This is a genomic window from Streptomyces fragilis, assembly GCF_003112515.1.
Taxonomy (GTDB): Bacteria; Actinomycetota; Actinomycetes; order Streptomycetales; family Streptomycetaceae; genus Streptomyces; species Streptomyces fragilis.
The window spans coordinates 115,343-321,815 of sequence record NZ_BEVZ01000009.1 but is presented as its reverse complement, the minus strand read 5'-3'; the positions used below and the strand labels follow the sequence as shown (position 1 = coordinate 321,815).

Here is a 206,473-nt window from a genome sequence, read left to right as displayed (position 1 = left end):
TATTTCCGGGCAGTATTGCTCCGTTCCTCGCCGTCGGGGCACCCCTCCGCGCCCGGAGGGCGGACCTGGCGGTAAGGTTCGATCGCATCGTCGACACGTATATGAGCACAGGAGGCCCCCGGGTGGAGGTCCAGGAGACCCGCGTCCAGACGGATCGGGTGCTCACCATCCCCAACATCCTCAGCATGGCGCGGCTTCTCGGCGTGCCGCTGTTCCTGTGGCTCATCCTGCGGCCCGAGTTCGGCGGCCCGAAGAGCGACGGCTGGGCGCTGCTCGTGCTGGCGCTGAGCGGTGTCACCGACTACCTGGACGGCAAGCTCGCGCGGCGCTGGAACCAGATCAGCAGCCTCGGCCGGCTGCTCGACCCCGCGGCCGACCGGCTGTACATCCTCTCCACCCTTCTCGGCCTCACCTGGCGGGAGATCCTGCCACTGTGGCTGACGGTCGTGCTGCTGGCGCGTGAGGCCGTCCTTCTGGTGATGGTCGCGATCCTGCGCCGGCACGGATACCCGCCGCCGCAGGTGAACTTCCTCGGGAAGGCCGCAACGTTCAATCTGATGTACGCCTTCCCGCTTCTTCTGCTGAGCGACGGAAGTGGGTGGCTGGCCTCCCTGGCGGCTGTTTTCGGTTGGGCTTTCACGGGGTGGGGTACAACCCTCTATTGGTGGGCAGGAGTCCTCTACGTGGTGCAGGTCCGACGCCTTGTTCGCGCGGACACCATGGCCACTACCGACTGACTCGCCGATGAGTGACCCCCAGGGGTCCGACGGCCCGTGTCCAGAACTGGCGCGACCCTTCGGACGGAGGATGTCGGTCAACCCGTCGTCTGTCAGAGGAGGACGCTTCCGACATGAAGGCCGTCGTGATGGCCGGAGGCGAAGGCACGCGCCTTCGCCCCATGACCTCGAGCATGCCCAAACCGCTCCTGCCGGTGGTCAACCGGCCGATCATGGAGCACGTTCTGCGGCTGCTGAAAAGGCATGGGCTCAGCGAAACCGTGGTCACCGTCCAGTTCCTGGCCTCCCTGGTCAAGAACTACTTCGGTGACGGCGAAGAGCTCGGTATGGAGCTCACCTATGCCAACGAGGAAAAGCCGCTCGGCACCGCGGGAAGCGTCAAGAACGCCGAAGAGGCACTCAAGGACGATGCCTTCCTCGTGATCTCCGGTGACGCCCTGACAGATTTCGATCTGACCGAGCTGATCAACTTCCACAAGGAGAAGGGCGCCCTCGTCACCGTCTGCCTGACGCGTGTGCCGAACCCGCTGGAGTTCGGCATCACCATCGTGGACGACGAGGGGAAGGTCGAGCGCTTCCTCGAGAAGCCGACCTGGGGCCAGGTCTTCTCCGACACGGTCAACACGGGCATCTACGTGATGGAGCCCGAGGTGTTCGACTACGTGCAGCCCGACGTGCCGGTGGACTGGTCGGGTGACGTCTTCCCGCAGCTCATGAAGGAGGGCAAGCCGATCTACGGCTATGTCGCCGAGGGCTACTGGGAGGACGTCGGCACGCACGAGAGCTACGTCAAGGCCCAGGCCGACGTGCTCGAGGGCAAGGTCGACGTCGACATCGACGGCTTCGAGATCTCCCCGGGCGTGTGGGTGGCCGAGGGCGCCGAGGTGCACCCGGACGCCGTCCTGCGCGGGCCGGTCTACATCGGCGACTACGCCAAGGTCGAGGCCGGCGCGGAGCTGCGCGAGCACACCGTCGTCGGTTCCAACGTGGTCGTGAAGAGCGGCGCCTTCCTGCACAAGGCCGTCGTCCACGACAACGTGTACGTGGGGCCGCACAGCAACCTGCGCGGATGTGTGGTCGGCAAGAACACCGACATCATGCGGGCCGCCCGGATCGAGGACGGGGCGGTGATCGGCGACGAGTGCCTGATCGGTGAAGAATCGATCGTCCAGGGCAACGTGCGGGTCTACCCGTTCAAGACCATCGAGGCCGGCGCCTTCGTCAACACCTCGGTGATCTGGGAGTCCAGAGGCCAGGCGCACCTCTTCGGCGCGCGCGGCGTCTCCGGCATCCTGAACGTGGAGATCACCCCCGAGCTCGCGGTGCGGCTGGCCGGCGCGTACGCCACGACCCTGAAGAAGGGCGCCACCGTCACCACCGCGCGCGACCACTCGCGAGGAGCCCGCGCGCTGAAGCGGGCCGTGATCTCGGCGCTCCAGGCCAGTGCCATCGACGTCCGAGACCTCGAGAACGTGCCGCTGCCCGTCGCCCGGCAGCAGACCGCCCGAGGCAGCGCCGGCGGCATCATGATCCGCACCACGCCCGGTGTTCCGGACTCCGTGGACATCATGTTCTTCGACAGCCAGGGCGCGGACCTGTCGCAGGCCGGGCAGCGCAAGCTGGACCGCGTCTTCGCGCGGCAGGAGTACCGGCGGGCCTTCCCCGGTGAGATCGGCGACCTGCACTTCCCGTCCAGCACCTTCGACTCCTACACCGGGTCGCTGCTGCGCAACGTCGACACCAGCGGCATCGCGGACGCGGGGCTGAAGGTCGTGGTGGACGCCTCCAACGGCAGCGCCGGACTGGTGCTGCCGAGCCTGCTCGGCAAGCTCGGGGTCGACTCCCTGACGATCAACCCGGGTCTGGACGAGGCACGGCCCACCGAGACGCTGGAGATGCGGCGTGCCGGGCTCAAGCGGCTCGGCGAGATCGTCGCCTCCTCCGGGGCGGCCTTCGGCGTGCGCTTCGACCCGGTCGGCGAGCGGCTGTCGCTCGTCGACGAGCAGGGCCGCATCGTCGAGGACGACCGCGCGCTGTTGGTGATGCTGGACCTGGTCGCGGCCGAGCGCCGCAGCGGCCGGGTGGCGCTGCCGGTGACCACCACCCGCATCGCGGAGCAGGTGGCCGCCTACCACGGCACGCAGGTCGAGTGGACTACCACCTCGCCCGACGACCTGACCCGGGTGGGTCGCGAGGAGACGACCATCTTCGGCGGCGACGGCCGGGGCGGTTTCATCGTCCCCGAGTTCAGCGGCGTCTTCGACGGCACCGCGGCCTTCGTGCGGCTCATCGGGCTGGTGGCGCGCACGCAGCTCACCCTCAGCCAGATCGACGCGCGGATTCCGCGGGCACACGTGCTCAAGCGGGACCTGGCGACGCCGTGGGCGGTCAAGGGCCTGGTGATGCGCCGGGTGGTCGAGGCGGCCGGCGACCGGTTCGTCGACACCACCGACGGCGTGCGGGTCGTCGAGGCCGACGGGCGCTGGGTGCTGGTCCTGCCCGACCCGGCCGAGGCGGTCACCCACCTGTGGGCGGAGGGCCCCGACGACGCGTCCGCGCAGGCGCTCCTGGACGAGTGGAGCACCGTCGTGGAGGGCGCCGGCAACTAGGTCCGCACCTCCTCGCGCGTGCCGGGCGGCCCCCGTGGTGGGGGCCGTCCGGCACGCCGGTGGGGCCGGTCGCGGTCCACGGGTGGCCGGTGGGGCCGTTCGTGGTACACGGGCGCGGCATGCGACGATGTGCGGCATGCCGCAGCAGCCCCCCGTTCGGAGCACTCCCGTTCGCCGTTCGCGCCCGGACGCCTCCATGTCGCTGCTCACCAACGTCATGGACCACAGCCTCGACGACGGCTATGCCGAGGCGGCCGCGCGCAAGCGCGGTGAGGGCGGCGGGCTGCCGAAGACGCTCAAGGCGAAGCTGGGGCTGGCGGCCGGGCTCGTGCTGGCCGGCCTGGTGGTCACGCTGGGCGCGGCCCAGGCCCGGGAGGACGCGCCGGTGGTCGCCCGGGAGCGCGAGGAGCTGATCGACCGGATCGGGCGGCAGACCGAGCGGGCCGACGCACTGCAGAGCAGCGTCGACCGGCTGCGGGCCGAGGTGGGCGAGCGGCAGCGCGAGGCGCTGCGGGAGCACGGCGGCGGCGGTGGCCGGCTGGAGACCGTCCAGATCCTGTCCGGGGCCGTCCCCGTGCACGGGCCGGGCGTCAAGCTGGTCGTCGACGACGCGGAGGACACCGGGACCGAGGCCGACGGCGAGCCGCGTGGCTCCAGCGGCTTCTCGGACACCGGCCGGGTCCGTGACCGGGACCTGCAGCGGGTCGTGAACGGGCTGTGGGAGTCGGGCGCCGAGGCGGTCTCCGTCAACGGGCAGCGCCTCACCGCCCTGTCCGCCATCCGGGCCGCGGGCGACGCGATACTGGTCGACAACAAGCCGCTGGCGCCGCCGTACACGGTGCTGGCGGTGGGGGACGGGAAGCCGTTGAGCACCCGGTTCCAGGACAGCGCGGACGGCCTCTACCTCTACGCGCTGCAGGAGAACTACGGGATCCGCACGGCCATCTCGGTCGAGGAGGACCTGCGGCTGCCGGCCGCCCCCAGCGTGATCCTGCGCGAGGCGGAGCCGGCGCAGACATCGGAACCAGCAGAGTCGGAACCAGCAGAGGCTGAACAGCCGCACAGCGGGAAGGGCACATCGTGATCGCCGTACTGGGCCTCGTCGTGGGAGTCGTGGTGGGCCTGTTGGTCCGGCCCGAGGTCCCGGTCGCCGTGGAGCCGTACCTCCCCATCGCCGTGGTGGCGGCGCTGGACGCCGTCTTCGGCGGGCTGCGGGCCATGCTGGACGGCATCTTCGACGACAAGGTCTTCGTCGTCTCGTTCCTGTCCAACGTGGTCGTCGCGGCGCTGATCGTCTTCCTCGGCGACGAGCTGGGCGTGGGGGCCCAGCTGTCCACCGGCGTGGTGGTCGTCCTGGGCATCCGCATCTTCTCCAACGCCGCGGCCATCCGCCGGCACGTGTTCAGGGCGTGAGGCGATGAGCGAGGAGCGCCACCACGGGTATGCGGGGCCCCGCGGGAGCGGGGACGGGCCGGATCACCGGCTGCGCAAGGAGCTGCCCGAGGAGAGGCCCGCCACGGCCCCTGAACCGCAGGCGCCGGAACAGGACGCTCCGCCCACCGTGACAGGCCGTCAGAGGCTCGTACAGAGCCTCTGGCCCCCCAGGGCGAGCAGGGCCCAGCTGATCGTGGCGCTGCTGCTCTTCGGCCTGGGCTTCGGACTGGCCGTGCAGGTGGCCTCGCACAGCGCGGGGGACACCGCGCTGCGCGGCGCCCGGCAGGAGGACCTGGTCCGCATCCTCGACGAGCTCGACGACCGCACGGCGCGGCTGGAGGAGGAGCAGCAGGCCTTGGAGGACCAGCGGTCGGAGCTGGAGAACAGCTCCGACCAGGCCGAGGAGGCCCGGCGCCAGACGCTCGCCAAGGAGCGGCAGCTGGGCGTGCTGGCCGGCACGGTCCCCGCGGAGGGTCCCGGCATCGAGGTCACGGTGGAGGACCCGCGCAAGGCCGTGGGTCCCGACAAGCTGCTGGACGCCGTCCAGGAGCTGCGGGCCGCCGGGGCGGAGGCCATCGAGCTCAACGGCGTCCGCGTCGTCGCGAGCACCTACCTGACGGCCCGCCCGGACACGGGTGCCGGAGTGTCGGTGGACGGAAAGAAGATCTCCGCTCCGTATCGTTTCAAGGTCATCGGGAAACCGCAGGATCTGGAGCCCGCGCTGAACATCCCCGGAGGGGTGGTGCAGACTCTGGAGAAGGAGCAGGCCACCGTCGTCGTGGAGCGCCGGACGAAGATCGTCGTGGACGCCTTGCGAGCGGCGAAGCGGCCTGACTACGCTCGGTCGTCGGCCCGGTGAGGCGGGGCTTCGGGCACGCCGTCCCGACGGGACGTCGGGTCGCGGGGGGTCGGCGCGCCGAAGAAGTGGTGAGTGGTGGAAACTGTATGGCGGAGACGGACGTTGTGAAGATGTCCGGGTCGGCCGGTCGGTGCAGTCAGGGTTCGTCCTGCCCCACGGGCGGGTCTGTTTCGGTCAAGGGGAATCGCCCGTGAATTTGTTTGCGAAGTTGTTCGGCAAGAGTGCGCGAGAGGGCGGGAGCGAGACGGCCCGCCATCGCGATGGTTCCGACGCGGGGAACCGGCCGCTCTACCGGGACCAGGTCGCTGGTCCGGAGGGTGGCAATTCTGGTGGTCACGGCGCGTCGGCCGTTGACCCTGCCCAGGCGGCCCGCATAGGTTTCGGGGACCCGTCGGGTTCAGCGGCGGGGCAGCCGCAGCAGAAGGATCCGTCGATGTCGGCGCTGGTGTGCACGCGGTGCGGCAACCGCAATGCGGAGAACAGCCGCTTCTGCTCGCACTGCGGGGCGCCGCTCCGGGCAGGCGTCCCGGAGCGTCCCTCCGAGACGACCTCGACGATCTCCATCTCCGGCATCGAGTCGTACGACCCGGAGGCCACCGGTCAGACGCAGGTCCCGGCCCTGTCGCCCGAGGCTCAGGCCGCGGTCGAGGCACTGCCTGCCGGTTCGGCGCTCCTGGTGGTGCGGCGCGGCCCCAACTCCGGCAGCCGTTTCCTGCTGGACGCCGACCTGACGACGGCGGGTCGTCACCCGCAGAGCGACATCTTCCTGGACGACGTGACGGTCTCCCGCAGCCACGTGGAGTTCCGCCGCGGCCCCGACGGTCACTTCACGGTGGCCGACGTGGGCAGCCTCAACGGCACGTACGTGAACCGGGAGCGCATCGACGAGGTCGCTCTGGCCAACGGTGACGAGGTCCAGATCGGCAAGTACCGCCTGGTCTTCTACGCGAGCCAGCGGAGCGTCTGACCCTCCGGACCAGTCCGGGGGCAACTCCAGGGAAGGTCCATGCTTGAACCACCGAGTGGCGGCGCCGGTCCCGGCGCCGCCACCGCGGACAGCCGGCTGATGAGCATCGGCACGGTGCTCGGTCTGCTGCGCGACGAGTTCCCCGAAGTCACCGTCTCCAAGATCCGGTTCCTGGAGTCGGAAGGGCTGGTCGACCCCCGGCGCACCCCGTCGGGGTACCGGAAGTTCAGCGCGGGTGACGTCGAGCGGCTGGCCCGGGTGCTGCGGATGCAGCGGGACGGCTATCTGCCCCTGAAGGTCATCCGCGAGCGTCTCGACGTGATCGAGGGCGTGGCGGTCCCGGACGACGGTGCGGACGCCGACGCGGCCGTCCCCGCCCTCGGCGGGGCGGGCGAGCCGGAGGAGCACCCCGGCGAGGGGCCGGAGGACGGGCGGGAGCCGGAGGGCGCCACGGCGGTGCGGATCGGCCGTGACGAACTCCTCGCGGCCGCCGGCACCGGCGAGGAGCAGCTGGAGGCCTGGGAGGCCTACGGGCTGATCGAGCCGCTGCCGGAAGGCGGCTACGACGCGGCGGCGGTCACCGTCGCCACGCTGCTCGCCGAGATGGCCCGGTTCGGGATCGAGCCGCGCCACCTGAGGGCCATGAAGACCGCCGCGGACCGCGACGCGGGCCTGGTGGACCAGGTCGTCGCGCCGCTGCGGCACCACCCCAACCCGGACACCAGGCACGACGCGCGGGTCACGGCGCGGGAGCTGGCCGGGCTGGCCACCCGTCTGCACTCCGCGCTGCTGCAGACCGCCCTCGGCGTGCGCCTGTCGTGAGGGCCGGAAATCCACCCATGCCCTGCTCGACTACCCAAACGGTGCGGGCACGGCCTAGGGTTGCTGTGTGAACGAGCTCGATGTCGTAGGTGTCCGGGTCGAAATGCCCTCCAACCAGCCGATCGTGCTCCTGCGCGAAGTGGGAGGCGACCGCTACCTTCCCATCTGGATCGGCCCCGGGGAGGCGACGGCGATCGCCTTCGCCCAGCAGGGCATGGTGCCCGCGCGGCCGCTCACGCACGACCTTTTCAAGGACGTGCTGGAGGCGGTGGGCCAGGAGCTCAGCGAGGTGCGGATCACCGACCTCCGTGAGGGTGTCTTCTTCGCCGAGCTGGTCTTCGCCAGCGGGGTGGAGGTCAGCGCCCGCCCGTCCGACGCCATAGCGCTCGCCCTGCGCACCGGCACGCCGATCTACGGCAGTGACGGTGTGCTCGACGACGCGGGGATCGCCATCCCGGACGAGCAGGAGGACGAGGTGGAGAAGTTCCGCGAGTTCCTCGACCAGATCTCTCCCGAGGACTTCGGCAGCAGCAACCAGTGACAGAACCACACGATCCGAGGCAGTCCCAGGACGCGCCGGCCGTTCGCGGCCGGCGCGTCGGCAATTGCCCGTGACGCGTGCCGCCGTCCTGCCGCCCGCGCGAAGCGCATTCGGCTAGCCTTTCCCCGTGACGGGGCACGGAAAACCACCCGCAGGGTGATTATCACTCGGCGTGGCGAGTGTGGCGATCGTTGACGCACCCCTGACGACTGCCTACCGTCTGGATGGCAGGTCTAGGACGGAGGTCGGCGTGAGAATCAGCGGCGACGGTACGGCCGACGACGCCACGGGACGTGTCCCGGGCGGCAGCGGTCCGTATCGGCCCCACGGCAACGCGGCCGGTTACGCGCCGCAGCGCTCGGCGGCCGGCACGGACGGCCTGGACGGGGCACGGACGACGTCCGAGCATGTCGGATACCGCGGGCCCACGGCCTGCGCCGCCGCGGGGATCACCTACCGCCAACTGGACTACTGGGCGCGCACGGGGCTCGTCGAGCCCAGCGTGCGTCCGGCCCACGGGTCGGGGACGCAGCGGCTCTACAGCTTCCGGGACGTCGTCGTCCTGAAGATCGTCAAGCGGTTCCTCGACACCGGGGTGTCGCTGCAGAACATCCGCACCACGGTCCAGCACCTGCGCGAGCAGGGGTTCCGGGACCTGGAGGGGATGACCCTGATGTGCGACGGGGCCACGGTCTACGAGTGCACCTCCCCCGACGAGGTGCACGCGCTGCTCCAGGGCGGCCAGGGGATCTTCGGCATCGCGGTCGGAGTGGTGTGGCGGGACGTCGAGAAGGCGCTCTCGCAACTGCACGGCGAGCGCGTCGACACCGGGGAGACGCTGATCGGGCACAACCCGGCCGACGAGCTGGCGCGCAGGCGCGGCAACCGGGCGGTCTGACCCGGCCCACCGACAGTGCGGCCCACCGCGCCGCACGGCCGGTGGGCCGCACTGTCGGTGGTGTGCGGCACCATCGGAGGTGTGAGGTCCGCGCCGACGATTCTCCATCTCGACATGGACGCCTTCTTCGCCGCGGCGGAGCAGGCGTCCAAGCCGAGCCTGCGCGGCAAGGCGGTGGTGGTCGGCGGACTGGGACCGCGCGGCGTGGTGGCCACGGCCTCCTACGAGGCGCGTGTCTTCGGGGTACGGTCCGCGATGCCCACCGGCCAGGCCCGGCGGCTGGCGCCCAACGCCGCCTACCTGTCGCCGCGGTTCTCCCTGTACCGCTCGATCAGCGACCAGGTGATGGCGCTGCTGCGCTCCCTGTCGCCCCTGGTCGAGCCGCTCAGTCTCGACGAGGCGTTCGTCGACCTCGAGGCCGGCGGCGTCGCCTGGGACGCGGCGTCCGCCCGGCGGGTGGGGGAGCGGCTGCGCGAGGACATCCGCGCGGTCACCGGGCTCACCGGGTCGGTGGGGCTGGCCGCGTCGAAGATGCTGGCGAAGATCGCCTCGGAGGAGGCCAAGCCGGACGGCCTGGTGCTCATCGAGCCGGGGACGGAGCGGGAGCTGCTGGCGCCGATGCCGGTGCGGACCCTGCCCGGCGTCGGGCCCGCCACCGGCGATCACCTGCGCCGTGCCGGGATCACCACCGTGGGCGAGCTCGCCGAGGCGGGCGAGGACGAGCTGGTGCGGCTGGTGGGCAAGGCCCACGGACAGGGCCTGTACGCCATGGCGCTGGCCCTCGACGAGCGGCCGGTGGTGGCGGAACGGGAGACCAAGTCGGTGTCCGTCGAGGACACCTACGACGTGGACATCCACGACCGGGTGCGGATCCAGGGGGAGGTGCGGCGTCTGGCCGACCGCTGCGTGCGCAGGCTGCGCGAGGGCGGGCACGCGGGGCGCACCATCCAGCTGAAGGTGCGGCGCTACGACTTCTCCACACTGACCCGCTCGGAGACCCTGCGCGGCCCGACGGACGACCCCGCGGTGGTCCGGGAGGCCGCGGCGCGGCTGCTGGAGGGGGTCGACACCACCGGCGGGGTGCGGCTGCTGGGGGTCGGCGTCTCGGGCCTCGCCGACTTCACGCAGGAGGACCTCTTCGCCCAGGCCGCGCAGGCCGCCGAGGCGGCGCGGGCGGCGGACGCGGCTCGAGCCCTCGAGGCCGCTCATGCGGACCCGGTGGCTCAGGAGGCGCGGGCGGGGGAGGGCGCCGGCGGGGAGCGGGGGGCCGGCGGTCCGGCGGCGGTGGACGACACGGAACACCGGTCGCCGCCCGGGCGGGAGCCGTCGGTCGCGCGGCCGGTGCCGCGGTGGACCGCCGGGCACGACGTACGGCACGCGGTGCACGGACACGGCTGGGTGCAGGGCAGCGGCCTCGGGCGGGTCACGGTGCGGTTCGAGACGCCCGACTCGCCGGCGCCCGGGAGGGTGCGGACCTTCGCCGTCGACGATCCCGAGCTGGAGCCCGCGGACCCGTTGCCGCTGGTCGCGACGGAGCCGGCGGCACCCCGCGGGGCGGAGGGCACCGCGACACGCGCGTCCGCCGAGGCACCCAGGGCGACCGAGGCCCCTGCGGCAGGTGAAGCCCCCGCGTCCGCCGAGGCACCCGCCGCGACCGAGGCCCCTGCGGCAGCCGAAGCCCCCGCGTCCGCCGAGGCACCCGCGGCGACCGAGGCCCCTGCGTCCGCCGAGGCCCTCGCGTCGCCGTCCGGGGGACGGGCCCTCGCAGCGTCCCGGGGCGCCGGGGAGCCCCCGGCGAAGCCGGTGACCGCGGCCGCCGGTGGTGCCGAGCGGGACGGGGCGTCCGGCTGACACCGGGCGTTCGGCCGACACCGCGGCCCGTGACCCCCGCCGCACCGGGAGGCGGAGCGGTCAGGCGTCCTCCGGGTCGGGCAGGTGGCCGAAATCGCGGTCGGGCAGCGGGGCGGGAGCTTCGACGTCGAAGCCGTAGTGGCGGTAGAGGGAGAGTTCCTGCTCGGGGGAGAGGTGGCGGCCCACCCCGTAGCCGGGGGCGTCCTTGATGTGGGCGCGGCCGTAGGGGACGCGGAGCGCGCCCTCGACCAGTTCGCTGGTCTCCAGCGGGACGAAGACGTCGCGGCCGAACAGTCCGGTCCGGACGGCCGCCCATTCGGGGGAACCGGTGGCGTCGTCGAGGTACACCTCGTCGACCGTGCCGATGCGGTTGCCGTCGCAGTCGAACGCCTTGCGGCCTATCAGGCTCCGGGGATCGATGTCTGTCTGCACGTTCCCTCCTTCGGGTCGCAGCTCACTGACGCAGCACAGCCGTCGGGACCACCAAAGTGCACTTTCCGGGCGGCGGCCACTCGAAAGCCCACTCCACAGCCTCGCTGGTAGGCTGGGCCTTGGCTGCTGACCCCGCGCGGGAGAGTCCTCCGAGAGCCTTCGGAGGCGCCGAAGGAGCAAATCCTCCCCGGAATCTCTCAGGCACACGTACCGCGCGGACGAGGTCACTCTGGAAAGCAGAGCGGCGCCGGACCTCCGGATGTCCGCCGCTCTCACCGACGGTGAAAGCCGGGCGCCTCGGGCGGCCGGTGAAGCTCTCAGGTCGCGATGACAGAGGGGGAGGCCGTCGGGCACCCCACAGCCGTGGTGCCCCCCGAAGGTCGCGCCAGACCAGGAGGCCTCACCCCATGACTGCCCCTCGCACCCCGCTCTCCCAGCTCGAGCAGGGCATCCCCTTCGAGCAGCGTCACATCGGCCCCGACGAGGGCTCCCGCGCGAAGATGCTCGCGCAGGTCGGCTACGGCTCGCTCGACGAGCTGACCGCCGCCGCGGTCCCCGACGTGATCAAGAACGCCGACGCCCTCGACCTGCCGGGCGCGCGCACCGAGGCCGAGGTGCTGGCCGAACTGCGGGAGCTCGCCGACCGCAACCAGGTCCTCGCCCCGATGATCGGCTTGGGCTACCACGGCACCTTCACTCCGCCGGTGATCCTGCGCAACGTGATGGAAAACCCGGCCTGGTACACGGCGTACACGCCCTACCAGCCGGAGATCTCCCAGGGGCGGCTCGAGGCGCTGCTCAACTTCCAGACCATGGTCGCCGACCTGACCGGTCTGCCCACCTCCGGCGCCTCGCTGCTCGACGAGGGCACCGCCGCCGCCGAGGCCATGGCCCTCTCGCGCAGGGTCGGCAAGAAGAAGAACGGCCTGTTCCTGGTCGACGCCGACGCGCTGCCGCAGACCGTCGCCGTGATCGAGACCCGTGCCGAGCCGACCGGGGTCGAGGTCGTCGTGGCCGACCTTTCGCAGGGCATCCCCGCCGAGATCGCCGGCCGCGAGATCAACGGCGTGCTGATCCAGTACCCCGGCGCCTCCGGCGCGGTCCGTGACATCAAGCTGCTGATCGACCAGGCCCACGAGCTCGGCGCCGTCGTCACCGTCGCCGCCGACCTGCTGGCGCTGACCCTGCTGACCTCGCCGGGCGAGCTCGGCGCGGACATCGCCGTCGGCACCACCCAGCGCTTCGGCGTGCCGATGGGCTTCGGCGGTCCGCACGCCGGCTACATGGCCGTCCGCGAGCAGTTCGCCCGCAACCTGCCCGGCCGCCTCGTCGGCGTCTCGCAGGACGCCGACGGCAACAAGGCCTACCGCCTGGCGCTGCAGACCCGTGAGCAGCACATCCGCCGCGAGAAGGCCACCAGCAACATCTGCACCGCGCAGGTCCTCCTCGCCGTGATGGCCGGCATGTACGCCGTCTACCACGGCCCGGACGGCCTCAAGGGCATCGCCGAGCGCACCCACCGCTACGCCGACATCCTCGCCGCGGGCCTGCGGGCCGGCGGTGTGGAGATCGTCAACGACGCCTGGTTCGACACCGTCACCGCGCGGGTCGAGGGCCGGGCCGCCCAGGTCGTCGAGGCCGCCCGCGACCGGGGCGTCAACCTCCGCCTGGTCGACGCCGACCACGTCTCGGCCGCCTGCGACGAGACCACCGGCCGCGCCCAGCTGGAGGCCGTCTGGGCCGCCTTCGGCGTCGAGGGCGACGTCGAGGCGCTGGACGGGACGGCTGCCGACGGCCTGCCCGGGGGTCTGCTGCGCACGGACGTCTACCTCACCCACCCGGTGTTCCACCAGCACCGGTCCGAGACGGCGATGCTGCGCTACCTGCGCCGGCTCTCCGACCGCGACTACGCGCTCGACCGCGGCATGATCCCGCTGGGCTCCTGCACGATGAAGCTCAACGCGACCACCGAGATGGAGCCGGTCACCTGGCCCGAGTTCGGCGCGCTGCACCCGTTCGCCCCGGCCGAGCAGGCCGAGGGCTACCTGTCGCTCATCCGCGAGCTGGAGGAGCGCCTCGCCGAGGTCACCGGCTACGACAAGGTCTCCCTGCAGCCCAACGCCGGTTCCCAGGGCGAGCTGGCCGGTCTGCTCGCGGTCCGCGGCTACCACCGGGCCAACGGCGACCTGGACCGCACCGTCTGCCTGATCCCGTCCTCCGCGCACGGCACCAACGCCGCCAGCGCCGTGATGGCGGGCATGAAGGTCGTCGTGGTGAAGACCGCCGACGACGGCGAGATCGACGTCGACGACCTGCGGGCGAAGATCGAGAAGCACCGCGACGAGTTGTCGGTGCTGATGATCACCTACCCGTCGACGCACGGCGTCTTCGAGGAGCACGTGGCCGACATCTGCGCCCAGGTCCACGAGGCCGGCGGCCAGGTGTACGTCGACGGCGCCAACCTGAACGCGCTGGTCGGACTCGCCAAGCCCGGTCACTTCGGCGGCGACGTCTCGCACCTCAACCTGCACAAGACCTTCTGCATCCCGCACGGCGGCGGCGGTCCGGGCGTCGGCCCGGTGGCCGTCCGCTCGCACCTCGCGCCGTACCTGCCGAACCACCCGCTGCAGCCGGCCGCCGGCCCCGAGACGGGTGTCGGCCCGGTCTCGGCGGCGCCGTTCGGCTCCGCGGGCATCCTGCCCATCTCCTGGGCGTACGTCCGGCTGATGGGCGGCGAGGGCCTCAAGCGCGCCACCCAGGTCGCCGTCCTCGCGGCCAACTACGTCGCCAAGCGGCTCGAGCCGCACTACCCGGTGCTGTACACCGGCCCCGGCGGCCTGGTGGCGCACGAGTGCATCATCGACCTGCGTCCGCTGACCAAGGCCACCGGCGTGACGGTCGACGACGTGGCGAAGCGGCTCATCGACTACGGCTTCCACGCCCCGACGATGTCCTTCCCGGTCGCCGGCACGCTGATGATCGAGCCGACCGAGTCGGAGGACCTCGCCGAGCTGGACCGGTTCGTCGAGGCGATGATCGCCATCCGCGCGGAGATCGAGAAGGTCGGCTCCGGTGAGTGGCCGGCCGAGGACAACCCGCTGCGCAACGCGCCGCACACCGCGGGCACGCTGGCCGGCGAGTGGACGCACGCCTATGAGCGGGAGACGGCCGTCTTCCCGGGCGGCGTCTCCATGCCGGACAAGTACTGGCCGCCGGTGCGGCGCATCGACCAGGCGTTCGGCGACCGGAACCTGGTCTGCTCCTGCCCGCCGCTGGACGCGTACGACAACTGAGGGATCGGCGGTCCCTTCCCGCGCGGCGCCGGCCGCGCGGGGTCAGGGCCGGTCGCGGTGCTGCGGCGCCGCGGCCGGCCCTCGCGGTTTCCCGGCCGGACTCAGACCGCGGTGGCGAACCGGTGCGGCGCGATGACGCGGCCGTCCGGCAGGAGCTCCCCGGTGTCCTCGAAGAGCACGACCCTGTTGCACAGCAGGCTCCAGCCCTGCTCGGGGTGGTGCGCCACGAGGCGGGCGGATTCCCTGTCGGGGGAGTCGGCTGTCGGGCACGGCGGCTGGTGCTGGCACATGGTCGGGTTCTCTCGTTCTGTGGTGGACGCTTCGGCTTTCCTGTCACGGCTGTACATGGCCGCCCCCCGTAGGACGTCGTGCGGACAAGTTTGCGCTCACGGCAGGCGTTCCGCAGGGTTTTCGCGGCACGCCCCCTCAACGGTTCAGGACGCACCACCCGTGCGGGCGGTTCGTGCCAAGTGCCCGGATCTACCAGGTGGTTCGGACGGGTGGTGCGGGCCTGGTCACTTCGGGCCAAACGCGTGCCGCGCCCCCACGGCACGGATGCCGTGGGGGCGCGGTGCGAGGCGGCGGGCTACGGTCAGGCGGCCGGGCGCAGGACGGGCGGCGGGCCCGCCGGGCCCACCCGGCGGGTGAGCAGCGGCAGCAGCTCCTCGACCCGGTGCGGCAGGTGACTGGCGATCCCCGGCGGCGCCGGGGCCAGCGGTATCAGCAGGTCCAGGGCGTCGGGCAGCCCGGTCGCGGCGTCCGCCTCGGGGTCCGCGTGCAGCCAGAGCGTCAGCATGTACAGGCCCGGCACGGACAGCAGGCGGGGCTGGTAGGGCTGTCCCGCCTCCTCGGCCTGGCGCAGCGCGCGTTCGGTCGACGTGACGTAGGGGCCCTCGAAGAAGTGCGAGAAGGCCCAGCCCTCGGCCGTCTCCAGGGTCTCCGCGGCGGCCACGGCATGATCGCCGGAGCGGATCAGGAAGCGCCAGCCGGCGAGCCGGACGACGGGTGTCCCGTCCGCCGTGATCCTCTCCAGCACGTGGACGGGCAACGGCAGTTCGGGGTTCAGGGGACCCTGGGCGCCGCGCAGCGACGGCGTACGGGGGTCACGGACGGCGGCGGGTGTGCCGAGGGCCGCCAGTACGGTGCGCAGGGCGGCGGGCGGTGCCGGAGGGACATGCAGCGGCATGGTGGGTCGCCTCTCTTTCGACAGGCACGGTGGCGCGCGGGCGAGGGGTGGGGCGGGCGCTGTCTGCTGTCAGCTCGAGGGGTCGGAGAGCCGCGCCGGACCGGTCGGATCGCTCGGACCGGGCCGGCCCGATGCCACCTTCGGTGACGGGGCGCACGATCGTGGGCGCACGTGCTTCTCCGCCTCGTTTGCGCAGTTTATACGACCCGTGTTCACGCAGTGTTTCGGCTAGCTGTTTTCCATGTGAACGGCAAGGATTGTTCGCGCCGGAAATTCGTCGCGTTATCTCCTGATTTCCGGGGCGCTTCGACGCAGTGACCTCGGGCGACGCGCGAGGCGGGGTCGGCCGGTTTTCGACACCGTTTTCCCGGGCTCCCAGAACGCCGGAAACGACGCCTTGGCGCATGCCGTGCGAATGTGCCGTACGGCGCTGGAGGTCAGCCTAACGGTCGGCGGGTCCTCATGGGGACGTTATCGATCGTCCAGGGCGGGCATCATCACTTGCGGACCGGACGAAGACCCGGGCGACAGACAGACGGACACCGGCCGCACAGGCGGCCACCCATCCGAGGAGGACGCTGCGATGGGGGAGAAGGTCGAGGCAGGGTCGTTCGACCTGTCCGATCGCCAGCGCTACCGGGACAAGCTCCAGCGGTGCCTGGCGGGTCTCGAGCGGTTGCTGAAGGAGAGGCAGTTCGACCGGCCGAAGAATCTCATGGGCCTGGAGATCGAACTCAATCTCGCGGGATCCGACGGCATGCCGCGAATGATGAATGCGGAGGTGCTGGAGAGGATCGCGAGCCGTGATTTCCAGACCGAACTCGCGATGTTCAACCTCGAGGTCAACATCGAACCGCACCGGCTCGGCGGGCAGGTATTCGACCAGCTCGCGGAGGAGTTGCGGACGTCATTGGCATATGCCCACCGAAAGGCGGGGGAGGTCGACGCGGGGATCGTGATGATCGGCATCCTGCCGACGCTCGAGCGCGACGATCTCATCTCCGCCAACATTTCCGACGTCGACCGTTACACGCTCCTCAACGACCAGATCGTCTCCGCGCGCGGGGAGGACTTCGCGCTCGAGATCGACGGCGTCGAGAAGCTCACCACCACGGCCCGCTCCATCACCCCGGAGGCCGCCTGCACCTCGGTGCAGCTGCACCTCCAGGTGACGCCGGAGCGGTTCCCCGACGTGTGGAACGCGGCCCAGGCGATCTCCGCGGCACAGATCGCGGTGGGCGCCAACGCGCCCTTCCTGTTCGGCAAGGAGCTGTGGCGGGAGTCGCGGCCGCCGCTGTTCCAGCAGTCGACGGACACCCGGCCGCCGGAGCTCCAGGCACAGGGCGTACGGCCGCGGACCTGGTTCGGCGAGCGGTGGGTCTCCTCGGCGGTCGACCTGTTCGAGGAGAACCTGACGTACTTCCCGGCGCTGCTGCCGATCCTGGACGACGAGGACCCGATGGAGGTGCTCGACGCCGGGGGCACGCCCAAGCTCGCCGAGATGGTGCTGCACAACGGCACGGTCTACCGGTGGAACCGGCCGGTGTACGACGTCGCCGACGGAACGGCGCACCTGCGGGTGGAGAACCGGGTGCTGCCGGCCGGACCGACGGTGATCGACGTGGTGGCCAACGCGGCCTTCTACTACGGGCTGGTGCGTGCCCTCGCCGAGGAGTCGCGCCCGGTGTGGACGCGGCTGCCGTTCGAGTCGGCGGCGGCCAACTTCGAGGCGGCCTGCCGGTACGGGATCGACGCGCGGCTGGAGTGGCCGCGGCGGGGACGCCTCGGCGGCACGCAGCAGGTCGAGGCGGTCACCCTGGTGCTCGAGGAACTGCTGCCGCTGGCGCACGCGGGCCTCGAGGCCTGGGGGATCGAGCCGGCCGACCGGGAGCTCTACCTCGGCGTGATCGAGGAACGATGCCGCCGGAGGGTGAACGGCGCGTCCTGGCAGGCGGCGGTGTTCCACGCGGGTCTCGAGCGGGGCCTGTCGCGGCAGGAGGCGCTGGCCGCCATGACCCGTCGCTACGCGGAGCTCCAGTGGGAGGGACAGCCGGTCCACACCTGGCCGCTGGGCCTGCCGGAGTACGGGGGGAGGTAGGACCCCGGCACCGCGCCGCGCCGCCCCGACCGGGTCCGGACGCGCCGCGCCGCCCCCGCCGCCACCCCGCGCCGTCCCCCGCTGCCGCCCCCCGGGCCGCACCGGGGGGCGGCGCGTCAGCGTGTCGCGGTGGCTCTGGCAAGCTGTGGGGCCTGTGGTGGCGTGCGGACGGAGGCGCGGGTGACGGGGACGACGGGGACGGGATCCGAGGTCGGGGTCGAGCGGGTCTCGCGGCGGACGCTGCGGGACGAGACGTTGCTGGTGCTCGGCGTCTCCCTCGGGGCGAGCGCCGTGGCGGCGGTGATCAGCTTCGTCGGGTCGCTGACCCGGCCGGGCGGCCTCAAGGACCAGGCGGCCACGCTCAACGCGTCCGCCGCGCCCGGCCGCCCCTGGCTGGACCTCGCCTGGCAGCTGTTCGGCATCGCCTCCGCGCTCGTCCCCGTGCTGCTGGTCGCGCACTTCCTCACCCGTGAGGGCGGGAGCCTGCGGACCCTGGGCCTCGACCGCACCCGGCCGTGGCAGGACCTCGGGCGCGGCGCCGCCGTCGCCGCGGTGATCGGCAGCACCGGCATCGCCTTCTACCTGGCGGCCCGCGGCCTCGGGTTCAACCTCACCGTGGTGCCCGAGGCGCTGCCGGACGTCTGGTGGAAGTTCCCCGTGCTGATCCTCTCCGCCGCGCAGAACGCGGTGGTGGAGGAGGTCATCGTGCTCGGCTACCTGCTGCACCGGCTCGGCGGCCTCGGCTGGAGCCCGGGCGCCGCGCTGGCCGCGAGTGCGGTGCTGCGCGGGAGCTACCACCTGTACCAGGGCATCGGCGGCTTCGTCGGCAACATGGTCATGGGCGTGGTGTTCGTGCTGCTGTACCGGCGGTGGGGCCGGGTGGGGCCGCTGGTCGCGGCCCACACGCTGCTCGACGTCGGCGCGTTCGTCGGGTACGCGCTGCTCGCCGGACGGGTGGACTGGCTGCCCACCGCCTGACCGGCCGGGTCACGGGGCGGGCGCCAGCAGCTCGCCGTCGACGACGGTGACCGCGCGCCCGGTCAGCAGGGTCCGGTCGCCGCGCACCTGGGTGCGCACCAGACCCGAGCGGGCGGACGCCTGCAGACCGGTGAGGGCGGAGCGGCCGAGGCGCGCCGCCCAGAACGGCGCCAGGGCGGTGTGGGCGCTGCCGGTCACCGGGTCCTCGTCGATGCCGATCCGGGGGAAGAAGCAGCGGGAGACGAAGTCGTGGCCCACCGACGGGTCGTCGGGGCGGGCCGTCGCGATGACGCCGCGCTCGGAGCAGTCGGAGAGAGCCGTGAAGTCGGGGGACAGCCCCCGCAGGGTGCGCTCGTCGGCGACCTCGACCAGCAGGTCGCCCACGTCCGGGCCGGTGTCCAGGACGGTCAGCGGCTCGGTACCGAGGGCTCCGGCCAGTTCGGCCGGGGGCCGCACCGGGGACAGCGGGGCGGTCGGGAAGTCGAGGGTGATCCAGCCGTCCTCCGCGGGCGTCGCGGTCAGGACGCCGCTGAGCGTGGCGAACCGGACCGGCCCCGGGTGGGCGCCCGTGGTGTGCAGGACGTGCGCGGTGGCGAGGGTGGCGTGCCCGCACATCCTGACCTCGGTGGCCGGGGTGAACCAGCGCAGGGCCCAGTCCGCCTCGCCGCCGGCGGGCAGCGGGTGGGCGAAGGCGGTCTCCGCCTGGTTCATCTCCAGGGCCACGTTCTGCAGCCAGGCGTCGTCGGGGAAGGTGTCGAGCAGGAGGACTCCCGCGGGGTTCCCGGCGAACGGTCGGTCGGTGAAGGCGTCGACGAGTCGGATACGCATGCCAGGACGTTAGCCGGGCCGCGGCGGGGCGCGACAAGGCCAATCGCCGGCGGGTGGATCCCGTGACGGTGGGGCGGCAGGGCGGAGGCGGGGGACGGCGCCCCGCCCGAGGCATGAGACAGCAGCCATTGGGGATGACGGTGCTGTCACCTGCTGTCATCATGTGTCGGTGCGTGACTCAGAAATCGGTGTGGTGCGGTCCGGGAAGGGCGCGGGACTCACTCTCGCCGTCCTGTCCGCGGTGACGTTCGGTGGATCCGGTGTGGCGGCGAAACCGCTGATCGAGGCGGGGCTCGCCCCGCTCGAGGTGGTCTGGCTGCGGATCACCGGGGCGGCGCTGGTGCTGCTCCCGGTGGCCTGGCGGCACCGGGAGCTGCTGCGGCGACGGCCGCTGATGCTGCTCGGCTTCGGCATGTTCGCGGTGGCGGGCGTCCAGGCCGCCTACTTCGCGGCGATCTCACGGATCCCGGTGGGCGTGGCCATGCTGGTCGAGTACCTGGCGCCCGCGCTGGTCCTCGGCTGGGTGCGGTTCGTGCAGCGGCGTCAGGTCGCGCGCGCGGCCGCGCTGGGCGTGGTGCTGGCGGTGGCGGGGCTCGCCTGCGTGGTGGAGATCTGGTCGGGGCTCGGCTTCGACCCCCTCGGGCTGCTGCTGGCGTTCGGCGCGGCCTGCTGCCAGGTCGCCTACTTCGTCCTCGCCGACCACGGATCCGACGGGGAGCGCGAGGCGCCCGACCCGCTCGGCATGATCGCCTTCGGGCTGCTCGTGGGCTGCCTGGCGATCACCCTGCCGGCGCGGCCGTGGGCCATCGACTGGCAGGTGCTGACCGGGACCGTCGACATGAACGGCAGCACGGTGCGGGCCTGGGTGCTGGTGGCGTGGATCGTGCTCCTCTCGACGGTGCTGGCCTACCTCACCGGTGTGCTCTCGGTGCGGCGGCTCTCGCCGGCGGTCGCGGGGGTGGTCGCCTGCCTCGAGGCCGTCGTGGCCTCGGCGGCGGCCTGGCTGCTGCTCGGCGAGCACCTGGGGGCGGTGCAGATCACGGGCGGCGTCCTGGTGCTGGTGGGGGCGCTGATCGCCCAGTCCTCCGCGCCGGCCACCCCGGCGGCGGAACCGGTGGCCGGCGGGGGCGGGACGGTCGCCGCGGCCACCGGGTCCGAGGCGCGGGCCGGCGACTCCGGGCGGCCCTGAGGCCCGCCCGCGGGAGCCCGGGTGAGCCTGCGGGTCGGTCGCGGGGGCCCGGGTGAGCCTGCGTGTCGCTCGCGGGGCCTCGGGTGAGCCTGCGGGCCGGTCGCGGGCCGTGGGCGGGCCGCGTCGGCTGCCCCGGCCGTCAGGAGGCCGGGGGCCGTGGAGGAGCGGGACGTCCACGGCCCCGGGAAGACGTCAGGTCAGGACCGCCGTGATGTGGGGCGGCAGTTCGGTGCCGTCGGCCAGGCCCTCGTCGGGGAGCGGTGCCTCGTAGCCCTTGCGCAGGGGGAGGACGCCCGCCCAGTGCGGGAGGTCCAGGTCCTCGGGCTCGTCGTTGACGCCGCCGGTGCGGATCTTGGCGGACACCTCGGTCAGGTCCACCCGCACCACCGCCGTGGCGGCCAGTTCCTTCTTGTTCGCGGGACGGCTCTGCGCCGAGCGGCCCGGGACCACGTGGTCGACCAGGGCGTCGAGCGCCATGCGCCGTTCCTGGGGGTCGGTGACCTGGTGGGCCGTGCCGTGCACCACCACGGAGCGGTAGTTGACCGAGTGGTGGAAGGCGGAGCGGGCCAGGACCACTCCGTCGACGTGGGTGACCGTCACGCAGACCGGCATCCCCGGTTCCTCGCCGCCCACCGCCCCCGCGGCCCGCATCGGGCGCGAACCGGTGGAGCCGTGCAGGTACAGCCGCTCGCCGACCCGCGCGTAGATGGTCGGCAGCACCACCGGGGCGTTCCCGCGGACGAAGCCCAGATGACAGACCCATCCCTCGTCGAGGATCGCGTGCACGACGTCCTTGTCGTACGAGGCGCGCTGCGGCGCCCGGGTCGGGACGGTGCGCCCGGTCGGCGCGTACTGCTCCCCCTGCATGGCGTTCTCCATTGCACTAGTGCATAATGTTGTTTGTGCTAGGAGAATATAGGATCGCAGGTCGTCGCGCCACGGAGATCGCCGCCGACGTCGAGCGGGCGGTGAGCGCCGGGACGCTGGAGCCCGGTCGACAGCTGCCGCCCATGCGGGAGTTGGCCGCGGAACTGGGGGTCAATCCGAACACCGTGGCCGCCGCCTACCGCATCCTGCGCGAGCGCGGGGTGATCGAGACGGCGGGCCGCAAGGGCAGCCGGGTGCGGCCCAGGCCCGCCACCACCGGCCGCGACGCGATCGACGTGCACGTGCCGGAGGGCGTGCGTGACGTCTCCCGGGGCAACCCCGACCCGGCGCTGCTGCCGCCGCTGGCGCCCGCCTTCGCGGCGGCCGCGGCGCGCGCCGACCGGGCGCCCGTGCTCTACGGGGACGACCCGCTCGACGCCGACCTGGTGCGCCTCGCCCGCGCGGAACTCGACGCCGACGGCGTGCCGGACGGTCCGGTCACCGTGACCTCCGGCGCGCTCGACGCGATGGAGCGGGCACTGGTCGCCCACCTGCGGCCCGGGGACGCGGTCGCCGTCGAGGACCCGGGCTGGGGCAGCGTGTTCGACCTGGTCCCGGCCCTCGGCCTGCGGGTGGTCTCCGTCGGCGTGGACGACGAGGGCCCGCTGCCGCAGGACGTGCGGCGCGCGCTGGAGGACGGCGCCCGGGCGCTGGTCGTGACCGACCGTGCGCAGAACCCCACCGGCGCGGCGCTGAGCGCGGCGCGTGCGGAGGCGCTCAGGGAGGTGCTCGGACGGCACCCGCGGACGCTGCTGATCGAGGACGACCACGGGCACGGCATGGTCGACCTGCCGCTGCACCCGCTGGCCGGGGTCACCGGGTCATGGGCCTTCGTCCGCTCGGTGGCCAAGACGTACGGACCCGACCTGCGGCTCGCGGTGCTCACCGGCGACGCGGTCACCGTCGACCGGGTCCGCGGACGGCAGCGGCTGGGCCCGGGGTGGGTGAGCCGGCTGACGCAGCGGGCGCTGGTGGAGTTGTGGACCGGCGGCGCGGTGGACCGGACGGCCGTCGCGGAGTCCTACGGGCGGCGGCGCCGGGCGCTGGTCGCGGAGCTCGCCCGGTGCGGGGTGGAGGCGCACGGGCGCAGCGGGATGAACGTGTGGATCCCGGTGTCCGACGAGACGGGCGCGGTCGCGGGGCTGCTGCAGGCCGGGTGGGCGGTGGCGCCGGGGGCCCGCTTCCGGACGGTCGCCGGGCCGGCGGTCCGGGTGACGGTCTCCACGCTCCAGGAGGCCGACATGCCGGGACTGGCCCGTGCGGTGGCCGGGGTGCTGCACGGCGACGCGGCACGGGGGTACGTCTGACGGTTGTCCCCGCCCCGCCCCGTCCCGGAACCGACCGCGAGACGCCGGGTCCGCGGGAGGGCGGCGGACACCGCGCCGCCGCACCCGGCGGGTGCCGCCCTCCGCCGGCCGCCCCTCGACACGGCGGGTACCGCCCCGGCCGTCCTGCGCACCGCGGCGGTACCGCTCCCGGACACCGCCGCCGGTGCCGCCCCGCCCCGGAAGGCCTCCGCCCTGGAAGCGCTCAGCCCCGGAGGCCCTCCGCCCCGGTGACGCGAGCCCCGGTGATGCCCGCGTCCGCGGCGTCCGCCGCGTCCGCCGGGATCGCCACACCCGCCGGGAGCCCGGGGCCGCTGCACCGCCGTACCCGCCGGGAGCGCCGTACCTGCCGGGAGCGCCGGGGCCGCTGCACCGCCGTACCTGCTGGGACTGCCGCACCCGCCGCGTCCGCCGCACCCGCCGGGGCCGCCTGACGGGCCCCGGGGCCTCGTAGCATCGCCGCCATGATGAACCTCGAACGCCTGCGGGTGCTGGACGCGCTCGCCCGGCACGGGTCCGTGGGCGGGGCGGCCGAGGCGCTGCACGTGACGACCTCGGCGGTCTCCCAGCAGCTGGCCAAGCTGGAGCGGGAGGCGGGGGAGAGGCTGCTGGCCCGGCACGGACGCGGGGTGCGGCTCACCGACGCCGGGCTGTTGCTGGCCGGGCACGCCGCGCGGATCCTCGCACAGGCCGAACGGGCGCGCGCCGAGCTCGAGGCGCGGCGCGGGGCGGTGGCGGGCGAGCTGCGGGTGGCGGCGTTCCCGACCGCCGCCCGCGGCCTGCTGCCGGGCGCCCTCGCGGCGCTGCGGACCCGGCACCCCGGGCTGCGGGTGAGGTCCTGGGAGGTCGATCCAGGGGCGGCGGTGGTGGGGGTGGCCCGCGGCGACCACGACCTCGCGGTGGTGCTCGACTGGCACGACCGGCCGCTGGCCGTCCCGGAGGGGCTGCGGACGGCCTCGCTGCTCGAGGACCCCGCCGAGGCGGCGCTCCCCGCCGGGCACCGGCTGGCGGGCGCGGTGGAGATCGACCTCGCGGAACTCGCCGAGGAGGAGTGGATCACCTGGGGCGCGGGCGAGTTCTGCCACGAGTGGCTGCTGGCCACGCTGCGGGCCCGCGGGGTGGAACCGGACATCGCCCACCGGGCGCCCGAGACGCACACCCAGCTCGCGCTGGTGGCAGCCGGTCTGGGCGTCTGCGTGGCCCCGGCGCTGGGGCGCGAGCCGGTGCCGGCCGGCGTGGTCACCGTGCCGCTGCGGCCGCGGGTCTCCCGTCACGTCTACGCGGTCTGGCGGGGGGACGCGGACCGGCGGCCGGCCATCGGCGCGGTCGTCGGCGCGCTGCGCGCGCAGGGCGCGCAGGGCGGGGGACCCGGCTGAGAACACCCCCGCCCCGCGCGGGAGTTCAGCCCCGGGGGAGCTTGCGGAAGTCCCAGGAGGCGACGGCCTCCGGGGTGAGGCGGACCCAGGCGTGGCGGTGGTCGTGCGGGAGCGCCTCCAGGCCGAAGTACTTCCGGGCGAACAGGGACTCCACACCCTCGAGTTCGGGGACCGGTTCGCCGACGCGCGGGACCTCGCCGACGAACTCGGCCGTCCCGGAGAGCTCCGCGCCGCGCAGCTCGCCGTACTCCTCGCCGGAGTCGACCACCACCGCGATCCGGGGATCCTTGCGCAGGTCGGCCCAACGGCGGCTGCGCGTCAGGGAGTACAGCCAGAGGGAGGAGCCGTCCCAGACGAACCAGAGCGCGCTGACGTGCGGGGCGCCCTCCGGTGAGACCGTGGCGACGCGGCAGGTGCGTTCCGTGGCGAGGAAGGCGTCCAGTTCCTCGGCGGTCATCATGATCCTCCGGCCACGGCGCTGTGTCGCTGCCATCTGCTCCCTTTCCCCGGGGTTGTTGCCGACCCGCACACTCTCACCTCGTCCCCGGCCGGCGGGCAAGGGGCGCCGGTCCGTGGCGCCGACCGTCCCGGCAGGACGGGACCTTCGGCCCCCGGGAGGGGCCCCACCGGCACGCAGGCGCGGCGGGCCGCAGCCGGGAGATTGGACCTGTCAGCAACCGGCGGGAACCCCGTCGGACACCGCCAGGACCCGTCGGACGCCGACCGGACCTCACGCGAAGGGCTCCTCCCATGGCCGTGCACGAGCAGCTCCGATCCGACGGCTCCACCTCCCGCCCCGCCGCCCCGGCAGCGCCCCCGGCCCCCGCCACCCCGGCCCCGGCCCTCGCCGCCCCGGCCCCCGCCGCCACCCCGGCCCCGGCCTTCGCCCTGGCCGCACTGCGGCTGGCGACCGGGTCCGTCTTCCTCTGGGCGTTCCTCGACAAGACCTTCGGGCTCGGGTACGCCACCGGCTCCGGCAAGGGCTGGATCGACGGCGGCTCGCCCACCGCGGGCTTCCTGGGACACGTGTCCGTCGGCCCGCTGCAGGAGACCTTCCGCGGCTGGGCCGGGGCGACCTGGGCCGACTGGCTCTTCATGCTCGGCCTGCTGGGCATCGGGCTCGCCGTCACCGTCGGCGTCGCGCTGCGGCCCGCGGCCGTCGCCGGCACCGTGATGATGGCGCTGATGTGGGCCGCGGAATGGCCGCCCGCCCGGCAGCTCGCGGACGGCGCGCCCAGCATGTCGACCAATCCCCTTGTCGACTACCACCTCGTCTACGCGCTCGTCCTCGTGGTCCTGGCCGCCGCCTCGGCGGGCCGGGTCATGGGCGTCGGAGCGCCGTGGGCCCGGCTGCCCCTGGTGCGCGACCACCGCTGGCTGCGCTGACCGGGCGCCCGCCCGGCGCCGGCCGGTCCCCGCCGACGGGACCGGCCGGCCCCCCGGCCGGGCCGTGCCCGAGGGCCCGGCTCCCCATGACACCCACGACGGACCACCTCACAGGAGGCCACCACCATGACCCGTACCATCGTCGCCGCGATCGACGGCTCCCCGGCGAGCCGCTCCGCCGCCGGGTGGGCCGCCCGTGAGGCGGAACTGCGCGGGCTGCCGCTGACGCTCGTGAAGGCGTGGGAGCCGCTGCCCGACCGCCTGGCCGCGGCCACCGGATCCGACCCCGCGACCCTGGAGCACTGGAGCGGCCGCGTCCTGCGCGCGGTCGCCGAGGAGATCACCGGACGCCGTCCCGGCCTGGAGGTGACCGAGCGGCTGATCGCCGGCCGTCCGGCCGAAGTGCTGCCCGAGGCGGCCGCGGAGGCCGAACTGCTGGTGCTCGGGTCGCGTGGCCTGGGCCGGATCGGCGGGTTCCTGGTGGGCTCGGTCGGGCAGTCCGTGGTCGCCTCCAGCCGCACGCCCGTGGTCCTGGTCCGCGCCGGGGAGACCGGCGCGGACGAGTTCCTGCCCGCGGCCCCGGCCGGCGGGCGTCCCGCCTTCCGGCCCGTCGTGCTGGGCATCGACACCGACAGGCCCGGCGAGGCCGTCACCGCCTTCGCCTTCGAGGAGGCGGCACGGCGGGGCGCCCCGCTGCACGTCGTGCAGAGCTGGGCGCTGCCGCCCTACACCGTCCACGCCGTGGCCGCCGCGGTCGACCTGTACGAGCAGTACACGCGGGAGATGGCGGCCCTGCTGACCGAGACGCTGGCGCCGTGGCGGGAGAAGTTCCCCGCGGTGGAGGTGGTCGAGGTCTCGCGCACCGGTGGCGCCGCCGACCACCTGCTGGACGCCTCGGCGGAAGCCTCGCTGGTCGTCGTCGGCCGGCGGATCCGGCGCGGCGCGCTCGGCGTCCACATCGGACCCGTCGCCCACGCGGTGCTGCACCACGCGATCGCGCCCGTCGCGGTCGTGGCCCACGAGTGAACCCCGTGAACCCCGTGAGCCTGCGCAGGACGCGGCGGGGCCCCGCGGAGCCCCGCCGGGCCCGCCCCGCACATCGCGGCAGTCCCCCGCCGGGCGCGCTGCACGGTGGCGGGCAGGGCCGAACGGCCCTGCCCGGCCCGGCCGGGCGGCCGGGTCCCCGTGCCCGGAGGTCCCTCGCGCGAGGCCCGCGGCGTCACGAGAATCGACGTACACCCCCTGTCGGCACCGGGCGAAAGACGGAGACGGCCATGTACCGCAACGACGGATTCCGCGAACTGGACCGGCTCGAGAGCCTGCGACTGCTGGGGACCGCCGCCATCGGGCGGATCGTCCACACCCGCCAGGCGCTGCCCGCCGTGCTCCCGGTGAACTTCTGCCTCGACGACGACGGCGCGGTGGTGCTGCGCACCTCGGCCGCCTCCGAGCTGGCCCGGGCCGTGGACGGCACCGTGGTGGCCTTCGAGGCCGACGAGGTCGACCGGACCGCCCGCTCGGGCTGGAGCGTCGTCCTCACCGGCGCCGCCGAGGTGGTGACCGACCCGGCGGAGCACCGGCGGCTGGCGCGGCGGGGCCCGCGCTCCTGGGTGGCTGTGCCGCCGCGGCAGGAGGTCTTCATCCGGATCCTGCCCGAGCTGGTCACCGGCCGCGAGGTCGCCGGCGACCGCGCCCTGCACGACGCGGAGCTCGGCGCCTGACGGCCTGACCGCCTGTCCGCCGGGCCGCCCGGCCACGCCGGAAGCGGGGCCGGCCGGCCGGGACGGCAGGGCCGTTGGGCCCTTTCCCGCCCGGCCGGATCCCGGAGATGCTCGGCGCGGGGCCTGCCGACGTCGGGCCGCGCCACGGCACGGCGGACCCACGAGAAGGAGAGCGATGACGGACACCGGGCGGACCGGCGAGGAAGACCCGGTGCGGGTCTTCCTGCTCGACGACCACGAGGTGGTGCGGCGCGGAGTGCGCGACCTGCTCGACGACGAGCCGGACATCACGGTGGTCGGCGAGGCGGGCACCGCCGCCCAGGCCCTGGCGCGGGTGCCGGCGCTGCGCCCGCAGGTGGCCGCGCTCGACGTGCGGCTGCCGGACGGCGACGGGGTCTCCGTCTGCCGGGACCTGAGGTCGGCCGTGCCCGGCCTGGCGTGCCTGATGCTCACCTCCTTCGACGACGAGGAGGCCCTGCTGGACGCGATCACGGCAGGGGCCGCGGGATACGTGCTGAAACAGATCCAGGGCTCCGACCTGATCACCGCCGTGCGCACGGTCGCCCGGGGCAGGCCGCTGCTGGACGCCGGCGCCACGGCGAAGCTGATGGCCCGGCTGCGTCCAGGGGCGGCGTCCGGACCGGATCCCTTGCGGAACCTGACCGGCCGGGGACGTGCGATCCTCGAACTGGTGGGGGAGGGCCTCACCGACCGGCAGATCGGTCAGCGGCTCCACCTCGCGGAGAAGACCGTCAAGAACCACATCTCGCGGCTGCCGGCCGAACTCGGCGTGGAACGCCGGGTCCGGGCGGCGGTCATCGCCGGCCGGATCCCTGGGCGGCCGGCCCGTGAGCAGTACTGAGAGGCCGACGTGGGCAGCACCGAAGAACTCCCCGAGCCGCCGCGGGTGCGGCTGCCCCAGCTGCAGCTCGACGAGCTGCTGCTGGAGGTGCAGGCCCGGCTCGACCTCGCCCGGGGCACCCGGGACCGGGTGCACAGCCTCCTGGAGGCCGTCCTGTCGGTGGGCCGGGAGCTCGACCTGCAGCAGGCCCTCCGCGGCATCGTCGAGGCCGCGGCCGTGCTGGTCGACGCGCGGTACGCCGCGCTCGGCGTGATCGGCCCGGACGGGCGGCGCCTGTCGGCCTTCCACACGGTGGGGGTCGACGAGGACGGGATCGCCGCCATCGGCTCCTTGCCGGAGGGGCACGGCATCCTCGGCGAGCTCATCCGCCACCCCGAGCCGCTGCGCCTGGGCACGCTGTCCCAGCACGCCTCCTCCTACGGCCTGCCCCCGAACCATCCGCCGATGAACAGCTTCCTGGGCGTGCCGATCCGGGTGCGCGAGCAGGTCTTCGGCAACCTGTACCTGACCGAAAAGCGGGGCGGGGCACAGTTCGACGAGGACGACGAGTCGGTGCTGTCCACGCTGGCGGTGGCCGCAGGCGTGGCGATCGACAACGCCCGCCTGTACGAGGAGTCGCGGCTGCGCGAGCGCTGGCTGCGGGCCAACGCGGAGGTCACCCACAGCCTGATGTCCGGCGTCGGCCGCACCGAGGTGCTCCGGCTGGTCGCCGACCGGGCCCGGGAGATCACCGGCGCCGCCCGCGCCGTGGTCGCCGTCCCGGTCGACGGGGACCGCACCCTGCGGGTCGAGCTGGCCACCGGCGCCGGGACCGAGGCGTTCCACGGCGCGGAGATGGCGCCCGGCAGCGGCCTGATAGGCACCGCGTTCTCCTCGGCCGTCCCGGTCACCAGCGACGACATCGCGCACGATGACCGGCTGGCCACCTCCGCGTCCCGCGTCTCCGGGCTGGGCCCGGCCGTGGCCCTGCCCATCGGCACCGGTGACACGGGCGTCAGGGGCGTGGTGATGCTGGTGCGCGAGACCGGCGAGCCCGTGTACACCGAGAAGGAGACCGAGCCGCTGCAGACCTTCGCCGCGCAGGCCGCCATCGCGATGGAACTGGCCGACCGGCGGCACGACGCGGAGCGGATGGCCGTCCTCCAGGACCGTGACCGCATCGCCCGCGATCTGCACGACCTGGCGATCCAGCGGCTCTTCGCCACCGGGATGACGCTGCAGAGCGCCGGCCGGTTCATCGACCATCCACGGGCCTCGGACCGGGTGGTACGCGCGGTCGACGACCTGGACGAGACCATCAAGATCATCCGGTCGACCATCTTCGGCCTGCGCTCCCACGGCGACGGGAAGAGCTCCGGGCTCCGGGCGCGGGTGGTCCGCCTCGCCGGCGAGTCCGCCTCCGTCCTCGGCTTCGCGCCCGGCGTGCGGATGCAGGGCCTGGTCGACACCCACGTGCCCCCGCGGATCGCCGACCAGGTCGAGGCCGTCCTCTCCGAGGCCCTCACCAACGTCGCCCGGCACGCCCGGGCGAGCCGGGTGGACGTCGGCCTGGAGACCGACAGCCGCGTCGTGCGGCTCACCGTCACCGACGACGGCGTCGGCATGCCCTCCGGCGGCCGCCGCAGCGGCGTGCGCAACATGACCGAGCGTGCCGAGCAACTGGGCGGAACCATGGAGTTCAGCACCCCCGAGAAGGGCGGGACCCGCCTGGAGTGGTGCGTGCCGCTGACCGGCACGGACTAACCCCGCCCGGGGCCAGGCACGGACTGACCCCGCCCGGGGCCGGCGTCCCCGCCCGGCCGCCGGCCCCAGCGGCGCCGGGCCCGCCGCCGCGGCGCCTTCCGGAAGGCGGTCCGGCGCGCCACGCGGCCGCGCGCGCCGCCCGCGCGGGGCGGAGCCCGCCCGGCCCGGCCGCAGGGCCCGGCCCCGACGGCCGGGCCGGGCCGTGCACCCGTGCCCCGTCGCGGGGCTTGCACCGCCCGGGACCCTGGTGCCGTGCGGGTCCCGGGCGGCGGTCGCCAGGCCCCCGGTCCGCGGCGATCACGGCCGGCGGCACCGTATAGCCTGGGCGGATGCTCAGCGAAGTCGCAGCCTCCCGCTTCGTGACACCGCTCCGGGAGGGCGGGTCCATGCCGGCGCTGGTCGAGGCCGACGACCTCGGCCTGTACGTCCTGAAGTTCCGCGGCGCCGGCCAGGGCCACAAGACGCTGACCGCCGAGGTGGTGTGCGGCGAGCTGGCCCGGCGGCTCGGCCTGCGCATGCCGCGCCTGGTCGTCGTCGACCTCGATCCCGCGCTGGGCCTGGGCGAGCCGGACCGGGAGGTGCAGGACCTGCTGCGCGCGAGCGGCGGCCTCAACCTCGGGATGGAGTTCCTCAGCGGCGCCGTCGGCTTCGACCCGCTGGCCTTCGAGGTCACGCCCGAGGAGGCCGGGCGCATCGTCTGGTTCGACGCGCTGGTCAACAACGTCGACCGCTCCTGGCGCAACCCCAACCTGCTGACGCACCGCGGCGAGCTCTGGCTGATCGACAACGGCGCCACCATGATCTGGCACCACAACTGGCCCGCCGCCGACGCCTCGGCGGCCCGCCCCTACGACGCCGCCGACCACGCCCTGGCCCGTTTCTCACCGGACGTCGCCGCGGCCGCCGCCGCGCTGGCGCCCCTGGTGACCGAGGAACTCCTCGCCGAGGTGACGGCGCGGATCCCGGAGAGCTGGCTGGCCGGCGAGCCCGGCTTCGACTCGCCCGACGCGCTCCGCCACGCCTACGCCCGCCCGCTGCTGGCGCGCGCCGCCGCCATCCACGACCGCATCGAGGGACTGACGTGAGCCGGTACGCCGAAGGGCTCGAACGCCACGACGCCGACCGGCAGGTGTTCACCCGCAACGTCGTCGACCGCCGGACCCGCGACCGGCAGGTCTACGAGTACGCGCTCCTGCGGGCCGTGCCGCGGGTCGAGCGGGGCGAGTGCGTCAACGTGGGCGTGCTCCTCTACTGCCGCGGCGAGCGGTTCGTCGCCGCCCGGACCCACCTGGACGAGGCCCGGCTGCTCGCCCTGGACCCGGGGGCCGACGTCGGCGCGGTGCGGGCCGCCCTGCGCGCGGTCGAGGCCGTCTGCGCGGGCGGCGAGGCCGCCGGTCCGGCCGCGGACGACGACGCCGGCAAGCGGTTCCGGTGGCTGGTGGCGCCCCGCTCCACCGTCCTGCAGCCGGGCCCCGTGCACACCGGTCTGACCGCCGATCCGGCGGCCGAGGCGGACCGGCTGCTGGACCTGCTCGTCCGGTAGGGGGCCGGACGGTCCTCCCGCACCGGTCAGGTGGATCACATCACGCGGTGGCCCGTTGACAGCGGGTGTCCGGGCTTCTAGCGTCACGTCCTGCCGAGGGTACTAAGCGGTCGCTCACCTGCCGGGCGTAGAGTCCGGGGCGAAGACCGCACCGCAGGATCACCGAAGGCGTTCAGGCTTTCCGAGGGCGAGGAGACGCACCCATGTCCACCACTGAGCAGCGAGTCGCGGTCGTCACCGGCGGGGCGCGCGGCATCGGCGCCGCCACCGCCGTCCGGCTGGCCGCCGAGGGCCGCGCCGTCGCGGTCATCGACCTCGACGAGGCCAACTGCAAGGACGTCGTCGACCAGATCACCGCGGCCGGCGGCAAGGCGATCGGCGTGGGCTGCGACGTCTCCGACGAGGCGCAGGTCGAGGCCGCCGTGGCCCGCATCGCCGAGGAGCTCGGCGCGCCGACCATCCTCGTCAACAACGCGGGCGTGCTCCGCGACAACCTGCTGTTCAAGATGAGCGCCCTGGACTGGGACACCGTCATGGGCGTGCACCTCAAGGGCGCCTTCCTGATGGCCCGCGCCTGCCAGAAGCACATGGTGGACGCCAAGTTCGGCCGCATCGTGAACCTGTCCTCCTCCTCGGCGCTGGGCAACCGCGGCCAGGCCAACTACTCCGCCGCCAAGGCCGGTCTGCAGGGCTTCACCAAGACCCTCGCCAAGGAGCTCGGCAAGTTCGGCGTCACCGCCAACGCCGTCGCCCCCGGCTTCATCGCCACCGAGATGACCAAGGCCACCTCCGAGCGGGTGGGCGTGGACTTCGAGGACTTCAAGAAGGGCGCCGCCGCGATGATCCCGGTCCAGCGGGTCGGCGTCCCGGAGGACATCGCCAACGCCGTCGCCTTCTTCACGGGCGAGGAGGCCGGCTTCGTCTCCGGCCAGGTCCTGTACGTCGCCGGCGGCCCGCTCAACTGACGCCGGACCGCAAGGTACCGGGACACGGAGGTAAACCCCCCATGACCGCACAGCCCGAACTGCCCGAGCTCTCCGGCAAGGTCGCCGTCATCACCGGCGCCAGCCGGGGCATCGGCTTCGGCATCGCCGAGGCGTTCGTCGCCCGCGGCGACCGCGTCTGCATCACCGGACGCAACGAGGAGGCGCTCAAGGAGGCCGTCGAGCGCCTCGGCTCCGACCGCGCCATCGGCGTCGCCGGCAAGGCCCACGACCTGGAGCACCAGGAGGCGGTCGTCGCCGCCACCATGGAGGCGTTCGGCCGGGTCGACCACCTGGTCAACAACGCCGGCACCAACCCGGTCTTCGGGCCGATCGCCGACCTCGACCTGGCGGTCGCCCGCAAGGTCTTCGAGACCAACGTGATCTCCGCGCTCGGCTTCGCCCAGAAGACCTGGGCCGCCTGGCAGCGGGACAACGGCGGCACCATCGTCAACATCGCCTCGGTGGCCGGCGTGCAGGCCTCGCCGTTCATCGGCGCGTACGGCATCAGCAAGGCCGCGATGATCAACCTGACGCTGCAGCTGGCGCACGAGTTCTCGCCGCAGGTCCGGGTCAACTCGATCGCGCCCGGCGTGATCAAGACCAAGTTCGCCGAGGCGCTGTACGAGAACCGCGAGGCCGAGGTCGCCGCGGGCTACCCGCTCGGCCGGCTCGGCGTGCCCGAGGACATCGGCGGCGTCGCCGCGTTCCTGACCTCGGACGCCTCCGGCTGGATGACCGGCCAGAACCTGGTGGTCGAGGGCGGTCTGTTCCTCAACGCCGGCGTCGCCTGACGCGAGGCACCCGAAGGCGGGCGGGGCCCGGTGACCGGCCGGCACGGCAGGTCACCGGGCCCCGCCGTGTGCCGACCCGGCCCGCCCCGCCGTCCGCGCCCCGCACGCGCTCCGGGGCGCCGGTACGGTTGTCGGTGGGCGGCTGTAGGTTCCAGACCTGGAAGTGACCGCACACCGGAGGACGTTGACGTGACCGACATCGCCATGCTGCCCGAGTCCTGGCGCGGGGTACTGGGCGGCGAACTGGAACAGCCCTACTTCAAGGAGCTGACCGAGTTCGTCGAGAAGGAGCGGGCGAACGGCCCCGTCTACCCGCCCCGCGAGGAGGTCTTCGCGGCCCTCGAGGCGACGCCGTACGACAAGGTCAAGGTCCTCGTCCTCGGCCAGGACCCGTACCACGGCCCCGGCCAGGGCCACGGCCTGTGCTTCTCCGTGCGCCCGGGCGTGCGGACGCCTCCGTCGCTGCGGAACATCTACAAGGAGATGCAGGCCGAACTCGGCCACCCGATCCCCGACAACGGCTACCTGATGCCCTGGGCCGAGCAGGGCGTGCTGCTGCTCAACGCGGTGCTCACGGTCCGCGAGAGCGAGCCCAACTCGCACAAGGGCAAGGGCTGGGAGAAGTTCACCGACGCGGTGATCCGCGCGGTCGTCGAGCGGCCCGACCCGGCCGTCTTCGTGCTGTGGGGCGCCTACGCCCAGAAGAAGCTGCCGCTGATCGACGAGAGCCGGCACGCGGTGGTGAAGGGGGCGCACCCCTCCCCGCTGTCCGCCAAGAAGTTCTTCGGATCGCGCCCCTTCACCCAGATCGACGCGGCGATCGCGGCCCAGGGCCACGAGCCCATCGACTGGCGCATCCCCGACCTGGGCTGACGCCGACAGCACACGGCCGGCGCCCGCCCCGGCGTAGGGGCGCCGTGCCGCCGACCGAACGGCGTCGTGCCGCCCACCTCGACCCGGCGCGGGTGCGTCGTGCCGCCTGCCCCGCTTCGGCGCGGACGCCGTGCCGCCGACCGGACGGCGTCGCCGGGCGGGGCGGTCCGGCCGGCCCTAGCGTCGACCGCGGGACCGCCGTGCGGCGGTCCCGCCGGTCAGGCCGGGAACGGCGGGCGACGGAGGGCGCGATGGGGCTTCAGGAACGGGACGCGGGCGCGGTCGGCGTGACGACGCGGATCGGCCAGGCCGTGCTGCTGCACCACGGCGGCGACCGGGAGGAGGCGCGCGGCCGCTTCCTCGGCCTCTGGCAGGAGATCGGCGCGGACGGGGACGCCTTCCACCGCTGCGCCCTCGCCCACTACCTCGCCGACACCCAGGACGACCCCGCCGACGAACTCGCCTGGGACCTGCGGGCGCTCTCCGCCGCCGAGGAGCTGATGGAGGCGGTCCGGTCGCTGTACCCCTCGCTGCACCTGAACGTCGCGGCCGACTACGCCAAGCTGGGCTGCCCGGAGGCCGCCCGCAGCCACCTCCGCCGGGCCCGGCGCGCGGCCCAGGACCTGCCGGGGGACGGTTACGGCACGCGGGTGCGCGAGGAGATCCGGCGGCTGGAAGTCGGCCTGGAACCCTGACGCGCCCGCCCAGGCCCCGGGCGGCACGGCCTACTTGGTGGCGCGGTTCTGCATCTTCCGGCAGATCGCCTCCTCGGCGCTGCCCTGCTGCCAGCCGCCGTACTCGGTGCCGATCCCGCAGGCGTCGACCGAACCGCTCCGCGGGCGGCGCGGCCGGTCCGGGCGGCCCGCCGCGTCCCGGTCGCGCTCGCCGGAACGGGGCGGCGCCGGACGGTCGCCCCGCTCCCGGTCGGAGTCGCGGCCGTCGGATCCGCCCCCGCGTGGGCCCTTGCCCTCCGCGGCGCTCTTCGAGGACGTGCCGCCCTTGCCGTCCTCGGCGTCCTCGCGGCGCTCGCGGCTGCCGGCGTCCTTCCCCTTGCCGTCCTTGCCGCCCTTCCCCTTGCCTTGCTCGGCGTCTTCGGCGTCGGCGCGGTCCTTCGCGTCCTTGCCGGCCCCGGCGCCCTTCGCACCCTTCCCGTCCTTCGTGGCCGCGGAGCCCACGGGCAGCGGGGCGCCCTCGCCGTCCGGGCCGGGCACCGACCGGGCGGACGGTGCGCCGGACACCCCGGGGGACGGGCCGGTGGCGGGAACCGTCACACAGCCGGAGAGCGTGGCGCAGGCGACGGTGAGGAGAAGCAGGGCGGTGGTGGTCGTCGTTCGCTTCACCCTCGTCACTCTGGCGGTTGCGGGACGGGCGGGGACAGCCGACAGGCGGGCGGTCCCTTCGTAAGGGTGACGTGGCGTCGCCGGGGTTGCCGCGCCGGCGCGGGCCGCGTGGGCGCCCGGGCGGCGGCCCGCCGCCGTCAGCCGTGGCGCGCGCGGAGCCGGGCCCTGGCCGCCGTCCCCGCCAGGACGAGGAGGACGCCCGCGGCGCACGGCAGGGGCCACGAGCCCCACGAGGTGTACAGGGTGGCGCCGGGCCCCGCCAGGCGGACGGTGTGCACCGAAACGCCGCGCTCGGACGTGCCGAGCCGCGGTCCCACCGGGTGACCGGAGCCGTCGTACACCACGGAGACCCCGGTCAGGGTGGCGTGCGCCACCGGGACGCCGGTCTCCGCCGCCCGCAGCGCCGCCAGCGAAGCGTGCTGCTCGGGGGCCCAGCTCCGCTGGAAGGTGGAGGTGGAGGACTGGACGACCAGCAGCCCCGCGCCCTCGGCCGTCAGACGCCGGCTCATGTCGGGGAACGCGGACTCGAAGCAGATCAGCGGCCCCAGACGCAGCCCGGGCGCGGCGTCCATCACCACCGGGGCCGACCCGCGGCGTCGGTCCTCGTCGGCCGCGCGGCCCACCGAGGTGGCCCAGCCGAGCAGTGACCGCAGCGGGACGTACTCGCCGAACGGGACCAGCCGCGTCTTGTCGTAACGGTCCCCGGAGGGGCCCTGCGGGCCGACCAGCACCGAGCTCTTGAAGATCCCGGGGCGGTCCGCGCGGCGGGCGTCCACGTTCACCAGCAGCGGCGCGCCGGTGTCACGGGAGAGCGCGGCGAGTCTGCGGGCGAGGTCAGGACGCGTCACCAGGTCCGCGCCCACACTGCTCTCGCCCCAGACCACCAGGTCCAGCTCCTGCTCGCGCGAGGCCAGTCCTCGGGTGAACCGTTCCTGCAGGGCGAACCGCCGCTCGGGGCCGTCCGCGCCGGTCACGACGCCCGGCTGGACCAGCGCGATCCGCGCCGTGCCGCCCGGCGCGGGCCGAGGGGCCCACGCCCAGGAGCCCGCGGCGGCCACCGTCACCACGGCCAGCGCCGCCACCGCGACCCGCCGGCCAGGGCCGACGGCGAGCAACAGCGTGACGGCGGTGTTGACGCAGACCAGCAGGAAGCTCAGCAGCCACACCCCGCCCACGGAGGCCAGGGCCCGCGCGGGAGCCGTCTGCCACTGGCTCGCCCCGAACATCGCCCAGGGGCCTCCGAGCCCCTGCCAGGACCGCACCAGTTCGATCATCAGCCAGCCGGAGGGCAGTGCGAGCAGCGCCCACGCGGCCCGCCGGGCGGACGGAGCGCCGGTCAGCAGCCGCAGGGCCAGGGCGCCCCAGGGGACCCACAGCGCCCCCAGCAGCGCGGCGAGCACCGGCGTGAAGACGTGCAGGCTCGGCACCAGCCAGTGGTGGGCGGCGAACATCAGGCCGAAACCGCCGCACCAGCCGTCCAGGGCGGCCCGCCGGCCGGTCGGCGCTGTCCGGATCAGCAGCAGCCAGGGGACCAGCGCCACGGGGGCCGACCACCACCAGTTCGGCTCCGGGAACGACAGCACGGGCAGTGCGCCCGCCGCGGTGGCCACCACGGGCCGCCGCCACGCGGAGATCGCCCACCGCCCGGCCGTCACGCCCTCAGGGTGCCCGCGCAGCGCCGGATGAGACGGGCGGGGCGGAAGGAAGTGGCACCCGCGGAAATGCGTGGCGGGGCGCGGGGCGCGCGGGTCAGGCTGTCCGCATGAACGACGAGAGCGGCGGGAGCACCGAACCGCGCTACCAGGTCACGGCGGACTGGTCCGAGGACGCCGTCACCGTGTACCAGGCGTACCGGCCGGAGATCGGGAGGCCGGCGGCGCGCGACGGCCGGTTCCCGGCGGCCTGGAAGCGCGACCGGATGACCTGGGTCAAGCCCTCCTTCCTGTGGATGATGTACCGCTGCGGCTGGGCCACGAAGGAAGGTCAGGAGACCGTGCCGGCCGTGCGGATCCGCCGGGAGGGCTTCGAGTGGGCACTGCGCAACGCCTGCCTCTCGCACTACGCGCGCGGCCCGCACGAGGACCGGGCGTCCTGGAGCCGTCAGCTGCGGCGGGCGCCGGCACGGGTGCAGTGGGATCCGGAACGTGACCTGCGGATGCGGCCGCTGCCGCACCGGTCGCTGCAGCTGGGCCTCGCGGGGGAGGCGGCGGCCCGGTACGCCGACGAGTGGATCCTGGGCATCGAGGACGTGACACCGCGGGCGCACCGGATCAAGGCACTGCTGACGGCGGGGGACGTCGACGCGGCCAGGGCACTGCTGCCTCCGGAGCGGGAGTACCCGCTCGACCGGGAGGCCTGCGCCCACCTGCTGATCCGAGGCGGGCCCGGGGGTGCGCCGAGGTGAGCCCGGGGTGCGCCGAGGCAGGCCCGCAGGGGCGGCGAGGCGGGGCCCGAGGGTGCGGCGCGGCGGGCCTGCGGCCCTCGCCGGGGCCGCCGTTCAGGGAAGCAGGCGCCGCTCCTTGGCCGCCGCGACGGCACCGGCCCGGTTGTCGACGCCGAGCTTGTCGTAGATGCGGCTCAGGTGGGTCTTCACGGTCGCCTCGCTGATGAACAGCGCGCGGGCGATCTCGCGGTTGGCCAGGCCCTGGGCGAGCTGCGCCAGGATGTCGAGCTCCCGGGCGGTGAGGCCCGGGCGGGGAGCGCGCATCGCCGCCACCATGCGGCCGGCGATCGGCGCGGAGAGCGCGGTACGGCCCTGCGCCGCGGCGCGGATCGCGGTGAACAGTTCCTCCGGCCGCTCGGCCTTCAGCAGGTACCCGGTGGCGCCGGCCTCCAGCGCACGGGTGACGTCGGCGTCCGTGTCGTAGGTGGTGAGGACCAGGACGCGGGGGGCGACGGGCCGGGCGGTGATGCGGCGGGTGGCCTCGATGCCGTCCGTGCCGGGGCCGAGCTGAAGATCCATCAGCACGACGTCCGGCGCCAGCCGGCCGGCCAGCGCGACGGCCTCGTCACCACCCGCGGCCTCACCGACGACCTCGATGCCGTCCGCGCTGGAGAGCAGCGCCCGCAGCCCGGCCCGCACCACGGCGTGGTCGTCGCAGACCAGCACACGTGCGAGGGAATCGGGGGCGGAGGGGGCGGGTGAGGTCATCGGGGCTCCGGAGGGGTGAGGGGGATCGAGGCGGTGAGCACGGTGCCCTCGCCGGGGGCGGACTCGACGGTCAGCGTGCCGCCCAGTTGTGCGACGCGGGCGCGCATCGCGGGCAGCCCGTGCCCGCCCTCACGTCCGGGGGCGGGGAGCGCGCCCGGATCGAAGCCACGGCCGTCGTCCGCCACGTCCAGGACCACCTGGTCGTCGAGATAGCTGAGGGTGACGGCGGCCCGCGTCGCTCCCGCGTGCTGCCGCACGTTGGCCAGCGCCCCCTGGGCGACGCGCAGCAGGGCGGCCTCACCCCGCTCGGGCAGGGGCAGGGGCACGCCCTCGATGTGGTGGCGCACGGTGAGGCCGTCCTTCGTCCCGCGCTCGGCGAGACGGCGCAGCGCGGCGAGGAGCGAGCCGCCGTCCGCCAGATCGGCCGGCGCCAGGTCGTGCACGAAGCGCCGGGCCTCGGCCAGATCGCGGCCCGCGCCCCGAGCGGCCTCCCGCACGTGCTCGCGCGCCGCCGCCGGGTCGCTCTCCCACACCCGGTCGGCGGCCTGCAGCAGCATCTTCTGACTCGACAGCCCTTGGGCGAGGGTGTCGTGGATCTCCATCGACAGCCGCGCACGCTCGGCCAGCGCGCCTTCGCGGCGCTCGGTGGCCGCCAGGTCCCGCCGGGTGCGCAGCAGGTCCTCGATGAGGGCGCGCCGCCGCTCCGCCTGCCGCTCCATGTGCAGGAAGACGCCGGTCATCAGAGCGGCGACGGCGGGCGGGGTGACGAGGACCGCCGGGTCGAAGCCGTCGCTCAGCCGTTGCAGCGACACCACGACGAGCACCGTGAGCAGGCACGCCAGCGGTATCGCCGCGCCGGCCGGCAGGGAACGCAGCGCCAGGATCAGCAACGGGGCCGCGCACCAGGCGAAGCTGGGCGCCAGCACGGTCAGGACCGACCAGGCCGCCACCACCGCCACCAGCCACACGAGCGGACGGGAGGCCGGCCGGTCCCGCCCGCGGGCCGGACCGGCCACCGGACCGAGGGCGTACAGCAGGGCGAGCAGCGCCGCCGACACGACCACCCAGGTCACGCCGGGGCCCGGCGGGTGGCGCAGCAGGTACCGGACGAGCGAGCCGCCCAGCAGCGCGTAGAAGGCGAGGTGCACCACCGGCCCGAGCCAGCGCGCGTCGGGATCCGCCGTCGGCTCCGAGGACTCGGGGGACCGGTGCCGTGTGTGCCGCATGGGTGTTTCCTCGCGTCCGCCTCGGACCCCGGGCCTCGGGGCCTCGTGGCCGTCGGCCTGTCTCCGGGCCCACGCCCGTCTCCGCCGCTGCTCCCGGCCCGGTTCCCGCCGAAGCCGGACCGGCGGGGCGCCGCTCCGGCCGCGGGGGCCGGACCGGCGGCCGCCGCTCCCTCCAGGCAAACCCGTGCGCGCGGTGGGCGCATCAGCCGTTCGGATGACATCGCCGTCAGCCGTCGGGACCCGCGTGACCAGCCGGAACGCCGACGCCCGGGGGGCCGGGGCGCTCGGAGGATGGAGACCGACGGACCGGGGAGCGAGGTTCCCCGGACGACCTGCGAGGAGCTGCTCACCATGACGAAGAAGACGACCCCGCGCACCCGTGTCCTGCTCGGCACGGTCGCCGCCGCGGTGCTGGGCGCCGGTACGTTCGGCGCCGTGACCGCGAACGCCGCCGGGCCGGCGCCCGCGGCTGCGCCCGCCGCGGCCGACGTGACGAAGGGCCGGAACACCACGCAGACCACCCACCTCACGGCCGACGCCGCCGTCCGGGCCGCGCAGGCCGCGCTGGACGCGGCCCAGGACGCGGACCAGAAGGTCACGGTCGCCGTCGTGGACCGCAACGGCAACACCGTCGTGACCCTGCGCGGCGACGGCGCCGGTCCCCAGTCCTACGACTCGGCGGTGCGCAAGGCGTACACGGCCGTCTCCTGGAACGCGCCCACCTCGGTGCTCGCCGGACGGCTGGACCAGGCCCCGCACCTGAAGGACATCCCGAACACCCTCTTCCTGGCCGGCGGCGCGCCGGTCACCGCCAAGGGCGCCCCGATCGCGGGCATCGGTGTCGCCGGGGCCCCGTCCGGCGACCTGGACGAGAAGTTCGCGCAGGCGGGTGTGGCCGTCCTCGGCAGGTGAACCGGTGCGGCGGCGCCCGGCCGGTGCGCCGCCGCCCGCACGACGCCTACGTCTGCCGAGGGCGCAGCGCCTGCCGAGGGCGCAGCGCCTGCCGGCGGCGCGGGACCCTAGGCCGGCTGCAGCGCCTCGGCCCGCACGGCGTGGGCCCACTCGACGACCAGTTGTTCGTACCGGGCGCGGTCCTGAGCGGTCGGCGCGCCGCTCGAGCGGAGCCACAGCGCGCGGATCATCTCGTTCAGCTCGGCGGCTGAGCGCGCGGATTCACGGACCTCGGCGTTGTGGAGCATGGCGACCACCCTAGGGGGAAGGTATGACACTCCGCTACCGGCCCGCTACAGATCGGCCGCGTGCGGACTCAGCACACCGGTCGTGATCAGGCCGAGGATGAGCAGGCCGAGGGCGATCCGGTACCAGACGAACGGCATGAACGACTTGGTGCTGATGAACTTCATGAACCACGCGATCACCGCGTAGCCGCAGACGAACGCGATCACCGTGGCGAGGAACGTCGGGCCCCAGGAGACGTGGGAGCCCTCCGCCGCGTCCTTGAGCTCGAACAGGCCCGAGGCCAGGACGGCCGGAATGGCCAGCAGGAAGGAGTAGCGGGCCGCGGCCTCCCGGCGGTACCCCATGAAGAGCCCGCCGCTGATGGTGGCCCCCGAGCGGGAGACGCCGGGAACCAGGGCCATGGCCTGGCAGAGACCGAAGATCAGGCCGTCGCGGACGCCGAGGTGGGTCAGGTCCTTCGGCCGGCGGAGGCGGTGCCGCCCGCCGCGCGCCACGGGCCGCTCGGCGTCCTCCGCGGCCCGCTCGGCCAGTCGGTCCGCGACGCCGATGACGACGCCGACGACGATCAGCATGGTTGCGGTGACCCGCAGATCGCGGAACGGGCCCTCGATGTGGTCCTTGAGGGCCACACCGAGGACGCCGATCGGGATCGAGCCCACGATCACCAGCCAGCCCATCTTGGCGTCGTGGTCGCGCCGCGCCTCCCGGTCCCGCAGGGAGCGGAACCAGGCGCTCACGATCCGCCCGATGTCCTGGCGGAAATAGATCAGCACCGCGGCCTCGGTGCCGATCTGGGTGATCGCGGTGAACGCCGCCCCCGGGTCCTGCCAGCCGGAGAACGCGGCGGTCAGCCGTAGGTGGGCGCTCGAGGAGATGGGCAGGAACTCGGTCAGCCCCTGGACGAGTCCGAGGACGAGCGATTCGAACCAAGACATGGGTGCGGGTAGTCCAAGCGCTGATCGGGGAGGCGGACCGGGTCACGACGACACCGGGGTGCGGGCACTGTAACGGTGCCGTGGCGTCCGTCCGGTGATCCACGGGTGAACGGAAGGCGTCGCGTCGCCGGCCGGTCAGCGTGCGCGCAGGTGGTGGCGCTTGCGCCAGGCGAAGACGGCGCCCCCCATGGCCGGGAGGGCGATGACGGCCACGGCGAGCAGGAAGGCCGGCGAGGTGGGACTGGCGGCGCGGGCCCCGGCGACCGCGTAGGCGGCGGTGTTGGGGATCGAGCCGAGCGCGGTGGCGAGGAGGAACGAGGAGGCACGCATCCGGGAGACGGAGGCGCAGTAGTTGGCGGCCCAGAACGGGATGCCGGGGAAGAGTCTCAGCACCATCATCGAGCGGAAGCCGTGCCGGCTGAGCTGGCCGTCGGCCGCCTGGAGCCAGCGGGCGCGCAGCAGCGGCCGCAGGGCGTCCTGGCCGAGCAGCCGGCCGAGGCCGAAGGCAAGACCCGCGCCGAGCACGGTGCCGCCGAGCGCGGTCGCCAGGCCCAGCGTCGAGCCGAAGAGCGCGCCCGCCGCCAGGTTGAGCACCGGGCGCGGGACGAAGGCCACGGTGCACACCCCGTAGGCCACGCCGAACGCCAGCGCGGCGAGACCGCCGCCGAACTGGGGCGGCCAGCCGTCCGCGACCAGGCGCTGCGGCTCGAACATCAGGACCGCCCCGGCGGCGGTGGCCAGGAGGACCACGAGCAGGCCGAGACGGGCCCACGGCGACAGCAGCAGCCGGGCGCAGCGGGCCAGCGGACCGCGTGGCGCGGGAGCCGGGGGCGGCTCCGGCGGATGCGACGGTCGCGCGGTCTTGGTCAGGGTGACAGGAGGGGTGATCACTAATCCGGCGGTCGCGGCGGGGGACGGTGCCGCGCCGGTGCCCCCAGAGCGGGTGGTGGCATCGAGCATTTGGCGACAGTAACCGAGGATGTGGGGTGTTCGCTCCTTACCGTGGCGTACGACATACCGTCACACCGGCACAATGGCTGGGTGAACGAGCCCGTACCCGTGACCCGCGCCGTCGGCCACGGCACCGCGAAACTGATGCCCGACGTGGACCGGGAGCGGGCCTGGCTGCTGACCGTCGACGGGGCACCGCAGTCCTACGTCGACCTGGACGAACCGGCCCACCTGGAGTTCGAGTACACCCGGCGGATCGGGCACCTGGTCGACACGCTGGCCGAGCCCGGGGCGGCGCTGGACGTGGTGCACCTGGGAGGCGGGGCGCTCACCCTGCCCCGGTATGTGGCCTCCACCCGGCCGGGATCCCGTCAGGATGTGGTCGAGTACGACCGCGGCCTCCTGGAGATGGTGCTGGAACACCTGCCGTTGCCGGAGGAAGCCGGTGGCGCCGGTATCCGTCCCCATGTGGGCGACGCACGTGAGTGGCTGGAGGGGGCGCCCGGGGACAGTGCGGACCTGCTGGTGGCCGACGTGTTCGGCGGCTCCCGGGTGCCGGCGCACCTCGCCTCGCTCGGCTTCGTGCGGGAGGCGCGGCGGGTGCTGCGGGACGCGGGCGTGTACGTCGCCAACCTGGCGGACGGGGCGCCGTTCGCGTTCCTGCGCTCCCAGATCGCCACGGTGGCGGCCGTGTTCGCGGAGGCGGCCGTGATCGCCGAGCCGGGCGTCCTGCGCGGGCGGCGGTTCGGCAACGCGCTGCTCGTCGCCTCGGGACGGCCGCTGGACGTGGCGCAGGTGGCCCGCCGGGTGGCCGCCGACGCGTTCCCGGCGCGGGTCGTGCACGCGGAGGCGCTGCGGGAGTTCAGCCGGGGCGCGGCGGCCGTGGACGACGCGGACGCGGTGCCCTCCCCGGAGCCGCCCGACGGCGCCTTCGGCATCGGCTGAGCCGCCGCCCGCTGCCCGCTGCCCGCACGCCCGCACGCCCGCACGCCTTGAGTCTGCCGCCCGGAGCCTGCCGGCCTTGAGCCTGCCGCTCACCGCCTTGAGCCCGCCCCGCGGCAGCCCATCCTGTGCCTGCCGCCCGGCCCCCGGCGCCGGCCCGGAACGGCTACCGCGGTGCTTCGGCCGGGGCGGGGACGGAGGAACCGGGCGCGACCGGGGTGACGGGCGCGACCGGGGTGACGGGCGTGGCGGCGGTGACGGGCGTGACCACGGCGTCGAGGGTGCCGCCCGCCTTGGGACGGGGGTCGTTCCGCAGGGTGAGGCGGCGGACGTCAGGGACCAGGAGGACCGCGGCGGTGACGAGGACGACCAGCGCCGCGCAGCCCCACAGCGCCGAGGTCCGCCCGAACGCCGTCTCCGCCGGCCCGGCCAGCGCCGTGGCCAGCGGAACCATCGCGATCGAGCCGAACCAGTCGTAGGCGGAGACCCGGGACAGCTTGTCCTCGGGTATCTCCTGGTGCAGCGCCGTCATCCAGGAGACGCCGAAGACCTCGATGGTCACTCCCGTCAGGAACATGACTCCCCACAGCGCCTGCGCCGGCAGCGGCACCGCGAGAGCCGCGCTGGGCAGCGCCAGCGGGAAGACGCACAGCGTGCCCGCCAGGAGCAGCCGCCGCGGCTTCCAGCGGGTCATCAGCAGACCGCCCGCCATCGTGCCGGCCCCGAACGCGGCCAGGGCCAGGCCCCAGGGGCCCGCGCCGCCCAGGCTGTCCCGGGCGACCAGCGGCCCGTACACCGCCTCCGCGGCGCCCACCACCGCGTTGGCCACCGAGAACTGGACGACGATGCCCCACAGCCACGGCCGTGACGCGAACTCCCGCCAGCCCTCGCGGAGGTCGGCGAGCATGCCGCCGCCGGGTTCACGCGGCGCGATGCCGCGGACGTCGAGCAGCGCCCGCAGCGACGCGGCCACCGCGAAGGCGGCCGCGTCCACGGCCAGCACCCAGCCCGGCCCCATGGCGGCGACCATCGCCCCGCCGAGCGCCGCGCCGCCCAGCGAGGCGCCGTGCATGGCCATGCGGTAGACGGCGAAGGCGCGGCCGGCCTCACCGGCGGGGACGGAGGAGAGCAGCATGCCCTCCGAGGCGGGCCCGAAGAACGCCTGCGCCGCTCCGCCGAGGCCGGCCAGCAGCATCATCTGCCACAGCCGCGCCTCGCCGGCGAGGACCAGCGCGGCGAAGGCGGCCTGGGAGAGACAGTTGACGGTGTTCGCCGCCACCATCACCCGGTGCCGGGGAAGCCGGTCGGCGACCGCCCCGCCGATGAGCAGGAACAGCACCAGCGGCAGGGTGCGCGAGGCCACCACCAGGCCGACGTCCCCGCCCGACCCTCCGGAGTCGAGCACGGCGAAGGCCGAGGCGATCATCGCGCCGGCGCCACCGAGGTTGGTGACGCAGGCGGCGGCGGTGAGCAGGAGGTAGTTGCGGCGGCCGCCGGTGGACGGCGACGGTGCGGGCGGGGTGGTCACCCCCTGACTATCGCCGCTGACCAGGGCGGCTGCCAAACCCGTTTCCGGCCCTTGCCGCGCCCGGACCTCGCGGTGACCGGGCCTCGCGGTGACCGGCCCTCGTGGTGCCCGGCCCTCCGCGGGGCCGGTCACCGCGAGGGGACCTGGGCGTCAGCCCTTGGGGGTGCCGTACAGGCGGACGGTGTCGAGCACCTTCATGATCGTCTCCTCCGACACCTCGTCCTCGACGCCGGTGGCGCCGAAGAGGCTCCAGGCCACGAAGTCGCCGTTGGAGTTCTTGAAGCCGAAGGTGAGGGCCTTGCCGTCGGTGGCGCACTTGCCCTTGGCCGGAGTGTCCTTCGAGCGGGCCCAGGCGATGCTGCCCTCGACGCCGGCGGCGGTCGTGTAGGGCTTGGCCTTCTTGTCCCAGGTGACGCTCTTCTTGTCGGGCTGCGTGTAACCGGCGAACACCCAGGTGTTGGAGTGGTTGATCGCCACCTCGTCGGTGCTCTTCGCGCCGTTGGCGCCCTTGGTGCCGACGGTGGCCAGGGCGGTCTCGTCCTCCCGGCCGTCCTTGTCGTCGTCCGAGACGCACCACTTGGACTTGTAGTACGCCGGCGCCGACATGACGATCAGCGGCTCGAGGTCGTCCGAACCGTCCTCCTCGAAGCCGATGAAGGTGCCCGAGCTCTCCACCTCCCAGTCCGCCGGGACGTCGAAGGCGGTGCCCCACTTGGGGTTCACCACGACCTTCCAGCCGGGAACCGTCGGCTTCGGCCCGTCGCCGCGCGGGTTCTCCCCCGCCGGCCCGCTCGCCTCGGGGGAGGCGGGCTTCGAGGCGGACGCCGAGGCGGACGGCTTGCCGTCACCGCCGGCCACGACCTTCTCGTCGTCGTCGCCCAGCACGAGGAAACCGGTCACCGCAGCCGTCAGCACCACCGCCGAGGCGGCGACGATCGCGACCAGCTTCGTCCGACGCGACGGGTCAGAGGGACCGCCGCCGGCGGGCGGCTGCGCGGGACCCACGGGCGTGGCGGGCCCCCACTGGCCCTGCGCGGCGTAGGGGCCGGGCTGCGGCTGCTGCTGGTAGCCGGGCGTCTGGTACGGGTTGGGCTGCTGCTGGTACCCCGGCTGCTGGTAGGGGTTCACCGGCTGCTGCGGGTTGTTCGGGTTCTGCTCGCCACCAGGCGGCTGCTGTCCAGGCCACATGGCCCGTAACCCTAGTCGCGCTCAGACACGCTTTGGTCACCGTTCCTCGTCCGTGATGTAGCGAAACGGGTTCCGGGGGAGTGACGGTAGGCTTCCCGGCATACGGGTGCGGGTGCGGGCACGGGTGCCGACGCCCCCCGTGCCACGACGGCGACAACGCGCACCGGTCCGTGGAGACCGGACACGACAACCGGCGAGACGCGGGAACGCAGGAAGAAGGCACAGGTGCACGTCCAGGAATGGCTCGAGACGGTGCCGGCGGGCGCGGTCTACGCGTTGGTGGGCATCGTCATCGGTCTGGAGAGTCTCGGCATCCCGCTGCCCGGCGAGATCGTCCTGGTCTCCTCGGCGCTGCTCTCCTCCCAGCATGCGGGCATCGACCCGCTGATCCTCGGCATCTGCGCCAGCGCCGGAGCGATCATCGGCGACTCGATCGGTTACGCCATCGGCCGCAAGGGCGGACGTCCGCTGCTGGCCTGGCTGGGCGCGAAGTTCCCGAAGCACTTCAGCGAAGGGCACGTGGCCGCCGCGGAGAAGTCCTTCGACAAGTGGGGCATGTGGGCCGTCTTCTTCGGCCGGTTCGTCGCCCTGCTGCGGATCTTCGCCGGCCCGCTGGCGGGCGTGCTGCACATGCCGTACTGGAAGTTCCTGATCGCCAACGTCAGCGGCGGCATCGTCTGGGCCGGCGGCACCACCGCGGTCATCTACTACGTGGGCATCGTCGCCGAGGCGTGGCTGAAGCGGTTCTCCTGGGTCGGGCTGGTGCTCGCGGTGGTCATCGGGCTCACCTCCATGCTCCTGATGAAGCGCCGGGCGGCCAGGATGACGGCCTCCTCCTCGGACACCACCGCGGACGAGGCGGCGCCGACCGACGAGGCCGCGAAGACCGACGAGGCCGCGAAGACCGCGGAGGCGGCCACGACGGACGCGGCGGCGACCGCCGTCCCGGACGGGACGGAGGCCGCGCCCGCGGACCGGGCGGGGAACGCCGCGCCGGCGGCCGGGCGGGAGCCCGAACCGGCCGCCGACCGCTGAGGGCGGCTCAGCCGGCCGCGTGCACGGCCCGGTGCGTCCTGGCCAGCTCCGTGTAGTGGGCCGCGTTCAGCTTGAGGGCCTCGCGCTCCTCCTCGGTGAGCTCCCGCCGCACCTTGGCGGGGACTCCCGCGACCAGCGAACCGGGCGGCACGACCATCCCCTGCGGCACCAGGGCCTGCGCCGCCACCAGCGACCCGGCGCCGATCACCGCGCCGTTGAGCACGGTGGCGCCCATGCCGATCAGGCAGTCGTCCTCGACGGTCGCGCCGTGCACCACCGCGTTGTGACCGATGGAGACGCCCCGCCCGATCGTCACCGGGAAGCCCAGGTCGACGTGGAGCGTGCAGTTGTCCTGGACGTTGCTGTCCTCGCCGACCACGATCGGGGCCGCCTCCGAGCGCAGCACCGCGCCGTACCAGACGCTCGCGCCCCGGCGCAGCGTCACCTCGCCCAGCAGGACGGAGGTGGGCGCCGCGTAGGCGTCCTCCTCCAGGACCGGTTCCTTGCCGCCGATGCCCGCGACCAGTGCCTCGTGCGCCATTGCCCCTCCAGGTGGTAGCCGTTCCCCGGCACGGTATGCCACGGCCGCTGGGGTGAAGATCACAGGTCCCCGGCAGGGTCGCGGTGCCGCCTGCTGGTTACCGTGAGCGGGTGCCCAGAAGCCAGAACTCCCTCACCGCGTGGCGGCGTCGCCTCCTCCAGCGTGGCGTCCACGCCGCCTGGGGCTGGGTGCAGCGCGCCGGAGCGGTGTCCGCCGAGCAGCCGGGACGGCTGCGGTTCCGGGCGATGGGCCCGCACACCAAGCTCGCCTTCCCCCTCGGCACCGTCTTCGGCGAGCCCTGGATCGAGCTGGGCTCCTACTGCATCATCGGCGAGCAGGTCACCCTCACCGCCGGCCTGATGCCCGACCTGGACCTCGGTGCGGAGACGATCCTGCGCATAGGGAACGGCGTGGTCCTCGGGCGCGGCAGCCACGTCATCGCCGACACGACCGTGTCGATCGGCGACGACTGCTACTTCGGGCCCTACGTCTACGTCACCTCCACCAACCACTCCTACGACGACCCGCACCAGCCGATCGGCAAGCAGTGGCCGCGCACCGATCCGGTGGAGATCGGGCCCGGCTGCTGGATCGGCACCGGCGCGGTGATCCTTCCCGGCGCCCGGATCGGGCGGAACGTGGTGGTCGGCGCCGGCTCGGTGGTGCGCGGGGTCGTTCCGGACCACTCCGTGGTGGTCGGCGCGCCCGCCAAGGTCGTCCGGCGCTGGACGCCCGACCAGGGCTGGCAGCCGCCGCTGCGCACGCCCGCGCCGTCCCCCGTCCCCGCCGACGCCACCGCCGAGCAGCTGCTGGCCCTGGCCGAGCTCGACGACGAGACGGTGGCGCGCCTGGCGGCCCTGGACGACGAGGAGACCGCCCGCCCGACCGCCCTCGACGAGGAGCGGGACGCCTCCGCGGCCGTCCATGACTCCCGCGAGGAGCGGGACACCCGCGTCCGACGGGCCGTCCGGAGCCGTCGGCGGTAGCGTCGGCCGCGGAACGCGCACCCCGGACCGGAGGTGTGCGCACGGGACCGGAGGAGACCGATGAGCTTCACGCCGACCCCGAACGGAACCCGCGGCGCGGCACAGCCCGGTGCCCTGGTGCGCCGGGTGAACGCACTCGCCATGCGCCGCATCGTGCGCCGCGGCGGCGGTCGCGTCATGGGCATGGAGGCCCTCGTGCTGACCACCGTGGGACGCCGCTCCGGGCAGCCGCGGAAGACACCGGTGGCCCGCTTCGGCGAGAAGGGCGGGACCTGGCTGGTCGTCGCCAGCGCCAACGGCGCCGCACGCAACCCGGACTGGTACTACAACCTGGCCGCTCACCCCGACCAGGTCGCCGTGACGCTGGACGGCCGGACCATGGAGGTCACCGCCGAGCAACTGCGCGGCGAGGAGCGGGACAACGTCTGGCGGGTGATCACCGCCACCCAGCCGCGCTTCGCCGACTACGCGAAGAAGACGGACCGGGAGCTGCCGGTGATCCGGCTGACCCCCCGGTCGGTGCGGCTGGGGGAGGGACCCGGCGCCTGAGACGGGGGTGCCACCGCGAGGCCGGCCGCCCCGCCTCCCCGTTCTCCCGGATTCATGCTGTGGGAAACGCCACTGCGGGTGCGGGCGTCCGCTCCCGCGTCCCGGCCGCCGGTTTCCTAGGCTGGAGGGACGCCCTGTTCCCTGACGGCCCCCGCGGCCCGGAGACCTCATGCACCCTTCGTCCTTGGCCGCCGCGCAGTCGCCTCAGCCGGGCGGCATCGCCGGCTGGGCGGTCGACCTGGTGGAGAGCCTGGGCGGTCCGGGTGCCGGGCTGGCGATCGCGCTGGAGAACCTGTTCCCGCCGCTGCCCAGCGAGGTGATCCTGCCCCTGACCGGCTTCGCCGCGGGGCAGGGCGTGCTGAGCCTGCCCTCCGCGCTGTTCTGGACCACGCTGGGCTCGGTGGTGGGCGCGGTGGCCCTGTACTGGATCGGCATGCTCCTGGGCCGCCGCAGGCTCTACGCGGTCTGGGCGAAAATGCCGCTGGTGAAGACCTCCGACCTGGAGAAGACCGAGGACTGGTTCGCCCGCCACGGCACCAAGGCGGTGTTCTTCGGCCGGATGGTGCCGGTCTTCCGCAGCCTGATCTCGGTGCCCGCCGGGCTGGAGCGGATGCCGCTGCCGGTCTTCCTGGGGCTGACCGGCCTGGGGAGCCTCATCTGGAACTCCGTCCTGGTCCTGGCCGGCTACTGGCTGGGCGACCGCTGGGAGCTCGTGGAGCGGTACGTGGGCGTGCTCTCCAAGGTGGTGCTCGGCGCGGCGGTCGTCGGACTCGCGGCCTGGATCGCGGTGCGGCTGCGCGAGCGCCGCACGCAGGCCGACGACCGGACCTGAGCGCGACGCGGGCCCGACAGCTCAGGAGCAGGCGGTCAGGCGGGCGACCAGGTGGTGCCAGGCGTCCTCGACCCGGCCCAGTCCCATGCCGCATCGCACCGTCAGGTGATGGGTGAGCGAGGTGCTGAGGAAGGCGAGCAGGGTGTGGGCGAGCAGCTCGACGTCGCCGTGAGTGCCGTGCTCGCGCAGCAGATGCGTGAGGTGGGTGTGACGCAGCTGGTGGGGCGGGCTGCTGAGGGCGCGCAGCGGGTCGGTCTGCAGGGCCAGCCACAGCTCCGTGTGGCTGGCCTCGTGGTGCAGCACCGCCGGGCCGAACGCGTGCAGTCGCTCCAGGGCGGGCGCGCCCGGGCCGACCGGCGGCGGGCCCGAGAGGAACGAGGTCTGGAACTGCCGCTCGCGGTGGTCGAGGAGGGCGAACAGCAGGCCCGTGCGGTCGCCGAAGCGCCGGAAGACGGTGCCCTTGCCGACGCCGGCCGCCTGCGCCACCGCCTCCATCGTCAGGTGCGCCAGGCCGTGCTCGCCGAGCAGGCGGGTGGCGGCGTCCAGCAGCCGGGCGCGGTTGCGGGCGGCGTCGGCCCGCAGTCCGCAGGAGGCTGCCGCGACATCCGCCGGAACCCCGGTCGTGGGGCCGACGACCGTGAGAGGTTCGCCGGAGGGCGGCGGTACAGCGGTGTCCATGAGCTTCACAGTACCGCAACAGAGCGAAAGTGGACCGTGGTCCGGATAGGTGGTACAAATTTGAACGAGGGCCGGTGAGGCGGAGCGTTCCGCCTGCCGTCCAGGTGGTGAGCGCTGCTTGCCGCCGCCACCCATGTCGTCCTGTTTCCCCAAGGAGTGCTCATGTCCGTCCGCATCCTCGCCCTTGTCGGCAGCCTCCGCGCCGGCTCGCACAACCGCCAGCTCGCCGAGGCCGCCGCCAAGCACGCCCCGGAGGGTGTGGAGGTGGAGGTGTTCGAGGGTCTGGCCGAGGTGCCCTTCTACAACGAGGACATCGACGTCGAGGGCTCGCTGCCCGAGGCCGCCGCCCGCCTGCGTGAGGCCGCCGGCTCCGCCGACGCGATCCTGTGGTTCACCCCCGAGTACAACGGCACCATGCCGGCCGTGCTGAAGAACGCCATCGACTGGCTGTCCCGGCCGTTCGGCGCCGGTGCGCTGTCCGGTCTTCCGGTCGCCGTGATCGGCACCGCCTACGGCCAGTACGGCGGCGTGTGGGCCCAGGACGAGGCGCGCAAGGCCCTCGGCATCGCCGGCGCCGTGGTCGTCGAGGAGCCCAAGCTGGCCATCGCCGGCTCGGTCGTCCGCTTCGCCGAGCTGCACCCGGCCGACGACACCGAGGCCGTCGACGGTCTGGTCGAGGTGCTGTCCCAGGTCGCCGAGCGCACCCGCGCCGCCGCCGCCTGAGGCGCCCCGCTCCGCAACCGCCGCGACGGCGGCACGGGTCTGATCCCGTGCCGCCGTCGCGGCGTTCCCCGGATGCCGTCCGGACCACCCGTCGCGACGTCCGCAGCCGATCCGCAGCAGACCGAGGAGACGCCATGACCGTGACACAGCCCGCCGCGACCGCCTCGCGGGTGAGGGCCCCGCTGCCCGGAGGACCGGTGTGGCGGATCTTCGGCGACGTGCGCTCCCTGCTGCTGGCCCCCGAGCTCCTGCTCCTCCAGGTGGCCCACCCGGTCGTCGGGGCCGGGGTCGCCGACCACAGCAACTTCCGCGCCGAGCCCTGGCCCCGGCTGGGCCGTACCCTGCTCTCGCTGAGCACCGTGATCTACGGCGGTCAGGAGGCCGCCACCGCCGAGGCGCGGCGGCTGATCGGCGTGCACGCCGGCATGAAGGGCCTCGACGCGTCCGGGCGCCGGTACCACGCCCTGCACCCCGAGGCTTACCACTGGGTGCACGCCACCCTGGTCAAGGCGCCGGTGGACGCGATGCGGCTCTTCGGGCCGGGACTGGGCGAGGACGAACTCGCGGCGTACTACCGGGAGATGCGGGACGTCGGCCGGGTGTGGGGGCTCAAGGATTACCACCTGCCGCCCGACTGGCCCTCGTTCCTCGCCTACTACGACGCCATGGTCGCCGACCGGCTGGAGCCCAACCGGTCGGTGCGGGACGTGCTCGACGCGCTGGCCTCGCCCGCGAGACCGGCGCCCTGGGTCCCGGACGCGCTCTGGCGGCCCGTGGCCCGGGCGGCGGGGCGGGCCGCCCTGTTCGTCACCGTCGGGGTGCTCCCGCCCGTGCTGCGGGAACGTTTCGGCCTGTCCTGGTCCCCGCGGCAGGAGCGGCGGCTGCGGCGGTTCGCCCGCGTGGTGCGGCTCCTGGTGGCGCCGCTGCCGGTGAGGCTGCGCGTGGCGCTGGGCGGCGTCCTGGCCCGCCGGGCCGGGCGCCGCGGACGGGCCCGGGCCGCGAGCGCCTGACCTGCCCGGACGCGGGAACGCCCCCGCCCGGCCTGGCGGCCGGGCGGGGGCGTTCCGTCGGGGTCGGACGACCGGAGTCTCCCGACCGGATCGGATCGGTCAGCGATCAGACCAGGTCGAAGCGGTCGGCGTTCATGACCTTGTTCCACGCCTGCACGAAGTCCTTGACGAACTTCTCCTTGGCGTCGTCGCTCGCGTAGACCTCGGCGACGGCGCGCAGCTCGGAGTTGGAGCCGAAGACGAGGTCGGCACGCGTGCCGGTCCACTTCTTCTCGCCGGTGGCCTCGTCGAAGGCCTCGTACAGGTTGCTCTCGCCGTCCACCGGCTTCCACGTCGTGCCCAGGTCGAGCAGGTTGACGAAGAAGTCGTTGGTGAGCTTGCCCGGGGCCTCGGTCAGGACACCGTGCTCGGCGTCCTGGTAGTTGGCGCCCAGCACGCGCAGGCCGCCGACCAGGACGGTCATCTCGGGCGCGCTCAGGTTGAGCAGGTTGGCGCGGTCGACCAGCAGGTGCTCGGCGGGCAGGCGGTTGGCCTTGCCGAGGTAGTTGCGGAAGCCGTCCGCCTTCGGCTCGAGGGCGGCGAAGGACTCGACGTCCGTCTGCTCCTGGGTGGCGTCGACGCGGCCCGCGGTGAACGGAACCTCGATGTCGAAGCCCGCCTCCTTGGCGGCCTTCTCGACGCCGACGGCGCCGGCGAGGACGATCACGTCGGCCAGGGAGACCTGCTTGCCGCCGGTGAGGGAGGCGTTGAAGGTCTCCTGGACGCCCTCGAGGGCGCTCAGGACGGTCTTGAGCTTCTGCGGCTCGTTGACCTCCCAGTCGGCCTGCGGCTGCAGGCGGATGCGGGCGCCGTTGGCGCCGCCGCGCTTGTCGCTGCCGCGGAAGGAGGACGCGGAGGCCCAGGCGGTGGAGACCAGCTGCTGGACGGACAGGCCGGACTCGGCGATCTTCGCCTTCAGCGCGGCGACGTCCGCCTCGTCGATGACCTCGAACTCGCGGTCCGGCAGCGGGTCCTGCCAGATCAGCGTCTCGGAGGGGACCTCGGGGCCCAGGTAACGGACGGCCGGGCCCATGTCACGGTGGGTCAGCTTGAACCAGGCGCGGGCGAACGCGTCGGCGAAGGCCTGCTCGTCCTCGAGGAAGCGGCGCGAGATGCCCTCGTACACCGGGTCCATGCGCAGCGCGAGGTCGGTGGTGAACATGATCGGCTGGTGGCGGACACCCTCGAGGTGGGCGTCGGGCACGACCTTGCCGGCACCGTGCTTCGGACGCCACTGCAGCGCGCCGGCCGGGCTGCGGAACTGCTCCCACTCGTAGCCGAACAGGATCTTGAAGTACTCGTTGTCCCACTTGGTGGGCTCGTAGGTCCAGGCGCCCTCGAGACCGGAGGTCACGGTGTCCGCGCCCTTGCCGGTGCCGTGGCTGTTGCGCCAGCCCAGGCCCTGCTCCTCGAGACCGGCCGCCTCCGGGTCGTCGCCGACCGCGTCCGCCGGGCCGTTGCCGTGCGCCTTGCCGAAGGTGTGACCACCGGCGATCAGCGCGACCGTCTCCTCGTCGTTCATCGCCATGCGGCGGAACGTCTCGCGGATGTCGCGGGCGGCGGCCAGCGGGTCGCCGTTGCCGTTGGGGCCCTCGGGGTTGACGTAGATCAGACCCATCTGGACCGCGGCGAGGGGCTCCTCGAGGTCACGGTCGCCGGAGTAGCGCTCGTCGGCGAGCCAGGTGGTCTCCGGGCCCCAGTACACGTCCTCGTCGGGCTCCCAGACGTCCGCGCGGCCGCCGGCGTAGCCGAAGGTCTCGAAGCCCATCGACTCCAGGGCGACGTTGCCCGCGAGGATCATCAGGTCGGCCCAGGAGATGGCCTGGCCGTACTTCTTCTTCACCGGCCACAGCAGACGGCGGGCCTTGTCCAGGTTGACGTTGTCCGGCCAGCTGTTGAGCGGCGCGAAGCGCTGCTGACCGGCGCCCGCGCCACCGCGGCCGTCGGTGATGCGGTAGGTGCCGGCGCTGTGCCACGCCATGCGGATCATGAAGGGGCCGTAGTGACCGTAGTCCGCCGGCCACCAGTCCTGCGACTCGGTGAGGAGCGCGGCGATGTCCTGCTTAACGGCGGCGAGGTCGAGGCCCTTGAAGGCCTCGGCGTAGTCGAAGCCCTCGCCCAGCGGGTTGGCGACCGCGGGGTTCTTGGCGAGGATCTTGAGGTTGAGCCGCTCCGGCCACCACTGGCGGTTGCCGCCGCCGGCGGTCGGGTGCGGGGCGCGAGCGCCGTGCGCGACGGGGCAGCCGCCCGTCTCCGCCTTCGGCTCGGTGACGATGGCGTCGTGGTTCTCAGTCAATGTCTGTCCTTCTGGATCAGGCGGTCACGGCTCAGGTGCTGCGAGCTGTGGGACTACTGGCGAGCGGTGGAACAGGCGGGGCACAGGCCCCAGTACGTCACCTCGGCCTCTTCGATGACGAAGCCGTGGTTCTGGGAGGCGGTCAGGCAGGGCGCCTCACCGACCGCACAGTCCACGTCGGCGACGGTGCCGCAGGAGCGGCAGACGACGTGGTGATGGTTGTCCCCGACACGCACCTCGTACCGGGCCGGGCTGCCGGCCGGTTCGATGCGGCGGACCAGCCCCGCGGCCGTCAGCGCGTGCAGCGCCTCGTAGACGGCCTGGGTCGAGACGTGGCCCACGCGCTCGCGCACTCCGGAGGCGATCGCCTCGGCGCCGAGGTGGTCCCCGGCCCTGACGGTTTCGAGCAGCGCGACGCGGGCTGCCGTCACCCGCAGGCCGGCGCCGCGCAGTTCCTCGGCGGGCGAGGCGGGGTTTGCGGTCATGGTCACGAACCCTACACGGCTTGAGGCGAGAGGTACAGAAAGACGAGTCATTCCAGTTAAGGAGCTACATTTCTGTGGCTTTTCGACCGTTTCGCGACGATATTGTGTCCGGGTTCTGTCCGCTCGGGGCGGTGTCACTCGCCTCTGACCCCTCGTCGAAAAACACCTGACAGGCCTGAGCGCGGCGCGGTACCGTTCCCGGCGATGACGACCAACTCCGTTCACAGATTGGGGGACCCGTCCGCGCAAGGTGAGTGCTGATGCTCACCGACCACGCGAACGGACGACTCTCCCTGTGGCGGCGCGTACGCGCCCACGCCGTGCCGCCCTCCATGATCGAGACGGCGACGGCCCGCCGCGAAGCGGGCGACTGGGCGGGGGCCTGCGCCGCCGCCCGCGTCGACGTCGATCTCGACCTGCGGGCCCTCGCGCGCCGGCACGGCCGGGACTTCGCCGCCCGCCTCCGCTCCGACCTGCGGCGCCTCGCACCCGACCTGTTGCGCTGGCACCTGCCGAGGATCGCCCCGGACGGACTGCTGCGCCCCGGCCTGACCGTGCCCCTCGTCCGTTACGACGGTGCGGCCGGCGAGGGCGTCGGCGCCGCCGCTCGCGGCCCGGTGAGCCTGGTGGTGCGCACCCACCCCGCGTGGGCGGACGCCGGACAGCGGCTCTCCCTCGCCCTGTGGGACCCGTCCGCCCGGGACGCCGCGTCCCGACGGCACCCGCACCCTTCGCCCAGCCGGCGCCACCGCCTCGACCTGCACCGTCACCTGTGGGACGCGACCAGGTCGGGGGAACTGCCCGCCCGGTCCACGAACGGCGCGCCGCCCGCGGACCGGGACGCCTGGCCGGAGCCGCTGCGCGCGCTGCCGCCCGGCCGCCGGTACGCCGTCGGCCGCTGGGCGGACGAGGCGGGCCTCGTGCTCGACGCCGAGGACCTCGGCCCGGCGGGAAGCGTGCTGGTGCGGCTCGGCGGCAAGGGCAGGCTGATGCTGGACGTGGCGCGCGACGGCGGCGGAACCTGGCGGATCGCCGGCGCCCGCCGGCCGCGGCAGGCCGCCGCGGCCGGCCTGCCGGTGTTGCCCGACGCCGCCACCTGGGTCCCGCCGGACCTCGCCCTGCTGGCCGCCGGCCTCGTCGAGCCGCACGAACTGCACCCGCTGGTCGCCGCCGCGCTCGCCCCCGGGCACCCCCCGGCCACCGCCGGGGCGCCCGCGCGCCGTGCGGAGGAGCCCGGCGTGGTGGAGTGCCGTGGCGAGTTCCACCGGATCGCCCAGGTCGACGGCGTCCTCGCGCCGCTCGACCACGGCCCGGTCGAGCTCCGCCGCGAGGCGCTCCTGGTCGCGCTGGGCGGGCCGCCGCTGCCCTGCCTCCGTGCCGTCGACGAAGCACTCCGCAGCCCGCAGTGCCTGCCCGGCGTACGCGAGCGCCTCGCACACGGAGACACCGACGGGGCCCTGGAGATCGTCACGACGCTGCTCGGACCCCAGGCGGTGCTGCGCGAGGGCGAGTTGCTCGACGCGCTCGCGGCCGCCGTGGAACAGCGGGCCGTGCACGGCCTGTTCCGGGCCGGGCTGACCCTCTCCGACCGCCTTGAGGGCGTTCCCCGCCATGTGCTGGCGGCCCCGACGACCCCTTCCCACCGCCGCGCGGTGCGTCGCCGCGCAGGGGAAGCCGCCCACCGCTGAGTGCTCCGCGCGCCCGTTGCCGGGCCCGCGATCTCCCGTGCCGCCTCGGCTTCCTCGGAGGCCGCCGCGTGACACCTCGTCACCTGCCACCACGCCCTTCTCCGCAGAGGAATCCCCATGACTGCCACCCTGTCTCCCGCCGTCCCCGACACAGCCCCGGACCCCGCGCCGGGTGTCCCGGCCCGCTCCCCGCTGGAGGTCGCCTCCGCCCTGCTCGCCGTGCTGGGCGACACCACCACCGAACCGCGCCGCGACATGCAGCTCGAAGCGCTGACCCTGGCCGTCGCCGCCGACCTCCCGGTGCTGCTCTGGGGCGAGCCGGGCATCGGGAAGACCGCCGCCGTCACGCAGCTGGCCGAGGAGCTGGAGCTGCCGCTGACCACGGTGATCGCCAGCGTCCACGAACCGTCGGACTTCTCCGGCCTGCCAGTCGTCGGCGACGACCCGGCCACGCAGGGCGTGCCGATGGCCCCGCCGGACTGGGCGGTGCGCCTGGTCCGCCAGGGACGCGGACTGCTCTTCCTGGACGAGCTGTCCACCGCGCCGCCCGCCGTGCAGGCGGCGCTGCTCCGGCTGGTGCTCGAGAGGAGGGTCGGCGCCCTGGGGCTCCCGGAGGGCATCCGCATCGTCGCCGCCGCCAACCCGCGCGCCTCCGCGGCCGACGGCTGGGAGCTGAGCGCGCCGCTGGCCAACCGGTTCGTGCACCTCCCGTGGCTGCACGACTCCGAGGTGGTGGTCCGCGGCCTCGGCGGCACCTGGCCGCGCGCCACCCTTCCCCGGCTCGACCCCGCCGAGCTGCCCCGGGCGGTCGGCCTCGCCCGGCGCGCGGTGTGCGGACTGCTCACCGCGCGACCCAAGCTGGTGCACCAGCTGCCCGCCAACGAGGCACGCCGGGGCGGCGCCTGGCCCTCGCCCCGCACCTGGGACATGGCCCTGCGCCTGATCGCCTTCGCCACCGCCGCCGGGGCGCCGCGGGACGTGCTGTCGCTGCTGGTCAGGGGAGTGGTGGGGGACGGGCCAGGGCTCGAACTGCTGGCGAGCATGGACCGGATGGACCTCCCCGACCCGGAGGACGTGCTGGCCGACCCGGCCGGGGCCGAGCTGCCGCAGCGCGGCGACCTGCGGCAGGCGGTGCTGGAGGCGGTCGTGGCCGCGGTGGGGGCCCGGCCCACCCGGGAGCGGTGGGACGCCGCCTGGTCGCTGCTGGTGCGGGCCATGGAGACCGGGGCGCCCGACCTCGTGGTGGTCCCGGCGACCACGCTGGCCGCGCTGCGGCAGGACGAGTGGGACGTGCCGGCGGCGATCGAGCGGCTGGCCGGAGTGGTGGACCTCTCCCGCCGTGCCGACCGGGCGGCGGCCCGCGTGGCGAACGCCGACGCTGGCGCGGCGAGGGCGGCGCGATGACGAGGGCGGTGGCGGGGGCCACGGCGAGGGCGGCGGTGAGGGCGACGGCGACGGCGGCGGCCGGAACAGCAGCGGGAACGGCGGTGGGGACGGCAGCGGGGACGACGGCAGGGACGGCAGCGGGGACGGCGGTGGGAACGGCAGCGGGGACGGCAGCGGGGACGGCGGTGGGAACGGCAGCGGGGACGGCGGTGGGAACGGCGGCGAGGGCGGGGGAGTCCCGGGTGGGCGCGGTGCCCCGGTCGAGGCCCGCACCCGCGCCCCGGCAGGGGGCGGCTCCCCGCCCTGCCCAGGCCTCGCCGGAGCCCGGGCTGCTGGACCTGGACAAGCTGTACGCGGCCCGGCTGCAGGCCGCCCGGGCCCGCCCCTACCTGGCGGCGGCGCTGTACGCGCTGCACGTGGTCGAGTCGCACCAGGTCCCCACCATGGCGGTGGACCGGTACTGGCGCTGCTACGCGTCACCCGCGTTCGTGGCGTCCCTGCCGGTGGAGGAGCTCGCCTCCGTCTGGGTGCACGAGGTGTCCCACCTGCTGCGCGACCACCACGGGCGCAGCGACCGGATGGCCCGGGCCCGGGACCTGACCGGCCCCGGGGACCGGCTGCGCATGAACATCGCCGCCGACTGCGAGATCAACGACGACGCCTTCGGCCACGGGCTGCCCGAGCCCGCCGATGTCGTCACCCCGCGGCTGCTGGGTCTCGAGAACGACGGGGTCATGGAGGACTACGTCGACCGGATCCGGCTCCACCGGCATACCGAGCGCTTCACCTGGCTCGACTGCGGCAGCGGCGCGGACGGCATGACCCGCGGATGGGAGTTCGGGCCCGAGGGCGCCCACGGACTGACCGACCAGGAGCGTGACGCGGTGCGCTTCCGGGTGGCGCAGGGCATCTCCGCCCGGCCCGGCAACACCCCGGGGGCCTGGCGGCGGTGGGCCGAGGAGGTGTTCCACGCGCCGCAGCCCTGGCGGGCGCTGCTGGGCGCGGCGATCCGCTCGGCGGCCACCGGCCCGGGAGCCGGCCAGGACTACACGTACGGCCGCCCGTCCCGCCGCTCGGCCGGGCTGCCCGGCGTCGTCCTGCCGAGCCTGCGGCGCCGGCCGCCCAAGGTGACCGTGGTCGTCGACACCTCCGGCTCGGTGAGCGACACCGAACTCGGCAGCGCCCTGCTCGAGGTGGCCGCCATCACCAGGTCCCTGGGAGGCCGCAGGGACCTGGTGACCGTGATCAGCTGCGACGCGGCCACCCACCGGGTGGGGCCGGTCTGCGCCGGGGAGGGCGTCACGCTCCTCGGCGGAGGCGGCACGGACCTGCGGTCCGGTTTCGACACGGCGCTGGGGGCGCGGCCCCGTCCCGACGTCGTGGTCGCGCTGACCGACGGCCAGACCTCCTGGCCCGCGTCCCGGCCGCCCTGCCGCACGGTCGTGGGGCTGTTCCCCCGTGCTCCGTACTACTCGGAGGACGACCCCCACCACACGCCCGACGTCCCTCCGGCGTGGGCCCGGGTGGTGGAGATCGGGTAGGGACGGCTCCCTCCGTGGGCAGGGACCGGGGCCAGGGCGGGCGCGGTGCCCCGGGGCCTGATCCCGTGCCGTGCGCCGAGGGCGTCCCGCACGCGGTGGAGCGCCGGGTGCCACGCGGCGGTGGAGCGCCGGGTGCCACGCGGCGGTGGAGCGCCGGGTTTCACGCGGCGGTGGAGCGCCGGGTTTCACGCGGCAGCGGAGCGCCGGGTCCCACGCGGCGGCGGTGCACCGGGGTCTTACGCGGCAGCGGTGTGCCGGCTTCTTACGCGGCGGCGGTGCGCGCGGACTCCACCACGCGGACCAGCGGCTCAAGGCGCGGGTCCCGCGACGCGTCGTCGAGGGCCTCGCGCAGGGCGGCCTCGTGCGTCGGCCGGGCCTCGGTGAGCAGGGCCAGGCCGGACCCGGACACGTCCGTGTAGATGCCGCGCCGGTCGGTGGGGCACAGGTAGCGCGACAGCAGGCCCCGGTCCTCCAGGCGCGTCACCAGCCGCGTGGTCGCGCTCTGGCTCAGCACGACGGCCTCGGCGACCTGCTTCATCTGCAGGTGGCCGCCCGGTCCGTCGTGCTGCCGGCTGAGGACGTCCAGCAGGGAGTACTCCCGCGGGCTCAGCCCGTGGCGCTGCAGCGCGCGCTCGAGGTGGGACTCGATCCTGCCGTGCAGGAGGGAGAGCGCGCACCAGCCGTCGGCGAGGGCGGTGAGCGAGGGATCGGTCGCGGTCACGCTGACCTCCTACTCGGCAAAGGGGTCGGTCGGGTCGGGAAACGTCCGACGCGGACGCCGGCGGACCACTGCCGGACCCGCCGGACGTTCACCAATCCTTCCACACAGGGGTTACCCGGGGCCAGATTTAGCCCGCGTTTGCAATTATCCCGCGTGTGCAACTAATGTCGTCGCCTGTAACCACCCCCCGCAACACATCGTCTGGGAGAACCCCATGCCTCTCGCGCTCCTGGCTCTGGCCGTCGGGGCCTTCGGGATCGGCACCACGGAGTTCGTGATCATGGGCGTGCTGCCCCAGGTCGCGGACGACTTCGGCGTCACCGTCCCGACCGCCGGCTGGCTGGTGACCGGCTACGCGCTGGGCGTCGTCCTCGGCGCCCCGCTGCTGACCGTGCTGGGCACCAAGGTGTCCCGCAAGAAGATGCTGATGTTCCTCATGGGCCTCTTCGTCGCCGGCAACCTCCTGTCGGCCGTCGCCCCGGTCTTCGGCCTGATGCTCGCCGGGCGGATCGTCGCCTCGCTGGCGCACGGCGCGTTCTTCGGCATCGGCTCCGTGGTCGCCGCCGACCTGGTCGCCCCGCACCGCCGGGCGTCCGCGATCTCGCTGATGTTCATGGGCCTGACCGTCGCCAACGTCGTCGGCGTCCCCGGCGGCACCTACCTCGGCCAGGTCGCCGGCTGGCGCACCACCTTCGCCGCCGTCGCCGCGCTCGGCGTCGTCGGGCTGCTCGGCGTCGCCCGGCTGATCCCCGAGGGCGGACGCCCGCCCGCCGCCGACGTCCGTGCCGAGTTCGCCGCCTTCCGCAACCTGCAGGTGTGGCTGGCGATGGCGATGACCGTGCTCGGCTTCGGCGGGGTCTTCGCCGCCATCACCTACATCACGCCCCTGGCGACGGAGGTCACCGGCTTCGCGGAGTCCTCCGTGACCTGGCTGCTGGTGCTGTTCGGCCTGGGCATGTTCTTCGGCAACCTGGTCGGCGGCAAGCTTGCCGACCGGGCGCTGATGCCGCTGCTGTTCACCGCGCTGGCATCGCTGTCGGCGACCCTGTTCGTCTTCACGGTCACCGCCCACCACAAGGCGCTCGCCGTCGTCACCCTGACCCTGATCGGCGCCCTGGGCTTCGCCACCGTGCCGCCGCTGCAGAAGTGGGTGCTCGACCAGGCGTCGGCGGCCCCCACCCTGGCGTCCGCCGCCAACATCGGCGCCTTCAACCTCGGCAACGCGCTCGCCGCCTGGCTGGGCGGTCTGGTGATCTCCGGCGGCCTCGGATACACCGCCCCCAACTGGGTAGGCGCGATCCTGGCCGGCTCCGCCCTCCTGCTCTCCCTGCTCGCGGCCCACCTGGACCGCCGGGCCCGGCGCACCGGCGTCACCGGCCGGATGGTGGCCGGCTCGGAGAGGTCCGCCGCGCCGAGGCCGGCGCCGGAGGCGGAAGCGGCGCCGCTGCCTGCGAGTCTGTGACGACCCCGTCCGGCCCTCTCCACCCCTGCCCCGCCGCCCGAAGCCCCGCCGCCCGAAGCCCCGTCGTCCGAACCGCCGCCGCCCGAACCTCCGTCGTGGGAACCCCCCGCCGCCGGAACACCCATCAGCAACCCCGTCGTCCGCATCACCGGCACCACCGCAAGGAAGCACCATGACCACCCCCTCCGTCCCCACCGTCACCCTCAACAACGGCGTCGACATCCCCCAGCTGGGCTTCGGCGTCTTCCAGGTCCCCGACGAGGACACCACCGCCGCCGTCACCGCGGCCCTGGAGGCCGGCTACCGCTCGATCGACACCGCCGCGATCTACGGCAACGAGGCGGGAGTCGGCAAGGCGATCGCCGCATCCGGCGTCGCCCGCGACGACCTGTTCGTCACCACCAAGGTGTGGAACTCCGAGCAGGGCTACGACGCCACCCTGCGCGCCTTCGACGAGAGCCTGGCCAAGCTGGGCCTCGACCACGTCGACCTGTACCTGATCCACTGGCCCACCCCGGCCCGTGACCTGTACCTCGACACCTGGCGCGCCTTCGAGCGGCTGGCCGCCGACGGCCGGATCCGCGCCGCGGGCGTCTCCAACTTCCAGCCCGCCCACCTGCGCCGGCTGCTGGACCACAGCTCGCTGGTCCCCGCCGTCAACCAGGTCGAACTCCACCCCGCGCTGCAGCAGGCCGAACTGCGCGCCGTGCACGCCGAGCTGGGCATCGCCACCGAGGCGTGGAGCCCGCTGGCCCAGGGCGCGGTGCTGCAGGAGGAGGCGATCGTCTCCCTCGCCGAGCGCCACGGCAGGACGCCCGCGCAGATCGTGCTGCGCTGGCACCTCCAGCTCGGCAACGTTGTGATCCCCAAGTCGGTCACCCCGGCGCGCATCGCCGAGAACATCGACGTCTTCGGGTTCACCCTCACCGACGAGGAGATGGCCTCGCTCGCCACCCTCGACCGCGGGCTGCGCACGGGTCCCGACCCGGACGAGTTCAACTGATGTGAGGGTCAGGCCCCGCGGTGGGCGATGTACAGGTCGAGTGCCTTGTGGAGAACCTTGCTGAGCGGGAAGTCCCACTCCCCGAGGTACTCGACCGCCTCGCCGCCCGTACCGAGGCGGTGGCGCAGCAGCGCGAGATGCTGCTCGTCGCCCGCGACCGAACCGGTGATGCCGCGCAGGTCGTAGAGGGTCGCGCCCATCTCATGGGCGTCCGACATCATCCGCCACTGCAGCGCATGGTCGGGGCACACGTCCGTCCGGGTGTGTGGCGCGGCCCCATAGGCGTGCCACACATGCTCTCCGACGGCGAGCATCAGGGCCGCGGCCTGGTCCTCGCCCTCGAACCGGGAGAAGTAGAGCCGCATCCGGTCCGGGTGCTCGTTGCGCAGGGCGATCCACATGCGCTGGAAGTAGGAGAGGGGCCGCGGGATCAGCCCGTCGCGCTCGGCGGCCTCGGCGTAGAGCCGGTGGAAGGCGGCGAGGTCCTCGTAGCCGCCCCGGACCACCTCCACCCCGGCCCGCCACGCCTTCTTCGCGTTGCGGCGCCACTCCGGGCTGTACCCCGCCTGGACCTCCCGCAGGGGCCGGTCACCGAACGGCACCTGGAACACGTACCGGGGCTGGTTGACGGCGGCGCTGTCCTCGCCCTCGGCGGTCACCGGCCGCCAGCCCAGCCCGTGCAGCCGCTCGGCGAGCTCCCGTGCCGCCGGGTTCTCCGCGGAGGGCGGCGCCTCGCGCAGCCACCGCACCTCCGGGTCGGCGACCGCGCCCCGCACCGTGGCGGCGTCCCAGCGCCGGGCGACCACCGGCGGACCCATCCGCACGGTGAAGGCGCCGAGGTCGCGCAGGTAGGCGATCATCGGGCCCAGCCAGCCGTCGAGGTCCTCGGAATCCCAGTCGATGACCGGCCCCTCCGGCAGATAGGCGAGGTAGCGCCGCACCTTCGGCAGCGCGCGCAGCAGCACCAGCCCGGCCCCGACCAGCCGGCCCCGCTCGTCGAACCACCCCAGCGACGCCGAACGCCAGTCGCTCTTCACCTCGCCCCACGAGGGGATCTGCAGATGGCTCACCGACGACTGCCCGGCGACGAAGGCCAGGTGCTCCTCGCGGGTGATCGCTCGCAGGAGGTACTTCATGGTGGTGCCGCGCTCCTTTGTTCGACACCAGCGTATGCGCAGGGAATGGTTTCGGCTGCCGGGCGGTTCGGCATCGACGAGGCCCCACGACGAGGCCCCACGACGAGGAGGATCCCTGTGAGCGACGCGACGGACACGACCACGGACACGGCCCGCAGGATCCTGACCGAGCTGGGCGACACCTGGGCCGTCGTCGGCCTGTCGAACAACCGGGACCGCGCGGCCTACGGCGTAGCCCAGGTCCTGCAGCGTGCCGGCAAGCGCGTGATCCCCGTCCACCCGAAGGCCGAGACGGTCCACGGGGAGCAGGGATACCCCTCCCTCGAGGCCATCCCCTTCGACGTCGACGTGGTGGACGTCTTCGTCCGCTCCGACCTCGCCGGCGAGGTCGCCGACGAGGCGGTCGCCATCGGTGCGAAGGCGGTGTGGTTCCAGCTCGACGTGGTCGACGACGCGGCGTACGACCGGGTGCGAGCGGCCGGCCTCGACATGGTGATGGACCGCTGCCCCGCGATCGAACTCGCGTCCCTGAGCCGAGGATGAGAACGGTTCGGCACCCGGAATTCTTCGAGTTGTCGATCAATGGTCCGGCAGTGCGTTCTCGCCATATACGTATCCTGCCCCGGTCGGCATGACGTTCGTCGGGCAGGGTTCACCTGGGGTGGCCCGGGCAAAGAAGCCGGAAACGAATTTCGGGACAGTCGGCCGAATCCTTTCGGAGGAATTCGCCCCGGCCGCCGGAGCGCGGGGCAAGGCATAACGGGAGGGTTCGCTTCCTGTTGACCGGCCGGGGGTGCTGCGTTTCAATACCGGCAGCGTCAGGCGTACGAGGAAGCCCCATGCCTTCCCGGACATCCCCGAACCCATCGGTCGGGTGATTTCCGGCGTCGACGCTCCGGTTGTTCGGCCGCCATGAGGTACGTGTACCGCCGTGATGCGAAGTCGTGCTCGCACCCTGTACGTGTAGCGCCGTGTGCCGGCCTCGACTCCTCGTGTCCGAAGGGCGCGTCCCCGGAAAAGGAGGAGTTATGAGAGCAGGCGATTCCAAGCGCTACCTCGCCTATCTGGCGAGTGTCGCCGCCGGGCTGAGCGTGCCCGTGTTCGCGGGAGGGGCGGCCCAGGCCGCCGAACCCACGCACACGGTCACCGTCTCCGACTCGGCGCGTGCCGCGCTGGCCGCCCAGGCGGCGGAGGCGGACCAGGAAGCGGTGTCCGCCGACGGCCTGTTCGGGCAGTTCAACGAGATCTACAACAGGGTCTACAACGAGGTGGTCAACCCCTACCTGCAGCGGACCCAGCCGTATTTCCAGGGCTTCACGCCGGCCGCCTCCGAGCGCACGGCCGACACCGCGTCGCTGAGCCGGATCCTCGACGACCTGTCCTGACGCCACCCGCCGGTGTCCCGCGCACGTCCCCCACCGGCTCCGGACCGGATGCGGACCGCACGTCCCGGCCGCATCCGGTGATCCGCAGTTCCGAGATGTCGCAGCGCGCGAGGAGGCAAACGAGTGGCACAGGAAACGTCCCGGCAGGTCCAGTTCGTCATCAAGATATCCAAGTTCTGCAACTTGAGGTGCACCTACTGCTACGAGTTCGCCGAGCTCGGGCAGCGCGAGCGGATGAGCCTGGAGCAACTGCGTTCCATGTATGTGCACATGCGCGACTACTACGTGAAGAAGGATCAGGAGGACGGGGTACGGACGCACCTGCACATCGTCTGGCACGGTGGCGAACCACTGATGATCGAACCGGAATACTACTGGCGGAGCCTGGACGACCAGCGTGAAATATTCGGCGATTCGCTGCAGGTGAGCAATTTCATCCAGACCAACCTCACCGTCCTCGACGACGAGCGGATCCGGCTTCTCCGGGACGGCTTCGACCATGTCGGTGTCTCCGTGGACCTCTTCAGCGGACTGCGTGTCAACATCGCCGGCAGGGACCAGCAGGCGAAGGTCGTCGCCAACATGGAAAGGCTGCGCGCCGAAGGTGTTCCCTTCGGCTGCATCACCGTGCTGACCAGGAAGAACCTGGGGCGCGTGAAGGACACCTTCTCGTTCTACGCAAAGGCGGGAATCGGTTTCAGGGTCCTCCCGCTCTTCGACGGCGCCTACGAGAACCAGCACGCGGCGTACGACATCACCGTCCCGGAGATCGTCTCCGCCCTCAACGAGATGGCCGACCTCTGGCTGGAGAGCGAGACCCCCGTGCAGGTCTCCCCGCTGGACAGCCACTTCCAGATCGTGCTGCGCCACCTCAACCCCGACGCGCCGCGCGTCTACTTCAACCAGCGCGAATGGCTCTCGGTGATGGTCGTGAACACGCCCGGGGACGTCTACGCCTACGGCGATCCGTACGAGGACCCCACGGCCTCGCTGGGCAACATCTTCACGACCCCGCTCGAGGAACTGCTCTCGGGACCGCGTTTCGAGGCCTCGGCGACCGCCGCTGAGGTCCGGATGGCCGCGAACTGCCTGAACTGCAAGTATTTCGGCGCCTGTTCGGGCGCCCCCATCGCGAGCAACCGGGACAACGTGCACACGGTCGTCGAGGGGATCGCCGTCTGCGACGTCGAGCGAGTGGTGCTGGAGCACATCGAGAACCGGTTGCGGAACAGCGACGTCCTGGGCGACGACGGGCGGATCGCGGCCGTGACGGCGCCCACCGTCGACCCCGTCTCCTGACCCCGGTGGTCACCGGTCCGGGGGACTCGCCCCGCCGGCCCCCCGAGGGCCTCGACGTGACGGTCACCTCGGCCGACGGCCCCCGCTCGGCTGTCCCCGACCCCCCGTTCCACGACGCCGCACCGCTGCTCGCCGTGACCCTGGAGAGCATGCCTGGTGGTGACGGGCAGGCGCTCCTGCCGTTCCTGTACGTCGATCTGGACGGCCTGCCGGGGGCCGCGGCCGTCGTCCGGGGCGACCGCGGGCCGGGAACGGTTCTGGAGAAGACGCTGACCCTCTTCGTCCACAGTTCCGGCAACGGTTACGTCGGCATCACCGTCACGCAGCGCGAGGTGTCGCCCGCCGCAGGCCCCGGCCCGGGTCCCGGCTCCGCACCGCGCGTCCTGCGCGTGGCCGTCGATCCGGTCCGGCACGCGGAGGGCCTCGCGGCCGCCGTCCGCGGCGGACGACTGGTGATGGCCCACCACTGGGCGTCCGCGGCGGGCGACCGCCACCGGTCCTTGCTACCGGTCGACGTGGACCGCGGAACGCTCGAACGCGTCGTCCGGGCGGCGCTCACCCACCCCCGCCGCGTACGCGTCGCCCTGCGTGACGGACCAGGGCGACCCGGGACCTGACCTCCGGACGGGCGGCTCGTCCCCTGGACCTCACCCCGGTCGCTGGCGTGGTCCCACCGGCTGCGGCCGGTGGACGACTCCTATGCGGGCCCGGTCGTCTCCGCCACCACCGGTCCGGGTGTCGGGACGACGAAGTCCCGTGGCGTCGTGGGTGTCGTCGGCGTTGTCGACTCCCCGGTGTCCGGGCCGGGGCGGGTGTGCACGGGGGACTCGGCGGGCCGCGGCGACACGGTGGAGTCCGTCGTGGGGGAGGGGGATCCGGTGAGTGGCGGCGGGGCCAGCGGGGCCGTGGGCGAGACCGGCCGGACGGAGGTCGTGGCGTACTGCAGCGGCAGCGCGACGAGCAGCGCCACCGCGCACGTGATGCCGGCCGCGGCCGCCGTACGGGTCAGCCGGCGCCGTGCCGCGCGGCGGCGGATCGCCTCGAACCGGCCGGGAAGCGGGCCGAGGTGGTCGGACGTGGGCCGCAGGAGGTCGACGAGCGGGTCGTCCGGGTCGAACTCCGGGCCCTCGTCAGCGTGTGTGATCAAGGTTTCTCCTCAGGTGGGCACGGAGCAGCTCCCTGGCCGCGTGAAGATCGGCCTTGATGGTTCCTTCCTTGCGTCCGGTCACCGCGGACACCTCCCGAACGGGCAGGTCGGCGTAGTAGTGCAGCAGGACCGGCACCCGCAGCCGTTCCGGCAGCGCCTGCACCAGCAGCCGCACCGACGGGTCGGAAGGCTCCGCGTGCGGACGTACGGCCGCCTCGGTGCCGACCCGGCGCACGGTCCTGCGTTCGCGTTCGAGCCTGCGCCAGTGGTCACGCACCAAGTTGGCCGCGGTGACGTACAGAAAGCCCCGTGGTTCCGTCACGGACGTCCAGCGCGACCACAACCGGGTGAACGCCTCCGAGGCTATCTCGTGGGCCGTCTCGTCGTCGTCGACCAGACGGCGGCACCAGCCGGCCAGGCGCGGATAAAGGGCAGCGAAAAGCTCGGACGCTGCCTGCTCGCGGGACCGTTTCAATGCTCTCCATCGTCGGGGCGACCCCGGTGAGGGGGTATCGCCTGCGGACCTACCGGAACGCGTGATGCCGGGCTGCCGGGCCGTCGGTCCGACCGCCCGGCACACGGCGCCGGGTCAGGGGGTGGTGGCGTGGAGCCTCGCGAAGACGATCACGTTGTCGCGGTACCCGCCGTCCTCCAGCGGGCCGCCGCACGTGATGAGCCGCAGCTCGGGCCGGGCGGTGTCGCCGTAGACGTCCTCCGTCGGGAACCGGGCCTTGGTGACCGTCCGGACCGAGGTGACGGCGAATTCCGCCGCCGTGCCGTTCTCCAGACGCACCGTGACCCTGTCGTCCCGCCGCAGCCGCGCCAGGTGACGGAAGACCCCGTCGCCGTGGGCGCCGACCGTGACGTGGCCGAGGATCACCGAGGGACCCGGCCGGCCCGGCGTGGGGGAGTACCGGTACCAGCCGGCCGGGTCGTCCGCCGTGATCGGAGGGACCTCCACCGTGCGGTCCGGGGCCAGCCCCAGCCGTACGACCGGGGTGTCGACCCCGATGGCGGGGATCTCCAGGCCCACCGGGACCGAACGCGCCAGGGGAGGCGGACCGGAGGCGGGCGACCCCGCCACGGCCGGCGCCTCGGGCCCCGGCGGTTCCGCCGTGGCCGGCCGGCCCGCTGCACCGTCACCGCCGCCGCAGCCCGCGACCAGGCAGGCCGCGGCCGCGGCGACGAAGGCGCGCCTGGAGGAGGGCGTCATGCCCCGGATGCCCGCCGGCGCACGACGAGGACCGCCGCGCCGCCCGCGACGAGCACCGCGGCGGCGCCCCCGCCGATCAGCAGGCCGTCACCACCGGACTGCGCGGCGACCGCAGCGTCACCGGTGTCCGGCGCCCCGCTCGGCACCACGGTGACTCCGTCGGAATCGTCCGCCGGGGCCGGAACCGGGGTCGGCGTGGTGGAACCGGGCTCGGTCGGTGCCGGGCTCGGGCTGCTCTCGGACACCTGGCCGCCGGAGTCGGCGGAGGTCGCCGCGGTGTCGGGGACGGGGGAGGGACTGTCGGCGAACGCCGGCACCGCGGTGGCGAGCACGGCGGCGCAGGCGAGTGCCGCTCCGCTCAGGACGTTTCGGCGCATGGAACGCTCTCTTTCCTGGGTACACCCGCACGGTCGCCCGGCGGACTGGGGATTGGGTCGTGCGGAGAGACGGGGGAGCGGGAACCCAGGTTGCAAAGGGAAGGTAAAGACGTGCGCGGCGGTGACCGTGGCAGGCCGATCTCCGCATGAAGAGGGGCGGCGCGGAAGCATTCCGCGCCGCCCCTCTTCCGGTTGCCCGGGGAGTCGGCGTCGACCGGCCGCTCAGCAGAAGCCGGCGGTCCGGGGTCAGCTCGTCCGGGGTTGCAGGAGCCGGGCCAGGAGGTCGTCCAGGGTCACCATGCCGGTGACGTGGCCGGCGCCGTCCCGCACCACCGCGAGCGAGGCCCGGTGGCGGCGCAGCAGCTCGATCGCGTCGGCCACGGTGGCGTCGCCGGTCAGCTCCGGCACCGGGCGGGCCAGGGCCCGGGCGTCGGTGACGCGCCCGCGGGAGCGGGCGACCATGGCGTCGCGCGCGTGGATCGAGCCGACGAACGTGTCACCGGCGCGCACCAGCAGCCGGGTGCGGCCGGCCGCCGCCGCGACCCGCAGGATCTCGTCGATGCCGGCGGCGGCGTCGACCGAGGTGATGCGGGCGTTCGGCACCTGCAGTGCGGCGACCGGGGTCTCCGGCTCGGTCAGCGAACGGGTCAACAGCTCGCCGTCCGTCTCGCTGATCAGGCCGAGCCGCCGGGACTCCACCACCAGGTGGGTCAGCTGCTCCCGGTTGTGGACGGAGGCCAGCTCCTCGCGCGGGGCGACCCGGCACAGCCGCACCAGGGCGTTGCTGAGCGCGTTGAGCAGCCGGATCAGCGGCCGCACCGTCCGCACCACGGCCCGGAAGGGCGGCGAGAGCAGCATGGCGGAGCGCTCGGGGTGGGCGATCGCCCAGGACTTGGGCGCCATCTCGCCGACCACCATGTGGAGGAAGACCACCACGACCATCGCCACGGCGAACGCGATGCCGTAACTGAGCCCGCTGGGCAGGCCCAGGCGGTGCAGCAACGGGTCGAGCTCGTGGGAGATCGCGGGCTTGGAGACCGAGCCGAGGCCCAGCGTGCAGATGGTGATGCCCAGCTGGGCGCCCGCCAGCATCAGGGACAGCTCCCGCATGCCGGCCAGGGCCGCGCCCGCTCCGCGCCGGTTCTCGGCCGCCGCCTTCTCCATCCGGTGCCGCTTGGCGGCGACCAGCGCGAACTCGGCGGCCACGAAGAAGCCGCTGCCGATCAACAGCAGGACGGTGACGAAGACCGCCATGGGGAAACTCATGCCGGGACCTCCGTCCGCGCCTCGGGGCCGGTGCCGGGCAGCTCGATGCGCACCCGGTCGGGCACGTGCCGGTCGAGGGTGCGGACCTCGATCAACGCGGAGCCGCCCTTGGGCAGCTCGACGGCGAGCCGGTCGCCGACGGCCGGGAAACGGCCGAGGCGGTCGACCACCAGGCCGGCCACGGTGTCGTAGTCCTCCTCCTCGGGCAGGTCGACGCCGGTGACCTCGGCCACCTCGTCCAGACGCCGCCCGGCGTCCACCAGCCAGCCTCCGGCGTCCGGCACGGCGACCTCCGTGACGGTGTCCGTCTCGTCCGCGATGTCGCCGATCAGTTCCTCGGCTATGTCCTCGTACGTGACGATGCCCGCCACGCCGCCGTGCTCGTCGAGGACGACGGCGAACTCGTCGTCCCGCTCGCGCATCTGGGTGACGGCGTCGGGCAGCGGGAGGGTGTCGGGCAGGAACAGCGCCCGCCGGGCGAGCGCGCCCGCGGTGGTGTCCTCGAGGTGGCCGGCCGATCGGCGCATCAGTTCGTTGACCCCCAGGACGCCGGTGATCTCGTCGGGGTGGTCGCCCAGCACCGGATAGTTGGAGTGGCCGTGCCGGGCGATCAGGCCGACGGCCTCGGCGGCCGTCGCGTCCTCCCGGACGAAGACGGCGTCCACCCGCGGCACCATGACCTGGTGGAGCGTCCGGTCGGAGAACTCCAGCGCGTGGTCGAGGAGGGCGGCGGTGTCCTCCGGCAGTGCCCCGCGTTCGTGGGACTCGCCGATCAGGTGGCCCAGCTCCTCCAGCGTGGCGCCGTGGTGCAGTTCCTCGACCGGTTCGATGCCGACCCTGCGCAGCAGCCGGTCGGCGGCGCCGTCGAAGACGCGCACCACCGGTCCGACGATCCTCAGGTAGAGCAGCGTGGAACCCGCGAGGGCCTTGGCCAGGCGTTCCGGGACGGCGATGGCGAGGTTCTTGGGGGCCAGTTCGCCCAGCACCATCTGCACGAACGTGGCCAGCACGAAGGCCAGCACCACGGAGACCGCGCTCACCGCGGCGTCGGGCAGGCCGACGCCGGACAGGGCGGGCCTGAGGAGCGCGGAGACGGACGGCTCGGCGATGAAGCCGACGACCAGTCCGGTCACGGTGATGCCGAGCTGGGCGCCCGACAGCATGAACGACAGCCGCTCCAGCACCTTCAGCGCGCGGGCGGCCTTCCGGTCGCCCCGCTCGGCGTCGCGCGCCAGCGCGAGGCGGTCGGCGGAGACGTACGCGAACTCCTGGGCGACGAAGTAGCCGGTGCCCGCGGTCAGAACGAAGACGGCCAGCAGGCCCAGCAGGGCGTTCGCGGCACTCATCGAACACCATCCCGCCGTGTGCCGTGATCAGTAACTCTCGGGCGGGATGGTCGGGGACTGTGCCCCGGAGGGTCCGTCGGTCTGGCGGACAAGGGGTGACTCCTTCTGGTTCCGGATCTACGGGGACAACGGTCCGGACCGGGCCGGTGTTCCCGGCCGTCACCGCGACGCCCGCGTGGAGGTGGTCCCTCCGCGTACGGGATCATCCTATGCTTCTACACGTCTGTAGAAGATGAAAACGGCCGGTGAACCGCCGGTCGGTCGCCCTGCCTGGGCGAACGCGGCACTGAAGGAGGAACGGACGCCTCATGGTGTTCAAACGACTGCTCGGCGCACTCGGCGTGGGGGGACCCACCGTCGACACGGTCCTGGCCCCCGGCCCCGCCCTGCCCGGCTCCACGCTCACCGGCCAGGTGCACATCGAGGGCGGCAGCAGCGACGTCGAGATCGAGGGCGTCACCCTGGAGCTGGTGGCCCGTGTGGAGGCGGAGCACGCGGACGGGGAGAGCGAGGGCGTGGTCGCCTTCGAGCGGTACACCGTCGGCGGGGGCTTCCGGCTCGCGGCGGGCGAGCGCCGCAGCCTGCCGTTCGGCGTGACGCTGCCCTGGGAGACGCCGGTCACCGAGCTGCACGGGCAGCCGCTGGGCATCGTGCTGGGCGTGCGCACCGAGCTGGCGGTGGCCGGCGCCCGGGACAAGGGCGACCTGGATCCGCTGGCCGTGGGGCCGCTGCCCGTCCAGGAGGCCGTCCTCGAGGCCTTCGGCCGGCTCGGCTTCGGCTTCCGCTCCGCCGACCTGGAGTACGGCCGCGTCGGCGGCACGGGGCAGCGGCTGCCCTTCTACCAGGAGATCGAGATCACCCCGTCGCCGCAGTTCGCGCACCAGGTGAACGAGATCGAGCTGACCTTCCTCGCCCACCCGGGCGGCATGGAGGTCGTCCTGGAGGCCGACAAGCGCGGCGGCATCCTCTCGGCCGGCCACGACGCGCTGACCCACGTCACCGTGGGCCACGACGACGTCCGCGACTGGACCGCCGAGGTCGACGGCTGGGTGCGGCGGCTCGTCGAACACCGGGCCGCCTACGGCGCGCACGGCGGATTCGGCCCCGGCGGGCACGGTACCGGCGGCTACGGCGAGCCGCCGTACGCGGGTCACGACGCCCACCACCACGGGCACGGTTCGTCGGGTCCGGGCATGGGCACGGCGGTCGCGGCCGGCGCCGCGGGGCTCGCGGTCGGGGTGGCCGGTGGCATGGTCGCGGCCGAAGTCGTGGACGAGGTGGGCGACTTCTTCGAGGACGACGAGGAAGGCGGCGAGGAGGCGTGACCCCCGCCGTCCGGGAGGCCGCCTGAGCGGGGTCTCCCGGACGGCAGCGCCTCGGCGCGGGCGCGTGCCGGGGCTCAGAGCGGTGTGGCCGCGTACAGGATGAGGGTCATCGTCACCGCCGCGTTGGCGGACGACATCGCCGACACGGCGGCGGCCGCGGCCGCACCCCAGGCGGCGAGGCCGACGGCGGTGAACAGGGGCGGCCAGCGGCGTGCGGCCGGGGCCGGACCGAGCAGCGCCGCGACCCGCCGCGGCACCGGCCCCGCGACGGCGAAGCCGGCCAGCGCGGCCGCGGGAGTACCACGGGACACCAGCGCCGCCTTGCCGATCGCACGGGCCACCGTCCGCCGGCTGCCCACCGCCTGCGCGGCCTCCTCGTCCGCCCACCGTTCCGTCGTGTACGCCACGGCGGTCCGCAGCGGCCGCAGGAACGGGTTGGCCCGCGCCGCCAGGCCCACCGCCAGGAGGCAGCGGTGATGGCGGGCGGCGAGGTGCGCGCGTTCGTGGGCGAACAGGGCGCGCCGCTCGGACGGTTCGAGGCCGCCGAGCAGGCCGGTGGTCACCACGACGCGGCCCCGGCGGCCGCCGCCGGGTAGGGCGTACGCATAGGCCGCGTCGTCCGGCAGCACCGCCACCTCCGTGTTCCGGAACCCGGCGAGCGCCCGGTGCGCCCGGCGGCGTAGCCGGCCGTGCCGCCACAGGGTCCGGCCGCAGAGGACGAGGACCGCGCACAGCGCGGGAATGGCCGCCTTCCCGGCCACATCGTCGTAGGGGACCGCTTCGCGCACCTCGGGGTCGGACCAGCCGTCCGGCAGAGGGTTCCCCGGGAGCTGGGCGGTGCCGACGACCATCAGCAGCCCCAGGCAGACGGTGCTGCAGGCCGCCATCACCGCGGCGACGGCCGTCAGCAGCCGTGTCGCCGTCCGCGGGTGCAGGCGCTGCTCGGCCAGCCGGGCCACCGGCCAGGCGGTGAGCGGCAGGACCAGCGGAAGGAAGACGAACACCCCCATGAGGTCAGTCGTCCCCTTCGCTCCCCGGCCGGCCGAGGAGTTCCCGCAGCAGGCGCTCGTCGTCCGGGTCGAGGCCGGTGACGAAGCTCGCCAGCACGGCCTCCCGGTCCCTCTCGCCGTCCAGCAGCCGGCGCATCTTCCGGGCGGCCAGACCGGCGTGGTCGGACGCCGGGGTCCACGCGAACGACCGGCCCGCGCGCTCACGGGTGACGGCCCCCTTGGCCAGCAGCCTGGTCAGGATGGTGACCACGGTGGTGTAGGCGAGGTCCCCGCCCAGGCGTTCCTGCACCCAGCCGGCCGTCGCCGGGCCCTCCGCCCCCTGCAGGGCCGACAGGACCAGCGCCTCCAGCTCTCCCTGCCCGCGCCGGGGCCGCCGCTGCTCCGCCACGTCCTGTCTCCCTTCCGCCACCGTCCGCTGCCCGGGCCGCCGCCGTCCGCCTCCCGGGCGGTCATCGTATAGACCCGTGCGACTCCGCTCGCCCACCTCGCTGTGGACTCGGACTTCTACACGCCTGTAGATTTTGGCGGGTCACCGGGGCACGCCCCACGCCCGGTGACCCGCCCCGCCGCACCCCACCGCCAGGAGCACGCCATGCTCGGACTGAGTGAACTCGCCGTCGTCCTCGTCGTCGTCATCGCCGTCCTGTCCGCCAAGAGGCTCCCCGACCTGGTGCGGTCGGCCGGCAAGTCGGCGCGCATCCTCAAGGCCGAGGCCCGCGCCATGAAGGAGGAGGAGAAGCAGGACCCGCCGGTCGGCGCGGAGGGCGCGGAGTCGGCCGCTCCTCCCCGGACGGCCCCGGCCGAGCTGTCCACGCCCCCGCCCGGCCCCGCCGGTGAGCCGGGTGGTGCGCCGCGGCAGACGGTGCGGCCGACGCCGCCGTCGGCTCCTTGACGGCCGAAGCCGAAGCCGCCGTCGGCTCCCTGACGGTCCAAGCAGCCCTTGGCGTCCGCCTGAGGCGGAAGCGGCCCCTGGCGCCCGCCTGACGGAGGAAGCGTCCCCCGGCGGCCCACGGGCGTGGACCCGTTGCCGTCGCCGCGGGAAATCGGGCGCATGAGCCAAGGGTGACAACCCTCCGTTCGGCGGATGGCCGCCGTCCCGCGCCACGACAATTCCTGCAGGGAACGCTCCGACGGGGCGTGCGTGCGGGGATGCGGGGTGGGTGTGACCGAGCGCGGCAGGGCCGACCACGCCGTTCCGGTGGGAACGGGACCGGGCGGGGCGGAGCAGAGCGGCACGGCACCGGGTGCGGCGGCACCGGGTGCGGCGGACCGGAGCGTCCGGGGCGCACGGACGGCGACGCAGGACCGGCCGGCGAACCGGCCCGAGGACCGGCCCGGTGGTGGGCAGCGGCACGGCGACCGGCGGCCGGACGACGGGCCGGCGCGGGCCGTGCCGCGACACGTGGCCTGCGTGATGGACGGCAACGGCCGCTGGGCACAACGCCGTTCGCTTCCCCGGACGGCGGGGCACCGGGCCGCCGAGACCACCGTCATCGACATCATCGAGGCCGCCCGGGCGGCCGGCGTCGGGTGGCTCAGCCTGTACGCCTTCTCCACCGAGAACTGGAGCCGTCCCGGTGCCGAGGTCGACTACCTGATGCGCCTGGTCCGCCGGGTCGTGCGCAAGCACGCGCCGCTGCTGCTCGCCCGCGGCATCCGCTGCCGCTTCCTCGGGGCCGCCGATCCGCGCATCCCCCGCGAGCTGGCCCAGGACTTCGAGGACCTGGCGACACTGACCGCCTGCAACCGGGGGATGACGCTGACCGTCGCCTTCGACCACGGTGGACGCCGGGACATCGTCGAGGCCGCCAGGTCGCTGATCCGCGCCGGGACGCCGGCCGACGAGGTGACCGAGCGGCTCTTCGCGGACCACCTGCCGTTCCCCGACACCCCCGACGTCGACCTCGTCATCCGGACCTCCGGCGAACAGCGCATCTCCAACTTCATGCTGTGGCAGGTGGCCTACGCCGAATGGGTCTTCCCCCCGGTGCTCTGGCCGGACTTCCGGGCCCCCGACTTCCTCGCCTGCCTGCACACGTACCGGCGCCGTGACCGCCGCTTCGGCGGCGTGCCGCACCAGACGAACGGAGACATGTCATGACGACCGGCACCACGGGTACGGCCGACGGGGCCTCGCTCCTCGGCCCTGACGCACGGTTCCGCGCCTTCTTCGACGACCCGCGCTGGGCGCTGGGCATCATCCGCGCCACCGTGCTGGAGGCCGCCCACCCGCAGGTCGGCGCCGCCCTGGCCGAGAACTCCACCTTCGTCGCCCACCCCTGGCGCCGGCTGCGCAACACCTTCCTCAGCATGCGGCGCATGTTCGACGCCGATCCGGCGGTGCGGGAGCGGGAGACCGCCCGGCTCAACCGGCTGCACGCCCGCATGAGCGGCTCCGACGCCCGCGGCCGCGCCTACGACGCCATGGACCGTCCGACCCGCGCCTGGGTGGTCGCCACCCTCTTCGAGAGCGCCGTCACCATGTGCCGGCTGAGCGGCCAGCCGCTCGACCAGGACACCATGGAGCACATGTACGCCGAGTACCGGGCCTTCCTCGCCGCGCTCGACGGCGACGCCCGGGAACTCCCCGAGCACCTCAACGACTTCTGGCCGTACTTCGACCGGGTCGTCGAGGAGGAGCTGGAGGACACCGAGGCAGCCCGCGTCATCCTCTTCCGGCTCTTCGACCACCTGCCCGCCCCGGCGCTGCTGCAGGGCGCCCCGACGCTGTGGGCGGCAGGCCGGGCCGTCGTCGGCCCGCTCATCGGCGCGATCACCGTCGCCTCGCTCCCCGAGGCATACCGGCGCAAGGCCGGCCTGCCCGAGACGCCCGGGGCCCCGACGCTCATGCAGGGCGCGTACCTCGCCGCCGGGCTCACCCGCTTCCTGCCCGAAGGCTGGATCGATGCCGGGACCATCATCGAGATCCTCTCCCTCTCGCCCCACGGCGACGACCGGCGCGCCCGCAGCGCCGACGCGCTGCGCGCCCGCGTGAAGCGTGCGGCGGCCCTGCTCCGCCTGGTCACACCGCTCGGTCCCGACGGCGGCACCGGCACCGGCCACCACCCGGCCCCCGCGGCCCCGACCGCCCCGGCGCCCACCGGAAAGGGGCAGCGCTCGGCGGAGGAGTTCTTCCGCCAGGTGCTGGACCAGACCGGCGACGGCCACCTCGACTGGCCCGACCTCGCCGCGATGGCACGCGAGTTGGCCACCCGCCTGGACCTGGACGAACCCGAGGAGACCCGTCTCTACGACGCCTTCGCCGCCTGGTGGCGCGAGCTCCAGGCCGCCCTCGACACGGACGGCGACGGCCGGGTGAGCGTCGACGAGTACGCCGCCGCCGTCCCGTCCCTCGCAGGTCCCGCGCTCATCCGGGTCGCCGAGGTGCTCTTCGACGTCACCGACAAGGACGGCAGCGGGACCATCGACGCGGACGAGTACCGGGCGCTCTTCCGCACCGCCTTCCACCGCGACCTCACCACCACCGACGGCGTCCACGGCCGCAGCGCCTTCGTCGGCGACTTCGTCGCCTTCATGTCGGGCCGCCGCTCGAACACCCCGTACGACCCCCTCCTCGCCGACGCCTGACGCACGGAGGCCATGGGACGGCACGGGCCCGCACGGGCCCACACGGAGGCCTCCGCCGGGCCGGGCGGGCGGGTCGGGTGGCTCGATCGGCGCGATACCGGTGTGTGAGACGGGTGTTGTGCGGTGAGCCGCAGGTCGGCACACTCACCGCATGGACCGCCACGCCCACCTGTGCCGTCGACTCGACGTCGACCTGGCCCACGTGTGCTCGGCGATGTGTCACCGCGCCCTCTGAGCGCGGTGACTCCCCGCCCGGCCGTGCCGGGCTTCTCCCTCCTGCCGGGCGGAGTGTGCACCGCTGTCCGCGTGTACCCGCTCCCCTCCCGATGGACGGATGACCCCATGCGCCTCGCGCCGCTTTCCCGTGCCGCCGTCGTCGCCGCGTCGACGCTGCTCGCCCTGAGCTCCGCCACCTCCGCCACGGCGGCGACCCCGACCGGGCCGCTGCCGCCCGCCAACCCGTACGCCGGCCCGGTGGGCACCGCCACCATGCACGGCGACACGGCGTCCTCGGACGCCACCCCGCTGCCCGGACCGGCCGCCGGCACGCTGTCCTCGCACCGCACCGCCCTGGCGTCCGCCTGCCCGACCGTGCTGGTGGGCGCGGACGGCTTCCCGGTGGCGCTGTGCACCACCATCTTCGGCCGCACCCCCACCGTCCACCTGCTCGACCCCGCCACCGGCGAGTCGCTCGCCGAGCTGGCGCTCACCCAGGGGTCCCTGCTCGGCGGGGTCTACGCCTACCTCGACGACCGGGACCGCCTGGTGGCCGTGGACGGCAACCGCGACCTGCTGCGGGTCGCCCACCGCCGGGCCGCCTCCGGCGGCTGGGAGCTGTACGTGGACAGCAGGCTCCCGCTCGCCGGTGCCGTGCCGGACGGGGACGCGGTCACCGGGGTGGCGCCGGACTGGGAGGGGCGGGTCTGGTTCGCCACCGGGCGGGGCGTGGTGGGGACGGCCGACGACCGGACGGGCGTGGTGCGCTCGCTGGCCCTGCCCGCGGGCGAGCAGGTGGCCAACTCCATCTCCACGGCGCCCTCCGGCACGGCGGTGTCCACCACGCACGCCACCTACCTGCTGACCGCAGCCGCGGACGGCACGCCGCGGATCGCCTGGCGCAGGACCTACGAGCGGGGCCCGGGCCGCAAGCCCGGACAGCTCAGCTGGGGCACCGGCTCCACGCCCACCTTCTTCGGCCCGCGCACCGGCACCGACTACCTCACCGTCGTCGACAACGCGGCCCCGACCGTGAACCTGCTGGTGTACCGGGTCGCCGACGGCTCCCAGGTCTGCTCGGTGCCGGTGCTCAAGGCGGGCGGCAGCGGCAGCGAGAACTCGCCGGTGGCCGTGGGGAACAGCGTCTTCATCGCCTCGACCTACGGGTACCCCTACCCGCAGCTGCCGGAGGGTGCCGGGGACAGCGTGCCCGCGTCGGCCGCCTTCACCGGCGGCCTGTCGCGGGTGGACGTGCGGGCGGACGGATCCGGGTGCGACCTGAAGTGGGACAACCGCGTCCGGTCGGCGGCGGTGCCCCGGCTGTCGACGGCGGACGGCAAGCTGCGCACGGTGCTGCGGGAGCCGGTGATCCCGGGCACCACCGCCACCTCCGTCCTCGACCCCTACCACTACGCCGAGATCGACCCGGAGACCGGCGCGGTGACCCGCACCAAGTGGCTGGGCAGCGGCTTCGTCTTCGACACGCTGCAGATGGTGGGCTCCATCGCGCCCGGCGGAGTGGTCCTCCAGGGCACGACCACCGGCGTCCTGCGGCTCACGGCCGAGTAGGAGACCGCGGCGGAGGGGGAGGACACCGGACCGCGGTCCCGCCGGCCCGACGGTCCGTGTCCTTGCCGCCCGCTGGCCGTCGCCGTCCGGATACCGGGCGCATGCCGGGCCAACTGCGCGACGCGGCCTCCAGGACGCTGTACGTGCACGTGCGCGCCCCGGGTGACCTGCCACCGGTCGAGGACCTGATGCGCGACCTGGAGGGACGCGTCCCCGACGGCATCCCGATCGTGGTCGACACCGCCCTGGGACGGGGACGGCGGATCGACGCCGGGACGGTGGGCGGCTGAGGCGGGTCCGCGCGGTGGGTCGGTGAGCCGATCATGGCCGCTGTGAGACATTAGCGTCTCACCTGGGTTACCGTTGGCTCATGAGCTTCGATCGGGACCAGGTGCTGCGCGCCGCGGCCGACCTGCTGGCGCGCAGGTCCACAGCCACCACGGAAGAGGTCGCCCGGGCCGCGGGGATCAGCAGGGCGACGCTGAACCGGTACTTCCCCGGACGGGACGCCCTGGTGCGCGCCCTGGAGGAGTACGGCATCGCCGAGTGCGAGAGGGCCCTGGAGGCGGCCCGCCCGGAGGAGGGGACGGCCGAGGAGGGGCTGCGCCGGCTGGTCCGCGCGGTCGAACCGTGCGCGGGTCTCCTTGCCTTCCTCTACTCCGAGAACCAGCTCTTCGAGGGCGAGGAGCAGAACGCCGGCTGGTCCCGGATCGACGAACGGCTCACCGGCCTGTTCCGGCGGGGCCAGGAGAGCGGCGAGTTCCGCATCGACCTGAGCGCGGTGTGGCTCACCGAGGCGCTCTACGGCCTCCTGGCCGCCGGCGGCTGGGCCGTCACCGAGGGCCGGGTGGCCCGCAACGACATCTCCCACATGGTCGTCGAGCTGCTGCTCGGCGGCGCCGTACGGAGGGACGCGTCATGACCTCCCCGCCGACGGTCGAGCAGGGCGGCGCACAGCGGTCTCCCGGGCGCTGGATCGCCCTGGGCGTCCTCGTCCTCGCCGTGCTGCTCGTCGCCGTGGACGCCACCGTGCTCGGTCTGGCCACGCCCTACCTCAGCGAGGACCTGCAGCCCTCGGGCACCCAGCTGCTGTGGATCGGTGACGCCTACTCCTTCGTGATCGCCGGCCTGCTGGTCTCCATGGGCAGCCTGGGCGACCGCATCGGCCGCAAACGCCTGCTGCTGATCGGAGCCACCGCGTTCGGGCTGGTCTCCCTGCTGAGTGCCTACGCGACGACCCCCGAGACGATGATCGTCGCCCGGGCGCTGCTCGGCGTCGCCGGTGCCACGCTGATGCCGTCCACCCTCGCGTTGATCCGCAACATCTTCCAGGACCAGCGTGAGCGCAGCCTCGCCATCGGCATCTGGAGCGCCGCCGCCTCGGCGGGCATGGCGGTCGGCCCGATCGTCGGCGGTGCGCTGCTGGAGCACTTCTGGTGGGGCTCGGTCTTCCTGATCAACCTGCCGGTGATGGCACTGCTGGTGGTCGTCGGCGTCAGGATGCTGCCGGAGTCGCGCAACCCCTCCCCGGGGCCGTGGGACCTGCCGAGCGTCCTGCTGTCCCTGGTCGGCATGGTCGGCGTCGTGTACGCGATCAAGGAGGCGGCCGCCCACGGATTCACCTGGCCCACCCTGGCGGCGGGGCTGCTCGGCGCGGCCGCCCTGTACGCCTTCGTCCGGCGGCAGCGCGGGCTGCCCGCCCCACTGGTGGACGTCCGGCTGTTCCGCAGCCGGGGCTTCAGCGGAGCCGTGCTGGCGAACCTGCTGACCATCCTCGGACTGTCCGGACTGCTGTTCTTCCTCTCCCAGTACCTGCAACTCGTCCAGGACCGGGGGCCGATGGAGGCGGGCATGGCCGAACTGCCGGCCGCCGTCGGCGCGGTGGTGGCCGGACTGGTCGCGGGCTCCGCGGCGCGCCGCCTGTCGGTGCGCGCGATCGTCTCCGGCGGCCTGGCCGCGATCGGCCTGGCCCTGTTCGCCCTCACCGCGATCACCGAGGGCACCGGCTACCCCCTGCTCGGCACCGCACTGCTGGTCGTCGGGTTCGGCGCCGGACTGTCCTTCACCGTCACCTCCGACGTGATCCTCACCGCCGTCCCCAGGGAACAGGCCGGCGCGGCCTCCGCGGTGTCGGAGACGGCGTACGAACTCGGCACCGCCCTGGGCGTGGCCCTGCTCGGGTCGGTCGTCACCAACGTCTACCAGGGCTTCACCGGACCGGCCGGAACACCGCAAGAGGCCCACGAGTCGCTGGCCGGAGCCGTCGTGGCCGCCGGGGACCTGCCCGCCGGTCCTGCCGAGGCGTTGCTGCGGGCGGCACGCGAGTCCTTCGTCGACGGAGTGGCTCTCGCCGCCGGTGCCGGCGCCGGACTGCTGCTGCTCGCCGCGGGAATGGCCTGGTTCCTGCTGCGCGGGCAGAGGCTGACCGGCGAACCCGACGCACCCGGCGAGCCCGGCGAACCCGACGCGCCCGACGCGCCCGTCGAGCCCGTCCAGTCCGAGGCGTCCGGCGCGTCCGTCGAGCGCTGAAGAGGACGGCAGGGGCCCGCGGCGACGGTCACGCCCCCACCGTGACGCCCCCACCGTGCCGCCCCCGCCACCCGGGGCCGGGCCGGCGGGGGCCCGTCAGACGGTGCGGACGACGGTGCCGGCGGCCTCGAGGGCGGCCACCTCGTCGGCGGGCGCGGAGGCGTCGGTGACGAGCGTGTGCAGGCGGGCGGCGGGCACGACGTGGGCGAAGGCGGTGCGGCCGAGCTTGCCGCCGTCCGTGGCGGCGACGACGCGGCGTGCGGAGGCGACGGCCGCCTTCTTCACCGTGGCGTCGTCGAGGTCGTAGGCGGTCAGGCCGTCGGCCGCGCTCAGCCCGCAGCAGCCGACGACGGCGGTGTCGAAACGCAGCGCCGCCAGCGAGGCCAGGGTGAGGGGCCCGGTGAGGGCGCCCTCCGCGGCCCGGGGCTGTCCGCCCGGCACGACCAGCGTGGCCGGGCCGGGCGCCTCGGCGAACAGCTGGACGGCCTGCAGGGACAGCGGCATGACCGTCACGGGCCGCTCGCGCAGCAGCCGCGCGACCTCCAGGCAGGTCGTGCCGCTGTCCAGCAGCACGCTCTCGCCGTCCGCGACGAGGGCGGACACCTCCGCGGCGATCCGCCGCTTGGCGGCCGTCGCCTCGTGGGCGCGCAGGGCGAACGGAGGCTCCTCGCCCCGCAGCAGCAGGGTGCGGGCCCCGCCCCGGACGCGTTCGAGCACGCCCTGGGCGGCCAGGGCGTCGAGGTCGCGGCGGATGGTCATCTCCGAGGCCCCGGTCAGCTCCGCGAGCTCCTGGACCGTGGCGCCGCCGGAGTCCCTGACGGCCTTCGCGATCAGCGCGTGGCGGTCTGCGTTGCTCATGCCCGGAATTGAACACCACCACCGAATGAACAGGCAATCTGTTCGTCGGGGTGACTTTCGAACAAGCAGCTTGTTCGTTTACGGTGATCGGCATGGAACGTTCGCTGCGAGCCGCCCGCGGGGCGACCTATGTCTACTTCGTCCTGTGCGGCGTCCTCATGGGCGCCTGGGTGGTGCACATCCCCGCCGTCGAGGAACGGGTGGGCATCAGCCACGCCACGCTGGGCGGGCTGCTGGTGCTGCTCGGGCTCGGGGCCTTCCTCGGCATGCAGGTCGCCGGTCCGCTGACCGACCGCCTCGGGGCGCGGGTCGTGGTGCCCGCGAGCGGGGTGCTGTGCGGTGCCTCCCTGATACTGCCCGGCATCGCCCAGGACCCGTGGACGCTGGCGGGCGCACTGCTCGTCTTCGGCTTCTGCAACGGCTGCCTGGACGTGAGCATGAACGCCCACGCCGTGCACGTCGAGAACGCGTACGGCCGGCCCGTCATGTCGGGCTTCCACGCCACGTTCTCCGTCGGCGGAGTCGTCGCCGCGCTCGCCGCGGCGGGCGCCACCGCCGTAGGGCTGCACCCGGTGGCCGGCATGGCCGCGATGGGGGCCGTGGGGATCGTGGTCGCCCTGGCCTCGGCGCGTGCCCTGATGCCGGCCGCCCCCGCGGCCGAGAGCCCCTCGGCCGAGGACACGGACGCCGCGGCCGAGGGCACGGACGCGGCGTCCGCTCCCGGCGGGCAGGCGAAGGCGCCGTCCACCGGCGGGGCCACCGGACGCGTGTGGCTCCTCGCCGTCCTGGCGCTGATGGTGATGCTGTGCGAGGGCGCGGCGAACGACTGGAGCGCGCTGCACCTGAAGGACGTCCTCGGCGCGTCGACCGGCACCGCGGCCTTCGCGTACGGCACCTTCGCCGCGGCCATGACGGTGGGCCGGCTGCTGACCGACCGCTGCGTCGCCCGGTTCGGTTCCATGGCGATCCTGCGCCACGGCTCGGCGCTGGCCGCCGTGGGGATCACGCTGGTGGCCCTCTGCCCGTGGATGTGGGCCGCGTTCGTGGGCTGGGCGCTGTTCGGGCTCGGCCTGTCCGGCACGGTTCCGCAACTGTTCAGCGCGGCCGGGCACGTCGATCCCGCGGCCGCCGGGGCCAACGTCTCCCGCGTCGCCGGACTCGGCTACGTCGGCATGCTCGCCGGCCCCGCCGTCATCGGCTGGCTGACCCGTCTGGTCGCCCTCGACCACGCGTTCGTCCTGCTGACCCTGCTGTGCGTGACCACCGCCCTGGGCGCCGGGGTGCTGCGCACCGCCTCGGTCGACCGCGCCCCCCGGAGCGGGACGGCGTCCGTCGGCCACTGACCGCTCGTGCGGCGCGGCCTGACCCCGTGCCGCACGAGCCTCCCGTCCGGCCCCGCCGCGGGACGGGCCGGGCCGTCACGGTCCAGCCCTTCGGGTCAGGTCATCAGGTCAGTCGAAGACCGACTGGCTCGGCGCCGGTGTGCGGCCGGCGAGGACCTCCTCGAGCCGTTGCGTTCCCTGCTGCACCGCGGACCTGGTGGTGCTCGCCCTGGCGCCGTCCACGCCGCCCTGGGTGACGGTGATCGCGTTCGTGCCGACCCGCACCACCGCCACGGCCAGGGTCAGGGTCACCGGCCCGCCGTCCTCCTCGCCCCGCACCGTCACGGTCAAACCCTGCCGGGCGTCGCCCTCGTCGGGCAGCGAGGTCTCCACCACCTCGACGGTGCGCTTCCCGCCGCCTTCGCCGGTCAGGGTGAAGCTGTCGCAGCGCTGCGGCAGGGTCTTCAGCCACCGCATCGAGTCGTCGAGCGTCTTCCGGTCGTAGGTCGCGACCTGGTACAGCAGCCGCGAGTCACCCTCCTGGAAGCCGGTGAGCGCCGAGGCGCCGGAGGGCCGGCCGAGCAGCGTCTCGTCGAACAGGGCGTCGGTCAGGCGCTGACAGTCGGCGACGTCCGCCTTGCCCGTGACGAACTGCGCCGCGTCGACGTCGCCGAGCAGCAGGCTGTCGCGCCAGGACCGCGCGGTGGCGGGCTCCACCTGTGTCCAGGCGTCCTCGATCTGGGCCTCGGTGATCAGCGCCAGGCGCGCGCCGTCCTCGGTGAGGGTGGCAGAGGGCGAGGGAGTGCCGGTCGCGGCCGCGGCGGGGCGTTCCCCCCTGCCGACGCCGGTGCGGGCCTCGGGTCCGCCGCCCGTCTCCGTGCCGGAGCAGGCGGTGGTGGCGAGCAGGGCCCCGGCCGCCACCGCGGCGGCGAGGTAACGCATCGGCCGGACGGCCGGACGGGGGGTGGTCACCGGTGCCTCCTGGGTCCTGAACTGCGCATCCTGAGTTCCGCGTCGCGGGAACGGGGAACAGCGGTCCCGGCGGCGCACCTCGGGTGCGACCGGGCGGTTGTCTCCGTGTCCCACCGCATCACCCTCCGGGCGTCACGACCAGCGCAGCACGTCGGACGGGTGACGAGGCGCGCGGGGCGGACGGACCCGCGGGCCCGGTGCGGCCGCGGTCAGGGCGTGTCCGGCGGATCAGTTCGCCGGGCTGCTCGGTGGGCCGTCCCGGAAAGTCGCGGGCGGCCATCCAGACGGTGAGGCCGCGGGCGACGTCGTGGATGCTGGTCGAGGTGGTGACCTCATGCTCGTTGCGGGTGGTGTCACGGCGGACGATCTCGTAGCCGTCTTCGTCCAGGATGGCGACGGAGGCGAACCAGGCGGGGTCGTCTTCGTCGTGCTGGACGACGATGAAGGTGTTGTCGGAGTCGTTGAGGTCGCTGATCAGCATGAACAGCGCGTCCTCGGAGGGATCGTCGATGTGGTCGCCGTTCTCACTGTCGGCGCGGTAGTTCTGAGCCCTCACCGTTGACTCTCCCTCGCCCTGTCGACCCTGGCTACGAGCAGCATGGCATGTGGAACCGACGGCTCAGGCTGCTCGTAGCCGTTCGCCGATCGCGGCGATCAGGACGGTGGCCTCGAAGCGGACGGCGAGTGTGTCGACCCGGGTGCCCACCGCCCGGTTGCGCTTGAGCCGATTGATCCCGCACTCGACTGCGTGCCGGGCCTCGTAGTCCTCACGGTTGAAGGCCGGCCGCCGCCCACGGGCCTGCCCCCTTCGCGATCGATCACTCCCCAGTCGACACGTCGATCTCCGGCGCCCTGTAGCCGAGCACCAGAGACCTCAGAGCCTTGTCCCATGAACCGTAGATGGCGATCCAGTCACTGACGACGTACACATCACCGTCTTCATCGATGCCCAAGGGATGGCAATGCTCCAACTCGCCGATCGGGAACAGCGAAACACCGAGTTCCGCGCTCCAATCGGTGAACTGATCTTCTGCTCCAAGAGCCGACTTCGGATCGAATGAGAAGGCCGCACGAAACACGGTGACACCCGGGCCACGGTCGGGAACGCTCAGACCGGCGAACTGGGACAAGAAGGCCCGGGCAGCCGGATGAGCCACCAGCCCTGCCTCTTCCAGCTCTTGCAACCAAGGCGTCACGTCGACGGACCGGCCGGGGAACCAGCCAGCAGCTGCCAGTGTCTTCGCCACCTCTTCATCTGGTGCGAAAACTGTCATCGCGTCACTACCGGACCGGGTGTTGGACAAGTGCTTCGCCGGTCAGGCCTCCCAGGCGCGAGGACGGTTCAGTTCTTCCCATTCAGGGCGGAGTAGCGAGAAAACGGCGAGGTCGTGGCGGCGGCCGCGGTGGAGGCAGGCAGCACGGCTGATCCCCTCCTGGGTGAAGCCGGACTTGGCAAGGACGGCGAGCGCGGGGGCGTTGTCGGTGTGCGTTTCCGCCGTGAGCCGATGCATCGGGAGTTCACCGAAGGCCAGGTCCACCACGGCGTCGAGGGCCGCGGTGCCGTGGCCGTGTCCTCGATGTCGAGCAGCGAGCATCAGCTCGACTTGGGCTGTGCCGTTGACGATGTTCTGGTTGGTCAGGGCGACGTGGCCGACAGGGGTGCTGTCGGGGAGGAGGATGAGGAAGTCGTCCCGGTCGTCGTCCTCGACATCGCGCTCGATGCGCTCGCGCACGGCGGTGAGTGAACGTGGCCAGATGCCTATTTGGTGGGCGGCTACGGGGTCGGATCTCCAGCTGTGCATGAGCTCGGCGTCGTCCATGTCGAGCGCTGCGAGGCCGAGGGTCTTGGCCCGCCAGGAAAGCTCCCTTTCGGCCTCTGCGTCATGCTCGGCGCCTGCAATCGTGATGTGGTCGACCATAGGCGGATGCTATGGGTGTCTTCGGGCCCGGACCACCGCGTTTTTTCGCTCAGTGGCGCGTCGTCATGGCTGGTCGGTCCACCGTCGTCCACGGACCGGATCGGCCGGCATCAGCGGCTCGATCCGGTCCCACATCGCATCGGTGATCATCAGCCGAACAGACATAACCGATCAATCGATCAACCCATCAAAGAGACACGCTCTAGTCGTCCGAGCCGTTGCGGCCCGAGGAGGAGCCACGGGGCAGGCTGCGCGCCGCCTCGCTGCCGAGCAGCGTCACCCCGGAGACGACACGGGCCCACCGCGGGGCGTCGCCCCGGGCGGTCCAGTAGACGCAGGCGCAGCCGCCGAGGACGAGCAGGACGACGAGCGACAGTACGAGGACCACCATGTTCTCCCCCTGTGTGGTGCAGTCGGTGACATCGTGCCAGGTGACGGCCGACGCGGCGGGGCCGGGACGGAACGCGTGACCTGCTGTGACAGTTCCGTGCACGGGAGACGCGAGGGGGGACGCCCGGGTTCCGCCCCCCCGGTACAGGACGAGCGGGGCGGGACCCGGGCGGGAGGTGCCGGTGGTCAGCGGGCGCTGGTGGGCTGGATGTCGACGACGCGGTCGTAGCGGCCCAGCAGCACGTAGAGCCTGGTCCGCTGTGCCGTGTCCCCGCTGCCGAACGTCAGGGTGACGACGACCTCGTGGCCGTTGCCCACGGCGCCGTTGTCGGCCACCGACCACTGCGCCGGGATGTTCTGGGCGCGCAGGACGCCGTCCACCCCGTTGTCCGTCTCCCAGGCCGCCAGCCGGGCGGCGAACTCGGGCGCCAGGTAGTGGCCGCGGAGTGCCGTGGCCAGCGTGGGGTCCGGGTCCGCGTAGTCGCCCTTGGCGTCGACGTAGGCGCCGTAGAAGTCGGCGACCCGGGTCACGGCCTCCGCCGGCCTGCCGGTGATCGTCCGCTGGGCGGCGAGGGCCGTCGCCCGCGGCGTCGCCCGCTTGGTGGCCGCCTGGGCGGTGGCCGCCGGTGTGGTCGCCTGCGCCGAGGCGGTGAGGCCCAGGGGGAGGGCGACGGCGGCGGCGAGGCAGACGGCCAGGGCGGTGCGCCGGACGTGCCTGTTCCTGGTCGTGCTCGGGTTGGCGTGCATCAGCTGATTCCTCGGGTTCGTTGGATCCGGACGTGCGTCGCCGTGTGCGGAGCACCCCGCCAGGCCCTCGGGGCGGTGGGGCGGCTCCGGCGACGACAGGAGCGTGGGCGGACCGGCGGCCCTGGGACAACAACCGGAGCGCCGGCCGCGACGGTGGAACCGTCCCAGCCCCTGTGACCTCTCCTTCTTCGGGTGCCTGGGACGCCGTCCTGGGACACGAGGGAGAGGGAGACGATGCCGTCCCAGGACGAGGTGGAGGAGTTCGCGGCGCTGCTGCGCGGTCTGAAGGCGCGCACGGACCGCAGCTACGGGGCGCTCGCGAGGCGGCTGGGCATGAACACCTCGACGCTGCACCGCTACTGCGCGGGGGACACCGTGCCGCTGGACTTCGCGTCCGTGGAACGGTTCGCCGCGTTGTGCGGAGCGACTGCGGCCGAGCGGGTCGAGCTGCACCGGTGCTGGATCCTGGCCGTGGCGGCCCGACAGCGGGGGGCGGCGGCCAAGGCCTCGACGACCACCGCGCCGGCCCCCCAGGAGGCCCCGCCCACGACGGGGCCGGCCACGCCCGGGGCTGGGGCAGCCGTGCCCGCGGCAGCCGAAGCCGCGCCCCTCGCCGGAACTCCCGTGCCCGCGGCGGTGGATGCCGTGCCGACCGCTGGGGCGGGCGTGCCCGCGGCAGCCGAAGCCGCGCCCCTCGCCGGAACTCCCGTGCCTGTGGCAGCGGTTACCGCGCCGACCGCCGGAACGCCCGTGCCTGCGGCAGCGGAAGCCGCGCCGACCGCTGGGGCGGGCGTGCCCGCGGCGGTGGAGGCCGTGCCCACCCCGGGAGTGGCCGTGCCCGCGGCAGTGGGAAACGGGCCCGCGTCCGGTGAGGCGGGGCTCCGGCCGTCCGGGGCGAAGGGCGGCCGGTACGGGCGGCGGTTCGCGGTGTCGGGGGTCGTGCTGGCCGCATTGTGCGCCACGGTGGGCGGGGTGGCCGCCCTGTCGTCCGGGAGCGGGACGACCACCGCGGACGGCGGGGCGGCGTCCACCGGCCCGGCGGACGTGCGGCACAGGCCCTCGGCCACCGGGGACGGCCGGTCCTCCGGCGGGCCGTCGGCCTCGTCCCCGGACGCTCCTCCGAAGGCGACCGGGGACGGCGAAGCCCCGTCCGGCCCGTCCGGCCCGTCCGGCCGGTCCAGGCACCCCTCCGCAGGGGCCTCCTCCACGGTCGCCCCCCTCGCCTGGAGCGTCGACGCGCAGCTCTGGGCGACCGGTTGCGATCACGACTACGTCATCGGCAAGGCGCCCCGCGACGTCCCACCGCCCCCGGCCCCGCAGGACGCGGGCCCGTGGGCGCACTCCCAGAGGGCGGTGCACGGCGGCCGGACGCTCGTGGGCATCTCGGTGCAGGGCCGGACGGACACGGCCGTGGTCCTCGAGGCGCTGCGGGTCCGCGTCGTGGGGCGCGCCGAACCGGTGGAGGGCGCCGTCTACTCCACGGGCCAGGGCTGCGGCAGCGACATGACCCCGCGCTCGTTCGCCGTCGACCTGGACAAGGACCGGCCCCTCGCCCGCCCCGTGCCGGGCAGCGACCGCGGCACGGACACCCCCGCGGTGCGCATGCCCTACAAGGTGTCCGCGACGGACCCGGAGGTCCTGCTGGTCGACGCCCGCACCGCGGACTGCGACTGCCGCTGGTACCTGGAGCTCGACTGGTCCTCGCAGGGCCGCACCGGCACCGAGCGCGTCGACGACCACGGCGTCCCGTTCCGTACCAGCGGCACCGAGGGGCTGCCGCACTACTGGTACGCGAACCGCGGCTGGACGCCGTGGTGAGCCGGACGGTCGACGGACACCGGACGCCGGACGGTGGGGAGCGTCAGGCCCGGGTGGCGCTCCCGACGTCGGGGTGCAGGGCGAAGATCTGGTCGAGGCCGGTGATGCGCAGGATCCGCTGCGTTCCGGGCGGCACGGCGGCGAGCGCGATGTCGGCCCGGGCGTCGAGGGCGTGACTGCGCGCGGCGATCAGCGCGGTGATGCCGCTGGAGTCGCAGAACTCCATGCCGCCCAGGTCGAGGACCAGGCGCTGACCCGGCCGCAGGGCGACGGTGGAGACGAGCGCGCGCAGTTCGGGGGCGCTGGCGTAGTCGAGGTCGCCGAAGACCTCCAGCACGGGTCCCGTCCCGGCGTCGCGCGTGGTCAACCTCAGCATGCTCATCGACTGCCCGCCGTCCGGGGGTCGGGGGCCGGGACGCCCAGGGCCAGCAGGGCGGTGTCGTCCTCGAGGCCTTCGCCGAAACTGTCCAGCAGGCCGGTCAGCGCTGCGACCACCGCCTGCGAGGACCGCCCGGCGTGGCCGGCGGCGAAGGCGAGCAGCGCCTCCTCCCCGTACAGACCGGCGCGGTCCGCGCCCGTGCGGGCCTCGGTGAGGCCGTCGGTGTACAGCAGCAGGGTGTCACCGGGGGCGAGCACGGTGGCGGCGGTGCCGACGGGCGCCGTGGGCACGATGCCCACCACGAGGCCGCCCGGGGTGGGCAGGTAGTCGGCCGAGCCGTCGGCCCGCAGCACGATGACCGGAGGGTGGCCGCCCGACGCGAGGTCGACGGTCACCCGCCCGGTGGCCGGGTCCGGCTCCAGGACGCCGAAGACGGCGGTGCAGTAGCGCGGGTCCCCGCCGGCCGAGTACCGGTCGTACAGCACCTTGTTGAGGGTGGACAACGTGGCGACGGGGTCGGGGTCGTGCAGTGCGGCCGCGCGCAGTGTGTAGCGCGTCAGCGAGGTGAGCGAGGCCGCCTTGGGGCCCTTGCCGCAGACGTCGCCGAGGAAGAACGCGAACCGCTTGTCGTCCACGGGGAAGACGTCGTAGAAGTCGCCGCCGAGCCGGTCGGGGGAGGCGGTGTGGTAGTACGCGGTCGCCTCCACGCCGGGCACCTCCGGCAGCATGTCGGGCAGCAGCGAGTGCTGGAGGACGGCGAGGGCGTCCTGCAGCCGGGCGCGGTCGGCCTCGGCCTGCCGGCGCGCCTCCTCGGCCTCCCTGCGTGCCTCCTCCGCCTGCCTGCGTGCCTCCTCCGCCTGCTTGCGCGCCTCCTCGGCCGCCTGCCGACGGCGCAGCAGCTCCTCCTCGTAGGCGCGGCGGTCACGGGCGTCGAAGACGGTGGTGCGGATCAGCAGCGGATCGCCGGTGCTGCCGCGCTTGACCACGGAGGAGACCAGCGCGGGCATCCGGCCGCCGCCGGCCTGCTTGATGTCCAGCGCGATGCCGGTGACCTCGCCCTGCATCCGCAGCAGGGGCGCGAAGTGCGTCTCGTGGTACAGCTTCCCGCCAACGGTCAGCAGGTCGGTGAACCGGATCCGGCCCACCACCTCGTCGCGTGACAGGCCGATCCAGTCCAGCAGGGTGGCGTTGATCTTCGCGACGGTGCCGTCCATCAGCGTGGACAGGTAGCCGCAGGGCGCCGACTCGTACAGGTCCTCGGCGCTGTCCTCCAGCACCGCGGCGAACGCGGCGTCCAGGGTGCTCTCGTCGTCGGGGCCGTGCGGGTCCTGCTGCTGCCCGCTGCGGCACATCACCGCAGACCGTCCAGGAACGTGCGGATCGCCGCGTTCGTGGCCTCGGGCGCGGACAGGTGCGGGCAGTGGCCGGTCGCGTCGAGGGTGACCAGCGTCGAGCCGGCCACGGCCCGGTGGACGAAGGCGCCGACCTCCCGCGGGGCGATCGCGTCCTGGGTGCACTCCAGCACCAGCGTCGGCACCCGCACGCTCTTGAGGTCGTCCCGCGCGTCGGAGAGGAAGGTGGTCCGCGCGAAGACGTGCGCCATGTCGGGGTCGGTGGCGCAGAAGCTGTTCCTGAGCTCCTCGCCGAGCTCCGGCCGGTCCGCGTTCCCCATGATCACCGGGGCCATCGCCGCGGACCACCCCAGATAGTTGGCCTCCAGGGACTCCAGCAGCTCCTCGATGTCCTCGGCGCTGAACCCGCCCCGGTAACCCTCGTCGTCGATGTAGCGCGGCGACGGAGCCACCATGACCAGCGACCCGATGCGCTCCGGCGCCATGTCGGCGGCCAGCACGCCGATCATCGCGCTGACCGAGTGGCCGACGAACGCCGCGTCGCGCAGGTCGAGGGCCTCGCACACCTCCACGACGTCCCGGGCGTACCCGTGCAGCGAGCTGTAGCGCTCCTCGGAGAAGGCGGAGAGGTCCGAGCGGCCCGATCCCACGTAGTCGAACAGCACGACCCGGTAGTCCTCGACCAGTGCGGGCAGCGTCAGCCGCCACATGTTCTGATCGCAGCCGAACCCGTGAGCCAGCACCACCACCGGCCCCAGTGGATTGCCGGTGACGGTGACATTGTTCCTGCGAGCGATGTCCATGCCCTTCAGTCTCTCAGCCCCCGTACACCTCTCGGGCACGGCCCGGTGCTCGCGGTGGCCCGCCCGGGCGGCGACCACCGCCGGCCCCGGTCCGGCACCCGTGCCCGCCGGCGCACGTCAACTGCCCCGGGGGGCAGGCACGTTGATTTGCCGCGGCGCATGGGGTGCTGCCGCCGGGGTAGCTGGACGGGGCCGTCCGGACCGGGGCGGCGTCCGACAGGGGGGTACCGCGGTGATGAGAGCGACACGTCCGCTCGGCAGGCGACTCGGCGGGGTCTGCCTGACCGCCGTCACACTGCTGACGTTCACCGGCTCACCGCAGGCCGCGGCCCCGCTGCCGGGGCAGCGCGCCACCGCGGCCGAGTCGGCGGACGCCACGCTCGGCTACCGCACCGACGTCCGGGCCGACGGGTACGTCGCGGGGGCCACCGCGGCCCCGCCGTTCGAGAAACTGTGGTCCAGGGACTTCGGCACCGCCGTCTCCGCGCCCGTCGCGATCGGCGACAAGGTGTACGCCGTCGTCAACGCGGACGACGGCACGGAGGGCGGGCCGCGCATGGTGCTCGTCGGGCTGCACGCCGCCACCGGCAAGGACCTGTGGCCGCCCGTCACCGTCACCGACAACGAGCCGGACGCCTCGGTGACGTACGGGGGCGGGCTGCTGTACACCCAGACGTCGCGCGGCACGATCGCCGCCTGGGACCCGGCCACCGGGCGGAAGAAGTGGTCCGTGCAGCTCGCGTCGGCCTCCATGGAGTACCCGGTCGCCTGGTACAACGGCATGCTGTACCTCCAGGACGGCATCGGTTCCGCGCTGGCGCTGCGTGCCACCACGGGAGCCCGGGTGTGGACGGCGCCGCTCTCGGAGTACGGCTGGGCCCCCACCGTCGTCGACTCCACCGGTGTCTGGATCGGCTTCGACGACATCGCCTGGCACCACCTCGACCTGAGGACGGGCGCCGAACTGCACCGCTTCGAGGTGCCGGACATCTGGGGCGCCTACGGCAACCCGGTCGCCCTGGGGGCCGGCGCCTTCTGGGTGCGCAGCTACGCCGGCCAGGAGCAGACGGTCACCGCCTACGACCGCAGGACCGGAGCGGCCGTGCGGAAGCTGCCCGCGGACGCGACCCCCGCCTTCGGGCCGGGCCGCGTGTACGTCGCCCACCAGGGCAAGGTCAGGGCGCTCAGCACCAGCACCTACCACGCCGCGTGGACGTACACCAGTTCCGTGGGGGCGGCCACCGTGCGGCTGGTCGCCAACGGCCACGTCTACGTCCAGGACGCGGACGGACGCCTCGTCGTGCTGGACGACGGGACCGGCAAGGCGGTGTGGTCCTACCGGCTCCACCCCGCTCCGCACCCCCAGTCGCGGATCGTCGCCGAGGACGACTGGCGCGGTTTCGTCCCTCCCGGCCTCGCCACCGCCAAGGGCCGGCTCTTCGTGCCGGGCGCCGAGGGCACGCTGATCGGCTTCGGCAAGGGGTAGCGGCCGGGCGGCCCACTCCTGCGTGCGGGGGCGGCGAGGCGGTGCCACGATGGTGACGTTCTTCGTTCCCCAGGGCAGCAACGTCGAGTAGGGCGGGTGCGTCGTATGGACAGGTCCGAACTGGTCGAGGCGGTGGCGCGGAAGACCGCGGAGGGCGGTGACCTGTCCGACGCGCAGGTCGGCCGGGTGATCGACGCGGTGTTCGGCACCGTGGCCGAGCCGGGAGCGATCGCCGAGGCCCTCAAGGAGGGCCGGACCGTCACGCTGGTCGGCTTCGGCAGCTTCCACCACGCGGACGGCGAGGCGGGCCTGCGCCCGGGCAAGGCGCTCAACGAGTTCGTCAACGACCAGGTCCGCTGAGCGGGCGGTCGCGATGGCCGCGATGACGCTCCGGGCCTCGGGCTCCGCGCCGCCCGAGACGGCCTGGCGGCGGTACGCCGCCCCCTCCCGCTGGCCGACGTGGTCGCCGCAGATCCGGGCCGTGCGGGTGGACGGCGACCGCATCGCGCCCGGTCTGCGGGGCGAGGTGGTCTCCCTGTTCGGCGTCACGGCGCGGTTCGTCGTGGAGAGCGTCGACGAGGAGCGCCGGCGGTGGACCTGGCGGGTCCGGCTCGGCCCCGTGCGCATGCGGCTGCACCACGCGGTGCTCGCCCGGCCCGACGGGTCGGCCACCACCCTGCGCCTGGAGGGCCCCGCCCTCGCCCTCGCCGCGTACGCCGGCCCCGCCCGGTGGGCGCTGGGCCGCCTGGTGCGCGCGTGAGGACGCCGGTGGGTGCCTGGTCTGGTGCAGGCGTGAGGAACGTCGGTGGGCGCCGGGGCGCCTGGCGCGGGTGAGGACCCCGGGTCGCCCGGTGGGTGCGAGGACGCCGGGTCGCCCGGTGGGTGCGTGAGGACGCCGGGGCACGCGTGACGACGCGACAACGCCCGGTCGCGCCTGCCGACGCCGGGGTGGGCGTCTCGACGCCGGCGCACGGGTCCGCCCCGGCCGGCCGTCGTCCGGGGTGGGCCGGCACGTAGCCTTTTTCCCATGTCGGCCTCCCGTCTGCACCGCGTCGCCGTACTCGTGCTCGAGGGCGCGAAGCCGCTCGACGTCGGCATCCCCGCGCAGGTGTTCACGACCCGCGCGAGCATGCCGTACGAGGTGCGGGTGTGCGGTGCGACGCCCGGGCTCGTGACCGGCGGCGACGGCCTGTCGTACGCCGTCGCGCACGGTCTCGAGGCGCTGGAGTGGGCCGACATCGTCTTCGTCCCGGGCTACCGGTTCCCCGACCGTGAGGACCCGCCGCGTGCCGTTGTCGAGGCGCTGGTGGCGGCCCACGCCCGGGGAGCGCGGCTCGCGGCCATCTCCACCGGCGCCTTCGCCCTCGCCGCCACCGGCCTGCTCGACGGCCGGCGGGCCACCACGCACTGGCACTACGCGCGGGCCCTGCAGGCCAGGCACCCGCTGGTCGGGGTCGACGAGAACGTCCTGTTCGTCGACGAGGGCAGCGTGCTCACCTCGGCCGGCGCCGCCTCCGGCATCGACCTGTGCCTGCACATCCTGCGCGGCGACCTCGGGGTGGCCGCGTCCAACCACGCGGCCCGCCGCCTGGTCGCCGCGCCCTACCGCAGCGGCGGACAGGGGCAGTACGTGCCGCGCAGCGTCCCCGAGCCCAAGGGCGAGCGCTTCGGCTCGACCCGCGAGTGGGCGCTGCACCGGCTGGGGGAACCGCTGACGCTCGACGTCCTGGCCCGGCAGGCCGAGGTCTCGCCGCGCACCTTCTCCCGGCGCTTCGTCGAGGAGACCGGCTACACCCCGATGCAGTGGGTGATGCGCGCCCGCATCGACCTCGCCCGCGAACTCCTCGAGCGCTCGCAGCGCAGCGTGGAACAGATCGCCGCCGACGTCGGCCTGGGCACCGGGGCCAACCTGCGGCTGCACTTCCAGCGCATCCTCGGCACCACGCCGAGCGAGTACCGGCGCACCTTCACCCAGGGGCAGTAGCCGGCTGCCGCCCAGGAGGGGCGCCGAGCGGGTGGCACGATCCTTTCGAACTGTGGCGATCTCGCCACTGTCACCCCCGTGACCTGCGAGGGAGGCTGGAGGCGAAAGGAAGGGACATCACCCATGACTCGCATCGCCATCAACGGATTCGGCCGCATCGGACGCAACGTGCTGCGCGCGCTGCTGGAGCGCGACACCACCCTCGAGATCGTCGCCGTCAACGACCTGACCGAGCCGACCGCGCTCGCCCGGCTGCTCGCCTTCGACAGCACCTCGGGCCGCCTCGGGCGCCCGGTGACCGTCGAGGGGGACGTCCTCGTCGTCGACGGACGCCGGATCAAGGTGCTGGCCGAGCGTGAGCCCGCGCAGCTGCCGTGGGCCGAGCTCGGGGTCGACATCGTCCTGGAGGCCACCGGCCGCTTCACGTCGGCCAAGGCGGCGCGCGCCCACATCGACGCCGGCGCCAAGCGCGTCCTGGTCAGCGCCCCGGCGGACGGCGCGGACGTCACGCTGGCGTACGGCGTCAACACCGACGCCTACGACCCGGCGCTGCACACCATCGTCTCGAACGCCTCCTGCACCACCAACGCGCTCGCCCCGCTGGCCGCGGTCCTCGACGAACTGGCGGGCATCGAGCACGGGTTCATGACCACGGTGCACGCCTACACGCAGGAGCAGAACCTGCAGGACGGCCCGCACCGCGACCCGCGCCGGGCCCGTGCCGCCGGCGTCAACATCGTGCCGACCACGACCGGCGCCGCCAAGGCGATCGGCCTGGTGCTGCCGAACCTCGACGGGAAGCTGTCGGGCGACTCGATCCGCGTGCCGGTGCCGGTGGGCTCGATCGTCGAGCTCAACACGACCGTCTCGCGCGAGGTCTCGCGTGAGGACGTGCTGGCGGCCTACCGCGCCGCGGCCCAGGGCCCGCTGGCCGGCGTCCTCGAGTACTCCGAGGACGCGCTGGTGTCGTCCGACATCACGGGCAACCCCGCCTCCTCGATCTTCGACTCGGAGCTCACCCGCGTCGACGGCCGCCACGTCAAGGTCGTCGCCTGGTACGACAACGAGTGGGGCTTCTCGAACCGCGTGATCGACACGCTCGAGCTGCTCGCCGCCGGCTGACCCGGGCGGGACACCGGGCGGGCACCGGAGGGCGCCCGCCCGACGACCGAAGCCGGCCGTGCCGCCGGGGCCCCGGGCCCCCGCGGCACGGCCGGCGATCGTCGTGGCGCGGCGAGGCGCGTGCCGCGGACGGACCGGTGGTGACGGGTCAGACGGAGCGGTGGTACTGCTCCGGCACCCGCACCTCGGCGCCCAGCTCGCGGGCCGCGTGCCGGGCCCAGTACGGATCGCGCAGCAGTTCCCGGCCGAGGAGCACCGCGTCCGCCTCGCCGTTGGCGACGATCTTCTCCGCCTGGTCCGCCTCGGTGATCAGACCCACCGCCGCGACCGGCAGCGAGGTCTCCGCCTTCACGCGGGCGGCGAAGGGCACCTGGTAGCCGGGGCCGGTGGGGATCCGGACGCCGGAGGCGTTGCCGCCGGTGGAGACGTCCAGCAGGTCGACGCCGTGCGCCCGCAGGTCCCCGGCGAAGCGGACGGTGTCGTCGGCGCTCCAGCCGCCCTCGTCCAGCCAGTCGGTCGCCGAGATGCGGAAGAACACCGGCCTGTCCTGCGGCCACACCGCACGCACCGCGTCGACGACCTCCAGAGCGAAGCGGGTGCGGTTCTCGTACGAGCCGCCGTAGGCGTCGGTGCGGCGGTTGGAGTGCGGCGAGAGGAACTCGTTGATCAGATAGCCGTGGGCGCCGTGGACCTCGACGACTTCGAAGCCCGCGGCACGCGCCCGCCGGGCCGCGTCCGCGAACAGGGCGACGATCTCCCGGATCTGCTCGACCGTCAGCTCGTGGGGCAGGTGGTGCCCCTCGGCGAAGGGCACCGGACTCGGCGCGACGGGGGTCCAGCCGTGGGCGTCCGGGCCGACCGGGGCGCCGCCCTTCCAGGGCTGCGCGGTCGACGCCTTCCGGCCGGCGTGGGCGAGCTGGACGCCGGGCACGGTGCCCTGCGCGACGAGGAAGCGGGTGATGCGCCGGAACGCCTCGACCTGCGTGTCGTTCCACAGGCCCAGGTCCTGGGGCGAGATGCGGCCCTCGGGGCTCACCGCGGTCGCCTCGGTGAGGATCAGGCCGGTGCCGCCGGCCGCGCGGGCGGCGTAGTGGGCGAAGTGCCAGTCGTGCGGGGCGCCGGCCTCGGGACCGTCCGGCGCGGCCGAGTACTGGCACATCGGGGCCATCCACACGCGGTTCGGGATGGTCAGCTCACGCAGGGTGAAAGGCTCGAAGAGCGCGCTCACGGCGCCTCCATTCGTCACGGGCGGGACGGTCGGCTTGTACGATAACCGTCGTAGTACGGTGGATGTCAAACTACGAGGGTCGTCGTACCATGGCCGTCATGACCATCAGCGCACCCGCCGGCAGCCGTGACCTCCCGCACCCGGCGTGTGAGGAGATCCGGCTGGAGGGGGTCCTGCACGCGCTGTCCGACCCGATGCGCCTGCGGATCGTCCGGGAACTCGCGGCCGCCGGGGGAGGGGAGCTGAGCTGCTCCCAGTTCGAGCTCCCGGTCACCAAGTCCACGACGACGCATCACTTCCGGGTGCTGCGCGAGAGCGGCGTCATCCGGCAGATCTACCGGGGCACGGCCAAGATGAACTGTCTGCGCGGCGACGACCTGGACGGCCTCTTCCCCGGTCTGCTCGACGCGCTCCTGGCCGCGGCCGACCGGCAGTCCCGCCTGGCGTAGGCGCGCCCCCCGCTCCGCGCCGCCCGCTCCGCGCCGCCGGCGTGCGGCCCCGCACCGGCTCTCCCGGTTGCGGCCCCGGCGGCCGCCGGGAACATGGTGGGAGGAACGGGGGGTGAGGCGTCCGTGCCGCCGGACCGGCCCGGCGGGCGCCCTGACACGACTGGAGTCCCGCATGACGACCCTGCCGCCCCCCGTCACGCCGTACCTGGAGCCCGCCGCGAAGGCGCTGGCCGAGGCCACCGAACCGCACCCCCGGATCTACGAGGTGCCGCCGGAGAAGGGCCGGGAGATCCTGCTCGGGCTGCAGAGCGACGCGAGCGTCCCCCGTCCCGAGGTGGACGAGGAGTGGGTGGAGGTCGACGCGGGGGAGTGGGGCACGGTCCGCACCCGGATCATCCGGCCCAAGGGGGCGTCCGGCCCGCTGCCGGTGGTGTTCTTCATCCACGGCGCCGGGTGGGTGTTCGGCGACGAGAAGACCCACGACCGGCTCTTCCGCGAGCTGGCCGTCGGCGCCGGGGCGGCCGGGGTCTTCCCGGTGTACGACCGTGCGCCGGAGGCCAAGTATCCGACCCAGGTGGAGCAGAACTACGCGGTCGGCCGGTGGCTGCAGGAAAACGGCGCCGACCACGGTCTGGACGCCTCGCGCGTCGCCGTGGCCGGCGACTCGGTGGGCGGATGCATGTCCACCGTGTTCGCCCTGATGAACAAGGAGCGCGGCGGCCTCGACCTCAAGGCCCAGGTCCTGCTGTACCCGGTCACCGACGCCGACTTCGACACCCCGTCCTACCGGCAGTTCGCCGAGGGCCACTACCTCACCCGGGACGGCATGATCTGGTTCTGGGACCAGTACTCCGAGCCCGCGCAGCGCTCCGAGCCGCACGCCTCCCCGCTCCGGGCGGACCTCGACCGGCTCAGGGGCCTGCCCCCGACCCTCGTCGTCACCGACGAGGCGGACGTGCTGCGCGACGAGGGCGAGAAGTACGCCAACCGGCTGCGTGAGGCGGGCGTCGACGTCACCGCCGTGCGTGTGCTCGGCATGGTCCACGACTTCCTGATGCTGGACAGCCTCCGCGACACCCGCGGCGCGAACGTCGCCCGCCACCTGGCCGTCGAGGCGCTGAGGAAGGCGCTCCATCAGGGCTGACGGCCTGTCGGCCTCTCCGCCGGACGGTGGGGAGGCCATGCCTCCGCCCTTTTAGATGTAACATACAAGGAAAGTAGTTGTAATTGCCAATCATCTGAAGGGCTGGCCTCTCCATGACCGCTTCCCCGGCCGCCGCCGCTCCGGGAGCAGCGCCCGCTCACGCGGCTCCCCGCATGCGCGAGAGCATCGGACACGTCGTCCAGCACCTGCTGACCCCGCTCCTGATGTGCCTGGGGATGGGCCTCGCCTACCTGGGCGCCTTCCACGCTCCCGCACCGCACGGCATGGAGGTCGCGGTCGTCGGGACCGGTACCCGCGCGCAGGTCCTGGCGCAGACCCTCGAGGACAAGGCCGGGGACGGCCTCGACGTCAGGACCGTCCCGACGCGCGACGCCGCCGTGGACCGTCTGATGGACCGGGACCTGGCCGCCGCGTACGTCCCGTCCGCGAAGCACCCGGAACTGCTGGTCGCGAAGGCCAACTCCGACACCACGGCCACCGTCGCGGAGACCGTCTTCGGGAAGGTGGCGGCCGGGCAGGGCGCCGTCCTGTCGGTGACCGACCTGGCGCCCACCGCGGACGGGGACCCCACCGGCCAGGGACTCTTCTTCGTCCTGGTCACGATCAGCATCGGTTCCTATGCGAGCGTCGCCGCCATCGGCGCGGCCGGGGCCGCCCTGCGGCTGTGGACCCGTGCCGCCATCGGTCTCGCCACCTCGCTGGTGGTGAGCGTCATCGGCATCGTCCTGGCCGGGCCGGTCTTCCACATCGTCGACCACGGCCTCGCCGGGGTGTGGGGGATGGCGTGGCTCTACTCGGCCGGCATCGTCGCGATCGGCGTCGGCCTGCACACCTTCCTCAAGCGGTGGACCACGCTGACGATGATGACGCTGTTCGTGATGCTCAACTTCACGACCTCGGGCGGCATCTTCCGCCCCGAGCTGCAGAACGGCTTCTTCGGCGCGCTGCACGCCTTCTGGAACGGCGCGGGCTTCGTCGAGGGCGTCCGCAGCCTGCTGTACTTCCCCTCCGGCGCCGGCCTGACCGGCAGGATCGTCTCGCTGGTCCTCTGGCTCGGCGTGGGCCTCGTCGCGCTCGCCGTGGCCGACGGCGCCGAACGGCGTGCCCGGCGGGCCGCGCGGCCCGCACCGCTGCCGACCGCCGCGGAGCGGGACGCCGAGGAGCGGGACGCCGAGGAGGAGATGGCGGAAGCGGTCGCCGTCTGACGCGCGCCGGTCCTGCCCGGCGGGCCCCGTCCGCCGGGTGCGCCGCGGGAGCCGGGCGCCGGCCCTGAACCGCGCGCGAGGAAAGCGGGTTGGCGTCCGAGTGAACGCCGCCTAGGGTCGCCGGCATGACGCTGCGACTCTTCGAGGTGAACCTGAAGGCGCGGGACGACGTGGCGCTGGGCCGCTTCTGGGCACAGGCGCTCGGCTGGACCGTCTCCGGTGCGGGCGACGGCGCCACCAGCGTGAAGCCCCCGGGCCTCGCCTGGCCGGACCCCGCCGCCGTCCGGGTCGACATCATCGCCGTGCCCGATCCGGAGACCGTGGACACCCGCGTGCACCTGGAGCTCGCCACCGGCTCCGCGGCCCACCACGCGGAGCTGGTCGCCCGCCTGCGGGACCTCGGCGCCACGCCCGCCGAGGCCGGCCGGGGAAGCGTCCCGTGGACGGTGCTGTCCGACCCGGAGGGCAACGCCTTCTGCGTCCTGGAGCCGCAGGAACTCCACCGGGACACCGGGCCGATCGCCGCGGTGGTCCTCGACTGCGCCGACCCGCGCGCGACGGGCCGGTTCTGGGCCGAGGCGATGGGCTGGACCCCGCACGAGGTGACCGACGACCGCGTGCTGCTGCGCTCCGCCGAGAACGCCGGCCCCTACCTGGACCTGGTCCGCACGCCGCACCTCACGGGCGTCCGGCACCGGGCCCATCTCGACCTCGCCCCCCACCCGTTCGAGGCCGGTCTCCAGGCCGCGGAGGTGGCCCGGCTCGAAGGCCTCGGCGCCGCCCGCGCCGACGGGGGCCGGGGCGAGTTCCCGTGGAAGGTGCTGACCGACCCCGAGGGCAACGAGTTCTGCGTCCTCGGGCCCGCCTGACGGGCGCGGGACAGCTCGTCCGAGGGCGTGCGTGCCCGCCGCCCTCGGAGGGCCGCTCCCCGGGGTCCTCAGGGGGCCCTCCCCGGAACGCCCTCCCCAGGGTCCTCCGGGGAGGGCCCCGCGGTCACCTGGGCAGGGCGTCCAGGGTGCCCCTGGCCACCATCGTCACGCCGCCGCCGACCCGGACGTTGCGCAGCGCGTCGGGGCTCCCCTGTGGCAGGACGACGAGCCGGCTCGGGCGGCCGGTGAAGCGCCCCTGCCGCAGGACGAACGCCTCGTCGACGGGCACGACGCCGTGCCGTGCCAGGTACGCGCCGACGCAGCCGGCCGCGCTGCCGGTCGCGACGTCCTCCAGGACCCCGTCGTTGTTCCAGTGCCGGCCCTCCAGGGCCCCGACGTCGAGCAGGTACGCGAACTGCGCGCCGTACCGTCCGAGCAGGTCCGCGAAGTCGCGGCGGACGATTCTCGCTTCGGCCAGGCCCGCCACCACCGGCACCACGAGATAGCGCAGGCCGGTGGAGACGACCTCCGCGGGCAGAGGGGCGAGCGCGCCGGCGGGCAGGTTCAGGGCCGCGGCGACCTCGGGCCTGTCCCGCGCCGGCACGGTCGCGAGGAACTCCGGTGGCCCCTGGTCGAGCTCCGCGTGATACCCGGCGCCGGTGCGCCTGGTCGTCACCTCGACGGTCCTGCCGGTCGGACGGAACGCCCACCGCCGTGGTGCGGCGCCCCCGTCGCGCTCGTGCAGGACGGCGGCCGCGCCGAGGAGCGGGTGACCGGCGAAGTCGAGTTCCCCGAAGAGGTCGAACACGCGGGCGGCGACGGTCGGGGCCCCGTCCGCGCCGCTCAGGAAGATCGTCTCGAAGTGCCGGAGCTCCTGGGTGATCGCGAGCATCTGCTCGGCCGAGAGGCCGGCGGCGTCGGGGAAGACGGCGAGGCTGTTGCCGGTGAACGCCGTGTCGGCGAACACGTCGACGTGGCGGTAGCGCAGGGGCATGGGGGAGTCCAGGGTCGGTGCGGTGGTGGCCGGTCGTACCCGACGCTAGGCCGGTGCGGCCCCGCCGGTCCTGGGCCAATCCCGCGGAAGTGGCCCGTGATCGCGTGCGATCACGGGGACACATGCCTCGCCGAACGGCGCTGCCACCCCGCAACGGTCGAGGTCGCGTACCTCTCCGGAGGAGCGGCCACGGGAGTACGGGCGGACTCGGCGAGGTCCTCGGGAGGGCTCGCCGGCGGGTGAACGCGCCGTCGGCGGGGGCTGATTCCGGCCAGGTTTAGCGACCGGTTTAGTTACCGTCACCGCTTTTTGCCGCCGAGGTCCGCGAAGGTTTCGATCGAGTATTGACATGACCGAATCAGTGAATGCTGTCATGGTCGCGGCAGCCACCTCGCGGCCCGGGTCACCGTCCCTCGCGACACCGCTGCACGAGCCGATCGTCCGCCCACCGGGCGGGCTGTCGGCGCCGCACCCCGGTGACGTCGAGAAGGCGGCGGGAGATCCCCGACCCCCGTGGAACCGCCGATGCGTCCCTGCGGAACCGCCCCCACACTGCCCCCACACCGCCGTCACGCGACCGACCCGGCGTACGGCGTGGACGAAAGGACGAACGAGGATGAGACGACGCGTCGCATTACGGCTCGGTGCGGCTCTGGCGACCGGTGCGGTCGCCGCGGCGACCGGGGTGATGCTGTCGATGCCCACGGCGTCGGCCGCCGCCGCCGGGGCCACCGGCTTCGCCACCCAGAACGGCGGCACCACCGGAGGCGCGGGCGGGCAGACCGTGCGCGCCACGACCGGCACCGAGATCCACGCGGCCCTGTGCAACCGGGCCAGCCGGAGCACCCCGATCGTCATCCAGGTCGAGGGAACGATCAACCACGCCAACACCAGTCAGGTCTCGGGCGGCAGTTGCAGCACCGCCGGCGGCGTGATCGAACTCAAGCAGATCAGCAACGTCACCGTCGTCGGGGTCGGCGGTGGCGCCGTGTTCGACCAACTGGGCATCCACATCCGGGAGTCCAGCAACATCATCATCCAGAACGTGACCGTCCGGAACGTCAAGAAGTCGGGCTCGCCCACCTCCAACGGCGGCGACGCGATCGGCATGGAGAGCGACGTCCGCAACGTGTGGGTCGACCACACCACGCTGGAGGCGTCGGGCGGCGAGTCGGAAGGCTACGACGGCCTGTTCGACATGAAGGACAACACGCAGTACGTCACCCTCTCCTACAGCACGCTGCGCAACTCCGGCCGCGGCGGCCTCATCGGGTCCAGCGAGAGCGACGTCAGCAACGGCTACGTGACCTTCCACCACAACCTGTACGAGAACATCGACTCCCGCACCCCGCTGCTGCGCGGCGGAGTGGCCCACATCTACAACAACCACTACCGCAGCCTGAACGAGTCCGGCATCAACTCCCGTGCCGGGGCCCGCGCGAAGGTCGACAACAACTACTTCGAGGACTCCAAGGACGTCCTGGGCACCTTCTACACGGACGCGGCCGGCTACTGGCAGGTCTCCGGGAACATCTTCGACAACGTGACCTGGTCCAGCAGGAGCGGCGACACCAACCCGGCCGGCCCGAACCCGCAGTCGAACACCACGGTCTCCGTGCCGTACGGCTACAGCCTGGACGCGGCGAGCTGCGTGCCGAGCGTGGTCAGCCAGACGGCCGGCGCGAACAAGGGCCTGCGCGTCTCCGACGGCAACTGCACGCCCCAGACCCCGGGCCCGACGCCCACCACGCCGGCCCCGACGACCCCGGCCCCGACGACGCCCGCCCCGACGACGACCCCCACCCAGCCGAGCGGCCCGAACCTCAGCCTCGGCGCGGGCGCCGACGGTTCCAGCAAGGCCGACGGCACCAGCTACGGCAACGTGCGGGACGGCAACCTGTCGACCTACTGGTCGCCGGCCGGCAGCACGGGCTCCGTCTCGGTCAAGTGGGGCTCGCCCACGGCGGTGTCCAAGGTCAGCATCCGTGAGGCCGCGGGCTCCGCGGGCGCCGTCCGCTCCTGGCGGCTGCTGAACCACGACACCGGCGCCGTGCTCGCCTCGGGCACCACGGCGGGCGTCGTGAGCTTCCCCCGCACCACCCTGAGCAAGATCACCTTCGAGATCATCGGCGCCCAGGGGACGCCGCGGATCGCCGAGTTCGAGACCTACTCCGGCTGACGCGCGGGCTGACGCGGGCTGACGTGCACAGGGCCGGCCGCCGTGCCGCGGCACCCGGCCGGCCCCGTGACGGCGCCGCGCCACCCGATGACGACCGCGCGGGCGCGGTCGTCATCGTTCGTCCGCAGTCGGGCGTGGGCGGCGCACGGTCTGCGGCGCGTGCGGGGGGTGACGGATAGCATCGGGGCATGCCGCTGACCGCCGAGGACGTGGACAGGTTCGAGATCGCGAGGCCCCGGCTGGGGGCCATCGCCTACCGGCTGCTGGGGTCCGCGAGCGACGCCGAGGACGCCGTGCAGGAGACGTTCCTGCGCTGGCACGCCGCCGACCCGCGGCGCATCGAGGTGCCCGAGGCCTGGCTGACCAAGGTGCTCACGCGTCTGTGCCTCAACCAGCTCACCTCGGCCCGTGCCCGACGCGAGACCTACGTGGGCCAGTGGCTCCCCGAGCCGTTGCTGGAGGGCGACCCGATGCTGGGCCCCGCCGAGACGGCGGAGCAGCGGGAGTCGGTCTCGTACGCGGTGCTGACGCTGATGGAACGGCTGTCCCCGAACGAGCGCGCCGTGTACGTGCTGCGGGAGGCGTTCGGGCACTCCCACCGGGAGATCGCCGACATCCTCGACATCGGCGAGGCGGCCAGCCAGCAGATCTTCCACCGTGCCAAGCGGCACCTGGCGCAGGGCCGGACCCGCACCGAGGTCGACGGGGCGGCGGCGCGGCGGATCGCCGAGGAGTTCCTGACGGCGGCGACGAGCGGGAAGTACGACGGGCTGCTGCGGCTGCTGACCGACGACGCCGTCGCGGTCGGGGACGGGGGCGGCAAGGTCCCGGCCCGGGCCAAGGCCTTCGAGGGCGCGCGGGCGGTCGCGAAGTTCATGTGGGGTCTGTTCAGGCCGGCCCAGTCCAAGCGGACGCTCGTCGGCGGTTCGCCCGAGATCCACGCGACGACGGCCAACGGAGAGCCCGCCGTCGTGGCGGTCGTCGAGGGGCGCGTGGTCGGGATCGTGTGCCTGGAGGTCACGCCCGAGGGCATCGCGGCGTTCCGCAGCCAGGTCAACCCCGACAAGCTCGGCCGGGCCACCCGGCGGTGGGCGGAAGGCGGGCACGGGGAGCCCTTGTTCCACGCCTTCTGACGCGCGCCGTCGGATCGCCCACCGAGTGTGACGCAGGTCACATTCTTGTTCTGTCAGGAAATCGCGAGCTGTCCGGTTCAAGAGGCGAACCGGCCCGCGAACGGGTCACCGACCTCCCCCGAGCAGGGTGGACCCCATCGACAGGAGCAGGAAAATGCAGCACCGCATCATCGTCCTCGGCGCCGGATACACGGGGGCCACCGCGGCCGGCCGACTTGCCAGGAGGCTGCACCCGGACGACGTGAGCATCACGCTCGTCAACGCCGCGCCCGACTTCGTCGAGCGGGTGCGCATGCACCAGCTCGCGGCGGGTCAGGAGCTGCGGAACCGTCCCTTCGCCGAGATGTTCAAGGGCACCGGAGTGCGCCTGGAGGTCGCCGAGGTCGCCGGGATCGACGTCGACCGCCGGACCGTCCAGGTCTCCGGCCGCGGGGCGGACGGCGGCGTCTCGGACGGCGGCACGAGGGAACTGCCGTACGACACCCTGGTGTACGCCCTCGGCAGCGGATGGAACGACCACGGCGTCCCCGGCGCCGAGCAGCACGCCCACGAGATCGCGAGCAGGGCCGGAGCCCTCAGGCTCCGCGAGCGGCTGGGGGAGCTCGCAGCCGGTGGGACCGTGACCGTCGTCGGCGGGGGCCTCACCGGACTGGAGGCCGCCACGGAGATCGCCGAGTCGCACCCGCACCTCGCCGTCTCCCTCGCCGTCCGGGGCTCCCTGGGCGACTGGCTCTCCGAGAAGGGCCGCGCGCACCTGCGCAAGGTCCTCGACGGCCTGGGCGTGACCGTCCACGAGCACGCGGCCGTCACCGCCGTGGAGGCCGACCACGTCACCACGGCCGACGGCAGGACCCTGCCGGCCGCCGTGACCGTGTGGACCGCCGGCTTCGCGGTGCACCCGATCGCAGGGGCCAGCGCCCTGGAGACCGGGGAGACGGGCCAGATCGTGGTCGACGGGACCATGCGCTCGGTGTCGCACCCGGACGTCTACGCGGTGGGCGACGCCGCCCTGGCGATGGGCGACGGCGGCAAGCCGCTGCGGATGTCGTGCGCCAGCGGTGTCCCCACCGCGTGGCAGGCCGCCGACTCCATCGCGGCCCGTCTCACGGGCGGGAAGCTCCCGCACACCCCACTGCGCTACTTCAACCAGTGCATCTCGCTCGGGCGCAAGGAGGGTCTCATCCAGTACGTCACCGCCGACGACCGTTCCAAGGACGCGGCGCTGACCGGCCGGATCGCGGCGCTCTACAAGGAGATCGTGTGCAAGGGCGCCGCCTGGGGCGTCGCCAACCCGACCCTCGCGATGCCCACCCGGCGGCGTCGCGTCCTGCCGGCCGAGGAGCGGACCGTCCCGGCCGTCGAGGTCCGGGCCGCCGACGCCTCCGCCTGACCCGTGGGACGTCACCGCCCACCGGCGGGCGGGGCGCCGACTGACCCGTGCGGGGGGCATGGGTCCCCCGGAGGGACCCGCTCCCGCGCACGGGTGAGGCGGGCCGGGTGGGAGCGTGCTGGGGTGGAGGTCACTGCCCCGTCCGGGGCGGGCGTCGCCGGGCGCGTGCCGCCGAAGGGCGCCCGCGGCCGACCGCGGCCGACCGCGGCGGGGCCGACTTCCCAGGAGGACGACGATGACCCGCTCCACCCGATCCGCGCGGCCCACCCGCTCGGCACGACGCCGCGGCTTCCGCGTGGCCCTTCCCCTGGCGAGCGCCGCGCTGGTCGCCGCGGTCGCCACGGCCGCCGCCCCGCTCGCCCAGGCCGCCGGTTCCCCCGGGCTTCCGGGCCAGGGACAGTGCGAGCAGCTGCGCTGCGCCGGAGGGGCGCCCGACCTGCCGGCGCCGTCCGGTTCGGCGGAGCGGGCGGGGGGACCGATCCCGGGGGAGGAGTCCGCGTCGGCGGCCGGTGAGGCGGACACCGCCGGTGCCGACGCCCCGGTTCTCGCGGGGGACGGTGCGACGGGCTCCGGGTCCGCGGGAGCCGGACCTGCGGCCGACGAGCCCGTGGCCGACGAGGGATGGGCTGACGGTCCGGCGGCCGGCGAGGCGGTGGGGCCGGAGGAGGCGGCCTCGGAGGGTGTGGATCCGGGCGTTGTGTGGCCCGACCCCATGGGTGAAGAAGCCCTGTCGGGCCTCATGGGTTCGGACGCCATGGGTTCGGACTCCATGGGGTTCGACTCCATGGGCGCGGAGGACGTGGGCGCGGAGGACGCGGGGGCGGACTCCATGGGGGCGGACGCCACCGCGCAGGAAGCGGACGTGACGCCGGATCCGTCGGACGCCGGTGTGACGGACGGGGCGGCGGACGCGTCCGTCGGCCTGCCGGACGAAGCCGGGACCCCGGCCGAGCAGGGCATGCCGGCATGGCCGAGCGAGCAGACGGAGCCCGAGAGCGCGGCCGCCCCCGCCTCGCCCGCCTCGCCCGTGACGCCCGGCCAGGACGGCCAGGCGCCGTCGGTGCCGCCCGCCAACCCCGACGCGGAGCAGCCGCAGGGGGACGAGACGGTCGAGCACACCGCCTCCCTGCTCCCCGCCTTCGACGGCTTCCCCTCCGAGACGCCCGACGAGTAGACGGCCCCCGCCGCGGGCCCCCGGGTACGCGCCGCCGGGGGCCCGCGAAGCACGGCATAGGCTGGGCGGATGCAGGACGAGTACCGCACAGTGGCCCGCGCGGGCGTGCACGAGACCGAGATCAACCGCTCCCGCTTCCTGTGCAGCCTCGCCCCGGCGGCCACCGAGGAGGACGCGCAGGCGTTCGTCGCCGCCGTCCGCAAGGAGCACGCGGACGCGACGCACAACTGCTTCGCCTACGTGATCGGCGCCGACGCCTCCGTGCAGAAGGCCTCCGACGACGGCGAACCGGGCGGCACCGCCGGGGTGCCGATGCTGCAGATGCTGATGCGCCGCGAGATGCGCTACGTCGTGGCCGTCGTGACCCGGTACTACGGCGGCGTCAAGCTGGGGGCGGGCGGACTCATCCGCGCCTACGGCGGCGTGGTCGGCGAAGCCCTGGACGCCCTGGGCACGCTCACCCGGCGGCGGTTCCGGGTGGCCACGGTGACCGTGGACCACCAGCGGGCCGGAAAGGTCGAGAACGACCTGCGGTCCACCGGGCGTGAGGTGCGCGACGTGCGCTACGGGGAGCGGGTGGAGATCGAGATCGGTCTGCCCGACGCCGACGTGCCGGCGTTCGAGGCGTGGCTGGCCGACGCCACCGCCGGCGCCGCCCGTCTCGAGCTCGGCGGAGAGGCGTACGGCGACGCCTGACCGCGCCAGCGCCGCCCACCACCACCGCCCGCGTCCCGCGGTGCCCCGCCGGGTTCCGCCCCCACCGCGCAGTGCCTTCTGCCCGGGTGCTCCCTCCACCGGGTGCTCCCGCCGCCGGGTTCCGCCCCCACCGCGCAGTGCCTTCTGCCCGGGTGCTCCCTCCACCGGGTGCTCCCGCCGCCGGGTTCCGCCCCCACCGCGGGGCCCCCGCCGGGCGTCGCCCGCGCCCCCCAGTGCGTTCCGTCCGGGCTGCGGCCCGCCGCGCGGTGCTTCCCGCCCGCGCGTCGCCTCCCGCCGCGCGGTGCGCACCCGTCCGGTGCCGCTGCCCGCACCGGCGGTGTTCCCTGGCCCGCGCAGACGTCTTGTCACCACATGGGCCACGCCTTACTCTCCGGTAAGTAACCGCCGGTAACCCGGGCGACCTGTGCGCCCTCCGACGACGAGCAGGAGTGAGCCGCGTGGAAAGATTCGGCATCCCAGACCGGTCCCAGGCCGCCCCCGAGGCCCCGCGGCGCGCCCCCGCGCGGCGGCTGCTCGCCGCCGCACTGGTGGCCCTTGCCTGCGTGGGCGCACAGACCGCGGCCGCCCAGGCGGCGCCCGCCACCGGTTCGGAGCCGGCCGCCGTCGGGGCGGAGTCCGCGGAGTCCGGCTTCTACACCCCGCCCGCGACCCTGCCCGCGCAGAACGGCGCGCTGGTTCGCACCGAGCCGCTGCCGCTCGCCATCAGCCTGCCGACCCTCGGCGGCCCGTTCCCCGGCAAGGCCACCCGGCTGATGTACCGGTCCACCGACTCCGGCGGGCAGCCCGTCGCGGTGACCGGCGCCTACATCGAGCCCACCGCCGCGTGGCGGGGCGGCGGCGCGCGACCGCTGGTGGCCGTCGCGCCCGGCACCATGGGGCAGGGCGACGAGTGCGCCGCCTCCAAGGGGCTGCAGTACCCGATCCTGCTCGAGGGCGACTCCCTCTCCGTCGGGTACGAGGACCTGTCGATCTACCGGCTGCTCGCCTCCGGCGTCGCCGTCGTGGTCACCGACTACGTCGGTCTCGGTGCGACGGACCGCCTGCACACCTACGTCAACCGCGTCGACGGCGCGCACGCCGTGCTGGACGCGGTCCGGGCCGCCCGCTCGCTGCCCGGGACCTCGCTGACGCCCGAGTCGAGGATCGGCCTCTACGGCTACAGCCAGGGCGGCGGCGCCACCGCGGCGGCCGCCGAGCTCGCCGCCTCCTACGCCCCGGACGTGCGGCTGTCCGGCACGTACTCCGGGGCCCCGCCGGCCGACCTGACCGAGACGATCAAGGGCATCGACGGGAGCGCCCTGACCGGCGCCCTGGGATGGTCGCTCAACGGCTTCCTGCAGGCCTACCCCGACCTGCGGCCCATCGCCGACGCCCACCTCAACGACAAGGGACGCGCCGCGCTCGAGGAGCTGTCCGGCATGTGCATCGGCGACTCGCTCATCGGTTACGGGTTCCGCCGCAGCTCCTCCTGGACCAAGGACGGCAGCTCCCTCTCGCAGATCGTCGAGAGGGAGCCCCGCATCCAGGAGGTGCTCGACGAGCAGCGCATCGGCGACCGCAAGCCCTCCGGGCCGGTGCGGGTGGCGACCGGCGTCCAGGACGACATCGTGCCGCACCGGCAGTCCCGGCAGATGGCGGTCGACTGGTGCCGCAAGGGCGGGAACGTCACCTACAAGGCGATCGTCCTGCCCAACCTCGGCGACAAGATCCTCACCAACCACATGGTGCCGCTGCTCACCGACCAGGGCGACGCCATCGACTGGCTGAAGGACCGCCTCGAGGGGAAGGCGGCGGTCTCGAACTGCTGGAGCATGCCGGTCCAGCCCTGACGGCCCGTCGGGAGGCCGCCCGGGAGGCCGTCGAGGGCCTTCCGGGCGGCCGCCGCCCCCTCGACGGCGCCGGTCACGAACCGGACATCGCCCAGGAATCACGGCAATTCGGTCGAAATGCCGTCGCGTCCCGCGCTGTCGGTGGCCCCCGTTAAGGTCGGTGGGCATGAGGCTGCTGCACACGTCGGACTGGCATCTCGGCCGGTCGTTCCACCGGGTGAACATGCTCGGCGCCCAGGCGACGTTCGTCGACCACCTGCTCGCCGCCGTGCGCGAGCACCGGGTCGACGCGGTGGTCGTCTCGGGGGACGTCTACGACCGTGCGGTGCCGCCGCTGGCCGCCGTGGAGCTGTTCGACGCCGCCCTCCACCGGCTCGCGGACCTCGGTGTGCCCACCGTGATGATCTCCGGCAACCACGACTCCGCCCGCCGCCTCGGCGTCGGCGCCGGCCTGATCGACCGGGCCGGCATCCACCTGCGCACCGACGCCGCCTCGGCCGGCACCCCGGTGCTCCTCCGGGACGCCTTCGGCGAGGTCGCCTTCTACGGGCTGCCCTACCTCGAACCCGCCCTGGTGAAGGATGAGTTCGGCATCGACAGGGCGGGCCACGAGGCGGTGCTGGGCGCCGCCATGGACCGGGTCCGCGCCGACCTCGCCGGCCGGCCCGCCGGGACCCGCTCGGTCGTCCTGGCGCACGCCTTCGTCACCGGGGGCAAGGGCAGCGACAGCGAGCGCGACATCACCGTCGGCGGCGTCGCCTCGGTGTCCGCCTCCGTCTTCGACGGCGTCGACTACGTCGCCCTCGGCCACCTGCACGGCTGCCAGACCATCACCGAGCGGATCCGCTACTCCGGCTCGCCGCTCGCGTACTCCTTCTCCGAGGCCGACCACCGCAAGACCATGTGGCTGGTGGACCTCGACGCCCACGGCGCCGTGAGCGCCGAGCGGATCGACTGCCCGGTGCCCCGCGCTCTCGCCCGGATACGCGGCCCCCTGGAGCAGCTGCTCGCGGACCCCGGCCTGACCCGGCACGAGGAGGCGTGGGTCGAGGCCACCCTCACCGACCCGGTACGCCCGGCCGAACCCATGGCCCGCCTCTGCGAGCGCTTCCCGCACACCCTCAGCCTGGCCTTCGAACCCGAGCGCGCCCCCGAGGAGGCCGGCGTCTCCTACGCCCGCCGCCTCGCCGGGCGCACCGACCAGCAGATCGCCGAGGACTTCGTGGCCCACGTCCGGGGCGCGGGCCCCGACGACGACGAGCGCGCCGTGCTCCGCGACGCCTTCGACGCCGTGCGCGCCGACGCCGCCGTCAAGGAGGTCGCCCGATGAGGCTGCACCGGCTCCAGATGACCGCCTTCGGCCCGTTCGGCTCGACGCAGACCGTCGACTTCGACGAGCTCGCGGCGGCCGGCCTCTTCCTGCTGCACGGCCCGACCGGTGCCGGCAAGACCTCCGTGCTGGACGCCGTCTGCTACGCGCTCTACGGCAAGGTGCCCGGCGCCCGCGAGAGCGGCCACAGCGGCGCCCAGGGCTCGGCGCTGCGCAGCGACCACGCCGACCCGGCCGTCCCCACCAAGGTCGTGCTGGAGCTGACCGTCGCGGGCCGCCGCCTGGAGATCACCCGGCAGCCCGCCTGGCTCCGCCCGAAGCTGCGCGGAAAGGGCACCACCACCGAGAAGGCGCAGAGCCTGCTGCGCGAGCACGACGCCGCGGCGGGCGCCTGGAAGAGCACCGGCAGCCGCTCCCATCACGAGATCGGCGAGGAACTCACCCAGCTCCTCGGCATGAGCCGGGACCAGTTCTGCCAGGTGGTCCTGCTGCCGCAGGGCGACTTCGCCCGGTTCCTGCGCGCCGACGCCGAGGCCCGGGGCAAGCTGCTCGGCAAGCTCTTCGCCACCGAGCGCTTCGGCGAGGTCGAGAAGCGCCTCGCCGAACGCCGCCGCGCCACCGAGACCCGGGTGAAGGAGGCCGACGCGGACCTCCTCGCCCGCGCCCACCGCATGCAGCAGGCCGCCGGCGACGCCATGGACCTGCCCGCCCTCACCCCCGGGGACCCCGGTCTCGCCGCGACCGTGCTGGCCGAGGCCGCCGTCGCCCGCTCCACCGCCCGCGAGCAGCTCGACGTCGCCCGCGCCGCTCTCGACGCCGCGGAGGCGCACCGAGCCGAGGCCGGGCGGAAGGCCGCCGAGGTACGCGAACTCGCGCGCCTGCAGAGCCGGTTCGCCGACGCGCGGGCGCGCGCGGACCGCCTGGAGGAGGGCTCCGCGGTCTGCCGGGAGGCGGAGCGGGTGATGGAGCGGTCCCGCAAGGCGGAGGCCGTGGCCCCCGCCCTGGACCTGCGGCGCGCCGCGGAGGCCGAGCACCGTGCGGCGACCGCCGCCGACCGGCGGGCCCGCGCCCTGCTCCCGGCCGAGCGCGCCGGGGACGGGGCCGCGGGGCTGGCCGCCGCGGCCCGCCGGGCCGCGGAGGAACTGGGCGGCCTGGAGTCCGCCCGCCGCGCCGAGCACCGCCTGCACGACCTGACCGCCGCACGCGACCGGCTGGACCGGCAGGAGCGGGACGACGAGGAGGCCATCCAGGAGGCCGAGGAATGGCTGGCCGGCTGGGAGGAGACCCGCGCCGCCCTCCAGGCCCGCGCCGAGGCCGCCCAGGAGGCCGCCACCCGGGCCGAGCAGCTCGCCGCGGGCCAGGAACCCGCGCGCCGACGGCTGGAGGCCGCCCGTGAACGGGACCGGCTCGTCGCCGAGACCCGCACCGCCCACAAGCGGGCCGCCGCCGCCCGGGAGAACGCCGCGGCCGCCCACGAGCACTGGAACACCCTGCGCGAACAGCGGCTGGACGGCATCGCCGCCGAACTCGCCGCCGCCCTGCGCGAGGGCGAACCCTGCGCCGTCTGCGGCTCCCCGGAGCACCCCGCCCCGGCCGGCATGTCCGCCGGCCACGTCGACCGGGCCGCCGAGGAGGCCGCGCGCGCCGATCACCGGCGGCTGCAGGAGGAGGCCGACCGCGCGGAACGGCACCACGCCGGGCTGCGGGAGTCGCTGGCCGCCGCCGTCGCCGAGGCGGGGGAGGACAGCACCGAGGACCTCGCCCGCGAGCTGGCCGAACTGACCGAGCGGCACCGTCGTGAACACCTCGCCGCGAGCGACCTTCACCCGGCCCGCGAGGAGCTGCGCCGCGCCGAACAGGAACACGCCCGCCGCACCGCCGACCGGCAGGAGGCCGCTGTCCGCGCCGCCGCCCGCGTCGGACACCGCGAACGCCTCGACCAGGAACGCGCCACCCTGGAGCAGGAGCTCGCCGAGGCGCGCGGCGCGGCCGCGAGCGTCGCCGCCCGCGCCGCCCAGCTGGAGCGCACGGTCACCCTGCTCGACGAGGCCGCCGAGGCGGCCCGCGCCGCCGAGGACGCCGCCCACCGGCTCAAGGACGCCGACGCCCGGCTCGCCGACGCCGCCTACCGGGCCGGCTTCGAGACGCCGCAGGCCGCCGCCGACGCCCTGCTCGACGCGGCGGAGCACCGCGCGCTGCAGCAGCGGATCGACGCCTGGCAACAGGAGTACGCCGCGGTCCGCGCCGTCCTCGCCGAGGAGGAGACCGCCGCCGCGGACCGGCTCCCGCCCGCCGACCCGGCCGCCGCCGAGACCGTGCTCGCCGCCGCCACCCGGCGTGCCCGCGAGGCCGCCTCCGCCTACGACGCCGCCGAGCGGCGCTGCGCCGACCTGGACCGGCTCTCCGCCGAGGCCGCCCGCGCCGCCCGCGCGCTCGCCCCGCTGCGCGCCGAGCACGACAAGGTGGCCCGGATGGCCGGGCTGGCCGCCGGCACCTCCGCCGACAACGAGCGCAGGATGCGCCTGGAGTCCTACGTGCTGGCCGCCCGTCTGGAACAGGTCGCCGCGGCGGCCACCGCCAGGCTGCTGAAGATGTCCGGCGGCCGCTACACGCTCGTCCACTCCGACGACCGTTCCGGCCGCGGCCGCAGCGGCCTGGGCCTGCACGTGGTCGACGCCTGGACCGGCCGGGAGCGGGACACCGCCACCCTCTCCGGGGGCGAGACCTTCTTCGCCTCCCTGGCCCTCGCCCTGGGCCTGGCCGACGTGGTCACCGACGAGGCGGGCGGCGTCCGGCTCGACACCCTCTTCATCGACGAGGGCTTCGGCAGCCTCGACGACCAGACGCTCGACGAGGTCCTCGACGTCCTCGACTCCCTGCGCGAACGCGACCGCAGCGTGGGCATCGTCAGCCACGTCGCCGACCTCAAGCGCCGGGTGCACGCCCAGCTCGAGGTGGTGAAGGGACGGCAGGGTTCGCAGCTGCGGCAGCGCGGCGTGCCCGGCCGGGGCTGAGCCGACACGGCGGCCGCACCCCGCGGGGCGGGCCGTCAGCCGGTGACCGCCCGGCGGGGGAGCGGCGAGGAGTACACCACGCTGGTCGTCACCGAGCCCAGTCCGCCGATCCGCCCGGTGACCTCCTCCAGGTGCCGCATGGAGCGCGCGGTCACCTTGAGGACGAAGCAGTCCGCCCCGGTGACGTGGTGCGCCTCCACGATCTCCGGGGTGACGGCCACCAGGTCGTGGAACGGCTTGTAGTTCCCCGTCGGGTAGCGCAGCCAGACGAAGGCGAGGATCGGCAGGCCGAGCCGTTCCGGGTCGACGACGGCGGAGTAGCCCTGGATCACACCCGCCTCCTCCAGCCGCCGCACCCGCTCGGTGACGGCGCTCGCCGACATCGAGACGGCCCGCGCCAGTTCCGTGAAACTGGCCCGGCCGTCGCGCTGCAGGACCTCGAGAATGCGCAGGTCCGTGGAGTCCGGCGCGTACGCCGGGGATCGCGTGGCCATGGGCGGAGCATGCCGGGGATTCCCCGGTCGATCAACCTGCGTGCCGTGGAAGACACGTTCCCGCGGGCGGCCGTCGCGCCTAGATTTTCCGGTGCCGGAAGCCCGGAAGCCCGGAAGCCCGGAAGCCCGGCAGTCCGGTAGCTCGATGGCCCGGAGCAGGGCAGACAACCGAAGGGACGCCCACGTGACCTCGACCACCACCACCACGACCACCTCGACCGCCCCGCGCGCCACGGCCGCCGCGACCGTCAACCCCGTGCTGCGGGTGCCGCCGGCGGCACCGGCCGAGGCAGCCGCCCACTTCTCCGCGAGCCTCGCCTTCCACGCCGACGTCTCCGACGTGGCCGCCGCCCTCGCCGAGGCGGGTCCGGGCGGCGACCCGGGCTTCGTGCTGGTCGACACCCGGTCCACCGAGTCCTGGGACCAGGGGCACATCCCCGGCGCGCTGCACCTGCCCACGGCGCAGATCCCGCAGTCGGCGGGGCGGCTGCTCGACCCGGCCGTTCCCGTGGTGACCTACTGCTGGGGCCCCGGCTGCAACGGCGCCACCCGGGCCGCGCTGGCCCTCTCCCTGCTCGGCCACCGGGTCAAGGAGATGCTGGGCGGCTTCGAGTACTGGGTCCGCGAGGGCTTCGCCTACGAGACCGCAGAGGGCGGCGAGCGCCGGGACCCCGACCCGCTCACCGCCCCCGTGGCCGCGGACGCCGACTGCGGCTGCTGACACGGCGCGGCCCGGACGGCGTCAGAGCAGGGAGAGCTCGTCCACCAGGTCGTCCAAGCCCAGCGAGCCCTGCGACAGCGCCGCCATGTGCCAGGCCTTGAGGTCGAAGGCGTCGCCGTGCCGCTCCCGGGCCTTCTCGCGGCCCATCAGCCAGGCGCGCTCTCCCAGCTTGTAGCCGATGGCCTGGCCGGGCATCGACAGGTAGCGGATCAGCTCGCTCTCCACGAAGTCCGCCGGACGGCTGCTGTGCGCGCCGAAGAACTCCTCCGCCAGGGCGGGCGTCCATCGCTCGCCCGGGTGGAAGGGCGAGTCCGCGGGGATCTCCAGCTCCAGGTGCATGCCGATGTCCACGATCACCCGCGCCGCACGCATCATCTGGGCGTCCAGGTAGCCGAGCCGCTCCTCCGGGTCGGTCAGAAAGCCCAGCTCGTCCATCAGCCGCTCCGCGTACAGCGCCCAGCCCTCCATGTTGGCGCTGACCCCGGCCAGCGTGGCCTGGTACCGGGAGAGGTCCTTGGCGACGTAGGTCCACTGCGCGAGCTGCAGGTGATGGCCCGGCACACCCTCGTGGTACCAGGTGGAGACCAGGTCGTAGACCGGGAAACGGGTCTGGCCCATGGTGGGCAGCCAGGTGCGGCCCGGCCGGGAGAAGTCCTCGGACGGGTTGGTGTAGTAGGGAGCGGCGGCGCCGCCGGGCGGGGCGATGCGGGACTCCACCCGCTTCACCGGCTCGGCGAGGTCGAAGTGCGTGCCGTCCAGGTCCGCCACCGCGCGGTCCATGAGGTCCTGCAGCCAGGCCTGGACCTCGTCGACCCCGATGTGCCGGCCGTGCTCGTCCAAGTGGGCCAGCGCGACCCAGGGAGTCGCCGCCCCGGGCAGGATCAGCTCCGCCGCGGCCCTCATCTCGGCCAGGATGCGGTGGTACTCGGACCAGCCGTAGGCGTACGCCTCGTCCAGGTCGAGATCGGTGCCGTTGAAGTACCGGGCCCAGCGGGCGTAGCGTTCCCGGCCCACGGTGTCCGGGGCGCCGGCGACGGCCGGGGCGTACACGTCCCGCATCCAGTCGCGCAGCTCCGCCAGGGCGGCGGTGGCGCCGCGGGCGGCCTCGTCCAGCTCGCCGCGGAGCTTCTCCGGCCCGTCTGCGGCGAAGTCCTCGAACCAGCCGCGGCCGGTGCCGTGCGGGTCCACCCACTCGGCGAGCTGCTCGACGAAGGTGGCGGTGGGGCGCGGCCCGGCGTACAGCTTCCGCTCCAGGCCCAGCGCCAGCGATTCCCGGTACCCGGCCAGTGCGGCGGGCACCGCGCGCAGCCGCTCGGCGATCGCCGCCCAGTCCTCCTCCGTGTCGGCGGGGGTGACGGTGAAGACCTCACGGACCGCATGGGCCGGACTGTGGATGTTGCTGACCACCCGCAGGCCTTCCTGGGCCTCGTGGACGGCCAGTTCGGCGGTCAGCCGCTCCCGCAGCAGCCGGGCGCAGCGCCGCTCGATGCCGGAGTCGGCGCCGGGCCGGCGTTCGGCCTCCTCCAGCCGCGCCAAGGTGGCCCGCTGGAGCTCGGCCACGGCCTCCTGGCCGGCCGGTGAGAGGTCGGGCAGCCTGTTCGAGCACGCGTCGACGCCGAGATAGGTGCCGGTGATCGGGTCGAGGGCGATCAGGTCGTCGACGTAGGCGTCGGCGACCTGGCGGGGCAGCGGGTTGGTGATGTCTGACATGGGCTCATCCTTTCCCAGGAGGAGGGCCCACGTCAGCTCCGCCGGCACGCCCCCGCCGGCCGGCCGGCGTTCAGTCGGAGGCGGTGGCGCTCCGCGGCAGGTCGGTGCCCACCGGCTCCACCCGGGCCGTGATCACCAGCGTGCCCTCCTCGACCTGGTACTCCAGCGGCAGCTCCAGCCCGCGCATCGCCGCCAGCATGCCCGTGTTGGAGGCCTGGGTCACCGCGTAGACGGCCTCGCTGCCCGCCTCGGCGGCCAACCGCACCAGCCGGTACAGCAGCTCGCCGCCCAGGCCGCGTCGCTGCCAGGCGTCCTCGACCAGCAGCGCGACCTCGGTCTCGTCACCGTCCCACATGAGGTGCCCGAGCCCGACGACGTGGCCCCGGCCGGTCTCGACGACCAGCGTGCGGCCGAACTTCGGGCTCAGCAGGTGCCGCAGGTATCGGTCCGCGTCCGCCACCGGACCGTGGTAGCGCTGCCGCAGGGTCTCCTGGGAGCAGCGCTCGTGCAGGGCCTTGGCGGCCTCCAGGTCCCGCGGTCCGGCGCGGCGGATGGTGATGTGCCCGGCGCCGGGCACCGCCAGCAGGTCCTCCGACTGCGGGAGCCGCGGGCCGAGACGGTCGTCCAGCTCCACCAGGGCACGAGCCCGGGCGAACTCGGCCGGGGTGAAGGGCAGATGGGCGCGCTCGACGGTGATGGCGCCGCCGTCCGGAGCGCGCAGCCGCATCACCGTGCCGCACTCCTCGTCGATCCCGGTCGCGCCGCCACCGTTCGCGCCGTCGAGGCGGCCCCGCCCGCCCGGGACCTGACGGATGGTGCAGCGGCCCAGCAACTGGCGCAGCGCGACCGGCAGTTCGGCGGGGTCCAGGGCGGTGCGGGTGGCCAGGGCGACCGCGCGGGTGGGCGCGTCCACCAGGTCGTGGGCGTCCCCGCGTTCCGTCCAGACGTCCCAGCCGCCGGCCTGCTCGACCTGCGTCGCGAGTTCGGAGCCGGTGAGGGCGGCGGGCGCCCGGAGGAGGAACTCGTCCACCACGCCCTCGGCCAGCGGGTGTGTCTGCAGGCTGACGATGTCCACCCCGAGGCCGGCCAGCCGTGTGCAGAGCGCCGCCAGGGAACCCGGCTCGTCGCGCACCGTGGCCCGCATCCGCCACAGGGCGGCGGGGGCCGAGGGCTCCAGGAGCTCCTGACCGGCCTGCCCGGTCCGCCGTCCCGTGGAGGACGACGGCCGGGCGCCGGTATCGGTATCGCTCGACGGGGGTGCGCCGTCGTGGCGTCCTGACCACCAGGACTTCAGGCTCGCCGGCGCCAGGCGCAGCCAGGACGGGACGGGACGTTCGCTGCTCGCGCGGTGCTCCGCGGTCATGTTCCGATGCATGACTCCACGGTGAGGGTTCGGTGTTGCGCGATCACGAACGGATTGTGACCGCCCGGTTAAGCGCGTTTCTGTCCGCTATGGGGGATCTCACACGAGGGCCTCCGTGGACCGGGAACCATCACCCGGACCCGGACCCGGAGCTCCGCGAGCGGCCTGGCCCGCGCCCTTGGTGGCCGTCGCCGTCCGCAGTCGGGAGCGGCGGGCAGTCGGTCCGCGAGGTCCCGGCCCAGGGGTCACGCCGCAGTTCCGCGCAGACTCCGCAACAACGGTACCGGCGCCAGGCGTTCGCCCGCGGACAGGCCCTTCGGCAGGGCCGGCGTCCGCACCGTGTCACCGGCGCGGATCGCCGTGACCCGCTCGCTTCCCGTCGTCAGCTGACCGTCCCCCCGTTCAGCTCGCCGTTCAGCGCCGTGCGCAGTCGCCGTGCCTCCAGGACCAGCCGGGAGGAGCCGGAGCGGTCCGCCACCCGGTCCAGGCAGGGCAGCGCCCCGGTGATGCCGGTCCGCTCCGCGCACTCCGCGGCCACGCCCAGCAGGTCGCCCAGCCCGCGGGCCGGCTCCACGCCCTCGGCCAGCAGCGCCGGCAACGTGTGCCGGAGCACCTCGCCGACGGTGGCGTACGCCCCGGTGGCGGCAGCCGTGCGCAGCGCGTCGGCGAGCCGCGCCGCCTTGACCGCGCCCGGCGGGACCAGCGCGCCGAGGTCGGTCCCCAGGCGGCCCGCGTCGAGCTGCCCGCGCGCCGCCAGCACCAGCAGGGCGTCCACGGCGGCCAGCCGGTCCTCGGGATGCCGGGAGCCGAGCCCGTAGGCCACGCACAGGTGGGTGGCCGGACCGGCGGGCCCGCCGGCCTCCGCCAGCAGCGGCAGCACGGCCGCGCCGCGCCGCTGGTCCTGCACGGCGGAGGCGATCGTGTCGTGCGCCAGCCGGGCCGCGACCAGTTCGCGGTCCTCGGGGAGCATGGCGAGCAGGTGCGGCCGGATGTCGTCGTCGAGGTGGTAGCACCAGAAGTGCTGGGCATCGGCGGGCACCGGCTCGCCCAGACGTGCGAAGTCACGGGGGAAGTCGTGCAGCAACGGGAAGCACTCGCCGAGCCCCGGCAGCACCCGGCGGTCGGCCGTCCGCCGTTCCGGTGTCGCGGGGAGGGGATCGGCGGCGGTCAGCCACCGGGCCAGGTGTTCGCCCTCCGGGGTTCCCAGCGCCGCGGCGCGCGCGGCGGCGGCCTCGGCCGCGGGACGGTCCGAGCGACGCGCCCGCAGGAGCGCCTGGGCGAAGTCGTCCCCCAGCGGGCGGATCCCCGCCGTGGCGTAGACCTCCAGCCGATCCACCAGTTCCGCGGGATCGACGGCCCCGGTGCTCCAGGTGGGGGTGGACAGGAGGAAGGGCGGTACGGCGTCGGTCCGCACCCGGTGGGCGAGCTCCCGGACGCGGGCCTCGAACGCACGGCACAGTGTGGTGTGGGCACAGCGGCGGGTGAGGGCCGTGTCCTGCGTCCCGGCCCACAGCGCCTCCTCGGAGATCCGCTCCGCCAGTGCCGCCAGGACGAGTTCGGTGAGGTGGCGCACGTCGCAGGTGTAGGCGTCGGTGCCGAAGTAGCGCTCGGGCGTCAGCCGGCTGTCGGGTGCCGCGCCGTACCACTCGGTCCGCGCGAGGACCGGGGCGAGCGCGTCCAGCAGCGCCGCCCGGTCCCGGTGGGCGAGGCGGACCAGACCGTCCAGCACCCGCTCGAAGGCCGCCACGTCCACGTCGCGCCTGGCGAGCAACGCGCCGGTCTCCTCCGCCAGTTCGGCAGGCGAGGCGGGTGCCGGGGCCAGGCGGACGGCGGCGGGCGCCGGCGGCAGCATCTCCTCGTACGCCGCCTCCGGTGCCCCGCCCCGCGCCTCCATGCCCAGCGCCGTCAACGCCCGGACGCGCAGCGCCGGGGACAACTGATCGGCCGCGTACGCCAGTTCCTCGCGGACCTTCTCGTCGGTGACCTTGTCCCGATGCCGTTCCAGCAACCGGAGCGCCCGCTCCTGGGCGTCGGCGTCCGGCTGCCCGAACGCGTGGCCGAGACCCGGCAGCAGCAGCTCCGCCGCGTGCGGCCGTGCGGACAGCACCTTGCCGAGCAGGACGAGCTGGGCGCGGACCAGTTTCTTCTCCGTCCGGAAGAACACCGCGGCCGACAGGTCCGCCAGCTCCCGGTCGGAGAGGTCACCGGCCAGGGCCAGACCGCTCAGCACCGCCTGGGCGTGGGCGGCGACCGTCGAGATCCCGTCGGCGGCCAGCGCCGACCAGTCGGCCCTGCGCGCACGGCGCTCGTCCCCGGTCAGCTCCAGTGCCGTGAGCAGGTTGAGGAACACCCGCTGGTCGGCGGCCGGACCGCCGCGCAGCAGCCGTGCCACGCAGCCCTCCACCATCGCCGGCCGGTCCAGCAGGCCCTCGGCGGTCAGCCGCGCCAGCACGGTGACCCAGCTGTCGCCGCCGTCGACGGAGTACAGGTTCGCCATGGCGCGGCCCGCGTCGGCCGTGGCGAAGAGGCCGGCGGTCATCGCCGACAGGTGCCGTGTGTCCCGGATGCGGGCGTCGACGCCGTCCCGGTCCGACCAGGCGCCGTTGACGTACTGGATCCAGGCGTGCACGGACGCCTCGGTGACCGGTGGCGGACAGTCGGCCAGCCGCGCCAGTCCGTCCAGCAGGCCGTGGTCGACACCGGCGGAGACCGGGCGCGCGGCGACCCGGCGGGCCACGTCGGCGAGCCAGTGCGGCTCCCGGTCCCGCAGTGCCCGCAGCAGCAGCCCGGCCGGGGCCGCCGCCCACCGGAAGTCGGCCGCGGTGAGCCAGGAGGCGACCGCCGCCGCCCCGCTCAGGGAGGCCGCCCCGGCCAGATGCAGGGCCGGGTACACCCGCCGCTGCCGGCCCCAGTCCTGGCGGAGCTCCTTGCGCAGCCGCTCCCACTCCGGGACCAGCGCCCGCCGCTCGGCCGCCGTCATCTCCTCCAGCAGACCGGCCACCCGGTCGGTCATGCCTTCGCGCACCGCCGCGCACACCTCGTGCTCCGTCGCCGCCCTCTTCACGACCGCCCCTCCCGTCGCGCCATCCGGACCGCCAGCGCGTGTTTGCACGGCCCGCGTCCGCCCCGGTACTTCGCCCACCACAAGCAGGTGCACGTGAGCGCACCGTTCTCCTCGCGCACCCGGTGCCGGTGGCCGTCCTCGGCGGTGACCGTGCCGGTCGCGCCGTCCAGGGTGACCGCGCCCGCGGCCAGCAGCGCCCGGGCGTCCCGCAGCCGGGGGTTGTGCCGCTCCACCCGGGCCGCGTCGTAGGGCAGTTCGCGGTGGAAGTATGCGGCCTCGGCCGGGTCGTAACCCACCCGTCCGGAGGTGCCCAGCCGCACCAGGGCGGCGCGCACGCGCCCGGGGGTCAGGCCGGAGGCGGCCGCCAGATCGGCGACGTCGATGCGCGGCTCCCACGCCAGCAGCACGGAGATCAGCTCCGCGTCCTCGGCGGCGTCGTCCGAGGCCAGCGCGTCGAGGACCCCGCCCTCTCCCGAGAAGCCGCGGGAGGCGTCCGGCGACAGGGTCAGGGTGAGCCGCATGCCCGGCAGCACCGCCTCCCAGGCGCTCGCGGTGGCGTCCGTCCCGGACACGGCGGGCCCGTAGACCCGCAGCGCGGTCGCGTGCCGCAGCACCCGCTGCAGGGCGGCCAGCCGCTCCGGCCCCGGCAGGCACACGGCGCCCGGCACCGGCCTGGTGGTCGGCCGCAGCCCCCGCCCGGCGGGCGCCACCCAGGACGCGCCACCCCGGCCCCGGCCGCGCGGCAGCGACCGCAGGAACCGGACCGCCTCGGCGGCCGGGAGCTCCGCCCGCAGCTCGAAACCGGCCGCGACCACCTGGGACTCCGCGAAACCGCGCAGCCAGCGGTCCGGCAACGGCACCTTCTTCTCGACGACCGGGCCGTCCGTCGTCGTCACCGCCAGCTCGTCCGGGCCCACCCGCAGGTGGACCGGGTCGAGCGCACCCACCCGCGACAGCGCCTCACGCAGCGGGTCGTTGACGTCGACGTTGGTGGTGCCGTGCCCCACCTCCCCGCCGTCCAGGCCGCCGTCGAGGACGTCGAGTCGGGCGTACACGCCGCAACAGCCGGAGAAGGACTCGAAACGCAGCCGGTCGCCGTTGCCCGTCACCACCGGGTCGAGCGAGGCGCGCGCCTGGGGCTGGTGGTAGCGGGCCGCCGCCACGTCGGCCACCGCCAGCAGGCCCGCGGCGGCGGCCTGAGGGTGCGTGAGGAAGCCGGAGAAGAAGCCGGGGTGGTCCTGGACGCCCGTGGGCGTCGCGCCCCGGGAGGTCTCCAGTCCAAGGAGCCGTCCCTCCGCGGTGGAGCGCAGCGCGGAGGGACGCGCATAGGCCATGGCCTGCAGTGATCGCGTCATGGAAGGACCGTAGAGGCGACCACCGACAACTGCCGCGGCTGCCGGGAGCCTTCGGACTTCCGGCAGCCGAGGGTTGCCGGGCCCCGGGCCTACTGGCCGACGAGACCCGGCTGCAGCACCTTGGTGAACAGCACCGTCCCGTCCTGCTCCCGCAGCCGGACCGTCATCTCGCCGCTGTCGCCGTCGATCTCCACCTCGCCGAAGAACTGGAACCCCTCGGCCGGCGAGACGTTGGAGGTGACGGGCGCCTTCACGAACACCCGCTCCGGTCCGAAGGTGCCGTCCAGGGCGGTCGCCGGGAAGGCGCCCGCGTTGAGCGGGCCGGAGACGAACTCCCAGAACGGCTCGAAGTCGGTGAACGCGGCCCGCGAGGGCTGGTAGTGCTGGGCCGAGGTGTGGTGGACGTCCGCCGTCAGCCACACCGTGCCGGTGATCCGGCGGTGCTTGACGAACCGCAGCAGTTCCGCGATCTGCAGCTCGCGCCCCAGCGGCTCACCCGGATCGCCCTGGGCGACCGCCTCGACGTTGCGCCGGCCCTCGGTGGTGTCCGTCACCACCAGACCCAGCGGCATGTCCGAGGCGATCACCTTCCACACCGCGCGCGACCGCGCCAACTCGCGCTTGAGCCATTCCAGCTGCTCGCGGCCGAGGATGCCCTGCGGGTCGACGGCGTCGGTGCCGCCGGAGTTGGCGTTGCGGTAGGTGCGCATGTCGAGCACGAACACGTCCAGCAGCGGGCCGTGGCGCACCACCCGGTGTATCCGGCCCTCGCGGGCGCCCGGGGTGAGCGTGGAGATCGGGTAGTACTCGCTCACCGCCCTGCGGGCCCGCTCGGCCAGCACGTCGATGCGCTTCTCGGTGTAGCGGGCGTCGGTGTCGGCGATCACCTGGCCCGGGTACCAGTTGTTGCGCACCTCGTGGTCGTCCCACTGCACGACGGCCGGCACTCGCGCGTTGAAGCGGCGCAGGTTCTCGTCGAGCAGGTTGTAGCGGAAGTTGCCGCGGAACTCGGCCAGGGTCTCGGCGACCTTGGACTTCTCCTCGGTGACCAGGTTCCGGTACAGCCGCCCGTCCGGCAGCGCCGCGGTGGCGGCGATCGGTCCGTCGGCGTAGACGCTGTCGCCGCTGAGCAGGAAGAAGTCCGGGTCCAGCCGGGCCATCGCGTCGAAGATCCGGTAGCCGCCGATGTCCGGGTTGATGCCCCAGCCCTGCCCCGCGATGTCGCCCGACCACAGGAAGCGCACCCCGTCGCGGCGCCGCGCGGGGGCCGTGCGGAAGGTGCCGGTGACCGGCTCCCCGGTGCGGCGCGGGTCGTCGGGGTCGGCCAGCACCACGCGGTAGTGGATCTGCTCGCCCGGCGGCAGGCCCCGCAGCCGCGTGGTGCCGGTGAAGTCGGTGCCCTCGCCCAGCAGCGGGCCCGGCACGCGGCGCACCCGGCGGAACGACTCGGTCGGCGACACCTCGACGACCATCCGGGCCGGGCGGTCGGAGCGCACCCAGACCAGGCCCGATGCGGAGGTCACGTCACCGGCCTGCACACCCCACCCGGCCCGGGGACGGCCGGAGAGCGCGAAGGCCGGGACGGCGGAGCCGAGCCCCGCCGGCAGCGCGAGCGCCGCGGAGGCGGCGAGGGCGCCCCGCAGGACGCCGCGGCGCGCGGGGGCGGACGACTGGTCGGACATGAGGGCGCCTCCAGGAACGGAAGGGGAGCGGGAGCGAAACGGGACGGGACCGGGCGCGTCCGGACGGCGTGCGCAGCAACACCTACTCCCGCCGCACGGCCCGCACGGAAACCGGAGGTGAACAACGCGCTCCGCGGTCACTCGGCCGGGCGATTCAGCGCCGGGCCGCCCCGCCACTGCCGTCCCGGACCACCCGGGCGACCAGCGCCGGGTCGTCGTTCATCGGCACGTGCCCGCAGCCGCGCAGGCGCACCAGCCGGGCCCCGGGGATGACCCGCTTGGCCCGCACGCCCTGACGGGGAAACAGCAGACGGTCCCTGTCGCCCCAGGCCACGGTGACCGGGAGACCGGGCAGGTCGTCGCCGAAGGTGAGCCCGGCACCCGCGCGGAGGGTCGCCCCGAAGCCCGGCGCGTGCTTCAGCGCCAGCGTCTCGGCGACCACCGCCTCCGGCGCTCGACGGCCCGGCCGCGCGTAGATGGTGCCGGTCAGCGCGGCCCGCCCGGCGGCCGAGCGGGCCAGCTGCCGGACGACGGGCAGCGGCAGCCGCGTCGCGCCCTCGCGCATCACCCGCAGCACCGAGGCGGCGTAGCGCCACTCGCCCGGCGACCAGAAGCCGCCCGGGGAGAGCGCGGTCACCGAACGGGCCAGCCCGCGGCGGCCCATCTCCAGGGCGAGCAGCCCGCCGAGGGAGTTGCCCGCCACGTGCGGCCGTCCGACGCCCAGCGCCTCGCACGCGCCGCCCAGCACCGCCGTGACCGTCGCCAGGTCGTACTCCAGCCCTTCCGGGAGTGCCGGGGAGGACCCGAAGCCCGGGAGGTCCACGGCGATCACCTCCCGGTCCGCGGCCAGGATCCGGCTCACCGGCTCCCAGGCCTGGAGGTGGTGGCCGATGCCGTGCAGCAGCAGGAGGGGCTCGCCGGCGCCGCGCCGTTCGCAGGCCAGGGTCACGGTCCTCGGGCCGCCGGCGGAGGCGACCTCGAAGGAGACGGTGTCGGTCATGGAGTGAGTGCTCCTCGTCCGGGGGGTGGGTCGCGGACACGTCGAACCGGTCGACAGCTTGTCAGCAACGGCCGCCGGCGGGTAGGGGCCGACGCCCGTCCCGGCCGGGTCCTCGGCCCACCGCTCCGCGGACGCGGTGGATTCGGCCGCGGACGACCGGCCGCCTTCGCTCACGAACGTCTCATGAACGACGTGTGACGTTACCTGCCCGTTTTCTCCCCAGGTTCCAGGATTGGTCTTGACCAGGTTTGGGGGGCGTCCTATGGTCGCAGGAAAGTTCAACAACCTTTAATAAACAAGGGCGTCAAAAACGTCGCCGGCCACGCGCACCGTGGAGGACAGGGTGGGGACCACGCAGCTGGAAGCGGTGTCGGAGCCGAAGTACTGGCACCTGCGGACCGTGCTGAGCCAGGCACTCGACACCGAGTTCTCGGTGGGCGAGGTGCTGCCCAACGAACGGGAGCTCGCCGCCCGCTTCGGCGTCGCCAGGGCCACGCTCCGCCAGGCCCTGGAACAACTCGAACTGGAAGGCCGGCTGCGACGCCGCCGCGGCGTCGGCACGACCGTCGCCCCGCCGCGCGTGGGCGTGGCCGTCGAGACCGAACGTCCGTCGTGGCCGGGGGCGCCGGGGGACGCCTGGCAGCCGGCCGACTGCACCCAGGGCGCCGTGCCCGCCGCCGTGGCGGCCACGCTGGGCGTCGCCGGCGACGAGACGGTGCACACCGTGCGGCGCTCGCTCTCGGCGCACGGGCAGATCGTGGCGGCGGAACTCCTGTACGTGCCCGCGGCCTCGGTGCCCGAACTCACGGCCATCGACGTGCCCGGCGGACCGGCCCGCGTCCGCGCGGTCCTGCGGGAACTCCAGCGCCTCACGCTGGAGGGCCAGGACCGCGCCGTGGAGCTCGGCACCGCCCGCGCCGAGGACGCCAAGGACCTCGACCGGCTGCCCGGAGCGCCGGTGCTCATGGTCACCACGCGGTTCTTCGCCCGGGGGCGGACGGCCGCGGTGTCGGTGGCCACCTACCGGGCCGACACCTGCCGGCTCACCTTCGGCGCCGCCGGCGACGTGCGCATCGTCCACGACGGGCAGCGGCAGGTCTCCTGACCGCCCGTCGGCGACCGCCTTCGGTGGCGCCGCGGAGCGGTCACCGGCCGGCGGTCAGGGCGGGGGCCACCGGCGAGCGGTGACACCTGCGTGCGCCCACCGTGCCTTCACCTGCGTGCGCCCACGGTGCCTTCACCTGCGTGCGCTCACCGGCCGCGCCCACCGTGCGGTCATCTGCGTGCGCTCACCGGCCGCGCCCACCGTGCGGTCACCGGCCTCTGCGCCCACCGTGCGGTCACCGGCCGTCCACCTGCCGTGCGGTCACCGGCGGGTGCCTACCGTGCCGTCACCGTGCTGTCCACCGCGAACAGCTCCTCCTCCACGTGGTCGAGGGCCAGGCGCAGCGCCCCCGTGGCGACGGCCGCCTCGCCGAGCTGCGAGAGCGTCACCCGCGGGGTGCGCAGGCAGTAGCGGGACAGCTCCCGGCGGAGCGGCTCCAGCACGTCGTCCAGCCCCGCCGCCCAGCCGCCGACCACCACCAGCTCCGGGTCCATCGCCAGGACCAGCGCCGCCACGTCGTGGACCAGCCGCCGGATGAACCGCTCCACCGCGGCCCGGGCCCCCTTGTCACCGTCACGTGCCTGCTGGAACACCTGGGCCACCGCCTGCTCGTCCAGGGGGCGCAGCGGCTCGCCCTCGGTGGACAGCAGGGTCTCGGGGGTGGCCTCACGCCCCAGCAGGTGCAGCGCCCCGATCTCGCCCGCCGCGCCGCCGAACCCCCGGTGCAGCCGCCCGCCGATCAGCGAGCCCGCCCCGGGGCTGAGGCCGGCCAGCACGAAGACCACGTCGTCCGTATCGACGGCCGCGCCCTTCCAGTGCTCCGCCACCGCGGCGGCGTTGGCGTCGTTCTCCACCAGCACCGGACACCTGAACGAACGGCTGAGCCGCTCGCCGAGCCGCAGCCCCGTCCACTCCGGCAGCGCCGTGCCCAGGCGGACCGTGCCGTCCGCCTCGACGATGCCGGGCGTGCCGACGCCGACCGCGCGCAGCGAGCCGCCGGAGACCTGGGCGCGGCGCAGGAGGTCGGTGACGGCGGTGCGCAGGCAGTCGATGCGGTCGTCCGCGGGTGCGGTCTCCGCCACCTCTCTGGTGATGCTGTCCAGAACACGCCCGTCGAGGTCCGCCAGGAGGGCGGTCACCCGGTGGGCGCCGATCTCCAGCCCCAGCAGGTGGCCCGCCTCGGCGCGGAACCGGAAACGGCGGGCCGGGCGGCCCTGACGGCGCGTCGCGCTCTCGTCGGCCGCCGCCTCCGTGACCAGGCCCGCCTGGATCAGGCCCTCGACCACGCCCTCCACGGTGGGACGCGACAGACCGGTGACGCGGGTGATCTCGGTGAGGGTGGCGCAGTCGACCGCGCGCAGCGCGTGCAGCACCACGGCGGAGTTGATCCGCCGCAGCAGCGAGGGGTCACCGCCGGTCAGGCGTCCCACTGGTCCGTCCTCCCAGCTCGCGAGGTGTTGGCCGGATGTTACTCGTCGTTCAACGCCCCGGCGAGGGCGGGGATCCGGTTACCTCGGGTTCCGACCCGGACGGGCCCGCGGACGGCCGGGGCCTGACGGAACGGCAGTTGTCGGTGGCGGCTTGTTTACTGGGACCCATGAGCATCGCACGTCATGTCGCCGTCGTGGAACGGCTGTGCGGTTCGGACCTGCCGGAGGAAGGCGTGGCCGCGGACCGCGACGCCGCCCCGGGCCGGTGCGGCCCGGGATGGCGTGCGGCCGAGCTCCTCGGAAGCTGCCCCGACGGCGACCCGGGCCTGGCGGCCGAGGCGGCGGACGAGTGCGAGCACGAGCGGGAGGCACTCGCGCAGCGCCTGACGGCACGGTGGGGGGAGCCGCAACGGGTCGGCCTCCAGGGGGCGCTGATACGCGCCGCCGAGGCGGGGGAGGAGATACCGGAGCCGTGGGGCCGGCTGTGCGAGGACCTGACGGACGTGCACCTCTGGTGGACCGGGGACCGCTGGCTGGCCCTCGGCGTCTCCCACCACGGCCTCGAACCGCCGCACGCCCTCCTCGCCGTCGTCACCACGGAGGACCCGCCCTAGCCGCCCCGCCCTGGCCGCCCCGCCCTGGCCCCCCGCCCGGGTGGCTTCGACCCCGGCCGGCCGCACATGTCGGCCCGCATCGGAGCGAGCCCGGCTGACGGTCTGAAAGATTTTGCGACATCTTGCGCAAGGCTGGTGTCGGTCTTCGCGGAGGCGTGGTCACCGCCGCGAGGCGGCCTGCGGGTGACATCCGCGAAGCTCCACGGGCGGCCGCCTCCCCGGCGACCAGCTTGATCGACTCTTCGACCCCGAGCCCCGACGGATCGTTCAAGACTTTGAGGAAGTTGCGAGAGGGGTCGGTCGGAACGGCCGAATCGTGTGCATGGATGAACGCTGCAAGCGCATGCAGTCACCAATTGACTTCGGGTTGTGTTGGGATGGGCGCGGTCGGCGGGCGTGGATCCGCCGCCACCTTCCATCCATCGAAGGGATGTCATGCTCTCGATACGTCATCGCGTGCCCGCCGCCCTGCGGCCGCTGCTCGTGCTTGCCGTGCTCCTCGCCGGAATGTTCGCCGGCACGGCCCCCCAGGCCGGGGCGGCCACGGCGCAGGACACCTCGGCCACCTTCCGGGTGCAGGCCACCACGGCAGGGGAGACCCTGCTCGTCACCGGCAATGTTCCGCAGCTGGGGTCCTGGGACCCGGCCAAGGCCGTCCCCCTGGGCACCACCGCGAGCTCCTATCCGAACTGGTCGGCCGGCGTCCAGCTGCCCGTCGGCGTCACCGTGCAGTACAAGTACCTCAAGCGCTCCCCCGCCGGCACGGTGACGTGGGAGAGCACCCCCAACCGCACCCTGACCGTCTCGCCGGACACGCCGGGCAACTACGACAGCTGGAACGTCAGCCCGGTCTCCGCCACGTTCCGCGCCAGCGCCACCACCAGCTGGGGCCAGAACCTCTACGTCACCGGCAACCTGCCCGACCTCGGCAGCTGGGACCCGGCCAAGGCCGTGCCCCTCACCACCGGCTCCGCCACCTACCCGCTGTGGACCGGCGCGCACCAGCTGCCGCCCAACACCACCGTGCAGTACAAGTACCTCAAGAAGAACCCCGACGGCACCTTCACCTGGGAGAACGGTGACAACCGCACCGTCGTCACCCCGCCCACCGGCACCCTGACCGTCAACGACACCTGGCGCTGACGTCCAGCACCGGGGCCGAGGGATATGTGATGGATACCCCTCGGCCCCGGCGCCCACCAGTATTCCTTGCCCGACGACCTGGTGGTGGCCGGGTCCGGCACGAGGCGGAAGCGGCTCTGCCGTCCGCGGGCGGCGGTGCGTGGGCCTCCCGCGCGAGGGGCTGCGCGCTAACGGCCGTCCCGGCGGGGCGGCTCCTCGGCCGCCTCACGCAGGCGGGCGTACTCCTCCGCCATGGTCGCCAGGGTCCAGTGGGCGTTGAGGCCGCTCGGGTTGGGGAGCACCCAGACGCCGGTGCCGCCGGGCAGGAGCCGCTGCTGCGGTCCCACCGAGGCCTTCCTGTCGCCGAACGCCGCCCGGTAGGCGGTGATGCCCAGCACCGCCAGCCAACGAGGGCGCAGCAGCTCGGTCTTGGCCTCCAGGATCCGCCCGCCCTCCAGGTACTCCTCCGCGGTGAGCTCGTCCGCCCGGGCCGACGCCCGCGCGACCACGTTGGTGATGCCGAGCCCGTAGGACAGCAGCTCACGCTGCTCGGAGGGGTCGAGCTGCCGGGGCGTGAAGCCCGACCGGTGCAGGACCGGCCAGAACCGGTTGCCCGGGCGGGCGAAGTGGTGCCCGGTGGCGGCCGTCATCAGCCCGGGGTTGATCCCGCAGAACAGCACGCGCAGGCCGCCCGCGACCACATCGGGGACGATGCGGTCGCGGGCGGCCTCGAGTTCCTCGCGGGTGAAGCGGGGGGTCATCGGCGCGCCGACCGGGCGGTCAGAGGATCGCCCCGGGGGCGTAGGCCGCAGCCTGCGGGTGCTGCTTGACGACCTCCTCGACACGGGCGACGACCACGCCGACCTGGTCGGCGGCCGCGCCGGTGAAGGACAGCTTGTCCGCCATCAGCCCGTCCAGCGCCGCGCGGTCCAGCGGGATCCGCGCGTCGGCGGCCAGCCTGTCCAGCAGCTCGTTGCGCTCGGCGCCCTGCTCGCGCATGGCCAGGGCGCAGGCCACCGCGTTCTCCTTGATGGCCTCGTGCGCCTCCTCGCGGCCCACGCCGGCGCGCACCGAGGCCATCAGCACCTTGGTGGTGGCCAGGAACGGCAGGTAGCGGTCCAGCTCGCGGGCGACCACGGCGGGGAACGCGCCGAACTCGTCGAGGACGGTCAGGAAGGTCTCCAGCAGGCCGTCCAGCGCGAAGAACGCGTCCGGCAGCGCGACGCGGCGGACCACGGAGCAGGAGACGTCGCCCTCGTTCCACTGGTCGCCGGCCAGCTCGCCGGTCATCGAGGCGTAGCCGCGCAGGATCACCATCAGGCCGTTGACGCGCTCGCAGGAGCGGGTGTTCATCTTGTGCGGCATCGCGGACGAGCCGACCTGACCCGGCTTGAAGCCCTCGGTCACCAGCTCGTGGCCCGCCATCAGACGGATCGTCTTGGCCAGCGAGGACGGCGCGGCGGCGAGCTGCACGAGGGCCGTGACGACCTCGTAGTCCAGCGAGCGCGGGTAGACCTGGCCCACCGAGGTGAACGCCCGGCCGAAGCCGAGGTGGGCGGCGATCCGGTCCTCGAGCTCGGCCAGCTTGCCGGCGTCGCCGCCGAGCAGGTCCAGCATGTCCTGGGAGGTGCCGACGGGGCCCTTGATGCCGCGCAGCGGGTAGCGGCCCAGCAGCTCCTCCAGGCGGTGGTACGCCACCAGCAGCTCGTCCGTGGCGGTGGCGAAGCGCTTGCCGAGGGTGGTGGCCTGGGCGGCCACGTTGTGGGACCGGCCGGCCATCACGAGCTCGCCGTACTCGGCGGACAGGCGGCCCAGCCGGGCCAGCACGGCCACCACGCGGTCGCGGACCAGCTCGAGGGAGAGGCGGATCTGCAGCTGCTCGACGTTCTCGGTCAGGTCGCGGGAGGTCATGCCCTTGTGGACCTGCTCGTGGCCCGCGAGGTCGTTGAACTCCTCGATCCGGGCCTTCACGTCATGACGGGTGACCTTCTCGCGCTCGGCGACGGAGGCCAGGTCGACCTGGTCGAGCACGCGCTCGTAGTCGGCGAGAGCGGCCTCCGGCACCTCGATCCCGAGGTCCTTCTGCGCCCGGAGCACGGCGAGCCAGAGCCTGCGCTCGAGCTTCACCTTCTCCTCGGGCGACCAGAGCGTGGCGAGCTCGGCGGAGGCGTAGCGTCCGGCGAGGACGTTCGGAATGCGGGGCTTGGCGGGAGAAGTCACGTAACCGGATTCTACTGTTCGTTCCTGCAGGTCGACGCCGCGGGCCCGTTCGTAGGAAACGCCAAGGGCCGCGCGGCCGCCACGGAACGGGCGGGCCACCGCCACCGACCGGGTGGGCCACCGCCACGGAACGGGTGGGTTCCCGCCGCGGAACGGGGGTTCCCGCCACCCCGACGGTCGGGTCCCCGCCTCAGAACGGGTAGGTCCGGGGCGTGTCCCGGGTGGTGACCCACTGCAGCTCGGTGAAGTCCTCGGCCACGAAACCGACGCCGAACCGGCCCCAGCCGCTGTCGCGGGTGCCGCCGAACGGCATCTGCGGCTCGTCGTTCACCGGCTGGTCGTTCACGTGGACGATGCCGGCGTCGATCCGGCGCGCGACCTCCAGCCCCTGCACGGAATCCGCCGCCAGGACGGCCGCGGCGAGGCCGAAACCGGAGGCGTTGGCCCGGGCGACGGCCTCCTCGCGGTCCTCCACCACGGTGACGACCACGATCGGGCCGAAGGTCTCGTCGAAGGCCAGCTCGATGTCCTCGGGCACGTCGGTCAGCACCGTCGCCGGGTAACAGGGCGGCGCGGCCGTCCCGCCCGCCACGATCCGCGCACCGGCCGCCACCGCCTCCTCGACCCGGCGGCCGATCGTCGACAGCGCCCACCGGTTGATCACCGGACCGATCACCGTCCGGGGGTCCAGCGGGTTCCCGAGCGGCAGGGAGGAGACCTTGGCGGCGAACCGCTCGAGGAAGGCGTCGGCGATCGAGCGCTCGACGAAGATCCGCCGGGCGCACAGGCAGACCTGGCCCTGGTGGACGAAGGCGCCGTAGGCGGCCGCCTCGGCCGCGTGGTCGAGGTCCACCCCGTCGAGCACGATCAGGGGATTCTGTCCGCCGAGCTGGAGCAGGATCCGCTTGAGGTGCCTGCCCGCCGCCTCCGCCAGCCGCCTGCCCGTGGCCGTGGAGCCGGTGAAGCTCAGCCGCCGCACCAGCGGGTTCGCGATCAGCTCGTCGCCGATCAGCGAGGCCTCTCCCGGGGCGTGCGTCACCACGTTGAGCACACCCGGCGGCAGTCCCGCCTCCTCGAAGACCTCCGCCCACAGGGCCCCGCACGCGGGCGCCTCCTGGGAGGGCTTGAGCACCACCGTGTTGCCGAGCGCCAGCGGACCGACGATCGCGCGGCCGGTCAGCGCCAGGGCCGCGTTCCACGGGGCGATCGCGCCGACGACCCCCACCGGCCGGCGGACCGCCATCGACCGCGTGCCCGGCCGGTCGGACGGGATCAGCTGCCCGTCCGCGGCGTACGGAAGCGCCGCGGACTGTCGCAGCAGGGACAGCGCGAAGTCGAGCTGGACGTCGCCGAAGTAGCGGGTGCAGCCGGTCTCCCGGGCCAGCAGGGTGAGGATCTCGCCGCGCCGCCGCTGCACGATGTCCGCCGCGCGCAGCAGGACCGACTGACGCTCGTGGGGCAGGGACCGCGACCAGCCGGCGAACGCCCGGTCGGCCGCCTCGATCGCGGCCCGCGCGTCGTCCTGGTCGCCGGCGGAGACCACCGCGACCACCTCGCCGGACCAGGGGTCGAGGCTCTCGTAGGTGCGCCCGTTGCGTGAGTCGACCCACGCGCCGGCGATGTGCTGACGGACGAGGGGGGCCGCCGCGGTCGTCACTGTCGCTCCTCACCCGAGGCCGGGTCACCGGTCGTCGTGACCGGAGGATCGGACGACCTCCGGCAGATGGTCACCTTACGGGTTCCGCGGACCGGAACCGTGTCCCGGAAAAGGGATCGCGGTGTCATTCGAGGTGCCCCATGCGGCGGGAGATCTCCTGCGCGGCATGGCGCAGCGGCCCCTCCAGGCGGGCCACCACGGCTTCGGCCGTGGCGTTCCACGCGCTCAGGTGGACGGCGACGCCCAGGGCCGCGCAGACGTTCCCGTGCCGGTCGCGCACCGGCACGGCCACCGACCTCAGCCCGGCCGTGAGCTCCTGGTCGTTGAGGGCCAGACCGGTCCGCCGGATCTCCGCCAGCGCCGAGACCAGCTCCTCGCGGGCGGTGATGGTCCGCGGCCCGCGGCGCGCGAGATCGGTCCGGTCCAGGATCGCGCGGACGGACGCCGGGTCCCGGTGGGCCAGCAGCACCTTGCCCATCGACGTGCAGTAGGCGGGCAGCCGGGTCCCGATCTGGATGTTGAGCTCGATGCGGAAACCGGCCCGGCCCGGGCGGCGGCGGTCGACGTAGACGATGTCCGCGCCGTCCAGGACGGTCAGGCTCACCGTGTGGTTGGTCTCGTCGGCCAGCGCCTGCACGCTCCGGGCGCCGACCCGCGCGACGTCCAGCGTCCCCACCGCCGCCATGCCGAGGTGCATCGCCGTGGGCCCCAGCAGGTACTTGCGGCCGCCGTCCTCCTGCTCCAGGTAGCGCAGGGCCACCAGGCTCGCCACGTAGCGGTGGCAGGTGCTCTTGCTCAGCCCCGTCGCGTCGGCCAGTTCGACCAGGCCGAGCGGCCGGCGTCCGTCGGCGAGCGCGGTCAGGATCGCGAGGCCCCGCTCGAGGGCCTGGGCGCCGGTGCCGGAGGACACCGCCGGCTGCGGGGCTGCGGTCATGACGCGCAGCCTAGCCGGAACGCGGTTCTGGTGGATGGAACTTCTCGTTGACGCCGGTCCGCGTGCCGCAGCACGATCGGCCGCACGACGTCGTACCCGCTCCCGCATTCGCACCCGCACGCGCGCCGGCCGGCGCCCGCACCGGTGGTTTCTGTACGGAAGGAATCGTTGTGGCACTTCTGGACTCCGTCGACTGGCAGGGCAGGATCTTCAAGAACGGCGCCTGGGTGGCGGGCCGGGGCGGCGACTACGCCGTCGTGGAGCCGGCCACCGGCGCCGAGCTGGGCCGCATGGGCGCCGCCGACACCCAGGACGTCGCCGAGGCCGCCGCCCACGCGGCCGAGGCGCAGCAGGCCTGGGCCGCCCTCCCCTACACGGAGCGGGCCGCCGTGCTCCGCCGGGCGGGCGACCTGTGGAAGCAGCACGCGGACGAGATAACCGGCTGGAACATCCGCGAGGTCGGCGCCGTCCCCGGCATGGCCGGGTTCGCGCTGCACACCGCCGCCGAGGAGTGCTACGAGGCGGCCTCGCTGCCCGGCCGCCCGCTGGGCGAGCTGCTGCCGAGCGAGCAGCCGCGGCTGTCCATGGCCCGCCGCGTCCCGGCCGGCGTGGTCACGGTGATCGCGCCGTTCAACGTGCCGATCATCCTGGCGATCCGCTCGGTGGCGCCCGCGCTGGCCCTCGGCAACGCGGTCCTGCTCAAGCCGGATCCGCGCACCGCGGTCACCGGCGGCACGCTGATCGCCCGGATCTTCGAGGAGGCCGGCCTGCCCCCGGGCGTCCTGCAGATGCTGCCGGGCGGCCCGGACGTCGGCGAGGCGCTGGTCGTCGACCCGCACGTGCGGGTGATCTCGTTCACCGGCTCCACCGCCGTCGGCCGGCACATCGGCGAGCTCGCCGGCCGGCACCTCAAGCGCGCCCACCTCGAGCTCGGCGGCAACTCCGCGCTGCTGGTGCTGGACGACGCCGACGTGGAGGACGCCGTCAACCTGGCCGCCTGGGGCTCCTTCTTCAACCAGGGCCAGATCTGCATGACCACCGGACGGCACCTGGTGGCGAGCGCCGTCTACGACGACTTCGTGGCCGCGCTCGCGGAGAAGGCGCGGAGCCTGCCGGTCGGCGACCCCGCGGGCGGCGACGTCGCGCTCGGCCCGATCATCGACGCCGGACAGCGGGACAAGATCCACGCCCTGGTCACCGCGAGCGCCGCGGAAGGCGCCGAGGTGGCCGCCGGCGGCACCTACGACCGGCTGTTCTACCGGCCCACCGTGCTGGCCGACATGGCCCTGACCGCGCCCGCCTTCGCGCAGGAGGTCTTCGGCCCGGTCGCCCCGGTGACGCGGGTCGACTCCGTGGAGGACGCGGTGCGGATCGCGGGGGACAGCGAGTACGGGCTCTCGCTGGGCATCGTCACCAAGGACGTCATGCACGGTCTCGCCGTGGCGGACCGCATCCCCACCGGCATCGTGCACATCAACGACCAGACGGTGAACGACGAGGCGGTGGCCCCCTTCGGCGGGGTCAGGGCCTCGGGCACCGGCTCCCGGTTCGGCGGGGCGGCGGCGAACGTGGAGGCGTTCACCGAGACCCGCTGGGTCACCGTCCGCGGCACCACCGCCCGCTACCCCTTCTGATCACCGGCCCGGTCCCGTCCGGCGCCACCGGACGGGACCGGGTCCGCCGTCGCGGCACTCAGGCCGCCGCGCGCGGGTCCAGCAGGCCCTCGGCGAGCAGATCGGACCACAGCTGCTCGGGGACCTCCTTGCCGAACGCGGCCAGGTCGGCGCGCACCTCCTGGGCCGACCGCATGCCGACCACCACGCCCGCCACCGCCGGGTGCCGCAGCGGAAAGGCCAGCGCCGCCTCCGGCAGGGTCACCCCGTGCGCCGCGCAGACGTCGGCGACGCGCCGCGCGCGGTGGACGACCTCCGGGGAGGCGGCGGCGTAGTCGAAGAAGGCACCCGGGGAGGGGCGCGGCGTGGAGAGCAGCCCGGAGTTGAAGACGGAGGCGGCGAGCAGGGAGACGCCGCGTTCGGCGCAGGCGGGCAGCAGGTCGTGCGCCGCCCGCTGGTCGAGCAGGGTCCAGCGGCCGGACAGCATCACCACGTCGACGTCGTGCTCCCGCACCAGCCGGGTGAGCAGCGCGGTGTCGTGCATCCCGGCCCCGACGGCGCCGACCACGCCCTGGGCCCGCAGCTCGGCCAGGGCGGGCAGACCGGTGCGCAGGGCGTCCTCGAAGTGGTTCTCCGCGTCGTGCAGGAGGAGCACGTCCACCCGGTCGGCGCCGGTCCGGGCCAGCGAATCCTCCACGGAGCGCAGCACGCCGTCGCGGGAGAAGTCCCACTCCCTGCGGTGCGTGGCCGGCACCTCGAAACTCTCGTCCGTCCGCCCCGCCGGGTCCTGGGGCACCAGGAGCCGGCCGACCTTGGTGGACAGGGTGACGGCCTCCCGGGGCCGTGTGCGCAGGAAGTCGCCCAGCCGCCGCTCGGCGAGGCCGATGCCGTAGTGCGGCGCGGTGTCGAAGAAGCGGATCCCGTGGTCCCAGGCCGCGGACAGGGCCTCCGCGGCCGTCGCGTCGTCCAGCGGCTCGTACAGGCCGCCGAGCGGCCCGGTCCCGAACCCGAGTTCGGTCACCTCGACGGTGCTGCGCCCCAGCCGACGGGTCCTCATGCCGCTCCCCTCCGCACCGGCGCGGAGGTGCTCCGCGCCGGGGACGAACGTACCCGTCGTGCCCCAGCGTCACACCGGCCCCTCGCCTCCCACGCGCACCGGGCCGGCGGCCGGGGCGGCCGGACCGCCGGGCCTCACTCGTAGGGCAGCAGGTCCGCCCGCTTGGGCAGGAGGCCGTCGCCGGAGGAGCGGCCGGTCAGGCGGCGGGCTATCCAGGGGAGGAGGTGGACGCGCGCGAACCGGGCGTCGGCGACCCGCCGCCGCAGCCAGGGGTCCGGGGGAGTGGGGGCCATCGGCACGTGCCAGTCGTGGTCCTCCGGGTCGTACCCGAGACCCTGCCAGACCGCCTCGGCGACCCGCCGGTGTCCTTCCGCGTTGAGGTGGATGCGGTCCACGTCCCACACCCGGGGGTCGCCCAGCGAGGGCGCCCCGTAGAGGTCGATCAGCACCGCTCCGTGGCGCGAGGCCAGCGAGTCGAGGGTCTCGAAGATGACCTCCATGCGCGGACGGAACCGCTCCATCACCGGCCCCTGCCGCCCCGGGCTGCGCATCAGCACCAGCTGCTTGCAGGCCGGCGCCAGCCGCTCGACGGCCTCCTCCAGCATCCCGGTGACCCGCTTCAGGTCGCAGTTGGGCCGCATCGCGTCGTTGAGGCCGCCCACCAGCGTGATCACGTCGGCGCCCATCTCCGCGGCGAGGCCGACCTGCTCGTCGAGGATCTGGCCGATCAGCTTGCCGCGGATCGCCAGGTTGGCGTACCGGAAGCCTGGTGTGCGGGCGGCCATCCGGGCCGCGAGGAGGTCTGCCCAGCCGCGGTAGGTGCCGTCGGGCATCAGGTCCGACATGCCCTCGGTGAAGGAGTCGCCGAGCGCGACCAGGCTGGAGTGCGTGGGGGCGGGATCCGCCGGATTCTTCTGCGTCTGCATGGCGAGGCAGATCGTATCCCCGCCGCATACCGCTCGGTCGGTCGCCCCCCGGTCCCACCGGGGGGCGACCGACCGAGGAGGGTCAGGCGGCGGGCTGCCCGAACAGCTCGCGCAGCACGTCCTCCATGGTCACCAGCCCGGTCAGACGGCCGTCCGAGCCGAGCACCGCGGCCAGGTGGGTGCGGCTGCCGCGCAGCGCGGTGAGCACGTCGTCCAGCGGGGTGTTCTCCCGCACCCGCGCGATCGGCCGCATGTGCTGGACCCGGAACGGCAGGTCCCGCGGCATCGCGTCCAGGGCGTCCTTGACGTGCAGGTAGCCGATGATGCGGCGCTCGTCGTCGACGACCGGGAAGCGGGAGAACTTCGTCTCCGCGGAGAGGGCCTCCAGCTGGGCGGGGGTGACGCCCAGCGACACGTACCGCACCTTCTCCAGCGGCAGCAGGACCTCGCCCACCGGGCGGCGGCCGAGCTCCAGCGCGTCGTTCAGACGCTCCCGGGCCCGGTCGTCGATCAGGCCCGCCTCCCCGGAGTCCTTGACCATCTGCGCCAGCTCGGCGTCCGAGAAGGAGGCCGTGACCTCGTCCTTCGGTTCCACCTTGATCAGCTTCAGCAGGGCGTTGGCGAAGGCGTTGACGGTGAAGATCACCGGACGCAGCGCCCGGGAGACGGTGACCAGCGGCGGCCCGAGCAGCAGCGCCGTGCGCACCGGCTCGGCCAGCGCGACGTTCTTCGGGACCATCTCGCCGAGCAGCATGTGCAGGTAGGTCGCCACGGTCAGCGCGATCACGAAGGAGACCGCGTGGCCCGCGCCGGACGGCACGCCCACCGCGTGGAACAGCGGTTCCAGCAGGTGCGCGATGGCGGGCTCGGCGACCACGCCGAGGACCAGGGTGGACAGCGTGATGCCCAGCTGGGCCGCGGCCATCAGCGCGGAGACGTGCTCCAGGCCCCAGATGACCCGCACGGCGCGGCGGTCGCCCTCCTCGGCGTGCGGCTCGATCTGGCTGCGCCGGACCGAGATCATGGCGAACTCGGCGCCGACGAAGAAGGCGTTCAGGACCAGGGTCGCCAGGCCGATCAGCAGTTGTACGGCGGTCATCGGGTCGCTCCCTGTCCCTTCCCGGCGTTCCTGCCGGACTCGGCGTCCGCGTCGGTGTCGACGCCCTCGGCGCCGGCGTCGGCCGGCGGGGCGGTCAGCAGCACGCGGGCGGCCCGGTGGCCGGAGGCGTCCAGCACCTCGGCCCGCCAGCCCTCGATCTCCACGACGTCCCCGACGGCCGGTATCCGACCCAGGGCGGTGGCGACCAGGCCGGCCAGGGTCTCGTAGGGCCCGTCCGGGGCGCGCAGCCCGATCCGGGCGAGCTGGTCGGTGCGGGCGGCGCCGTCGGCGTCGTAGACCGCGCGGCCGTCGGCGTCCGTTCCGGCGGGAGCCAGGTCGGGCGTCTCGAACGGGTCGTGCTCGTCGTGGACCTCGCCCACGACCTCCTCGACGATGTCCTCCAGCGTCACCACGCCGGCGGTGCCGCCGTACTCGTCGATCACCACCGCCATGGTGCGCCCGCCCGACAGCCGGTCGAGCAGCCGCTCCACGGTCAGGGACTCGGGCACCAGCAGCGGCTCGCGCAGCAGCTCCGAGACATGCACCCGGGACCGCCGCTCGGCGGGCAGCGCGAGCACGTCCTTGATGTGCACGGTGCCCACCACCCGGTCCAGGTTGCCCCGGTACACCGGGAAGCGGGACAGCCCGGTGGCGCGCGTCGCGTTGGCGACGTCCTCACAGGTCGCCTGGGCCTCCAGGGCGACCACCTGGACGCGCGGGGTCATCACGTTCTCCGCGGTCAGCTCCGCCAGGTTCAGCGTGCGGACGAACAGCTCCGCGGTGTCCGCCTCCAGGGCGCCCTGCTTCGCGGAGTGGCGCGCCAGGGCGGCCAGCTCCTGCGGGCCGCGCGCGGAGGCCAGCTCCTCGGCGGGCTCGAGGCCCATCCGGCGCACCACCCGGTTGGCGGTGTTGTTCAGGTGGGTGATGAACGGGCCGAAGACCGCGCTGAACACGCGCTGCGGCGTCGCCACCTTGCGGGCCACGCCCATCGGCGAGGAGATCGCCCAGTTCTTCGGGACCAGCTCGCCGACGACCATCAGGAAGACGGTCGACAGGGCGGTGCCGAGCACCAGGGCCACCGAGCGCGAGGCGCTCTCGGACAGGCCCAGCGCGCCCAGCGGTCCCGAGATGAGGGCGGCGATCGACGGCTCGGCGAGCATGCCGACCACCAGGTTGGTGACCGTGATGCCGAGCTGCGCGCCGGAGAGCTGGAAGGTCAGGTTGCGCACGGCCTTCAGAGCGCTTTCCGCGCTCCGGTCGCCCTTCTGGGCGGCGCGCTCCAGCTCGGCGCGCTCGACCGTGGTCAGGGAGAACTCCGCCGCCACGAAGGCTCCGCAGGCCAGCGAGAGCAGGACCGCGAGGAGCAGGAGGAGGACCTCGGTCATGGGGTCGCCCCCCTGTGGTCGCCGGGGAGGGGGGATCGTGCGGAAAAGGCGCAGCCGGGGCTGCTACTGGGAGGCTCGCCCATGGGCGGACGCTCACGCACCTTTCGAGAGATGGTCAGGATCACCGTGATCGGTGGCACCCCCAGGGTAAAGGACGGGCAAAGCGGCCCGCGGGTGAGGGCCTCGACCCGGAAACGAGTACCCCTGGGGCGGCGTCGCATGAGGCGCCGGGGCACGGAAAGAACGGAAGAACCGCCCCGGCTCCGGCGGTGGGGCCGACGGGTCCGGGGCGGCGGGCTTCCGGGGCGGCGGGTCAGCGCACCCGCCCGTACCAGACGCTCCTGGTCCAGATCTTCTGCAGGCGCACCACGTCCCCCGTCTTGGGCGCGTGCCACATCCTGCCCGAACCGGCGTAGATGCCCACGTGGTAGACGTACGAGCCCGAGTGGAAGAAGACCAGGTCCCCCGGCCTGCGCTTGGACGCCGAGACGTGGGTGGACCGGTTGTACTGCTGCGCCGCGGTGCGCGGCAGGGTCTTGCCGGCCTTCTTGTACGAGTACAGCGTCAGTCCCGAGCAGTCGAACGCGTGGGGTCCGGTGGCGCCGTAACGGTAGGGGGCTCCCTTCTTGGAGGCCGCCACCTTCAGGGCCTTGGAGCCCAGGGTGGCCGCCTGCGCCTCGGCTGCGAGGCCGGGAGCGGCGATGCCGCCTCCGAACGCGGCGAAGGTCAGGACCGAGGCCGTTCCGGCCCGGGTCAGCAGGGACGGGACTCGATTGGGCACGGTCATGCACAACCCTTCGACAGCCGCCTGTGAAGGATGACCTGTCGGATTCGGGCCGCGAAGTCGCCCGGCCGCCCGAAGGCGGCTTCACCCCAAGGACCGCGCGGAACCAGTCCGGCGGCCCGTCGTGCTCGGGTCCTCCACTCCTGCCGATCCACTCCTGTCGACCCGTCGCCCGGCCGGCGGCAGGATTCGGCGTCCGCCCGGGCCGCCCCGCCGCGGTGGCGGGGGCTTGTCGTCGGGAGGATCTTGGCGCACTCGCGGCCCGGGATCATCCCTGGAGGGCGTGTTGTGGACTTCGTCACCATTGAGCCGTTCGGGTGGACAAAGTGGCCTGTGTCCCTCGGTAACGAATTCTTACGAGGCTCTCACCAGCGGTGCGGCGGCCGGCCCGGGCCGGCGTCCAGGCGCGCGGGGCAAATCGGGAGGTCCGTCGGAAGGAGCGGCGTCTACGCCGAACGACGGTACTTCTTCTGGTGCGTTTGAAAGGCGGCGCACCGGGGTGGCGGCGGGGCCACCACCGGGGGCACGCGGTGTACGCGCCGCCGTGCGACGGCCGCGCGCCGCGCCCCCGTCGGCGACGGCGCCGTTAACGCCGCCGAAACGCACCGCCGTTAGCCTCCGGGGACGCCACCGGGCCACTGCTGAGGGGGATGCCGTGCGACTGACTCCGCACGAACAGGAGAGGCTGCTCATCCATGTGGCGGCCGACGTCGCCGAACGGCGCAGGGCCCGCGGACTGCGGCTCAACCACCCGGAGGCGGTCGCGCTGATCGCCTCCCACGTGCTGGAAGGCGCCCGCGACGGCCGCACCGTCGCCGAACTGATGCGCTCCGGCCGCACCGTGCTCGCCCGGGACGACGTCATGGAGGGCGTCCCCGAGATGATCCCCGACGTCCAGGTCGAGGCGACCTTCCCGGACGGCACCAAGCTGGTCACCGTCCACGACCCGATCGTCTGACGAAGAGGGGCCGCCGTGATTCCCGGAGAGTTCGTCCTCGAGGAGACGCCCGTGGTCCTCAACGAGGGCCGCGAGGTCACCCGTACCACCGTGCTGAACGTCGCCGACCGCCCCGTGCAGGTCGGCTCCCACTACCACTTCGCCGAGGCCAATCCCGGCCTGGAGTTCGACCGCGCGGCCGCTCGAGGGCGCCGGCTGAACGTGGCCGCCGGCACCGCCGTGCGGTTCGAGCCGGGCATCCCCGTCGAGGTCGAGCTCGTGCCGCTGGCCGGACACCGCGTGGTGCCCGGCCTGCGCGGGGAGACCGGAGGCCCGCTCGATGCCTGAGACGCCCCACGGCCGGCGGATGACGCGCGCCGCCTACGCCGACCTCTTCGGCCCCACCACCGGGGACCGGATCCGGCTCGCCGACACCGACCTGCTGGTGGAGATCGAGGAGGACCGCTGCGGCGGCCCCGGACGCGCCGGGGACGAGGCGGTGTTCGGCGGCGGAAAGGTGATCCGCGAGTCCATGGGCCAGTCCCGGGCCACCCGCGCCGAGGGCGCCCCGGACACCGTGATCACCGGCGCGGTGGTCCTCGACCACTGGGGAGTCGTCAAGGCGGACGTCGGCATCAGGGACGGCCGGATCACCGCCCTCGGCAAGGCCGGCAACCCGGACACCATGGACGGCGTCCACCCCGACCTGGTGATCGGCCCCGAGACGGAGATCGTCGCCGGCAACGGCCGGATCCTCACCGCGGGGGCCGTCGACGCGCACGTCCACTTCATCTGCCCGCAGATCGCCGACGAGGCCCTGGCCTCCGGGGTGACCACCCTCGTCGGCGGCGGCACCGGGCCGGCCGAGGGCTCCAAGGCCACCACCGTCACCCCCGGTCCGTGGCACCTGGCGCGGATGCTGGAGGCGATGGAGGCCCACCCGCTGAACATCGGCCTGCTGGGCAAGGGGAACACCGTCTCCCAGGAGGCACTGCTCTCCCAGATCCGCGGCGGCGCCGTCGGCCTCAAGCTGCACGAGGACTGGGGATCCACGCCCGCCGCCATCGACGCGGCGCTCACCGCGGCCGACCGCACGGGCGTCCAGGTCGCCATCCACACCGACACCCTCAACGAGGCCGGCTTCGTCGGCGACACCCTCGCCGCGATCGCCGGCCGCGGCATCCACGCCTACCACGCCGAGGGCGCGGGCGGCGGCCACGCCCCCGACATCATGACCGTGGTCTCGCACCCCAACGTGCTGCCCAGCTCCACCAACCCGACCCGGCCGTTCACCGTCAACACCACCGAGGAACACCTCGACATGCTGATGGTCTGCCACCACCTGAACGCGGCCGTCCCCGAGGACCTGGCCTTCGCCGAGTCGCGCATCCGGCCCTCCACCATCGGCGCCGAGGACGTCCTGCACGACCTGGGCGCCATCTCGATCATCTCCTCCGACTCCCAGGCCATGGGCCGGGTCGGCGAAGTGGTCCTGCGGACCTGGCAGACCGCCCACGTCATGAAGCGCAGACGCGGCTCCCTGCCCGGCGACGGCCGGGCCGACAACCTGCGCGCCCGCCGCTACGTCGCCAAGTACACGATCAACCCGGCGCTCGCCCAGGGCCTGGCCGCCGAGATCGGCTCGGTGGAGCGCGGCAAGCTCGCCGACCTGGTGCTGTGGGAACCGGCGTTCTTCGGCGTCAAGCCCCATCTGGTGCTCAAGGGCGGCCAGATCGCCTACGCGCAGATGGGCGACGCCAACGCCTCCATCCCCACGCCGCAACCGGTGCTGCCCCGCCCGATGTTCGGGGCCCTCGGGCGCGCCCCGGCCGCCAACTCGGTCAACTTCGTCGCCCCGGCGGCGATCGAGGACGGACTGCCGGAGCGGCTGGGCCTGGGCAAGCGGTGGGCGGTGATCGACTCGACGCGGCGGATCGGCAAGGCCGACATGCGGGAGAACGACGCCCTGCCCGACGTGCGGATCGACCCCGACAGCTTCGCCGTGCACATCGACGGCGAACTGGTCGAGGCGACACCCGCCGCCGAACTGCCCATGGCCCAGCGCTACTTCCTCTTCTGAACTTCCTCCTGTGAGCGAGGGCCCGCCGATGAACCGCGCCGCACTGCTCCTGCTGGCCGACGGACGCTTCCCCGCCGGAGGCCACGCGCACTCCGGCGGCGCGGAGGCAGCCGTCCGCGCGGGCCGGATCACCGACGCCGCCTCGCTGGAGGCCTTCTGCCGTGGCCGGCTGCACACCGCGGGCCTGGTCGCCGCCTCCCTCGCCGCGGCGGCGGCGCTCGGCGCGGAGCCGGGAGAGCTGGACGCGGCCGCCGACGCGCGCACCCCGTCGCCCGCGCTGCGCGACACCGCCCGCCGGCTCGGCCGGCAGCTGCTGCGGGCCGGCCGGACGACCTGGCCGGGCGGGCAACTCGACGCGCTGGCGACGGTCTTCCCCCGGGGCCTCCACCAGCCGGTGGTGCTCGGCGCCGTCGCCCGCGCGGCCGGACTCGGACCGGAGGACGCCGCGTACTGCGCCGCCTACGAGAGCGTGGGCGGACCCGCCACCGCGACGGTCCGGCTGCTGAGCCTGGACCCGTTCGACGCCACCGGGGTGCTCGCCCGGCTCGCCCCCGATACCGACCGGGTCGCCGGCCGCGCCGTGCGGGCGGCCCGCGAGGCGCTCACCGACGGGGTGGACGCGCTCCCCGCCGCCTCGGCTCCGCTGCTGGAGATCTCGGCCGAGGCCCACGCCGCGCGAGGGGGCCGCCTGTTCGCCTCCTGACGCCGGCCCCGCCCTCCCTCTCCTGTGCCCGTCCTGCCGTCCCTCTCCTGTGCCACCCGCGCCGTCCTCCTCGACGTCCGCCCCTGCCGCCCGTCCTGACGAAGGAGCCCCGCCCATGCACCTGCACCGCCACCACGACGGCCTCGGGGGATCGGGAGCCGCCGCCCACCGCCCCGACGGAACGCGCCGCGCGCTGCGGCTCGGGCTCGGTGGCCCGGTCGGCTCCGGGAAGACCGCCACGGTGGCCGCGCTCTGCCGTCAACTGCGGCCCGAGCTGTCGCTGGCCGTCGTCACCAACGACATCTACACCCGCGAGGACGCCGAGTTCCTGCTGCGTGAGGCGGTGCTCCCGCCGGAGCGGATCACCGCCGTGGAGACCGGAGCCTGCCCGCACACCGCGATCCGCGACGACATCTCCGCCAACCTGGAGGCGGTGGAGGAACTGGAGGAGCGCAGCGGGCCGCTCGACCTGATCCTCATCGAGTCCGGCGGCGACAACCTGACCGCCACCTTCTCCCGCGGCCTGGTGGACGCCCAGATCTTCGTGATCGACGTGGCGGGCGGCGACGACATCCCGCGCAAGGGCGGCCCCGGCGTCACCACCGCCGACCTGCTGGTCGTCAACAAGACGGACCTGGCGCCCCACGTCGGCGCCGACCTGGCCCGGATGGCCGCCGACGCCAAGGCCCAGCGCGCCGAACTGCCGGTCGTCCTGCAGTCGTTGCGCGGCGAGGCCGGGGTCGCGGAGGTCGCCGCCTGGGTACGGGAGCGGCTGGCCGCGTGGCAGGCCTGAACACGCGGCCGCACCGCGGGACCGCCGGGGTGCGGGCGCACGCGCGGATCGCGGCGCGGCCCGACGGACGCGGAGGCACCGCGCTGCCGGTGCTCGCCGGCGACGGGCCCCTCGCCCTGCGGCGCACCCGGGGCACGGGGGACGAGGCGCGGGTGACCGTGGTCGGGGCGATGAGCGGACCGCTCGGCGGCGACCGGTTCCTGCTCGAGGCGGAGGTGGCCGAGGGAGCCCGGCTGCGGGTGGGCTCGGCCGCCGCCACGCTCGCCCTGCCCGGCCAAGGCGGGGAGCCCGCCCGGTACGAGACCCGGCTGCGGGTCGGCGCGGGCGGCGCGCTGCGCTGGGAGCCGGAGCCCCTGATCTCGGTGCGCGGCAGCGACCTGCGGGTCCACACCCGGGCCGACGTCGCCGCGGGCGGCCGGCTGCTGCTCCGGGAGGAACTGGTGCTCGGCCGCCACGGCGAGCCGCCCGGCACGCTCGCCTCGCGGCTGACCCTGCGGGTGGCCGGGCGGCTCCTGCTCGACCAGGACCTGGCCTGCGGACCCGGCGCGCCCGGCGGCTGGGACGGGCCCGCGGTGCTGGGCGGTCACCGCACGGTCGGCCAGGTGCTCCTGGTCGCCCCGGAGTTCGCCTCCCGCCCCCCGGAGCCCCGCCTCCTCGGCGACACGGCCGCCCTGGTCCCGCTCGACGGGCCCGCCGCCCTGATCACCGCCGTCGCCCAGGACGCCCTGACCCTGCGCCGCCTCCTCTCGGAGGCGACGGCGGCGGCGGAGGAGGCGATGGCCGCGGCGACCGGCGCGGCGGCCGAGGCGCCCGGCGCGGCGGGCGCGGCGACCGGCGCGGCGGACGGGCCGGCCGGGACCACGCGGGCCGATGCGCGCCCCGCCGGGTCGACGGCCCGCTGAGGGGACGCCTCGCCGAGGCGAGGGTCCGCCGAGGCGACGGCCGGTCGAGGCGAGGGTCCGCCGAGGGGACGGCCGGTCGAGGGGACGGCCGGTCGGCCGAGGGGACGGCCGGTCGAGGGGACGGTCGGCCGAGAGGGCCGGTCGGCGGAGGCGACGCCCCGCCGGCCGTCGCCGGGCACGGTCGGCGGATGCGACGCCCCGCCGGCCGTCGCCGGGCACGGTCGGCGGATGCGACGCCCCGCCGAGGGGACGGTCGGCCGAGGCGGCGCCCTCCCGCGCGCCCCGGTCACGCGGGGAGGGTGAGGACCCTCTCCGCCCTCCCGCGCCCCGGTCACGCGGGGACGGTGAGGACCCTCTCCAGCGCCGCGAGGGCCCCGCGCAGCTGGTCCTCGGTGACGGTGAGCGGGGGAGCGACGCGGATGGTGGAGCCGTGGGTGTCCTTCACCAGGACGCCCTCGGCCAGCAGCCGCTCGCCGATCTCCCGTCCCGTGCCCAGCGCGGGGTCCACGTCGATCCCCGCCCACAGACCGCGCGTCCGGAAGGCCCGGACCCCCCGGCCCACCAGAGGCGCCAGGCCGTCCCGCAGCACGATGCCCAGCTCCGCCGCCCGCCGCTGGTACTCGCCCGTCTCCAGCAGCCCCACCACCGCGGAGCCCACCGCCGCCGCCAGCGGGTTGCCGCCGAACGTCGACCCGTGCGTGCCCGGGCCGAGCACGCCCAGCACGTCACGCCGGCCCACCACCGCGGACACCGGCACGATGCCGCCGCCCAGCGCCTTGCCCAGCAGCACCAGGTCGGGGGTGACCTCCTCCAGGTCCACGGCCAGCGTGGAGCCCGACCGCCCCAACCCCGACTGGATCTCGTCGGCGACGAACAGGCAGCCCGCCCGCCGGGTGATCTCCCGGACCCCCGTCAGGTAGCCGTCGTCCGGCACGATCACCCCTGCCTCGCCCTGCACCGGCTCCAGCAGGACCGCCGCCGTCGAGTCGTCCACGGCCGCCTCCAGCGCGGCCAGGTCGTTGTACGGGACGATCCGGAAGCCCGGCGCGAACGGGCCGAAGCCGGCCCGCGCCGACTCGTCGGTGGAGAAGCCCACGATCGTGGTGGTCCGGCCGTGGAAGTTGTCGGCGGCGACCACGATCGTCGCCCGGCCGTCGGGGACGCCCTTGACCTCGTAGGCCCACTTGCGCGCCACCTTGACCGCGCTCTCCACCGCCTCGGCGCCGGTGTTCATGGGCAGCACCATCTCCTGCCCGGTCAGCGCCGCCAGCCGCTCCGCGAAACCCGCGAGCTGATCGTTGTGGAAGGCCCGCGAGGTCAGCGTGAGACGGTCCAGCTGCCGGTGGGCCGCCTCCACCAGCACGGGATGGCGGTGCCCGAAGTTGAGAGCCGAGTAGCCGGCCAGCAGGTCCAGGTAGCGGCGGCCCTCCACGTCCTCCACCCAGGCGCCCTCCGCCCGGGCCACCACGACCGGCAGCGGATGGTAGTTGGGCGCGAGGACGGCCTCCTCGGCGCGGATCAGCCCGGCGGAGTCCCGCCTGCCGCCGGATCCGGAGCCGGAGCCAGGGCCAGGGCCGAAGCCGGGGCCGGAGCCCGGGACGCCGGGGGAGTCGATCCCGCGGCCGTCGGGGTCGCCGGGGCCGCCGGGGCGGCCGGAGGGAACGGTGGGCGCGGTCATGATCGGACCTCCAGGGTGCAGCACTTGATGCCCCCGCCGGCCTTGCGGAACTCCGACAGGTCGACGGGGACGGGGACGTAGCCGAGACGCTCCAGCTCCTCGCCCAGGGAGATCGCCCCGGGCGCGACGAACACGTGGCGTCCGTCGGAGACGGAGTTCAGACCGAAGGCCAGCGCGTCGCCCAGCGTGGCGATCACCGCGTGCGGGAACAGCCGCTCCAGCAGCTGACGGCTCTCGGGCGCGAAGGCGTCCGGGTAGTAGGCGACGTTCTCGTCGTCGAGGGCGAACAACGCGGTGTCCAGGTGGTAGAAGAACGGGTTCACCAGCCGCAGCCCCACCACCGGCACGCCGAACAGCTCCTCGGCCTCCCGGTGCGCCTCCGGCGTGGTGCGGAACCCGGTCCCCGCCAGCACGCGGCCGCCCACCGGCACCAGGTCGCCCTCGCCCTCGCACACCGACCGGGCCCGCCGCACCGGGATGCCGGCGTCCTTCAGCCACAGCTCGTAGTAGTCCGACTCGCCGCGCCGCTGGGGCGCGTGGAACACCGACCCCAGCGCCCGCCCGCCGAGCACCAGGGCCGCGTTGGCGGCGAACACCATGTCGGGCAGCCCCGGCGCCGGCGGCAGCGTCTCGACGACGTGGCCGTGCGCCCGGAAGGAGGCCACCAGCGACTCCCACTGCCGGTGCGCGCGGCGGACGTCGACCTCCTCGTCCGGATGCATCCAGGGATTGATCGCGTAGGACACGTCGAAGTGTCGGGGCTCGCACATCAGGAAGCGCCGGGGGCGCGACTGTCGTCTCACGGCCATGCCCCCACGTTAGGAAGAGGGCATAGCGCCGACAAGCGACCAAGCGGGGTGTTCCGGAGCGGATCGTGCGTCCCCGCCCCCGGGAGCGTTCCGGCATGCCGGGCAACCATGTCCAAATGTGCGATCAGCTCCTACACTCCACCTTCATGCTGCGCGCCCTCGCCGTCGACGACGAACGCCCCTCCCTGGGCGAACTGCTGTACCTGCTGGACGCCGACCCGCGGATCGGCAAGGTCGAGGGCGCCGGTGACGCGACCGAGGCGCTGCGCCGCATCACCCGCGCCCTGGAGTCCGGCCCCGACGGCCCCGAGGCCATCGACGTGGTCTTCCTCGACATCCAGATGCCCGGCCTCGACGGCCTTGAGCTCGCCCGCCTGCTCACCGGCTTCGCCAGCCCGCCCTTGGTCGTCTTCGTCACCGCGCACGAGGACTTCGCCGTGCGGGCCTTCGACCTCAAGGCGGTCGACTACGTCCTCAAGCCGGTCCGCCGCGAACGCCTCGCCGAGGCGGTCCGCCGGGCCCACGAGCTGCGCGCCGCGCGCATACCCGTGCACGAGCCCGAGCCGGACTCCATCGCCGTCGACCTCGGCGGGGTGCGGCGGCTGGTCCAGGTCGAGGACATCACCCACGTCGAGGCCCAGGGCGACTACGCCCGGCTGCACACCTCCGGCGGCAGCCACCTGGTCCGCGTCCCGCTGTCCACCCTCGAGGAACGCTGGCAGTCCCACGGCTTCGTGCGCATACACCGCCGCCACCTGGTCGCCCTGCGCCACATCGACGAGCTCCGCCTCGCCGCCGGCACGGTCAGCGTGCTGGTGGGGCATGTGGAGCTCCAGGTCAGCCGCCGTCACGCGCGCGAACTGCGCGACCTGCTGATGCGCCGCGGCGCCGCATAGGAAGCCGGCCCGCACCATGCCCCACGACCCCGCCCAGACCTCCGGGCGCCCCGGCCCCGTCCCCACCCGCGTGGTGGTCACCGGACCGCCGCGCCGGCACCGCGGCCCCGCCCACCGCACCGCCTACCGCCCCCGCACCGAGATCCACGAGCAGACCACCCTCGGCCACACCTACGTCCGCTCGCTGATGCGCACCCAGCTGCGCTCCGCGCTGACCGTCTTCGCGGTGCTCGTCGCCCTCGTCCTCCCGCTGCCGCTGCTCTTCGCGGCCGCGCCGCACGGCCACGCCCTGGAGTGGGCGGTGCTCGGCTTCTGCCTCTACCCGCCGCTGGTGCTGCTCGCCCGGTGGCACGTGCGCCGCGCCGAACGCCACGAGCGGGACTTCGTGCGGCTCGTCGAGGACCAGGACCGCTGACCGGAGAGCCCGTGACACGTCGATGAACGAAAGCTACGCGGTGGCCGCCGTCGCCCTGGTGGTGGTCGCCACCGCCCTGGTCGGCGCCTTCGGCCTGCGGGTCTCGCGCACCACCTCCGACTTCTACGTGGCCTCCCGCACCGTGGGCCCACGCCTCAACGCGGCCGCCATCAGCGGCGAGTACCTGTCCGCCGCCTCCTTCCTGGGCATCGCCGGACTCGTCCTCGTCCAAGGGCCCGACATGCTCTGGTACCCCGTCGGCTACACGGCCGGGTACCTCCTGCTGCTGCTCTTCGTCGCCGCCCCGCTGCGCCGCTCGGGCGCCTACACCCTTCCCGACTTCGCCGAGGCCCGGCTCGGCTCCCCCGCGGTGCGGAAGCTGGCGAGCGGCTTCGTCGTCGGGATCGGCTGGCTGTACCTGATGCCGCAGCTCCAGGGCGCCGGGCTCACCCTCAAGGTGCTCACCGGCGCGCCCGGGTCGCTGGGCTCGGTGATCGTCGCCGTGGTCGTGGTCGCCAACGTCGCGGCCGGCGGGATGCGCTCCATCACCTTCGTCCAGGCCTTCCAGTACTGGCTCAAGCTGACCGCCCTGCTGGTCCCGGCGCTCTTCCTGGTGCTCGCCTGGCGGGGCGACGGCGCGCCGGCCCGGGCGTTCGACGAGCCCGCCGCCTTCCGCGAGCACCGCACCGTGCGCGTCCAGGACACCGTGGAGATCCGCCTCGCCGAACCCCTCACCGTCACCGTCCACGGCAGCGTCGACGGGCGCCCGCACGACGGCGAACGGGTCGCCCTGCCCGCCGGCCCGCACACCGTGGAGGCCGGCGCCCGGCTCGGCTTCCCCGCCGGGGCCGAGGTGCCGGTGGCCCAGGGGCCCGGGGCCGACGGGGACGCAGCCCTGTCCGGCAGCGGCGGCCCCACCGGACAGGAACGCCCGCTGTACGCCACCTACGGCCTGATCATCGCCACCTTCCTGGGCACCATGGGCCTGCCGCACGTCGTGGTCCGCTTCTACACCAGCCCCCACGGGGTGGCCGCCCGCCGCACCACCGTCGCCGTGCTCGGCCTGATCGGCGCCTTCTACCTGCTGCCCCCGGTCTACGGGGCGCTCGCCCGCATGTACGCCCCCGAACTCGTCCTCACCGGCAACACCGACGCCGCGGTGCTGCTCCTGCCGGACCGCATGATCGGCGGTGTCGGCGGCGACCTGCTGGGCGCCCTGATCGCCGGCGGGGCGTTCGCGGCGTTCCTGTCCACCGCCTCCGGGCTCACCGTCGCGCTCGCCGGGGTCATCGCCCAGGACGCGCTGCCCTCCCGCGGGATCCGCCACTTCCGGGTGGGCGCGGTCACGGCCATGGCGGTGCCGCTCGCGGCGAGCGTGCTGGCCGGGCGGCTGCCGATCGCCGACGCGGTCGGCCTCGCCTTCGCGGTCTCCGCGTCCTCCTTCTGCCCGCTGCTGATCCTCGGCATCTGGTGGCGCAGGCTCACCCCGCCCGGCGCCGCCGCGGGCATGCTGGTCGGCGGCGGCTCCGCGCTCGCCGCCGTCTCCGTCACCCTGATCGGCCACCACCCGACGGCCGGCGTCCCCGACGCCCTGCTCGCCTGGCCCGCCCTCTGGTCGGTGCCGCTGGCCTTCCTGACCATGGTCGTCGTCTCGCTGGCCACCCCGGGCCGGATACCGCCGGGCACCGGCGCCGTCCTCGCCCGCTTCCACCTGCCCGAGGAGATCGGCGGCGCCGCCGTACGGAAGGAGGACGCGGCATGAGCGCCCTCGGCGGCTTCCTCGCCGGTCTCTGCGTGGCCCTGCTGCCGCTGACCGCCGCCGGTTTCTGGCTGGGCCGCCGCACCGCCCGGCGTTCCGGCCGGACGGCCTCGCTCGCCGGACTCGGCACCCCCGTCGAGCACGCCACCTTCGAGACCCTGCACACCGCCTCACTGGCCGCCCCGCCGCTGCGCGCCGGACTCACCGAGGAGACCGCCCGCCGCGCCGCCCGCCGGCTGCGTTCGCTGCTGGGCACCGACGCGCTCTGCCTCACCGATCTCGACCGGGTCCTGGTCTGGGACGGCGTCGGCGCCCACCACCGTGCCGAGATCATGGAACGCCTCGCCGGCCCCCTGGAGAGCGGCCGCGGCGAGGCGTTCCGGCTCGGCTGCGCCACCCCCGACTGCCCCCTGCGCTGGGCGGTCGTCGCCCCGCTCACCGTCGACGACCGGGTGCACGGAGCGCTGGTCGCCTGCGCCCCGGGGGAGTCCGCGGTGCTGGTGCGGGCCGCCGGAGAGGTCGCCCGCTGGGTCTCCGTCCAGCTCGAGCTCGCCGACCTCGACCGGTCCCGCACCCGGCTGATCGAAGCCGAGATCAGGGCGCTGCGGGCGCAGATATCGCCGCACTTCATCTTCAACTCGCTCGCCGTGATCGCCTCCTTCGTGCGCACCGACCCCGAGCGGGCCCGGGAGCTGCTGCTGGAGTTCGCCGACTTCACCCGGTACTCGTTCCGGCGGCACGGCGACTTCACCACCCTCGCCGACGAGCTGCACGCCATCGACCACTACCTGGCGCTGGTCCGCGCCCGCTTCGGCGACCGGCTGACGGTGACGCTGCAGATCGCGCCCGAGGTGCTGCCGGTGACCCTGCCGTTCCTGTGCCTGCAGCCGCTGGTGGAGAACGCCGTCAAGCACGGCCTCGAAGGCCGCGGCGACCGGTGCGGGATCGGCATCACGGCCCGGGACGAGGGCGCGGAGGCCGTCGTGGTGATCGAGGACGACGGCGCCGGCATGGACCCCGAACTGCTGCGGCGGATCCTCGCCGGGGAGGCCGGGCCCACCGGGGGCATCGGCCTGTCCAACGTGGACGACCGGCTCCGGCAGGTCTACGGGGACGAGTACGGGCTGGTCATCGAGACGGCCGAGGGCGCCGGCATGAAGGTCACCGTGCGGCTGCCGAAGTACCAGCCGGGCGTGCACCCCGCCGGGCCGGGAACCGGTGGCCTCCGGTGAGGGTGAGAAGCGGGGCCCGCGGGGCACCATGGGAGTAGCGGACCTGAGGAGGTCGCGATGCCCTCGATGCACGGCTCCGGCATACCCGGAAGCGCCAAGGCCATGGGAGCGCTCACCATGGGCGGTCTCGTCGTGGTGACGGCGTACTCGGTGGCCCTCGGAAGCAACGGCTGGCTGTGGTTCGGCTGGGTGGTGCTCGGGGCCCTGTTCCTGGCCCTGGCGGCGACGCGCGACACCTGACCGGCAGGACGGGCGGACCCCGAGCTCCCCTGTCAGCCCTGGCGGGCCGACCCCGCACGCAGGGAGGCGAGGTAGGCGTTGTACGCCTCCAGCTCCGCGTCGCCGTCGCGGTCGGCGGCGCGGTCCTTGCGGCGGGCCTGCCGCTGCTCGGAGCCGTGCCACTGGAACAGCAGCGCGATCAGCACCAGCACCGACGGGATCTCGCTGAACGCCCAGGCGATGCCGCCCGCCGCGTTGAGGTCCTCCATCGGGTCGATGCCCAGCGAGGCCGGCGGGTGGGCGAACGCGCCGATCATCGGCGTGGACGCCATCATCAGCGCGATGCCGAAGAAGGCGTGGAAGGGCATGCCCGCGAAGAGCTCCAGCATCCGCATCAGGTGCCCCGGGCGGTGCGGGCCCGGGTCGACGCCCATGATCGGCCAGAAGAACACCACGCCCACCGCGAAGAAGTGCACCATCATCGCCACGTGCCCCACGTAGGAGCCCATCAGCGTGTCCACCAGCGGCGTGAAGTACAGCGCGTAGAGGCTGGCGATGAACATCGGGATGGTGAACAGCGGATGCGTGACCACCCGCATGTAGCGGCTGTGCAGCAGCTTCAGCAGCAGCTCGCGCGGGCCGAGCGTGCCGCGGGCGGCCACCGGCAGGGCGCGCAGCGCCAGGGTGACCGGGGCGCCCAGCAGGATCATGATCGGGGAGAGCATGCTCAGCACCATGTGCTGCACCATGTGCACGCTGAACATGACCATGCCGTAGTCGTTGAGGCCGGTGCACATCACCAGCACCACGCTCAGCACGCCGGCGACGAACGACACCGTCCGGCCGACCGGCCACCGGTCGCCCCGCCGCGTCATCCGGACCACGCCCCAGCCGTAGAGCAGCAGCCCGAGCAGGCAGGCGACGAGGAAGAAGGCGTCCGGGGACCAGGCGAGCCCCCGGCCGAGCGTGAACGGGGGCAGATCCATGGCGCCGTGACCGCTGTGGTCCATCCGCCGGCTCCTGTTTCGTGGGGGTTGTGCAAATCTGTCCGCACCAGACTAGAACCGCCCCCGGCCGTGCCGGCGGCCGGGGGCGGTTCACCTGCGAGTCACCGACGGGCCGCAGGCGTCCAGGGGTGACTCAGGTCACCGGATGCGGGTCACAGCACGGTGGGAGCCTCGGCGTAGCGCTCCTCCGGCACGGTCTTGAGCGAGGCGACGGCCTCGGCCAGCGGGACGGTGACGATGTCGGTGCCGCGCAGCGCGGTCATCCGGCCGAACTCGCCGCGGTGCACCGCCTCCACCGCGTGCCAGCCGAAGCGGGTCGCCAGGACCCGGTCGTAGGCGGTGGGGGTGCCGCCGCGCTGCACGTGGCCGAGGATGACGGGGCGGGCCTCCTTGCCGAGGCGGCGCTCCAGCTCCACCGCCAGCAGGTTGGCGATGCCGGCGAAACGCTCGTGGCCGTAGATGTCCTTGCCGCCCTCGGCGAAGTCCATGGTGCCCGGGGCGGGCTTGGCGCCCTCGGCCACCACGACTATCGCGAAGCGCTTGCCGGCCTCGAAGCGCGCGCCGACCCGCTCGGTCAGCTCCTTGATGTCGAAGGGCCGCTCGGGCACCACGATCGCGTGGGCGCCGGCCGCCATGCCGGAGTGCAGGGCGATCCAGCCGGTGTGGCGGCCCATCACCTCGACGATCAGGACGCGCTGGTGGGACTCGGCGGTGGTCTTCAGCCGGTCCAGCGCGTCGGTGGCCACGCCCACGGCGGTGTCGAAGCCGAACGTGACGTCGGTGACCGCGATGTCGTTGTCGATGGTCTTCGGGACGCCCACGATGGGCAGACCGTTGTCGGACAGCAGGCGGGCGGCCTTCAGGGTGCCCTCGCCGCCGATCGGGATGACGGCGTCGAGACCGAGGTCCCGCAGGTGGCCCTTGGCCCGCTCCACGCCGTCCCGGAGGTCCTCGGGGCGGACGCGGGAGGAACCGAGGATGGTGCCGCCGCGGGCCAGGATGCCGCTGACCGCGTCGAGGTCGAGCTCGAGGTGGTCGCCGTCCAGCAGACCGCGCCAGCCGTCGAGGAAACCGATCACCTCGTCGCCGTGGGCGTCGACGGCGCGGTGGACGACGGAGCGGATGACGGCGTTCAGGCCGGGGCAGTCGCCGCCGGAGGTGAGCACACCAATGCGCATGGCGCGAAAGACCTTCTCGATGGGGGACGGCACCGGACCGCTTCGTCCGGCTTGATGCCGCCACCCTACCGGCGTGAAGGCCCCCGGCCGAACCCGGCGTCCGACAGCCGGACACCCCCGCTCACCTGTGCGGATGCCCCGTCAAACGGGCTCTTCGCAGGTGGGATCGGGGGTGTCCGGGGGGTGCTCGCGGTGCCGTCAGTGGCAGGCCGTCAGGCCGGCTGCGTGGCCGCCGTGATGCGCTCCTGACGCAGCGCCTCGTACCACCGGTCGTCGACCGGCGGGAGGGCGTTGACGTCGAGGGCGAGCTTCAGCAGGTGGTCCGCGATGTGCGGGTTGCGGGCCAGCACGGGACCGTGCATGTAGGTGCCGAAGACGGTCTCGTTGTACGCGCCCTCGGTGCCGTCGCCGGTGCCGTTGCCGTTGCCGATGCGGACCCGGGCGAACGGCTTGGCGCCCTGGCCGACATGGGTCACGCCCTGGTGGTTCTCGAAGCCGGTCAGCGGGGGCAGGCCCAGGCGCGGGTCGATGTCCGCGAGGACGTCGCCGACGCAGCGCACGCCCTCGCCGCGCACCGAGACCACGTCGAGCAGGCCCAGGCCCGGCTCGCGCTGGCCGAGGTCGTTGATGAACTCGTGGCCGAGGATCTGGTAGCCGGCGCAGACCGAGAAGACGATCGCGCCGTTGCCCACCGCGCGCTCCAGGCCGCCGTCGCGGCGCAGACGCTCCGCGGCGAGGCGCTGCGGGCGGTCCTCGCCGCCGCCGATCAGGTAGATGTCGCCGGAGGTCGGCACCGGCTGGTCGCTGCGCACGTCGATCCGGGCCACGTCCAGGCCGCGCTGGCGGGCCCGGCGCTCGACGACGAGGGCGTTGCCCTGGTCGCCGTAGGTGCTGAGCAGATCCGGGTAGATCCACACCAGCCGGAGTTGGCTGTCACTCATGAGTGGGTCCTCGAACTGTGAGTCGCTGGTCAGTCGCTGGTCGTGGGTCAGTTGCCGACGCGGCGGCGCAGATCCTGGAAGGCGGTGTAGTTGGCGATGACCTCGATCCGCCCGGGCGGGGCGAGGCGGACCGCCTCGTCGAGGTTCTGGCACACCTGGAAGTTCTGGTTGGCGACCTCCAGGCGCACCGCCAGGTCCAGCTTGCGGTCGCCGAGCACGAAGATCGGGTGACCGTTGAGCCGGCTGTAGTCGACGTCCCACAGCCAGGAGGTGTCGGTGCCGTCGGCGGAACGGGCGTTCACCGACAGGATCACCGGGGTCGGCGGCGGGTCGATCAGCGAGAACGTCTCCAGCCAGCCCGCCGGGTTCTTGGCGAGCAGCAGGCGCAGGTCGCGCCCCTGGAACTGGACGGTGTCGTAGCGGCCGGCCACCGCCTGCACGTGCGACATGCGCTCCAGCGCCACGTGCGGGGGCACGCCGAAGACGGCGGCGACGGCGGCGGAGGAGGCGGCGTTGGCGCGGTTGGCGCGGCCCGGCAGCTGGAGGTGGATCGGCCAGGCGCTGCCGTGCGGGTCCAGCACCTGGTCGCCGGAGAGCGCCCAGCTCGGCGTCGGACGGCGGAAGCCGCACTCTCCGCAGAACCAGTCGTCGCCCGGACGCTGCAGCACACCGCCGCAGGACGGGCAGGACCAGGCGTCGTCCTTCCACATCTGCCCGGCCGCGACCCAGATCACGTTCGGCGAGGAGGAGGCCGCCCAGACCACCAGCGGATCGTCGGCGTTGGCCACGACCACGGCCTTCGTGCCGGTCAGGCCCTCGCGCCAGTGCTCGGCCAGCATGCGGGTCTCCGCGGCGCGGTCCAGCTGGTCGCGGGAGAGGTTGAGCAGCGCGACGCACTTGGGGTCGGTCTCGCGGGCGACGGTGATCAGGTACTTCTCGTCGACCTCGATGACGCCGAAGCGGGCCTCGTCGTCACGGTCGGCCAGGGCCGAGGTGATGCCGGCGGGCATGTTGGCGCCCAGCGCGTTGGAGACCACCGGACCGGCCGCGCGCAGCGCCTCGGCGATCAGGCGGGTGGTGGTGGTCTTGCCGTTGGTCGCCGAGACCAGGGTGACGTCCAGGCCCTGCGCCAGCCGGGCCAGGAGCTCGGGGTCCAGCTTCAGCGCGACCCGGCCGCCGATCACCGAGCCGCTGCCGCGTCCTGCCGCCCGCGAGACGGCCGCGGCGGTCTTGCCCGCCGTCACGGCCAGCTTGGCCCGCGGCGAGAGCGGGTCCGAGGTGCCTGCCATCAGTTCTCGATCCTCCTTGCGTACGCGCCGCGCGTGAGTCCCGGCAGCGTGTGGTGGCCTCAGCCTACCGAGATCCGTTCACCCGGCCGAATATCGGAATCGCACCGTGACCGGCGGTGACGGGGGAAGGACGGAGGGGCACGCGGGACCGGGACGGCCTGCCCCGACCGTACCCTGACCGGCATGCGACACGGTTCGATCCCCGGCGCCCACGGGCGCGTGCGACCCCTCACCCTGCACGGGGACCCCGTGCTGCACAGCCCTTGCCGGGAGGTGACGGAATTCGGTCCGGACCTCGAACGACTGGTCGAGGACATGTTCGCCACCATGTACGCGGCTCAGGGCGTGGGCCTCGCGGCGAACCAGGTGGGGGAGGGGCTGCGGGTCTTCGTCTACGACTGTCCGGACGACGAGGACGTGCGCCATCTCGGTCATCTGGTGAATCCGCGGCTGGTGGAGGCCGACGGAGTGACGGTGCGTGGGCCGGAAGGGTGCCTGTCCCTGCCGGGGCTGGAGGCGGGGACGCCGCGCTTCGACCGGGCGGTGGTGCGGGGCTTCTCCGTCACGGGAGAGCCGGTGGAGGTCGTCGGCACCGGCTTCTTCGCGCGGTGCCTGCAGCACGAGTGCGACCACCTCGACGGGCTGGTCTACGCGGACCGCCTCACCGGCTTCCGGCGGCGCCGCGTCCTGCGCAAGGCCGCGCGGGCGACGGGGGGCTGATCGGGGGCGTCGGTTTTCGGCCGTGTCCGGTTCCCCGCGGGGCGGTCCGTCGATTTCCGGCCACGCGCGGCCACACCGGCGCGGGACCCGGGCCGCCCGGCTCGGCCCGGGCCGAGCTCGGCGCCGTGGGGTCGGTGGCCGGACCGGCAGCGGCGGCGGTTCCGGGCCCGGGCGGGCCAGGGAGCCCGGAAGGTGCAGGCGCCGGGAGGGCCGGTCGCGGTCAGAACGCGGGGCCGTCCGCGCGGTCGCCCGCGTCGGCGAGGCGGCCCCACAGGAGGTCGGCCAGGCTGCGGACCAGTTCCTCGCGGGGGCAGGGCCGCTCGCTCAGCCACCAGTCGCCGGCCGCGTGCATCATGCCGACGATGCCGTGGCCCCAGGCCCGCGACAGCTGCCGCCCGCCGGGGCCGAGGTCGACCCGCTCCTCGATGACCTGCGCCAGTTCCTCGCCCATCCGCCGCAGCAGCGGCGCCGAGTGCCGCCCCACGTCGAACCCGGGCTCGCCGGAGGAGCCGCCGTCCGCGGGATGCATCAGGAACCGGTACACCTGCGGCCGCGCCTCGATGGCCGTCAGGTAGGTCTCGAGCGTGCGCTCCACCCGCTCCCGCCGCTGCTCGGCGGGCGCGTCCAGCGCCGCCCGGAGCGAGGCCAGCAACGCGTCGGTGTGCCGCTGGGCGAGGGCCGCGTAGAGTCCCCCCTTGTCGCCGAAGTGGCGGTAGAGGATCGGCTTGGTGATCCCGGCCTCGGCCGCGATCGCGTTCATGGAGGCGCCCGGTCCGTCCCGGAGCACCACCCGGTCCGCGGCTTCCAGCAGTTCGCGGCGGCGCCGCTCGGTGGACCTCTGCTGCGGGGTCCCCTGCTGCGTCGTCTCCATGGTCGGTGCTCTCCCCACCCGTGCGTATTCGGCGATGCCTGCGCAAAGTAACACTGATCGGTCGCCGGTGGTCCTCAGGCCCGGAACTCGTGGCGATGCCCACTTCCGCAGGTGGGGGTCGTTCCGGGCGGAAACAGACGGTTGACTTTCCTACCGGCCGGTAACAGACTTCCGTTACCGCAAGTAACAGCTATCGATGTACGACCGGAGTCACGGCCGGCAGCGCTGGAGGGGTCATGGCCGAGTTCACCATGGAACTCAACGACGAGCAGAAGGAGGTCCGGGACTGGCTCCACGGGTTCGCCGCCGATGTGATGCGCCCCGCGGCCGCCGAGTGGGACGAGCGCGAGGAGACCCCCTGGCCCATCATCCAGGAAGCGGCCAAGGTCGGCATCTATTCTCTGGACTTCTACGCCAACCAGTACTTCGACCAGACCGGTCTGGGCCTCCCGATGGCCACCGAGGAGCTCTTCTGGGGCGACGCGGGCATCGCGCTGTCGATCATGGGCACCGGTCTCGCCGCCGTGGGTGTCCTGGCCAACGGCACCAACGAGCAGATCGGCACCTGGATCCCCCAGATGTACGGCACCCCGGACGACGTGAAGGTGGCCGCCTTCTGCTCCTCCGAGCCGGACGCCGGCTCCGACGTGGCCGCCATGCGCACCCGCGCCGTCTACGACGAGGCCAAGGACGAGTGGGTGATCAACGGCACCAAGACCTGGGCGACCAACGGCGGCATCGCCAACGTCCACGTGGTGGTCGCCGTCGTCGAACCGGAGCTCGGCTCCAAGGGCCACGCCTCGTTCATCATCCCGCCGAACACCGAGGGCCTCTCCCAGGGCCAGAAGTTCCAGAAGCACGGCATCCGCGCCTCGCACACCGCCGAGGTCGTCCTCGACAACGTGCGGGTCCCCGGCTCCTGCCTGCTCGGCGGCAAGGAGAAGCTGGACGAGCGCCTCGCCCGCGCCCGCGAGAAGGCCAAGAAGGCGGGCGGCGAGCGCGTGAAGAACGCCGCCATGGCGACCTTCGAGGCATCCCGCCCGGTGGTCGGCGCGATGGCCGTCGGCACCGCCCGCGCCGCCTACGACTACGCGCTGGAGTACGCGAAGACCCGCGTCCAGTTCGGCCGCCCGATCATCGACAACCAGGGCGTGGCCTTCCAGCTGGCCGACATGCGCACCAGCGTCGACGCCGCGCGCCTGCTGGTGTGGCGCGCCTCCTGGATGGCGGTCAACGGCAAGCCGTTCAACGGCGCCGAGGGCTCCCAGTCCAAGCTCTTCGCCAGCGAGACGGCCAAGAAGGTCACCGCCCAGGCGGTCCAGATCCTCGGCGGCAACGGCTTCACCCGCGAGTACCCGGTGGAGCGCATGCACCGCGACGCCGCCATCTACACGATCTTCGAAGGAACGAGCGAGATCCAGCGCCTGGTCATCGCCCGCACCATCTCCGGCGTCCACATCCGCTAGGGACCGCCGAGGCGGCCACCGGCGGTCACGACCGGCACGTCACCCGAGGGGGCGCGGGAATCTCCCGCGCCCCCTCGGGCCTCACGGTGCGAGCCCGGCCGCCGGGACCTCGCCGCCGTGCCGGAGCGGCGTGAGCTGCTGGATGTCGTAACGCGCCCGCAGCGCCTCGATCGCCGCCTCGTCCGGCGGGCCCCCGGCGGCGAGGATCTCCAGCAGTTCCTCGAAGTACCGCTCGTGGTCCGGCGGCGGGGCGGCCTGGAAGAACATCCGCGCCGGGGCGTCCGTCGGGTTGGCGAAGGCGTGCGGGCAGCCCGGCGGGACGGCGATCACGGTGCCGGGGCCGGCCCGCACCACCTGGCTGCCGGAGACGGACTCCCAGCGCCGCCAGTTGTCGGGCGTCCGCACCCGCGGCTCGAAGGCGAGCACGTCCAGCTCGCCCTCCAGCACGTAGAACAGCTCCTCGCTGCGGGTGTGGACGTGCGCGCCCACGTCGAAGCCGGGCGGCACGACCACCTCGAAGCTGGAGGCGGTCCGCGAGTGGGCCCCGGTCACCTTGAACGTCACGTGCTGGGCCGGGGTGGCCACCGTCCGGCCGTGACCGGGCGGCACCAGCAGGCCTTCCGTCATGGACATCGGCCGCTCACCAGGTGACCGGGAGGGCCTCGGGCCCGCGGATCAGGGCCCCCTTGCGGAACGGCACCTGCTCGGGCGGCACCGCCAGCCGCAGCCCCGGCATGCGGTCCAGCAGGGCGTCCACCAGGAGCTGGGACTCCAGCCGGGCCAGCATGCCGCCCACGCAGTAGTGCGGGCCGAAGCCGAAGGCGACGTGCGGGTTGGGGCTGCGGTCCAGGTCGATCCGGTCGGGGTCCGGGAAGACCTCGGGGTCCCGGTTGGCCGCGAGGTAGGAGTTGTACACCACGTCGCCCGCCCGGATCCGCACGCCGCGGATCTCGACGTCCTCGGTGGCGATCCGGGACAGCCCCACCGCGTTGCGGTGCGGGATGTACCGGAGCAGCTCCTCCACGGCCTTCGCCCGGATGCCGGGCTCGGCGCGCATCCGCTCGGCCAGCTCGGGGCGGGTCAGCAGCAGGTAGAACATCTGCCCGCTGTTGTTGGTGACCGCCTCGCCGCCGATCTGCACCAGGACGGCCAGGCCCACCGCCTCTCGGACGGTGATCTCGCCGCGGCCGACGGCGGCGCCCAGCAGCGAGGTGACGTCCTCGCCGTCACTGCCGCGCCGCTCCTCGACCAGCCGGGTGAAGTAGGCGGACATGTCCTCGCGCGCCTTCGTGCTGACCTCGGCGCCGTGCGACTGGGAGAGGATCTTCTGGGTCCAGTCGTGCATCAGCCCGCGGTCCGAGGCCGGCACGCCCATCAGCTCGCAGACCACGGCGATCGGGAAGGGGCTGAGCACCGTCTCGGTGAGGTCGGCGGGCGGTCCCTTCGCGAGCAGGCCGTCGACCAGCTCGTCCAGCATCCGCCGGGACTTCTCCCGCACCCGTTCGACGCCGCGCGCGGTGAACGCCGCGGCCACCGAGCGGCGCAGGCGGGTGTGATCGGGCGGATCGAGGAAGCCGATCGCGTCCGAACCGGGGATGAAGTGCGGGGCCAGCCGGGTGACCGGGCGGCCCATCACCTCGGCCCGGCTGAACCGGGGGTCGTTGGTCACCGCGCGGACGTCGTCGTAGCGGGTGACCAGCCAGGCCCAGCCCTCCCCGTTGGGCAGGGAGATGCGGGTGACCGGGCCCTCGCGCATCAGCTCGGTGAGGACCGGGTCGAAGTCGGCGCCGTGCAGGTCGATCGCCGGCCAGTCCCGCACCGGGGGCATGGCGGAAGGGGTGGCCTCGTCGGTGGTGGAGGTCATCTCGGGTGTCGTCTCCGTCCGCGTCCAGGGCGGTGGTCGGGGCCGCGGCTCATGCCGGGGCCCGCACCGCTCGGGCCGCCGTCTGTCGCGCCCGGTCGCCGCCGTCGACCTGCCAGGTGCCCACCGACATCTCGGCGGTGATACCCGGCCCGAAGCCGGCGAGCATGCCGCGCGCCCCGTCCTCGACGCCGCCCTCGTCGAACAGGCGGCGCAGGGCGTCCAGCACGACGGCGCTGGCGATGTTGCCGTACTCGGTCAGCGTCGCACGGCTGAACCGGAAGGCGTGCGGCTCGACACGCAGGTACTTGGTCAGGTCGTCGAGGATGCGCGGGCCGCCGGCGTGGATGATGTAGAAGTCCAGTTCGGAGGCGTTCCACGCGTGGGCGCGGGCCAGGTCGTGCAGGGCGGGGGCCAGCGGCTCCATGGTGCCCGGCACCCGCTTGTCCAGCAGGAAGTGGAACCCGGTCGCCCGGACGTCGTACGAGATCCAGTCCGTGGTCTTGGGGATCAGGTACGAGCTGTTGCGCTCCAGCCGCATGCCGGTGCCGCCCTGTCCGCGGACCACGGCGGCGGCGATGCCGTCACCGAAGAGGCCGTTGGAGAGCAGCGAGCCGACGCCCAGGTCGGTGGGCTGGTAGCACAGCGAGCAGAACTCGCACGCCACGATCAGCGCGTTGGCTTCCGGGTAGGCGGTGCAGAAGTCGTGTGCCCGGTTCACGGCGGCTCCGCCGGCCGCACAACCGAGCTGCGCGATCGGTATCTGCCGCGTCGTGGAGTGGAAGCCCATCTCGTTGATCAGCCAGGCGGTCATCGACGGCATCATGAAGCCCGTGCAGGAGACGTAGATGATGACGTCGATGTCGCTCGGCAGGACCTGGGCGTGGTCCAGGGCCTCGCGCACCACGGCGGGGACGCGGGCCTTGGCCTCGGCTTCGTAGATCTTGTTGCGGTCCTCGAAACCGGGGTGCTTCAGGGTCTCCTCGATCGGCTGCACGATGCGCCGGGTGCGGACCCCGGTGTTCTCGATCAGCCTGAGGGCCAGGGGGAGTTGCGGGTGGTCGTGGTGACGGGAGCGAGCCAGCTCCAGCGTCTCCTCCATGGTGATCACATGCTCGGGCACGGACACCGAGGGTTTGCACAACGTGGCCATGTGCCGCACCTGCTTTCGTGGGGATGTGTCGGTGCATCCCCCAGCCTCACCCCGCCGCGCGTGGATATCGCGCGGAAGTGGTCCAACCGGGGAAGGCTGATGTCAGGAGAGAGGACGGGAGGCCGACGATGGGGCGCATCGACGCCGGTGACCTGCTGGAACGGGCCAGGACGGAGTTCGCCCCCGACCCCGGGGCCAACCGGGTGGTGCCGCTCGTCGAGCGCGGCGAGGCGGCGCCCGCGCTGCTGCGGGCACTGGCGGCGGAGGAGCGGGCGGTGGTCGCGGCCGACCGGCGGGCCTTCCTGCGGCTCGCGGAACGCGCCGCGGGGATGCCGCGGTGCGCCGCCTACTACGCGGAGCTGGCCCGCGGGGAGGAGGAGGCGGCGCTCCGCCTCGACGTCTTCGCCCGCGCCGTCGACGCCCTCCCGGACGGGCCGGACGGGCCGGACGGGCAGGGGTACGAGTTGCGGGCCGGCTGCCAGGCGTACCCGGCGTTCGTGGCCTGGCTGGCGATCAACGCCGCCCCGGCCGGCACCGTGCTGGCGCTCGCCGCCAACTTCTCGGCGTGGGGCGGCTATTGCTCGCGCATCGCCCGCGGCCTGCGGGAGCACTACGGGCTGGACGACGCGGCCTGCGGGTTCTTCGACCTGTTCGCCGAGCCGGCGCCGGCGTACGAGGAGTCGGTGCTCGCGGCCGTCCAGGAGTGGGCCGACTCCGGCAGGATCGACGAGGCGGCCGTGCGTCGGCACGGCCGCCTGCTGCGGTCCTACGAAGCCGGGTTCTGGGACGCGCTGCTCGAGGGGTGAGGGGAAGAGGGAGAAGGGGGGAGGGCGGGTCAGGGGCGGTCGCTGCTGTGGGCGATGCAGGCCACGTCGATCCGGTCGGCGAGCTTGGCGAGTTCGATGGTCAAGGTCGCCACCGTGTCCTCGTCCAGGTCGTCACGACCGTCCTCGACCAGCCGCACCCACCGCCCGCCGACCGCCCGCAGCAACTTGCTGACGTCGGCGGCCGCCACCTGCAACGTGCCGCCGTTGTCGACGATCAGGGGGAGAGTAACTTCGCGGTTCACAAAGGGGATGGTAGACCCGTAAGGGTCACGCTCCGTGCCAAACAGTCGTGATGTTGCAGAACTCCCGGATGCCGTGGCCGGAAAGCTCCCGTCCGTATCCGGAACGCTTCACTCCGCCGAACGGGAAGGCCGGGTGGGAGGCGGTCATGCCGTTGACGTAGACGCCGCCCGCCTCCAGGTCGCGGGCGAACCGCTCGACCTCCGCCTCGTCCGCCGTCCAGACGTTGGAACTCAGCCCGAACGAGGTGTCGTTGGCGATCGCGACCGCCTCCTCCAGGTCCCCGGCCCGGTACAGCGTGGCCACCGGCCCGAAGGTCTCCTCGCGGTGGACGCGCATGTCGGGGGTGATGCCCGCCAGCACCGTCGGCTCGTAGAACCAGCCCGGCCCGTCCGGGCGGCGGCCCCCGCAGAGCACCTGGGCGCCCCGGGAGACCGCGTCGTCGACCAGCTCCTCCAGGTCGGCCCGGCCCCGCTCGGAGGAGAGCGGGCCGACGTCGGTGGACTCGTCCATCGGGTCGCCGACCCTCAGCGCCCGCACGCCGGCGGTGAACCGCTCGGCGAAGGCGTCGTAGACGTCGGTGTGCACGATGAAGCGCTTGGCCGCGATGCAGGACTGCCCCGCGTTCTGGTTGCGCGCGGTGACGGCGACCTCGGCGGCCCGGTCGAGGTCCGCGGAGGGCATCACCACGTACGGGTCGCTGCCGCCCAGCTCCAGGACCGTGTGCTTGATCTCGTCGCCCGCCGCCGCGGCCACCGCCCGCCCGGCGGGCTCGCTGCCGGTGAGCGTGGCGGCCCGCACCCGCGGGTCGCGCACGATCTTCTCCACCTCGGCCGAGCCCACCAGCAGGGTCTGGAAGCAGCCCTCGGGGAAGCCCGCCCGGCGGAACAGTCCGTCCAGGTGGAGGGCCGTCTGCGGGACGTTCGAGGCGTGCTTGAGCAGGCCCACGTTGCCGGCCATCAGCGCGGGCGCGGCGAACCGGACCACCTGCCAGAGCGGGAAGTTCCACGGCATCACCGCCAGCACCGGGCCGAGGGGCCGGTAGCGCACCACCGCCCGGGAGCCGCCGGAGTCCGCGACGTCGGCCGGGTCGGGGTGTTCGTCGGCCAGCAGCGCCTCCGCGCGGTCGGCGTACCAGCGCATCGCCTTGACGCACTTGGCGGCCTCCGCGCGGGCCTGGGTGATCGGCTTGCCCATCTCGGTGGTGACCGTCCGGGCGATCTCCTCGTTCTCCTTCTCCAGCAGGTCCGCGGCCCGGTGCAGCAGTCCGGCGCGCTCCGCGAAGGAGGTGGTCCGGTAGTCGCGGAACGCCGCGTCGGCGGCGGCGAGCCTGCGCTCGATCTCGTCCGGCCCGACGGCGTCGAACGTCCGGACCGTCTCACCGGTCGCCGGGTTCACGGTGGCGATGGGCATGCCCGACCAACTCCTCACTCGCTGTGCGGTTCTCCCGCAGGTGGTCCACCGGACGCCGAGTGCTCAGCGAGGCGGCTCAGAAACTCGGCCTGCGCCTTCACGACCACCTCGGCGGCCCTCCCGACCGGCAGCCAGGCGACCCGGTCCAGCTCGGGGAAGGCCTGGAGGCGGCCCGATCCGCGGGGCCACTCCATCTCGAAGGTGCCCGGGACGACCTCGGCCGGATCCAGGTCCGCCTCGACGGCCCAGACCGTGACCGTCTTGCCGCCGGCCTGCCGCACCTCGCCGAGCGGCACGGCGGGGCCGTCCGGCGGCTCCAGCCCCAGCTCCTCGCGGAACTCGCGCCGCGCCGCCGCGAAGGGTTCCTCGTCCGCCTCGTACTCGCCCTTGGGGATCGTCCAGGCGCCCGCCCGGCGGCGGGCGAAGAAGGGACCGCCCATGTGGCCCAGCAGCACCTCCAGCTCGCCGCCGGCCGTGTGCCGGTGGAGCAGCAGGCCCGCGCTGCGGCGGCCGCCGCTCACCGGGTCACCCCGGGGTGCGTGGCCAGCAGCGTCCGCACGGTGTCCGCCTCCGCGGCGCTCTTGTCCTCGCGGTAGCGCAGCACCCGGGCGAAGCGCAGGGTGACGCCGGCCGGGTAGCGGGTGGAGCGCTGCAGGCCGTCGTAGGCGATCTCCACCACCAGCTCGGGCCGGACGGTGACGCCCCAGGAATGCTCCTCCACGGCCAGCTCCCGGAGTCGCCCGGTCTGCCACCGCAGCAGTTCGTCGGTCATGCCCTTGAAGGTCTTGCCGAGCATCGCGAAGCCGCCGTCCGCCGTGCGGGCGCCCAGGTGCAGGTTGGACAGCTTTCCCGCGCGCCGCCCGCTGCCCCACTCGGCGGCCAGCACCACCAGGTCCAGGGTGTGCACCGGCTTCACCTTCAGCCACCCCGCGCCGCGGCGGCCCGCGCTGTACGGGGTGTCCAGCGACTTCACCACCACGCCCTCGTGGCCCCGCTCCAGCGTCGCGGCGAGGAAGTCCTCCGCCGCGGCGGCGTCCTCGGGCCCGCGCACCACGGCGCGCCGCACCCGCCGGGGCCCGGGCGCCAGGCGGGCCAGCTCGGCGTGACGCTCCGCGAACGGCAGGTCCATCAGATCGCGGCCGTCGGCGTGCAGGACGTCGAAGAAGACGGGGGAGACCGGCACCGCCCGGGCGGCCGAGGACACGTCGGTGCGCGAACCGATGCGTCCGGCGGTCTCCTGGAAGGGCCGGGGACGGCCGTGCTCGTCCAGCGCGATCACCTCGCCGTCCAGGATCAGGCGCTCGCCGCGCAGCTCGCGGGCGGCGGCGACGACCTCGGGGAGCCGGTCGGTGATCTCGTCCAGGGTGCGGGTGAAGACGTGGACCTCGTCGCCGTCGCGGTGCACCTGGACGCGGATGCCGTCCAGCTTCTCCTCGACCGCCGCCGCCCCGCCGAGGCGGGCGACCGCGTCCGTGGCCGTGGGCGCGCTCTGGGCCAGCATCGGCAGCACCGGGCTGCCCACGGTCAGGCGGAAGCGCTCCAGCGCCGTCGGCCCGTCGGCCAGCAGCGCCTCGGCGACCGGGGCGAGTCCGCCGGCCAGCATCACGGCCCGGCGCACGTCCTCGGGCGCAGCCCCGGAGGCCTCGGCCAGGCCGTCCGCGGCGGCGGCGTCCAGGGCGCCCTGGCGGACCTCGCCGGTGAGCAGGGCGACCAGGAACGCCTGCTCCTCCTCGGTGGCGCGGGACATCAGCGAGGTCACCAGCCGGAGGCGCTCGGCCTGCGAGCCGGGCCCGGCGACCGCCTTCAGCGCGGTGAGTTCGCGGTCGGTCTCCAGCACGGTCAGCGAGGGCGCGGACGCCGGCTCGACGGGGGCGCCGAGGGTCTTCCAGCCGATGCCCAGCCGCCCCTGGGGGAGGCGGCCCGCCAGGTACGGGATCACCACCGGCACGTCCTCGGGCCCGGCCTCGCGGAACAGCCCTGCCAGCAGGGCCTTCTTGCGGGACCGCGAGGAGGTGGCGGCGACCTCGCGGGACACGGCGGCAACACGCACCAGCAACATGCCGTCCAGGTTCCCAGCGCGGGCGGGCTCATCCCGGCGCTGACACGCGCGCAGGGGCGCCGGCCGTGGCGGCCCGCCGGGGCGGTTCGCCGGAAGGACGCCGGGGAGGACAGGCGGCGGCACCCGCGGGTGGCCGGCTGCGGCCCGCCGGGGCGGTTTGCCGCGTCACAGGGTTCCCTGGCGGCAAGCGACCGCTTAGTATGCGCCGGGGACGACAGCGACGCCGGCGACGCCGACGTCGGGCAAGGACACCGGCAGCCGTGGGAGGCCCACCATGCAGGCATGGCACGTGCACGAGAACGGCGCACCCCGTGAGGTGATGCGCCCCGTGGAGACCGAGCCGCCCGAGCCCGGCGCGCACCAGGTCCTCCTCAAGGTGCGCGCCGCCAACGTCAACTTCCCCGACGGCCTGATGTGCCGCGGGGAGTACCAGGTGCGGCCCCCGCTGCCCTTCACCCCCGGGGTGGAGATCTGCGGCGAGACCGAGGACGGCCGCCGCGTCCTGGCCACGCCCGTCCTGCCGCACGGCGGCTTCGCCGAGTACGCCCTCGCCGACTCCCGCGCCCTGCTGCCGGCCCCCGAGGCGCTGGACGACGCCGAGGCGGCCGCCCTGCACATCGGCTACCAGACCAGCTGGTTCGCCCTCCACCGCCGCGCCGCGCTGCGGGCGGGCGAGACGCTGCTGGTGCACGCCGCCGCGGGCGGGGTCGGCAGCGCCGCCGTCCAGCTCGGCAAGGCCGCCGGAGCCACCGTGATCGGTGTGGTCGGCGGCCCGGAGAAGGCCGCCGTCGCCCGCTCGCTCGGGTGCGACGTGGTGATCGACCGCAGGAGCGAGGACGTCATCGCCGCCGTCAAGGAGGCGACCGGCGGCCGCGGCGCCGACGTGATCTACGACCCGGTCGGCGGCGAGGCGTTCCGGCAGTCCACCAAGGTGGTCGCCTTCGAGGGCCGCATCGTGGTGATCGGCTTCGCCAGCGGCACCATCCCGAGCGCAGCCCTCAACCACGCGCTGGTGAAGAACTACGCGATCCTCGGCCTGCACTGGGGCCTGTACAACACCAAGAACCCGAAGCTGGTCCAGCACTGCCACGAGCAGCTCACCGAGCTGGCCGCGAAGGGCGCCGTCAGGCCGCTGGTGAGCGAGCGGGTGCCGCTGAGCGGCGCCGCCGACGCCGTGCAGCGGGTCTGGGAAGGCGCCACCACCGGCCGTGTCGTGGTGGTCCCCTCGCTGGAGAACGGAGCCGCCGCATGACCGACGCGAACGACCTGCGCCGCCGCACCCGGGAACTCCTGGCCGCGCACCCGCCCGCCACCACCGACCGCAAGGCGTTCCTGGAGGCCCGCTTCGACGCCGGCCTGGCCTGGGTCCACTTCCCCGAGGGCCTCGGCGGCCTCGGCCTGCCCCGCACCCTGCAGTCCGTGGTGGAGGCCGAACTGGCCGCCGCCGGCGCGCCGGACAACGACCCGCGCCGCATCGGCATCGGCCTCGGCATGGCCGCGCCGACCATCCTCCAGTACGGCACCGAGGAGCAGAAGCGGCGCTTCCTGCGCCCGCTGTGGCTCGGCGAGGAGGTCTGGTGCCAGCTCTTCAGCGAGCCCGGCGCCGGCTCCGACCTGGCCGCGCTCGGAACGCGCGCGGTGAAGGACGGCGACACGTGGGTCGTCAACGGGCAGAAGGTGTGGACCTCCAGCGCCCACCTCGCCCGCTGGGCCATCCTGATCGCCCGCACCGACCCGGACGTGCCCAAGCACCGCGGCATCACCTACTTCGTCTGCGACATGACCGACCCCGGCGTCGAGGTCCGCCCGCTGCGGCAGATCACCGGCGAGGCCGAGTTCAACGAGGTCTTCCTCAGCGATGTCCGGATCCCCGACGCCCACCGCCTCGGCGAGGTCGGCGACGGCTGGCGGGTCGCGCAGACCACCCTGAACAACGAGCGCGTCGCCATCGGCGGCTCTCCGATCCCGCGCGAGGGCGGCATGATCGGCAAGGTCGCCGCCACCTGGCGCGACCGCCCCGACCTGCGCACCCACGACCTCCACCAGCGGCTGCTCGACCTGTGGGTCGAGGCCGAGGCCGCCCGCCTCACGGGCGCCCGGCTGCGCCAGCAGCTGGTCGCCGGACAGCCCGGCCCCGAGGGCGCCGGGATGAAGCTGTCCTTCGCCCGCCTCAACCAGCAGATCAGCGGCCTCGAGGTCGAACTCCTCGGCGAAGAGGGCCTGTTGTACGAGGACTGGACGATGGTCCGCCCCGAGCAGGTCAACTTCACCGGCCGCGACGCCGGCTACCGCTACCTGCGCTCCAAGGGCAACAGCATCGAGGGCGGGACCAGCGAGGTCCTGCTGAACATCGTCGCCGAGCGCGTGCTGGGCCTGCCCGCCGAGCCGCGCACCGACAAGGACGTCGCCTGGAAGGACCTGGCCCGATGAGCGCCCCCGCCACCACCCCCGACCTGCTCTACTCGCAGGAGGAGGAGGACCTGCGCGCCGCCGTCCGCGACCTGCTCGCCGACCGGTGCGACGCCGCCTCCGTGATCGCGCGCACCGAGTCCGGCGAGCCGCACGACCGGACGCTGTGGAAGAGCCTCGCCGAGGACATGGGGCTGGCCGGCCTGCTGGTCCCCGAGGAGCGCGGCGGGCAGGGCGCGAGTCACCGCGAGGCCGCGGTGGTGCTGGAGGAGCTGGGCCGTGCCGTCGCGCCGGTGCCGTACCTGACCAGCGCCGTCGTCGCCACCGAGGCGCTGCTGGCCTGCTCCGGGGAGGAGGCCGACCGGCTGCTCGCCGCCCTCGCCTCCGGCCGGACCCTCGGCGTCCTCGCCGTCCCGCTGCACACCGCTCCCGGCGCCGCCGTGCCCACCGCCCGGGTGGAGGCCGGGGCGCTGCACGGCGCGTTCACCGGCGTCGCGGACGCCCAGGTGGCCGACGTGCTGCTGGTGCCCGGCGAGGACGGCGCCCTGTACGCCGTGGACACGACGGCCGGCGGGGTGACCGTCGACCCGCGGGTCTCCTTCGACCTCACCCGCCCGGTGGCCGCCGTCACCCTCGACGGGGCGGCCGCGCGCAAGGTGGCCGGCGGCGCCCCCGAGGCCGTCGCGCGCGCCCTGCGGGCCGGCGCCGGACTGCTCGCCTCCGAGCAGCTCGGCGTCGCGGAGCAGGTGCTGACCGAGACGGTCGGCTACCTCAAGGAACGCAAGCAGTTCAACCGGCAGGTCGGCGGCTTCCAGGCGATCAAGCACCGGCTGGCGAGGATCTGGCTGGACGTCGTCAACCTGCGCGCCGTCGCGAGGGCCGCCGCCGACGCACTGGCCACCGGCAGCGAGGACGCCCCGACGGCGGTCGCGGTCGCCCAGGTGTTCGCGAGCCGCGTCGCCGTCCACGCGACCGAGGAGGCGGTGCAGCTGCACGGCGGCATCGGCATGACCTGGGAGCACCCGACCCACCTCCACCTCAAGCGGGCCAAGGTCGACTCCCTCGCCTACGGCACGGCCGGCCGGCACAAGGAGCGGCTGGCCGAACTGGTCGACCTGCGCGCCCCGTTGGCCTAGGGCGCCCGGGGAGGCGGCGGGCCGCGCGCCCGTCCCGCCGCCTCCCGGCCGCCGGAACACCACACGTTCGGCGGACACGTCAACCACTCGGACGTTCCGCCCACTGCGCCACACTTGCGGCCGAAAGCCGTGAACCGGGCGTGCGGTGGAGGAGAATCCGATGGCCGTATCCATCTCTGTGGTGGTCCTGCTGCTGATCCTGGCCACCATCCTGCTGCGCTGCGGATCGCTCAAGCTCTCGCACGCCACGATCTGCGTGCTGCTCGGCTTCTGCCTGGCCGGCACCAGCATGGCCCCCACCATCCACAACGGGCTGTCCGCCACGACGGAGATCATGAGCAGCCTCAACCCGTGACCGGTGCCCCGACGGGCCGGGCGGCCGTGCCTTCGCCGCCGTCAGTCGGCGCCGCCGTCCTCACGCACCAGCAGCACACCGGTGACCAGCTCGGGACGGATCCGCACCGGACGGTCGGCGTGCGGCGGGCCCAGCGGACGGAGCAGGGAGCGGTAGCGCTCCAGGTCCGCCCGGTCCTCCACCGGCAGCGCGTAGCCGGTGACCGAGACGCTCCAGCCGAGGTGGGTGCGCGGATCGATGGAGCCCGCCTCGTACGCCACCACCACACCACGCCGCGCGTCCGGGAGGCCGTGCGCGAGCAGCGCGGCGGCGTCCGGGGTGCGGATGACGATGTCCCCGTCGTCGAGCAGGTGGCTCACCGCACGCACCGTGGGCAGTGCCTGCCGGGTGAACACCAGCCGGCCCAGCGACACCGTGGACATCAGCCGCAGCGCCTCGGCCTCGTCGAGGGGAATGCCGCGGCGGGCCTCCGGGCCGCCCGTCCGGGCGTCGGAGGACGGCTCGGCGCGACCGCCCGCCGTCACGGTGCGCCCAGTGGCGTCGTCGAGGTGCATGAGCGAGTCCAGTGGTCGGGCCGGCGCCGGGCGCGCGGGCGGTCACGTTCCATGCAACCGCGCGGCGCACCGTGCCGCCAGGGTCCTTCGGCCCCGTCACCCGGCCCTGGTCAGCGGCCGCCGCCCCCGCCGCCGCCGTCCGCGTCCCTGCCGTCCGCGTCCTTGCCGTCCCCGTCCCCGCCGTGCCCGCCGTGCCCGTGGGACAGAGCCGCCCGGCCCGCCTCCAGCCGGGCCACCGGCACGCGGAACGGCGAGCAGGAGACGTAGTCGAGTCCCGCCGCGTGGAAGAAGTGGACCGACGCCGGGTCGCCGCCGTGCTCGCCGCAGACCCCGATCTGCAGGTCCGGACGGGCCCGACGGCCCTCCTCGACGGCGATCCGCACCAGCCGCCCCACCCCCTCCTCGTCCAGCGTCTCGAACGGGGAGGCGGCGAACACACCACGGTCGATGTAGCCGGGGAAGAACTCCGCCTCCACGTCGTCGCGGGAGAAACCCCAGGTCGTCTGGGTGAGGTCGTTGGTGCCGAAGGAGAAGAAGGCGGCCTCCTCGGCGATCGGGCCGGCGGTCAGCGCCGCGCGGGGCAGCTCGATCATCGTGCCGACCGGGCAGTCCACCGTCACGCCGGACTCCTCGCCGACCTCCGCCAGGACCCGCTCCACCTCGGCCTTCACCAGCCGCAGCTCCTCCACGTCGCCCACCAGCGGCACCATGATCTCGGCGCGGGGGTCTCCGCCGGCCCGGACGCGCGCGACCACCGCCGAGGCCACCGCCCGCACCTGCATGGCCACCAGACCCGGCACCGCCAGGCCCAGCCGCACGCCGCGCAGGCCCATCATGGGGTTCTCCTCGTGCATCCGGTCCACGGCCGCCAGCAGTTCCAGGTCGCGCTGCTCGGGGCGCTCCCCGCGCGCCTCGGCGGTGGCGACCCGCACCGACAGCTCCACGCGGTCCGGCAGGAACTCGTGCAGCGGCGGGTCCAGCAGCCGGATGGTGACCGGGAGGCCGTCCATCGCCTCGAGGATCCCGGCGAAGTCGTCCGTCTGCAGCGGCAGCAGCGCGTCCAGCGCCTGCTCCCGGTCGCCGGGGGTGCAGGCCAGGATCATCCGCTCCACCAGCTGCCGCCGCTCACCGAGGAACATGTGCTCGGTGCGGCACAGGCCGATGCCCTGCGCGCCGAAGCGGCGGGCCCGGGCCGCGTCCTCGGGGGTGTCCGCGTTGGCCCGCACCTCCAGCCGCCGCACGGAGTCCGCCTGCTCCAGGGCGCGCGTCACGGCCGCGACCAGACCGCCCTCCTCCGCGGCCTCCGCGGCGCCGTCGACGCCACCCTCCAGCCGGCGCATCACCTCCGAGGGCACCAGCGGCGCCGCGCCCAGGTACACGGCGCCCGAGGAGCCGTCCACCGAGACCACCCGGCCCTCCTCGACCACCGTGCCGTCCGGCGCGGTGAACCGGCGGGCCGCCGTGTCCACCACCAGTTCCTCGGCCCCGCACACGCACACCTTGCCCATGCCGCGCGCCACCACCGCCGCATGGCTGGTCTTGCCGCCCCGGCTGGTCAGGACGGCCTGCGCGGCCACCATGCCCGGCAGGTCGTCCGGGTTGGTCTCCTGGCGGACCAGGACCACCCGCTCGCCGGCCGCGGCCCGCCGCGCCGCCTCCGCCGAGTCGAAGACCGCCGCGCCGACCGCCGCGCCCGGCGACGCGGGCACTCCGTGCGCCAGCGGCTCGCCGGTACGGTCCGCGTCGAACCGGGGGAACATCAGCCGGGCCAGGCCCTCGCCGCCCACCCTCGCCAGTGCCTCCCGGCGGTCGATCAGCCCTTCCCGTACCAGCGCGTCCGCGATCGCGAACGCCGCCTCGGCGGTCCGCTTGCCGACCCGGGTCTGCAGCATCCAGAGCTCGCCGCGCTCGACGGTGAACTCGATGTCGCACAGATCCCTGTAGTGCCGCTCCAGGGTCTCCATGATCTCCAGCAGCCGCCCGTACGAGGTGGCGTCCAGCCGCTCCAGGTCGGCCAGCGGCACCGCGTTGCGGATGCCGGACACCACGTCCTCGCCCTGCGCGTCCGGCAGGTAGTCGCCGTAGACCCCGGGCCGCCCGGTCGCCGGGTCGCGGGTGAACGCCACGCCGCTGCCGGAGTCCGCGCCCAGGTTCCCGAACACCATCCGCTGCACGGTGACCGCGGTGCCCAGGTCGTCCGGGATGTGCTCGCGGCGCCGGTAGAGCCGCGCCCGCTCCCCGTTCCACGACTCGAACACCGCCAGGACGGCACGGCGCAGCTGCTCGGCCGGATCCTGCGGGAACTCCTCGCCGGTCTCCCGCCGGATCAGGTCCTTGAAGACGCCGGCGAGCCCCGCCAGGTCCTCCGCGTCCAGCCCCAGGTCGTCGCGCGCGCCACGGCGCTCCTTCAGCGCCCCCAGCGCCTCCTCGAACCGGGAGGCGGGCACGCCCATCACCGTCGCGCCGAACATCTGCAGCAGCCGGCGGTAGGAGTCCCAGGCGAACCGCTCGCTGCCGGACACCCGCGCCAGACCGTGGACCGACCCGTCGGTGAGGCCGACGTTCAGGATCGTCTCCATCATCCCCGGCATCGAGAAGCGGGCCCCGGAGCGCACCGACAGCAGCAGCGGGTCGTCCGGCCGGCCCAGCGTCCGCCCGGCCGACTCCTCCACTGCTGCCAGGTGCCGGGCCACCTCCGCGGCCAGCCCCTCGGGCTCGGCCCCGGTGGCCAGGTACGCCCGGCACGCCTCCGTGCTGATCACGAAACCGGGCGGCACCGGCAGGCCCATCCGGGTCATCTCCGCCAGGTTGGCCCCCTTGCCGCCCAGCAGGCCGGCCATCTCCCGGCCGCCCTCCGCGAAGTCGTACACGTAACGGACCATGGCATGCTCCCCAGTAGGTCGTGCGGGCTGCGCGGGCCCCTCGCGGGGCCGGTCAGGGCCTGTCGGCCCTGGCCCGAAGGCCCAGGACCGAGGCATGATCGGTCGGAGTGACACCCCTGCCGAACGACAAGGAGCAACCGATGGCGGACAGCCGGCCGGCCGGCCCCGCGAGCCCGATCCGGGTCTTTCTTCTCGACGACCACGAGGTGGTCAGGCGCGGGGTGCACGACCTCCTGAACGACGAGCCGGACCTCACCGTGGTCGGTGAGGCCGCCACGGTGGCCCAGGCCCTCGTCCGCGCTCCCGCGCTGCGCCCGGACGTGGCCGTGCTGGACGTCCGGCTGCCCGACGGCGACGGGGTGAGCGTATGCCGGGAGCTGCGCTCCCGCATGCCGGACCTCGCCTGCCTGATGCTCACCTCCTTCGACGACGACGAGGCGCTGCTGGACTCGGTGATGGCCGGGGCCGCCGGCTACGTGCTCAAGCAGATCCAGGGCTCCGACCTGGTCGCCGCGGTCCGCTCGGTGGCCGCCGGGCGCTCGCTGCTCGACCCGTCGGCGACCGCCCGGCTGATGCGCCGGCTGCGCGGCGAGGAGACCCGCCGCCCGGCCGCCGTCCGTCTCCCGGACCTCACCGAGCGCGAGCGGGAGATACTGGACCTGATCGGGGAGGGGCTCACCAACCGGCAGATCGGCGAGCGGCTGTTCCTCGCGGAGAAGACGGTCAAGAACCACATATCCCGCCTGCTGGCCAAGCTCGGGGTCGAGCGCCGCGTCCAGGCGGCCGTCATCGCCACCCAGGTGCGCGACGGTCACCGGTGAGAGACCCTTCCCCCCTGCCGGGGGCGGACGCTCCCGCCGTGGATCGCCCCCGCCCGTACCGGGCGCGGCCGTCCGGCCGCTACCGTTGGCATATGCGTCGCGGCGCGTGAAGGGCAGGTCTACGGGAGGACACCGGTGAACGACACGGACGACCCGGCCCGTCACGAGGTACGCCTGCCGCACCTGCGGCTGGACGACCTGCTGGACGAGCTCCAGGGGCGTCTGCAGGCCGCCCGTGGCACCAGGGACCGGATCCACAGCCTGCTGGAGGCGGTGCTCTCGGTGGGCCGGGAGCTCGACCTGGAGCAGGTGCTGCGCGGAGTCGTGGAGTCCGCCACCGTCCTCGTCGACGCCCGCTACGGCGCCCTCGGCGTCCTCACCCCCGACGGCGAGGGACTCTCCTCGTTCTACATGGTCGGTGTGGACGAGGACCGGATCGCCCGGATCTCCAGCTTCCCGGCCGGACACGGCATCCTCGGCCAGCTCGTCCGGCACCCCGAGCCGCTGCGCCTGGACCGGCTCTCCGACCACCCGGAGTCCTACGGGTTCCCGACGAACCACCCGCCGATGGAGAGCTTCCTCGGCGTCCCGATCCGGGTCCGCGACAAGGTCTTCGGCAACCTCTACCTGACCGAGAAGGGCAACGGCCAGACCTTCGACGAGGAGGACGTCGCCGTGCTCTCCACCCTGGCCGTGGCGGCCGGGGTGGCCATCGAGAACGCCCGCCTGTACGAGGAGTCCCTGCTGCGCCAGCGGCTGCTGCGGGCCGGCGCGGAGATCACCCGCAGCCTGATGTCCGGCAGCGACCGCGGCGAGGCGCTGGCGCTGATCGCCGAGCGGGCCCACGAGGTCACCGGAGCGCAGATCGCCGTGGTGGCGGTGCCGGTGGAGGGCACCGGCTCCCTGGTGCTGGAGCTCGCCTTCGGCGAGGACGCCGAGGAGTACCGCGGACTGGTGCTCGCCCAGGACGACAGCCTGATCGGCCGGGCCTTCGCCACCGGGCACCCGGTGGTGGTGCACGACGTCTCCAAGGACGAGAAGGCGCTCACCGCGCTGCCCCGCACGGCCGGCATGGGCCCCGCGGTCGCCCTGCCCATCGGCAGCGGCGTCGCCGACGTGCGCGGCGTCGTGCTGCTGGTCCGGGAGACCGGCCTGACGGGGTTCAGCGCGATGGAGATCGAGCCGCTGCAGGGCTTCGCGGCCCAGGCGGCCGTCGCCATGGAGCTCGCCGACCGGCGCCGCGAGGCCGAGCAGATCGCGATGCTCCAGGACCGCGACCGGATCGCCCGCGACCTGCACGACCTGGCGATCCAGCGGCTCTTCGCCACCGGCATGACGCTGCAGAGCGCCGGCCGCTTCATCGACCACCCGCAGGCCTCCGAGCGGGTCGCGCAGGCGGTCGACGACCTGGACGAGACCATCAAGATCATCCGGTCGACCATCTTCGGGCTCCGCTCACGCGACGACCTCACCGGCGCCGGACTGCGCTCCCGGGTGGTGCGGACCGTCGCCGAGGCGGCGCGCGAGCTCGGGTTCACCCCCAGCGTCCGCACCGACGGCCTGATCGACAACGACGTCCCGGCGGCCCTCGGCGACCACGTGCTGGCCGTGCTCGGCGAGGCGCTGGCCGACGTCGCGCGGCACGCCGGGGCCGGCCGCGCCGACGTGGTGCTGGGGACGGCCGACGGACAGGTCACGCTCACCGTCACCGACGACGGGACCGGCGACCGGGCCGGCGACCGGGTCGGCGGTGGAACCGGCGGTGGGACGGGTGACGGGACCGGCGACGCGTGGCCGGCCCGGCTGGCCCGGCGCACCGAGGAACTCGGCGGCTCGCTCACCCGCGAGTGCACCGCCGCCCGGGGCGCCCGGGTGGTGATGCGGGCGCCGCTGCAGGGCTGAGCGTCCCGCGGGTGCGGGCGGGCGCAAGGCTCCCTAGCCTGGAGCGGGGGGTGTTCCCGCCCGACCTCAGGAGGCCGACACCCATGAAGGCTCTCGTGTTCCACGGACCCGGACAGCGCTCCTGGGAGGACGTCCCCGATCCCGAGGTCCAGGACTCCACCGACGCGGTGATCAAGATCGACGCGGTCACGATCTGCGGCACCGACCTGCACATCCTCAAGGGCGACGTCCCCGCGGTGACGCCCGGCCGGATCCTCGGCCACGAGGCCGTCGGCACGGTGCGGAGCGTGGGCGACTCGGTCACCAACGTCGCCCCCGGCGACCGGGTGCTGATCTCCTGCATCACCTCCTGCGGCCGCTGCCGCTTCTGCCGGGAGTCCCGCTACAGCCTGTGCACCGGCGGAGGCAGCTGGATCCTCGGGCACCTGATCGACGGCGTGCAGGCCGAATACGTCCGCGTCCCGTTCGCCGACACCTCCACGTACAAGCTGCCCGACAGCGTCTCGGACGAGGACGCGCTGCTGCTCGCCGACATCCTGCCGACCTCCTACGAGATCGGCGTGCTCAACGGCAGGGTCTCGCCGGGCGACGTGGTCGTGGTGGTGGGCGCCGGGCCGGTGGGCCTCGCGGCCATGACGACCGCCAAGCTCTTCTCCCCGCGTCAGGTGATCGCCGTCGACCCGGCCGCGCAGCGACGGGAGGCCGCCCTGCGGCACGGGGCCCACGTCGCGCTCGCACCCGACGACGACGTCAGGGCCAAGGTCCTCGAGCTGACCGACGGCCTCGGCGCGGACGTCACCATCGAGGCCGTCGGCATCCCGGCGACCTTCGAGCAGTGCACGGAACTGGTCCGGCCCGGCGGACACATCGCCAACGCGGGCGTGCACGGCGAGCCGGTCACCCTGCACCTCGAGGACCTGTGGATCAAGGGCGTCACCATGACCACCGGCCTGGTCGACACCAGCACCACGCCGACCCTGCTGAAGATGGTCGCCTCCGGCGGACTGGACGTCGGCGGGTTCATCACGCACCGCTTCGGACTGCAGGAGATGGACGAGGCGTACGACGTCTTCTCCCGCGCCGGTCAGACCGGCGCCCTCAAGGTGGCGCTCACCGCGAGCTGACCGCCGTCGCGCAGCGGCGCGGACCGGGATCGTTCGGCAGGCGCCGTGGGTCCGTGCGGCACCGGCGCTCAGGTCTCGCGGAGGGGTTCGTACGCCTCCTCGGTGAGACCGAACGTCCAGGCGACGCCCTCACGGGCGGTCCGGGTGCGCGGCGGAACCCGCAGCCAGTACGTGCGGAACGTCCCGTCCGGCTCCGGCGTCGAGTTCACCACCTCGACCATCACCACCGGCTCGTCGTCCGCCAGGTCGATCCGCCACAGCACGCCCGCCTCGTCCCGGTGCAGCGGCCGCGCGCCGGAGTCGGCGAGGTAACGGTCGTAGCCGTAGTGCTCCAGCATCACCCGCCGCAGCTCCGCGTTCTCCTCGCCGCGTATCCGCTCCGGCGTCAGGGACGGGAGCTCCGCCAGGAACGCGGCCGGCACCGGCATGCCCCGCCAGGCGTACAGCGCGAATCCGTCCGGATAGGCGAGAGCCGGGCCGTCGCCCCGGTCGAGCCGCCCGTTCTCGTCCCGGTGCAGCTCCGCCGGACGCTCGCAGAGCACCGCGGCGTTCTCGTAGGGCCACCACCAGCCGGCGGCGTCCGCCACCGCGGCCAGCCCGTCCAGCGGAGCGCGCCCGGTGTCGAAGGCGGACAGCCAGGCCGCGTCGTGCTGGCCGAGCACCGCGTCCAGGAGCAGCAGGCGTATCCGGGTCCGTGACGCCGCGTCGTCCCCGGCCAGTTCGTCGGTCAGGGCCGCGGCGATCCGGTCGGTGAGCAGGCGGGTGGTCTCCCACAGCAGTCCGCCCGTCGCCGCCCAGCGGGCGCCCCAGCCGGCCGGTCCCAACCTCTCGCCCAGCCTGGCGCGTTCGGCCGCCCACGGCGCCGTGCGCACCGCGTCGCGCACGCTGCGTCCCAGCCCTGGTGACTCCAGCAGCAGGGTCACGGCCTCGCGAGGCGAACCGGTCCACACGATCCGCTCCGGTCCGGGCAGTCCCGCCCTGCGGTAGGCGAGGCGCACGCCCTCCTCCGCGGTGGAGCGGTCCGCCGGACCCGTCCGTGCCGCCGTGCGGCGCCATCGCGCCAGGCTCCCGGCCGTGACCGCCCCGTCGGTCGTCGCGCTGTTCGTCATCGTCATCTCCCCGCCCGTCGCCGCACTTGGCCTTCCTCGTCCCGCCCGGTGCTCCCCATCCCGCCTCAGTCCGCGACCAGCCGCACGGAACCGGGCACGTACTCCCGCTGCCGGATCACCCGGAACCAGCCCTTCGGCAGGGGTATCGCCGCGTGCTCCTCGTGCACCACCCGTCCGCCGTCCGGGAGATGGAGCAGCAGCGGGCCGAACGGGCCGCTCTCCCGCACCAGCCGGCCCGCACCGACCACCGCGTGGGCGTGACCGGTCACCTCGCCCAGTGCCAGCACCAGCCGCCCCCGGCCGTCCCTCGCCTCGCCCGGCGCGTCCACCGCCTGCCGCGGCACCGCCTCGGCGGCCACGGGCACGATCAGCACGTCTCCCTGCCGGTACACAGAGCTCTCCCCTCGACTCGGCGCCGGGACCGTCACCCGGACACGTCTTCGACACTAGGAGCCACCACCGACAACGCACCGTCGCGGAACGTCCCCGCCGTCGTCACTGTCGGTGGCGCTTGGTACAACTTCCGACAGACCAGCAACTCAGCTGTTCGAACCGGGGATCGTCAGGAGAGCACGCGCATGACCGTCAACCAACACCTCGACGAGCTGTACGGCCTGCCCTCGTTCACCTTCCCGGAGGCCGGGCAGGCCGGTGACCTGCCCGAACCGGAGACCGTCGCCTGGCGCCTCTCCGTCGACGTCTACGACCCGGACGAGCAGTGGCCGCAGGTGTTCGCCCGCTTCGCCCGGGCGGTGGACCTGACCCGGGTGCGCGCCCTGATCGTCGGCGCGTGGGGCGAGGCCTACGAGCGGTCGAGCAAGGAGGTCGTCGAGGCGATGGTGGCGGCCCGCGACCGGCTCCCCTCTCTGCGCGCCCTCTTCCTCGGCGACATGACGTACGAGGAGTCCGAGATCTCCTGGATCACGCAGTCGGACGTCACCCCGCTCCTGGAGAACTTCCCCGGACTGCGCTGGTTCGGTGTGCGCGGAGGCAACGGCCTCGTCTTCCCGCCCGTACGGCACGAGTCGCTGGAGACGCTGGTCGTGGAGAGCGGCGGACTCGGCGCCGAAGTGGTGCGCGGCATAGCGGCGAGCGACTTCCCGGCGCTGGAGAACCTCGACCTGTGGCTGGGGTCCGACTGGTACGGCGGCGACGCCGAGCCCGGCGACCTGGAACGGATCCTGGCCGGCACCCGGCTGCCCTCGCTGCGGTATCTCGCGCTGCGCAACAGCGTCATTCAGGACCGGATCGCCGAGGCGCTGGCCGGCGCCCCGGTCGTGGCCCGGCTGGACGTGCTGGACCTCTCCATGGGCACCCTGTCGGACGAGGGGGCGGCCGCTCTGCTGGCGGGCCAGCCGCTCACCCACCTCAGGAGGCTGGACCTGCACCACCACTACCTCGGCGAGGAACTGAGGTCCCGTCTCCGGGAGGCGCTCGAACCGGCCGGCGTCGAGCTCGACCTGGACGACGCCGGCGCGGAGTCCGACGAGGACGAGGGCGAGATCCACCGCTACATCGCCGTGGCCGAATGAGCCCGGTCACGGCCGAGGGCGCCCCCGGCGACGACGGGGGCGGCCGGGGAGGGCGTCATGTCGTCGTCCCCGGGTGACCGCCCCACCCGGTTCGCGGTGGTCGGCAACCCGGAGAACCGCCGGGTCGCCCTCTTCGCGGCCGCGGTGCGCGACGCCGGGCTGCCCACGCCGCGGGTGGTGCCGTGGCTGGACGTCCTGCGCGACGGCGGGGCGCGGTTCGGTGCCGAGGAGACCGTCCGGGTCGACTCGCCCGGTGAGAACCCGGAGGTCGACCGGATCCTGCGGGGTGTCGACGATCCCACCCGGGTCGAGGGCTCCGCGCGCTGGTACCGGCAGTTCGTCGCCGCCGCCCGCACGCTGACCGGCGGCCGCCGGCTCGACGACGCCGCCGAACTGGCGGTCCTCTTCGACAAGCGCCGCTGCCACGCCGTGCTGCGCGAGGCCGGAGTCCCGGTGCCCGCCTCGCCGACCTCCGGCCCGGACGCACCGCCTGTCCGCGGCTGGGACGACGTGCGGACCCTGATGCGCGACCACGGCATGCCCAGGGTGTTCCTCAAGCTCGCGCACGGCTCCTCGGCCTCCGGGGTGCTGGCGATCGAGACCGCCTCCGGCGGCCGGATCCGCGCCACCACCCCGGTGGAGCGCGCCGACGACGGGCGGCTGTTCAACTCGCTGCGCCTGCGGCGCCACCACGACGAGCGGGAGATCGCCGCCGTGGTCGACACGCTGGCCCCCGACGGACTGCACCTGGAGCGCTGGGTGCCCAAGGCGGCCGTCGGCGGCCGGACCTGCGACCTCCGGGTGGTGGTCGTCGCCGGGCGGGCCACCCACGCCGTCGTGCGGACCAGCCTCTCGCCCCTGACCAATCTTCATCTGGGCGGAGCGCGCGGTGACCTGGCGGCCGTCCGCGCGGCCGTCGGGGCGGCGGGCGGCGACTGGGCCGACCTGCTCGCCGTCTGCGAGCGGGCCGCCGCCTGCTTCCCCCGCACCCTCTGCGTGGGCGTCGACCTGCTGCCCGTCGTCGGCTGGCGGCGCTTCGTCGTCGGCGAGGTCAACGCCTTCGGGGACCTGCTGCCCCGTCTCACCGGGCTGCCCGGCGGCGGGGCCGAGGGGCTGGACACCTACGCCGCCCAGATACGCGCCGCCCTGCGCGCCACGACGCCCTCCGCACCACCGCACCGTTCGAGGAACCTCCATGCCCCCGCAGCCACCGCCGCTCCTCGCTGAGCCGGACATGAACGAGATCGTCGGCAGCCACGACCTGCTGATGGTCACCCTGGACACCCTCCGGTACGACGTGGCCGTCGAACTGGCCGAGGCCGGGCGCATCCCCCACCTCGCCCGCCACCTGCCCGGCGGGCGGTGGGAGGAGCGGCACGCGCCGGGCAGCTTCACCTACGCCTCCCACCAGGCGATGTTCGCCGGTTTCCTCCCCACGCCGGCCCGCCCCGGCCCCCACCCGCGGCTGTTCGCCGCCCGGTTCGCCGGCAGCGAGACCACGGCCTCGCGCACCTTCGTGTACGACACCCCCGACCTGGTCTCCGGGCTGGCCCGCGCCGGGTACCACACGGTCTGCGTCGGCGGGGTCGGCTTCTTCAACAAGCAGGGCCCGCTGGGCTCCGTGCTGCCGGGGCTCTTCGCGGAGTCGCACTGGGAGCCGGAGTTCGGCGTGCCCTCGCCCACCTCCTTCGAGGCCCAGGTCGCCCGCGCCGAGGAGGTGGTGGCCCGGCTCCCGCGCGAGCGGCGGCTGTTCCTCTTCCTCAACGTCGCGGCCCTCCACCAGCCCAACTGGTTCCACCTGCCCGGGGCCACCCGGGAGGACGGGGACACCCGGGCCAGCCACGCGGCGGCGCTGGAGTACGTGGACCGCCACATCGGCCGCCTCTTCGACGCCCTGCGCAGCCGCCGCCGCTGCTTCGCGATCGTCTGCTCCGACCACGGGACCGCCTACGGGGACGACGGCTGGACGGGTCACCGTCTCGGCCACCCCGTCGTGTGGACCGTCCCCTACGCCCACTTCTTCTTGGACCACGACGAGGCAACACGATGAACGCCCCCGCCACCGCCCCTGCCGTCACCCCTGCCGCCGACGAGGCGCCCGCGGGCCCGCGCCCGTACAGCCAGTACGTGTACGCCTACCCCCACAAGACGGCCTACCGGCGCCTGGACCCCCGGCCCGCGCTGCGCGACCTGTGGGCCGGCGAGCCCAAGGACGCGCTCTCGCTCTACCTGCACATCCCGTTCTGCGAGGTCCGCTGCGGCTTCTGCAACCTGTTCACCCGGATCGGCGCGCCCGAAGGACTGACCGGCGCCTACCTGGACGCCCTGGACCGGCAGGCCACCGCCGTGCGCGAGGCCCTGGGCGACGAGCCGGTGCGGTTCGCCACCGCCGCGTTCGGCGGCGGCACCCCCACCTTCCTGACCGCCGCCGAGCTGGAGCGGCTGTGCGACATCGCCGAGCGGCGCACGGGCGCGGACCTGCGTGCCGTCCCGCTCTCCGTGGAGGCCTCCCCGGCGACCGCCACCGCCGACCGGCTCGCCGTCCTCGCCGAGCGCGGCGCCACCCGGCTGAGCCTGGGCGTGCAGAGCTTCGTCGACTCCGAGGCGCGCGCCGCCGTCCGCCCGCAGCGCCGGGCCGACGTGGAGGCCGCGCTCGGGCGGATCCGGGAGGCCCGGATACCCGTCCTGAACATCGACCTGATCTACGGCATCGACGGCCAGACCGAGCGGACCTGGCGCGAGTCGCTGGACGCGGCGCTCGCCTGGCACCCGGAGGAGATCTACCTCTACCCGCTCTACGTCCGCCCGCTGACCGGCCTCGGGCGGCTCGGCGCCGACGCGGATGCCGCCTGGGACCGGCAGCGCCTCGCGCTCTACCGCCTGGGCCGCGACCACCTGCGCGAACGCGGCTACGAGCAGCGGTCCATGCGCATGTTCCGCCGCGCCGACGCCCCCGCGACCGGCGACGAGGACTACGCCTGCCAGACCGACGGCATGATCGGGCTGGGCTGCGGGGCCCGCTCCTACACCCGGGCACTGCACTACTCGTTCGACTACGCCGTGGACATGCGGGAGATCCGCGCCATCGTCGACGACTGGACCACGCGCCCCGCCGAGGACTTCGGGTACGCGGAGTACGGCCGGGCGATCGACGCCGACGAGGCCCGGCGCCGTCATCTGCTCCAGTCGATGCTGCAGGCCGACGGCATGGACCGGGCCGACTACCGCGCGCGGTTCGGGGCGGGACCGGAGGAACACTTCCCCGGGGAACTGGCCCGCTTCGCCGCCCGCGGCTGGCTGGACGCGTCCGCCCCCGCAGCCGGGCTGCTGCGGCTCTCCGAGGAGGGCCTGGCCCACTCGGACGCGCTCGGCCCCGAGCTGTTCTCGCCGGCGGTCCGCGCCGCCATGGCCGCCTACGACCTGAAGTGAGCGGACGATGGATCTGACGCTGCTGTACCGCGGGCCGCTCGCCTCCTGCGACTACGACTGCCCCTACTGTCCCTTCGCCAAGCGGCGCGACACCCCCGGGCAGCTGCGCGCCGACCGGGCGGCCCTGGAACGCTTCACCGACTGGGCGGCCGCCCGGACCGAGGACGGGCTCTCGGTCCTGTTCACCCCGTGGGGCGAAGGCCTGGTGCGCTCCTGGTACCGGCGCGCCGTGGTCCGGCTGTCCCGGCTGCCGCACGTGCGCCGCGTCGCCGTCCAGACCAACCTCAGCTGCCGCACGGACTGGCTGTCCGAGGCCGACCCCGACACCGTCGCCCTGTGGTGCACCTACCACCCGGGCCAGACGCCCTACGACCGCTTCCTCGCCAAGACCCACGACCTGGCCGCGCGCGGGGTGCGGTTCAGCGTGGGCGTGGTGGGCCTTCCGGAGCACCTGGAGCACGCCCGGCGGCTCCGCGCCGATCTGCCCGCACGGGTGTACCTGTGGGTGAACGCGGCCGAGGGGCACACCTACACGGACGAGGAGGCCGCCCCGTGGACGGCGCTGGATCCGCTGTTCCCGTACAGCCGGCATCCGCACCGCAGCGCGGGCCTGCCCTGCCGGACGGGGGAGTCGGTGGTCTCGGTGGACGGCGACGGAACGGTCCGCCGCTGCCACTTCGTCCGTGCGGAACTGGGCAACCTGTACGACGATTCGTTCCGTACGGCTCTGCGCCCCCGCGCCTGTCCGCTCGCGTCCTGCGACTGTCACATCGGCTACGTCCACCTCGAGACGCTGCCGTTGTACGACGTCTTCGCGGGCGGGGTCCTGGAGCGGATCCCCGCCGACGTCCCGTCAGCAGACCTGCCGGTGCTCCTCGACGCACCGAGGCGCTCTTGACGCGTGCATGACGTATCGGCTGGAGTGGGGGCGCCCTCATGACACGGCCGCCCCCGCGGCCGCTCCGGCGACCTGGAGGAACCTTGAGCACACGAACGGCGCTCCGCACGCGCACGGCCCGTTTCAGACGTACCGCGGTGCCCGCCCTGGGCGCGGTGCTGGCGGCCGCCCTGATGGTGACGAGCGCCCCCGCCGGCGTCGCGGCCCCGGCCCCGGAGCGGGGGGCCGCCGTCGGGGCGGAGGCCGGGCCGGTGGCGCGCGCCTTCGCCCGGTCCGCCGCCGAATACGGGGTCCCCCGCGACCTGCTGGTGGCCGTCGCCTACGGCGAGAGCCGCCTGAACAGCCACGACGGCGAGCCCAGCCAGGCCAACGGCTACGGCGTGATGCACCTGGTCAGCAACCCCGACCACCGCACCCTCGAGCAGGCGGCCGGCCTCACCGGCCTGTCCCGGGAGCGGCTGCGCGAGGACACCGCCGCGAACATCCGCGGCGCCGCCGCCGTCCTGCGGGCCCTCGCCGACGAGCGGGGCCTCGGCGCCGCGGACCGCCGGGACGCGGGCGCCTGGTACGAGACGGTGGCCGCCTACGGCGGCGCGAAGGACGACCGCGCCGCCCGGCTCTACGCGGACGCGGTGTACGACTTCCTCGGCCAGGGGCTGACCGCCCGCACCGAGACCGGCGAGACGGTGACGGTCGCCCCCCGGGCGGTCGAACCCGACCGGGGGAAACTGGAGCGCTCGACGACCGGCGAGTTCGGTATCCAGAGCACCGACTACGCGCCCGCCCTGTGGGTGCCCGCCGACGCCTCCAACTACACGGTGGGACGCAGCTCCGCCATCACCCACGTGGTCGTCCACGTCACCCAGGGGTCGTACGCGGGGTCCATCAGCTGGTTCCAGAACCCGTCCTCCGACGTGAGCGCGCACTACACGATCCGCTCCTCGGACGGCCAGGTCACCCAGTCGGTCCGTGAGAAGGACACCGCCTGGCACGCCCGGTCCGGCAACCCCTACAGCGTGGGCATCGAGCACGAGGGGTACGTCAGCGAGCCCAAGTGGTTCACCGACGCCATGTACCGCTCGTCGGCCGCCCTCACCCGGCACCTCGCCGACCGGTACGCCATCCCCAAGGACCGGACGCACATCGTCGGCCACGTCGAGGTGCCGGGCAACGACCACACCGACCCCGGGCCCTACTGGGACTGGACCTACTACATGCAGCTGGTCGGCGGCACCACCACCGGCGGCCAGGTCCAGCTCAGCTTCCCCGCCTACACCTCGATCAGCGCCGGCTCCACCGGCGACCTGGTCCGTGCCGCCCAGCACCTGCTCAACCAGCAGGGCCACAACGCCGGCACGGTCGACGGCATCTTCGGCTCCGGGACCACCTCCGCCGTGAAGTCCTTCCAGACCGCCAAGGGCCTCACCTCCGACGGCGTCGTGGGCGCCCGCACCTGGACGGCGCTGCTCTCCGCGGGGACCAAGCCGGTCCTCCAGCAGGGCAGCTCGGGCGCCGACGTACAGCGCCTGCAGCGCGCGCTGACCGCGGCGCTCGGCCGGACCGTGAGCGCCGACGGCTCCTTCGGCTCGGGCACGGCGACGGCGGTCCGCGACTACCAGACGAGCCGCGGCCTGACCGTCGACGGGATCGTGGGCTCCGGCACCTGGGGAGCCCTCCAGGCCGGTCGCTGACGGTCCGCGCCACCGACGGCCCGCCCGGTCCCGTCAGGGAACCCGTCCCCGTTGCGGGCCACCCGGCTGCCGTCACCCGGCTGCCGTCACCGTTTCCGTCCCCCGTTTCCGTCACCCCCGCGCGCGTGCCTCGCGGGGGTGACGGTCCTTCCGGCCCCCAACCCCCCAACTGCCGTGCCGTCACGTAATCTTCACCGTCGCGGACCGTTGTCGGAGAACAGTGTGGAGGGGGCCGACCGGTGGCTGAGGAATCCCCGGGGCCGCGGGTGCGGCTGCCGCAGCTGAGGCTGGACGAACTGCTGGGCGAGGTGCAGGCCCGGCTGGACGCCGCCCGGGGCACCCGCGACCGCGTGCACAGCCTCCTGGAGGCCGTCCTGGCGGTGGGCCGTGAGCTCGACCTGCAGCAGGCGCTGCACGGCATCGTCGAGGCTGCGGCCGTGCTGGTCGACGCGCGGTACGCCGCGCTCGGCGTGATCGGCCCGGACGGGCGGCGCCTGTCGGCCTTCCACACCATCGGCGTGAGCGACGAGCAGATAGCCGAGATCGGCCCCTTCCCGGAGGGGCACGGCATCCTCGGCGAGCTGATCCGGCATCCGGAGCCGCTGCGGCTCACCAAGCTCTCCGAACACCCCGCCTCGTACAGCTTCCCGCCCCACCATCCGCCGATGAACAGCTTCCTGGGCGTGCCGATCCGGGTGCGCGAGCAGGTCTTCGGCAACCTGTACCTGACCGAGAAGCGGGGCGGGGCACAGTTCGACGAGGACGACGAGTCGGTGCTGTCCACGCTGGCGGTGGCCGCAGGCGTCGCCATCGACAACGCCCGCCTGTACGAGGAGTCGCGGCTGCGCGAGCGCTGGCTGCGGGCCAACGCGGAGATCACCCACAGCCTGATGTCCGGCACCGGCCGTTCCGACGTGCTCGGCCTGATGGCGGAGCGGGCCCGGGAGATCACCGGCGCCGCCCGCGCCGTGGTCGCGGTGCCCCTCGACGACGGCGTGTCCCTGCGGGTGGAACTGGCCACCGGCGAGGGCGCGGACGAGCTCGGCGGGCTGGTCCTGAAGGTGGGGGAGAGCCTGCTGGGCCGCTCCTACTCGACGGCCGCCCCGGCCTTCTGGGCGGACCTCCCGGCGGACGGCGGCGGACTGCCGGACGACGTCTCGCTGCTGCCCGGCCGGGGGCCGGCCGTCGCCGTGCCCATCGGGGACGGCGGGCAGGGCGTCCGCGGCGTCGTGCTGCTGGCCCGTCAGGCGGGCGGGTCGGCCTTCACCGGTGAGGAGACCGAGCAGCTGCAGGCCTTCGCGGCGCAGGCGGCCATCGCCATGGAGCTCGCCGAACGCCGCCGCGACGCGGAGCAGATGGCGGTGCTCCAGGACCGTGACCGCATCGCCCGCGACCTGCACGACCTGGCGATCCAGCGGCTCTTCGCCACCGGCATGACGCTGCAGAGCGCGGGGCGGTTCATCGAGCACCCGGTCGCGGCGGACCGGGTGATGCGGGCGGTCGACGACCTCGACCAGACCATCAAGATCATCCGTTCCACCATCTTCGGGCTGCGCGCCCGGGTCGGCGAGGGCGCCGCCGGCCTGCGCTCGCGCCTGGTGGGCGTCGCGGGCGAGGCCGCGCCCGTCCTCGGCTTCGCGCCGGGCGTGCGCATGGAGGGACTGGTGGACACGGTCGTCCCCGCCGGGACGGCCGACGACCTGGTGGCGGTGCTCTCCGAGGCCCTGACCAACGTCGCCCGCCACGCCCACGCGGACCGGGTCGACGTGATCGTCGAGACCGACGGCCGCACGGTGCGGCTCACGGTGACCGACAACGGAGTGGGCCTCACGCCGGGCGGACGGCGCAGCGGCCTGCGGAACATGTCCGAACGCGCCGAACAGCGGGGCGGCGCGCTGCGGCTCGCCGTGCCGCCGGACGGCGGCACGGCGCTGACCTGGGAGGTACCACTCCCGGCCGAGGGCTGAGGGCCGGCCGGGGCGGCGGCCCTCCGACGGGGGGCGTGAGGAGCCTCCCGACGCGGGCCCGAGGGCGTCAGAGAGTGTCGAGGAAGGCCAGCAGCGCCTTGTTGTAGGCCCGCGGGTTCTCCAGGTTGGGCAGGTGCATCGCCCCGGGGAGGCGGACGCTCTCGCCCCGCTCGACCGCTCCGGTCACCGCGGCCGTCGCGGCGAGGAAGCCCGGGGCGTCGTGCTCGCCGTCCAGCGCCAGTACGGGGACCTTCGCCAGCTCCCCGAGGCGTGCGGCGACGTCGGGGACCGTCACCAGCAGGTTGGGCTCGTCCGGCGTGTGCTTGGCCATGGTGCCCGCCAGCGCCTTCCGGAGCAGTTCCACCGCCTCGGGGTCGTGGTGGTGCATCGAGGAGAGCGGCCAGTCGGGCGGGAAGGCCGGCATCGGCGGCGGCTCGTTCGGATCGTGACCCGGCGGGAGCGGCACGACCCCTCCGCCGGAGATCACCAGGGCCCGTACCAGGGGCGGGTGTTCCAGCGCGGTCTCCACGGCGACGCCCGCACCCATGGACACCCCCACCACCACGGCCGGCCCGGCGTCCAGGTGACGGATCAACGCGGCCACGTCGTCGGCCACGCGGAAGGGGCGGCTCGCGTTGGCGGAGCGGCCGTGCCCGCGCAGGTCCGTCGCCACCACGTGGAAGCGCTCGGCCAGTTCGGGGATCTGCCACCGCCAGACGGTGTGGTCGGCGAAGCCGGAGTGCAGGAGGACGACCAACGGGCCGTCCCCGGGGCCTGCTTCGGTGTAGGCGAGCGGACCGTCGTCACTGAGGAAGGTCTTCATGACAACTAAGGTGTCATTGTTTGGCGCAGTTGACAACCGAGGTGTCATGATGGGGGTGTGGATGACACGAACGAGGAGCGGCAGCCGATGACGTCCGGCCCCATGGACCCCGACGCCCGGGCCCGACGGCTGACCGAGGTCTTCGACCTGGTCGGCCCGCTGTACCACAAGGTCTTCCGCAAGGTGGAGCAGGAGACGCCGGTCGACGGGGTGAGCGTCGGCGTGCGCGCCGTCCTCGACCTCCTGGACCGGCACGGCCCGCTGACCGTCCCCCGGATGAGCCGCGCGCAGGCGCTCAGCCGCCAGTTCGTGCAGCGCATGGTCAACGACGCCGTCGCCCGCGGCTTCGCGGAGAGCCGGCCCAACCCCGCCCACCGGCGCTCCCCGCTGATCGCCCTCACCCCCGCCGGGGCGCGGGCGGTGGCCGCCGTCACCGCCCACGAGCGCACCCTGCTGCGTCAGGTCGACGGCGACCTCACCCACGAGGACGTGGACGCCTGCCTGAAGGTCCTGGGCCGCATGCTGGACCTGTTCGCCGACGTGGACATGGACGGCTCCGTCCCGCTCGCCCCGCCGCGCGGGCGGACCGAGGGAGACCGGCCCTGACCTGGCGTGTGCTGCGTCAACTCCGCAGGCAGGCAGAGTCCTTGACCGGATGCCCGCTTGTGGATCTTCGACCGGGGCGATCTACTGAGACGCTGCGGCCGCGGGGGCCGCACCAGCACGGGGACACCGGCCGCCGGACCGGTCCCAGGGGCGGGAGGAACCCACGACATGCTCTCCACCGACATCACCGGGGCGCTCGACGCCATGCCCCCGCACGCCTCGTCGGAGTACCACGCGCGGGCCGGCGCCCTCTGCGACCGGCTGACCGAGGAGGAGATGACGGCACTCGAGGCGCTGATCACGGACCCCGGCGACCGCAAGCGCGGCTTCGACGCGCTGTACGTCCTGCTCGCCCGGCACCGCAGGGCGCTGGACTCCGACCGCTTCCGCCGCCTCTACGAGCGCTACGCGGGTCACTTCGACGACATGCCGATGCGGGCCGTGCTCGACTCCGACATGGCCATGCTGCACCCCGGCGGCCCTGACCTGCCGAGCTCGGTCGAGTTCGCCTCCCGGGCGCTGGACGCCTACCCCAACAACCAGCCCCTGGTGGCCCACCACGCCCGCACGCTGGCGGAACTGGGCTGGTCCGGAGCCGAGGTCCCGGAGGCGGACCTGACCCAGGCGCTGGCCCGGGTGGAACGCTCGATCGAGGCGGACCCGGAGCGGGCGAGGTTCCGCGCGGTCAAGGGCCAGCTGTGCGCCCTGCTGGGCCGGTACGAGGAGGCCGAGGCCGCGATCCAGCGGGCCATGGAGCTCGAGGACTCCAGCCTGAACGGCTACGCGATCCGGGTCATCGAGTACCAGCGGCTGCGCGCCGACGTCCGCCTGCGCGCGGAGACCGGCCGCATCCGGCAGTCCCTGCACGAGACGACGCGGCGGCTGGAGCAGGAGATGGACCGGCGGCTCACCACGGTGGCCGAGGCCATCCGGCGGCGCGAGGAGGGCGAACTCGCCAAGCTCCGCTCGGAGTCGCTGGGAACCCTGGGCCTGCTCGCCGCGGTGATCGCGTTCATCGTCACCAGCGTCCAGGTCGCCGACAAGATGCCGCTCTCCGACGCCCTGCGCCTGCTGGCCGGCATCGCCGGTGTGCTGACGCTGGTCTTCACCGTCTTCGCCGGCGTCTACGCGGCCGTCCGCTCCTGGTGGCTGGCCGCGCCGGTGCTGCTGGGCGGCGCGCTCTTCGCCTACGCCAGCTTCGGCTGACGAGCCGCGGCGTGCCGCGGCGTGCGATGGCGTGCCGTGGCGTGCCGCTCCCCGCCGGGCGGAACCACCCGGCGGGGCGTCGGTGATCCGTTCCGGTCAGCGGAAGTTGACGTCGCTGCACAGGAAGTAGGTCTGGTCCATGTGCGAGGCCTGCCAGATGGTGTAGATCACGGCCCGGCCGCTGCGTCCGGAGATGCTCAGCGGGACGTTGTAGTCCGAGCCGGGGGCGTAACGGCTGGTACGGGTGACCAACTGAAGGTCGTTCCAGGTCAGCGGCTGGGTGACCGGGTTGAAGCCCTGCCGGGTGACGTAGACGAGGATGTAGTCCGCGCCGTGCCGGGCCTGGTCGTGCAGCCGGAGGGTGAAGCTGGAACCGACGTCGGTGGCCTTCCAGTTGCCCACCGCGTCCATGGCGTTGTAGCGGCCGTTCTCGGTCCGGCCTCCGCTGCACTGCTGGCCGTTGGGGATGACCGCCTGGAAGTTGCCGGCGGAACCGTTGCGGTAAAGGCCGTTCCAGTTCCACATGGCGTTGGTGTCGGCCTGCCAGGCCTGCCAGCACATCGGGTCCTGCTGCTGCATCGCCGGGTTCTGGAAGTCGCTGCCCCAGCGCAGCCAACAGCCGTAGTTGCGGGTCGCCGGGTCGACCACCGAGCCGTGGGCGTAGGCGGTGCCGCTCGTCGGGACCAGCGTGAACAGCGCGGCGGTGACCAGGGAGAGGACCAGGAGCGGGCCGCGGCGTAATCGGCCGGCGAGTTCGGAACGGGTCATGGGTGTCCTCCTCGGACGGAGTGGGGGCGGATGCGGGGGAGGGAGCGGGAGCGCTCCCACACCAAGGTTGCGTACATGCCAACACAGTGACAACGTTGTATTGCGTCACTTCCGGCCCGCCCGACGGGCTCGCCGCCTCAGAGGTCGAGCTGGTACTCCAGGGCCTTGTGCGTCGGGACGTAACCGAGCGCGTCGTTGATCCGCCGCATGTGCGTGTTGCTGTCCGCCGTGTCGGTGACCAGGCCGGTGAGCCCGGGGTGGTCGCGGCGCGCGAGGCGGATCGACTCGGCCTTCATCCACCGGCCGAGGCCGTGACCCCGGTGCTCCGGGAGCACGCCGGTGCCGTAGTGCTGTCCGTCGCCCTCGCCGTCGCCCGGCACCACGAGTTCGGTGAAGCCGGCGATCGACCCGTCCGACGCGTCGACGGCGGCCACCGTGGTCAGCAGGTCGCCGCGGTCGGCGACGGCCTGCGCGGCGGCCAGCACCCGCTCCACGTCCCAGGTCACGACGCCGTGGTCGGTGTCGTCCATCGGCATGTCGTCCATCGCCCGGCGTGAGCGGGCGAAGCTCGCGGCCAGGTCGCCGGGGACGGCGCCGTGCCACGAGGTGAGGCGGTAGCCCGGGTGCGGTCGTTCCGCCGCCGCCTCGATCTCCCGCAGCGCATCGCCGTCGAGCCCGTCCAGCGCCAGCCGGGCGTAGGTCAGCGTGAGCACCTTCCGGAAACCGCTCGCGGCGAGGAAGTGGTCGCCGGGCGTCCCCGCGTCGGCCGACGCGATCACCGAGCGGCGGCCCCGCTCGCGGGCGGCGGTCACCGCCTCCTCCAGCAGCCGCGCCCCGACGCCGCGGCGGCGCTCCGCCGGGTGCACGTTCACCCGCAACTCGGCGAGGTGGTCCTGACCCTCCCTGGTGAAGACGCGGAGGTACGCGGAGCCGAGCGGGTTCCCCTCGCCGTCCTCGGCCAGCCAGGCGAGACGGTGGCCGGAGGGGGTGCGAGCGGGGTCGGCCAGGGCGGTGACGCGGAGGGGCAAGGTGGCTCCGGGGGAGTGGCGGTGCGGACGGACGGCACAGTGGACCACGCCGTCCGCGGCCGCGCCGCCGAATTTCCCGGGAGGAGCGGGCGGACGAGGCGCTTCGGGTTCCCGTCGACGACGCCGTGGTCGGGCACGTCCGAGGACCGGTCGGATCCGTCCTCTTTCGCTTACATGCGTTGGTCATAGACTCGGCGGATGACTGCTGAGGATTCCGCCTTCGCCGTGCTGGGTGTGCTGGGAGACCCGGTGCGCCGACGGCTCTATCGACATGTCGCCTCGACCCCGGGTGAGGTGGGGCGTGACGCCGCCGCGGAGGCGGTGGGGGTGTCGCGGTCGCTGGCCGCGCATCACCTGGACAAGCTGGTCGAGGCCGGGCTGCTGGAGGTGTCGTTCCGGCGGCTGTCCGGGCGGGCCGGGCCGGGGGCGGGGCGGCCGGCGAAGCTGTACCGGAGGGCGGAGGGCGAGCACGCGGTGTCGGTGCCGCCCCGCTCCTACGACGCGGCGGGGCGGATGCTCGCCGAGGTGGTGGAGAAGGCGGGCCTCGACCGGGAGTTGCAGGCCGCGGCGAGGGCAGCGGGTGCGGCGGACCCGGAGGCCGCCGCCGGGCGGCTCGAGGAGGTGCTGGAGGCCCGCGGTTATCAGCCGTTCCGGGACGGAGGGACGCTGCGGCTGCGCAACTGCCCCTTCCACGCGCTGGCGGACGAGTTCCCCGCCCTGGTCTGCGGGATGAACCTGGCACTGCTGGAGGGCATGGCGGACGAGGAGTGGACGGCGGCCATGGACCCCTGTCCAGGCGGGTGTTGCGTGTCCCTCTCTAAAAACAATTGAGGTTGACGTTAGAGGGCGGGGTGGGCCAGGCTGTGCTCCATGACGACCTTTCACCTCGCGCAGGTCAACGTCGGACGCATCGTCGGCCCGCTGGACGGTCCTGAACTGAGCGATTTCGTGGCCGAGCTGCCGAGGATCAACGCGCTCGCCGACCGCAGCCCGGGGTTCGTGTGGCGCCTCGTCGACGCAGGGGGCGAGGACTCCACCGGCCTCCGGCCCGAGGAGGGCGACGACCTGCTGATCATCAACTGCTCGGTGTGGGAGTCGGTGGAGGCGCTGCGGAACTTCACCTACCACTCCGACCACCTGCGGGTGCTGAGCCGCCGCCGCGAGTGGTTCCGGCGGATGCGCGAGGCGCACCAGGCGCTCTGGTGGGTGCCCGCGGGACACCGTCCCGGCACCGCCGAGGCGATGGAGCGGGTCGCGATGGTGCGTGAGCACGGACCCACCCCGTCGGCGTTCACCTTCCGCGAGACGTTCCCGCCCCCGAACCCGGCTCCGAACCCCACCCGGGTTTCCGCGCCGGCTCCCGGCCCGGCTCCGGTTCCCGACCCGGCCCCGGTGACCCAGGCGGGCAGGGCGTAGGCCCTGGGCGCCGGCCGTCGCCCGCGGTCGGGCCGGAGCTGGGCACGCCGGCACCTCCGCCGTCGCGGGGAGGGGCACGAAATGCCGTCGTATCCGCGGGCTGCCGCCGCTACCGTGACGGCCATGGGGATCGCCAGGACGTCGTACGTGTGCCTGCCGTGCCGCGCCTCGTGGAAGCAGGAGTTCCGCACGGGCGGTGAGGCCGGCAGGGCGCGGGTCTGTCCGCGGTGCGCGGGTCCGCTGACCCACGTGGGGTCGGTCTTCGCGGCGCCCGCGCGGCGGGACGACGAGGGCTGGCGGGTGCTGACGGTGCTGCTGAACGCGGGCATCCGCTTCCACGCGAGCTGCTGCACCGGCTGCGGCGAGGGCTACCGTCCGCGCACCATGCGGGAGGTGAGGGAGCGGCTCGCGCACGCCGGGCGCACCGGGATGCCCGTCGCCAGGGCCCTGGTGCTGCCGGAGGTGCCGTGAGCCACGCCCTGTCCGGCGGGGGAGGCGAGCTGCCGGCGCCCTGCGGACAGCGGTGCGTTCCCCCGGGGTGAACCGGAGGGCCGCTTCGGTCCGGACCCGGTGCCGTGCGGCCCGGCGGTGGCGGCTGCGCGGGTGACGCGATGGTGCGCGGCCGCCGGCGAGGGCCAGGCCCCAGCGCCCCGGCGCGGGCTGCGAGGATGGGGTCATGCTGCAGGTCTGCCTCAACGGTGCGCGAAGCCGGGACGAGTGTCCTCATCTGCCCGTCACCCCAGCCGAGTTGGCGACCGCGGCCCGGCAGGCCGTCGACGCGGGCGCCGTCGACGTCCACCTGCACCCCAAGGACCGTCACGGCCAGGACACCCTGGACGGCTCCGCCGTCGCGGCCGCTGTGAGCGCGGTGCGGGCCGCCGTCCCGGGCGTGCCCGTCGGGGTCACCACCGGCGCCTGGGCCACCACGGACCCGCGGGCCCGTGCCGCGCAGGTCAGGGCCTGGACCGTCCTGCCCGACCACGCCTCCGTCAACTGGCACGAGGACGGCGCGGTCGACGTCGCCGCCGCGCTGCTGGACCGGGGCGTCGGCGTGGAGGCCGGCGTCTGGTCCGGCACTCCGGCGGCACGGCGGTTCCTCGTCTGGCCCGAAGCCCACCGGGTGCTGCGCGTCCTGGCCGAGATCACCGAGACCACGCCGCAGGACGCGGTGCGCGCCGCGGCCGGCCTGCTGGACGCACTCGCGCCGGCCGCCGCGCCGATCCTGCTGCACGGTGAGGACGCCGCCGCATGGCCGCTCCTGCGACTCGCGGCCACCCGCGGCCTGGACACCCGGATCGGCCTGGAGGACGCCCTTCTCCTCCCCGACGGCAGCCCCGCCCCGGACAACGCCGCCCTCGTCCGGGCGGCGCGCGACGTCTACGCAGCGGCAGGGTCCAGGCGGCCTCACGGGCCGGCCGACCCCTCCCGGTGAAGGGCCGGACCTGATGCCTCCACGCGGGCGGGGCGGCACCGGTCGACGGACCGGACGGGCGGTCGCGCCTGACGGGCTCACGCGGGCGCGGCTGTTCGCGTCGACGCACCGGACGGGAAGCCGCGCCTGACGGGTCCATGCGGGCGCGACGGCTCGCGCGTGGGCCCACCGGACGGGTCGTGGCCGGGATGGATGGGCGTCGGCGCACCCGACAGGTCATGGCCGGACACGCGTCGCGGGAGGCCCTGGGCGGCCTGGCGTCACCCGGCCGGCTCGCTCACCCATCCCGCCGCCAGGACGAGCCCGCTCCGGCGATGGACGGCGAGGAAACCGAAGGGCCGGTCGAAGCGGACCCGCACCTCGGTGACGCGGTACCGCGTGCTCGGGGCCGCACCGCCCGCCGCCATGGCGAAGGCCGTCACCGCCGAGGCCCGGAAACCGTGCTCGCCGAAGGCCGCGGTGGCCGTCTGGGCGGCCGCGCCCAGCGCCAGGGGCTGACCGCTCACGCCCGGCAGGTGCCCCTGCCCGGCGTCGAGGAAGGCGGTCAGGCCGAAGAGCCGGGGGTGCCGCGTCAGGTCGTGGTCGCCCGTGACGGCGAACGGCACGGTCGTGACCTCCAGGGTGGGCGGAGCCGCCCAGGTGCGCAGGGCCCGGCGCACCTCGATGCCCGGGCCGGGCTCGCCGAAGGGCAGCTCGCCGCCCCGGACGACGGGGCGGCGGCGCTCCAGCACGTCCAGCCCGCACCCGAGCATCCTCCCGGGCCGCGCCGGCTCCTCGCCCAGGAGCAGGCGCACGTCGACGCCCGCACGGCCCATGACGGTCAGTCCGGTCACGGCGCCGTGCGGGGTGTCCGCGAGATCGAGCCGGTCGGGCACCGCGCCCGAGCGGTACAGCGCGGGGAACGCCCGGTCCCGCCACGGGCCGGAGCCGGGGACCAGGTCGCCGGCCGGCAGGAACGGCCGGTGCCACTCGGTGGCCACCGTGAGGGCCGTGGCGAGGACCATCTCGGTGTCCTCGTGGACGGGCACCGGTACCCGGCCGATCTCGCCGCCGGTGCGGCCGGCCGCCCACGCGTCCAGGGCGGCCGAGTCGGCCCGCGGGTCGCCGGTGAGCACCCCGTGCGTGCCGGGTGCGAGCCGGTCCAGCCACGCGGACCTGATCTCGAGCGTGCGGCGAGTCCACAGCCCGAGGGCGAGCCGCAGGGCCGGTTCGGCCTCCAGCGCCGCCAGCAGCTCGCGCGCCGCGCCCGCCGCCTCGCCGGCGTCGAGCCCCACCGCGCCGGCCAGTTCCTCCCGGGCGCGGCCTCCGGCGCCGTCGGCGAGGAAGGCGAGCAGCGGCCAGACGCCCACCGCGGAGAACGCCGTGCCGGCCCGGTCCGCCGAGGCCTCCCCGGCCCAACGCGCCGTCAGCCGGTTGACCGCCCGTACCGTTCGCCCGTCGATCCGCATCCCGCCGCCCCCGTACGTGCCGCCGTGTGGCCGCGTGTGTGGCGGCACGGTACCGGGCCGGACGCGGCGCACGGCCACCGGGGCGTGGACGCCGCCCGGGGTCACTCCTCCCGGAGGTCCTTGACCCGCTGCAGCTTGCCGACCGACCGCTCCAGCGTCTCCGGGTCGACGACCGTCACGTCCACCGTCACGCCCACGCCGTCCTTGACGCCGCGGGCCACCTCGCGGGCGGCCTCCTCGCGCCGCTCCGCGCCGGTGCCCTGCTGGGCCTCGACCAGCACCGTCATGTGGTCCATCCGGCCGCGCCGGGTGAGCCGCACCTGGAAGTGCGGGGCGAGGCCCGGGACGCGCAGGACGATCTCCTCGATCTGGGTCGGGAAGACGTTCACCCCACGGAGGATGATCATGTCGTCGCAGCGGCCGGTGATCTTCTCGATGCGGCGGAACGCGGGCCGCGCGGTGCCGGGGAGGAGCCGGGTGAGGTCGCGGGTGCGGTAACGGATCATGGGCAGCGCCTCCTTGGTGAGGCCGGTGAACACCAGCTCGCCCTCGGAGCCGTCCGGCAGGACCTCGCCGGTCACCGGGTCGACGACCTCCGGGAGGAAGTGGTCCTCCCAGACGTGCAGGCCGTCCTTGGTCTCCACGCACTCCTGCGCCACGCCGGGGCCCATCACCTCGGACAGGCCGTAGATGTCGACCGCGTGCAGGTCCGCGCGCTCCTCGATCTCGCGGCGCATCTCCTCCGTCCACGGCTCGGCCCCGAAGATGCCCACCCGCAGCGAGCTGGTGCGCGGGTCGATCCCCTGGCGCTCGAACTCGTCGAGCAGGGTGAGCATGTACGAGGGCGTGATCATGATGATCTCGGGCTGGAAGTCCTGGATGATCCGCACCTGGCGTGCCGTCATGCCGCCGGAGGCGGGGATCACGGTGCACCCGGCGCGCTCCGCGCCGTAGTGGGCGCCGAGGCCGCCCGTGAACAGGCCGTAGCCGTAACTGACGTGGACCTTGTGGCCCGGCCGCCCGCCGGCGGCACGGAGGGAGCGGGCCACCAGGTCGGACCAGGCGGATATGTCGTTGTCGGTGTAACCGACCACCGTGGGGCGGCCGGTGGTGCCGCTGGAGGCGTGGACGCGCCGCACCTCGGACATGGGGACGGCGAACATGCCGAAGGGGTAGGAGTCCCGCAGGTCGGCCTTGGTGGTGAAGGGGAAGCGGGCCAGGTCCTCGAGCGAGCGGCAGTCCTCCGGGCGGACCCCGGCCTCGTCGAACTTGCGCCGGTACGTCTCCACGTTGTCGTACGCGTGGCGCAGCGAGGCGCGCAGCCGCGTCAGCTGGAGCTCGCGCAGTCCGTCGCGGGTCAGGCGCTCCGCGTCGTCCCTCAGGGTGTGGGGGAGGGGTTCCCCGAGACGCACCGGCCGGGCGGGGCCGGACACACCGGGGGACACGCCGGCGGACATCTCGGCGGTCATCGTGCCTCCTCGGGTCCCGTGGGGCGGAGCCGGCCCGTGCCGCCGCCGACCGCGCGGCTGCGGCCGCGGAACTCCGCGACCACCTCGTCCCCGCGACGGAGCGTGACGTCGTAGATGCCGCTGCGGCCGAAGCTGGTGCGCTCCTCTGCGGTGGCCACCAGGACGTCGTGCTCGTGCACCGGGGCGACGAAGTCGATGTCGGCTCCCGCCGCGACCGTCACCGGCCCGCGGCTGTTGCAGGCGCAGGCGAAGGCGGTGTCGGCGAGGAGGAACAGGTAGCCGCCGTGGGCGATGCCGTGGCCGTTCACCATCGCGCCGGTCACCCGCATCCGGCACACGGCCGTGCCCGGACCGTGCTCCACCAGCTCGATGCCGAGGGCGGCCGAGGCCGCGTCGGCGGCGAACATCCTCTCCGCCGGACCCGGGGGATCCTGAGCGGTCTGCGTCGCGGTCTGCGTCATGGAGAACCACCACCGAGAGTTACCGACCGAACATTCGGTATTCGTGCGCAGAGGCCAGTGCTTCAGCCATGTCCGACGGCTGTCAAGAGGCGGCGGGGGAGGGTCCGGCGATCTCCGCCGGGCCCGTCGGCGGGCTCGCGGGAGTGCGGACGCGTGCGATCCGGGTGGTGACGGGCGAAGCGCCCGCATTGCTCCGGTGATCTTGGAAACGCTTGTTGCGCGAAGGGTTGACGGCTGGTCGGGCCGCTCGTACGGTCCCGATCGCACCCTCTTGCAAGAGCTTGCAGCAAGTCCCGTCGTGTTCTTGCACCGGTGTGTGACCGCGGAAGTGCCCCCGTGCTTCCGTCCGTAACGCACGCACCTTCTCCCCCTCTCCCCCCGTGGAGGACACATGGCCGGAAAGACCATGGCCGCGACTCTCGCCCTCGTGGCGGGAGCCGCCCTGGCCGTCGTGGCGGCGCCGACGACGGCGCAGGCCGCCCCGCCCGGCGACAAGGACGTCACCGCCGTCCTGTTCGAGTGGAAGTTCGCCTCGGTCGCCAAGGCGTGCACCGACCAGCTCGGACCGGCCGGCTACGGCTACGTGCAGGTCTCGCCCCCGCAGGAGCACATCCAGGGCTCCCAGTGGTGGACCTCGTACCAGCCCGTCAGCTACAGGATCGCCGGGCGCCTCGGCGACCGCACCGCGTTCAAGAGCATGATCGACACCTGCCACGCGGCGGGCGTCAAGGTCGTGGTCGACACGGTGATCAACCACATGTCGGCCGGGTCCGGCACCGGCACCGGCGGCTCCTCGTACACCAAGTACACCTACCCGGGCCTCTACTCCGCCCCGGACTTCGACAACTGCACCGCCCAGATCAGCAACTACGGCGACCGCGCGAACGTGCAGAACTGCGAGCTGGTCGGCCTGGCGGACCTGGACACCGGCGAGGACTACGTCCGCGGCAGGATCGCCGCGTACATGAACGACCTGCTCTCCCTGGGCGCCGACGGCTTCCGGGTGGACGCCGCCAAGCACATGCCCGCGGCCGACCTGGCGAACATCAAGTCGCGGCTGACCAACCCGAACGCCTACTGGAAGCAGGAGGTGATCCACGGCGCCGGCGAGGCCGTCCAGCCCGACGAGTACCTGGGCACCGGTGACGTGCAGGAGTTCCGCTACGCCCGCGACCTCAAGCGGGTGTTCACCAACGAGAACCTGGCCTACCTGAAGAACTACGGGGAGTCCTGGGGCTACCTCGGCTCCTCCAAGGCCGGCGTCTTCGTCGACAACCACGACACCGAGCGCAACGGCGAGACCCTCAACTACAAGGCCGGCGCCAGCTACACCCTCGCCAACGTCTTCATGCTGGCCTGGCCGTACGGCTCCCCGGACGTCCACTCCGGCTACGAGTTCAGCGACCACGACGCCGGCCCGCCCAACGGCGGCCAGGTGAACGCCTGTTACAGCGACGGCTGGAAGTGCCAGCACGCCTGGCGGGAGATCTCCTCCATGGTGGGCCTGCGCAACGCGGCCCGCGGCCAGGCGGTGACCAACTGGTGGGACGACGGCGGCGACCGGATCGCCTTCGGCCGCGGCAGCAAGGCCTACGTGGCCATCAACCACACGGGCACGGCGCTGTCGCGCACCTTCCAGACCTCGCTGCCCGCCGGGGACTACTGCGACGTGCAGTCCGGCCGGGCCGTCACCGTCAACTCCTCCGGGCAGTTCACCGCCACCCTGGCCGCCGAGACCGCGGTGGCCCTGCACGCCGGGGCCCGCACCTGCTCCGGCTCCGTCCAGCCGTCCGGCGGCGCCTCGTTCAAGGTGAACGCGACCACCGTCGTCGGCGAGAACATCCACGTGGCCGGCGACTGCTCGGCGCTCGGCGGCTGGGACACCGCGAAGGCGCCGAAGCTCGACCCGGCCGCCTACCCGGTCTGGAGCCTGGACGTGGCGCTGCCCGCCGGCACCACCTGCGCCTACAAGTACGTGCGCAAGAACGCCTCCGGCGCCGTCACCTGGGAGTCGGGCGGCAACCGCACCCTCACCGTGCCGTCCAGCGGCCACATCACGCTGAACGACACCTGGCGCGCCTGACCGACGCGCGGCGAAAGGGGCGGCCGGGGTGCTCGCGAGCACCCCGGCCGCCCCGTCCGCCTGCCGGGCGCGGCGCGGTCAGGACACGACGTCCTTGCGGGCGAACCCGCGGAACGCCAGGGCGAAGAGCACCAGCGCGTAGGCCACCGACACCGACATGCCCTGCAGCATCCCGTCCCAGACGACCCGCGGCTGGATGGCGTCCGCCCAGGCGAA

Annotated in this window: 193 protein-coding genes, 4 pseudogenes and 2 riboswitches (1 of these 199 only partly in view); of the genes and pseudogenes, 112 read left to right on the top strand and 85 right to left on the bottom strand. The window is 74.1% G+C overall.

The genetic code is table 11. The annotated features are described in order from the left end of the window. Positions 1 to 122 precede the first annotated feature (122 nt). From clsA to Sfr03f_RS27520, 10 genes are all read left to right on the top strand, one after another. Positions 123 to 737 carry a cardiolipin synthase ClsA gene (gene clsA, locus Sfr03f_RS27565; RefSeq protein ID WP_108956890.1) on the top strand — a complete coding sequence of 205 codons (615 nt, stop codon included), beginning with the start codon at positions 123 to 125 and terminating at the stop codon, positions 735 to 737. A 113-nt stretch (positions 738 to 850) separates the two neighbouring features. Continuing rightward, positions 851 to 3,346 carry a sugar phosphate nucleotidyltransferase gene (locus Sfr03f_RS31570; protein WP_108956889.1) on the top strand — a complete coding sequence of 832 codons (2,496 nt, stop codon included), beginning with the start codon at positions 851 to 853 and terminating at the stop codon, positions 3,344 to 3,346. A 127-nt stretch (positions 3,347 to 3,473) separates the two neighbouring features. After that, positions 3,474 to 4,430: a DUF881 domain-containing protein gene (locus Sfr03f_RS27555; protein ID WP_108956888.1), complete on the top strand. Its 957-nt coding sequence runs from the start codon at positions 3,474 to 3,476 to the stop codon at positions 4,428 to 4,430. Then, complete coding sequence (locus tag Sfr03f_RS27550) at positions 4,427 to 4,759, top strand: small basic family protein (RefSeq protein ID WP_108956887.1); 333 nt, start codon at positions 4,427 to 4,429, stop codon at positions 4,757 to 4,759. The genes Sfr03f_RS27555 and Sfr03f_RS27550 overlap by 4 nt, the downstream gene beginning before the upstream one ends. A gap of 4 nt (positions 4,760 to 4,763) precedes the next feature. Further along, a complete protein-coding gene (locus Sfr03f_RS27545) occupies positions 4,764 to 5,639 on the top strand; it encodes a DUF881 domain-containing protein (protein ID WP_108956886.1) in 876 nt (291 codons plus the stop codon). An 82-nt stretch (positions 5,640 to 5,721) separates the two neighbouring features. Next, positions 5,722 to 6,606, top strand: a complete 885-nt coding sequence (locus tag Sfr03f_RS27540; protein WP_108956885.1) for a zinc-ribbon and FHA domain-containing protein — start codon at positions 5,722 to 5,724, stop codon at positions 6,604 to 6,606. Positions 6,607 to 6,645: 39 nt separating this feature from the next. After that, entirely contained in the window at positions 6,646 to 7,428 is a 783-nt protein-coding gene (ftsR, locus tag Sfr03f_RS27535; RefSeq protein ID WP_108956884.1) for a transcriptional regulator FtsR, read from the top strand. 67 nt (positions 7,429 to 7,495) lie between these two features. After that, positions 7,496 to 7,969: a bifunctional nuclease family protein gene (locus Sfr03f_RS27530; RefSeq protein WP_108956883.1), complete on the top strand. Its 474-nt coding sequence runs from the start codon at positions 7,496 to 7,498 to the stop codon at positions 7,967 to 7,969. A 250-nt stretch (positions 7,970 to 8,219) separates the two neighbouring features. Beyond that, positions 8,220 to 8,867, top strand: a complete 648-nt coding sequence (locus Sfr03f_RS27525) for a MerR family transcriptional regulator (protein WP_108956882.1) — start codon at positions 8,220 to 8,222, stop codon at positions 8,865 to 8,867. Between the two features lie 81 nt (positions 8,868 to 8,948). After that, complete coding sequence (locus Sfr03f_RS27520) at positions 8,949 to 10,718, top strand: DNA polymerase IV (protein WP_108956919.1); 1,770 nt, start codon at positions 8,949 to 8,951, stop codon at positions 10,716 to 10,718. Between the two features lie 60 nt (positions 10,719 to 10,778). On the opposite strand, the gene Sfr03f_RS27515 is transcribed toward Sfr03f_RS27520, so the two are convergent. Next, positions 10,779 to 11,150 carry a PRC-barrel domain-containing protein gene (locus Sfr03f_RS27515; RefSeq protein ID WP_108956881.1) on the bottom strand — a complete coding sequence of 124 codons (372 nt, stop codon included), beginning with the start codon at positions 11,148 to 11,150 and terminating at the stop codon, positions 10,779 to 10,781. Positions 11,151 to 11,277: 127 nt separating this feature from the next. Further along, positions 11,278 to 11,373, top strand: a riboswitch (glycine riboswitch). Continuing rightward, a riboswitch (glycine riboswitch) is annotated at positions 11,374 to 11,494 on the top strand. A gap of 63 nt (positions 11,495 to 11,557) precedes the next feature. On the opposite strand from Sfr03f_RS27515, the gene gcvP reads away from it, so the two are divergent. Continuing rightward, the gene (gene gcvP / locus Sfr03f_RS27510) at positions 11,558 to 14,443 is read left to right on the top strand and encodes an aminomethyl-transferring glycine dehydrogenase (RefSeq protein WP_108956880.1); all 2,886 of its coding nucleotides are present in this window, start codon (positions 11,558 to 11,560) and stop codon (positions 14,441 to 14,443) included. A gap of 101 nt (positions 14,444 to 14,544) precedes the next feature. On the opposite strand, the gene Sfr03f_RS27505 is transcribed toward gcvP, so the two are convergent. Together Sfr03f_RS27505 and Sfr03f_RS27500 are read right to left on the bottom strand one after the other, a co-directional pair. After that, positions 14,545 to 14,733, bottom strand: a complete 189-nt coding sequence (locus Sfr03f_RS27505; RefSeq protein ID WP_108956879.1) for a DUF5999 family protein — start codon at positions 14,731 to 14,733, stop codon at positions 14,545 to 14,547. 302 nt (positions 14,734 to 15,035) lie between these two features. Next, positions 15,036 to 15,629, bottom strand: a complete 594-nt coding sequence (locus Sfr03f_RS27500; RefSeq protein ID WP_108956878.1) for a hypothetical protein — start codon at positions 15,627 to 15,629, stop codon at positions 15,036 to 15,038. Between the two features lie 583 nt (positions 15,630 to 16,212). Here Sfr03f_RS27500 and Sfr03f_RS27495 point away from each other — a divergent pair. Beyond that, positions 16,213 to 17,727 (top strand): glutamate-cysteine ligase family protein, encoded by a 1,515-nt coding sequence (locus tag Sfr03f_RS27495; RefSeq protein ID WP_108956877.1) that lies wholly within the window; start codon positions 16,213 to 16,215, stop codon positions 17,725 to 17,727. Between the two features lie 180 nt (positions 17,728 to 17,907). Then, positions 17,908 to 18,705 (top strand): CPBP family intramembrane glutamic endopeptidase, encoded by a 798-nt coding sequence (locus tag Sfr03f_RS27490; protein WP_108956876.1) that lies wholly within the window; start codon positions 17,908 to 17,910, stop codon positions 18,703 to 18,705. A gap of 9 nt (positions 18,706 to 18,714) precedes the next feature. On the opposite strand, the gene Sfr03f_RS27485 is transcribed toward Sfr03f_RS27490, so the two are convergent. Continuing rightward, a complete protein-coding gene (locus Sfr03f_RS27485; RefSeq protein ID WP_108956875.1) occupies positions 18,715 to 19,533 on the bottom strand; it encodes a PhzF family phenazine biosynthesis protein in 819 nt (272 codons plus the stop codon). Between the two features lie 169 nt (positions 19,534 to 19,702). Between Sfr03f_RS27485 and Sfr03f_RS27480 the strand changes: the two genes are divergently transcribed. After that, a complete protein-coding gene (locus Sfr03f_RS27480) occupies positions 19,703 to 20,722 on the top strand; it encodes an EamA family transporter (RefSeq protein WP_245967785.1) in 1,020 nt (339 codons plus the stop codon). Positions 20,723 to 20,914: 192 nt separating this feature from the next. On the opposite strand, the gene Sfr03f_RS27475 is transcribed toward Sfr03f_RS27480, so the two are convergent. Next, positions 20,915 to 21,601, bottom strand: a complete 687-nt coding sequence (locus tag Sfr03f_RS27475; RefSeq protein ID WP_108956873.1) for a pyridoxamine 5'-phosphate oxidase family protein — start codon at positions 21,599 to 21,601, stop codon at positions 20,915 to 20,917. A gap of 23 nt (positions 21,602 to 21,624) precedes the next feature. Here Sfr03f_RS27475 and Sfr03f_RS27470 point away from each other — a divergent pair, with 23 nt between their 5' ends. Further along, the gene (locus Sfr03f_RS27470; RefSeq protein ID WP_108956872.1) at positions 21,625 to 22,956 is read left to right on the top strand and encodes an aminotransferase class I/II-fold pyridoxal phosphate-dependent enzyme; all 1,332 of its coding nucleotides are present in this window, start codon (positions 21,625 to 21,627) and stop codon (positions 22,954 to 22,956) included. A gap of 482 nt (positions 22,957 to 23,438) precedes the next feature. After that, positions 23,439 to 24,350 carry a LysR family transcriptional regulator gene (locus Sfr03f_RS27465; protein ID WP_108956871.1) on the top strand — a complete coding sequence of 304 codons (912 nt, stop codon included), beginning with the start codon at positions 23,439 to 23,441 and terminating at the stop codon, positions 24,348 to 24,350. 25 nt (positions 24,351 to 24,375) lie between these two features. Here the strand turns inward: Sfr03f_RS27465 and Sfr03f_RS27460 are convergent, their stop codons facing one another. After that, a complete protein-coding gene (locus Sfr03f_RS27460; protein WP_108956870.1) occupies positions 24,376 to 24,843 on the bottom strand; it encodes a pyridoxamine 5'-phosphate oxidase family protein in 468 nt (155 codons plus the stop codon). A 257-nt stretch (positions 24,844 to 25,100) separates the two neighbouring features. Between Sfr03f_RS27460 and Sfr03f_RS27455 the strand changes: the two genes are divergently transcribed. From Sfr03f_RS27455 to Sfr03f_RS27405, 11 genes are all read left to right on the top strand, one after another. After that, positions 25,101 to 25,736: a DoxX family membrane protein gene (locus Sfr03f_RS27455; RefSeq protein WP_108956869.1), complete on the top strand. Its 636-nt coding sequence runs from the start codon at positions 25,101 to 25,103 to the stop codon at positions 25,734 to 25,736. A gap of 126 nt (positions 25,737 to 25,862) precedes the next feature. Continuing rightward, positions 25,863 to 26,762 (top strand): universal stress protein, encoded by a 900-nt coding sequence (locus Sfr03f_RS27450; RefSeq protein ID WP_108956868.1) that lies wholly within the window; start codon positions 25,863 to 25,865, stop codon positions 26,760 to 26,762. Positions 26,763 to 27,010: 248 nt separating this feature from the next. Beyond that, positions 27,011 to 27,457 (top strand): pyridoxamine 5'-phosphate oxidase family protein, encoded by a 447-nt coding sequence (locus Sfr03f_RS27445; protein WP_108956867.1) that lies wholly within the window; start codon positions 27,011 to 27,013, stop codon positions 27,455 to 27,457. A 175-nt stretch (positions 27,458 to 27,632) separates the two neighbouring features. Further along, positions 27,633 to 28,319, top strand: a complete 687-nt coding sequence (locus Sfr03f_RS27440) for a response regulator (protein WP_108956866.1) — start codon at positions 27,633 to 27,635, stop codon at positions 28,317 to 28,319. A gap of 9 nt (positions 28,320 to 28,328) precedes the next feature. After that, on the top strand, positions 28,329 to 30,062 hold the full coding sequence (locus Sfr03f_RS27435) for a sensor histidine kinase (protein WP_108956865.1): 1,734 nt from the start codon (positions 28,329 to 28,331) through the stop codon (positions 30,060 to 30,062). 329 nt (positions 30,063 to 30,391) lie between these two features. Continuing rightward, positions 30,392 to 31,147 carry a HipA family kinase gene (locus Sfr03f_RS27430; RefSeq protein WP_108956864.1) on the top strand — a complete coding sequence of 252 codons (756 nt, stop codon included), beginning with the start codon at positions 30,392 to 30,394 and terminating at the stop codon, positions 31,145 to 31,147. Positions 31,148 to 31,191: 44 nt separating this feature from the next. After that, positions 31,192 to 31,605, top strand: coding sequence for a DUF3037 domain-containing protein (locus tag Sfr03f_RS27425; protein ID WP_108956918.1), 414 nt, complete (start codon positions 31,192 to 31,194; stop codon positions 31,603 to 31,605). 203 nt (positions 31,606 to 31,808) lie between these two features. Then, positions 31,809 to 32,570 carry a 3-oxoacyl-ACP reductase FabG gene (gene fabG, locus Sfr03f_RS27420; RefSeq protein WP_108956863.1) on the top strand — a complete coding sequence of 254 codons (762 nt, stop codon included), beginning with the start codon at positions 31,809 to 31,811 and terminating at the stop codon, positions 32,568 to 32,570. Between the two features lie 41 nt (positions 32,571 to 32,611). Next, the gene (locus Sfr03f_RS27415) at positions 32,612 to 33,382 is read left to right on the top strand and encodes an SDR family oxidoreductase (RefSeq protein WP_108956862.1); all 771 of its coding nucleotides are present in this window, start codon (positions 32,612 to 32,614) and stop codon (positions 33,380 to 33,382) included. A 189-nt stretch (positions 33,383 to 33,571) separates the two neighbouring features. After that, positions 33,572 to 34,255: a uracil-DNA glycosylase gene (locus tag Sfr03f_RS27410; RefSeq protein WP_108956861.1), complete on the top strand. Its 684-nt coding sequence runs from the start codon at positions 33,572 to 33,574 to the stop codon at positions 34,253 to 34,255. A 251-nt stretch (positions 34,256 to 34,506) separates the two neighbouring features. Beyond that, positions 34,507 to 34,950 (top strand): hypothetical protein, encoded by a 444-nt coding sequence (locus tag Sfr03f_RS27405; RefSeq protein WP_108956860.1) that lies wholly within the window; start codon positions 34,507 to 34,509, stop codon positions 34,948 to 34,950. Positions 34,951 to 34,980: 30 nt separating this feature from the next. On the opposite strand, the gene Sfr03f_RS27400 is transcribed toward Sfr03f_RS27405, so the two are convergent. Then, positions 34,981 to 35,595, bottom strand: a complete 615-nt coding sequence (locus Sfr03f_RS27400) for a hypothetical protein (protein WP_108956859.1) — start codon at positions 35,593 to 35,595, stop codon at positions 34,981 to 34,983. Between the two features lie 137 nt (positions 35,596 to 35,732). Then, complete coding sequence (gene lnt, locus Sfr03f_RS27395; RefSeq protein ID WP_108956858.1) at positions 35,733 to 37,250, bottom strand: apolipoprotein N-acyltransferase; 1,518 nt, start codon at positions 37,248 to 37,250, stop codon at positions 35,733 to 35,735. A 107-nt stretch (positions 37,251 to 37,357) separates the two neighbouring features. Here lnt and Sfr03f_RS27390 point away from each other — a divergent pair, with 107 nt between their 5' ends. Then, entirely contained in the window at positions 37,358 to 37,999 is a 642-nt protein-coding gene (locus Sfr03f_RS27390) for a DUF4291 domain-containing protein (RefSeq protein WP_108956857.1), read from the top strand. A gap of 93 nt (positions 38,000 to 38,092) precedes the next feature. Here Sfr03f_RS27390 and Sfr03f_RS27385 read toward each other — a convergent pair whose 3' ends face one another. Beyond that, positions 38,093 to 38,746, bottom strand: coding sequence for a response regulator (locus Sfr03f_RS27385; RefSeq protein ID WP_108956856.1), 654 nt, complete (start codon positions 38,744 to 38,746; stop codon positions 38,093 to 38,095). Beyond that, entirely contained in the window at positions 38,743 to 39,972 is a 1,230-nt protein-coding gene (locus tag Sfr03f_RS27380) for a sensor histidine kinase (RefSeq protein WP_108956855.1), read from the bottom strand. The genes Sfr03f_RS27385 and Sfr03f_RS27380 overlap by 4 nt, the downstream gene beginning before the upstream one ends. Before the next feature lie 351 nt (positions 39,973 to 40,323). On the opposite strand from Sfr03f_RS27380, the gene Sfr03f_RS27375 reads away from it, so the two are divergent. Continuing rightward, positions 40,324 to 40,884: a GlcG/HbpS family heme-binding protein gene (locus tag Sfr03f_RS27375; protein ID WP_108956917.1), complete on the top strand. Its 561-nt coding sequence runs from the start codon at positions 40,324 to 40,326 to the stop codon at positions 40,882 to 40,884. A gap of 107 nt (positions 40,885 to 40,991) precedes the next feature. On the opposite strand, the gene Sfr03f_RS27370 is transcribed toward Sfr03f_RS27375, so the two are convergent. The 3 genes from Sfr03f_RS27370 to Sfr03f_RS27360 all read right to left on the bottom strand — a co-directional run bounded on the left by Sfr03f_RS27370 (position 40,992) and on the right by Sfr03f_RS27360 (position 43,067). Continuing rightward, entirely contained in the window at positions 40,992 to 41,171 is a 180-nt protein-coding gene (locus tag Sfr03f_RS27370) for a hypothetical protein (protein ID WP_108956916.1), read from the bottom strand. Positions 41,172 to 41,216: 45 nt separating this feature from the next. Continuing rightward, a complete protein-coding gene (locus Sfr03f_RS27365; RefSeq protein ID WP_108956854.1) occupies positions 41,217 to 42,107 on the bottom strand; it encodes an undecaprenyl-diphosphate phosphatase in 891 nt (296 codons plus the stop codon). A gap of 135 nt (positions 42,108 to 42,242) precedes the next feature. Next, positions 42,243 to 43,067, bottom strand: coding sequence for a TVP38/TMEM64 family protein (locus Sfr03f_RS27360; RefSeq protein ID WP_108956853.1), 825 nt, complete (start codon positions 43,065 to 43,067; stop codon positions 42,243 to 42,245). Between the two features lie 81 nt (positions 43,068 to 43,148). Between Sfr03f_RS27360 and Sfr03f_RS27355 the strand changes: the two genes are divergently transcribed. Then, positions 43,149 to 44,003: a spermidine synthase gene (locus Sfr03f_RS27355; RefSeq protein ID WP_108956852.1), complete on the top strand. Its 855-nt coding sequence runs from the start codon at positions 43,149 to 43,151 to the stop codon at positions 44,001 to 44,003. Positions 44,004 to 44,166: 163 nt separating this feature from the next. Here Sfr03f_RS27355 and Sfr03f_RS27350 read toward each other — a convergent pair whose 3' ends face one another. Both Sfr03f_RS27350 and Sfr03f_RS27345 read right to left on the bottom strand, forming a co-directional pair. After that, on the bottom strand, positions 44,167 to 45,528 hold the full coding sequence (locus Sfr03f_RS27350) for an MFS transporter (RefSeq protein WP_245967784.1): 1,362 nt from the start codon (positions 45,526 to 45,528) through the stop codon (positions 44,167 to 44,169). Between the two features lie 150 nt (positions 45,529 to 45,678). Next, complete coding sequence (locus Sfr03f_RS27345; protein ID WP_108956851.1) at positions 45,679 to 46,716, bottom strand: DUF8017 domain-containing protein; 1,038 nt, start codon at positions 46,714 to 46,716, stop codon at positions 45,679 to 45,681. 225 nt (positions 46,717 to 46,941) lie between these two features. Between Sfr03f_RS27345 and Sfr03f_RS27340 the strand changes: the two genes are divergently transcribed. After that, a complete protein-coding gene (locus Sfr03f_RS27340) occupies positions 46,942 to 47,751 on the top strand; it encodes a DedA family protein (RefSeq protein WP_108956850.1) in 810 nt (269 codons plus the stop codon). A gap of 7 nt (positions 47,752 to 47,758) precedes the next feature. On the opposite strand, the gene Sfr03f_RS27335 is transcribed toward Sfr03f_RS27340, so the two are convergent. After that, positions 47,759 to 48,292 (bottom strand): gamma carbonic anhydrase family protein, encoded by a 534-nt coding sequence (locus tag Sfr03f_RS27335; protein WP_108956849.1) that lies wholly within the window; start codon positions 48,290 to 48,292, stop codon positions 47,759 to 47,761. A 110-nt stretch (positions 48,293 to 48,402) separates the two neighbouring features. On the opposite strand from Sfr03f_RS27335, the gene Sfr03f_RS27330 reads away from it, so the two are divergent. The 3 genes from Sfr03f_RS27330 (at position 48,403) to Sfr03f_RS27320 (ending at position 50,659) form a co-directional block, all read left to right on the top strand. Beyond that, entirely contained in the window at positions 48,403 to 49,278 is an 876-nt protein-coding gene (locus Sfr03f_RS27330) for an acyltransferase (RefSeq protein WP_108956848.1), read from the top strand. A 60-nt stretch (positions 49,279 to 49,338) separates the two neighbouring features. Beyond that, entirely contained in the window at positions 49,339 to 49,827 is a 489-nt protein-coding gene (locus Sfr03f_RS27325) for a nitroreductase/quinone reductase family protein (RefSeq protein ID WP_108956847.1), read from the top strand. 169 nt (positions 49,828 to 49,996) lie between these two features. Then, entirely contained in the window at positions 49,997 to 50,659 is a 663-nt protein-coding gene (locus Sfr03f_RS27320; protein WP_108956846.1) for a DedA family protein, read from the top strand. 21 nt (positions 50,660 to 50,680) lie between these two features. Here the strand turns inward: Sfr03f_RS27320 and Sfr03f_RS27315 are convergent, their stop codons facing one another. Next, the gene (locus tag Sfr03f_RS27315) at positions 50,681 to 51,337 is read right to left on the bottom strand and encodes a TetR/AcrR family transcriptional regulator (RefSeq protein WP_108956845.1); all 657 of its coding nucleotides are present in this window, start codon (positions 51,335 to 51,337) and stop codon (positions 50,681 to 50,683) included. A 162-nt stretch (positions 51,338 to 51,499) separates the two neighbouring features. Between Sfr03f_RS27315 and Sfr03f_RS27310 the strand changes: the two genes are divergently transcribed. Both Sfr03f_RS27310 and Sfr03f_RS27305 read left to right on the top strand, forming a co-directional pair. After that, positions 51,500 to 52,060, top strand: coding sequence for an NAD(P)H-dependent oxidoreductase (locus Sfr03f_RS27310; RefSeq protein WP_108956844.1), 561 nt, complete (start codon positions 51,500 to 51,502; stop codon positions 52,058 to 52,060). Between the two features lie 134 nt (positions 52,061 to 52,194). Beyond that, positions 52,195 to 53,070, top strand: a complete 876-nt coding sequence (locus Sfr03f_RS27305; RefSeq protein ID WP_108956843.1) for an oxygenase MpaB family protein — start codon at positions 52,195 to 52,197, stop codon at positions 53,068 to 53,070. Between the two features lie 106 nt (positions 53,071 to 53,176). Here Sfr03f_RS27305 and katG read toward each other — a convergent pair whose 3' ends face one another. Together katG and Sfr03f_RS27295 are read right to left on the bottom strand one after the other, a co-directional pair. After that, positions 53,177 to 55,405, bottom strand: coding sequence for a catalase/peroxidase HPI (katG, locus tag Sfr03f_RS27300; RefSeq protein WP_108956842.1), 2,229 nt, complete (start codon positions 55,403 to 55,405; stop codon positions 53,177 to 53,179). A 53-nt stretch (positions 55,406 to 55,458) separates the two neighbouring features. Further along, a complete protein-coding gene (locus tag Sfr03f_RS27295; protein ID WP_108956914.1) occupies positions 55,459 to 55,890 on the bottom strand; it encodes a Fur family transcriptional regulator in 432 nt (143 codons plus the stop codon). 260 nt (positions 55,891 to 56,150) lie between these two features. On the opposite strand from Sfr03f_RS27295, the gene Sfr03f_RS27290 reads away from it, so the two are divergent. From Sfr03f_RS27290 to Sfr03f_RS27280, 3 genes are all read left to right on the top strand, one after another. After that, positions 56,151 to 57,578, top strand: coding sequence for a hypothetical protein (locus Sfr03f_RS27290; RefSeq protein WP_108956841.1), 1,428 nt, complete (start codon positions 56,151 to 56,153; stop codon positions 57,576 to 57,578). A gap of 117 nt (positions 57,579 to 57,695) precedes the next feature. Continuing rightward, positions 57,696 to 58,982 carry an AAA family ATPase gene (locus Sfr03f_RS27285; RefSeq protein WP_108956840.1) on the top strand — a complete coding sequence of 429 codons (1,287 nt, stop codon included), beginning with the start codon at positions 57,696 to 57,698 and terminating at the stop codon, positions 58,980 to 58,982. Between the two features lie 311 nt (positions 58,983 to 59,293). After that, positions 59,294 to 60,505 carry a vWA domain-containing protein gene (locus Sfr03f_RS27280; RefSeq protein WP_245967792.1) on the top strand — a complete coding sequence of 404 codons (1,212 nt, stop codon included), beginning with the start codon at positions 59,294 to 59,296 and terminating at the stop codon, positions 60,503 to 60,505. 262 nt (positions 60,506 to 60,767) lie between these two features. Here the strand turns inward: Sfr03f_RS27280 and Sfr03f_RS27275 are convergent, their stop codons facing one another. Next, on the bottom strand, positions 60,768 to 61,226 hold the full coding sequence (locus tag Sfr03f_RS27275) for a MarR family winged helix-turn-helix transcriptional regulator (protein ID WP_108956838.1): 459 nt from the start codon (positions 61,224 to 61,226) through the stop codon (positions 60,768 to 60,770). A 214-nt stretch (positions 61,227 to 61,440) separates the two neighbouring features. Here Sfr03f_RS27275 and Sfr03f_RS27270 point away from each other — a divergent pair, with 214 nt between their 5' ends. Then, the gene (locus Sfr03f_RS27270; protein WP_108956837.1) at positions 61,441 to 62,688 is read left to right on the top strand and encodes an MFS transporter; all 1,248 of its coding nucleotides are present in this window, start codon (positions 61,441 to 61,443) and stop codon (positions 62,686 to 62,688) included. A 172-nt stretch (positions 62,689 to 62,860) separates the two neighbouring features. Continuing rightward, the gene (locus Sfr03f_RS27265; protein WP_108956836.1) at positions 62,861 to 63,691 is read left to right on the top strand and encodes an aldo/keto reductase; all 831 of its coding nucleotides are present in this window, start codon (positions 62,861 to 62,863) and stop codon (positions 63,689 to 63,691) included. Positions 63,692 to 63,699: 8 nt separating this feature from the next. On the opposite strand, the gene Sfr03f_RS27260 is transcribed toward Sfr03f_RS27265, so the two are convergent. Next, the gene (locus Sfr03f_RS27260; RefSeq protein WP_108956835.1) at positions 63,700 to 64,827 is read right to left on the bottom strand and encodes a lipid II:glycine glycyltransferase FemX; all 1,128 of its coding nucleotides are present in this window, start codon (positions 64,825 to 64,827) and stop codon (positions 63,700 to 63,702) included. Positions 64,828 to 64,944: 117 nt separating this feature from the next. On the opposite strand from Sfr03f_RS27260, the gene Sfr03f_RS27255 reads away from it, so the two are divergent. The 4 genes from Sfr03f_RS27255 to Sfr03f_RS27240 all read left to right on the top strand — a co-directional run bounded on the left by Sfr03f_RS27255 (position 64,945) and on the right by Sfr03f_RS27240 (position 68,128). Next, entirely contained in the window at positions 64,945 to 65,370 is a 426-nt protein-coding gene (locus tag Sfr03f_RS27255) for a CoA-binding protein (protein ID WP_245967783.1), read from the top strand. 485 nt (positions 65,371 to 65,855) lie between these two features. Continuing rightward, positions 65,856 to 66,212, top strand: coding sequence for a hypothetical protein (locus Sfr03f_RS27250; protein WP_108956833.1), 357 nt, complete (start codon positions 65,856 to 65,858; stop codon positions 66,210 to 66,212). Between the two features lie 123 nt (positions 66,213 to 66,335). Continuing rightward, on the top strand, positions 66,336 to 67,511 hold the full coding sequence (locus Sfr03f_RS27245) for a radical SAM protein (RefSeq protein WP_108956832.1): 1,176 nt from the start codon (positions 66,336 to 66,338) through the stop codon (positions 67,509 to 67,511). Positions 67,512 to 67,567: 56 nt separating this feature from the next. Further along, positions 67,568 to 68,128: a hypothetical protein gene (locus tag Sfr03f_RS27240; protein ID WP_159105746.1), complete on the top strand. Its 561-nt coding sequence runs from the start codon at positions 67,568 to 67,570 to the stop codon at positions 68,126 to 68,128. Between the two features lie 80 nt (positions 68,129 to 68,208). On the opposite strand, the gene Sfr03f_RS27235 is transcribed toward Sfr03f_RS27240, so the two are convergent. The 6 genes from Sfr03f_RS27235 to Sfr03f_RS27210 form a co-directional block, all read right to left on the bottom strand. Then, positions 68,209 to 68,658, bottom strand: coding sequence for a hypothetical protein (locus tag Sfr03f_RS27235; protein ID WP_108956830.1), 450 nt, complete (start codon positions 68,656 to 68,658; stop codon positions 68,209 to 68,211). Continuing rightward, positions 68,642 to 69,133, bottom strand: coding sequence for an RNA polymerase sigma factor (locus Sfr03f_RS27230; RefSeq protein ID WP_108956829.1), 492 nt, complete (start codon positions 69,131 to 69,133; stop codon positions 68,642 to 68,644). The genes Sfr03f_RS27235 and Sfr03f_RS27230 overlap by 17 nt, the downstream gene beginning before the upstream one ends. 114 nt (positions 69,134 to 69,247) lie before the next feature. Continuing rightward, positions 69,248 to 69,871, bottom strand: coding sequence for a class F sortase (locus Sfr03f_RS27225; protein WP_108956828.1), 624 nt, complete (start codon positions 69,869 to 69,871; stop codon positions 69,248 to 69,250). Then, the gene (locus Sfr03f_RS27220) at positions 69,868 to 70,248 is read right to left on the bottom strand and encodes a hypothetical protein (protein WP_108956827.1); all 381 of its coding nucleotides are present in this window, start codon (positions 70,246 to 70,248) and stop codon (positions 69,868 to 69,870) included. Before Sfr03f_RS27220 ends, Sfr03f_RS27225 begins: the two co-directional genes overlap by 4 nt. A 246-nt stretch (positions 70,249 to 70,494) precedes the next feature. Next, entirely contained in the window at positions 70,495 to 71,514 is a 1,020-nt protein-coding gene (locus Sfr03f_RS27215) for a hemolysin family protein (RefSeq protein ID WP_108956826.1), read from the bottom strand. After that, positions 71,511 to 72,860 carry a hemolysin family protein gene (locus tag Sfr03f_RS27210; protein WP_108956825.1) on the bottom strand — a complete coding sequence of 450 codons (1,350 nt, stop codon included), beginning with the start codon at positions 72,858 to 72,860 and terminating at the stop codon, positions 71,511 to 71,513. Before Sfr03f_RS27210 ends, Sfr03f_RS27215 begins: the two co-directional genes overlap by 4 nt. A gap of 308 nt (positions 72,861 to 73,168) precedes the next feature. Between Sfr03f_RS27210 and Sfr03f_RS27205 the strand changes: the two genes are divergently transcribed. Then, the gene (locus Sfr03f_RS27205) at positions 73,169 to 74,185 is read left to right on the top strand and encodes a sporulation protein (RefSeq protein WP_108956824.1); all 1,017 of its coding nucleotides are present in this window, start codon (positions 73,169 to 73,171) and stop codon (positions 74,183 to 74,185) included. 74 nt (positions 74,186 to 74,259) lie between these two features. Here Sfr03f_RS27205 and Sfr03f_RS27200 read toward each other — a convergent pair whose 3' ends face one another. Next, entirely contained in the window at positions 74,260 to 75,195 is a 936-nt protein-coding gene (locus Sfr03f_RS27200) for a M48 family metalloprotease (protein ID WP_108956823.1), read from the bottom strand. Positions 75,196 to 75,199: 4 nt separating this feature from the next. Beyond that, entirely contained in the window at positions 75,200 to 75,583 is a 384-nt protein-coding gene (locus Sfr03f_RS27195) for a BlaI/MecI/CopY family transcriptional regulator (protein ID WP_108956822.1), read from the bottom strand. Between the two features lie 204 nt (positions 75,584 to 75,787). Between Sfr03f_RS27195 and Sfr03f_RS27190 the strand changes: the two genes are divergently transcribed. The 7 genes from Sfr03f_RS27190 to Sfr03f_RS27160 all read left to right on the top strand — a co-directional run bounded on the left by Sfr03f_RS27190 (position 75,788) and on the right by Sfr03f_RS27160 (position 83,097). After that, positions 75,788 to 76,087 (top strand): twin-arginine translocase TatA/TatE family subunit, encoded by a 300-nt coding sequence (locus tag Sfr03f_RS27190; protein WP_108956821.1) that lies wholly within the window; start codon positions 75,788 to 75,790, stop codon positions 76,085 to 76,087. 522 nt (positions 76,088 to 76,609) lie between these two features. Next, complete coding sequence (gene uppS / locus Sfr03f_RS27185) at positions 76,610 to 77,296, top strand: polyprenyl diphosphate synthase (RefSeq protein ID WP_245967791.1); 687 nt, start codon at positions 76,610 to 76,612, stop codon at positions 77,294 to 77,296. After that, the gene (locus Sfr03f_RS27180; RefSeq protein ID WP_108956820.1) at positions 77,293 to 78,783 is read left to right on the top strand and encodes an oxygenase MpaB family protein; all 1,491 of its coding nucleotides are present in this window, start codon (positions 77,293 to 77,295) and stop codon (positions 78,781 to 78,783) included. Before uppS ends, Sfr03f_RS27180 begins: the two co-directional genes overlap by 4 nt. Positions 78,784 to 79,125: 342 nt before the next feature. After that, positions 79,126 to 80,568 carry a hypothetical protein gene (locus Sfr03f_RS27175; RefSeq protein ID WP_108956819.1) on the top strand — a complete coding sequence of 481 codons (1,443 nt, stop codon included), beginning with the start codon at positions 79,126 to 79,128 and terminating at the stop codon, positions 80,566 to 80,568. Positions 80,569 to 80,669: 101 nt separating this feature from the next. Beyond that, positions 80,670 to 80,858: a hypothetical protein gene (locus Sfr03f_RS27170; RefSeq protein WP_245967782.1), complete on the top strand. Its 189-nt coding sequence runs from the start codon at positions 80,670 to 80,672 to the stop codon at positions 80,856 to 80,858. An 80-nt stretch (positions 80,859 to 80,938) separates the two neighbouring features. Next, complete coding sequence (locus Sfr03f_RS27165) at positions 80,939 to 81,490, top strand: TetR/AcrR family transcriptional regulator (RefSeq protein ID WP_170145167.1); 552 nt, start codon at positions 80,939 to 80,941, stop codon at positions 81,488 to 81,490. Beyond that, the gene (locus Sfr03f_RS27160; RefSeq protein WP_108956817.1) at positions 81,487 to 83,097 is read left to right on the top strand and encodes an MFS transporter; all 1,611 of its coding nucleotides are present in this window, start codon (positions 81,487 to 81,489) and stop codon (positions 83,095 to 83,097) included. The genes Sfr03f_RS27165 and Sfr03f_RS27160 overlap by 4 nt, the downstream gene beginning before the upstream one ends. Before the next feature lie 96 nt (positions 83,098 to 83,193). On the opposite strand, the gene Sfr03f_RS27155 is transcribed toward Sfr03f_RS27160, so the two are convergent. After that, positions 83,194 to 83,955, bottom strand: coding sequence for a DeoR/GlpR family DNA-binding transcription regulator (locus tag Sfr03f_RS27155; RefSeq protein WP_108956816.1), 762 nt, complete (start codon positions 83,953 to 83,955; stop codon positions 83,194 to 83,196). Positions 83,956 to 84,047: 92 nt separating this feature from the next. Here Sfr03f_RS27155 and Sfr03f_RS27150 point away from each other — a divergent pair, with 92 nt between their 5' ends. Further along, positions 84,048 to 85,298: an MFS transporter gene (locus tag Sfr03f_RS27150; protein ID WP_108956912.1), complete on the top strand. Its 1,251-nt coding sequence runs from the start codon at positions 84,048 to 84,050 to the stop codon at positions 85,296 to 85,298. A 108-nt stretch (positions 85,299 to 85,406) separates the two neighbouring features. Here the strand turns inward: Sfr03f_RS27150 and Sfr03f_RS27145 are convergent, their stop codons facing one another. The 8 genes and pseudogenes from Sfr03f_RS27145 to Sfr03f_RS27110 form a co-directional block, all read right to left on the bottom strand. Then, positions 85,407 to 86,249, bottom strand: coding sequence for a hypothetical protein (locus Sfr03f_RS27145; protein WP_108956815.1), 843 nt, complete (start codon positions 86,247 to 86,249; stop codon positions 85,407 to 85,409). 229 nt (positions 86,250 to 86,478) lie between these two features. Next, a pseudogene (locus Sfr03f_RS27140) lies at positions 86,479 to 86,849 on the bottom strand (hypothetical protein); the annotation flags it as partial. Between the two features lie 19 nt (positions 86,850 to 86,868). Next, positions 86,869 to 87,066: pseudogene (locus tag Sfr03f_RS31820) on the bottom strand (IS5 family transposase); the annotation flags it as partial. A 1-nt stretch (position 87,067) separates the two neighbouring features. Continuing rightward, positions 87,068 to 87,523: an SUKH-3 domain-containing protein gene (locus Sfr03f_RS27130; RefSeq protein WP_108956814.1), complete on the bottom strand. Its 456-nt coding sequence runs from the start codon at positions 87,521 to 87,523 to the stop codon at positions 87,068 to 87,070. Positions 87,524 to 87,565: 42 nt separating this feature from the next. After that, on the bottom strand, positions 87,566 to 88,168 hold the full coding sequence (locus Sfr03f_RS27125) for a GNAT family N-acetyltransferase (protein ID WP_108956813.1): 603 nt from the start codon (positions 88,166 to 88,168) through the stop codon (positions 87,566 to 87,568). A 72-nt stretch (positions 88,169 to 88,240) separates the two neighbouring features. Continuing rightward, a pseudogene (locus Sfr03f_RS30840) lies at positions 88,241 to 88,333 on the bottom strand (IS5/IS1182 family transposase); the annotation flags it as partial. A gap of 37 nt (positions 88,334 to 88,370) precedes the next feature. Next, entirely contained in the window at positions 88,371 to 88,559 is a 189-nt protein-coding gene (locus Sfr03f_RS27115) for a hypothetical protein (protein ID WP_108956812.1), read from the bottom strand. Positions 88,560 to 88,744: 185 nt separating this feature from the next. After that, positions 88,745 to 89,305 carry a hypothetical protein gene (locus Sfr03f_RS27110; protein ID WP_108956811.1) on the bottom strand — a complete coding sequence of 187 codons (561 nt, stop codon included), beginning with the start codon at positions 89,303 to 89,305 and terminating at the stop codon, positions 88,745 to 88,747. A 234-nt stretch (positions 89,306 to 89,539) separates the two neighbouring features. Here Sfr03f_RS27110 and Sfr03f_RS27105 point away from each other — a divergent pair, with 234 nt between their 5' ends. Beyond that, complete coding sequence (locus tag Sfr03f_RS27105; RefSeq protein ID WP_108956810.1) at positions 89,540 to 91,123, top strand: helix-turn-helix domain-containing protein; 1,584 nt, start codon at positions 89,540 to 89,542, stop codon at positions 91,121 to 91,123. Positions 91,124 to 91,166: 43 nt separating this feature from the next. On the opposite strand, the gene Sfr03f_RS27100 is transcribed toward Sfr03f_RS27105, so the two are convergent. The 3 genes from Sfr03f_RS27100 to Sfr03f_RS27090 are packed head-to-tail and all read right to left on the bottom strand — an operon-like array spanning position 91,167 to position 93,657. Continuing rightward, the gene (locus Sfr03f_RS27100; protein WP_108956809.1) at positions 91,167 to 91,505 is read right to left on the bottom strand and encodes an STAS domain-containing protein; all 339 of its coding nucleotides are present in this window, start codon (positions 91,503 to 91,505) and stop codon (positions 91,167 to 91,169) included. Next, positions 91,502 to 92,854, bottom strand: coding sequence for a PP2C family protein-serine/threonine phosphatase (locus tag Sfr03f_RS27095; RefSeq protein ID WP_108956808.1), 1,353 nt, complete (start codon positions 92,852 to 92,854; stop codon positions 91,502 to 91,504). The genes Sfr03f_RS27100 and Sfr03f_RS27095 overlap by 4 nt, the downstream gene beginning before the upstream one ends. Continuing rightward, positions 92,854 to 93,657, bottom strand: coding sequence for an alpha/beta fold hydrolase (locus Sfr03f_RS27090; RefSeq protein ID WP_108956807.1), 804 nt, complete (start codon positions 93,655 to 93,657; stop codon positions 92,854 to 92,856). The genes Sfr03f_RS27095 and Sfr03f_RS27090 overlap by 1 nt, the downstream gene beginning before the upstream one ends. A gap of 235 nt (positions 93,658 to 93,892) precedes the next feature. Here Sfr03f_RS27090 and Sfr03f_RS27085 point away from each other — a divergent pair, with 235 nt between their 5' ends. The 5 genes from Sfr03f_RS27085 (at position 93,893) to gap (ending at position 98,249) form a co-directional block, all read left to right on the top strand. Continuing rightward, on the top strand, positions 93,893 to 95,143 hold the full coding sequence (locus Sfr03f_RS27085; protein ID WP_159105745.1) for an outer membrane protein assembly factor BamB family protein: 1,251 nt from the start codon (positions 93,893 to 93,895) through the stop codon (positions 95,141 to 95,143). Positions 95,144 to 95,248: 105 nt separating this feature from the next. Continuing rightward, positions 95,249 to 95,503, top strand: a complete 255-nt coding sequence (locus Sfr03f_RS27080) for an HU family DNA-binding protein (protein ID WP_108956805.1) — start codon at positions 95,249 to 95,251, stop codon at positions 95,501 to 95,503. Positions 95,504 to 95,525: 22 nt separating this feature from the next. Further along, positions 95,526 to 95,903: an SRPBCC family protein gene (locus tag Sfr03f_RS27075; RefSeq protein WP_108956911.1), complete on the top strand. Its 378-nt coding sequence runs from the start codon at positions 95,526 to 95,528 to the stop codon at positions 95,901 to 95,903. Positions 95,904 to 96,170: 267 nt separating this feature from the next. Next, complete coding sequence (locus tag Sfr03f_RS27070) at positions 96,171 to 97,127, top strand: GlxA family transcriptional regulator (protein WP_108956804.1); 957 nt, start codon at positions 96,171 to 96,173, stop codon at positions 97,125 to 97,127. Between the two features lie 123 nt (positions 97,128 to 97,250). Continuing rightward, positions 97,251 to 98,249, top strand: a complete 999-nt coding sequence (gene gap, locus Sfr03f_RS27065) for a type I glyceraldehyde-3-phosphate dehydrogenase (RefSeq protein WP_108956803.1) — start codon at positions 97,251 to 97,253, stop codon at positions 98,247 to 98,249. 148 nt (positions 98,250 to 98,397) lie between these two features. Here gap and Sfr03f_RS27060 read toward each other — a convergent pair whose 3' ends face one another. Next, positions 98,398 to 99,477, bottom strand: coding sequence for an NADH:flavin oxidoreductase/NADH oxidase (locus Sfr03f_RS27060; RefSeq protein ID WP_108956802.1), 1,080 nt, complete (start codon positions 99,475 to 99,477; stop codon positions 98,398 to 98,400). Positions 99,478 to 99,575: 98 nt separating this feature from the next. On the opposite strand from Sfr03f_RS27060, the gene Sfr03f_RS27055 reads away from it, so the two are divergent. The 4 genes from Sfr03f_RS27055 to Sfr03f_RS27040 all read left to right on the top strand — a co-directional run bounded on the left by Sfr03f_RS27055 (position 99,576) and on the right by Sfr03f_RS27040 (position 103,165). Further along, a complete protein-coding gene (locus Sfr03f_RS27055; RefSeq protein ID WP_174721660.1) occupies positions 99,576 to 99,926 on the top strand; it encodes an ArsR/SmtB family transcription factor in 351 nt (116 codons plus the stop codon). Between the two features lie 172 nt (positions 99,927 to 100,098). Beyond that, positions 100,099 to 101,070, top strand: coding sequence for an alpha/beta hydrolase (locus tag Sfr03f_RS27050; RefSeq protein WP_108956801.1), 972 nt, complete (start codon positions 100,099 to 100,101; stop codon positions 101,068 to 101,070). Positions 101,071 to 101,183: 113 nt separating this feature from the next. Further along, positions 101,184 to 102,296, top strand: coding sequence for an ABC-2 transporter permease (locus Sfr03f_RS27045; protein ID WP_108956800.1), 1,113 nt, complete (start codon positions 101,184 to 101,186; stop codon positions 102,294 to 102,296). Between the two features lie 125 nt (positions 102,297 to 102,421). Then, positions 102,422 to 103,165 (top strand): VOC family protein, encoded by a 744-nt coding sequence (locus Sfr03f_RS27040; protein WP_108956799.1) that lies wholly within the window; start codon positions 102,422 to 102,424, stop codon positions 103,163 to 103,165. Positions 103,166 to 103,289: 124 nt separating this feature from the next. Here the strand turns inward: Sfr03f_RS27040 and Sfr03f_RS27035 are convergent, their stop codons facing one another. Further along, a complete protein-coding gene (locus Sfr03f_RS27035; protein ID WP_108956798.1) occupies positions 103,290 to 104,159 on the bottom strand; it encodes a PhzF family phenazine biosynthesis protein in 870 nt (289 codons plus the stop codon). 616 nt (positions 104,160 to 104,775) lie between these two features. Here Sfr03f_RS27035 and Sfr03f_RS27030 point away from each other — a divergent pair. From Sfr03f_RS27030 to Sfr03f_RS26995, 8 genes are all read left to right on the top strand, one after another. Next, complete coding sequence (locus tag Sfr03f_RS27030; protein WP_108956797.1) at positions 104,776 to 106,338, top strand: pectate lyase family protein; 1,563 nt, start codon at positions 104,776 to 104,778, stop codon at positions 106,336 to 106,338. A 188-nt stretch (positions 106,339 to 106,526) separates the two neighbouring features. Continuing rightward, a complete protein-coding gene (locus tag Sfr03f_RS27025) occupies positions 106,527 to 107,471 on the top strand; it encodes an RNA polymerase sigma-70 factor (RefSeq protein WP_108956796.1) in 945 nt (314 codons plus the stop codon). 154 nt (positions 107,472 to 107,625) lie between these two features. Then, entirely contained in the window at positions 107,626 to 108,861 is a 1,236-nt protein-coding gene (locus tag Sfr03f_RS27020) for an NAD(P)/FAD-dependent oxidoreductase (protein ID WP_108956795.1), read from the top strand. Positions 108,862 to 109,096: 235 nt separating this feature from the next. Continuing rightward, on the top strand, positions 109,097 to 110,035 hold the full coding sequence (locus tag Sfr03f_RS27015; protein WP_108956794.1) for a hypothetical protein: 939 nt from the start codon (positions 109,097 to 109,099) through the stop codon (positions 110,033 to 110,035). Between the two features lie 69 nt (positions 110,036 to 110,104). After that, complete coding sequence (locus Sfr03f_RS27010) at positions 110,105 to 110,731, top strand: YigZ family protein (RefSeq protein WP_108956793.1); 627 nt, start codon at positions 110,105 to 110,107, stop codon at positions 110,729 to 110,731. Between the two features lie 473 nt (positions 110,732 to 111,204). Then, positions 111,205 to 112,581, top strand: a complete 1,377-nt coding sequence (locus Sfr03f_RS27005) for a lipase family protein (protein ID WP_108956909.1) — start codon at positions 111,205 to 111,207, stop codon at positions 112,579 to 112,581. Positions 112,582 to 112,747: 166 nt separating this feature from the next. Beyond that, on the top strand, positions 112,748 to 113,911 hold the full coding sequence (locus Sfr03f_RS27000) for an exonuclease SbcCD subunit D (RefSeq protein ID WP_108956792.1): 1,164 nt from the start codon (positions 112,748 to 112,750) through the stop codon (positions 113,909 to 113,911). Further along, entirely contained in the window at positions 113,908 to 116,925 is a 3,018-nt protein-coding gene (locus tag Sfr03f_RS26995) for an AAA family ATPase (protein ID WP_108956791.1), read from the top strand. The genes Sfr03f_RS27000 and Sfr03f_RS26995 overlap by 4 nt, the downstream gene beginning before the upstream one ends. A gap of 35 nt (positions 116,926 to 116,960) precedes the next feature. Here the strand turns inward: Sfr03f_RS26995 and Sfr03f_RS26990 are convergent, their stop codons facing one another. Beyond that, complete coding sequence (locus tag Sfr03f_RS26990; protein ID WP_108956790.1) at positions 116,961 to 117,419, bottom strand: Lrp/AsnC family transcriptional regulator; 459 nt, start codon at positions 117,417 to 117,419, stop codon at positions 116,961 to 116,963. Positions 117,420 to 117,603: 184 nt separating this feature from the next. Here Sfr03f_RS26990 and Sfr03f_RS26985 point away from each other — a divergent pair, with 184 nt between their 5' ends. After that, complete coding sequence (locus Sfr03f_RS26985) at positions 117,604 to 118,140, top strand: rhodanese-like domain-containing protein (protein ID WP_245967778.1); 537 nt, start codon at positions 117,604 to 117,606, stop codon at positions 118,138 to 118,140. A gap of 21 nt (positions 118,141 to 118,161) precedes the next feature. On the opposite strand, the gene Sfr03f_RS26980 is transcribed toward Sfr03f_RS26985, so the two are convergent. From Sfr03f_RS26980 to Sfr03f_RS26955, 6 genes are all read right to left on the bottom strand, one after another. Further along, complete coding sequence (locus Sfr03f_RS26980) at positions 118,162 to 119,850, bottom strand: DUF885 domain-containing protein (RefSeq protein ID WP_108956788.1); 1,689 nt, start codon at positions 119,848 to 119,850, stop codon at positions 118,162 to 118,164. 70 nt (positions 119,851 to 119,920) lie between these two features. After that, on the bottom strand, positions 119,921 to 121,225 hold the full coding sequence (locus tag Sfr03f_RS26975) for a GNAT family N-acetyltransferase (protein ID WP_245967777.1): 1,305 nt from the start codon (positions 121,223 to 121,225) through the stop codon (positions 119,921 to 119,923). Positions 121,226 to 121,595: 370 nt separating this feature from the next. Beyond that, the gene (locus Sfr03f_RS30425; protein WP_159105744.1) at positions 121,596 to 124,277 is read right to left on the bottom strand and encodes a DUF7824 domain-containing protein; all 2,682 of its coding nucleotides are present in this window, start codon (positions 124,275 to 124,277) and stop codon (positions 121,596 to 121,598) included. Next, a complete protein-coding gene (locus Sfr03f_RS26965; RefSeq protein ID WP_108956786.1) occupies positions 124,274 to 125,632 on the bottom strand; it encodes an SWIM zinc finger family protein in 1,359 nt (452 codons plus the stop codon). The genes Sfr03f_RS30425 and Sfr03f_RS26965 overlap by 4 nt, the downstream gene beginning before the upstream one ends. Before the next feature lie 89 nt (positions 125,633 to 125,721). Further along, a complete protein-coding gene (locus Sfr03f_RS26960) occupies positions 125,722 to 127,314 on the bottom strand; it encodes an alkaline phosphatase D family protein (RefSeq protein WP_108956785.1) in 1,593 nt (530 codons plus the stop codon). A gap of 154 nt (positions 127,315 to 127,468) precedes the next feature. Then, positions 127,469 to 128,314 (bottom strand): alpha/beta fold hydrolase, encoded by an 846-nt coding sequence (locus Sfr03f_RS26955; protein ID WP_108956784.1) that lies wholly within the window; start codon positions 128,312 to 128,314, stop codon positions 127,469 to 127,471. A gap of 343 nt (positions 128,315 to 128,657) precedes the next feature. Between Sfr03f_RS26955 and Sfr03f_RS26950 the strand changes: the two genes are divergently transcribed. Next, positions 128,658 to 129,419 carry a GntR family transcriptional regulator gene (locus Sfr03f_RS26950; RefSeq protein WP_108956783.1) on the top strand — a complete coding sequence of 254 codons (762 nt, stop codon included), beginning with the start codon at positions 128,658 to 128,660 and terminating at the stop codon, positions 129,417 to 129,419. 275 nt (positions 129,420 to 129,694) lie between these two features. On the opposite strand, the gene Sfr03f_RS26945 is transcribed toward Sfr03f_RS26950, so the two are convergent. After that, the gene (locus tag Sfr03f_RS26945; protein WP_108956782.1) at positions 129,695 to 130,849 is read right to left on the bottom strand and encodes an ROK family transcriptional regulator; all 1,155 of its coding nucleotides are present in this window, start codon (positions 130,847 to 130,849) and stop codon (positions 129,695 to 129,697) included. 167 nt (positions 130,850 to 131,016) lie between these two features. On the opposite strand from Sfr03f_RS26945, the gene Sfr03f_RS26940 reads away from it, so the two are divergent. Beyond that, a complete protein-coding gene (locus Sfr03f_RS26940; protein WP_159105743.1) occupies positions 131,017 to 131,463 on the top strand; it encodes a hypothetical protein in 447 nt (148 codons plus the stop codon). A gap of 435 nt (positions 131,464 to 131,898) precedes the next feature. Further along, positions 131,899 to 132,606 carry a CBM20 domain-containing protein gene (locus Sfr03f_RS26935; RefSeq protein WP_108956780.1) on the top strand — a complete coding sequence of 236 codons (708 nt, stop codon included), beginning with the start codon at positions 131,899 to 131,901 and terminating at the stop codon, positions 132,604 to 132,606. Between the two features lie 167 nt (positions 132,607 to 132,773). On the opposite strand, the gene mug is transcribed toward Sfr03f_RS26935, so the two are convergent. The 4 genes from mug to Sfr03f_RS26915 form a co-directional block, all read right to left on the bottom strand. Then, the gene (gene mug, locus Sfr03f_RS26930) at positions 132,774 to 133,346 is read right to left on the bottom strand and encodes a G/U mismatch-specific DNA glycosylase (protein WP_108956779.1); all 573 of its coding nucleotides are present in this window, start codon (positions 133,344 to 133,346) and stop codon (positions 132,774 to 132,776) included. A gap of 19 nt (positions 133,347 to 133,365) precedes the next feature. Further along, positions 133,366 to 134,805 (bottom strand): adenylosuccinate lyase, encoded by a 1,440-nt coding sequence (gene purB, locus Sfr03f_RS26925; RefSeq protein WP_108956778.1) that lies wholly within the window; start codon positions 134,803 to 134,805, stop codon positions 133,366 to 133,368. Positions 134,806 to 134,995: 190 nt separating this feature from the next. After that, positions 134,996 to 136,462: an aldehyde dehydrogenase family protein gene (locus Sfr03f_RS26920; protein WP_108956777.1), complete on the bottom strand. Its 1,467-nt coding sequence runs from the start codon at positions 136,460 to 136,462 to the stop codon at positions 134,996 to 134,998. Positions 136,463 to 136,586: 124 nt separating this feature from the next. Then, positions 136,587 to 137,396 (bottom strand): IclR family transcriptional regulator, encoded by an 810-nt coding sequence (locus Sfr03f_RS26915; protein ID WP_108956776.1) that lies wholly within the window; start codon positions 137,394 to 137,396, stop codon positions 136,587 to 136,589. Positions 137,397 to 137,566: 170 nt separating this feature from the next. Here Sfr03f_RS26915 and Sfr03f_RS26910 point away from each other — a divergent pair, with 170 nt between their 5' ends. Beyond that, positions 137,567 to 139,030 carry an aldehyde dehydrogenase family protein gene (locus Sfr03f_RS26910; RefSeq protein WP_108956775.1) on the top strand — a complete coding sequence of 488 codons (1,464 nt, stop codon included), beginning with the start codon at positions 137,567 to 137,569 and terminating at the stop codon, positions 139,028 to 139,030. Between the two features lie 58 nt (positions 139,031 to 139,088). Here the strand turns inward: Sfr03f_RS26910 and Sfr03f_RS26905 are convergent, their stop codons facing one another. The 5 genes from Sfr03f_RS26905 to Sfr03f_RS26885 form a co-directional block, all read right to left on the bottom strand. Continuing rightward, entirely contained in the window at positions 139,089 to 140,066 is a 978-nt protein-coding gene (locus Sfr03f_RS26905; protein ID WP_108956774.1) for an aldo/keto reductase, read from the bottom strand. A gap of 134 nt (positions 140,067 to 140,200) precedes the next feature. Next, entirely contained in the window at positions 140,201 to 140,992 is a 792-nt protein-coding gene (locus Sfr03f_RS26900) for an SGNH/GDSL hydrolase family protein (RefSeq protein ID WP_108956773.1), read from the bottom strand. An 82-nt stretch (positions 140,993 to 141,074) separates the two neighbouring features. Further along, positions 141,075 to 142,091 (bottom strand): hemolysin family protein, encoded by a 1,017-nt coding sequence (locus Sfr03f_RS26895; protein ID WP_108956772.1) that lies wholly within the window; start codon positions 142,089 to 142,091, stop codon positions 141,075 to 141,077. Then, the gene (locus Sfr03f_RS26890) at positions 142,088 to 143,476 is read right to left on the bottom strand and encodes a hemolysin family protein (protein WP_108956771.1); all 1,389 of its coding nucleotides are present in this window, start codon (positions 143,474 to 143,476) and stop codon (positions 142,088 to 142,090) included. Before Sfr03f_RS26890 ends, Sfr03f_RS26895 begins: the two co-directional genes overlap by 4 nt. Positions 143,477 to 143,789: 313 nt before the next feature. Further along, entirely contained in the window at positions 143,790 to 144,263 is a 474-nt protein-coding gene (locus Sfr03f_RS26885; RefSeq protein WP_108956770.1) for a C40 family peptidase, read from the bottom strand. A gap of 652 nt (positions 144,264 to 144,915) precedes the next feature. Between Sfr03f_RS26885 and Sfr03f_RS26880 the strand changes: the two genes are divergently transcribed. The 6 genes and pseudogenes from Sfr03f_RS26880 to Sfr03f_RS26855 form a co-directional block, all read left to right on the top strand. Beyond that, entirely contained in the window at positions 144,916 to 145,218 is a 303-nt protein-coding gene (locus Sfr03f_RS26880) for an urease subunit gamma (RefSeq protein ID WP_108956769.1), read from the top strand. Between the two features lie 15 nt (positions 145,219 to 145,233). Beyond that, on the top strand, positions 145,234 to 145,545 hold the full coding sequence (locus Sfr03f_RS26875; RefSeq protein ID WP_108956768.1) for an urease subunit beta: 312 nt from the start codon (positions 145,234 to 145,236) through the stop codon (positions 145,543 to 145,545). After that, positions 145,538 to 147,277 (top strand): urease subunit alpha, encoded by a 1,740-nt coding sequence (locus Sfr03f_RS26870; RefSeq protein ID WP_245967776.1) that lies wholly within the window; start codon positions 145,538 to 145,540, stop codon positions 147,275 to 147,277. Before Sfr03f_RS26875 ends, Sfr03f_RS26870 begins: the two co-directional genes overlap by 8 nt. Before the next feature lie 28 nt (positions 147,278 to 147,305). Then, on the top strand, positions 147,306 to 147,980 hold the full coding sequence (locus Sfr03f_RS26865; protein ID WP_108956766.1) for an urease accessory protein UreF: 675 nt from the start codon (positions 147,306 to 147,308) through the stop codon (positions 147,978 to 147,980). 115 nt (positions 147,981 to 148,095) lie between these two features. Next, positions 148,096 to 148,773 carry an urease accessory protein UreG gene (ureG, locus tag Sfr03f_RS26860; protein ID WP_108956765.1) on the top strand — a complete coding sequence of 226 codons (678 nt, stop codon included), beginning with the start codon at positions 148,096 to 148,098 and terminating at the stop codon, positions 148,771 to 148,773. Next, positions 148,770 to 149,534: pseudogene (locus Sfr03f_RS26855) on the top strand (urease accessory protein UreD); the annotation flags it as partial. The gene ureG and the pseudogene Sfr03f_RS26855, both read left to right, overlap by 4 nt. 472 nt (positions 149,535 to 150,006) lie before the next feature. Here the strand turns inward: Sfr03f_RS26855 and rocD are convergent. Beyond that, the gene (gene rocD / locus Sfr03f_RS26850) at positions 150,007 to 151,353 is read right to left on the bottom strand and encodes an ornithine--oxo-acid transaminase (RefSeq protein ID WP_108956764.1); all 1,347 of its coding nucleotides are present in this window, start codon (positions 151,351 to 151,353) and stop codon (positions 150,007 to 150,009) included. Beyond that, positions 151,350 to 152,162, bottom strand: a complete 813-nt coding sequence (gene ddaH, locus Sfr03f_RS26845; protein ID WP_108956763.1) for a dimethylargininase — start codon at positions 152,160 to 152,162, stop codon at positions 151,350 to 151,352. Before ddaH ends, rocD begins: the two co-directional genes overlap by 4 nt. Before the next feature lie 146 nt (positions 152,163 to 152,308). On the opposite strand from ddaH, the gene Sfr03f_RS26840 reads away from it, so the two are divergent. Genes Sfr03f_RS26840 through Sfr03f_RS26820 form a run of 5 tightly spaced genes read left to right on the top strand, consistent with a single transcriptional unit; the run spans position 152,309 to position 156,704 of the window. Further along, positions 152,309 to 153,058, top strand: coding sequence for a LytR/AlgR family response regulator transcription factor (locus tag Sfr03f_RS26840; RefSeq protein WP_108956907.1), 750 nt, complete (start codon positions 152,309 to 152,311; stop codon positions 153,056 to 153,058). Positions 153,059 to 153,074: 16 nt separating this feature from the next. Then, positions 153,075 to 153,473: a hypothetical protein gene (locus tag Sfr03f_RS26835; RefSeq protein WP_108956762.1), complete on the top strand. Its 399-nt coding sequence runs from the start codon at positions 153,075 to 153,077 to the stop codon at positions 153,471 to 153,473. 22 nt (positions 153,474 to 153,495) lie between these two features. Beyond that, positions 153,496 to 155,235, top strand: a complete 1,740-nt coding sequence (locus tag Sfr03f_RS26830) for a sodium/solute symporter (RefSeq protein WP_108956761.1) — start codon at positions 153,496 to 153,498, stop codon at positions 155,233 to 155,235. Further along, a complete protein-coding gene (locus Sfr03f_RS26825) occupies positions 155,232 to 156,464 on the top strand; it encodes a sensor histidine kinase (RefSeq protein WP_108956760.1) in 1,233 nt (410 codons plus the stop codon). The genes Sfr03f_RS26830 and Sfr03f_RS26825 overlap by 4 nt, the downstream gene beginning before the upstream one ends. 57 nt (positions 156,465 to 156,521) lie before the next feature. Beyond that, on the top strand, positions 156,522 to 156,704 hold the full coding sequence (locus Sfr03f_RS26820; protein WP_108956759.1) for a hypothetical protein: 183 nt from the start codon (positions 156,522 to 156,524) through the stop codon (positions 156,702 to 156,704). Between the two features lie 32 nt (positions 156,705 to 156,736). Here Sfr03f_RS26820 and Sfr03f_RS26815 read toward each other — a convergent pair whose 3' ends face one another. From Sfr03f_RS26815 to Sfr03f_RS26800, 4 genes are all read right to left on the bottom strand, one after another. Next, the gene (locus tag Sfr03f_RS26815; protein WP_108956758.1) at positions 156,737 to 157,693 is read right to left on the bottom strand and encodes a cytochrome c oxidase assembly protein; all 957 of its coding nucleotides are present in this window, start codon (positions 157,691 to 157,693) and stop codon (positions 156,737 to 156,739) included. Between the two features lie 149 nt (positions 157,694 to 157,842). After that, entirely contained in the window at positions 157,843 to 158,868 is a 1,026-nt protein-coding gene (locus Sfr03f_RS26810) for a 6-phosphofructokinase (RefSeq protein WP_108956906.1), read from the bottom strand. Positions 158,869 to 159,080: 212 nt separating this feature from the next. Continuing rightward, positions 159,081 to 159,809 carry a type 1 glutamine amidotransferase gene (locus Sfr03f_RS26805; protein ID WP_108956757.1) on the bottom strand — a complete coding sequence of 243 codons (729 nt, stop codon included), beginning with the start codon at positions 159,807 to 159,809 and terminating at the stop codon, positions 159,081 to 159,083. A 47-nt stretch (positions 159,810 to 159,856) separates the two neighbouring features. Then, a complete protein-coding gene (locus Sfr03f_RS26800; RefSeq protein ID WP_108956756.1) occupies positions 159,857 to 161,098 on the bottom strand; it encodes a MurT ligase domain-containing protein in 1,242 nt (413 codons plus the stop codon). 183 nt (positions 161,099 to 161,281) lie between these two features. Here Sfr03f_RS26800 and def point away from each other — a divergent pair, with 183 nt between their 5' ends. Then, the gene (def, locus tag Sfr03f_RS26795) at positions 161,282 to 161,818 is read left to right on the top strand and encodes a peptide deformylase (RefSeq protein ID WP_108956755.1); all 537 of its coding nucleotides are present in this window, start codon (positions 161,282 to 161,284) and stop codon (positions 161,816 to 161,818) included. A 220-nt stretch (positions 161,819 to 162,038) separates the two neighbouring features. Here the strand turns inward: def and Sfr03f_RS26790 are convergent, their stop codons facing one another. Continuing rightward, a complete protein-coding gene (locus Sfr03f_RS26790) occupies positions 162,039 to 162,689 on the bottom strand; it encodes a TetR/AcrR family transcriptional regulator (RefSeq protein ID WP_108956754.1) in 651 nt (216 codons plus the stop codon). A gap of 236 nt (positions 162,690 to 162,925) precedes the next feature. Between Sfr03f_RS26790 and Sfr03f_RS26785 the strand changes: the two genes are divergently transcribed. Continuing rightward, a complete protein-coding gene (locus tag Sfr03f_RS26785; RefSeq protein ID WP_108956753.1) occupies positions 162,926 to 164,155 on the top strand; it encodes an acyl-CoA dehydrogenase family protein in 1,230 nt (409 codons plus the stop codon). A gap of 81 nt (positions 164,156 to 164,236) precedes the next feature. Here the strand turns inward: Sfr03f_RS26785 and Sfr03f_RS26780 are convergent, their stop codons facing one another. The 3 genes from Sfr03f_RS26780 to Sfr03f_RS26770 are packed head-to-tail and all read right to left on the bottom strand — an operon-like array spanning position 164,237 to position 167,169. Then, positions 164,237 to 164,788: a cupin domain-containing protein gene (locus tag Sfr03f_RS26780; protein ID WP_108956752.1), complete on the bottom strand. Its 552-nt coding sequence runs from the start codon at positions 164,786 to 164,788 to the stop codon at positions 164,237 to 164,239. A 7-nt stretch (positions 164,789 to 164,795) separates the two neighbouring features. Beyond that, positions 164,796 to 166,019, bottom strand: a complete 1,224-nt coding sequence (locus Sfr03f_RS26775) for a cytochrome P450 (protein WP_108956751.1) — start codon at positions 166,017 to 166,019, stop codon at positions 164,796 to 164,798. Between the two features lie 49 nt (positions 166,020 to 166,068). After that, on the bottom strand, positions 166,069 to 167,169 hold the full coding sequence (locus Sfr03f_RS26770; protein ID WP_108956750.1) for a type III polyketide synthase: 1,101 nt from the start codon (positions 167,167 to 167,169) through the stop codon (positions 166,069 to 166,071). A 128-nt stretch (positions 167,170 to 167,297) separates the two neighbouring features. On the opposite strand from Sfr03f_RS26770, the gene Sfr03f_RS26765 reads away from it, so the two are divergent. Then, complete coding sequence (locus Sfr03f_RS26765; RefSeq protein ID WP_108956749.1) at positions 167,298 to 167,975, top strand: transcriptional regulator; 678 nt, start codon at positions 167,298 to 167,300, stop codon at positions 167,973 to 167,975. A 29-nt stretch (positions 167,976 to 168,004) separates the two neighbouring features. Here Sfr03f_RS26765 and Sfr03f_RS26760 read toward each other — a convergent pair whose 3' ends face one another. From Sfr03f_RS26760 to Sfr03f_RS26745, 4 genes are read right to left on the bottom strand one after another with little or no spacing between them, the layout of a single operon-like run. Continuing rightward, positions 168,005 to 168,238: a DUF6213 family protein gene (locus Sfr03f_RS26760; protein WP_108956748.1), complete on the bottom strand. Its 234-nt coding sequence runs from the start codon at positions 168,236 to 168,238 to the stop codon at positions 168,005 to 168,007. Positions 168,239 to 168,263: 25 nt separating this feature from the next. Then, the gene (locus tag Sfr03f_RS26755; protein WP_108956747.1) at positions 168,264 to 169,649 is read right to left on the bottom strand and encodes an NADP-dependent succinic semialdehyde dehydrogenase; all 1,386 of its coding nucleotides are present in this window, start codon (positions 169,647 to 169,649) and stop codon (positions 168,264 to 168,266) included. Positions 169,650 to 169,663: 14 nt separating this feature from the next. Continuing rightward, positions 169,664 to 170,170, bottom strand: coding sequence for an NUDIX hydrolase (locus Sfr03f_RS26750; protein WP_245967775.1), 507 nt, complete (start codon positions 170,168 to 170,170; stop codon positions 169,664 to 169,666). After that, complete coding sequence (locus tag Sfr03f_RS26745; RefSeq protein WP_108956746.1) at positions 170,167 to 171,708, bottom strand: ATP-dependent DNA ligase; 1,542 nt, start codon at positions 171,706 to 171,708, stop codon at positions 170,167 to 170,169. The genes Sfr03f_RS26750 and Sfr03f_RS26745 overlap by 4 nt, the downstream gene beginning before the upstream one ends. A 274-nt stretch (positions 171,709 to 171,982) precedes the next feature. Between Sfr03f_RS26745 and Sfr03f_RS26740 the strand changes: the two genes are divergently transcribed. From Sfr03f_RS26740 to Sfr03f_RS26725, 4 genes are all read left to right on the top strand, one after another. Then, positions 171,983 to 172,960, top strand: coding sequence for an NADPH:quinone oxidoreductase family protein (locus Sfr03f_RS26740; protein ID WP_108956745.1), 978 nt, complete (start codon positions 171,983 to 171,985; stop codon positions 172,958 to 172,960). Next, the gene (locus Sfr03f_RS26735) at positions 172,957 to 174,138 is read left to right on the top strand and encodes an acyl-CoA dehydrogenase family protein (RefSeq protein WP_108956744.1); all 1,182 of its coding nucleotides are present in this window, start codon (positions 172,957 to 172,959) and stop codon (positions 174,136 to 174,138) included. The genes Sfr03f_RS26740 and Sfr03f_RS26735 overlap by 4 nt, the downstream gene beginning before the upstream one ends. After that, positions 174,135 to 175,253 carry an acyl-CoA dehydrogenase family protein gene (locus Sfr03f_RS26730; protein ID WP_108956743.1) on the top strand — a complete coding sequence of 373 codons (1,119 nt, stop codon included), beginning with the start codon at positions 174,135 to 174,137 and terminating at the stop codon, positions 175,251 to 175,253. Before Sfr03f_RS26735 ends, Sfr03f_RS26730 begins: the two co-directional genes overlap by 4 nt. Positions 175,254 to 175,413: 160 nt before the next feature. Beyond that, positions 175,414 to 175,608, top strand: coding sequence for a hypothetical protein (locus Sfr03f_RS26725; RefSeq protein ID WP_108956742.1), 195 nt, complete (start codon positions 175,414 to 175,416; stop codon positions 175,606 to 175,608). Between the two features lie 41 nt (positions 175,609 to 175,649). On the opposite strand, the gene Sfr03f_RS26720 is transcribed toward Sfr03f_RS26725, so the two are convergent. Together Sfr03f_RS26720 and ppdK are read right to left on the bottom strand one after the other, a co-directional pair. Beyond that, positions 175,650 to 176,162: a pyridoxamine 5'-phosphate oxidase family protein gene (locus tag Sfr03f_RS26720; RefSeq protein WP_108956741.1), complete on the bottom strand. Its 513-nt coding sequence runs from the start codon at positions 176,160 to 176,162 to the stop codon at positions 175,650 to 175,652. A 110-nt stretch (positions 176,163 to 176,272) separates the two neighbouring features. Beyond that, on the bottom strand, positions 176,273 to 179,044 hold the full coding sequence (gene ppdK, locus Sfr03f_RS26715) for a pyruvate, phosphate dikinase (RefSeq protein ID WP_108956740.1): 2,772 nt from the start codon (positions 179,042 to 179,044) through the stop codon (positions 176,273 to 176,275). A gap of 140 nt (positions 179,045 to 179,184) precedes the next feature. Here ppdK and Sfr03f_RS26710 point away from each other — a divergent pair, with 140 nt between their 5' ends. The 3 genes from Sfr03f_RS26710 to Sfr03f_RS26700 all read left to right on the top strand — a co-directional run bounded on the left by Sfr03f_RS26710 (position 179,185) and on the right by Sfr03f_RS26700 (position 182,891). Then, positions 179,185 to 179,865 (top strand): response regulator, encoded by a 681-nt coding sequence (locus Sfr03f_RS26710; RefSeq protein WP_108956739.1) that lies wholly within the window; start codon positions 179,185 to 179,187, stop codon positions 179,863 to 179,865. 135 nt (positions 179,866 to 180,000) lie between these two features. Then, positions 180,001 to 181,767: a sensor histidine kinase gene (locus Sfr03f_RS26705; protein WP_108956738.1), complete on the top strand. Its 1,767-nt coding sequence runs from the start codon at positions 180,001 to 180,003 to the stop codon at positions 181,765 to 181,767. A gap of 83 nt (positions 181,768 to 181,850) precedes the next feature. Next, on the top strand, positions 181,851 to 182,891 hold the full coding sequence (locus Sfr03f_RS26700) for an alcohol dehydrogenase catalytic domain-containing protein (protein ID WP_108956737.1): 1,041 nt from the start codon (positions 181,851 to 181,853) through the stop codon (positions 182,889 to 182,891). Between the two features lie 68 nt (positions 182,892 to 182,959). Here the strand turns inward: Sfr03f_RS26700 and Sfr03f_RS26695 are convergent, their stop codons facing one another. Together Sfr03f_RS26695 and Sfr03f_RS26690 are read right to left on the bottom strand one after the other, a co-directional pair. Further along, positions 182,960 to 184,006, bottom strand: coding sequence for a DUF6745 domain-containing protein (locus tag Sfr03f_RS26695; RefSeq protein WP_174721658.1), 1,047 nt, complete (start codon positions 184,004 to 184,006; stop codon positions 182,960 to 182,962). A 59-nt stretch (positions 184,007 to 184,065) separates the two neighbouring features. Further along, positions 184,066 to 184,392: a DUF8820 family protein gene (locus Sfr03f_RS26690; protein WP_108956736.1), complete on the bottom strand. Its 327-nt coding sequence runs from the start codon at positions 184,390 to 184,392 to the stop codon at positions 184,066 to 184,068. A gap of 186 nt (positions 184,393 to 184,578) precedes the next feature. Here Sfr03f_RS26690 and Sfr03f_RS26685 point away from each other — a divergent pair, with 186 nt between their 5' ends. The 7 genes from Sfr03f_RS26685 (at position 184,579) to Sfr03f_RS26655 (ending at position 193,517) form a co-directional block, all read left to right on the top strand. Beyond that, positions 184,579 to 185,532, top strand: a complete 954-nt coding sequence (locus tag Sfr03f_RS26685) for an STM4015 family protein (RefSeq protein WP_108956735.1) — start codon at positions 184,579 to 184,581, stop codon at positions 185,530 to 185,532. A gap of 57 nt (positions 185,533 to 185,589) precedes the next feature. Further along, on the top strand, positions 185,590 to 186,759 hold the full coding sequence (locus tag Sfr03f_RS26680) for an STM4014 family protein (protein WP_108956734.1): 1,170 nt from the start codon (positions 185,590 to 185,592) through the stop codon (positions 186,757 to 186,759). Positions 186,760 to 186,766: 7 nt separating this feature from the next. Next, positions 186,767 to 187,582 (top strand): STM4013/SEN3800 family hydrolase, encoded by an 816-nt coding sequence (locus Sfr03f_RS26675; RefSeq protein ID WP_108956903.1) that lies wholly within the window; start codon positions 186,767 to 186,769, stop codon positions 187,580 to 187,582. Beyond that, complete coding sequence (locus Sfr03f_RS26670) at positions 187,579 to 188,961, top strand: STM4012 family radical SAM protein (RefSeq protein ID WP_108956733.1); 1,383 nt, start codon at positions 187,579 to 187,581, stop codon at positions 188,959 to 188,961. Before Sfr03f_RS26675 ends, Sfr03f_RS26670 begins: the two co-directional genes overlap by 4 nt. Positions 188,962 to 188,968: 7 nt before the next feature. Further along, a complete protein-coding gene (locus Sfr03f_RS26665) occupies positions 188,969 to 189,859 on the top strand; it encodes an STM4011 family radical SAM protein (protein WP_108956732.1) in 891 nt (296 codons plus the stop codon). 173 nt (positions 189,860 to 190,032) lie between these two features. After that, positions 190,033 to 191,550 (top strand): peptidoglycan-binding protein, encoded by a 1,518-nt coding sequence (locus Sfr03f_RS26660; protein ID WP_108956902.1) that lies wholly within the window; start codon positions 190,033 to 190,035, stop codon positions 191,548 to 191,550. A gap of 239 nt (positions 191,551 to 191,789) precedes the next feature. After that, positions 191,790 to 193,517, top strand: a complete 1,728-nt coding sequence (locus Sfr03f_RS26655) for a GAF domain-containing sensor histidine kinase (RefSeq protein ID WP_245967774.1) — start codon at positions 191,790 to 191,792, stop codon at positions 193,515 to 193,517. Positions 193,518 to 193,584: 67 nt separating this feature from the next. Here Sfr03f_RS26655 and Sfr03f_RS26650 read toward each other — a convergent pair whose 3' ends face one another. Continuing rightward, positions 193,585 to 194,340: an alpha/beta fold hydrolase gene (locus Sfr03f_RS26650; protein WP_159105742.1), complete on the bottom strand. Its 756-nt coding sequence runs from the start codon at positions 194,338 to 194,340 to the stop codon at positions 193,585 to 193,587. Positions 194,341 to 194,427: 87 nt separating this feature from the next. On the opposite strand from Sfr03f_RS26650, the gene Sfr03f_RS26645 reads away from it, so the two are divergent. Beyond that, a complete protein-coding gene (locus tag Sfr03f_RS26645; RefSeq protein WP_108956901.1) occupies positions 194,428 to 194,946 on the top strand; it encodes a MarR family winged helix-turn-helix transcriptional regulator in 519 nt (172 codons plus the stop codon). Positions 194,947 to 195,114: 168 nt separating this feature from the next. Further along, positions 195,115 to 196,152 carry a tetratricopeptide repeat protein gene (locus tag Sfr03f_RS26640; RefSeq protein ID WP_108956729.1) on the top strand — a complete coding sequence of 346 codons (1,038 nt, stop codon included), beginning with the start codon at positions 195,115 to 195,117 and terminating at the stop codon, positions 196,150 to 196,152. A 96-nt stretch (positions 196,153 to 196,248) separates the two neighbouring features. Here Sfr03f_RS26640 and Sfr03f_RS26635 read toward each other — a convergent pair whose 3' ends face one another. Next, on the bottom strand, positions 196,249 to 196,920 hold the full coding sequence (locus tag Sfr03f_RS26635) for a lytic polysaccharide monooxygenase auxiliary activity family 9 protein (protein ID WP_108956728.1): 672 nt from the start codon (positions 196,918 to 196,920) through the stop codon (positions 196,249 to 196,251). Between the two features lie 137 nt (positions 196,921 to 197,057). Next, positions 197,058 to 197,948, bottom strand: a complete 891-nt coding sequence (locus Sfr03f_RS26630; protein ID WP_108956900.1) for a GNAT family N-acetyltransferase — start codon at positions 197,946 to 197,948, stop codon at positions 197,058 to 197,060. Positions 197,949 to 198,146: 198 nt separating this feature from the next. On the opposite strand from Sfr03f_RS26630, the gene Sfr03f_RS26625 reads away from it, so the two are divergent. From Sfr03f_RS26625 to Sfr03f_RS26610, 4 genes are all read left to right on the top strand, one after another. Next, positions 198,147 to 198,779 carry a helix-turn-helix transcriptional regulator gene (locus Sfr03f_RS26625; protein ID WP_108956727.1) on the top strand — a complete coding sequence of 211 codons (633 nt, stop codon included), beginning with the start codon at positions 198,147 to 198,149 and terminating at the stop codon, positions 198,777 to 198,779. 39 nt (positions 198,780 to 198,818) lie between these two features. Then, positions 198,819 to 199,364 (top strand): DUF3291 domain-containing protein, encoded by a 546-nt coding sequence (locus Sfr03f_RS26620; RefSeq protein WP_108956726.1) that lies wholly within the window; start codon positions 198,819 to 198,821, stop codon positions 199,362 to 199,364. A 123-nt stretch (positions 199,365 to 199,487) separates the two neighbouring features. Continuing rightward, positions 199,488 to 199,835: a deoxyxylulose-5-phosphate synthase gene (locus Sfr03f_RS26615; RefSeq protein ID WP_108956899.1), complete on the top strand. Its 348-nt coding sequence runs from the start codon at positions 199,488 to 199,490 to the stop codon at positions 199,833 to 199,835. Between the two features lie 205 nt (positions 199,836 to 200,040). Next, entirely contained in the window at positions 200,041 to 200,796 is a 756-nt protein-coding gene (locus Sfr03f_RS26610; protein ID WP_108956725.1) for a 3-keto-5-aminohexanoate cleavage protein, read from the top strand. Positions 200,797 to 201,056: 260 nt separating this feature from the next. On the opposite strand, the gene Sfr03f_RS26605 is transcribed toward Sfr03f_RS26610, so the two are convergent. The 3 genes from Sfr03f_RS26605 to paaI form a co-directional block, all read right to left on the bottom strand. After that, on the bottom strand, positions 201,057 to 202,244 hold the full coding sequence (locus Sfr03f_RS26605; protein ID WP_108956898.1) for a serpin family protein: 1,188 nt from the start codon (positions 202,242 to 202,244) through the stop codon (positions 201,057 to 201,059). Positions 202,245 to 202,345: 101 nt separating this feature from the next. Continuing rightward, entirely contained in the window at positions 202,346 to 203,701 is a 1,356-nt protein-coding gene (gene paaK / locus Sfr03f_RS26600; protein ID WP_372514402.1) for a phenylacetate--CoA ligase PaaK, read from the bottom strand. 8 nt (positions 203,702 to 203,709) lie between these two features. Beyond that, entirely contained in the window at positions 203,710 to 204,174 is a 465-nt protein-coding gene (paaI, locus tag Sfr03f_RS26595; protein ID WP_108956723.1) for a hydroxyphenylacetyl-CoA thioesterase PaaI, read from the bottom strand. A gap of 391 nt (positions 204,175 to 204,565) precedes the next feature. Between paaI and Sfr03f_RS26590 the strand changes: the two genes are divergently transcribed. Beyond that, on the top strand, positions 204,566 to 206,257 hold the full coding sequence (locus tag Sfr03f_RS26590; RefSeq protein WP_108956722.1) for a carbohydrate-binding module family 20 domain-containing protein: 1,692 nt from the start codon (positions 204,566 to 204,568) through the stop codon (positions 206,255 to 206,257). 78 nt (positions 206,258 to 206,335) lie between these two features. Here the strand turns inward: Sfr03f_RS26590 and Sfr03f_RS26585 are convergent, their stop codons facing one another. Continuing rightward, on the bottom strand, positions 206,336 to 206,473 hold the 3' end of the coding sequence (locus Sfr03f_RS26585) for an ABC transporter permease (protein WP_108956721.1). 813 nt of this gene lie beyond the right edge of the window; 138 of the gene's 951 nt are visible here — the last part of the coding sequence; the start codon falls outside the window, past its right edge — the gene reads right to left on this strand; it ends in the stop codon at positions 206,336 to 206,338.

What these genes read in the sequence shown, in the direction of transcription:
- Sfr03f_RS31570 (WP_108956889.1), top strand. Translation starts at nt 851, where the DNA reads ATGAAGGCCGTCGTGATGGCCGGAGGCGAAGGCACGCGCCTTCGCCCC.
- Sfr03f_RS27555 (WP_108956888.1), top strand. Translation starts at nt 3,474, where the DNA reads ATGTGCGGCATGCCGCAGCAGCCCCCCGTTCGGAGCACTCCCGTTCGC.
- Sfr03f_RS27545 (WP_108956886.1), top strand. Translation starts at nt 4,764, where the DNA reads ATGAGCGAGGAGCGCCACCACGGGTATGCGGGGCCCCGCGGGAGCGGG.
- ftsR (WP_108956884.1), top strand. Translation starts at nt 6,646, where the DNA reads ATGCTTGAACCACCGAGTGGCGGCGCCGGTCCCGGCGCCGCCACCGCG.
- gcvP (WP_108956880.1), top strand. Translation starts at nt 11,558, where the DNA reads ATGACTGCCCCTCGCACCCCGCTCTCCCAGCTCGAGCAGGGCATCCCC.
- Sfr03f_RS27505 (WP_108956879.1), bottom strand. Translation starts at nt 14,733, where the DNA reads ATGTGCCAGCACCAGCCGCCGTGCCCGACAGCCGACTCCCCCGACAGG.
- Sfr03f_RS27500 (WP_108956878.1), bottom strand. Translation starts at nt 15,629, where the DNA reads ATGCCGCTGCATGTCCCTCCGGCACCGCCCGCCGCCCTGCGCACCGTA.
- Sfr03f_RS27495 (WP_108956877.1), top strand. Translation starts at nt 16,213, where the DNA reads ATGGGGGAGAAGGTCGAGGCAGGGTCGTTCGACCTGTCCGATCGCCAG.
- Sfr03f_RS27485 (WP_108956875.1), bottom strand. Translation starts at nt 19,533, where the DNA reads ATGCGTATCCGACTCGTCGACGCCTTCACCGACCGACCGTTCGCCGGG.
- Sfr03f_RS27475 (WP_108956873.1), bottom strand. Translation starts at nt 21,601, where the DNA reads ATGGAGAACGCCATGCAGGGGGAGCAGTACGCGCCGACCGGGCGCACC.
- Sfr03f_RS27465 (WP_108956871.1), top strand. Translation starts at nt 23,439, where the DNA reads ATGATGAACCTCGAACGCCTGCGGGTGCTGGACGCGCTCGCCCGGCAC.
- Sfr03f_RS27460 (WP_108956870.1), bottom strand. Translation starts at nt 24,843, where the DNA reads ATGGCAGCGACACAGCGCCGTGGCCGGAGGATCATGATGACCGCCGAG.
- Sfr03f_RS27455 (WP_108956869.1), top strand. Translation starts at nt 25,101, where the DNA reads ATGGCCGTGCACGAGCAGCTCCGATCCGACGGCTCCACCTCCCGCCCC.
- Sfr03f_RS27450 (WP_108956868.1), top strand. Translation starts at nt 25,863, where the DNA reads ATGACCCGTACCATCGTCGCCGCGATCGACGGCTCCCCGGCGAGCCGC.
- Sfr03f_RS27445 (WP_108956867.1), top strand. Translation starts at nt 27,011, where the DNA reads ATGTACCGCAACGACGGATTCCGCGAACTGGACCGGCTCGAGAGCCTG.
- Sfr03f_RS27440 (WP_108956866.1), top strand. Translation starts at nt 27,633, where the DNA reads ATGACGGACACCGGGCGGACCGGCGAGGAAGACCCGGTGCGGGTCTTC.
- Sfr03f_RS27430 (WP_108956864.1), top strand. Translation starts at nt 30,392, where the DNA reads ATGCTCAGCGAAGTCGCAGCCTCCCGCTTCGTGACACCGCTCCGGGAG.
- fabG (WP_108956863.1), top strand. Translation starts at nt 31,809, where the DNA reads ATGTCCACCACTGAGCAGCGAGTCGCGGTCGTCACCGGCGGGGCGCGC.
- Sfr03f_RS27415 (WP_108956862.1), top strand. Translation starts at nt 32,612, where the DNA reads ATGACCGCACAGCCCGAACTGCCCGAGCTCTCCGGCAAGGTCGCCGTC.
- Sfr03f_RS27405 (WP_108956860.1), top strand. Translation starts at nt 34,507, where the DNA reads ATGGGGCTTCAGGAACGGGACGCGGGCGCGGTCGGCGTGACGACGCGG.
- Sfr03f_RS27390 (WP_108956857.1), top strand. Translation starts at nt 37,358, where the DNA reads ATGAACGACGAGAGCGGCGGGAGCACCGAACCGCGCTACCAGGTCACG.
- Sfr03f_RS27385 (WP_108956856.1), bottom strand. Translation starts at nt 38,746, where the DNA reads ATGACCTCACCCGCCCCCTCCGCCCCCGATTCCCTCGCACGTGTGCTG.
- Sfr03f_RS27380 (WP_108956855.1), bottom strand. Translation starts at nt 39,972, where the DNA reads ATGCGGCACACACGGCACCGGTCCCCCGAGTCCTCGGAGCCGACGGCG.
- Sfr03f_RS27375 (WP_108956917.1), top strand. Translation starts at nt 40,324, where the DNA reads ATGACGAAGAAGACGACCCCGCGCACCCGTGTCCTGCTCGGCACGGTC.
- Sfr03f_RS27370 (WP_108956916.1), bottom strand. Translation starts at nt 41,171, where the DNA reads ATGCTCCACAACGCCGAGGTCCGTGAATCCGCGCGCTCAGCCGCCGAG.
- Sfr03f_RS27365 (WP_108956854.1), bottom strand. Translation starts at nt 42,107, where the DNA reads ATGTCTTGGTTCGAATCGCTCGTCCTCGGACTCGTCCAGGGGCTGACC.
- Sfr03f_RS27360 (WP_108956853.1), bottom strand. Translation starts at nt 43,067, where the DNA reads ATGCTCGATGCCACCACCCGCTCTGGGGGCACCGGCGCGGCACCGTCC.
- Sfr03f_RS27345 (WP_108956851.1), bottom strand. Translation starts at nt 46,716, where the DNA reads ATGTGGCCTGGACAGCAGCCGCCTGGTGGCGAGCAGAACCCGAACAAC.
- Sfr03f_RS27335 (WP_108956849.1), bottom strand. Translation starts at nt 48,292, where the DNA reads ATGGCGCACGAGGCACTGGTCGCGGGCATCGGCGGCAAGGAACCGGTC.
- Sfr03f_RS27325 (WP_108956847.1), top strand. Translation starts at nt 49,339, where the DNA reads ATGAGCTTCACGCCGACCCCGAACGGAACCCGCGGCGCGGCACAGCCC.
- Sfr03f_RS27320 (WP_108956846.1), top strand. Translation starts at nt 49,997, where the DNA reads ATGCACCCTTCGTCCTTGGCCGCCGCGCAGTCGCCTCAGCCGGGCGGC.
- Sfr03f_RS27315 (WP_108956845.1), bottom strand. Translation starts at nt 51,337, where the DNA reads ATGGACACCGCTGTACCGCCGCCCTCCGGCGAACCTCTCACGGTCGTC.
- Sfr03f_RS27310 (WP_108956844.1), top strand. Translation starts at nt 51,500, where the DNA reads ATGTCCGTCCGCATCCTCGCCCTTGTCGGCAGCCTCCGCGCCGGCTCG.
- Sfr03f_RS27305 (WP_108956843.1), top strand. Translation starts at nt 52,195, where the DNA reads ATGACCGTGACACAGCCCGCCGCGACCGCCTCGCGGGTGAGGGCCCCG.
- Sfr03f_RS27295 (WP_108956914.1), bottom strand. Translation starts at nt 55,890, where the DNA reads ATGACCGCAAACCCCGCCTCGCCCGCCGAGGAACTGCGCGGCGCCGGC.
- Sfr03f_RS27290 (WP_108956841.1), top strand. Translation starts at nt 56,151, where the DNA reads ATGCTCACCGACCACGCGAACGGACGACTCTCCCTGTGGCGGCGCGTA.
- Sfr03f_RS27285 (WP_108956840.1), top strand. Translation starts at nt 57,696, where the DNA reads ATGACTGCCACCCTGTCTCCCGCCGTCCCCGACACAGCCCCGGACCCC.
- Sfr03f_RS27270 (WP_108956837.1), top strand. Translation starts at nt 61,441, where the DNA reads ATGCCTCTCGCGCTCCTGGCTCTGGCCGTCGGGGCCTTCGGGATCGGC.
- Sfr03f_RS27265 (WP_108956836.1), top strand. Translation starts at nt 62,861, where the DNA reads ATGACCACCCCCTCCGTCCCCACCGTCACCCTCAACAACGGCGTCGAC.
- Sfr03f_RS27260 (WP_108956835.1), bottom strand. Translation starts at nt 64,827, where the DNA reads ATGAAGTACCTCCTGCGAGCGATCACCCGCGAGGAGCACCTGGCCTTC.
- Sfr03f_RS27250 (WP_108956833.1), top strand. Translation starts at nt 65,856, where the DNA reads ATGAGAGCAGGCGATTCCAAGCGCTACCTCGCCTATCTGGCGAGTGTC.
- Sfr03f_RS27225 (WP_108956828.1), bottom strand. Translation starts at nt 69,871, where the DNA reads ATGACGCCCTCCTCCAGGCGCGCCTTCGTCGCCGCGGCCGCGGCCTGC.
- Sfr03f_RS27220 (WP_108956827.1), bottom strand. Translation starts at nt 70,248, where the DNA reads ATGCGCCGAAACGTCCTGAGCGGAGCGGCACTCGCCTGCGCCGCCGTG.
- Sfr03f_RS27215 (WP_108956826.1), bottom strand. Translation starts at nt 71,514, where the DNA reads ATGAGTTTCCCCATGGCGGTCTTCGTCACCGTCCTGCTGTTGATCGGC.
- Sfr03f_RS27210 (WP_108956825.1), bottom strand. Translation starts at nt 72,860, where the DNA reads ATGAGTGCCGCGAACGCCCTGCTGGGCCTGCTGGCCGTCTTCGTTCTG.
- Sfr03f_RS27205 (WP_108956824.1), top strand. Translation starts at nt 73,169, where the DNA reads ATGGTGTTCAAACGACTGCTCGGCGCACTCGGCGTGGGGGGACCCACC.
- Sfr03f_RS27200 (WP_108956823.1), bottom strand. Translation starts at nt 75,195, where the DNA reads ATGGGGGTGTTCGTCTTCCTTCCGCTGGTCCTGCCGCTCACCGCCTGG.
- Sfr03f_RS27190 (WP_108956821.1), top strand. Translation starts at nt 75,788, where the DNA reads ATGCTCGGACTGAGTGAACTCGCCGTCGTCCTCGTCGTCGTCATCGCC.
- uppS (WP_245967791.1), top strand. Translation starts at nt 76,610, where the DNA reads ATGGACGGCAACGGCCGCTGGGCACAACGCCGTTCGCTTCCCCGGACG.
- Sfr03f_RS27180 (WP_108956820.1), top strand. Translation starts at nt 77,293, where the DNA reads ATGACGACCGGCACCACGGGTACGGCCGACGGGGCCTCGCTCCTCGGC.
- Sfr03f_RS27175 (WP_108956819.1), top strand. Translation starts at nt 79,126, where the DNA reads ATGCGCCTCGCGCCGCTTTCCCGTGCCGCCGTCGTCGCCGCGTCGACG.
- Sfr03f_RS27170 (WP_245967782.1), top strand. Translation starts at nt 80,670, where the DNA reads ATGCCGGGCCAACTGCGCGACGCGGCCTCCAGGACGCTGTACGTGCAC.
- Sfr03f_RS27165 (WP_170145167.1), top strand. Translation starts at nt 80,939, where the DNA reads ATGAGCTTCGATCGGGACCAGGTGCTGCGCGCCGCGGCCGACCTGCTG.
- Sfr03f_RS27160 (WP_108956817.1), top strand. Translation starts at nt 81,487, where the DNA reads ATGACCTCCCCGCCGACGGTCGAGCAGGGCGGCGCACAGCGGTCTCCC.
- Sfr03f_RS27155 (WP_108956816.1), bottom strand. Translation starts at nt 83,955, where the DNA reads ATGAGCAACGCAGACCGCCACGCGCTGATCGCGAAGGCCGTCAGGGAC.
- Sfr03f_RS27150 (WP_108956912.1), top strand. Translation starts at nt 84,048, where the DNA reads ATGGAACGTTCGCTGCGAGCCGCCCGCGGGGCGACCTATGTCTACTTC.
- Sfr03f_RS27130 (WP_108956814.1), bottom strand. Translation starts at nt 87,523, where the DNA reads ATGACAGTTTTCGCACCAGATGAAGAGGTGGCGAAGACACTGGCAGCT.
- Sfr03f_RS27125 (WP_108956813.1), bottom strand. Translation starts at nt 88,168, where the DNA reads ATGGTCGACCACATCACGATTGCAGGCGCCGAGCATGACGCAGAGGCC.
- Sfr03f_RS27115 (WP_108956812.1), bottom strand. Translation starts at nt 88,559, where the DNA reads ATGGTGGTCCTCGTACTGTCGCTCGTCGTCCTGCTCGTCCTCGGCGGC.
- Sfr03f_RS27110 (WP_108956811.1), bottom strand. Translation starts at nt 89,305, where the DNA reads ATGCACGCCAACCCGAGCACGACCAGGAACAGGCACGTCCGGCGCACC.
- Sfr03f_RS27105 (WP_108956810.1), top strand. Translation starts at nt 89,540, where the DNA reads ATGCCGTCCCAGGACGAGGTGGAGGAGTTCGCGGCGCTGCTGCGCGGT.
- Sfr03f_RS27100 (WP_108956809.1), bottom strand. Translation starts at nt 91,505, where the DNA reads ATGAGCATGCTGAGGTTGACCACGCGCGACGCCGGGACGGGACCCGTG.
- Sfr03f_RS27095 (WP_108956808.1), bottom strand. Translation starts at nt 92,854, where the DNA reads ATGTGCCGCAGCGGGCAGCAGCAGGACCCGCACGGCCCCGACGACGAG.
- Sfr03f_RS27090 (WP_108956807.1), bottom strand. Translation starts at nt 93,657, where the DNA reads ATGGACATCGCTCGCAGGAACAATGTCACCGTCACCGGCAATCCACTG.
- Sfr03f_RS27085 (WP_159105745.1), top strand. Translation starts at nt 93,893, where the DNA reads ATGAGAGCGACACGTCCGCTCGGCAGGCGACTCGGCGGGGTCTGCCTG.
- Sfr03f_RS27080 (WP_108956805.1), top strand. Translation starts at nt 95,249, where the DNA reads ATGGACAGGTCCGAACTGGTCGAGGCGGTGGCGCGGAAGACCGCGGAG.
- Sfr03f_RS27075 (WP_108956911.1), top strand. Translation starts at nt 95,526, where the DNA reads ATGACGCTCCGGGCCTCGGGCTCCGCGCCGCCCGAGACGGCCTGGCGG.
- Sfr03f_RS27070 (WP_108956804.1), top strand. Translation starts at nt 96,171, where the DNA reads ATGTCGGCCTCCCGTCTGCACCGCGTCGCCGTACTCGTGCTCGAGGGC.
- gap (WP_108956803.1), top strand. Translation starts at nt 97,251, where the DNA reads ATGACTCGCATCGCCATCAACGGATTCGGCCGCATCGGACGCAACGTG.
- Sfr03f_RS27055 (WP_174721660.1), top strand. Translation starts at nt 99,576, where the DNA reads ATGACCATCAGCGCACCCGCCGGCAGCCGTGACCTCCCGCACCCGGCG.
- Sfr03f_RS27050 (WP_108956801.1), top strand. Translation starts at nt 100,099, where the DNA reads ATGACGACCCTGCCGCCCCCCGTCACGCCGTACCTGGAGCCCGCCGCG.
- Sfr03f_RS27045 (WP_108956800.1), top strand. Translation starts at nt 101,184, where the DNA reads ATGACCGCTTCCCCGGCCGCCGCCGCTCCGGGAGCAGCGCCCGCTCAC.
- Sfr03f_RS27040 (WP_108956799.1), top strand. Translation starts at nt 102,422, where the DNA reads ATGACGCTGCGACTCTTCGAGGTGAACCTGAAGGCGCGGGACGACGTG.
- Sfr03f_RS27035 (WP_108956798.1), bottom strand. Translation starts at nt 104,159, where the DNA reads ATGCCCCTGCGCTACCGCCACGTCGACGTGTTCGCCGACACGGCGTTC.
- Sfr03f_RS27030 (WP_108956797.1), top strand. Translation starts at nt 104,776, where the DNA reads ATGAGACGACGCGTCGCATTACGGCTCGGTGCGGCTCTGGCGACCGGT.
- Sfr03f_RS27025 (WP_108956796.1), top strand. Translation starts at nt 106,527, where the DNA reads ATGCCGCTGACCGCCGAGGACGTGGACAGGTTCGAGATCGCGAGGCCC.
- Sfr03f_RS27020 (WP_108956795.1), top strand. Translation starts at nt 107,626, where the DNA reads ATGCAGCACCGCATCATCGTCCTCGGCGCCGGATACACGGGGGCCACC.
- Sfr03f_RS27015 (WP_108956794.1), top strand. Translation starts at nt 109,097, where the DNA reads ATGACCCGCTCCACCCGATCCGCGCGGCCCACCCGCTCGGCACGACGC.
- Sfr03f_RS27010 (WP_108956793.1), top strand. Translation starts at nt 110,105, where the DNA reads ATGCAGGACGAGTACCGCACAGTGGCCCGCGCGGGCGTGCACGAGACC.
- Sfr03f_RS27000 (WP_108956792.1), top strand. Translation starts at nt 112,748, where the DNA reads ATGAGGCTGCTGCACACGTCGGACTGGCATCTCGGCCGGTCGTTCCAC.
- Sfr03f_RS26995 (WP_108956791.1), top strand. Translation starts at nt 113,908, where the DNA reads ATGAGGCTGCACCGGCTCCAGATGACCGCCTTCGGCCCGTTCGGCTCG.
- Sfr03f_RS26990 (WP_108956790.1), bottom strand. Translation starts at nt 117,419, where the DNA reads ATGGCCACGCGATCCCCGGCGTACGCGCCGGACTCCACGGACCTGCGC.
- Sfr03f_RS26980 (WP_108956788.1), bottom strand. Translation starts at nt 119,850, where the DNA reads ATGTCAGACATCACCAACCCGCTGCCCCGCCAGGTCGCCGACGCCTAC.
- Sfr03f_RS26975 (WP_245967777.1), bottom strand. Translation starts at nt 121,225, where the DNA reads ATGCATCGGAACATGACCGCGGAGCACCGCGCGAGCAGCGAACGTCCC.
- Sfr03f_RS26965 (WP_108956786.1), bottom strand. Translation starts at nt 125,632, where the DNA reads ATGACGCGATCACTGCAGGCCATGGCCTATGCGCGTCCCTCCGCGCTG.
- Sfr03f_RS26960 (WP_108956785.1), bottom strand. Translation starts at nt 127,314, where the DNA reads ATGTCCGACCAGTCGTCCGCCCCCGCGCGCCGCGGCGTCCTGCGGGGC.
- Sfr03f_RS26955 (WP_108956784.1), bottom strand. Translation starts at nt 128,314, where the DNA reads ATGACCGACACCGTCTCCTTCGAGGTCGCCTCCGCCGGCGGCCCGAGG.
- Sfr03f_RS26940 (WP_159105743.1), top strand. Translation starts at nt 131,017, where the DNA reads ATGAGCATCGCACGTCATGTCGCCGTCGTGGAACGGCTGTGCGGTTCG.
- Sfr03f_RS26935 (WP_108956780.1), top strand. Translation starts at nt 131,899, where the DNA reads ATGCTCTCGATACGTCATCGCGTGCCCGCCGCCCTGCGGCCGCTGCTC.
- mug (WP_108956779.1), bottom strand. Translation starts at nt 133,346, where the DNA reads ATGACCCCCCGCTTCACCCGCGAGGAACTCGAGGCCGCCCGCGACCGC.
- Sfr03f_RS26915 (WP_108956776.1), bottom strand. Translation starts at nt 137,396, where the DNA reads ATGACCGCAGCCCCGCAGCCGGCGGTGTCCTCCGGCACCGGCGCCCAG.
- Sfr03f_RS26905 (WP_108956774.1), bottom strand. Translation starts at nt 140,066, where the DNA reads ATGAGGACCCGTCGGCTGGGGCGCAGCACCGTCGAGGTGACCGAACTC.
- Sfr03f_RS26900 (WP_108956773.1), bottom strand. Translation starts at nt 140,992, where the DNA reads ATGCAGACGCAGAAGAATCCGGCGGATCCCGCCCCCACGCACTCCAGC.
- Sfr03f_RS26895 (WP_108956772.1), bottom strand. Translation starts at nt 142,091, where the DNA reads ATGACCGCCGTACAACTGCTGATCGGCCTGGCGACCCTGGTCCTGAAC.
- Sfr03f_RS26890 (WP_108956771.1), bottom strand. Translation starts at nt 143,476, where the DNA reads ATGACCGAGGTCCTCCTCCTGCTCCTCGCGGTCCTGCTCTCGCTGGCC.
- Sfr03f_RS26885 (WP_108956770.1), bottom strand. Translation starts at nt 144,263, where the DNA reads ATGACCGTGCCCAATCGAGTCCCGTCCCTGCTGACCCGGGCCGGAACG.
- Sfr03f_RS26870 (WP_245967776.1), top strand. Translation starts at nt 145,538, where the DNA reads ATGCCTGAGACGCCCCACGGCCGGCGGATGACGCGCGCCGCCTACGCC.
- Sfr03f_RS26865 (WP_108956766.1), top strand. Translation starts at nt 147,306, where the DNA reads ATGAACCGCGCCGCACTGCTCCTGCTGGCCGACGGACGCTTCCCCGCC.
- ureG (WP_108956765.1), top strand. Translation starts at nt 148,096, where the DNA reads ATGCACCTGCACCGCCACCACGACGGCCTCGGGGGATCGGGAGCCGCC.
- rocD (WP_108956764.1), bottom strand. Translation starts at nt 151,353, where the DNA reads ATGACCGCGCCCACCGTTCCCTCCGGCCGCCCCGGCGGCCCCGGCGAC.
- ddaH (WP_108956763.1), bottom strand. Translation starts at nt 152,162, where the DNA reads ATGGCCGTGAGACGACAGTCGCGCCCCCGGCGCTTCCTGATGTGCGAG.
- Sfr03f_RS26840 (WP_108956907.1), top strand. Translation starts at nt 152,309, where the DNA reads ATGCTGCGCGCCCTCGCCGTCGACGACGAACGCCCCTCCCTGGGCGAA.
- Sfr03f_RS26835 (WP_108956762.1), top strand. Translation starts at nt 153,075, where the DNA reads ATGCCCCACGACCCCGCCCAGACCTCCGGGCGCCCCGGCCCCGTCCCC.
- Sfr03f_RS26830 (WP_108956761.1), top strand. Translation starts at nt 153,496, where the DNA reads ATGAACGAAAGCTACGCGGTGGCCGCCGTCGCCCTGGTGGTGGTCGCC.
- Sfr03f_RS26825 (WP_108956760.1), top strand. Translation starts at nt 155,232, where the DNA reads ATGAGCGCCCTCGGCGGCTTCCTCGCCGGTCTCTGCGTGGCCCTGCTG.
- Sfr03f_RS26820 (WP_108956759.1), top strand. Translation starts at nt 156,522, where the DNA reads ATGCCCTCGATGCACGGCTCCGGCATACCCGGAAGCGCCAAGGCCATG.
- Sfr03f_RS26815 (WP_108956758.1), bottom strand. Translation starts at nt 157,693, where the DNA reads ATGGACCACAGCGGTCACGGCGCCATGGATCTGCCCCCGTTCACGCTC.
- Sfr03f_RS26810 (WP_108956906.1), bottom strand. Translation starts at nt 158,868, where the DNA reads ATGCGCATTGGTGTGCTCACCTCCGGCGGCGACTGCCCCGGCCTGAAC.
- Sfr03f_RS26805 (WP_108956757.1), bottom strand. Translation starts at nt 159,809, where the DNA reads ATGAGTGACAGCCAACTCCGGCTGGTGTGGATCTACCCGGATCTGCTC.
- Sfr03f_RS26800 (WP_108956756.1), bottom strand. Translation starts at nt 161,098, where the DNA reads ATGGCAGGCACCTCGGACCCGCTCTCGCCGCGGGCCAAGCTGGCCGTG.
- def (WP_108956755.1), top strand. Translation starts at nt 161,282, where the DNA reads ATGCGACACGGTTCGATCCCCGGCGCCCACGGGCGCGTGCGACCCCTC.
- Sfr03f_RS26790 (WP_108956754.1), bottom strand. Translation starts at nt 162,689, where the DNA reads ATGGAGACGACGCAGCAGGGGACCCCGCAGCAGAGGTCCACCGAGCGG.
- Sfr03f_RS26785 (WP_108956753.1), top strand. Translation starts at nt 162,926, where the DNA reads ATGGCCGAGTTCACCATGGAACTCAACGACGAGCAGAAGGAGGTCCGG.
- Sfr03f_RS26780 (WP_108956752.1), bottom strand. Translation starts at nt 164,788, where the DNA reads ATGTCCATGACGGAAGGCCTGCTGGTGCCGCCCGGTCACGGCCGGACG.
- Sfr03f_RS26775 (WP_108956751.1), bottom strand. Translation starts at nt 166,019, where the DNA reads ATGACCTCCACCACCGACGAGGCCACCCCTTCCGCCATGCCCCCGGTG.
- Sfr03f_RS26770 (WP_108956750.1), bottom strand. Translation starts at nt 167,169, where the DNA reads ATGGCCACGTTGTGCAAACCCTCGGTGTCCGTGCCCGAGCATGTGATC.
- Sfr03f_RS26765 (WP_108956749.1), top strand. Translation starts at nt 167,298, where the DNA reads ATGGGGCGCATCGACGCCGGTGACCTGCTGGAACGGGCCAGGACGGAG.
- Sfr03f_RS26755 (WP_108956747.1), bottom strand. Translation starts at nt 169,649, where the DNA reads ATGCCCATCGCCACCGTGAACCCGGCGACCGGTGAGACGGTCCGGACG.
- Sfr03f_RS26745 (WP_108956746.1), bottom strand. Translation starts at nt 171,708, where the DNA reads ATGTTGCTGGTGCGTGTTGCCGCCGTGTCCCGCGAGGTCGCCGCCACC.
- Sfr03f_RS26740 (WP_108956745.1), top strand. Translation starts at nt 171,983, where the DNA reads ATGCAGGCATGGCACGTGCACGAGAACGGCGCACCCCGTGAGGTGATG.
- Sfr03f_RS26735 (WP_108956744.1), top strand. Translation starts at nt 172,957, where the DNA reads ATGACCGACGCGAACGACCTGCGCCGCCGCACCCGGGAACTCCTGGCC.
- Sfr03f_RS26730 (WP_108956743.1), top strand. Translation starts at nt 174,135, where the DNA reads ATGAGCGCCCCCGCCACCACCCCCGACCTGCTCTACTCGCAGGAGGAG.
- Sfr03f_RS26725 (WP_108956742.1), top strand. Translation starts at nt 175,414, where the DNA reads ATGGCCGTATCCATCTCTGTGGTGGTCCTGCTGCTGATCCTGGCCACC.
- Sfr03f_RS26720 (WP_108956741.1), bottom strand. Translation starts at nt 176,162, where the DNA reads ATGCACCTCGACGACGCCACTGGGCGCACCGTGACGGCGGGCGGTCGC.
- ppdK (WP_108956740.1), bottom strand. Translation starts at nt 179,044, where the DNA reads ATGGTCCGTTACGTGTACGACTTCGCGGAGGGCGGCCGGGAGATGGCC.
- Sfr03f_RS26710 (WP_108956739.1), top strand. Translation starts at nt 179,185, where the DNA reads ATGGCGGACAGCCGGCCGGCCGGCCCCGCGAGCCCGATCCGGGTCTTT.
- Sfr03f_RS26700 (WP_108956737.1), top strand. Translation starts at nt 181,851, where the DNA reads ATGAAGGCTCTCGTGTTCCACGGACCCGGACAGCGCTCCTGGGAGGAC.
- Sfr03f_RS26695 (WP_174721658.1), bottom strand. Translation starts at nt 184,006, where the DNA reads ATGACGATGACGAACAGCGCGACGACCGACGGGGCGGTCACGGCCGGG.
- Sfr03f_RS26685 (WP_108956735.1), top strand. Translation starts at nt 184,579, where the DNA reads ATGACCGTCAACCAACACCTCGACGAGCTGTACGGCCTGCCCTCGTTC.
- Sfr03f_RS26680 (WP_108956734.1), top strand. Translation starts at nt 185,590, where the DNA reads ATGTCGTCGTCCCCGGGTGACCGCCCCACCCGGTTCGCGGTGGTCGGC.
- Sfr03f_RS26675 (WP_108956903.1), top strand. Translation starts at nt 186,767, where the DNA reads ATGAACGAGATCGTCGGCAGCCACGACCTGCTGATGGTCACCCTGGAC.
- Sfr03f_RS26670 (WP_108956733.1), top strand. Translation starts at nt 187,579, where the DNA reads ATGAACGCCCCCGCCACCGCCCCTGCCGTCACCCCTGCCGCCGACGAG.
- Sfr03f_RS26665 (WP_108956732.1), top strand. Translation starts at nt 188,969, where the DNA reads ATGGATCTGACGCTGCTGTACCGCGGGCCGCTCGCCTCCTGCGACTAC.
- Sfr03f_RS26660 (WP_108956902.1), top strand. Translation starts at nt 190,033, where the DNA reads ATGGTGACGAGCGCCCCCGCCGGCGTCGCGGCCCCGGCCCCGGAGCGG.
- Sfr03f_RS26650 (WP_159105742.1), bottom strand. Translation starts at nt 194,340, where the DNA reads ATGAAGACCTTCCTCAGTGACGACGGTCCGCTCGCCTACACCGAAGCA.
- Sfr03f_RS26645 (WP_108956901.1), top strand. Translation starts at nt 194,428, where the DNA reads ATGACGTCCGGCCCCATGGACCCCGACGCCCGGGCCCGACGGCTGACC.
- Sfr03f_RS26640 (WP_108956729.1), top strand. Translation starts at nt 195,115, where the DNA reads ATGCTCTCCACCGACATCACCGGGGCGCTCGACGCCATGCCCCCGCAC.
- Sfr03f_RS26635 (WP_108956728.1), bottom strand. Translation starts at nt 196,920, where the DNA reads ATGACCCGTTCCGAACTCGCCGGCCGATTACGCCGCGGCCCGCTCCTG.
- Sfr03f_RS26625 (WP_108956727.1), top strand. Translation starts at nt 198,147, where the DNA reads ATGACTGCTGAGGATTCCGCCTTCGCCGTGCTGGGTGTGCTGGGAGAC.
- Sfr03f_RS26620 (WP_108956726.1), top strand. Translation starts at nt 198,819, where the DNA reads ATGACGACCTTTCACCTCGCGCAGGTCAACGTCGGACGCATCGTCGGC.
- Sfr03f_RS26615 (WP_108956899.1), top strand. Translation starts at nt 199,488, where the DNA reads ATGGGGATCGCCAGGACGTCGTACGTGTGCCTGCCGTGCCGCGCCTCG.
- Sfr03f_RS26610 (WP_108956725.1), top strand. Translation starts at nt 200,041, where the DNA reads ATGCTGCAGGTCTGCCTCAACGGTGCGCGAAGCCGGGACGAGTGTCCT.
- Sfr03f_RS26605 (WP_108956898.1), bottom strand. Translation starts at nt 202,244, where the DNA reads ATGCGGATCGACGGGCGAACGGTACGGGCGGTCAACCGGCTGACGGCG.
- paaK (WP_372514402.1), bottom strand. Translation starts at nt 203,701, where the DNA reads ATGTCCGCCGGCGTGTCCCCCGGTGTGTCCGGCCCCGCCCGGCCGGTG.
- paaI (WP_108956723.1), bottom strand. Translation starts at nt 204,174, where the DNA reads ATGACGCAGACCGCGACGCAGACCGCTCAGGATCCCCCGGGTCCGGCG.
- Sfr03f_RS26590 (WP_108956722.1), top strand. Translation starts at nt 204,566, where the DNA reads ATGGCCGGAAAGACCATGGCCGCGACTCTCGCCCTCGTGGCGGGAGCC.